At 63.6% G+C, this 230,686-nt stretch carries 213 protein-coding genes and 1 pseudogene; 99 read left to right on the forward strand and 115 right to left on the reverse strand.

Going from position 1 to position 230,686, the window contains the following annotated elements; genetic code table 11:
* Positions 1-141: 141 nt before the first annotated feature.
* From HYG81_RS21480 to HYG81_RS21510, 7 genes are all read right to left on the reverse strand, one after another.
* Complete coding sequence (locus tag HYG81_RS21480) at positions 142-1,650, reverse strand: dihydrolipoyl dehydrogenase (protein ID WP_180841730.1); 1,509 nt, start codon at positions 1,648-1,650, stop codon at positions 142-144.
* Positions 1,651-1,774: 124 nt separating this feature from the next.
* A complete protein-coding gene (locus tag HYG81_RS21485; protein ID WP_180841731.1) occupies positions 1,775-2,773 on the reverse strand; it encodes a potassium channel family protein in 999 nt (332 codons plus the stop codon).
* Complete coding sequence (locus HYG81_RS21490; RefSeq protein ID WP_180841732.1) at positions 2,770-4,029, reverse strand: hypothetical protein; 1,260 nt, start codon at positions 4,027-4,029, stop codon at positions 2,770-2,772. Before HYG81_RS21490 ends, HYG81_RS21485 begins: the two co-directional genes overlap by 4 nt.
* A gap of 101 nt (positions 4,030-4,130) precedes the next feature.
* Complete coding sequence (locus tag HYG81_RS21495) at positions 4,131-4,652, reverse strand: SPW repeat domain-containing protein (RefSeq protein ID WP_180841733.1); 522 nt, start codon at positions 4,650-4,652, stop codon at positions 4,131-4,133.
* A gap of 102 nt (positions 4,653-4,754) precedes the next feature.
* Entirely contained in the window at positions 4,755-5,183 is a 429-nt protein-coding gene (locus HYG81_RS21500) for a universal stress protein (protein WP_180841734.1), read from the reverse strand.
* Between the two features lie 84 nt (positions 5,184-5,267).
* Positions 5,268-6,047: a sulfite exporter TauE/SafE family protein gene (locus HYG81_RS21505; protein WP_180841735.1), complete on the reverse strand. Its 780-nt coding sequence runs from the start codon at positions 6,045-6,047 to the stop codon at positions 5,268-5,270.
* A 276-nt stretch (positions 6,048-6,323) separates the two neighbouring features.
* Positions 6,324-7,592 (reverse strand): divalent metal cation transporter, encoded by a 1,269-nt coding sequence (locus tag HYG81_RS21510; RefSeq protein ID WP_180841736.1) that lies wholly within the window; start codon positions 7,590-7,592, stop codon positions 6,324-6,326.
* Positions 7,593-8,318: 726 nt separating this feature from the next.
* Here HYG81_RS21510 and psmA point away from each other — a divergent pair.
* The 4 genes from psmA to gyrA all read left to right on the forward strand — a co-directional run bounded on the left by psmA (position 8,319) and on the right by gyrA (position 14,622).
* Positions 8,319-9,065, forward strand: coding sequence for an archaeal proteasome endopeptidase complex subunit alpha (gene psmA, locus HYG81_RS21515; RefSeq protein WP_180841737.1), 747 nt, complete (start codon positions 8,319-8,321; stop codon positions 9,063-9,065).
* A complete protein-coding gene (psmB, locus tag HYG81_RS21520) occupies positions 9,058-9,774 on the forward strand; it encodes an archaeal proteasome endopeptidase complex subunit beta (protein ID WP_180841738.1) in 717 nt (238 codons plus the stop codon). Before psmA ends, psmB begins: the two co-directional genes overlap by 8 nt.
* A 112-nt stretch (positions 9,775-9,886) precedes the next feature.
* On the forward strand, positions 9,887-11,818 hold the full coding sequence (gene gyrB, locus HYG81_RS21525; protein WP_180841739.1) for a DNA topoisomerase (ATP-hydrolyzing) subunit B: 1,932 nt from the start codon (positions 9,887-9,889) through the stop codon (positions 11,816-11,818).
* 251 nt (positions 11,819-12,069) lie between these two features.
* Positions 12,070-14,622 (forward strand): DNA gyrase subunit A, encoded by a 2,553-nt coding sequence (gene gyrA, locus HYG81_RS21530; protein WP_180841740.1) that lies wholly within the window; start codon positions 12,070-12,072, stop codon positions 14,620-14,622.
* Between the two features lie 104 nt (positions 14,623-14,726).
* Here the strand turns inward: gyrA and HYG81_RS21535 are convergent, their stop codons facing one another.
* Positions 14,727-15,260, reverse strand: coding sequence for an Rrf2 family transcriptional regulator (locus tag HYG81_RS21535; protein WP_180841741.1), 534 nt, complete (start codon positions 15,258-15,260; stop codon positions 14,727-14,729).
* 179 nt (positions 15,261-15,439) lie between these two features.
* Positions 15,440-16,123: a metal-dependent transcriptional regulator gene (locus HYG81_RS21540; protein WP_180841742.1), complete on the reverse strand. Its 684-nt coding sequence runs from the start codon at positions 16,121-16,123 to the stop codon at positions 15,440-15,442.
* Positions 16,124-16,278: 155 nt separating this feature from the next.
* On the opposite strand from HYG81_RS21540, the gene rocF reads away from it, so the two are divergent.
* Together rocF and HYG81_RS21550 are read left to right on the forward strand one after the other, a co-directional pair.
* Complete coding sequence (rocF, locus tag HYG81_RS21545; protein ID WP_180841743.1) at positions 16,279-17,199, forward strand: arginase; 921 nt, start codon at positions 16,279-16,281, stop codon at positions 17,197-17,199.
* A gap of 116 nt (positions 17,200-17,315) precedes the next feature.
* Positions 17,316-18,485: an NAD(P)/FAD-dependent oxidoreductase gene (locus HYG81_RS21550; RefSeq protein WP_180841744.1), complete on the forward strand. Its 1,170-nt coding sequence runs from the start codon at positions 17,316-17,318 to the stop codon at positions 18,483-18,485.
* A 184-nt stretch (positions 18,486-18,669) separates the two neighbouring features.
* Here HYG81_RS21550 and HYG81_RS21555 read toward each other — a convergent pair whose 3' ends face one another.
* A complete protein-coding gene (locus HYG81_RS21555; RefSeq protein WP_180841745.1) occupies positions 18,670-19,215 on the reverse strand; it encodes an acyltransferase in 546 nt (181 codons plus the stop codon).
* A gap of 139 nt (positions 19,216-19,354) precedes the next feature.
* On the opposite strand from HYG81_RS21555, the gene HYG81_RS21560 reads away from it, so the two are divergent.
* Complete coding sequence (locus tag HYG81_RS21560) at positions 19,355-19,693, forward strand: DUF7344 domain-containing protein (protein WP_180841746.1); 339 nt, start codon at positions 19,355-19,357, stop codon at positions 19,691-19,693.
* A 70-nt stretch (positions 19,694-19,763) separates the two neighbouring features.
* Here the strand turns inward: HYG81_RS21560 and HYG81_RS21565 are convergent, their stop codons facing one another.
* A complete protein-coding gene (locus HYG81_RS21565) occupies positions 19,764-20,573 on the reverse strand; it encodes an Nmad3 family putative nucleotide modification protein (protein ID WP_180841747.1) in 810 nt (269 codons plus the stop codon).
* Positions 20,574-20,678: 105 nt separating this feature from the next.
* Entirely contained in the window at positions 20,679-20,939 is a 261-nt protein-coding gene (locus HYG81_RS21570) for a hypothetical protein (protein WP_180841748.1), read from the reverse strand.
* A gap of 336 nt (positions 20,940-21,275) precedes the next feature.
* On the opposite strand from HYG81_RS21570, the gene HYG81_RS21575 reads away from it, so the two are divergent.
* The 3 genes from HYG81_RS21575 to HYG81_RS21585 all read left to right on the forward strand — a co-directional run bounded on the left by HYG81_RS21575 (position 21,276) and on the right by HYG81_RS21585 (position 25,674).
* Positions 21,276-22,010 (forward strand): MBL fold metallo-hydrolase, encoded by a 735-nt coding sequence (locus tag HYG81_RS21575; protein ID WP_180841749.1) that lies wholly within the window; start codon positions 21,276-21,278, stop codon positions 22,008-22,010.
* Positions 22,011-22,228: 218 nt separating this feature from the next.
* Positions 22,229-24,925: an efflux RND transporter permease subunit gene (locus tag HYG81_RS21580; RefSeq protein WP_180841750.1), complete on the forward strand. Its 2,697-nt coding sequence runs from the start codon at positions 22,229-22,231 to the stop codon at positions 24,923-24,925.
* Positions 24,922-25,674 carry a TrmB family transcriptional regulator gene (locus HYG81_RS21585; protein WP_180841751.1) on the forward strand — a complete coding sequence of 251 codons (753 nt, stop codon included), beginning with the start codon at positions 24,922-24,924 and terminating at the stop codon, positions 25,672-25,674. The genes HYG81_RS21580 and HYG81_RS21585 overlap by 4 nt, the downstream gene beginning before the upstream one ends.
* A gap of 24 nt (positions 25,675-25,698) precedes the next feature.
* On the opposite strand, the gene HYG81_RS21590 is transcribed toward HYG81_RS21585, so the two are convergent.
* The gene (locus HYG81_RS21590; protein ID WP_180841752.1) at positions 25,699-26,766 is read right to left on the reverse strand and encodes an mRNA surveillance protein pelota; all 1,068 of its coding nucleotides are present in this window, start codon (positions 26,764-26,766) and stop codon (positions 25,699-25,701) included.
* Between the two features lie 270 nt (positions 26,767-27,036).
* On the opposite strand from HYG81_RS21590, the gene HYG81_RS21595 reads away from it, so the two are divergent.
* The 4 genes from HYG81_RS21595 (at position 27,037) to HYG81_RS21610 (ending at position 30,471) form a co-directional block, all read left to right on the forward strand.
* Positions 27,037-27,360, forward strand: a complete 324-nt coding sequence (locus HYG81_RS21595) for a DUF8134 family protein (protein WP_180841753.1) — start codon at positions 27,037-27,039, stop codon at positions 27,358-27,360.
* A gap of 95 nt (positions 27,361-27,455) precedes the next feature.
* Positions 27,456-29,231, forward strand: a complete 1,776-nt coding sequence (locus HYG81_RS21600) for a nitrite/sulfite reductase (RefSeq protein ID WP_180841754.1) — start codon at positions 27,456-27,458, stop codon at positions 29,229-29,231.
* A gap of 113 nt (positions 29,232-29,344) precedes the next feature.
* Entirely contained in the window at positions 29,345-29,632 is a 288-nt protein-coding gene (locus HYG81_RS21605) for a DUF6360 family protein (protein ID WP_180841755.1), read from the forward strand.
* A 221-nt stretch (positions 29,633-29,853) separates the two neighbouring features.
* Positions 29,854-30,471 carry a hypothetical protein gene (locus tag HYG81_RS21610; protein WP_180841756.1) on the forward strand — a complete coding sequence of 206 codons (618 nt, stop codon included), beginning with the start codon at positions 29,854-29,856 and terminating at the stop codon, positions 30,469-30,471.
* A gap of 182 nt (positions 30,472-30,653) precedes the next feature.
* On the opposite strand, the gene HYG81_RS21615 is transcribed toward HYG81_RS21610, so the two are convergent.
* The 3 genes from HYG81_RS21615 to rqcH all read right to left on the reverse strand — a co-directional run bounded on the left by HYG81_RS21615 (position 30,654) and on the right by rqcH (position 33,611).
* The gene (locus HYG81_RS21615) at positions 30,654-30,947 is read right to left on the reverse strand and encodes a hypothetical protein (protein WP_180841757.1); all 294 of its coding nucleotides are present in this window, start codon (positions 30,945-30,947) and stop codon (positions 30,654-30,656) included.
* Positions 30,948-31,050: 103 nt separating this feature from the next.
* Positions 31,051-31,299 (reverse strand): hypothetical protein, encoded by a 249-nt coding sequence (locus HYG81_RS21620; RefSeq protein WP_180841758.1) that lies wholly within the window; start codon positions 31,297-31,299, stop codon positions 31,051-31,053.
* 134 nt (positions 31,300-31,433) lie between these two features.
* Positions 31,434-33,611, reverse strand: a complete 2,178-nt coding sequence (gene rqcH / locus HYG81_RS21625; protein ID WP_180841759.1) for a ribosome rescue protein RqcH — start codon at positions 33,609-33,611, stop codon at positions 31,434-31,436.
* Between the two features lie 257 nt (positions 33,612-33,868).
* Here rqcH and HYG81_RS21630 point away from each other — a divergent pair, with 257 nt between their 5' ends.
* The 5 genes from HYG81_RS21630 to HYG81_RS21650 all read left to right on the forward strand — a co-directional run bounded on the left by HYG81_RS21630 (position 33,869) and on the right by HYG81_RS21650 (position 36,518).
* Complete coding sequence (locus tag HYG81_RS21630; protein ID WP_180841760.1) at positions 33,869-34,291, forward strand: Ig-like domain-containing protein; 423 nt, start codon at positions 33,869-33,871, stop codon at positions 34,289-34,291.
* Between the two features lie 182 nt (positions 34,292-34,473).
* Entirely contained in the window at positions 34,474-35,118 is a 645-nt protein-coding gene (locus HYG81_RS21635; RefSeq protein WP_180841761.1) for a hypothetical protein, read from the forward strand.
* Positions 35,119-35,241: 123 nt separating this feature from the next.
* Positions 35,242-36,078 carry a ZIP family metal transporter gene (locus HYG81_RS21640; protein WP_180841762.1) on the forward strand — a complete coding sequence of 279 codons (837 nt, stop codon included), beginning with the start codon at positions 35,242-35,244 and terminating at the stop codon, positions 36,076-36,078.
* Between the two features lie 89 nt (positions 36,079-36,167).
* Positions 36,168-36,356, forward strand: coding sequence for a hypothetical protein (locus tag HYG81_RS21645; RefSeq protein WP_180841763.1), 189 nt, complete (start codon positions 36,168-36,170; stop codon positions 36,354-36,356).
* Between the two features lie 6 nt (positions 36,357-36,362).
* Positions 36,363-36,518, forward strand: coding sequence for a hypothetical protein (locus HYG81_RS21650; protein ID WP_180841764.1), 156 nt, complete (start codon positions 36,363-36,365; stop codon positions 36,516-36,518).
* Positions 36,519-36,898: 380 nt separating this feature from the next.
* Here HYG81_RS21650 and HYG81_RS21655 read toward each other — a convergent pair whose 3' ends face one another.
* Positions 36,899-38,560, reverse strand: coding sequence for a tRNA uridine(34) 5-carboxymethylaminomethyl modification radical SAM/GNAT enzyme Elp3 (locus HYG81_RS21655; RefSeq protein ID WP_180841765.1), 1,662 nt, complete (start codon positions 38,558-38,560; stop codon positions 36,899-36,901).
* 184 nt (positions 38,561-38,744) lie between these two features.
* Between HYG81_RS21655 and mbhE the strand changes: the two genes are divergently transcribed.
* From mbhE to mnhG (HYG81_RS21690), 7 genes are all read left to right on the forward strand, one after another.
* Entirely contained in the window at positions 38,745-41,213 is a 2,469-nt protein-coding gene (gene mbhE, locus HYG81_RS21660) for a hydrogen gas-evolving membrane-bound hydrogenase subunit E (RefSeq protein WP_180841766.1), read from the forward strand.
* The gene (locus HYG81_RS21665) at positions 41,210-41,674 is read left to right on the forward strand and encodes an MnhB domain-containing protein (RefSeq protein ID WP_180841767.1); all 465 of its coding nucleotides are present in this window, start codon (positions 41,210-41,212) and stop codon (positions 41,672-41,674) included. Before mbhE ends, HYG81_RS21665 begins: the two co-directional genes overlap by 4 nt.
* Positions 41,671-42,024 (forward strand): sodium:proton antiporter, encoded by a 354-nt coding sequence (locus tag HYG81_RS21670; protein WP_180841768.1) that lies wholly within the window; start codon positions 41,671-41,673, stop codon positions 42,022-42,024. Before HYG81_RS21665 ends, HYG81_RS21670 begins: the two co-directional genes overlap by 4 nt.
* Positions 42,025-42,121: 97 nt before the next feature.
* Positions 42,122-43,771 (forward strand): complex I subunit 5 family protein, encoded by a 1,650-nt coding sequence (locus HYG81_RS21675; protein ID WP_180841769.1) that lies wholly within the window; start codon positions 42,122-42,124, stop codon positions 43,769-43,771.
* Positions 43,771-44,376: a Na+/H+ antiporter subunit E gene (locus HYG81_RS21680; RefSeq protein ID WP_180841770.1), complete on the forward strand. Its 606-nt coding sequence runs from the start codon at positions 43,771-43,773 to the stop codon at positions 44,374-44,376. Before HYG81_RS21675 ends, HYG81_RS21680 begins: the two co-directional genes overlap by 1 nt.
* Positions 44,369-44,659 (forward strand): MrpF/PhaF family protein, encoded by a 291-nt coding sequence (locus tag HYG81_RS21685; RefSeq protein WP_180841771.1) that lies wholly within the window; start codon positions 44,369-44,371, stop codon positions 44,657-44,659. The genes HYG81_RS21680 and HYG81_RS21685 overlap by 8 nt, the downstream gene beginning before the upstream one ends.
* On the forward strand, positions 44,656-45,057 hold the full coding sequence (gene mnhG, locus HYG81_RS21690) for a monovalent cation/H(+) antiporter subunit G (protein WP_180841772.1): 402 nt from the start codon (positions 44,656-44,658) through the stop codon (positions 45,055-45,057). The genes HYG81_RS21685 and mnhG (HYG81_RS21690) overlap by 4 nt, the downstream gene beginning before the upstream one ends.
* A gap of 8 nt (positions 45,058-45,065) precedes the next feature.
* On the opposite strand, the gene HYG81_RS21695 is transcribed toward mnhG (HYG81_RS21690), so the two are convergent.
* From HYG81_RS21695 to HYG81_RS21705, 3 genes are all read right to left on the reverse strand, one after another.
* On the reverse strand, positions 45,066-45,578 hold the full coding sequence (locus HYG81_RS21695; protein ID WP_180841773.1) for an SHOCT domain-containing protein: 513 nt from the start codon (positions 45,576-45,578) through the stop codon (positions 45,066-45,068).
* A 328-nt stretch (positions 45,579-45,906) separates the two neighbouring features.
* On the reverse strand, positions 45,907-48,192 hold the full coding sequence (locus HYG81_RS21700; RefSeq protein ID WP_180841774.1) for a DHH family phosphoesterase: 2,286 nt from the start codon (positions 48,190-48,192) through the stop codon (positions 45,907-45,909).
* A 90-nt stretch (positions 48,193-48,282) separates the two neighbouring features.
* Entirely contained in the window at positions 48,283-48,546 is a 264-nt protein-coding gene (locus HYG81_RS21705; RefSeq protein WP_180841775.1) for a hypothetical protein, read from the reverse strand.
* Positions 48,547-48,989: 443 nt separating this feature from the next.
* Between HYG81_RS21705 and HYG81_RS21710 the strand changes: the two genes are divergently transcribed.
* The 4 genes and pseudogenes from HYG81_RS21710 to HYG81_RS21725 all read left to right on the forward strand — a co-directional run bounded on the left by HYG81_RS21710 (position 48,990) and on the right by HYG81_RS21725 (position 51,674).
* Positions 48,990-49,718, forward strand: coding sequence for a metal-dependent hydrolase (locus HYG81_RS21710; RefSeq protein WP_180841776.1), 729 nt, complete (start codon positions 48,990-48,992; stop codon positions 49,716-49,718).
* 165 nt (positions 49,719-49,883) lie between these two features.
* On the forward strand, positions 49,884-50,279 hold the full coding sequence (locus HYG81_RS21715) for an OsmC family protein (RefSeq protein WP_180841777.1): 396 nt from the start codon (positions 49,884-49,886) through the stop codon (positions 50,277-50,279).
* Positions 50,280-50,479: 200 nt separating this feature from the next.
* Positions 50,480-50,761, forward strand: coding sequence for a DUF3006 family protein (locus HYG81_RS21720; RefSeq protein ID WP_180841778.1), 282 nt, complete (start codon positions 50,480-50,482; stop codon positions 50,759-50,761).
* Positions 50,762-51,132: 371 nt separating this feature from the next.
* Positions 51,133-51,674, forward strand: a pseudogene (locus HYG81_RS21725) (gamma carbonic anhydrase family protein).
* Between the two features lie 10 nt (positions 51,675-51,684).
* Here the strand turns inward: HYG81_RS21725 and HYG81_RS21730 are convergent.
* The 3 genes from HYG81_RS21730 to HYG81_RS21740 form a co-directional block, all read right to left on the reverse strand.
* Entirely contained in the window at positions 51,685-52,740 is a 1,056-nt protein-coding gene (locus tag HYG81_RS21730) for an amidohydrolase family protein (RefSeq protein ID WP_180841780.1), read from the reverse strand.
* Positions 52,741-52,801: 61 nt separating this feature from the next.
* The gene (locus tag HYG81_RS21735; protein WP_180841781.1) at positions 52,802-53,011 is read right to left on the reverse strand and encodes a hypothetical protein; all 210 of its coding nucleotides are present in this window, start codon (positions 53,009-53,011) and stop codon (positions 52,802-52,804) included.
* A 185-nt stretch (positions 53,012-53,196) separates the two neighbouring features.
* Complete coding sequence (locus tag HYG81_RS21740; protein ID WP_180841782.1) at positions 53,197-54,429, reverse strand: HD domain-containing protein; 1,233 nt, start codon at positions 54,427-54,429, stop codon at positions 53,197-53,199.
* 111 nt (positions 54,430-54,540) lie between these two features.
* On the opposite strand from HYG81_RS21740, the gene HYG81_RS21745 reads away from it, so the two are divergent.
* Positions 54,541-54,789, forward strand: coding sequence for a hypothetical protein (locus HYG81_RS21745; RefSeq protein ID WP_180841783.1), 249 nt, complete (start codon positions 54,541-54,543; stop codon positions 54,787-54,789).
* A gap of 107 nt (positions 54,790-54,896) precedes the next feature.
* Here HYG81_RS21745 and HYG81_RS21750 read toward each other — a convergent pair whose 3' ends face one another.
* The 3 genes from HYG81_RS21750 to HYG81_RS21760 form a co-directional block, all read right to left on the reverse strand.
* Positions 54,897-55,901, reverse strand: a complete 1,005-nt coding sequence (locus tag HYG81_RS21750) for a zinc-binding dehydrogenase (protein WP_180841784.1) — start codon at positions 55,899-55,901, stop codon at positions 54,897-54,899.
* Positions 55,902-55,991: 90 nt separating this feature from the next.
* Complete coding sequence (locus HYG81_RS21755) at positions 55,992-56,471, reverse strand: SHOCT domain-containing protein (RefSeq protein ID WP_180842953.1); 480 nt, start codon at positions 56,469-56,471, stop codon at positions 55,992-55,994.
* Positions 56,472-56,554: 83 nt separating this feature from the next.
* Positions 56,555-57,679, reverse strand: a complete 1,125-nt coding sequence (locus HYG81_RS21760) for a Gfo/Idh/MocA family protein (RefSeq protein ID WP_180841785.1) — start codon at positions 57,677-57,679, stop codon at positions 56,555-56,557.
* Positions 57,680-57,813: 134 nt separating this feature from the next.
* On the opposite strand from HYG81_RS21760, the gene HYG81_RS21765 reads away from it, so the two are divergent.
* On the forward strand, positions 57,814-58,407 hold the full coding sequence (locus tag HYG81_RS21765) for a hypothetical protein (RefSeq protein ID WP_180841786.1): 594 nt from the start codon (positions 57,814-57,816) through the stop codon (positions 58,405-58,407).
* A gap of 61 nt (positions 58,408-58,468) precedes the next feature.
* Here the strand turns inward: HYG81_RS21765 and HYG81_RS21770 are convergent, their stop codons facing one another.
* The 11 genes from HYG81_RS21770 to HYG81_RS21820 form a co-directional block, all read right to left on the reverse strand.
* Positions 58,469-60,967 (reverse strand): glycoside hydrolase family 3 protein, encoded by a 2,499-nt coding sequence (locus tag HYG81_RS21770; protein WP_180842954.1) that lies wholly within the window; start codon positions 60,965-60,967, stop codon positions 58,469-58,471.
* A 402-nt stretch (positions 60,968-61,369) separates the two neighbouring features.
* Positions 61,370-61,987, reverse strand: a complete 618-nt coding sequence (locus HYG81_RS21775; RefSeq protein ID WP_180841787.1) for a nitroreductase family protein — start codon at positions 61,985-61,987, stop codon at positions 61,370-61,372.
* 287 nt (positions 61,988-62,274) lie between these two features.
* The gene (locus tag HYG81_RS21780; RefSeq protein WP_180841788.1) at positions 62,275-63,348 is read right to left on the reverse strand and encodes a methionine synthase; all 1,074 of its coding nucleotides are present in this window, start codon (positions 63,346-63,348) and stop codon (positions 62,275-62,277) included.
* On the reverse strand, positions 63,345-64,349 hold the full coding sequence (locus tag HYG81_RS21785) for a 5-methyltetrahydropteroyltriglutamate--homocysteine methyltransferase (protein WP_180841789.1): 1,005 nt from the start codon (positions 64,347-64,349) through the stop codon (positions 63,345-63,347). The genes HYG81_RS21780 and HYG81_RS21785 overlap by 4 nt, the downstream gene beginning before the upstream one ends.
* 246 nt (positions 64,350-64,595) lie before the next feature.
* Positions 64,596-65,168, reverse strand: a complete 573-nt coding sequence (locus HYG81_RS21790; protein ID WP_180841790.1) for a HemK2/MTQ2 family protein methyltransferase — start codon at positions 65,166-65,168, stop codon at positions 64,596-64,598.
* A complete protein-coding gene (locus HYG81_RS21795; RefSeq protein WP_180841791.1) occupies positions 65,169-66,326 on the reverse strand; it encodes a mechanosensitive ion channel family protein in 1,158 nt (385 codons plus the stop codon). It abuts the gene before it with no gap.
* A 120-nt stretch (positions 66,327-66,446) separates the two neighbouring features.
* On the reverse strand, positions 66,447-67,286 hold the full coding sequence (locus HYG81_RS21800) for a 16S ribosomal RNA methyltransferase A (RefSeq protein WP_180841792.1): 840 nt from the start codon (positions 67,284-67,286) through the stop codon (positions 66,447-66,449).
* Between the two features lie 129 nt (positions 67,287-67,415).
* Positions 67,416-67,859 (reverse strand): hypothetical protein, encoded by a 444-nt coding sequence (locus HYG81_RS21805; protein ID WP_180841793.1) that lies wholly within the window; start codon positions 67,857-67,859, stop codon positions 67,416-67,418.
* A 163-nt stretch (positions 67,860-68,022) separates the two neighbouring features.
* Positions 68,023-68,619 (reverse strand): DUF655 domain-containing protein, encoded by a 597-nt coding sequence (locus tag HYG81_RS21810; protein WP_180841794.1) that lies wholly within the window; start codon positions 68,617-68,619, stop codon positions 68,023-68,025.
* A 106-nt stretch (positions 68,620-68,725) separates the two neighbouring features.
* Positions 68,726-69,082, reverse strand: a complete 357-nt coding sequence (locus HYG81_RS21815; protein ID WP_180841795.1) for an RNA polymerase Rpb4 family protein — start codon at positions 69,080-69,082, stop codon at positions 68,726-68,728.
* 6 nt (positions 69,083-69,088) lie between these two features.
* The gene (locus tag HYG81_RS21820; protein ID WP_180841796.1) at positions 69,089-69,397 is read right to left on the reverse strand and encodes a 50S ribosomal protein L21e; all 309 of its coding nucleotides are present in this window, start codon (positions 69,395-69,397) and stop codon (positions 69,089-69,091) included.
* Positions 69,398-69,679: 282 nt separating this feature from the next.
* Here HYG81_RS21820 and HYG81_RS21825 point away from each other — a divergent pair, with 282 nt between their 5' ends.
* From HYG81_RS21825 to HYG81_RS21835, 3 genes are all read left to right on the forward strand, one after another.
* Positions 69,680-70,846 (forward strand): cystathionine gamma-synthase, encoded by a 1,167-nt coding sequence (locus HYG81_RS21825; protein ID WP_180841797.1) that lies wholly within the window; start codon positions 69,680-69,682, stop codon positions 70,844-70,846.
* 108 nt (positions 70,847-70,954) lie between these two features.
* Positions 70,955-71,656 carry an MBL fold metallo-hydrolase gene (locus HYG81_RS21830; protein ID WP_180841798.1) on the forward strand — a complete coding sequence of 234 codons (702 nt, stop codon included), beginning with the start codon at positions 70,955-70,957 and terminating at the stop codon, positions 71,654-71,656.
* A 146-nt stretch (positions 71,657-71,802) separates the two neighbouring features.
* Positions 71,803-72,237: a hypothetical protein gene (locus tag HYG81_RS21835; protein WP_180841799.1), complete on the forward strand. Its 435-nt coding sequence runs from the start codon at positions 71,803-71,805 to the stop codon at positions 72,235-72,237.
* 222 nt (positions 72,238-72,459) lie between these two features.
* Here the strand turns inward: HYG81_RS21835 and HYG81_RS21840 are convergent, their stop codons facing one another.
* Complete coding sequence (locus HYG81_RS21840) at positions 72,460-72,726, reverse strand: elongation factor 1-beta (protein WP_180841800.1); 267 nt, start codon at positions 72,724-72,726, stop codon at positions 72,460-72,462.
* A gap of 7 nt (positions 72,727-72,733) precedes the next feature.
* On the reverse strand, positions 72,734-72,913 hold the full coding sequence (locus HYG81_RS21845; protein WP_006184530.1) for an HVO_2753 family zinc finger protein: 180 nt from the start codon (positions 72,911-72,913) through the stop codon (positions 72,734-72,736).
* 299 nt (positions 72,914-73,212) lie between these two features.
* On the opposite strand from HYG81_RS21845, the gene nreA reads away from it, so the two are divergent.
* Both nreA and arcD read left to right on the forward strand, forming a co-directional pair.
* Positions 73,213-74,514, forward strand: a complete 1,302-nt coding sequence (gene nreA, locus HYG81_RS21850; protein WP_180841801.1) for a DNA repair protein NreA — start codon at positions 73,213-73,215, stop codon at positions 74,512-74,514.
* Positions 74,515-74,814: 300 nt separating this feature from the next.
* Positions 74,815-76,251 carry an arginine/ornithine antiporter ArcD gene (gene arcD / locus HYG81_RS21855; protein ID WP_180841802.1) on the forward strand — a complete coding sequence of 479 codons (1,437 nt, stop codon included), beginning with the start codon at positions 74,815-74,817 and terminating at the stop codon, positions 76,249-76,251.
* 30 nt (positions 76,252-76,281) lie between these two features.
* Here the strand turns inward: arcD and HYG81_RS21860 are convergent, their stop codons facing one another.
* The 4 genes from HYG81_RS21860 to HYG81_RS21875 form a co-directional block, all read right to left on the reverse strand.
* Entirely contained in the window at positions 76,282-77,367 is a 1,086-nt protein-coding gene (locus HYG81_RS21860; protein WP_180841803.1) for an AI-2E family transporter, read from the reverse strand.
* A gap of 115 nt (positions 77,368-77,482) precedes the next feature.
* A complete protein-coding gene (locus tag HYG81_RS21865; protein WP_180841804.1) occupies positions 77,483-77,920 on the reverse strand; it encodes a DUF302 domain-containing protein in 438 nt (145 codons plus the stop codon).
* Positions 77,921-78,001: 81 nt separating this feature from the next.
* Entirely contained in the window at positions 78,002-78,697 is a 696-nt protein-coding gene (locus tag HYG81_RS21870) for a CPBP family glutamic-type intramembrane protease (RefSeq protein ID WP_180841805.1), read from the reverse strand.
* A 4-nt stretch (positions 78,698-78,701) separates the two neighbouring features.
* Positions 78,702-78,989 carry a DUF5789 family protein gene (locus HYG81_RS21875; protein WP_180841806.1) on the reverse strand — a complete coding sequence of 96 codons (288 nt, stop codon included), beginning with the start codon at positions 78,987-78,989 and terminating at the stop codon, positions 78,702-78,704.
* A gap of 132 nt (positions 78,990-79,121) precedes the next feature.
* On the opposite strand from HYG81_RS21875, the gene HYG81_RS21880 reads away from it, so the two are divergent.
* Complete coding sequence (locus HYG81_RS21880; RefSeq protein WP_180841807.1) at positions 79,122-80,027, forward strand: cell division protein CdpA domain-containing protein; 906 nt, start codon at positions 79,122-79,124, stop codon at positions 80,025-80,027.
* Between the two features lie 114 nt (positions 80,028-80,141).
* Here the strand turns inward: HYG81_RS21880 and HYG81_RS21885 are convergent, their stop codons facing one another.
* From HYG81_RS21885 to HYG81_RS21895, 3 genes are all read right to left on the reverse strand, one after another.
* A complete protein-coding gene (locus tag HYG81_RS21885; RefSeq protein WP_180841808.1) occupies positions 80,142-80,576 on the reverse strand; it encodes a TraR/DksA C4-type zinc finger protein in 435 nt (144 codons plus the stop codon).
* Positions 80,577-80,660: 84 nt separating this feature from the next.
* Positions 80,661-81,146: a metal-dependent hydrolase gene (locus HYG81_RS21890; RefSeq protein ID WP_180841809.1), complete on the reverse strand. Its 486-nt coding sequence runs from the start codon at positions 81,144-81,146 to the stop codon at positions 80,661-80,663.
* A gap of 208 nt (positions 81,147-81,354) precedes the next feature.
* Entirely contained in the window at positions 81,355-81,879 is a 525-nt protein-coding gene (locus tag HYG81_RS21895; protein ID WP_180841810.1) for a CinA family protein, read from the reverse strand.
* Between the two features lie 116 nt (positions 81,880-81,995).
* Between HYG81_RS21895 and HYG81_RS21900 the strand changes: the two genes are divergently transcribed.
* The 3 genes from HYG81_RS21900 to HYG81_RS21910 all read left to right on the forward strand — a co-directional run bounded on the left by HYG81_RS21900 (position 81,996) and on the right by HYG81_RS21910 (position 85,933).
* Positions 81,996-83,096: a pyridoxal phosphate-dependent aminotransferase gene (locus HYG81_RS21900; protein ID WP_180841811.1), complete on the forward strand. Its 1,101-nt coding sequence runs from the start codon at positions 81,996-81,998 to the stop codon at positions 83,094-83,096.
* Positions 83,097-83,150: 54 nt separating this feature from the next.
* Positions 83,151-84,611 (forward strand): glycosyltransferase family 2 protein, encoded by a 1,461-nt coding sequence (locus HYG81_RS21905; RefSeq protein ID WP_180841812.1) that lies wholly within the window; start codon positions 83,151-83,153, stop codon positions 84,609-84,611.
* A gap of 71 nt (positions 84,612-84,682) precedes the next feature.
* Complete coding sequence (locus HYG81_RS21910; protein WP_180841813.1) at positions 84,683-85,933, forward strand: ArsA family ATPase; 1,251 nt, start codon at positions 84,683-84,685, stop codon at positions 85,931-85,933.
* A gap of 37 nt (positions 85,934-85,970) precedes the next feature.
* Here the strand turns inward: HYG81_RS21910 and HYG81_RS21915 are convergent, their stop codons facing one another.
* Positions 85,971-86,435: a universal stress protein gene (locus HYG81_RS21915; RefSeq protein WP_180841814.1), complete on the reverse strand. Its 465-nt coding sequence runs from the start codon at positions 86,433-86,435 to the stop codon at positions 85,971-85,973.
* Positions 86,436-86,561: 126 nt separating this feature from the next.
* Positions 86,562-86,951, reverse strand: coding sequence for a tautomerase family protein (locus HYG81_RS21920; RefSeq protein ID WP_180841815.1), 390 nt, complete (start codon positions 86,949-86,951; stop codon positions 86,562-86,564).
* 196 nt (positions 86,952-87,147) lie between these two features.
* Between HYG81_RS21920 and HYG81_RS21925 the strand changes: the two genes are divergently transcribed.
* Positions 87,148-88,935 carry an SLC13 family permease gene (locus HYG81_RS21925; protein WP_226376014.1) on the forward strand — a complete coding sequence of 596 codons (1,788 nt, stop codon included), beginning with the start codon at positions 87,148-87,150 and terminating at the stop codon, positions 88,933-88,935.
* 174 nt (positions 88,936-89,109) lie between these two features.
* Here HYG81_RS21925 and purF read toward each other — a convergent pair whose 3' ends face one another.
* The gene (gene purF / locus HYG81_RS21930; protein WP_180842955.1) at positions 89,110-90,582 is read right to left on the reverse strand and encodes an amidophosphoribosyltransferase; all 1,473 of its coding nucleotides are present in this window, start codon (positions 90,580-90,582) and stop codon (positions 89,110-89,112) included.
* Positions 90,583-90,947: 365 nt separating this feature from the next.
* Between purF and HYG81_RS21935 the strand changes: the two genes are divergently transcribed.
* Positions 90,948-92,723, forward strand: a complete 1,776-nt coding sequence (locus HYG81_RS21935) for a MutS-related protein (protein WP_180841817.1) — start codon at positions 90,948-90,950, stop codon at positions 92,721-92,723.
* A gap of 1 nt (position 92,724) precedes the next feature.
* On the opposite strand, the gene HYG81_RS21940 is transcribed toward HYG81_RS21935, so the two are convergent.
* From HYG81_RS21940 to dps, 3 genes are all read right to left on the reverse strand, one after another.
* On the reverse strand, positions 92,725-93,399 hold the full coding sequence (locus tag HYG81_RS21940; protein ID WP_180841818.1) for a DUF6735 family protein: 675 nt from the start codon (positions 93,397-93,399) through the stop codon (positions 92,725-92,727).
* Between the two features lie 537 nt (positions 93,400-93,936).
* Entirely contained in the window at positions 93,937-94,383 is a 447-nt protein-coding gene (locus HYG81_RS21945; protein WP_180841819.1) for an SRPBCC domain-containing protein, read from the reverse strand.
* A 185-nt stretch (positions 94,384-94,568) separates the two neighbouring features.
* On the reverse strand, positions 94,569-95,225 hold the full coding sequence (gene dps, locus HYG81_RS21950; RefSeq protein ID WP_180841820.1) for a DNA protection during starvation protein: 657 nt from the start codon (positions 95,223-95,225) through the stop codon (positions 94,569-94,571).
* 176 nt (positions 95,226-95,401) lie between these two features.
* Here dps and HYG81_RS21955 point away from each other — a divergent pair, with 176 nt between their 5' ends.
* Positions 95,402-96,670, forward strand: a complete 1,269-nt coding sequence (locus tag HYG81_RS21955) for a DUF7405 family protein (protein WP_180841821.1) — start codon at positions 95,402-95,404, stop codon at positions 96,668-96,670.
* Between the two features lie 28 nt (positions 96,671-96,698).
* On the opposite strand, the gene HYG81_RS21960 is transcribed toward HYG81_RS21955, so the two are convergent.
* Both HYG81_RS21960 and HYG81_RS21965 read right to left on the reverse strand, forming a co-directional pair.
* The gene (locus tag HYG81_RS21960; RefSeq protein ID WP_180841822.1) at positions 96,699-97,148 is read right to left on the reverse strand and encodes a thiol-disulfide oxidoreductase DCC family protein; all 450 of its coding nucleotides are present in this window, start codon (positions 97,146-97,148) and stop codon (positions 96,699-96,701) included.
* A 101-nt stretch (positions 97,149-97,249) separates the two neighbouring features.
* Entirely contained in the window at positions 97,250-97,624 is a 375-nt protein-coding gene (locus HYG81_RS21965; RefSeq protein ID WP_180841823.1) for a 2Fe-2S iron-sulfur cluster-binding protein, read from the reverse strand.
* 397 nt (positions 97,625-98,021) lie between these two features.
* Between HYG81_RS21965 and HYG81_RS21970 the strand changes: the two genes are divergently transcribed.
* The 5 genes from HYG81_RS21970 to HYG81_RS21990 all read left to right on the forward strand — a co-directional run bounded on the left by HYG81_RS21970 (position 98,022) and on the right by HYG81_RS21990 (position 102,771).
* Positions 98,022-98,996, forward strand: a complete 975-nt coding sequence (locus tag HYG81_RS21970; protein WP_180841824.1) for an endo-1,4-beta-xylanase — start codon at positions 98,022-98,024, stop codon at positions 98,994-98,996.
* Between the two features lie 41 nt (positions 98,997-99,037).
* Entirely contained in the window at positions 99,038-100,051 is a 1,014-nt protein-coding gene (locus HYG81_RS21975; protein ID WP_180841825.1) for an alcohol dehydrogenase catalytic domain-containing protein, read from the forward strand.
* 745 nt (positions 100,052-100,796) lie between these two features.
* Positions 100,797-101,603 carry an NAD-dependent epimerase/dehydratase family protein gene (locus tag HYG81_RS21980; RefSeq protein WP_180841826.1) on the forward strand — a complete coding sequence of 269 codons (807 nt, stop codon included), beginning with the start codon at positions 100,797-100,799 and terminating at the stop codon, positions 101,601-101,603.
* Positions 101,604-101,708: 105 nt separating this feature from the next.
* A complete protein-coding gene (locus HYG81_RS21985; protein ID WP_180841827.1) occupies positions 101,709-102,050 on the forward strand; it encodes a DUF7535 family protein in 342 nt (113 codons plus the stop codon).
* Positions 102,051-102,288: 238 nt separating this feature from the next.
* The gene (locus HYG81_RS21990) at positions 102,289-102,771 is read left to right on the forward strand and encodes a hypothetical protein (protein ID WP_180841828.1); all 483 of its coding nucleotides are present in this window, start codon (positions 102,289-102,291) and stop codon (positions 102,769-102,771) included.
* A 525-nt stretch (positions 102,772-103,296) separates the two neighbouring features.
* Here HYG81_RS21990 and HYG81_RS21995 read toward each other — a convergent pair.
* The gene (locus HYG81_RS21995; protein WP_180841829.1) at positions 103,297-104,307 is read right to left on the reverse strand and encodes a glutathione S-transferase family protein; all 1,011 of its coding nucleotides are present in this window, start codon (positions 104,305-104,307) and stop codon (positions 103,297-103,299) included.
* 113 nt (positions 104,308-104,420) lie between these two features.
* On the opposite strand from HYG81_RS21995, the gene HYG81_RS22000 reads away from it, so the two are divergent.
* Entirely contained in the window at positions 104,421-105,530 is a 1,110-nt protein-coding gene (locus HYG81_RS22000) for a DNA methyltransferase (protein WP_180841830.1), read from the forward strand.
* Between the two features lie 285 nt (positions 105,531-105,815).
* Here the strand turns inward: HYG81_RS22000 and HYG81_RS22005 are convergent, their stop codons facing one another.
* A complete protein-coding gene (locus tag HYG81_RS22005) occupies positions 105,816-106,478 on the reverse strand; it encodes a potassium channel family protein (RefSeq protein ID WP_180841831.1) in 663 nt (220 codons plus the stop codon).
* A 196-nt stretch (positions 106,479-106,674) separates the two neighbouring features.
* On the opposite strand from HYG81_RS22005, the gene HYG81_RS22010 reads away from it, so the two are divergent.
* Positions 106,675-108,111: an NCS2 family permease gene (locus HYG81_RS22010; RefSeq protein ID WP_180841832.1), complete on the forward strand. Its 1,437-nt coding sequence runs from the start codon at positions 106,675-106,677 to the stop codon at positions 108,109-108,111.
* Positions 108,112-108,235: 124 nt separating this feature from the next.
* On the forward strand, positions 108,236-108,493 hold the full coding sequence (locus tag HYG81_RS22015; protein WP_180841833.1) for a glutathione S-transferase N-terminal domain-containing protein: 258 nt from the start codon (positions 108,236-108,238) through the stop codon (positions 108,491-108,493).
* Between the two features lie 59 nt (positions 108,494-108,552).
* On the opposite strand, the gene HYG81_RS22020 is transcribed toward HYG81_RS22015, so the two are convergent.
* Both HYG81_RS22020 and HYG81_RS22025 read right to left on the reverse strand, forming a co-directional pair.
* Positions 108,553-108,762, reverse strand: coding sequence for a hypothetical protein (locus tag HYG81_RS22020; RefSeq protein WP_180841834.1), 210 nt, complete (start codon positions 108,760-108,762; stop codon positions 108,553-108,555).
* Positions 108,763-108,823: 61 nt separating this feature from the next.
* A complete protein-coding gene (locus tag HYG81_RS22025; RefSeq protein ID WP_180841835.1) occupies positions 108,824-109,789 on the reverse strand; it encodes a transcriptional regulator in 966 nt (321 codons plus the stop codon).
* 168 nt (positions 109,790-109,957) lie between these two features.
* On the opposite strand from HYG81_RS22025, the gene HYG81_RS22030 reads away from it, so the two are divergent.
* Complete coding sequence (locus HYG81_RS22030) at positions 109,958-111,280, forward strand: tRNA(Ile)(2)-agmatinylcytidine synthase (RefSeq protein ID WP_180841836.1); 1,323 nt, start codon at positions 109,958-109,960, stop codon at positions 111,278-111,280.
* An 80-nt stretch (positions 111,281-111,360) separates the two neighbouring features.
* On the opposite strand, the gene HYG81_RS22035 is transcribed toward HYG81_RS22030, so the two are convergent.
* Both HYG81_RS22035 and HYG81_RS22040 read right to left on the reverse strand, forming a co-directional pair.
* On the reverse strand, positions 111,361-111,564 hold the full coding sequence (locus tag HYG81_RS22035) for a VNG_1110C family protein (RefSeq protein WP_180841837.1): 204 nt from the start codon (positions 111,562-111,564) through the stop codon (positions 111,361-111,363).
* Between the two features lie 177 nt (positions 111,565-111,741).
* Positions 111,742-113,385, reverse strand: a complete 1,644-nt coding sequence (locus tag HYG81_RS22040) for a hypothetical protein (RefSeq protein ID WP_180841838.1) — start codon at positions 113,383-113,385, stop codon at positions 111,742-111,744.
* A 235-nt stretch (positions 113,386-113,620) separates the two neighbouring features.
* On the opposite strand from HYG81_RS22040, the gene HYG81_RS22045 reads away from it, so the two are divergent.
* The 3 genes from HYG81_RS22045 to HYG81_RS22055 all read left to right on the forward strand — a co-directional run bounded on the left by HYG81_RS22045 (position 113,621) and on the right by HYG81_RS22055 (position 117,420).
* The gene (locus HYG81_RS22045) at positions 113,621-114,733 is read left to right on the forward strand and encodes an OBG GTPase family GTP-binding protein (RefSeq protein ID WP_180841839.1); all 1,113 of its coding nucleotides are present in this window, start codon (positions 113,621-113,623) and stop codon (positions 114,731-114,733) included.
* A 137-nt stretch (positions 114,734-114,870) separates the two neighbouring features.
* Positions 114,871-116,577 carry a Na+/H+ antiporter NhaC family protein gene (locus HYG81_RS22050; RefSeq protein ID WP_180841840.1) on the forward strand — a complete coding sequence of 569 codons (1,707 nt, stop codon included), beginning with the start codon at positions 114,871-114,873 and terminating at the stop codon, positions 116,575-116,577.
* Positions 116,578-116,625: 48 nt separating this feature from the next.
* On the forward strand, positions 116,626-117,420 hold the full coding sequence (locus HYG81_RS22055; RefSeq protein WP_180841841.1) for a VOC family protein: 795 nt from the start codon (positions 116,626-116,628) through the stop codon (positions 117,418-117,420).
* A 126-nt stretch (positions 117,421-117,546) separates the two neighbouring features.
* Here HYG81_RS22055 and HYG81_RS22060 read toward each other — a convergent pair whose 3' ends face one another.
* Positions 117,547-119,106 carry an NAD-dependent epimerase/dehydratase family protein gene (locus HYG81_RS22060; protein ID WP_226376015.1) on the reverse strand — a complete coding sequence of 520 codons (1,560 nt, stop codon included), beginning with the start codon at positions 119,104-119,106 and terminating at the stop codon, positions 117,547-117,549.
* 176 nt (positions 119,107-119,282) lie between these two features.
* Entirely contained in the window at positions 119,283-120,464 is a 1,182-nt protein-coding gene (locus tag HYG81_RS22065; RefSeq protein WP_180841842.1) for a DegT/DnrJ/EryC1/StrS family aminotransferase, read from the reverse strand.
* Between the two features lie 294 nt (positions 120,465-120,758).
* On the opposite strand from HYG81_RS22065, the gene HYG81_RS22070 reads away from it, so the two are divergent.
* Positions 120,759-121,439 carry a hypothetical protein gene (locus tag HYG81_RS22070; protein WP_180841843.1) on the forward strand — a complete coding sequence of 227 codons (681 nt, stop codon included), beginning with the start codon at positions 120,759-120,761 and terminating at the stop codon, positions 121,437-121,439.
* 105 nt (positions 121,440-121,544) lie between these two features.
* Here HYG81_RS22070 and HYG81_RS22075 read toward each other — a convergent pair whose 3' ends face one another.
* The 4 genes from HYG81_RS22075 to HYG81_RS22090 form a co-directional block, all read right to left on the reverse strand.
* On the reverse strand, positions 121,545-121,928 hold the full coding sequence (locus HYG81_RS22075; protein ID WP_180841844.1) for a universal stress protein: 384 nt from the start codon (positions 121,926-121,928) through the stop codon (positions 121,545-121,547).
* Positions 121,929-122,299: 371 nt separating this feature from the next.
* A complete protein-coding gene (locus HYG81_RS22080) occupies positions 122,300-122,611 on the reverse strand; it encodes a DUF7521 family protein (RefSeq protein ID WP_180841845.1) in 312 nt (103 codons plus the stop codon).
* On the reverse strand, positions 122,608-122,955 hold the full coding sequence (locus tag HYG81_RS22085) for an ArsR/SmtB family transcription factor (RefSeq protein ID WP_180841846.1): 348 nt from the start codon (positions 122,953-122,955) through the stop codon (positions 122,608-122,610). Before HYG81_RS22085 ends, HYG81_RS22080 begins: the two co-directional genes overlap by 4 nt.
* Before the next feature lie 104 nt (positions 122,956-123,059).
* Positions 123,060-125,648 (reverse strand): efflux RND transporter permease subunit, encoded by a 2,589-nt coding sequence (locus HYG81_RS22090; protein WP_180841847.1) that lies wholly within the window; start codon positions 125,646-125,648, stop codon positions 123,060-123,062.
* Between the two features lie 160 nt (positions 125,649-125,808).
* On the opposite strand from HYG81_RS22090, the gene HYG81_RS22095 reads away from it, so the two are divergent.
* Positions 125,809-126,567 carry a TrmB family transcriptional regulator gene (locus tag HYG81_RS22095; protein WP_180841848.1) on the forward strand — a complete coding sequence of 253 codons (759 nt, stop codon included), beginning with the start codon at positions 125,809-125,811 and terminating at the stop codon, positions 126,565-126,567.
* An 80-nt stretch (positions 126,568-126,647) separates the two neighbouring features.
* Here the strand turns inward: HYG81_RS22095 and HYG81_RS22100 are convergent, their stop codons facing one another.
* Complete coding sequence (locus HYG81_RS22100; RefSeq protein ID WP_180841849.1) at positions 126,648-127,385, reverse strand: alpha/beta hydrolase family protein; 738 nt, start codon at positions 127,383-127,385, stop codon at positions 126,648-126,650.
* A 459-nt stretch (positions 127,386-127,844) separates the two neighbouring features.
* On the opposite strand from HYG81_RS22100, the gene HYG81_RS22105 reads away from it, so the two are divergent.
* From HYG81_RS22105 to HYG81_RS22115, 3 genes are all read left to right on the forward strand, one after another.
* Entirely contained in the window at positions 127,845-128,009 is a 165-nt protein-coding gene (locus HYG81_RS22105; protein WP_180841850.1) for a hypothetical protein, read from the forward strand.
* A gap of 440 nt (positions 128,010-128,449) precedes the next feature.
* Complete coding sequence (locus HYG81_RS22110; protein WP_180841851.1) at positions 128,450-129,067, forward strand: TetR/AcrR family transcriptional regulator; 618 nt, start codon at positions 128,450-128,452, stop codon at positions 129,065-129,067.
* Positions 129,068-129,250: 183 nt separating this feature from the next.
* Positions 129,251-130,477, forward strand: a complete 1,227-nt coding sequence (locus tag HYG81_RS22115) for a cytochrome P450 (protein WP_180841852.1) — start codon at positions 129,251-129,253, stop codon at positions 130,475-130,477.
* A gap of 83 nt (positions 130,478-130,560) precedes the next feature.
* Here HYG81_RS22115 and HYG81_RS22120 read toward each other — a convergent pair whose 3' ends face one another.
* A complete protein-coding gene (locus HYG81_RS22120; RefSeq protein WP_180841853.1) occupies positions 130,561-131,331 on the reverse strand; it encodes an SDR family NAD(P)-dependent oxidoreductase in 771 nt (256 codons plus the stop codon).
* Positions 131,332-131,630: 299 nt separating this feature from the next.
* Here HYG81_RS22120 and HYG81_RS22125 point away from each other — a divergent pair, with 299 nt between their 5' ends.
* Positions 131,631-132,752 (forward strand): tyrosine-type recombinase/integrase, encoded by a 1,122-nt coding sequence (locus HYG81_RS22125; protein WP_180841854.1) that lies wholly within the window; start codon positions 131,631-131,633, stop codon positions 132,750-132,752.
* A gap of 329 nt (positions 132,753-133,081) precedes the next feature.
* Here the strand turns inward: HYG81_RS22125 and HYG81_RS22130 are convergent, their stop codons facing one another.
* From HYG81_RS22130 to HYG81_RS22170, 9 genes are read right to left on the reverse strand one after another with little or no spacing between them, the layout of a single operon-like run.
* A complete protein-coding gene (locus HYG81_RS22130) occupies positions 133,082-134,938 on the reverse strand; it encodes a Na(+)/H(+) antiporter subunit D (protein ID WP_180841855.1) in 1,857 nt (618 codons plus the stop codon).
* The gene (locus HYG81_RS22135; RefSeq protein WP_180841856.1) at positions 134,938-136,947 is read right to left on the reverse strand and encodes a proton-conducting transporter transmembrane domain-containing protein; all 2,010 of its coding nucleotides are present in this window, start codon (positions 136,945-136,947) and stop codon (positions 134,938-134,940) included. Before HYG81_RS22135 ends, HYG81_RS22130 begins: the two co-directional genes overlap by 1 nt.
* Entirely contained in the window at positions 136,947-138,512 is a 1,566-nt protein-coding gene (locus HYG81_RS22140; protein WP_180841857.1) for a proton-conducting transporter transmembrane domain-containing protein, read from the reverse strand. Before HYG81_RS22140 ends, HYG81_RS22135 begins: the two co-directional genes overlap by 1 nt.
* Positions 138,505-138,876 carry a cation:proton antiporter subunit C gene (locus tag HYG81_RS22145; protein WP_180841858.1) on the reverse strand — a complete coding sequence of 124 codons (372 nt, stop codon included), beginning with the start codon at positions 138,874-138,876 and terminating at the stop codon, positions 138,505-138,507. Before HYG81_RS22145 ends, HYG81_RS22140 begins: the two co-directional genes overlap by 8 nt.
* On the reverse strand, positions 138,869-139,405 hold the full coding sequence (locus HYG81_RS22150; protein ID WP_180841859.1) for an MnhB domain-containing protein: 537 nt from the start codon (positions 139,403-139,405) through the stop codon (positions 138,869-138,871). The genes HYG81_RS22145 and HYG81_RS22150 overlap by 8 nt, the downstream gene beginning before the upstream one ends.
* Entirely contained in the window at positions 139,405-139,944 is a 540-nt protein-coding gene (locus HYG81_RS22155; RefSeq protein ID WP_180841860.1) for a DUF4040 domain-containing protein, read from the reverse strand. Before HYG81_RS22155 ends, HYG81_RS22150 begins: the two co-directional genes overlap by 1 nt.
* On the reverse strand, positions 139,941-140,306 hold the full coding sequence (gene mnhG, locus HYG81_RS22160) for a monovalent cation/H(+) antiporter subunit G (RefSeq protein ID WP_180841861.1): 366 nt from the start codon (positions 140,304-140,306) through the stop codon (positions 139,941-139,943). Before mnhG (HYG81_RS22160) ends, HYG81_RS22155 begins: the two co-directional genes overlap by 4 nt.
* A complete protein-coding gene (locus HYG81_RS22165) occupies positions 140,303-140,584 on the reverse strand; it encodes a cation:proton antiporter (protein ID WP_180841862.1) in 282 nt (93 codons plus the stop codon). The genes mnhG (HYG81_RS22160) and HYG81_RS22165 overlap by 4 nt, the downstream gene beginning before the upstream one ends.
* Positions 140,581-141,615: a monovalent cation/H+ antiporter subunit E gene (locus tag HYG81_RS22170; protein ID WP_180841863.1), complete on the reverse strand. Its 1,035-nt coding sequence runs from the start codon at positions 141,613-141,615 to the stop codon at positions 140,581-140,583. Before HYG81_RS22170 ends, HYG81_RS22165 begins: the two co-directional genes overlap by 4 nt.
* 247 nt (positions 141,616-141,862) lie before the next feature.
* Between HYG81_RS22170 and HYG81_RS22175 the strand changes: the two genes are divergently transcribed.
* The 5 genes from HYG81_RS22175 (at position 141,863) to HYG81_RS22195 (ending at position 145,428) form a co-directional block, all read left to right on the forward strand.
* A complete protein-coding gene (locus tag HYG81_RS22175; RefSeq protein ID WP_180841864.1) occupies positions 141,863-142,048 on the forward strand; it encodes a CbtB domain-containing protein in 186 nt (61 codons plus the stop codon).
* Positions 142,048-142,833 (forward strand): CbtA family protein, encoded by a 786-nt coding sequence (locus HYG81_RS22180; RefSeq protein ID WP_180841865.1) that lies wholly within the window; start codon positions 142,048-142,050, stop codon positions 142,831-142,833. Before HYG81_RS22175 ends, HYG81_RS22180 begins: the two co-directional genes overlap by 1 nt.
* A complete protein-coding gene (locus tag HYG81_RS22185) occupies positions 142,830-143,162 on the forward strand; it encodes a (2Fe-2S) ferredoxin domain-containing protein (RefSeq protein ID WP_180841866.1) in 333 nt (110 codons plus the stop codon). Before HYG81_RS22180 ends, HYG81_RS22185 begins: the two co-directional genes overlap by 4 nt.
* Positions 143,163-143,491: 329 nt before the next feature.
* The gene (locus tag HYG81_RS22190; RefSeq protein WP_180841867.1) at positions 143,492-144,130 is read left to right on the forward strand and encodes a DUF7344 domain-containing protein; all 639 of its coding nucleotides are present in this window, start codon (positions 143,492-143,494) and stop codon (positions 144,128-144,130) included.
* Between the two features lie 227 nt (positions 144,131-144,357).
* Entirely contained in the window at positions 144,358-145,428 is a 1,071-nt protein-coding gene (locus HYG81_RS22195; protein ID WP_180841868.1) for a quinone-dependent dihydroorotate dehydrogenase, read from the forward strand.
* Between the two features lie 15 nt (positions 145,429-145,443).
* On the opposite strand, the gene HYG81_RS22200 is transcribed toward HYG81_RS22195, so the two are convergent.
* Positions 145,444-145,674: a hypothetical protein gene (locus HYG81_RS22200; protein ID WP_180841869.1), complete on the reverse strand. Its 231-nt coding sequence runs from the start codon at positions 145,672-145,674 to the stop codon at positions 145,444-145,446.
* 210 nt (positions 145,675-145,884) lie between these two features.
* Entirely contained in the window at positions 145,885-147,252 is a 1,368-nt protein-coding gene (allB, locus tag HYG81_RS22205; protein ID WP_180841870.1) for an allantoinase AllB, read from the reverse strand.
* A 282-nt stretch (positions 147,253-147,534) separates the two neighbouring features.
* Between allB and HYG81_RS22210 the strand changes: the two genes are divergently transcribed.
* The 3 genes from HYG81_RS22210 (at position 147,535) to HYG81_RS22220 (ending at position 152,176) form a co-directional block, all read left to right on the forward strand.
* Positions 147,535-148,524 carry an NAD-dependent epimerase/dehydratase family protein gene (locus HYG81_RS22210; protein ID WP_180841871.1) on the forward strand — a complete coding sequence of 330 codons (990 nt, stop codon included), beginning with the start codon at positions 147,535-147,537 and terminating at the stop codon, positions 148,522-148,524.
* A 496-nt stretch (positions 148,525-149,020) separates the two neighbouring features.
* Positions 149,021-149,521: a helix-turn-helix transcriptional regulator gene (locus HYG81_RS22215; RefSeq protein ID WP_180841872.1), complete on the forward strand. Its 501-nt coding sequence runs from the start codon at positions 149,021-149,023 to the stop codon at positions 149,519-149,521.
* 243 nt (positions 149,522-149,764) lie between these two features.
* The gene (locus tag HYG81_RS22220; protein ID WP_226376016.1) at positions 149,765-152,176 is read left to right on the forward strand and encodes a DUF7282 domain-containing protein; all 2,412 of its coding nucleotides are present in this window, start codon (positions 149,765-149,767) and stop codon (positions 152,174-152,176) included.
* Positions 152,177-152,443: 267 nt separating this feature from the next.
* Here the strand turns inward: HYG81_RS22220 and HYG81_RS22225 are convergent, their stop codons facing one another.
* Both HYG81_RS22225 and HYG81_RS45720 read right to left on the reverse strand, forming a co-directional pair.
* Positions 152,444-152,947 (reverse strand): DUF7344 domain-containing protein, encoded by a 504-nt coding sequence (locus HYG81_RS22225; RefSeq protein ID WP_180841873.1) that lies wholly within the window; start codon positions 152,945-152,947, stop codon positions 152,444-152,446.
* A gap of 344 nt (positions 152,948-153,291) precedes the next feature.
* On the reverse strand, positions 153,292-153,453 hold the full coding sequence (locus tag HYG81_RS45720; protein WP_425607537.1) for a DUF7563 family protein: 162 nt from the start codon (positions 153,451-153,453) through the stop codon (positions 153,292-153,294).
* A 586-nt stretch (positions 153,454-154,039) separates the two neighbouring features.
* Here HYG81_RS45720 and HYG81_RS22230 point away from each other — a divergent pair.
* From HYG81_RS22230 to HYG81_RS22240, 3 genes are all read left to right on the forward strand, one after another.
* On the forward strand, positions 154,040-154,372 hold the full coding sequence (locus tag HYG81_RS22230) for a winged helix-turn-helix domain-containing protein (RefSeq protein ID WP_180841874.1): 333 nt from the start codon (positions 154,040-154,042) through the stop codon (positions 154,370-154,372).
* Between the two features lie 231 nt (positions 154,373-154,603).
* On the forward strand, positions 154,604-154,879 hold the full coding sequence (locus HYG81_RS22235; RefSeq protein ID WP_098726399.1) for a PadR family transcriptional regulator: 276 nt from the start codon (positions 154,604-154,606) through the stop codon (positions 154,877-154,879).
* Between the two features lie 204 nt (positions 154,880-155,083).
* Positions 155,084-156,073, forward strand: coding sequence for a DUF1616 domain-containing protein (locus HYG81_RS22240; RefSeq protein WP_180841875.1), 990 nt, complete (start codon positions 155,084-155,086; stop codon positions 156,071-156,073).
* Positions 156,074-156,364: 291 nt separating this feature from the next.
* On the opposite strand, the gene HYG81_RS22245 is transcribed toward HYG81_RS22240, so the two are convergent.
* Complete coding sequence (locus HYG81_RS22245) at positions 156,365-156,901, reverse strand: DUF7344 domain-containing protein (RefSeq protein ID WP_180841876.1); 537 nt, start codon at positions 156,899-156,901, stop codon at positions 156,365-156,367.
* A gap of 468 nt (positions 156,902-157,369) precedes the next feature.
* Between HYG81_RS22245 and HYG81_RS22250 the strand changes: the two genes are divergently transcribed.
* Genes HYG81_RS22250 through HYG81_RS22270 form a run of 5 tightly spaced genes read left to right on the forward strand, consistent with a single transcriptional unit; the run spans position 157,370 to position 162,860 of the window.
* Positions 157,370-157,960: an acyltransferase gene (locus tag HYG81_RS22250; RefSeq protein WP_180841877.1), complete on the forward strand. Its 591-nt coding sequence runs from the start codon at positions 157,370-157,372 to the stop codon at positions 157,958-157,960.
* Entirely contained in the window at positions 157,957-159,177 is a 1,221-nt protein-coding gene (locus HYG81_RS22255; protein ID WP_180841878.1) for a DegT/DnrJ/EryC1/StrS family aminotransferase, read from the forward strand. Before HYG81_RS22250 ends, HYG81_RS22255 begins: the two co-directional genes overlap by 4 nt.
* Entirely contained in the window at positions 159,174-160,199 is a 1,026-nt protein-coding gene (locus tag HYG81_RS22260; RefSeq protein WP_180841879.1) for a Gfo/Idh/MocA family protein, read from the forward strand. Before HYG81_RS22255 ends, HYG81_RS22260 begins: the two co-directional genes overlap by 4 nt.
* Complete coding sequence (locus HYG81_RS22265; RefSeq protein WP_180841880.1) at positions 160,199-161,785, forward strand: nucleotide sugar dehydrogenase; 1,587 nt, start codon at positions 160,199-160,201, stop codon at positions 161,783-161,785. Before HYG81_RS22260 ends, HYG81_RS22265 begins: the two co-directional genes overlap by 1 nt.
* Positions 161,778-162,860, forward strand: coding sequence for a glycosyltransferase family 2 protein (locus HYG81_RS22270; RefSeq protein WP_180841881.1), 1,083 nt, complete (start codon positions 161,778-161,780; stop codon positions 162,858-162,860). The genes HYG81_RS22265 and HYG81_RS22270 overlap by 8 nt, the downstream gene beginning before the upstream one ends.
* Here HYG81_RS22270 and HYG81_RS22275 read toward each other — a convergent pair.
* Together HYG81_RS22275 and HYG81_RS22280 are read right to left on the reverse strand one after the other, a co-directional pair.
* Positions 162,845-163,051, reverse strand: a complete 207-nt coding sequence (locus HYG81_RS22275; RefSeq protein WP_180841882.1) for a hypothetical protein — start codon at positions 163,049-163,051, stop codon at positions 162,845-162,847. The genes HYG81_RS22270 and HYG81_RS22275 overlap by 16 nt on opposite strands.
* A 153-nt stretch (positions 163,052-163,204) precedes the next feature.
* Positions 163,205-164,305, reverse strand: coding sequence for a DUF354 domain-containing protein (locus tag HYG81_RS22280; protein WP_180841883.1), 1,101 nt, complete (start codon positions 164,303-164,305; stop codon positions 163,205-163,207).
* A 165-nt stretch (positions 164,306-164,470) separates the two neighbouring features.
* Here HYG81_RS22280 and HYG81_RS22285 point away from each other — a divergent pair, with 165 nt between their 5' ends.
* The 3 genes from HYG81_RS22285 (at position 164,471) to HYG81_RS22295 (ending at position 166,559) form a co-directional block, all read left to right on the forward strand.
* On the forward strand, positions 164,471-165,460 hold the full coding sequence (locus HYG81_RS22285; RefSeq protein WP_180841884.1) for a glycosyltransferase: 990 nt from the start codon (positions 164,471-164,473) through the stop codon (positions 165,458-165,460).
* An 87-nt stretch (positions 165,461-165,547) separates the two neighbouring features.
* Complete coding sequence (locus HYG81_RS22290) at positions 165,548-166,135, forward strand: DUF7342 family protein (protein WP_180841885.1); 588 nt, start codon at positions 165,548-165,550, stop codon at positions 166,133-166,135.
* Positions 166,128-166,559 carry a hypothetical protein gene (locus tag HYG81_RS22295; RefSeq protein WP_180841886.1) on the forward strand — a complete coding sequence of 144 codons (432 nt, stop codon included), beginning with the start codon at positions 166,128-166,130 and terminating at the stop codon, positions 166,557-166,559. Before HYG81_RS22290 ends, HYG81_RS22295 begins: the two co-directional genes overlap by 8 nt.
* Before the next feature lie 42 nt (positions 166,560-166,601).
* Here the strand turns inward: HYG81_RS22295 and HYG81_RS22300 are convergent, their stop codons facing one another.
* The 4 genes from HYG81_RS22300 to HYG81_RS22315 all read right to left on the reverse strand — a co-directional run bounded on the left by HYG81_RS22300 (position 166,602) and on the right by HYG81_RS22315 (position 170,675).
* On the reverse strand, positions 166,602-167,573 hold the full coding sequence (locus tag HYG81_RS22300; RefSeq protein ID WP_180841887.1) for an NAD-dependent epimerase/dehydratase family protein: 972 nt from the start codon (positions 167,571-167,573) through the stop codon (positions 166,602-166,604).
* 5 nt (positions 167,574-167,578) lie between these two features.
* Positions 167,579-168,532, reverse strand: coding sequence for a DUF362 domain-containing protein (locus tag HYG81_RS22305; RefSeq protein ID WP_425607538.1), 954 nt, complete (start codon positions 168,530-168,532; stop codon positions 167,579-167,581).
* Positions 168,529-169,650, reverse strand: a complete 1,122-nt coding sequence (locus HYG81_RS22310) for a Gfo/Idh/MocA family protein (protein WP_180841888.1) — start codon at positions 169,648-169,650, stop codon at positions 168,529-168,531. The genes HYG81_RS22305 and HYG81_RS22310 overlap by 4 nt, the downstream gene beginning before the upstream one ends.
* Before the next feature lie 92 nt (positions 169,651-169,742).
* A complete protein-coding gene (locus HYG81_RS22315; protein WP_180841889.1) occupies positions 169,743-170,675 on the reverse strand; it encodes a polysaccharide deacetylase family protein in 933 nt (310 codons plus the stop codon).
* Positions 170,676-170,941: 266 nt separating this feature from the next.
* Between HYG81_RS22315 and HYG81_RS22320 the strand changes: the two genes are divergently transcribed.
* The gene (locus tag HYG81_RS22320; protein ID WP_180841890.1) at positions 170,942-172,534 is read left to right on the forward strand and encodes an alkaline phosphatase family protein; all 1,593 of its coding nucleotides are present in this window, start codon (positions 170,942-170,944) and stop codon (positions 172,532-172,534) included.
* Between the two features lie 179 nt (positions 172,535-172,713).
* Here HYG81_RS22320 and HYG81_RS22325 read toward each other — a convergent pair whose 3' ends face one another.
* Both HYG81_RS22325 and HYG81_RS22330 read right to left on the reverse strand, forming a co-directional pair.
* Complete coding sequence (locus HYG81_RS22325; protein WP_180841891.1) at positions 172,714-174,111, reverse strand: PAS domain-containing sensor histidine kinase; 1,398 nt, start codon at positions 174,109-174,111, stop codon at positions 172,714-172,716.
* A gap of 71 nt (positions 174,112-174,182) precedes the next feature.
* Positions 174,183-175,490 (reverse strand): hypothetical protein, encoded by a 1,308-nt coding sequence (locus HYG81_RS22330; protein ID WP_180841892.1) that lies wholly within the window; start codon positions 175,488-175,490, stop codon positions 174,183-174,185.
* Between the two features lie 256 nt (positions 175,491-175,746).
* Here HYG81_RS22330 and HYG81_RS22335 point away from each other — a divergent pair, with 256 nt between their 5' ends.
* From HYG81_RS22335 to HYG81_RS22345, 3 genes are all read left to right on the forward strand, one after another.
* Positions 175,747-177,543, forward strand: coding sequence for a hypothetical protein (locus HYG81_RS22335; protein WP_180841893.1), 1,797 nt, complete (start codon positions 175,747-175,749; stop codon positions 177,541-177,543).
* 573 nt (positions 177,544-178,116) lie between these two features.
* The gene (locus tag HYG81_RS22340; RefSeq protein WP_180841894.1) at positions 178,117-179,067 is read left to right on the forward strand and encodes a hypothetical protein; all 951 of its coding nucleotides are present in this window, start codon (positions 178,117-178,119) and stop codon (positions 179,065-179,067) included.
* Between the two features lie 664 nt (positions 179,068-179,731).
* The gene (locus HYG81_RS22345) at positions 179,732-181,552 is read left to right on the forward strand and encodes a hypothetical protein (RefSeq protein ID WP_180841895.1); all 1,821 of its coding nucleotides are present in this window, start codon (positions 179,732-179,734) and stop codon (positions 181,550-181,552) included.
* A 104-nt stretch (positions 181,553-181,656) separates the two neighbouring features.
* On the opposite strand, the gene HYG81_RS22350 is transcribed toward HYG81_RS22345, so the two are convergent.
* The 6 genes from HYG81_RS22350 to HYG81_RS22375 all read right to left on the reverse strand — a co-directional run bounded on the left by HYG81_RS22350 (position 181,657) and on the right by HYG81_RS22375 (position 190,035).
* Positions 181,657-183,120, reverse strand: a complete 1,464-nt coding sequence (locus HYG81_RS22350) for an oligosaccharide flippase family protein (protein ID WP_180841896.1) — start codon at positions 183,118-183,120, stop codon at positions 181,657-181,659.
* A gap of 383 nt (positions 183,121-183,503) precedes the next feature.
* Positions 183,504-183,833: a hypothetical protein gene (locus HYG81_RS22355; RefSeq protein ID WP_180841897.1), complete on the reverse strand. Its 330-nt coding sequence runs from the start codon at positions 183,831-183,833 to the stop codon at positions 183,504-183,506.
* Between the two features lie 19 nt (positions 183,834-183,852).
* Positions 183,853-185,091, reverse strand: coding sequence for a right-handed parallel beta-helix repeat-containing protein (locus HYG81_RS22360; RefSeq protein WP_180841898.1), 1,239 nt, complete (start codon positions 185,089-185,091; stop codon positions 183,853-183,855).
* 475 nt (positions 185,092-185,566) lie between these two features.
* Positions 185,567-186,976, reverse strand: a complete 1,410-nt coding sequence (locus HYG81_RS22365; RefSeq protein WP_180842958.1) for an MBL fold metallo-hydrolase — start codon at positions 186,974-186,976, stop codon at positions 185,567-185,569.
* A gap of 125 nt (positions 186,977-187,101) precedes the next feature.
* Positions 187,102-188,928: an asparagine synthase-related protein gene (locus tag HYG81_RS22370; RefSeq protein WP_180841899.1), complete on the reverse strand. Its 1,827-nt coding sequence runs from the start codon at positions 188,926-188,928 to the stop codon at positions 187,102-187,104.
* Positions 188,929-189,441: 513 nt separating this feature from the next.
* Entirely contained in the window at positions 189,442-190,035 is a 594-nt protein-coding gene (locus tag HYG81_RS22375) for a DUF7344 domain-containing protein (protein WP_180841900.1), read from the reverse strand.
* Positions 190,036-190,859: 824 nt separating this feature from the next.
* On the opposite strand from HYG81_RS22375, the gene HYG81_RS22380 reads away from it, so the two are divergent.
* Positions 190,860-191,819, forward strand: coding sequence for a transcription initiation factor IIB (locus HYG81_RS22380; RefSeq protein WP_180841901.1), 960 nt, complete (start codon positions 190,860-190,862; stop codon positions 191,817-191,819).
* Here HYG81_RS22380 and HYG81_RS22385 read toward each other — a convergent pair.
* Positions 191,812-191,994, reverse strand: coding sequence for a hypothetical protein (locus HYG81_RS22385; protein ID WP_180841902.1), 183 nt, complete (start codon positions 191,992-191,994; stop codon positions 191,812-191,814). The two genes, HYG81_RS22380 and HYG81_RS22385, sit on opposite strands and share 8 nt — an antisense overlap.
* Before the next feature lie 88 nt (positions 191,995-192,082).
* On the opposite strand from HYG81_RS22385, the gene HYG81_RS22390 reads away from it, so the two are divergent.
* Both HYG81_RS22390 and HYG81_RS22395 read left to right on the forward strand, forming a co-directional pair.
* Positions 192,083-194,029 carry a DEAD/DEAH box helicase gene (locus HYG81_RS22390; protein WP_180841903.1) on the forward strand — a complete coding sequence of 649 codons (1,947 nt, stop codon included), beginning with the start codon at positions 192,083-192,085 and terminating at the stop codon, positions 194,027-194,029.
* Positions 194,030-194,183: 154 nt separating this feature from the next.
* A complete protein-coding gene (locus tag HYG81_RS22395; RefSeq protein ID WP_180841904.1) occupies positions 194,184-195,938 on the forward strand; it encodes an ATP-binding protein in 1,755 nt (584 codons plus the stop codon).
* A 24-nt stretch (positions 195,939-195,962) separates the two neighbouring features.
* Here the strand turns inward: HYG81_RS22395 and HYG81_RS22400 are convergent, their stop codons facing one another.
* A complete protein-coding gene (locus HYG81_RS22400; RefSeq protein ID WP_180841905.1) occupies positions 195,963-197,087 on the reverse strand; it encodes a DegT/DnrJ/EryC1/StrS family aminotransferase in 1,125 nt (374 codons plus the stop codon).
* Between the two features lie 211 nt (positions 197,088-197,298).
* Between HYG81_RS22400 and HYG81_RS22405 the strand changes: the two genes are divergently transcribed.
* The 4 genes from HYG81_RS22405 to HYG81_RS22420 all read left to right on the forward strand — a co-directional run bounded on the left by HYG81_RS22405 (position 197,299) and on the right by HYG81_RS22420 (position 202,709).
* A complete protein-coding gene (locus HYG81_RS22405) occupies positions 197,299-198,927 on the forward strand; it encodes an alkaline phosphatase family protein (RefSeq protein ID WP_180841906.1) in 1,629 nt (542 codons plus the stop codon).
* Positions 198,924-199,934 (forward strand): lipid II:glycine glycyltransferase FemX, encoded by a 1,011-nt coding sequence (locus HYG81_RS22410; protein ID WP_180841907.1) that lies wholly within the window; start codon positions 198,924-198,926, stop codon positions 199,932-199,934. The genes HYG81_RS22405 and HYG81_RS22410 overlap by 4 nt, the downstream gene beginning before the upstream one ends.
* A gap of 1,549 nt (positions 199,935-201,483) precedes the next feature.
* Entirely contained in the window at positions 201,484-201,960 is a 477-nt protein-coding gene (locus HYG81_RS22415; RefSeq protein WP_180841908.1) for an Lrp/AsnC family transcriptional regulator, read from the forward strand.
* A 320-nt stretch (positions 201,961-202,280) separates the two neighbouring features.
* Positions 202,281-202,709 carry a response regulator gene (locus HYG81_RS22420; RefSeq protein WP_180841909.1) on the forward strand — a complete coding sequence of 143 codons (429 nt, stop codon included), beginning with the start codon at positions 202,281-202,283 and terminating at the stop codon, positions 202,707-202,709.
* Between the two features lie 672 nt (positions 202,710-203,381).
* Here HYG81_RS22420 and HYG81_RS22425 read toward each other — a convergent pair.
* The 3 genes from HYG81_RS22425 to HYG81_RS46060 form a co-directional block, all read right to left on the reverse strand.
* Positions 203,382-203,720, reverse strand: coding sequence for a DUF7344 domain-containing protein (locus tag HYG81_RS22425; protein ID WP_180841910.1), 339 nt, complete (start codon positions 203,718-203,720; stop codon positions 203,382-203,384).
* 76 nt (positions 203,721-203,796) lie between these two features.
* A complete protein-coding gene (locus tag HYG81_RS22430; protein WP_180841911.1) occupies positions 203,797-204,465 on the reverse strand; it encodes a helix-turn-helix domain-containing protein in 669 nt (222 codons plus the stop codon).
* Positions 204,466-204,628: 163 nt separating this feature from the next.
* Positions 204,629-204,862 carry a DUF8011 family protein gene (locus tag HYG81_RS46060; protein ID WP_486641981.1) on the reverse strand — a complete coding sequence of 78 codons (234 nt, stop codon included), beginning with the start codon at positions 204,860-204,862 and terminating at the stop codon, positions 204,629-204,631.
* Between the two features lie 218 nt (positions 204,863-205,080).
* Between HYG81_RS46060 and HYG81_RS22435 the strand changes: the two genes are divergently transcribed.
* Positions 205,081-205,593, forward strand: coding sequence for an SHOCT domain-containing protein (locus tag HYG81_RS22435; RefSeq protein WP_180841912.1), 513 nt, complete (start codon positions 205,081-205,083; stop codon positions 205,591-205,593).
* A gap of 82 nt (positions 205,594-205,675) precedes the next feature.
* On the opposite strand, the gene HYG81_RS22440 is transcribed toward HYG81_RS22435, so the two are convergent.
* Both HYG81_RS22440 and HYG81_RS22445 read right to left on the reverse strand, forming a co-directional pair.
* A complete protein-coding gene (locus HYG81_RS22440) occupies positions 205,676-206,470 on the reverse strand; it encodes a TrmB family transcriptional regulator (protein ID WP_180841913.1) in 795 nt (264 codons plus the stop codon).
* A gap of 51 nt (positions 206,471-206,521) precedes the next feature.
* Positions 206,522-206,848 (reverse strand): MarR family transcriptional regulator, encoded by a 327-nt coding sequence (locus HYG81_RS22445; protein ID WP_180841914.1) that lies wholly within the window; start codon positions 206,846-206,848, stop codon positions 206,522-206,524.
* Positions 206,849-207,269: 421 nt separating this feature from the next.
* On the opposite strand from HYG81_RS22445, the gene glmM reads away from it, so the two are divergent.
* Positions 207,270-208,595 carry a phosphoglucosamine mutase gene (gene glmM / locus HYG81_RS22450; RefSeq protein ID WP_180841915.1) on the forward strand — a complete coding sequence of 442 codons (1,326 nt, stop codon included), beginning with the start codon at positions 207,270-207,272 and terminating at the stop codon, positions 208,593-208,595.
* An 86-nt stretch (positions 208,596-208,681) separates the two neighbouring features.
* Here glmM and HYG81_RS22455 read toward each other — a convergent pair whose 3' ends face one another.
* Positions 208,682-208,888 (reverse strand): DUF7563 family protein, encoded by a 207-nt coding sequence (locus HYG81_RS22455; protein ID WP_180841916.1) that lies wholly within the window; start codon positions 208,886-208,888, stop codon positions 208,682-208,684.
* Between the two features lie 1,003 nt (positions 208,889-209,891).
* A complete protein-coding gene (gene glmS / locus HYG81_RS22460; protein WP_180841917.1) occupies positions 209,892-211,703 on the reverse strand; it encodes a glutamine--fructose-6-phosphate transaminase (isomerizing) in 1,812 nt (603 codons plus the stop codon).
* Positions 211,704-212,321: 618 nt separating this feature from the next.
* Here glmS and HYG81_RS22465 point away from each other — a divergent pair.
* A complete protein-coding gene (locus HYG81_RS22465) occupies positions 212,322-212,516 on the forward strand; it encodes a DUF5786 family protein (RefSeq protein WP_180841918.1) in 195 nt (64 codons plus the stop codon).
* Positions 212,517-212,784: 268 nt separating this feature from the next.
* Here the strand turns inward: HYG81_RS22465 and HYG81_RS22470 are convergent, their stop codons facing one another.
* The 6 genes from HYG81_RS22470 to HYG81_RS22495 form a co-directional block, all read right to left on the reverse strand.
* Positions 212,785-213,558, reverse strand: coding sequence for a helix-turn-helix domain-containing protein (locus HYG81_RS22470; RefSeq protein ID WP_180841919.1), 774 nt, complete (start codon positions 213,556-213,558; stop codon positions 212,785-212,787).
* Between the two features lie 237 nt (positions 213,559-213,795).
* A complete protein-coding gene (locus HYG81_RS22475; RefSeq protein ID WP_180841920.1) occupies positions 213,796-217,110 on the reverse strand; it encodes a bacterio-opsin activator domain-containing protein in 3,315 nt (1,104 codons plus the stop codon).
* 197 nt (positions 217,111-217,307) lie between these two features.
* A complete protein-coding gene (locus HYG81_RS22480) occupies positions 217,308-217,730 on the reverse strand; it encodes a universal stress protein (RefSeq protein WP_180841921.1) in 423 nt (140 codons plus the stop codon).
* Between the two features lie 375 nt (positions 217,731-218,105).
* Positions 218,106-218,801 (reverse strand): cytochrome c biogenesis CcdA family protein, encoded by a 696-nt coding sequence (locus tag HYG81_RS22485; RefSeq protein WP_180841922.1) that lies wholly within the window; start codon positions 218,799-218,801, stop codon positions 218,106-218,108.
* Between the two features lie 2 nt (positions 218,802-218,803).
* Complete coding sequence (locus HYG81_RS22490) at positions 218,804-219,373, reverse strand: TlpA family protein disulfide reductase (protein WP_180841923.1); 570 nt, start codon at positions 219,371-219,373, stop codon at positions 218,804-218,806.
* A gap of 2 nt (positions 219,374-219,375) precedes the next feature.
* The gene (locus HYG81_RS22495; protein WP_180841924.1) at positions 219,376-220,176 is read right to left on the reverse strand and encodes an SCO family protein; all 801 of its coding nucleotides are present in this window, start codon (positions 220,174-220,176) and stop codon (positions 219,376-219,378) included.
* A 153-nt stretch (positions 220,177-220,329) separates the two neighbouring features.
* Here HYG81_RS22495 and HYG81_RS22500 point away from each other — a divergent pair, with 153 nt between their 5' ends.
* Positions 220,330-221,484 (forward strand): iron transporter, encoded by a 1,155-nt coding sequence (locus HYG81_RS22500; RefSeq protein ID WP_180841925.1) that lies wholly within the window; start codon positions 220,330-220,332, stop codon positions 221,482-221,484.
* Positions 221,485-222,189: 705 nt separating this feature from the next.
* Here the strand turns inward: HYG81_RS22500 and HYG81_RS22505 are convergent.
* Complete coding sequence (locus HYG81_RS22505) at positions 222,190-223,338, reverse strand: M24 family metallopeptidase (RefSeq protein WP_180841926.1); 1,149 nt, start codon at positions 223,336-223,338, stop codon at positions 222,190-222,192.
* Positions 223,339-223,756: 418 nt separating this feature from the next.
* Between HYG81_RS22505 and HYG81_RS22510 the strand changes: the two genes are divergently transcribed.
* The 3 genes from HYG81_RS22510 (at position 223,757) to HYG81_RS22520 (ending at position 226,876) form a co-directional block, all read left to right on the forward strand.
* Positions 223,757-225,448 (forward strand): alpha,alpha-trehalose-phosphate synthase (UDP-forming), encoded by a 1,692-nt coding sequence (locus HYG81_RS22510; RefSeq protein ID WP_180841927.1) that lies wholly within the window; start codon positions 223,757-223,759, stop codon positions 225,446-225,448.
* 3 nt (positions 225,449-225,451) lie between these two features.
* Entirely contained in the window at positions 225,452-226,300 is an 849-nt protein-coding gene (otsB, locus tag HYG81_RS22515; RefSeq protein WP_180841928.1) for a trehalose-phosphatase, read from the forward strand.
* Between the two features lie 222 nt (positions 226,301-226,522).
* Positions 226,523-226,876 (forward strand): winged helix-turn-helix domain-containing protein, encoded by a 354-nt coding sequence (locus HYG81_RS22520; RefSeq protein ID WP_180841929.1) that lies wholly within the window; start codon positions 226,523-226,525, stop codon positions 226,874-226,876.
* A 117-nt stretch (positions 226,877-226,993) separates the two neighbouring features.
* On the opposite strand, the gene HYG81_RS22525 is transcribed toward HYG81_RS22520, so the two are convergent.
* The 3 genes from HYG81_RS22525 to HYG81_RS22535 all read right to left on the reverse strand — a co-directional run bounded on the left by HYG81_RS22525 (position 226,994) and on the right by HYG81_RS22535 (position 230,675).
* Entirely contained in the window at positions 226,994-227,746 is a 753-nt protein-coding gene (locus tag HYG81_RS22525; RefSeq protein ID WP_180842959.1) for a zinc metalloprotease, read from the reverse strand.
* Positions 227,747-227,919: 173 nt separating this feature from the next.
* Positions 227,920-228,207 carry a hypothetical protein gene (locus HYG81_RS22530; protein WP_180841930.1) on the reverse strand — a complete coding sequence of 96 codons (288 nt, stop codon included), beginning with the start codon at positions 228,205-228,207 and terminating at the stop codon, positions 227,920-227,922.
* Positions 228,208-228,578: 371 nt separating this feature from the next.
* Positions 228,579-230,675 carry a bacterio-opsin activator domain-containing protein gene (locus HYG81_RS22535; protein WP_180841931.1) on the reverse strand — a complete coding sequence of 699 codons (2,097 nt, stop codon included), beginning with the start codon at positions 230,673-230,675 and terminating at the stop codon, positions 228,579-228,581.
* Between the last annotated feature and the right edge of the window lie 11 nt (positions 230,676-230,686).

A 230,686-nucleotide genomic window follows, 5' to 3' on the forward strand; every position in this document is an offset into this window, starting at 1 on the left:
CAGAGTGAAAGTGAATTCGTTGTAGCGCCGACGGTCGGTTCGACGCGTTCGAGGGACCGATCGCGGAGTAGATCCGGGGCCTCGGAGCCGAATCCGTTCGGTTTCGCTGACCGGTGAGCGACGATTACCAGTGAGCAGCGATCACTGATCGTGGTCGTGATTGTGGTCGTGACCGTGATCATGGTCGTGACTGTGGCCATGATTGTGGTCGTGGCCGTGATCGTGGTCACGCGTAACTCCGTCGCCGAGCGTGAACTGCCCGGAGAACGCCCGCTGGACGACCTCCGAGAGCGCGGGATGGATGTGAACCGACTCCTGTATGTCGCGAACTGTCCCCGAGCCGGCCGTCATCGCGACGACGACCTCCTGAATCAGGTCAGAGGCCTCCGGGCCGATAATGTGACAGCCGAGGATTTGACCCTCGAGGTCGATGATCGGCTTGACGAACCCGTCGGCCTTCATCGCGCTCCCGCGAGCCGTCTCCTCATAGCGGTAGGTGCGCTTCGCGTACTCCCGGTCTGCAGCGCGCAGTTCCTGTTCTGTCAGCCCGACGCCGGCGACCTCCGGCGAAGCGAAGACGGCGAAGGGCATCGCCGAGTAGTCGACCGGCTCGAGTTCGTCGCCGAACAGGTTGCGCGCGACTGCCTGCGCCTCGTGATTCGCATTGTGTTTCAGCAAGTATTCGCCGACGATGTCGCCAAGCGCCCAGACACCGTCGGTGGTCGTCCGCAGGTACTCGTCCGTCCGCACGAACCCGGCCTGATCGGTTTCGATACCGGCGGCTTCGACGTTCAGCGTGTCGGTGTTGGGAACCCGACCGGCCGCGACGAGCAGTTCGTCGCCGGTGACGGAGATGGGGTCGTCCGGACTCGCGACACTGTCGCCAGCGTCGGCGAACGGACGTGCCTCGACGGTGATCGAACCCTCGTCTCCGGAGACGGCGGTCGCTTCGTAGCCGGTGTACACGTCGAACCGGTCGGTGTAGCGCTCGGTGAATGCAGCGGCCACTTCCTCGTCGGCATCCGGAAGCAGGTTCGGCCGACGGCCGACGATCGACACGTCGCTCCCGAACGTGCCGAAGAATTGCGCCAGTTCGGCGGCGATGTAGCCGCCGCCGACGATGACGAGGTGATCCGGCGGGGTTTCCAGCTGGAGTGCTTCGGTGCTGGTGAGGTAGTCGACGGTATCGATGCCGTCGATCGGCGGAATCGCCGGGCGCGTGCCCGCCGCGACGAGGACGGTGTCCGCGCGAATGCGTTCGCCGTCGGCCGCACCGCCCGTGAGCTCGAGCGTTCGATCGTCGACGAACCGGCCCTCAGCCTCGTACAGATCGATGGTCTCCGAGGAGCGGAGACCGCGCCGGATCGAGTCCGAGCTCCCGTGGACGTCCTCGTTGACCTCGCGCACGATGTCGGCGAACGCGACGTCGTTCACCGCGGCGTCGATCCCGAACTCGTCTGCGCGCTCGATCGTTTCCATCACGTGGGCGTGGTACAGCAGCTCCTTCGACGGGATACACCCGCGGTTGAGGCAGGTACCGCCGAGCCGCCCTCTCTCGACGACCGCGACGGACCATCCCTGATTCGCCGCGGCGTTCGCCACGTCGAGGCCGGAGCCGGAGCCGATGACGAGAAAGTCGTACTCCTCCATACGGAGTGCGTGGATGCCGAGCGCAATGAATATCGAGCCTGCTCATACGGATGACTGTCCGTCGTTCCGGTGCACCCGCGACCCGCCATGCGAGTGCGCCGGTACACGGCGACGGCAGACCGTCTCACTCCTCGAGCGGCGGCCACTCCCACGCGTCGGCTTCGACCACGGCGAGCAAGTGGCGGCGGCGGTCGGTTACCTCCGCGAGGGCCTCGGCGAACTCCTCGTCCGAGACGGTCGGAATGTCGTCCTCCCGGAGCCGATCGAGATCCGGCGCTCGGGGGACCGCCGGCTCGGGTTCGATAAAGGACTCGTCGAGCGTCTCGAGATAACTCTGGGCGCTCGAGCGGCCGTTTGCGATGATCGCGGGATCGAGGCTCTGTTCGTCCGGAATCCCGTACCGAAAGAGCATGAGCGCTTCGTCGAGGATGGGGACGGCGACGGCGGAGGCCTGCTCGCTCTCTTCGCTGTGATAGTAATGGAGGATCGGATAGGATTTGTGCTGTTCGGCGAGCAGGCTCAGCTCCGATGCGAGCGACTCGAGGGCCAGATCGAGGCCCTGAAAATCCTCACCGGTCCAGCCGGTGCGGACGAGCGCTTCGCTTCGCTTTCCGAGTCCCGTGACGGTACTGGCGAAGGAGCGTTTATCGGAGACGGCCCCGAGAACGGTGAGGATATAGGAGACGCCAAGCGTGACGAACGCCATTCCGGAGGCGGTCGTAAACGCACTGGCGATTTCCCAGACGTCGCCGAGCGGCGTGTAGTCGCCGTTGCCGTCCGTGAACATCGTGTAGGCGACGTAGTAGAACCGACCCGACCAGTCGGCCACTGCGCCGGTCCGCGTGCTGACGAGGGCGTGCGGGTGGCTGGCGAAGATGAGCGTCCATCCGAGCCAGATGAGGCCGATCCACATGACGAGCGTGAGGGTGAGAATGAGCGGACCGGCGATACTGAGTACCCTGTCGCGATCTCCGCTAACGGTCCGAAGGCCGTGCCAGACACCGGTCGTGAGCCGACCGGAGATTGGACCCGAACCGCCGTCGACCCAGAGGGTCGTCCAGAGAATATCCACAATCGCACCGACGAGGATGACGATGCCGGCGACGAGGTAGACGGGGTTCATTCCACGACTGCCCGCTGCTCGACGACGCCCGCCAGCACCTGCGCGATTGCCGCGTTGGTTTCGGGACTGTAGTGGCCGCCTTCTCCGCGTTCGACGTACAGCGACTCGACGTCGCCGTCGTCGGGTGAGAGGTGTGTGGCCATGTCGATCGTCGTCAGGTCGTCGTATCGCTCGTCGAGTCGATCCAGCAGGTCGCCGTAGATCGGCCCGTGTTCGGACTCGTATTTCGCGTATCGGAGCTGCTGAACCATTACGAAGGTCGGCTCGAAGTCCTGTTTGTCCGCGTAGTCGACGAACTCCTGGATGAGCGCGTCGAAGAGGTCCTCGTGGGTGTCGAACAGCCGCTCGTGGTACCGCACGCGGGGCTGCTCCAGCCGCAGCGCCGACTGGGTCTGGGCCAGATCGAAGTCGATCCCCGGAATCGACCGGCTGAGACGGCGCTCGAGTTCCTTCCCGGCCGTGTAGCCGGCGTAGCGGAGGTGTTCGTTCTTCTCGAGGAAGTCCGCCGTGTACGGCCGCGTCGCGAAGTGGGGCTTGAACCAGTGGTCGTAATGGAAGTCGTACTCCCGCAGGAAGTCGGCCTTCGACTCGAGGTCGAGCAGCTCCTCCTTTTCGTCGACGGGACTCTCGACGCGCTCGAGGTCGCCATCCTCGAGGACGTAGCGGGGTTTGACCGCGAGAATGTTGCCGAACTCTTGGTAGTGTTTCCAGACGCTGAGGATGCGCGCGATCGAGGAGGCAGTCACGACCATGAAAACGTGATCGGTCGGGTCGTCGGGATACTGGCGTTTGAGCCGCATAAGGGCCTGATCGAGGCCGTAGTTGCCGCCGCCGTAGTTAGCGACGTGGGTGTCGAGTTCCTGTGCGAGATAGTTCTGAAAGGTCTCGTCGTTGTCGACCTCTCGGCAGAAACAGTAGGAGTCACCGTAGGTCGAGACCCTGATATCGGCGTCAGGGTCGCGCTCCTTCGCGGGGCAGACCCGACTCGCGTACTCGTCGGTTGAGTACGTAACCGTTGTCCGGACCTCCTCGCCCGGGAGGTGATCGCCCGTGTCCTTCTGTTTCTCTCGGTTGGGCTGTGGAACCCACCCGAGTTCGGGATCGAAGCTACTGAACTTCCCCAGTAACTCCCGATCGATCTCGGGGAACTCCTCGGTGGCCACCGAGGGGATCCGTTCGAGCGCTCGATACGACACGACCTCGAGAATCACCGCACTGACGACGAGAGCGAGCACTATCGCGACGAGCGGAAGCATCGGATCACTGTACCAGAACGGGGGATAAGTGGATTTTGCCGGAGTGTGCCACTGTCATCGAAACCGACAGCAACACGAGCGTGACGTCGGTCCGCGAGAGATCACGTCGCCGTTCTCCGCACGTCCACGTGGCGACGCCGATCGCGGATCACATAGGCGCTGTACGACCCGATTCCGAACGCGAGCAACCCGACGATGATGTCGGTCCAGATGCCGAGATCGCTCGCGGTCTCGGCGATGCCCGACCCGGACCCCAGCAGGAACGGTGATGCCACGAGCCAGAGTCCGAGGAGTGCGACGAGGGACGCGACACCGATGCTCCCGAACTCCTCGTTCGACCGGCGGTAGTAGTTGTACCCACCGGCGACGAGCAGCGTCGCACCGACGAAGATATCGTTCCAGAACTGGGTCGCGACGAGCTCGAGGACGAGGGCCTGAGCGATCAACGCGAGCCCGAGCAGTCCGACGATCGCTGAAAGTTCCGTTCCTCGTTCGTCCGGGTTCGGTCCGTACGGAGTCCTGTCACCGCCGGTCAGTCCATCGTCCCCGCGATTGTCGTCTTCGGTCTCTCCATCGTCCCGCCACGGGGTTTCGGGATTCTCTGTGCCGTCGTAGTCGCTCATTGTAGCTCTCAGCTCGAGAGTCACCTCCTCGGCGCAAAGAGCACGCTGCCCGTGTGTGCAGGGTCTCGAGACGGGACTGCCGAGTCCAGTCCGCAGGAACCGTCACCGAACGACCGTCACGGGCACCGACGAGTGTCTGACGACGACCTCCGCAACGCTGCCGAGCAAGATCCGTGCGACGCCGGATCGACCATGGCTGCCGATGACGACGTGATCGACGGGGTCGTGTTCGGCGTACTCGAGAATCTCCTGGGCCGGCGTTCCCATTCGCGTCCGCGCTTCGATGTCGGTTCCGTGCTCGGTAGCGATGGCGTCAGCGGCGGTCAACTGGTCGGCGGCGTCGCTCAGCAGCGCCTGCGCATCGTCGCTCATCTCGGCGTCGTCCGCGACGTTCGGAATGTACGGCACCGAGGTGGTGTCGACGACGGCCAGCACGACGAACTCGCCGTCGGGAAACAGATCGAACGCGTACTCGAGGGCGTCGCGAGCGGGCTCGGAGTCGTCGAACGGGACGAGGATCCGCGGTGGCATGGGGATATATCGACGTCCACGCGCGTCGCCTTCAGTCTGGTTCTCCGACGTCAGGTTGATTCGTCCGACGCGCCGGTCCGCCGCTCACAGGGCGAGGTAGGGGCCGACGCCGAGGAGGACGACCCCCAGCGCGACTTTCAGCTTCTCGGGATCGATGGCGTGGGCGACTCGCCAGCCGACGACGACGCCGAGCAGGAGCGGCGTGCCGATGACGACCGCGAGCGGCACGAGGACGTTCCCCTGCAGGAAGTAGCCTGACGCCGCGAACGTCGCGATGAAGATTGACTGGACCTGCGCGACGGCGACGGCGAACAACATCGGGACGCCGACCAGTACCAGCGCCGGCACGGCCAGCACCGGCCCGCCGATCCCCAGCAGGCCGCTGCAGACGCCGAGGACGAAGCCGAGGCCGGCGAGTACGATCCGGCCGCCTCGAGTCAGGGGTTCGAGGTCGTAGATCGGGCTGAACCCGCGGCGCTCGCGGTAAAGGATGATCCCGCCGACGGCCGTCGCGACGCCGCCGAGCAGGAGGCCGAACACCGAGCGCGGAACGAAGGTATTGACGTACGCGCCGACGAGCGCGCCGAGGATACTCGCACCGCTGAGGACGATCGCGATCGCGCGGCTCTCGCCGGTGTTCATCTCGCCGGAGTGGAGGTAGGCGGCGCTGCCGACGAGCCCGGTGACGACGAACGTGGCGTGGGCGGTGCCGGCGACCTGACTCGAGGGGAGCGACGTCAGGGAGTAGAGCGCAATCGTGACGAAGATCCCGCCGGGACCGATGGTGGTAATGCCGATTCCCGAGAAGAAGGCGATCGAGACGAGCAACAGAACCAGGGAGAGTTCGAAGGGCAATTCGAGCATTAAATCAGAGGAGTTATCCAGTGGTCCGTGCCGATCGAACTAACTCTTCTGATTTCGAGACCCTCCGGTCAGCTACCGAGCAAACTGCGAATCACTGTCTCCCGTGAGCGAAAAAGCAGTCCGGATGGTCGCGATCATGCGACTGGTTGCGGATCAACTGACACGGCAGCGACTATCGATAGCGATCAGCCGACCCCGATTGCAGCCGTTGCGGGCGGTCGAAACGGAGAATCAGTGCACTCAGGAGACTGGTGTCGTCCGTTCGCCGGGAGATGATTATAGAATTGTCACGATCGTCTCGTAGAGCGATTGGACCGTCATGAGGCTACCGACCAGCAAGACGAGTCCAGCGGCTATGAACCCGATGTTCTCGTACCATTCGATGTCGTAGTACTTGTTCACGGCTCCGATGAGCGCGAAGACAGTCAACGGAAGCCCGATCGCACCGTTGACGGCCGGCATGATGATCGCCATCTCGACGGGACCGAAGCCCGTGTAGATCAGCATCGGCAGGGCAGTCGCCGCCGAGAGGACGATCAGCGCGATGACCGTTCGCCGGAACGCAGCGTCGCCAAAGACCGTGTGTCGCCCGAGCGACTGCGGAATGATGAACCCGGCACCGAACAGCGTTCCGGTCGCCGACGTGATGGTGGCACAGAGCACCGCGACCATGAACAGGACGAGTGCACCCTGACCGATAATCTCCGCGAGCGGGACGCCGGGCCCGGTTAGCGTCATGTCCCCCTCGGAGAGGGTGATCGCCGAGACGATCATCACAAAGCTTCCGATGGTGAGCGTCGTCGCGATCCCGGCGGCGTTGTCCCGGCGGTAATCCCAGATGTCCGTCCACTCTTTCGTCGGCTGGATGCTCGACTGGATGAAGAAGTTCGGCCAGTAGACCGTCGTCCCCAGCAGGGCGATGACTGCCGTGAGGTAACCGATCTCGGTCGCCAGTGCCGGTTTGAGTCCGGCTGCAACCGATTGCCACGGAACGTCGAGCCCCGCGAGGAGCAGGCCGTACGAACCGAATACGGAGAACACCATAACGGCGATCACCGCTTCGATCCGATCGTAGACCTTCATCTGCACGATGGCGATGCCGAATCCGGCCGCGAGTACGATGCCGACGAGCACGTTGTCGAAGAACGGAACGAGCCAGGCGAGTGCCGCCCCGGCGACGGCGTAATTCGAGACGGCCCACAGCGCGGACATCAGCGAAACCCCGACGAGGAGCGGCTGTCCCCCGATCGGAAGTATATCGACGATATAGTCGGCGAGGGGTTCGTCGGCGACGGCAAGTCGCGCACTCATGTCGTGCAGTGCGATATCGATAAGGAACGCCAGCGGGAGCACCCACAGCAGGGAGAACGCGAAGTTCGCGCCCGTGTCGGCGAGGATGTACACCGACCCCGCACCGAACACGTTCGCAGCGAACATGATACCCAGCCCGTACCTGTAGAGCGCACCGTGGATTGCTTCCCCGCCGGGAACGATGTCGACGACCGTCGATGTCGACGTCGATGCCGACGCTGACTGTTCGCTCACGCTCGCTCACCTCGAGCAGCGAATTGGGTGTCGTTCGCGTCGGGACTCGAAGCCCACTCGGATCGCAACTCGAGGTCAGTACTCGATTCAGGCGGAATGGTGGCGGACTCGGCTCTGAAACCGTTCGATAGCTGAGAGAGCGCGAGTCCGTCTCGGTGAATGGTTTTTATTTTCGTTTCGATAGGAACGCCGACTACGGTGCTGTATTTATACATGGATATTTATTTCCCGAAAATGTACAGGTTTGCTAACGCCTCGAGCCCACGGGTGGTTGGGTGCTCGGAGGGCCTCGACCGGTCCGCTGTCACCTGTTTACTGTAGTGCGGAATGCTGTACCGAAACCAACGGCAGTGATTCGTTTGAGTGGAAAGCTTGAGATGGCAGTCAACCTTTCATGTAGCTGGTTTGGGTAATACCGTATTTACTCGAGTACGATACACAAATCACGAGCGAAAACCCGCGTATCAGGTATGTACGACGGACCAACGAGAGTCGCAACCGAACTGAACCGTCGGACCGTCGAACTGTCGGCAACCGTTGAGCACTCCCCTTCGTGAACGGCGGCTCACTGTCGACCACGAACTCTCGTTCTGCCGAGGTTTCACATCTTCAGAAGCGTGTCGGCACCACATTCTTGAAAGTTCGGGCCGAACGACAGCGTACAGATGAAGTTGCCTTCAGACAAAGCCCTATATATTTCTATCCCTTACCAGAGGTGAAGACTCAATGCAAGGACAATCCAACCAGCAGGCGTACGACCGGGGGATCACAATCTTCTCCCCGGACGGACGTCTCTACCAGGTCGAGTACGCCCGCGAGGCCGTCAAACGCGGAACCGCAAGCGTCGGTCTCCGCACGCCCGACGGTGTCGTCCTCGCCGCAAATCGACAGGTCAGCTCGCCGCTCATGGAACGCGAGAGCGTCGAAAAGATCCACAAGGCCGACGAGCACATCGGCGTCGCGAGCGCCGGCCACGTCGCCGACGCGCGACAGCTCGTCGACCTCGCCCGCCGCCGTGCACAGGGCGAACAGCTCCGCTACGGGCAGCAAATCGGCGTCGAGACGCTGACGCGAGCGGTCACGGATCACATTCAGGAGTACACCCAAACGGGCGGTGCTCGCCCGTTCGGCGTCGCCCTCCTCGTCGGCGGAATCGACGCCGGCGAGCCGAAACTGTTCGAGACCGACCCCTCGGGGACGGACTACGAGTGGAAGGCGGCCGCCATCGGTGGCGACCGCGATACCATCCAAGGCCATCTCGAGGAGAACTACCGCGACGATCTCGACGTCGACGGCGGCATCGAAGTCGCACTGAGCGCGCTGAGCGCTCCCGAAGACGAGGTCGTCGACGCCGAGGACGTCGACGTCGCGACGATCACGACCGAGGACGAGTCGTTCCACTCGGTCGAGACCGACCACCTCGAGTCGATCATCGCGGAGATCGATCACCCGGAGGAGGAGACCGATGAATAACTGGAGCCAGGGTTCGACCCCGCAGGGGAACGGCGATCCGTCGCCGTACGAACCCGAACTCGGGTCGCTTCCCGACGGCAACCAGAGCGACGACTACGGCGAGAACGTCAACTCCACGGGGACGACGACGATCGGCATCACGACCGACGAGGGCGTCGTCATCGCGACGGACATGCGCGCCAGTCTCGGCGGGCGATTCGTCTCGAACAAGGACGTCCAGAAGGTCGAGCAGATCCACCCCACCGGCGCGCTGACGCTGGTCGGCTCGGTCGGCGGCGCACAGTCGTTCATCCGAACGCTGCGTGCGGAGGTCAACCTCTACGAATCGCGCCGCGGCGAACCGATGCCGATCGAGGCGCTGGCGACGCTCGCGGGCAACTTCGCCCGCGGCGGCCCGTTCCGAGCGATCAATCCGATCCTCGGCGGCGTCGACAGCGAAGGGAGCCACGTCTACAGCATCGACCCCGCCGGCGGCGTCATGGCCGACGACTACACCGTCACCGGCAGCGGGATGCAACTGGCCTACGGCCTCCTCGAGAACGAGTACGACGACGACCTCTCGCTCGACGAGGCACAGACGGTCGCCGCTCGAGCCATCAAGAGCGCCGTCGAGCGCGACACCGGCTCCGGCAACGGCGTCTTCCTCGCGGAGATCACCGACGAGGGCGTCGACATTCAGGGCCACAACGACTTCGACGCGGTCATCTAGACCGTTTCGACGGTATTCGATCGGCCAACTCGTTACGTTCGTTTTGCTCGCGCTCGCGCGCGTACACGTGACTTTTATTAGGGCAGGGGCGCTATCCGAAAGTAGGTTTTACATGTCCCAGGAAAGCGAGTACGGCGCCGGGCAGATTCAGGTCTTAGAGGGCCTGGAAGCTGTGCGAAAGCGACCGGCGATGTACATCGGCTCTACCGATTCTCGAGGCCTCCACCATCTCGTCTACGAAGTGGTGGACAACTCGATCGACGAGGCACTGGCCGGCCACTGCGACGACATCACCGTCTCCATCCACGAGGACGGATCGGTGAGCGTCGCCGACGACGGCCGCGGCATCCCCGTCGACACACACGAGGAGTACGACCGCCCCGCACTCGAGGTCATTCTGACCGTCCTCCACGCCGGCGGCAAGTTCGACAACAAGTCCTATCAGGTCTCCGGCGGCCTCCACGGCGTCGGCGTGAGCGTCGTCAACGCCCTCTCCCAGCGACTCGAGGCCGAGGTCAAGCGCGACGGCGGCGTCTTCCGCCACGCCTTCGAAGGCGGCGAACCCGTCGGCGACATGGAGCGCGTTCGCGACATGGAGTCCGACGAGGAGACGGGCACGCAGATCCAGTTCTGGCCCGACACCGGTATCTTCGAGACGGGTGAGATCTCGTTCTCGACGCTCTCGAACCGGCTCCGGGAACTGGCCTTCCTCAACTCGGGCGTCCGCATCACGCTCCGCGACGAGCGCGAGGACGACGACGAGGGCGAACCCGTTTCCGAGACCTACGAGTACGACGGTGGCATCCGCGAGTTCGTCAAGTATCTGAACGAGACGCGCTCGGCGATGCACGACGATATCATCTACTTCGAGGACGAAGAGCAGAACATCCAGATCGAAGTGGCGATGCAGGCCACCCAGGAACTGCAGGGGTCTATCCACGCCTTCGCGAACAACATCAACACCCGCGAGGGCGGGACCCATCTCACCGGGTTCAAGACCGCCCTGACCCGGACGGTCAACGACTACGCCAACGAGAATGACTTGCTCTCCGACCTCGACAACAATCTCTCGGGCGAGGACATCCGAGAGGGGCTCACTGCGGTTATCTCGATCAAACACCCCGACCCCCAGTTCGAGGGCCAGACGAAGACGAAACTCGGCAACAGCGAAGTACGCGGGATCGTCGAGAGCGCCATGCACGAGGGGCTGGGCACCTACTTCGAGGAACATCCCGACACCGCCCAGGCAATCGTGATGAAGGCCGTCGAGGCCGCCAAGGCCCGAATGGCCGCCCAGAAGGCCGAGGAGCTGACACGCCGGAAGTCGGCGCTCGATTCCACCTCCCTGCCCGGCAAACTGGCCGACTGCCAGACCAAAGATCCGGAGGAAGCGGAACTGTTCATCGCGGAGGGTGACTCCGCGGGCGGCAGCGCAAAGCAGGCCCGGAATCCGGATTACCAGGCCATCCTCCCCATCAAGGGGAAGATTCTCAACGTCGAGAAACACCGTCTGGACCGGATCCTCGAGAACGACGAGATCCGGAACATGATCACCGCGATCGGCGCGGGGATCGGCGACGAGTTCGACGTCGAGAACATTCGCTACAAGAAGATCATCATGGCGACGGACGCCGACGTCGACGGCGCGCACATCCGGACCCTGCTGTTGACGTTCTTCTACCGGCACATGCGTCCGCTGCTCGAGGGTGGCTACGTCTATGCGACCCAGCCGCCCCTGTACCGGGTTCGCTACCGCGGCGAGACCTACGACGCGATGACCGAAGCGGAACGCGACGAGATCATCGAGGAAAAGTGCGACGGGAATCCGACACGGGTCCAGCGGTTCAAGGGACTCGGCGAGATGAACCCGGAACAGCTCTGGGAGACGACGATGAACCCCGACAACCGCATCCTCAAACAGATCACGATCGAGGACGCGGCCGCGGCGGACAAGATGTTCTCCGTCCTGATGGGTGACGCCGTCGAACCCCGCAAGCAGTTCATCAAGGACCACGCGCCGGAAGCAGAGTGGATCGACATCTAGAGACGAACTTTTGCTCTGCGGGCGCGGCGTAGCCGCGCCCTCGGCAAAATCTTCAAAAGAGCGCTTTGCGCTCTTTTGGACATCGCGGGATCTTCGATCCCGCTCAGCTTCGATGAAAAGCACTCCTCCCTCCCCTCGCGCGGCAAGCCGCGCTCCGGGTCGGTCGTCGCCCGTTCGAGCGTCCGCAGAGCGGACGCTCTCACGGATGCAGTGCTGGTCACAGATATAATGGAAGCAACTGAAATGAAGACATGAGTTCAGAAGTACCCGATCCGACGGACGTCGAGGCACGGTCAGTCGAAAACGTCCGCATCGAAAACGAGATGGAGCAGAGTTACATCGACTACGCGATGAGCGTCATTGCCGGGCGCGCCCTCCCCGACGTCCGCGACGGGCTCAAGCCCGTCCACCGGCGCATCCTCTACGCGATGCACGAGATGGGCGTCTCCTCCGGGAGCAGCCACCGAAAGTCCTCCTCGATCGTCGGGGAGACGATGGGTGACTACCACCCCCACGGCGACAGCGCGATCTACGACACCCTGGTCCGGTTGGCCCAGGACTTCTCGATGCGCTATCCGCTGGTCGACGGCCAGGGGAACTTCGGCTCGATGGACGGCGACCCGGCCGCCGCGCCCCGATACACTGAGGCGCGGATGGCCCCCGTCGCCGAGGAGTTGCTCGAGGATATCGACAAGGACACGGTCGACTTCTCGCCGAACTACGACGACCGCCTCCGGGAACCCGACGTGTTGCCGGCGGCGTTCCCGAATCTCCTCGTGAACGGCTCCTCGGGGATCGCAGTTGGGATGTCGACGAACATCCCACCCCACAATCTGGGCGAAATCATCGACGCGACGATCGAGTTGATCGATAACCCCGATTCGACCGTCGATGACCTGATGAATCACGTGAAGGGGCCGGACTTCCCGACGGGCGCGAACATCGTCGGCCGGGACGCCATCTACTCGGCGTACAAGACCGGCCGCGGTCGCATCCGGGTCCGCGCCGAGTTCGAGGTCGAGGAGTGGAAGAACAATCGCGAGCGGATCGTCATCACCGAACTCCCCTATCAGGCCAACAAGGCCCGCCTCGTCGAGCGCATCGCCGAGGACGTCAACGAGGGCGAGATCGAGGGCATCTCCGACCTGCGCGACGAGTCCGACCGTAACGGCGTCCGCGTCGTTGTCGAACTCAAACGCGGCGCGAACGCGGAGGTCGTCGAGAACAAACTGCTCGAGAATCACCTCGAGCGAACCTTCGGCGTCATCAACCTCGCGCTGGTCGACGGCCAGCCTCGCGTGCTCTCGCTCAAGGAGACCCTGGCGGAGTACATCTCCCACCGACGCGAGGTCGTCCGGCGGCGCAGCGAGTACGATCTCGAGGAGGCCGAGGACCGAGCGCACATCCTCGAGGGTCGGCTAACGGCCGTCGAGAACGCCGAGAACGTCGTCGAACTGATCCGGAACAGCGAGGACCGATCGGCCGCGAAAGCGGCGCTGCAGGAGGCCTACGACTTCTCCGAGGAGCAGGCGACCCACATCGTCCGGATGCAACTCGGCAGCCTCACCTCGATGGAGGCCGCCGAGATCGAAGACGAGTACGAGGAGGTTCAGGCCGAAATCGAACGCCTGACCGCGATCCTCGAGAGCGAGTCGGAACTGCTCTCGGTCATTAAAGAAGAACTCCGCGAGATCAAAGACGAGTACGACGACGACCGCCGCACCTCGATCGTCGAGGACCAGGGCACGGTCACGCACGAGGATCTCATCCCGGAAGAGGAGGTGTTCGTCGTCATGACCGAGGACGATTACGTCAAGCGGATGCCGATCGACGGCTTCGACCCCCAGGGTCGAGGCGGCAAGGGCATCATCGGTGCGGACGTCAAGGAGGACGACCGCGTCACGACGGTCTTCCGGGCCAACACCCACGACTACCTGCTCTGCTTTACGAATCAGGGCGAAGTCTACCGGCTCAAGACCTACGAGATTCCGGAGATGGGCCGGACCGCGCGTGGGAAATCGGCGGTCAACATCCTCGATCTCGACCCCGGCGAGGACATCACGGCCATCGTCGACACCGACGCCTTCGGCGACGACGAGTTCGTGACGATGGTCACCAGACACGGCTACGTCAAGCGCACCGCCGGCGAGGAGTTCGATAACATCCTTTCGACGGGGATCATCGCCGCCGACCTCGAGGACGGCGACGAACTCGTCGACGTCGACGTGACGGACGGCTCGAAGGATCTCGTGATCGCGACCGAGGGCGGCATGACGATCCGCTTCGACGAAAACGAGGTGCGCGCGATGGGGCGGAACGCCCGCGGTGTCAACGGCATCAAACTCCAGGCGGACGACGCCGTTGCGGGTCTGGTCGCGACCGACGAACGCGACGAACAGGCGCTGCTGACGGTCACGGAGAACGGGTACGGCAAACGAACGCTGCTCTCCGAGTACCGCACGCAGTCCCGGTACGGCAAGGGGTTGATTGACATTAAGACGGGCGAGCGCAACGGACCCGTCACGGCCGTCAAGGCGGTCGACGCGGACGATCAGCTCGTGATGATGAGCGAGCGCGGCCAGATCGTCCGGACGCGAGTCGACGAAATCTCGAGCGTCGGGCGAAACACGATGGGCGTGATCGTGATGGAAGTCGAGGACGGCGACGCGGTCGCCAGCGTCGACGTGATCCCGGCATCGGCGGCCGCCGACGCGGACGATGCGGACGAAACGATCGATGCTGCTGACGCAACCGACACTGCTGACGCAGCTGACACCGGCGACGCAGCGGACGAATCGAACTGAGCGCTCGAGCCCCGGTTCGACAGCGATTATCGACCGTTTTCGTCGGTATTGCCGAAACAGAGAGCAAACGCTGGGAGGAGTAGAGAATGCGGCCGCCGTCCGAGTCAGTGTTCCGGCTCTTCGGCGGGTGCAACCATGTCGTCGATCTGCAGGATGAGGATGTTGTTCGTGTCGTCTTTCCCGTCGACGGTTCCCTCGATGAGGAGTTTCGAGAGCGGCGTCGGCCCGACGGTGACGGAATCGTTTTCGTGAATGTTGCTGAGGGTGCCCTGAATGTGGATCTCCGCACGGCAGAGCTCCGGATGGTGCACGCTCGAGAGATCGATCTCCTCGATGATGGTGTCCTCAACGGGTTCGCCCTCGTGTTGCATCGGGACCGCTGCTGGCTCGTCCATCTGCTGGATCTCGAGCGCCTCGTAGGCGGCGGCGGTGGGCTTGTAGCCGCCTTTCGGCCCCGGTACGCCCTCTACCAGTTGGAGCGCTTTGAGACTCTGCATCTGGTTGCGGATCGTCCCCGGGTTGCGGTCGACCTGTTCGGCAATGTCTTCCCCTTTGATGGCGTCTTCGGTCACCTTGTGGAGGTTCGTCAGTGCGCGAAGGATTTTCTTCTGGCTGGGGGTGAGTTCGATGGATGACATAGTTATATATTCGTATTTGGATTCCTTAAACCCGGCGGGTGAGCCGAGCGTTTCATCGATATTGTGACGGTTGAACCGGGGCTACGAAGGAGTTTCGGCTCGTTCTCTCGGGAGAGATTCGCAACCGTTTGGTCGAACACTACCGTCTCGGACCGAACCGATCGGGGCTGTGCTGTCGGTTACGACGGTGTGGGCTCCGCCGGCGTCGCAACTCGGACGTGGTGGGCGACGGATTCGGGCAGTGAAACGGGTTCGTCGGCCTCGCTCGAGCGGGCCGTCACCATCCCGAACGGCGCGATTTCGAGAATCTCGAGTTCGACACCCGGTTGGACGCCGTGGTCGGCGAGATACGACAATACGTCGGGATCCTGATCGGCGACCTCGGCGACGGTCACGACGGTCCCCGCCTCGAACTCGGTGATGGCCTCGCCGTCGGGTCGCTCCGGCGGCTCGAGGTCGGCACCGGGAATCGGCGACCCGTGGGGGTCGACCGTCGGTTCGCCGAGCGCGTCGGCGACGCGGGCCTCGAAGTTCTCGCTGATGTGGTGTTCGAGCCGGTCGGCTTCCGCGTGGACTTCCGACCAGTCGTAATCGAGGTGCTCCGTGAGGTAGGCCTCGAGCAGCCGGTGGTGGCGAACGACCTCGAGGGCGACGGTTTCCCCCTCGTCGGTCAGGGTCACCCCTCGGTACTTCTCGCGGTCGACGAGTTCGCGCTCCTCGAGTTTGTCGAGCATACTCGTGACCGTCGGCGACGTGACGTCCAGCTCCGACGCGATCTCGGAGGTCTTGATCCGCTCGTCGGTCTCGCGCTGGAGCTGGTAGATCGCTTTGAGGTAGTCTTCCATCACGTCGCTCAGCATCATGCTGTCCCCGGTTTAGACGCGTCTAACCCTAAAGCTATCGCCAGCGTCGTGTCGGACCGCCCACTGTCGAATCGAGTCGTTAGTACCACTGGATCACCGCAACACCTAATCGGCGATATCGCCACGACCAAACCCATCGACGGCGTAGCGCACGTATGGGACGAACAGTCAGAATCATCGGCGCGCCGATGGACTACGGAGCGAACCGGCGCGGCGTCGACATGGGGCCCTCGGCGATCCGGTACGCGGATCTGGCTGACGGCCTCGAGGGCGCGGGCGTCGACCCGGTCGACGACGGCGACGTGTCGATGCCCCGCGCGGAGGAACGCGATCCGGACGCCGACCAGCCGAGTCACGGGAACGCGAAGTTCCTCCGGGAGGTCGAGGACGTCTGTACGCGGGTGGGCGATCGGGTCGCGGCGACGCTCGCGGACGGCGAGTTCCCGCTCGTGCTGGGCGGCGACCACTCCGTCGCAATCGGCTCGCTCAACGGCTCCGCCCGCGGGGCCGACCTCGGTGCGGTCTGGTTCGACGCTCACGCCGATCTCAACACGCCGGAAACGTCGCCCAGTGGCAACGTTCACGGGATGCCACTGGCCGCAGCACTCGGCCGCGGGGCGTTCGGCGAGATGGCGTGGACACAGGCGCCCGGGCTCCGGGAATCATCGGTCGCCTACGTCGGTCTTCGAAGTATCGACGACCGCGAGCGCGAACTGATCCGAGCGAGCGAGATGACGGCGTTTACGATGTCCGATATCGACCAGCGGGGGGTCTCCGCAGTCGTCGACGACGCGCTCGCGGTCGCGACCGACGGGACCGACGGCGTCCACGTCAGCCTCGACCTCGACTGGCTCGACCCCAAGGCGGCGCCCGGGGTCGGCACCCCCGTCCGCGGCGGCGTCACCTACCGGGAAGCCCACGCCGCCCTCGAGGCGATCTCTCGACGCGACGAGGCCGATCGGATGCTCAGATCGATGGACGTCGTCGAGGTGAATCCGATTCTGGACGAGGCGAACGAGACGGCCACCCTCGCAGCCGAACTGACTGCGAGCGCGTTCGGGAAACGCATTCTCTGAGCGGTTCGCCGACGGCTGTCGAACCGCCCCCACGACCGAATCGATCGCATGAGAACTGAAGGCACACTGATTCTCGTTTCAACACCTTTGTATCATAGTGTTTCGCAGTATTGCGTATGACTGAGAACGTCGTCGTACTCGGTGCCGGATACGCCGGTACCGGTGCGGTCAACAAGCTCCAGTCGGAGCTCGAGGACAACGCTCGGTTGACCTGGATCGCCGACGTCGACTATCACCTCGTTCTACACGAATCTCATCGCGTGATCCGAGACCCGACCGTCCGCTCGGACATCACGTTCCCGGTCGATCGGATCGCGGACCCATCGACCCAGTTCATTCAGGACGAAGTCACCGGTCTCGACGTCGACGAACAGACCGTCGAACTCGCAGACGGCGACGATGTCGAATACGATTACGTCCTCGTCGGCCTCGGCAGCCAGACCGCCTATTACGGCATCCCCGGCCTCGAGGACCACTCCCTGACGCTGAAGAGCCTCGACGACGCTCTGGAGATCCACGAGGCCGTCAACGACGCGAGCCAGGCGGCGACCCGCGGCGACCCCGCACAGGTCGTCATCGGCGGTGCTGGCCTCTCCGGGATCCAGACCGCCGGCGAGATCGCCGAGTTCCGCGACGAGCACCGCGCGCCGCTCGAGATCCACCTCGTCGAAGCGCTCGAGGAGATCTTCCCCGGCAACGATCCGGAGGTCCAGCAGGCGCTTCGCGACCTGCTCGAGGAGGCCGGCGTCCAGATCCACACGGACGATCCGATCACCGAGGCCACCGAGGACCACATCGAGTTCGACGAGGGCGAGCCCCTCGATCACGATGTCCTCGTCTGGACCGGCGGGATCACGGGTCGCGACGCGATGGACGACGTCGACCTCGAGAACGAACACAACCGGGTGACCACCGGAGCGAACTTCCAGACCTCCGACGAGCGCGTGTTCGCGATCGGCGACTCGGCGATCATCGATCAGGGCGACCAGCCCGCGCCGCCGACGGCCCAGGCCGCCTGGCAGGCCGCGGACGTCGCCGGCGAGAACATCGCTCGCGCGATCGAGAACCGCCCGCTCAAAACCTGGGAGTTCGAGGACAAGGGGACCGTCATCTCCGTCGGCGAGAAGGCCGTCGCCCACGGCGTCAAGCCCGCCTTCGGCATCTCGCTTCCCGTCGACACCTTCGGCGGCTACCCGGCGAAGAACCTGAAGAAGATGATTGCCGCCCGCTGGATCGCGGACATCACCTCCTGGAACGTCGCCCGCAGATCCTGGTCGTCTCTCTAAGCCTGTTTTGGCTATTCCGTTTGCGCAGTAGCGGTCGTTTTGTCTTCGACTGTCAGTGGACGGAGTGTCGAATCGTCACTCACCGAGAGCCCGCTATCAGCCGATAAATCCGTAGATCGAGGCGCTCGAGGTCGATCACTGCCGAGCAGCGCTGCACTGGAATGCTGCGCTCGAGGCCGACTGTTCAGTCCCGATCCTCGGCGGCCGTCTCGCCAGCAGTCGACCCACCCATCGTTTCCGCTGGCACACCGGCAACCGTCGCCCCGGGCGGGACGTCGCGGGTGACGAGCGAGTTCGCCGCGATCCGGGCCTCCTCGCCGATCTCGACGCCGGGCAAGACGATCGCGCCGGCCCCGATCATCGCTCGTTCGCCGACGACGACCTCGCCGGTCCGATACTCGTCCTGAAGGAACTCGTGGCAGAGGATCGTCGCGTCGTAGCCGACAATCGCGTCCGCTTCGACGGTGATCAGCTCCGGCCAGAAGACGTCCGGCGTGGCCTCGAGGCCCCACGAGACGCCCTCGCCGACCGTGACGCCGAGCCGCTCCAGGAGCCAGCGTTTGAGCCGGAGGCTGGGCGAAATTCGGACGAGCCAGACGACGAGATAGTTGATCGCGACCCGGAGGGGGCTGCGGGCGGTGGTCCAGTGAGCGAGCGAGTTGCGCGGCCCGGGCGTCGCGTGGCGCTCGACGCGCTCGTGTCGCGGCGTCGTATCGTCGGAAGTCGTCACTGCCCCACCCTTTGACGTATCGCTACATGAAACTGACCACTGTGGACTGTGGAACCGTGAGACGACGGAATCGGACCGACGAACCGACCCTAACTAAGGAGGGAATATCGCTGTGTCCGTTCGCGAGGACGCATACAGTATGTCCCACTCTCAATCGAAGTCCCTCGAGGCGGAGACGATCTGGACGCTCTGTTCGAACCCAACGCGCCAGTCCGTGCTCGACGTGCTTCGGACGGTCGAGCGGGCGACGCCCGAGGAACTGGCCCATCGTCTCGTCCGGTCGGATCGCGATCTCGAAAGTGACGATTCCGGGCCCACCGCGAAACGAACGATCACTATCGCACTGATCCACAGCCACCTCCCACAACTCGACGCACACGACGTGGTCGACTACCAGGGTCCCGAAACGGCGGTAACGCCGGGGGAACACTTCGACGACCTCGTCTCGGTTCTCGACCGCCTCGAGGACCGGCCGTGACGAGAGCGAGTGGAACCAATCGCGGCACTCTGCCGCCGCTCGGCCGACAGCGATAATCACATACCCATCCTCACTCGCTATCGGGCTGCTCGACTGCACGTCCTCCCGGAAGTCCGACCAGATCCCGAAATTCAGGCCCCGAGAGTTCACAGCGGTAAGCCGGCTTGAACATCATGTTCGATCCGCCGGCCCGGACGTTCCACTCGGATTCGATTTCGTCGCGCAGGTAGTACTGCGGCCGTTCGTTGCCCGCTGCAACGTAGTAGTCGCTGAGTCGAATCGGCTCCCGATCGAAGAGCCCGCCGGGGGTCCGGCCGTCGACGATTACGACCGGCTTCTCGAGGTAGAGATCGTCCCCTTGGGCGCGTTTCGCGTGCGCGTTTTCCGGGTGGGCCGCGAGGATAGCCTCGCGCTCGGCCGGCGGTGTCTCCGGGCCGACGACAGCTACGTCGTCGACGGTGAAGTAGCCGATCAGATAGCGGTGGGCGCGGTCGCCGCCCGGTCGGCGCAGTCCGGCGTAGAAGCCGACGACGTCGCCCGGCTCGAGCGCGCGCAGCCGAGAGACGTACCCGCTGGTCCGGTGTTCGCCGTACGTCAGCGCCTCGAAGTTCGGATCCCGGTGGAGCGGCCAGGCCTCGAGGGCGTCGCCGGTGACGGTTTCGGTGCCGTCGTGGACCGGCTGCGGGGTGATTCGGGTCGTCAGATCGGCGGCGGTCCCGTCACCGGCTCGGAGCGCCCACGAGCCGAGGGTTTCCGACTCTGCCGTCTTGCGAGTCTTCTCTATAATCGGAACGTACTCGAAGCGGCCGTCGTCGTAGAGCGGCGCCAGCGCGCCGACGTTCGTGCTGTCAGCGCCGACGCCGGCGAGAACGACTGTCATTGAGCGATTCCTACTCGTCGATCGGAGCGACGCAGCGATAAGTCCGCCGAAAGATCGGTGCAGTCGGCCGGCCGAGTGCCGGCGGTGAGTCGGTGACCGATCCGATCAGGGATACGTCCCGCGAGCGACGTAATAGAGGGGGACGAGAAGGATGAGGAAGAGCACGCCGGTCGCGGCGACGCCGAGCCAGACCGTCGACAGCCAGCGCCCGGGAAGCATCCCGGCGACTTCCAGAATCCACAGGAGGCTGTAGACGCCGACGATCAGCAGGCTGGCGACGTACACCTGCAGGAGCCGGTCGACGACCCGGTACAGTGACGTTTTCGTGACCGCCGGCGGAAACGAGTCCTCGAAACGGCCGATCATCGACTCACCGGCCGGTCAGTGCAGCGACCGAGACCGTCGGTATCTGCGGAACGCACGTCGCTCGAGTGCTGGCAGCCGCGGATCGTCGATATCGAGACCATCGAACCGATACTCCACAGTGGTCAGTCAAATCGCTTGAATCTTTGTGCCGTTCGCGGCTCCTCGAGCGCACTCCGATCGACCGTCTGGACCGAGGACAAGTCGGGGCCAGGGTCAGCCTCGAGTCCTGACACAGAGCGGGCCGCCGTCGAACCGCGCCGCCCGTCCCGGCAGACGAGCGGCAGAGTGACGACGGCGAAAGGTACCCTTATCGGGCAGGGCGTGCCACTCTCGCCTATGCGTGTCACCTTTCTCGGCACGGGCAGCGCCATGCCCACGGGCGAACGCTTTCAGACAGGAATTCTCGTTCAGGCCGACGGCAGGACGCTGCTGATCGACTGCGGTGCCGGCTCGCTCCAGCGGCTCCAGCAGTCCGGCGTCGGCTACGAGAACGTCTCGACGGTCCTCCTGACGCACCATCATCTCGACCACGTCGCCGACCTGCTCCCGCTGATGAAAGCCCGCTGGCTCGCCGGCGAGGAGTACCTCGAGATCGTCGGTCCGCAGGGAACCAAGGCGCTGGTCGACGAACTGCTCGAGGTCTACGAGTACATGCAGGACAAACTCGAGCTACAGGTTCGCGAGATCGTCCCCGGCGAGTTCTCCGTCGCGGGATTCGACGTCTCGGCCTACGAGACCCGCCACTCGCTCCCGTGTCTCGCCTACCGCTTCGGTGATCTCTTCACGTTCAGCGGCGACAGCGAGGCCTTCGCGGGGCTGGCGAACTTCGCTGAGGGGTCGGCGATCCTCGCCCACGATTGTTCCTTTCCCGACGACGTCGACGTTTCGAATCATCCCACACCCGACTCCCTCGGGCGGGAACTGGCCGACCGTGAGATCGGCCGGGTCTATCTGACCCACCTCTACCCCCACACTGACGAGCGTCACGACGAGATGCTCGAGTCGATCGGCGCTCACTACGACGGCGACGTTCGGTTCGCCGAGGATCTCAAAACGGTCTCGATCGAGTAGTCATCACAGCGACAACCGCGTCATTGTCTCAGTTCCACGACCGCGTCGGCCCGCATTTTGCTCCGTCCGAACCCTGTCTCCAGTCTCTTGTGTAGCGTTTGTGCCAGTTCAGCGACGTGATTGCAACTTCCAAACACGTATATATGGCCGAGTTTGTAGGATCATAACAACAGAATGGTTCCCACCGAATTCTCACACACGAACAGAGAGGCGATCGAATGAGCGTGCCCGAACGACTCGCGGACGCCATCACTGCACACACACGGGTCGTACTCGTCGTCCTCTTGCTCCTGACGGCGCTCGTCGGAGCCGGAATGCCGATGGTCGACGACGACTCCTCCCTCTCACAGTTCGAGGGCGAATCCGACGAAGCGAAGGCCCTCGAGCGAATCGACGAGAACTTCACGAGTGATCAACGGGAAAATACGACCAGCGTCCAGCTGATCGTCCGCGGCGATAACGTCCTCGAGAAGGAATCCCTGATTTCGTCGCTCGAGTTCCAGCAGGAGATACGAGCCGACGAATCGATCAACTCGACGCTCGCCGAGAACCAGTCGATTACCGGCGTCGAGAACATCGTCGCGATCAGTGCGATCAGGAGCAACCAAGCCGCGGAACCGAACGAGTCCGGTGCGCAACGCCAGCAGCGCCAGGCAGCAGGGAACAACACGACCGAAGCGTCCGGAAACGGTGTCAGCCAAGCGCAGCCGTCGCTCGAGGCGCAGATCGAGGCACTCGAGGACCTGAGCGACGAGGAGTACGAGCAACTCCTCGAGCGGACATTGTCGGGAGAGAGCGCGGAGGACAACGTCGCGATCGCGTTCATGCCGACGTCCTACGAGCCAGGCAGTACGCAGGCCGACACCCGAATGACGTCGATCACCCAGTCGACCGCCGGCGACGGTGCGAACGGTATGGGTGGCGGCGCGATCAGCGACGAGATCATCGACAGTCAACTCGAGATCCGAGAGCTGGCTGAGACGCAAGAACAGGACTACCTCGTCTTCGGTGGCGGCATCATCACCGACGAGATCAACCGATCGATGGGCGACAGCCTCGCTATCGTCGGTCCGCTCGCGATGCTGTTCGTCGTCGTCGCGCTGTTGGTCGCGTACCGCGACCCGCTGGATATCGTCCTCGGGGTCGCCGGCATCGTCGCCGTTCTCGTCTGGACGTTCGGCTTTATGGGCTGGGCGGATATCGCGTTCAACCAGATGTTCGTCGCGGTGCCGGTCCTCCTGATCGGCCTGTCGATTGACTACGCGATCCACGTCTTCATGCGCCATCGCGAACAACGCGAGTCCGACGGGACTAGCGGGACCGTCCGCGGTTCGATGACGACTGCGCTGGGCGGCGTGGGTGCCGCCCTCGTCTGGGTGACGGCCACGACCGTCATCGGCTTCCTCTCGAATCTCGTTAGTCCGATCGGACCCATCCGTGAGTTCGGGATCGTCAGCTCGGTCGGCATCGTCGCCGCGCTGATCGTTTTCGGCGCGCTGATCCCGGCACTCAAGATCGAGATCGACGAGTTCCTCGAGTCTCGCGGCTACGATCGCCGCAAACGTGCGTTCGGGACCGGCGGCGGTCGCTTCAGCGAAATCCTGACGGTCGGCTCGAGCGCGGCCCGACGGATTCCGATCGTCGTCCTCCTCCTCGTCGTCCTGCTCACCGCGGGCGGCGCCTACGGCGCGACGCAGGTCGACACCAGCTTCCAGCAGGAGGACTTCCTCGCGGAGAGTCCTCCGGCGTGGACCCAGAATCTGCCCGGCGGGATGGCTCCCGGCGAGTACCACGCCAAGGACGACCTCGAGTTCGTCAACCAGCACTTCCAGCGCGAGGACAGCCAGGCACAGATACTCGTCGAGGGTGATGTCGACGACGACGAGTTCCTCACGGAGATTAACGAGACGCGGACCGACGCCGCCAGCGACGACGGCATCGCGTACACGTTAGCGACCGGCGAAGCCGACATCCAGGACCCGCTCTCGACGATGGAACGGGCCGCCAGACAGAACGAATCGTTCAACGAGTCGTTCACCGCGGCCGACACCGACGGTGACGGCGTCCCCGACGAGAACGTCTCGGCACTGTACGATCAGCTCTACGAGGTCGACGGGGAAGCCGCGAGCCAGGTCCTCCACCGGACCGACGGCGGCGAGTACCAGTCGGCTCGGATGATCGTCGCCGTCCAGGGGGACGCAACTGCCAGCGAGACGACCAGTGAGATGCGGACGATCGCCAGCGACCTCGAGGACGGGAGCGACGGGAGCTGGAGTGCAATCGCCACCGGCGATCCGATCGTGAGCTACATCGTCGAACAGGACCTGCTGGACACCGTCCTCGAGAGTCTCGTGATCACGCTCGTTGCGGTGTTCCTGTTCCTCACCGCGGCCTACTGGCTGACCGGAGCCAGCGCCTCGCTGGGTGCCATCACCCTGCTTCCGGTCGCGTTCTCCGTCAGCTGGATCCTGGGGACGATGTACCTCATCGGGATGCCGTTCAACGTGTTGACGGGGATGATCACGAGCCTCACCGTCGGGCTCGGGGTCGCCTACAGCATCCACGTCAGCGAACGCTACAGGCTCGAACTCGAGCGCCAGGGCAATGTCTGGTCGGCACTGCGGACGACCGTCACCGGCACCGGTGGGGCACTGCTCGGCAGTGCCGCGACCACCGTCGGCGGCTTCGGGACGCTCGCCTTCGCGATCCTCCCTGCCCTCCGGCAGTTCGGGATCATCACCGGGCTGACGATCACGTACGCGTTCCTCGCCAGCGTCGTCGTCCTCCCAACGCTGCTGGTGCTGTGGACTCGGTACTTCGGTCCGGACGTCTCGTTCGACACGTCGGGTGCGCGATCGGGAACGGCAACCGCGAGCGACGGTGGAACCGTCTCCGAGCAGGGTGACGAGGAGTGAGCGGCGATCGAAACGAGGCCGTCGAGGCCTTCGAACAGCTCGGTCTCACCAGCTACGAGGCCAAAGTGTTCATCGCGCTCCACCGACTCGGCGCAGGGACAGCCAGAGACGTCGCCGAAATCACGGACGTCCCGCGATCACAGGTCTACAGCGTCGCTGAGAGCCTGGAGGATCGCGGCCTGCTCGAGGTCCAGCAGTCGAACCCGATCCGGTACCGGCCGGTCAGCGTCGACGAGGCGCGGGACACCCTCCGGACCCAGTTCGAGCGCGAACGGGATCGGGCCTTCGAGTACGTTGAAACCGTCAAGAACGAGCCGACCGGCGAGGAGACGCAGGAGGACATCTGGACGGTTCGCGGTCGCGACCGGGTCGACGATCGAACCGCCGATATCCTCTCACAGGCGGAGGATCGGATCGTCTTCGGGACCCGTCTCCCCGAGCTCGTCACCGACTCGGTCGAACGGGCCATCGCGGAGCGCGCGGCGGCCGGCGTCGCGGTACTCGTCGTCAGTCGAACGGAAGCGGTTCACGACCGCTTCGCCGACATCGAAAACGTCGTCGTGGAACGGCCGCCACCACACCGGTCGGACGACGAGCGATCGGGACGGATCGCTATCGTCGACGACGATAGCATCCTCCTGAGCGTGATCGGCGACGGCAGCGAGACCGCGTTCTGGAGTTCGGGCTCGCTGTTCGCCACCGTGCTGATTCAGTTGATCGAGGCCAGCGACGAAGTACAAGTCGGGTAGCTGAAACGGTCCGCCGTCGCACAGCTACTCGAGGCGATACCGCAACAGCGCCGCGATCCCGCCGAGATTGGAGAGCTGCTGGCCGGGCGGAAACTCGCTCGAGAAGACCGTCACGTCGCCGCCTTTCTGTTCCGTCGTGCGAACGATTTCGTCGACGCTGATCGCCCACTCGCCGTCGGGACCGCGTTCTTTCTGTAACCGGTCGTCGAGGACGAGCAACCGTTCGATCGCGCCGAACTCGGCGGCCTGCTGGACCTGCTCGGGACCGTACGCCGCCTTCGCACCCTCGGCCATCCGCCGGGTGAGTTCGTCGATGTACTCGGCTTCGCTCTCGATGCGGGTCTCCTCCTGAACGTCGGCAACGGCACCGCGCTTGAGCACCTCGTGGACGCCGCGGTCGCCGACGGCCGCCGTGTCGACCATCGTGATCAGGTCGGCGACCTCGGGCTCGTTCTCCTCGAGGTACTTGTAGGCGTCCTGTTTCGTGAATCCAGGGCCCGCGAGGATGATCGCGTCGACCTCGAGTCGCTTGAGGACCGTCGCGAGCTCTTCGAACAGCTCCGATCGCCCGCGGGCGTACTCGCCTTTGCCGGTCGTCCCGGTGATCGTCGCCCGCTCCTCGGTGCCGTACTGGGCGACCAAGTGGACGTGGGCCTGTCCCTCCTCGACGGTCGCGATGGCGACGTCGGGGTTTTCCGTGGCCTCCTCGGCCTCCTCGAGGCGGGCCTCCTGATCCGGTTTGAACCGCTTCTCGATCGAGAGTTCGTCGCGCGCCTCGACGTTGAGCGTATGGTGAAAGCCGAGCTGATCCTCGCGCGAGCAGGCGACGATCTCGCCGCCGACCCGCAATCGATTGGCAAACTTGTGAAACTCGACGGTCTCGACGGCGATGGCGACCCACATGTGTTCGCGCTCGCCGCCCGTGTCCCGCATCTGGTCGTCGTTGCGCTGGATCCGCCGGGTCGTGTCGCCCGCGACGCGGTCGCCGGGCTCGAGGACGTACTGCAGGTGCCAGAGATCGTCCACGCTCTCCGGGACGACGGTGACTCGTTCGCGGCCACCCTCGACCTGCTCCCGGTCTTTGATCTGCATGGGCGTGGGTTTGCGGGGTGGCGGTAAGTGGACTGCGATCCCGCACTCGCGCGCTCGAGTCCGTTACCGAACGAGTGCGATACCCGCCGCTCGCCGTAGCGCCGATGAAAGCCGCTCGTCCATACCGGAAAACGCGGCCGCTATCCCGGTCCCGAGTCACGGTAGCGAGTCGCTTCCCTCGCGGGGTTTTCACCCGCCCCGTCGTCGGCATACGCCGGTAAGCATTGCCCGGGGCGACGGATGAAGGGCCGCGGGCGACGAACCGGTCGTATGACGATCGCAGTTCGAACGCTGGACGACGCCGCGTGGATCAGCGTCAACGACAGCCGTCAGGTAAGCGTCAGCGACGTCTGGACCCTCTCTCGCGGCGTCTTTTGCGACTGTGAACCCGCGTACGTCCTCCTGAAAGCCTTCGTTGACGTCGGCGTCGACGGCCCGATCGTGGTCGCGGACGCGATCGGACAGTGTCTCGACTGCGGCACCCGCGACTCGATCGACCGGCTGCCCGTCGGACGCATCGTCGACGGCGACTTCCGGCCGTACGACCCCGAGGGTGTCCAGTGGCGCGTGGAGCCAGATACCGAGAACCCGTGAGTCGATGGTGGCGAATGTGTCCGGGACCGGCGAGTACCGGGGAGAACTGACGGCAGACGGAGAGGCTTATACGTTCCCGCCATAAAGCGGATTCAATGGCTAGCGACGTCGAGCAGTGGAAGGACGAACTCTACGGGACAGATATTCGCGACGAGATCGAACGCTTCGCCGAGGAGGGTTGGGAGTCGATCCCCGAAGACGAGCGGGACGCCTGGTTCGAGCGCTTCAAGTGGTACGGACTGTACCACCAGCGGGCCGGCCAGGAGTCGTACTTCATGATGCGGATCGGTCCGCCGGGGGGCGTCCTCGAGCCCGGGCAGTTCCGATGCATCGTCGAAATCGCGGACGAGTTCTCCCGCGGGCCCGCCGCGAACCCGGAGTTCGGCAACGGCTGGCTCGACGTGACGACCCGCCAGGCGATCCAGCTTCACTGGATCCGCCTCGAGGACGTCCCCGAGATCTTCGAGCGACTCGAGGACGCCGGTCTCTCGACGGTGCAGGCCTGCGGCGACTCGTGGCGGAACATCGTCGGCTGTCCCGTCGCCGGCAAGGACAAACACGAGCACATCGACGCCGACGCACTCGCGAACGAACTCCACGACACGTTCAAGCAAAACGAGGCCCACTCGAACCTCCCGCGCAAGTGGAAGGTGTCGGTGACCGGCTGTGACGAGGGCTGTGGCCAGGGCGACATCAACGACCTCGCGTTCGAGCCCGCCGCAAAGGAGATCGACGGCGAATCGGTTACGGGCTACAACGTCCGCGTCGGCGGCGGCCTCTCGCGAAACGAACCGCGCTTTGCGCGCAACGTCGATATCTTCGTCACGCACGACCAGGCCGTCGAAGTCGCTGGCGGGCTCTCGGCGCTGTTTCGCGACCACGGCGACCGCGAGGATCGGTACAACGCGCGTATCAAGTTCCTCGTCGACGAGTGGGGGCCCGACAAGGTTCGGGACACCCTCCAGGCGGACTACGTCGACTTCGAACTCGAGACCGCGGGCGAGGACCTCCGCGAGTCGTACTCGTACAACGCAGGCGAGGCCGACGGTAAACACGACCACGTCGGCGTCCACGAGCAGGTCGACGGTAACCACTACGTCGGCCTGAACGTCCTCGTGGGCCGAATCGGCGTCGACGCGGGCTACGAACTCGCCGACGCGGCCGAGGAGCACGGCTCGGGCGAGGTGCGACTGACCCAGCGCCAGAACATCATCCTCACGGACGTTCCAACGGAGAATGTCGACGACCTGCGCGCGGAATCGGTGCTCGAGGAGTACAGTCCCGATCCCCACCCCTTCCAGCGCGGGTCGATCGCCTGTACCGGGACCGAGTTCTGTTCGCTCTCGATCGTCGAGACCAAGAACCGGCAGGTCCGGTTCGCCCGCTGGCTCAAGAGCAACGTCGAACTCCCCGAGGGCGTCGAGGACTTCCACATCCACCTCTCCGGCTGCACCGCGTCCTGTGCCCAGCCCCAGATCGCCGACGTCTCCCTGCGCGGCATGAAGACCCGCAAGGACGGCGAGCCGGTCGAGGCGCTCGACATCGGCCTCGGCGGCGGCCTCGGCGAGGAGCCGCAGTTCGCCTCGTGGGTCACCGAGCGCGTTCCCGCCGACGAGGTGCCGGGCGCGATCGCGAACCTGCTCGAGAACTTCGACGAGGCGCGCGACGGCGAGGAGAGTTTCCGCGAGTTCGTCGCAGCGCGCGACGACGAGGAACTCGCCGCCCTCATCGAACCCGAGGAGACGAGCTACGACGATCCGTACATGCACAACACGAAGCGCACCTGGTATCCCTACGCCGAGGACGACGACCTCGACGCGAGTCCCGCGCCGGCTCGCGCCGACGGGACGCCGATCACCTCTGACGACTGACACCAACCCGGTAGTCCGGATCTGCGGACCTCGGTGCTGACTGTTCTGCAACGGTCGTTTCGACGGTTCCGGCTGTCGGGCGGCCTAAGTGCGTTCGCCCGCTCTACGGAGACATGACCGATCGACTGATGAAAGTCAACGCGTACACGACGCTCGATCTCGTCGACGCCGTCGCGAAAGGGAAAGCGTTCGAGAGCGAGGCGTTCGCCGTCGCGAACGCGACCTCGGACAAGGAGAACCCCGACCGCGTTCGACTACAGTTCGAACTCGACAACATGACCGAAGAGTACCTGCCCGCGCACATGGAGGAACTCGAGTTGACGCCCGAGCAGGCCCGAACCCTCGCGGCGGACCTCGAGAAACACGCGACGCGTGTCGAGGAGGCGAGCGTCGACGAGTAAGACCACTGAGACCGGGGCCATTCGGGCTCACGCTCTCGACGGAGAACCCGCTCGGACGGAGCGCCGCGATCGGTGCCACCGGTGTTTGCCGCCCGATCGGAACCGCCAACTACCGATCGAACACGAGAGATACGTCCCACGTAGCCGAAATTCGTGCTAATTGACCTCATTTGACATAGGTAGGGAGCGACGCTATCCTCGTTGCGCGCCTTCGTTCTGGTATGAACCTGGGATACATAACTCAGTTAGAAGACTTCGGTGCCCGTTCGCTCGTGACCCACGCCATCATGGCACTGACGTTCGCGGGTACGATCGTGACCGGACTGTTCGTCGGTGGCGAGCTGGGACTCGTCTCGTTCGTCGCGTTTCTCAACTTCACCGCCGGGGTGTGGATCGCGCAATCGATCCACTCCCTCGGGAACGCACGGACCGACGATTCGTACAACGGGGTCCTGGCGGTGTTGTTCGACACGACCGGCGAAAAGAGCTACCACGGACTCGATACCGGTCGACTGGCTCGACTGCTCACGTTGATCGCGGCCGTGACGGCGAGCTCGCTACTGGTGTCCGGGGAGGTCCTCTCCGGTGCGGCAGCCTCGATCGGTGCCGTCGCGATCGGCGTCGTCGCGCTCGTGACCGCGATGGTCGGCTTCCTGATCGCGATGGGGTCATCGTACGACGCGTCCGAGCGAGCGGTGACTCGCAGCGCCGAACGCGACAGGGAGGGCGCCGAGTCGGGACAGTCCGTTCCCTCGACGACCGAGTTCGATGACGACTCCGACGTCCGGATCTCGATCCACGAGATACACATGGAGGACTCCTCCGCCGACCGTCGGTAGTCTCACTCCGCGGAATCGGTCCTCGCCCGTGCTATCCCTTCGACCAGCGATCCGTCGGACACGAACGGACGGACATCGACCGTGTCGAGAACCACGCCGACGCGGAAAAACTAGGTAGCGACGCGACCGAAACCCGACGGCTCGGTATCGGTACGGACGACGGCAGTCAGTCAGCTACCGTCTCAGTCCCGGAGTTCCTCGAGTTTCCCTTTCGCCTTCTCGAGGCCGGACTCGAACGTTTCCTCGATCTCCTCGACGGAGCGTTCGACGTAGTGGACGCGTTCTTTGGGGACCCGCCGAACGATGTCATTTCCGTCGTCGTCGGTCCCGTACGCGAAGAGCCAGTGATCTTGGAAGTAGGCGATTCGGTCGTTGTCGACGGTGGCCCGCTCGTCGTTCTCGCCGGGTGTCTCGTAGACGATCGTCGCGGTGCCCAGCTCCGGCTCCGTGTCGGTGTCTGTATCGATATCTACCATGGTCGTCACGTCCACCGTCGGCCGTGTAGTCGTGGACCCGGCAGGTGCAGCCCGTTCGAACCCCGAAAACGCGAACGCGTCCCAGCGAATCGCGTCCACACAGTCAATCGGACCCGGACTCGGTCGAGGAGTTCGAGTGCTCCTCCGCGTTCGTGTCGCGAACGCCGCTGTCATCTGTCGGCGTCGGTTCGGCGTGCTCCGCCTGATACGGTTGAGTGCCGGGGCCGAGCGCCAGGAACACCACGAACCCGATTGCGATTACCATCGCGGCGATGATGACCCAGCCGATGACGACCGGCCCGTCGAATCCGCCGAGCACCGCGGGGACAAGCGCCTCGAGTAGTGGCATCATCGGCTGCGCTAGTTCGGGACCACCAATCAGTGTTGAGCCGTCTATATCGGGGTCGCGGTCCGACCTCGAGCCACGCGGCATGAGGGAGTTACGCAGCCGTCGTCGATCCGACCAGTTCGCCGCGGATCCGTGTCTTACTCCTCGCTGATTCGACTGCCGCCCGGCGGCATGAAGTGCTGGATCCGGTCGGGGCTCGCGATTTTGCGGACGAACGTCTCGTCCTCGAATCGTTCCCGGAACGTGCGGTAGAGCCGCTTCGCCGTGTCGGCCTGTGCGTACCGACCGGGCTCGAGTTCGATCGTCGTCACCGCCCGATCCTCGATGGCCGACGACGGCCCGCCGATCACTCGCGTGTACGGCTCGCACTGAATGCCGACCGCCACGTCGACCGGCGTATCGCGGTAATACGTTCGATCGCCGCGGATCGCGAACCCGCCCTTCTCGAGGTACTCGCCGCTCTCGGGGGTCTTCGTGACCTGATCGGAGTCGACGGCGTAGACGTCGCCCGCGTAGCGGCCGTCCTTCCAGACCGACGAGTAGGAGACGGCGAACCGGGCGGCCTCCTCGATGCTCGATTCGGGGAGTTCGATATCGCTCGAGGAGGCTTCGCTGGGATCGGTCGCCTTCAATACGGTGACCGGAGCGCCGTGGGCCTGCGTGTGGAAGACTTTGTCACCGGGCTCGAGGTACTTCTTGACGAGTTCCTCGTTCTGGTCGGCGTTGCGCCCGCCGATCACGAGGAAGTCGTCGCTCGTCTTGAACCAGCGGAACCGATCGAACCACGGTTCGTTCTCGCGGATCGGCACCGACGGCTCCGCGAGCCAGTCGCGTTGTGTTTCCTCCTCGTCGGACTCGTCTTCGTCCGCGCTCTCGCCGTCGTCGGCTTCCCACTCGTCGCGGCGGCGCTTGGCGTCCTCGAGATCCTCGCGGGTGTTCTCGATGGCCGCGAGCGCGCCCTCCTTTTTCTCCTCGACGCGCTTGGCCTCGGTGTAGAGCCGGTCGGCATTCTGCTCGACGCCCTGCTGGGTGACGAGTTCGATTCGCTCGCCGCCGATATCGACGGTGACCGTCCCGTCGCTGCCGTCGACGTCGACGACCGCCTCGGCGGCCTCGATACCGCGGTCGGCTCCCGCCTCGAACCGCTCCCTGATCTCGTCCCACGGGCGGTCCTGCTGCCGGGCGTTCTGGATCGTCGAGAGGATCTCGTCGACCAGTCCGTACTCGGCGTAGAGCAGTTCGGCCTGCTCGCGCAGCGAATCGGCCTCCTGTTCGAACCCCTCGATCGCTCCCTGCTGTTGTTCGATGATGCGCTCGTGTTTGGCGATCTCCGACCCGAAATCCGGCTTCTGGTCAGTCGGGTTCGACTCCTCCTCGTCGTCCAGCTCGAGCCGGAAGAAGTAGTCGTCCAGCGCGGTCAGGAACGAATCGTACGGCTCCGCGGCCAACTCGGCCCGTTCCTCGAGCGGGAACGGGGTCACGTCGACGACGTGGGCGTCAGCGGCGTCGGCTTCGTCGGTCGCAGCGTCGTCAGCGTCGCCGTCCGCCCCGCTCTCGTCCTCGCCGCCCTCGAGATAGAGCCGCGGGTCGAAGTTTCCGTTCCGGATGTCGAGCGCGAGCCGCTCGATCGCCGCGTAGAGCCGATCGTAGACGTCCTCGTCGGCGTCCGGAATGTCCAGTCCCTTCTCGACGCCGGCGCGGGTACACAGCTCCTCGGCGTAGAAGCCGCCGAAGTTGAGCTGCGTCGCCAGCGTCCGGACGACGTCCGTATCGGAGTCGTTCATCTCGTGATCGAACGCCTCGCGGGAAATCGTCAGCGGGTTCGTCCGGGAGTCGGGGAACTCGTAGCGCGACCCCGGAACGACGGTGCGGGATTTGAGTCGGACGGTCTCGAGGCAGTCGATTACCTCGTACTCGCCGTCGGTGACGGCGACGTTGCCCTGTCCGAACAGTTCGACGATGAGCCGGGTCGTGCCGTCCTCGCGCTCGAACGTGAACTCGAGGATGCGGTCGAACTCGTACTGCTCGACGCCGGCGAAGTCCGCGCCGGAGAGTCGATTGCGGAGCATCATCGCGAACTGGGGCGGTCGGCCGGGGGCGTCGGGAACGCGCTCGGGGGCGACCGTGTGGGCTCGCTTGACCTCGCCGACCTCGAGAATCAGCTCCATGCGGCCGCGGTCGAAGTCCCGCATCTTGAGCCGGACGAGGTCGTCGCCGTAGCGATAGGCTTTGTCCACCTTCGCCCCCTCGTAGGCCCCGAGTTCGCCGACGAGGGCCGCGAGGTCGACGCTGGTGAGTTCCCGCTTTGGATCCATACCTCACACTGCCCGTCCCGGTCAAAAAGACGTGTCGCTCCGACGCCAGCGCCCAATTCCAGTCGACCGCATAGTGAGGAGCGGATCATCCCTCCCGGCGATCGCTGGCTGTTGTCGGATCGGTTCGGAGAATTCGAGGACGTTCAGCGGATGGTCGGTCGCGAAATAGCTGTTACCGAGTTGGGAGCCTTGTTCAGACCGGATATCATCGGTAGAACGTCCAAAATGTTATGTTATATGGTCATCCGTATCTCACTATGGCCCCCTCCAAAACTCGTCGAGAACTCCTCACGGCGGGCGGAACAGCTTCGATTAGTGTACTCGCAGGGTGTGCGGGCGTACTCGGTTCGAGAGAACTCGCACACGAGGTAGAAGTCTACAATAGGGAAAAGATAGCACGTACGCTTTCCGTGACGGTTACGGATGACGGTGGAGACGAACTCTACCAACGGGAATTCACCCTAGAGGGCGAACGCGCCGAGGAGGACACTGAACCATTTACCGGCTCCCCGACGACGATCACCATGGCAGTGGATAACGGCAGTCCGTCGGAGCAGTCCTGGCCGGAGACGAACTGTGAGGACCGGGGCAAGAAGTCGGCCGGCGGTATCGGCGTCTATCTGACAGCCGAAAGCGGAGTACAGATTGAATCCACATGTGCGACGGTTTACGCGGAATAGAGACTCCATCAGCGCCAACTCGAGAAGCAGCCGCCGTCGGAGGTCGGAAAGCCTAATCCTCGCCGTCCCCCAGCACCAGATATGCACAACGCTGTCGGCGGCACCACGCACGATCCGGCCGGGACGTTTCCGCGTCGCGGGCATCGAGACCAAGCAGCCGATCCCCCCGGAGGTCGTCACGCATGAGCGCGGACGACGATCTCCCGTGGCCGGACGTCTCCCGGTTTCCCGACTTCCTCGAGCACCTCCACGCGGAGGACGGGGCCACGGTCCAGGGAATCATCGATCGGGTCGACGCCGACATCGACATGGACGGGATGGCGTACCACGACCGGGGCATCCGCGTACCGGGCTACGACGCCACCTTCGTTCCGGAACCCGAAGGATCGCGGATGGTCCCCGCGTTCAGCGTCGAGGTTCACACCATCGGTCCCCGGAGCGTCTGGGCGGTGTTCGACGCGACGCTCTCGTGGGACTTCTACCTCCTCCAGTCCGAGGATATCGCTGCGATCGCCTGGGTGAGCGACGAGGAGTACAACGCCGAAGAGGCGGGGCTATTCATGTCGAAACACGACGCCCTCGCCGCGGGTCGGTTCTCCTTCGGCACGTTCGTCTACGCCGGCGAGGAGTGGGCGGAACAGCGCGACCTGATCGAAGGGACTGACGCGCCGGCGTTCCTCCGTCGCGACGACGGCAGCACTCTCGTACCGACTGATCAGGCCGATTTCTACGATGTCGTCAATTCGACGCCCGAGGACTTCCGCACGAACGGCGGGAACGCACCCTCCCACCTCGGATTGCTCGAGCTCGAGGTCACGATCGACTGACGAGCCGCGACCATCCATACCCAGCGGATCGGCAGCGACGCAGTGTCCGACCTCGACGCAATCGCGAACGGCAGTGTGTCCCTCGATCGCAAGCGTTTTCGACGCGGCAACGAACCGACTCGTATGTCACCGATGGGTGAGGTCGTCCTCATCGCGACGATCGCGGGCTGTACGACCGGGATTGGGGCGCTCCCGCTCTTGCTTACCGATCGGATCAGTCATCGCGTCTACGACGGCTCGCTCGGTCTCGCGTCCGGTATCATGGTCGGTGCCGCCGTCTTCGCCCTCATTCTTCCCGGTCTCGAACTCGGTTCGCCCCTCGAGGTCGTCGCCGGAATCCTCGCGGGCGGCGGGTTCTTGCTCGCGGTCAACGCCATCGTCCCGCACCTGCATCTCCTGTTCCGCGGCGAGCAGGTCGAAGGCACGTCGACGCTGCGCGATCCCGCGGGCGAATTGCCATCGGTCGAAGCGGAATCCGACGGCGGACCCGTCACCGACGGGGACGGCGACGACCTGCGTCGGGCCGCGCTGGTCGGCGGAGCGGTCACCATCCACAACGTTCCGGAAGGGCTGGCGGTCGGAATCGCCTTCGCCAGCGGTGAAACCGCACTCGGGCTCGCCATCGCGACGGCGATCGCCGTTCAGAACGTTCCCGACGGATTCGCGATGGCGGTCCCCGCAGTCAGAGCCGGCGTTTCCGCGCCCAAGACGCTCCTCTACACCACGCTCTCGGGCGGGGTGCCGGAACCGATTGCCGCGGCCATCGGCTTCTCGCTGGTCGCCGTCGTCTCCGGCATCTTCCCTGTCGCCGCCGGCTTCGCCGCGGGTGCGATGATCGCCGTCGTCTTCCGGGAACTCATCCCCTCGAGTCACGGCCACGGCTATGCTGACACCGCAACGGGCGCCTTCGTGCTCGGGTTCTCGATCATGCTGATCGTCGACACTGTCCTCGCCGTCTAATCGACAGGTTCTCGTCTGCCACTACGTTAGCCATCGCTCGACTGTCATCGTTCCGAAACATATTTCAGTTTATTTTCATAATCTCGAGTATGGCTTCTCGAGAGAACAAGGTCATCGCCGCCGCGTTCGTCCTCTTCGTTGCCGCCTTCGGTATCGGCGGAGCCCTCGGGCTCGAGGGGCCGATTTTCGGTGCACTGGTCCTCGTCGCGATTCCGATTCTCGGACCGCAGCTCTATCTCGCCACCACCGGCGACGACGGGGTCGCGCCCGAAACCTGAATCCGCGTGAGCGTACTGCTCAGTCTCCTCCTGCTCGGGCCGATTGCTATCACCGGGTCTGGCCGCGAGCGAACGGTCATCGGGGCGATCCTCCTCGTCTTGATCGTCGGACTCCTCGCGTACGAGTTCTACGGATATCGGAGTCGAGCAGCCGATCGCTGACGCCACCCGAGACGCTGACGGCGGTGCGTCGAACGACAGGGACAGGACGAGCGAACCGCGTCGAACTGAACGAACGCGGCAAAAGGGATGGCCGACGAGCGCGCCGCCGCGGTCGCTCCATGGGGGCCGAGCGACGGGGTGGGTCCGGCGCACTCGAGCGGGTGCAAGTGCAGTGTGCCGCTGTCGGGGTGGGGAGCTGACAACGGTGCCGATAGTTGCCGGCACGCGACACTATCACACTCGACACCATAAATTTTCCCCTATAGTTCATAATCACAAAGTGCTCTCAGTGAAATTGTTTTCACTCCGATCGGGTCACTGGGTCGAGTTTTCACAGAGAAACTCGAGGCGAACGATTGTGGCTATCGCCGGAGAAACAGTCAGAGCCGTTTGCTGACGTACGGTCCGTCCTGGTGATAGCCGAGTTTATTTCGATAGTACTCTCGAGCGCCGATGCCGGAGATCACGCTCAGTTTGTCGTAGCCGGCGTCGGCGGCGAGTTCTTCGGCGTGATCCATCAGACGGCGGCCGTAGCCCCGATGCTGGTGCTGGTCCGTCTCGCCCTCGCTTCCGACCGTCACTTCCGAGCCGTAGACGTGGAGTTCCCGGATCAGGGCCGTGTTCTCGAGTTCCGGTCGAACGGGATCGTTCGGGAACCGGAGCCGACAGAAGCCGACGAGGAGGTCCTTCTCGAAGTCCTCGAAGGAAATGAAGTGCTCGGTACCGCCACAGGCCTCGTAGCTCATCACGTCGAGTTCGACGTCGTCCGGTTCGTCGTCGTGCATCCCGGCCTCTCGACAGCGGATGCACTCGCACTCCCAGCCGTGCTCGTCCATGCGCTTGCGGGCGAGCTGCCGGAGGTTCGACTTCCAGACGCCGGCGTCGATGAAGTCCGCCGGAATGTCGCGCTGGACGCGCTGGAGTCGGGTGTAGCGGGGGATCATGTCCTTGATCTCCGCGACCAGGTCGGCGGCCTCCTCGTTCCCCAGGGGCTCGTACTCGTCTTTGTGCCACCAGTCGTAGGTCGCGGTGCCCCGCACCACGAGCGTCGGATAGATCTTCAGGTAATCTGGCTTCCACTGCTCCTGTTCGAAGAGCCGCCGGAAGTCCTCGAGACACATCTCCTTGCTCATCCCGGGCTGGCCCGGCATCATGTGGAAGCCGACCTTGAACGCCGAGTCCCGCAGCCGCTGGTTGGCGTCGATCGACTCCTGGACGCCGTGACCGCGGTGCATATCCCTGTTGACGCGCTCGTAGGTGGTCTGGACGCCGACCTCGACCTTCGTCCCGCCGAGATCGAGCATCCGATCGATCTGCTCGGGGTCACACCAGTCGGGCTTCGTCTCGAACGTCGTTCCGATGTTACGGATATCTGCGGTCTCGTTTTCCGCGATGACGTCCTCGAGATATTTGAATTCGTATTCTTCGGGGTCCTTGGCGAAGCTGACGCCCTGGGCCGGTTCGGGCTCCTTGTCGACGTCGTAGTCGTTCATCGCCTCGAGTGCGCGCTTGACGAACCACTCCTGGTAGTCGTGGCTGCGGGCGGTCATCGTCCCGCCCATCAGGATCAGTTCGACCTTGTCGACTGGGTGGCCGATCTGACGCAGTTGCTCGAGTCGCAGCGTCACCTGTCCGTAGGGGTCGTAGTCGTTCTGCACCCCGCGGGCGGCGGCGGGCTCTTCGCCCGTGTAGCTCTGCGACGACGAGAACTCGGAGTCGGGGCCGCCGGGGCAGTAGAGACACTTGCCGTGGGGACACCGCTCGGGCGAGGTCATGATCGCGACCGGCGAGACGCCCGACGCCGTGCGGACCGGCTTGCGCTGGAGCACGGGCTCTAAGTCCTCGCGGTGCTCCTCGGGCGCGTAGTCCAGCAGTTCGGAGTTCTTGGGCACCTTGGGTGCCGAGTGCTCCGAACAGGCCTCGAGTTTGGCCTTCTCGACCTCGTCGCGCTCGACGTCGCCGGCGAGGATCCGTTCGACGAGCGTCTTACAGACCCGCTCGAACGCTTCGGTTTCGGTCGGTTCTGGCGTCTCGGTACTCACTAGGGGTGATTCGTCGCCGTTCGCGAATAAGCGTGTCGGACTCGCCGATCGGAAACGGTCGGATTGGCTTGTGAGTGAATGAGTGAGTGAGTGTCATCCCCTGCCGTACGCGATTCCCGCAACCGGTCCGCCGACCGAAAGGTAACCGTTTAAGGGCGGTCTCGCCCTACCCCCGGCGTACTGAATGTCTCCCGACCTGGCGATGGTCGTCGCCGCGGTCGCGCTGCCGTTCATTGCCGCAGCACTGACGCCGCTGTTCTTTCGCGTCCTCGGTGAGGGAACCGGGTTCGCGGGAACCGTCGTTGCACTGGCGTCGTTCGGCCTCCTCGCGACCCAGTACGGAAGCGAGGGAAGCGTCGCCCTCGAGTGGATCCCAGCGCTGAATATCGCGCTCCGATTCCACGTGGACGGCTGGGCACTGTTGTTCGCGCTGCTGGCCTGTGGGATCGGCGCGCTCATCTTCACTTACTCGCCCGCGTACATGCACGGACAGGCGGGACTCGTCAGGTACTACGCCGCCCTGCTCGCCTTCATGGGTTCGATTGTCGGCGTCGCACTCGCAGCCGACCTGATCTCGATCTTCCTCTTCTGGGAACTCACCAGCCTCGCGTCGTTCGTCCTGATCGGCTACTACACCGCCGACGACTCCTCGCAGTACGCCGCCCGGATGGCCATGTTCATCACCGTCGGCGGCGGCCTCTTCTTGCTCGTCGGGTTCCTCTTCCTCTCGATCGTCGCCGGCGACGTCCTCGGTCCCGGAGCCGCGTTCGATCTCGCCGCGATGCTCGAGGAGTCCGACGCGATGGCGGCGGCCCTCCGAGAACGGGGCCTGTTCCTGCCGGTGCTCGGGCTGCTCGCGATCGGCGCTGGGACCAAGTCCGCGCAGGTCCCGCTGCACTTCTGGCTGCCCAACGCGATGGCGGCACCCACGCCCGTCTCGGCCTTCCTCCACTCCGCGACGATGGTCAAGGTCGGCGTCTACTTCATCGGTCGCGTCCGTCCGATGCTCGTCGGCCCCGAGTGGCTCTTCCTGTTCGCGACGCTCGGCCTGACGACGATGACCGTCTGTGCGATCATGGCCGTCGCGTCGACGGACATCAAGGAACTGCTCGCCTACTCGACGGCGAGTCATCTCGGGCTGATGGTCGCCGGTTTCGGCTTCACCTCCGTCTACGGCGCGGAGACCGGCGTCTTCCACCTGCTCAACCACGCCCTGTTCAAGGCCGCCCTGTTCTTGGTGGCCGGCATCGTCGCCCACGAGGCCGGGACCCGCGAGATCACCAAGCTCGGCGGGCTCCGCCACGATCTGCCGGTAACGGCGGTGATCACCACGGTCGTCGCGCTCAGCATGGCCGGTATCCCCCCGTTCAACGGATTCTACTCCAAGGAACTGCTCTTCGAGGCCGCCGTCGAGGCGAGCCACCACCACGACATCGGGATTCTGGGCTGGCTCTTCCCCGCCGTCGCCGTCTTCGGTAGCATCTTCACCGTCCTCTACTCGCTGCGATTCCTCTCGCTCTTCTTCGGCGAGCGACCCGAGGCGCTGGGCCACGTCCACCGCCCGCCCGTCACTCTGCTCGTTCCGCCGACAGTGCTGGCGCTGCTCGCCGCGGTCGTCAGCGTCGACCCCCAGCTCGCCGTGGACGCGATCGTTCAATCCGGCCTCGAGGCGACGGCGGTCGATCCCCAGGAGATGCACGTCGGCATCCCGACATCGTACTCGACGCCGGTGGGGATGAGTGCGGTCACGATCGGCGTCGGTCTGGTCGCGTACCCGTTCTACGGGCGACTCCACGACGGCATCCGCGGATTCGTGGGTTCGACACCGCCGATCCGTCCGAACTGGTGGTACGACACGATCGTCGAGGGGCTCTCCGACGAGGGCCGGTCGTTCGCCGAATACGTCCACGACGGCCACCTCCGGACCTACGCGTCGTGGACGCTGTGCGCGACCTGCGCGCTGGCCCTCACGGGGTTCGTCGCAGCCGGGGCCATCGCACCGGCCGAGTTCGGCCTCGAGGCGACCCCGTCGATCACGCTCGTGTTGCTCGTCGCGGTCGTCGGCGCGCTCGCCGTCGTGCTCTCCGATACGCACGTCGCGGGCGTCCTCACGCTCTCGATCCTCGGCTTCATGATCGCGATCTTCTACATCCTCGCGAGCGCGCCCGATCTCGCGCTGACTCAGCTCGTCGTCGAGACGCTCGTGCTCGTTATCTTCTTGCTCGTCATCGAGGAGATTCCGTCGTCCGACCGAATCGAAATCGGAGCGCCCGTCCGCGACGTCGTCCTCTCGCTCGCGGTCGGTGCGACCGCGTTCGTCACGGTGCTCGTTACGACCGGCGCGCGCCCGGACGGCTCGAGCGACATCGCCCGCTACTACGCCGAACGGGCCGTTCCCGAGGGCGGCGGCACCAACATCGTCAACGTGACCCTCGTCGACTTCCGCGGCTTCGACACGCTCGGCGAGCTCGCCGTGGTCGCGCTGGCCGCGATTTCGATCCTGACGCTGATCGTCATGCGGGGTCGCAGCGAGGGCGACGCACTCACTGATATGCCGAACGGGAACAACGAACTGACCGACGACGAACTACCGGACGACGAACCGGCCGGAACCCGTCGCGACGGCGGCAGTTCCGGAGGTGACGACGAATGACGACGGTCATCATGCGCACGACCGCTCGAGCGATCGTCCCGATCATCCTGGTCGTCGCGATCTCGCTGTTCTTCGAGGGACACAACCTCCCCGGCGGCGGGTTCATCGGCGGCGTCCTCACGGTGACGGCCTTCGCGATCGTCTACATGGCCTTCGGGCTGGACTTCCTCGAGCGGGGAATCCTGGGTCGCGACGTCGATCCGGGCAAGGAGCCCTCGCGGGACCGCGTCGTCGTCGCCTACCGCCGGCTCTTCGCCTACGGCTTCGCGATCGCGGTCGCCAGCGGACTCGCACCGTTGCTGTTCGGTCGCAGCTTCCTCACGCAGACGTTCGTCATGCTCGAGGGAGTCCCGATCTACGATCACCTCGAGGTCGCGAGCGCGCTGGCGTTCGACTTCGGCGTCTACTGCGTGGTCGTCGGTGGACTGCTCACGATCCTCTCGGTGGTGGGTGCGGAATGACGGCGATCGTCCTCGCGGCCGCAGTCGGCGCGCTGTTCGCCCTCGGGACCTTCCTCCTCCTGCGGCGGGACCTGATCCGCGTCGTCTGGGGACTCGCGATCATCAGCCAGGCCGCGAACCTCTACCTGCTGTCGATGGGCGGGATCGCGCCGGCGGTCGCCGACTCGGTCCCGATCCTCGCCGGCCACGGCGAGCACGTCCCGGAGACGGCCGATCCGCTGGTCCAGGCGCTCGTGTTGACCGCCATCGTCATCGGCTTCGGGATGACCGCGTTCGCGCTCGTCCTGTCGTATCGGGTGTACGAGGAACACGACACGCTGGACGTGACGAAACTCGGTGATCGCGAATGACGGCGATCGAGACGGTGACGACAGCGATGATGACGACGCTGACGGTGATAATGACTGATCGAAAACGGACGCTGACGGCACCGACGGGTGATCGCCGATGACGACGACGCCCGTCGGCACGGAATCGACGCTCGTGATCGCACCGATGCTGGTCGTACTCGTCGCGGCCGTCGGGACGCTGTTACTCGGCCAACGTCCGCGGGCTCGAGCGGTCGTGAGCCTCGCCGGCGGGGCAGGCTACGCGATCGCGGTCGCGGCGATCGACTGGTATATCGTCCTCGCACCGGACGCGCCGGGGATCGCGACCTACCAGGTCGGCGACTGGCCGGCGCCCTTCGGCATCACGCTCGTCGCCGACGGCCTCTCGGCGTTCATGCTGACGATGGTCGCGATTCTCGGCATCGCATCGCTCGTCTTCTCGACTCGCCACCTCCCCGGCGGCGAGGGACGCAGTTACTACTTCCCGCTCTTTCACTTCCTCGCGCTGGGGGTTACCGGTGCCTTCCTCACGGGCGATCTGTTCAACCTCTTCGTCTGGTTCGAAGTAATGTTGATGGCCAGTTACGTCTTCGTCGCCTACAGCGGCGGCCCCCAGCACACCCGTGCCGCGTTCTGGTACGTCACGCTCAACCTGCTCGCCAGCGCCATTTTCCTGCTCGGCGTCGGCGGGATTTACGCGACGACGGGGACGCTCAACATGGCCGATCTCGCCCAGCGCCTCGCCGAGCCGGCGGCCTACGGCCTCGATCCGATTCCGGTCGTCGGCCTCCTCGGCTTGCTCCTGTCCGTCTTCGCGATCAAGGCCGGGCTCGTCCCCTTCCAGTTCTGGATCCCGACAGCCTACCGGGCCGCGCCGCCACAGATCACCGCACTGCTGGCCGGCGCGACCAAGAAGGTCGGCATCTACGCCATCATCCGGCTCTCCTTTACCGTGTTCGCCGGCGCGGAGGTCGCCGTCGACCTGCCGCTCCCGCTGGTAGACGTGGCCATCGCGGGCGACTCGCCGCTGCCGTTCGTCGGCGCGGCGCTGTTCGTCATGGCCACCGGCAGCATCCTCGTCGGCGGCATCGGGGCCGTCGGCCGCGACTCCATGGAGGGCGTCTTCGCCTACTCGAGCATCGGCCAGGTCGGCTTCATCGCGATCCCGGTCGCCATCGCGGCGACGACGACCGGTCCGGCGCTCCGAGAGTTCGCCATCGTCGCGGCGCTGGTGTTCGCCCTCAACCACACGCTGGCGAAGGGACTGCTCTTCCTCGCAGTCGGCACGGTCCGGTCGGCAACCGGGACGAGCCGCTTCGCCGACCTCGGCGGACTGGCCGGCCGATCGCCGCCGCTGGCGATTGCGGTGTTCGTCGCCTCGCTCGCGCTCGTCGGGATCCCGCCGCTCTCGGGCTTTTTCGGCAAGTTCCTCGTCTTCGACGCCGCCGCTCGAGCGGGGGCCGGTCCCGTCCTCGTGCTCTTGCTCGTCGGGTCGCTGTTGACGATCGCTTACGCGACCCGGATGTGGAATCAGAGCTTCTGGGGCGCGCGGACGCCGGCCGTGGAAGCCGCGACAGTGGATTCCGTCCAGGTAGCCGTGCTCGTCGTCCTCGCGGTGGCTATCGTCGCGGTCGGCGTCGGCTTCGAACCGGTCTACGAGTTCGCGGAAACGGCCGCCGAGGCCGCGCTCGACACCGAGGGATACGTCGACGCCGTCGATCCACAGGACGTGAGCGAACTGGGCGACTCGGGCGGGGGTGAGCACTGATGCGAGTGCGAACCTGGCCAGTCGCCGGTGTCGTCTTCGCGGTTCTGTGGGTGTTCGTCGTCGGACAGTCGCTCACTCCGATCTCGCTCCTCCGGGGCTTCCTCTCGGGACTCGTCGTCGGCCTCCCGGTCGCGTACGTCTTCCGGCGGCTGTACGGCAAGTACGTCGATCTCGGCCGCGGGGCTCGAGCGCTCCCCTACGCCGGGCTCTATCTCGGTACGTTCACCTGGGAGCTCCTGCGGGCGAACCTCGACGTCGCCTATCGAGTGCTCTCGCCCGGCATGCCGATCGAGCCCGAGGTGATCCTGGTGCCGCTCCGGGTCGAATCCGATATCGCGATCACCGTCATCGCCAACAGCATCACGATCACGCCCGGGACGGTGACGCTGGACTACGACGACGAGACGAATTCCCTCTACGTTCACGGCGTCAACGGCCGCGATCCCGAAGCGATCGCCGAGCCGATCCGGACCTGGGAGAACTACGCCCTCGAGCTGTTCGACGAGGACGCGTCGCCGTCGGACCCGCCGCCCGAAATCGTCGTCTCCGGCGGGGAAAGAGACAGTACCACGGGTCCCAAAGGCGGAGGTGTCGACGATGACTGAGAGCGATCCAGCCGCCCTCGAGATGGCAATCCGGGCCGCGTTAGTCCTCGTTAGCGGGCTCTGTGTGCTCTGTGGCTACCGCGTGATCCGCGGGCCGACGAACCCCGACCGCGTGGTCGCGCTCGACGCCATCGCGACGAACGTCGTCGCGATCGCGGTCCTGTTCGCCCTCCTGACCGACCGGGGACTCTTCATCACCGTGAGCCTCGTGCTCGCGATCATCGGCTTCATCGCGACCGTCGCGGTCGCCAAGTTCGTCACCGAAGGCGAGGTGATCGAATGATTCATACCGCCGTCATCATCGCGCTGATCGTCGTCGGCGTCTTCTTCCTGACCGTCGGCACGGTCGGCCTCTTGCGCCTGCCAAACGTCTACAACCGGATGCACGCCACGAGTAAGCCGACGACGCTCGGCACTGCCGCGATCTTCCTCGCCGGCTTCGTCGAGTTCGGGCCCGGCTCGGAAGGCCTGACTGCGCTCATCGGGATCGTCTTCCTCTTCCTGACGGTGCCGACGGGCGCGCATATGATCGCCCGCGCCGCCGAGCGGATCGGGATCCCCTTCCTCGGGAGCGTTACCTGGCCCGACCCGAACGCGGTCGAACGGTCGGAGCGATCCGAGCGTGTCGATCGGCCCGACCGCGCCGAACGATCGGACGAGACAGAACCGACCGACGACTGAAATTTCCGTCAGCGTTCGTACTCGAGGTCTCGATCTTCGTCCCGCTCTCGGTCATCGTTCCGATCCCGCTCTCGGTTACGCTCCCGCCCTCGAGCCCACTCCTGTGCCCCCTCGAGCGTCTCGGTATCCAGTAGCTGCTCGAGTTTGCGCTCGAACTGCTCGTCGGTCAACTCGCCGGCGGCGTAGCGTTCGCGAAGCGTCTCGAGGGCGTCACGTGTGTTCGTTCCGGAGTCGGTCGCCGTCGTCTCGGGTTCCGAAACCGTCTCCGATTCGTCCGTGCCCACGTAGTCGTCGGCCCATTCCCGCTGATCCTCCTCGTCGCCGAACAGGATCGCAACTAACGGCACGACGGCGACGTAGCCGACGAGCAACGCGGCGAGCCACCACGACTGGCCCGTGAACATCGCACCGAGCCAAAACGCCGTCACGAGCAGCGACGCGATTCCGGTCGCGTTCTCACGGAGGCGGGTTACCGGGGTATCCGCGTCGCGCTCGCGATCGGGCCTCTCGATCGCATCCATAGGGAATCCATCGTTCGGCTACCGGAAATACGTTATCGGCTCGAGGTGTTACTAAATCAGTCGCCAGCACTCCATTACTCAGACACAGTCGTAGAGGACGAGCAGTCCAGTGAACGCTATCCGTATCGGCCGTCGCCACTCCGTAAGCGCGTCGGTTCCGTGGAACCACACCAGAATCACGAGGAACGACCCGACGCCAGTCAGCGCGAATGCGCTGCCGACATAGAACGACGCGACCGGAGAACCGTCGGAATCGCCACGCTGAGTTCGACGGCAATTCGAGAGCGCCGTCGCTAGTGGACTGTGGACGACAGAGGAGAGCGAAGCGTTACGCGAGCGTCTCGCCGAGCGCCTCGAGTGCGGCCTCGCGGACCGCATCGCGTGCGCCGGGCAGGAACTCGACGTGACCGTCGCGGCCGCCGACGACGCTGACACCGCCGTTCGGTACTGCTTCGGCGATCGCATCGCCGAGATCGCGCACGTTCACGGGTTCGGTCGCGCGGACGTGCAGTTCGTCGTCGCCGACGCCCAGCGTGACGTACGGCGGATCGGCTCGATCGCGCTCGCTGCGGTGGAGCGCGTCCAGCAGCAGGATCGTCGTCGGGAAGTTGTATCGGTGCGTGAACGCGTCCGTGTCGAGCACGGAGACGGTCACACCGTCGAGCCCGCGAACCGTGAGGTTCTCGCGGGCCGTCTCGAGTTCGGTCTCGAGCTTGTCGCGGAACTGCTCGGAGACGTGGGCGGCCAGATCGCCGTCTCGAGGTCGCGCCGACTCGTCGTCGCCGAACAGCAGGTCGATCACGAGTTCGCGCTTGTCCTTGTAGGACTGGTAGTAGGCCTCGAGCGCGATGGCTTCGCGCCGTTCGGAGACGCCGGTCTCGTCGTAGCCGGCCTCGGTCGCGAGTTCGAGGTAGTCCTCGGGCGTGTTCTCCCAGTAGCTGACCGCGGGGAGGTGCTCGAGGTCGTCGCGAACGTCGTCGTTGACGTGTGCGGCGACATTGGTCGCCAGCGCGGTTGAGGTGACGTCGGTGACATCGGCACCGGCCAGCGACGGCGCGACGGCGACATCGACGGCGTCGCCGACCTCGTCGTCCGCTCGGCTGTCGTCGATGACGACCGAGTCGGCGTCGTACAGCGAGAGCAGTTCGTAGCCATCGGTGGACTCGATCGTCGAGCCGGCGTCGACCAGAACGACGAGCGGGAGTTGCTCGCCGTGACGGTCACGAGCCTCGAGCATCGAGGTGACGTCGCTCGTCGCGGCGTCCATGTCGTAGACGCGGCCGTCGAGCGGACGGCGCTCGAAGTAGTGGTACTCCGCGTCCTCGCGGGTGTGTTTCTCGCGGATCAGCGGGAGGACGGCGCGCTCGATGGCGGCACCGGCGACGTAGCCGTCGGCGGTCGCGCCGTGGCGAACGACGACCGGTCGCGCCTCCATGACGGCGCGGCGAATCGCGGTCGCCGCGTCGGCGACCTCGTCTTCGACGGCCGCTACTGCCTCGTGATCGGCCAGCAGCGCGACATCGGCTGGACGCGCCTCGCGTTCGATCGCGCTCTCGAGGCGGTCGACGATGGTCTGTTCGTCCTCACCCTCGAGAATATCGAGGGATTCGGTCTCGACCTGCAGGTCGCCGTGGTGACGTTCGACCTCGCCTTCCAGCGCGACGACGTCCTCGAGTTCGACGTCCGGGTAGGCGCGAACGCCGGCCTCCTCGAACGCCGCACACTCGACGGTTCCCGTCTCGTCGCGCAGTTCGAAGACCGTCGGACCGCTGGTCTGGCGAACGCCGGTGATCTCGCCCTCGAGGCGGACAACGCTGCCGACCTTGTTCTCGATCGACTCGATGGTCGTTCGCTTGAGCGCTGGCTCCGACTCGGACTCGGGTTCGGCGTCGGCCGCGTCGTCGGTCGCCGGCGTCGATGCGGCGGCGGACTCCGTCGCGACGGAACCGCCGCTCGTGACGGTGCCGGCCGCTTCCGCGGCCGCGGGTTGCCCGTCGTCGACTGACTCCGTCTCGGGTTCCGATTCGGGCTCGGTGTCCTCGGGGGCCGCCTGCAACTCGCCCGCCTTCGCCGCTCGGTCGTCGGTGAGCTCCTGGTCGCTCCCGTCGCTCGTCGCGGCGGGCGACTCGTCAGGCGTCTCGGTGGACGACTCCGACTCGTCGGTCGTCTCGGTCGTCGTCTCAGCGGACGACTCATTGGCGTCAGCGGACGCCCCGTCGGCGTCGTCCTCGAGCTCCTCGGGACGGTATTCGTCGTCAGCAGTTTCGATCAGTTTGCCGCGGAACTCGCGTTCGCGCTGGCGGATCGACCAGCCGAGGTCGACGTTGCCGTTGTCTCGAACGTCGAGCACCTGGACGAAGACATCGTCCCCTGGTTCCCAGTCGAGACTTTCGAGTCGTTGGTCGAGTTCGCTTCTATGCAACAGGCCGGTGACGTGGTCTCCGATGTCGACGAAGACACCGAAGTCGGCGTAGCCGTCGACGGTTCCCCGATAGTAGCGATCGGGGGTGAGCTGTGAGGCGGTCGTGCCGCGAAATTCGAAAACAGCATCCTCCTCGTGGCTCTGACAGATCTCGCCGTCAACGGGTGTGCCGCAGATGATACAGTTACCCATCTACTCGAACCAAGCAGTTTCGCCCTAAAACGGTTGTCGGAATGCGTTCGCGAGACGAGTCGCGATCGTGATCGGGATATCGGGCCGCCGTCAGTCGAAAACCGGCGAATCCTCCTCGAGCGCCTCGATATCGTCGACGATTTTCCGAACGTCCTCCGGGAACAGCGAGACCTGAATCTCGTTGTCGTCCTCGTCCTCGAAGACGAGTTTGACGCGCTTGTCGCCGAACTCCCTCGCTTCAGCGGAGTCGACGTCGAATAGTTTGACCGTCGCCGCCTTGTTGTTCGGACCGACGTTCTTGATCGCGCCGTCGTTCAGCTCTACCATGAACTCCTCGAGCGTGAGTGCGAGCATAGCTCGAGTACGGGCCAGGGGTAAAAAACGACACGGCATTGCCGGTCACGACGTGCTGACAGCGAGCCGGCGTTGTCGTCCGTCGTGATAGGTCGCCGACCAGTGGTCTCAAACCGCCTGGAAATCGCAGCAGGGTCGTCGACCGCAACGGACGGGCAATCGACCGGACCGCGATCCCAGACCGCATGCGTGGTGTGTCAATTCGCGTGCGGCCTTCAATCGTTGCGATAGAGCCCGTATAAGGGTTGGTGATCGTATACGTCTCTTGCAGGCCGTCGAACGGTCATTGACGTTCGACCCACCGAAGCGGGACACCCGATCCGCCGAGGTACCGACTCCCGAAACGGGACCCGATTCACCGGACGCGGACCGAGTCGCGGCGAACGACGGATCGTTCGCCTCGGCCACTTTTAAGTCGCCATCGCACGAACGCCTCGAGTGGTATGGAACTTACCTGGCACGGCCACTCGACGTGGTACGTCACCGTTGGGGAAACGACGCTACTGATCGACCCGTTCTTCGACAACCCGAAGACGGACCTCGAGCCGGCCGACGTCGACACGCCGGAGTACGTGCTGTTGACCCACGGCCACGCGGACCACATCGCCCACGCGGGCGAGTTCTCGGACGCGACGCTGGTCGCGACGCCGGAACTGACCGCCTACTGCCAGGAGGAGTTCGGCTTCGAGGACGCCGTCGGCGGGATGGGAATGAACCTCGGCGGCACCGTCGAGTGCGGCGACGCGTACGTCACGATGGTTCGCGCCGACCACACGAACGGGATCATGACCGAGAACGACGCGAGCGGTGGGATGCCCGCCGGCTTCGTCGTCTCGGATACGAAGCCGACACAGGTCAGCGACGAAGAGTCGACGGCGTTCTATCACGCCGGCGATACCAGCCTGATGAGCGAGATGCGGGAGGTCGTCGGCCCGTATCTCGAGCCCGATGCCGCCGCGGTGCCGATCGGTGATCACTTCACGATGGGGCCGTGGCAGGCCGCCGTCGCCGTCGACTGGCTCGACGTCGACCACGCGTTCCCGCAACACTACGACACCTTCCCGCCGATCGAGCAGGACCCTGAGGACTTCGCCAGGGAAGTTAAAGCGACGGGTAGCGATACGGAAGTCCACGCCCTTGAGGCCGACGAGCCGTTCGAACTCGAGCCCTGATCGCGACTGTCAACCGTTGCCGCTTTTCGGTAGCGATCACCGCTATTTCTGTCGACTGCTCGCCGTCAGTTCCGTCAGCTGTCCGCCGCGATTTCGTCAACCGACCGGATCGTCGCGCTCGCGAGAACAATATTTACAGCGCCGCCCGTGGACGACTCGACTGCCATGGCGAAAGAAGTCACCACCGTCTCCGAGGAAGGGTACAGCGCGACGAACGAGATCCGCGACTTCGAGACCACGATCGACGCGAACGGCGAGGAGGCTCCCGACACGCTCGAGACCGTGCTCGCGGCCTACGGCTCGTGTTACGTCCCGGCGCTGCGCGTCGGCGGCCAACAGCGCGGGGCCGACGACCTCGGACGGATCGAGATCGAGACCAGCGGCGAACTCAACGACGACGACAAACTCGAGTCGGTCCAGTTCGATATCAGCGTCGAGGCCGACGTCGACGACGACACCGGCGAGGAGATCATCGAACGCGCCTTCGAACTCTGCAAGGTCCACGACGCGCTGAAGGAGAGTCTGCACGCCGACACGAGCTTCGAGGGGAACGCGTTCTGAGAGCAGCCTGAAGCCCTCGATCCACAACACTCGTCGCACGCGTTCCACGTTTCGAGGGAGGTGGACCGTCGCTCGAGGGCTCCAAGATGAGTGCTCACTCGATCGCCGGTCGCCGGTCGCTCGAGTTCGAACAGCCGGCCATCGCGACCGACCTGCCGTCGGTTGATGGTGCTGCCGCTCCTACTGCATGGTGAAACGACATGCCTGAAACCTACACTACGGTCCTCGATCGGATCGTCGACGGGACGACGGCAGTACTCCTGCTCGAGGCCGACGAGACCGTCGTCGACGAACTCACAGTCGCCGTCGAGGAACTGCCCGATGACGGCCGGCACGAGGGTGCCGTCTTCGACGCGACTGTCGACCGAGACGCGGGGGAGTTACTCGAGGCGACCTACCGCGAGGAGGTCGAACGAGACCGGCGGGAATCGGTACGGAAACGATTCGATCGACTCTCCGAGCGATTGTCCGACGAGGAATGAGAGCGGCGGGGAGTGGCTGTCGGGTACGAAAGGGGATACCGAACTGTGGGTGGTTCGGGGGGATGACATGGCGTCACGACGCGATCCAAACGGATAGTTCCGTGTCGCCACGTCTCGGGTTTCACGGACGCCGTATTAGCCATGATGCCAACGTGTATTGGTATCGTGACGAAATTCCGTTCCACCAACAGGATAGAGACTGGAACCGAACAAGGAGGGACGTTACTGTCGGTGAGCCGATTCAACCGTTCAACCATCTGTGGCCGATCACCCGTAGCCCGTCCGCACGATCGACCACTAACACAACGAAGGCTGCCGCCACACAGCCTCCGCGGTTCGCACAGCCTGCAACGGGCGTCGCGTCGGACCCGATGGTCACCTTCAAGACCGTTCTCGAGACAGAACGGGTATGCTCAGATCGTTCGACGGCACGGAACCGCAGGTCGCCGACTCCGCGTACGTTGACGAGGCCGCAGTCGTCATCGGCGACGTCATCATCGAGGACGAGGCCAGCGTCTGGCCGAACACCACGCTCCGCGGCGATCACGGCACGATCGTCGTCGGCGAAGGGGCCAACGTCCAGGACAACGCCGTTCTCCACGAGACGGCCGAACTCGAGCCCCACTCGACCGTCGGTCACAGCGCAATCGTCCACGACGCGACTGTCGCCGAACGCGCGCTGGTCGGGATGAATGCGGTCGTCCTCGACGGCGCCCACGTCGGTGAGGGAGCGGTCGTCGCCGCCGGCAGCGTCGTCACGGAGGGCACCGAGATCCCGCCGTCGACGCTCGTCGCCGGTGCGCCCGCGGAACCGAAAACCGAGATCGACGATCCGGGCCTCGAGGCGACGGCCGATCGATACGTCGAACTCGCGAAAGAACACGCGGAGACGTCCGAACGACTCGACGACTGAGGCAGTCGGCTTAGCTGAATTGACCGCTACTCTCGTCGTCAGCGCCCGAGCCGTAGACGACCTCCCGAACGTCGTCGACGCCCGCACGCCGGACCACGGCCCGGACCGGCTCCCGCGCGCCGGCGAGGTTGTCCGAGTCGCCGTCGAGAACCAGCAGCCGAGCCTCTCGGCGGGGTTCGAGCAGGCCATAGTCGAGGCCGGCGATCTCGGCACCGTTGATCGTAGCCATTCGGAGGATCTCGTCGGCCGGTAGCTCGGAGAGCTTGGCGAGGAACTCCATCTCGCGGAACATCGACGGCGAGTTGAGCATCACGTTGTCCGTCCCGAGCGCGAGCGTCGTCCGCTCGTTCAGGTCCGCGTAGGGCGACAGTCCGACATCGGTGACGAGGTTCGAACGGGGACAGACGACGATCGGAATCTCGCTGTCCGCGACCCGGTCCAGATGGACCGGCTTCGGGTGAACCATGTGGACCAGAAAGTCCGGCTCGAGGTCCAGCGCCGGGTTGATGTCGCTCTCGTCGACCTCGCCGGCGTGGATCCCGAAGGGCTTGCCCGCCTCCCGGGTCGCCGTCCGTTCCCGGTCGAAGCTGTCGTCGTTCGCCCCGCTCGCGCCGAAGCCGTCGCCTGCGCGCATCGCATCGACGGAGCCGCGCGCGAACGAGAGCGCGTCGATCTCGCGGCCGTCCGCGGCCGCCTCGAGCATCCGAACGCCCTCGACGCCGCCCTCGCGGAAGTCCAGACAGGCCGCCGTCCCGGCCCGTTGCATGAACCCCAGCGACCGCTCCATCGCGCTCACGAGCTCGTCGCGGGAGGCCGCCCGGAGCAGCCGGTGTTTCAGCCCGTCCGGCGGGGCGACGAGTTCCTCGAGCGAGAGGCCGCCGCCGGCCTCCTTGGCGATCGAATCGCCAATGTGGGTGTGGGCGTTGACGAACGCTGGGAGGATGATATCGTCGCTTTCGACCGCCGTTTCCTCGATGGCCTCGATGCGGCCGTCGTCGTCGATGACCACCCGTCCCTCGACGGGGTCGAACTCGCGGCCGCGGAGAATCGTTCCCGTTCGTTCCATACGAGTCAGTTCGCGGCCAGTGCCTTCAACGGCAACGGTTTCGTGGAGCGGGAGTCGAAAATCAGGTTGACTCGTCGTCGATCTCGAGGGGTTCGAACAACACGGCGATCAGGCCTGACAGGGCGAGCAGGAGCAGTCCGACGACCGGGCCAGAGACTGATCGGTCGACGGCTTCGATTCCGATAAAACCGCTCGCCCAGCCGACCAGTGCGACGGCGATCACAGTCGCTGCAACGAGCAGTGTCAGGATCCTGAAGACAAATTTACTCATCACGTAGTTCTCGTCATCGACAGGGGATAAGCCGCGAGCCTGAATTGGCTACCCCGATCCGCCCACGCTCGAGCGGTCGGCAGCTACCGAAGTGGCCCGCCTCATACGGTCTGCTGTAACGATTTCTCGGCGCTAATCGCAGGGTAGTTCGCGGTTGCGCCGGAACTGACTGACAGTAGGCTGCCTCAATCGACGAACTGATCCAGCGTCGCATCCATTCCGTTCCGGACTTCGCTGACCAGCGCGCCGTCGATGTCCAGCCCGAGGACGTCGACGGCGACCCTGCCGACGCGATCGCGGAGCTCCGGCGGCGAGTAGATCCCGAGTCGCCACTGGGAGTACTGGGCCGCCCGCAGCGCCTCGACCAGCGGCGACTGCTGTCCTAGCTGACGGATCTCACCGTTGACCATCACGCGCGTCGTCGACTCCGTCATCGAGGGACGACTCGGGACGTCGAGAATGACGTGTGCCGGATCGAGATCCGCCCGATCGGCTATCTCGCGTTCGAACTCTCGAATCGTCTCGTGGTCAGCCTCGATGATCCCGCCCGGGACGTCGTCGATCTCGGCCCACACCGCCCGCTTGAACAGGTCGCGCTGATCCAGCCGCCGGGAGAACTCACCGGTCGCCTCGCACGAGCGCAGTGCGGCGATCAGGTCGTGATCGTCCATCCGCTGGAGCGTCTCGGCGTCGACGTCAGTCGCGGGTGCGTCCAGCAGCCGTTCGCCGGCCCGCCGAAGCATCGCCTTGCTGATCCGGGCGACGCTGTGGCTGTAGACGGTCGGGTTCATCAGCGCCCGAGCTACCAGCAGGCTCTCGGCGGTCTGGACGTTCCCCTCGGCGAGGACGAGTTCGCCGTCCGCAAAGGTCAACTCCCGAACGAGGCGGCCGTGATCGATCGTCCCGTAGGGCACCCCCGTGTGGTGGGCGTCCCGCACCAGGTAATCCATCCGATCGACGTCGAGTTCGCCCGAAACCAGCTGGCCGAACCGGCCCTCGCCGGCGACCAGGTCCGCGACTCTGGCCGGCTCGAGATCGTGCGCTCGTAACACCTCGCCGACTGCCCCCTCCGAAAGCAGTTCGTGAACGTCGTCGTGGTATCGGCCCGTCCGGCGGTGGGTCAGCGCCTCGAGGTTGTGGCTGAAGGGACTGTGACCCACGTCGTGGAGCAGGGCCGCGGCGTGGATTCGCTCGGCTTGCTGCCCGTCGACGTTGAGTTGCTCGAGCGCTTCGCAAGCGAGATGGTAGACGCCGAGGCTGTGTTCGAAGCGAGTGTGATTGGCCGACGGATAGACCAGCGAAACGGTCCCGAGCTGGCTGATGTTCCGGAGTCGCTGCACCGCGGGCGTATCGAGCAGGTCGCGAGCGACGCCGTCGATCTGAATGTGATCGTGGACGCTGTCCTTGATGACCTTCATTAGTTGCTATTGGGCGGGTTCGTACAAAAACGGTCGTCCGAGTGACGGCTCTCGAGTTGCGTATCCCGGCTCAAATACTACCGGTGTGGCGGTACTACGTTTGAGCGAATAATGACTGACCTGACGATTCCCCCCGACGCCGACACGGACCGGATCAAAGCGCTCGTTCAGGATCACGTCGAGATCGGCGATACCGTCGAGGTTCGCAGCGAAGAGCGAACGGAAGACCACCAGACGGCCGTCACCGGAGAGGTAACGGGCATCGAGCCGGGGCACCTCGAGATCGACGGCCAATCACTCAACAACGGCAGCGTTCGGTACGACGAGATTCACACGGTGTCCACAATCGAGTCGACGTAGGCGAGCGCGTCGGATCCGATCGGTCTCGAGCGCGTAGCCAAATCGGGCTCAAGCGCGCGTAGTCGAATCGCGCTCGACCAGCGATGTGCGCTCCGCCCGCAGCACGCTCACTCGTTGACGAGCAACAGCTTTCCGCGGAAGTCCCCGTTCTCGCCGCGTCGGTGTGCGTCGGCGGCCTCGTCAAAGGCGAAGCGCTCGTCGATATGTGGCGCGACCGCGCCGTCGTCGACGAGGCTCGCAATCTCGGTGAGTTCCTCGCCGATGCGCTCCTGTCGATCGCCGAGGAGGACCGGCAGGATAACGAGTACGACGCCGAGTTCGAGGGAGTTGGCGTGCATGGGCGCGAGATCCAGTCCCTCGGCCGCGCTCGATTCGGTCGTCACGACGCTGCCGTAGGGCCGGACCGCCTCGAACGCCGTCTCGAGGTGGTCGTCTCCGACCGGATCGACGACGACGTCGAAGCCGGCACCGCCGGCGTGCTCGTCGACGTACGTCTCGACGTCCGTGTCGGTGTAGTCGACCGTCGCGTCGGCACCGAGTCGCTCGGCGAACTCGCGCTTGTCCTCGCTCGAGCCGGTCGCGGTCACGGTCGCGCCGAACGCATCGGCCAACTGGACGGCGATGTGCCCGACGCCGCCGCTGCCGCCGTAGACGAGCACGTCCTCGCCGCCGTCCACGCTCGCCTTGTCGGTGAGCAGTTCCCACGCGGTGAGCGCGACGACCGGGAGGGCGGCGGCCTCCTCGAGCGGGATCGACTCCGGTGCGTGCGCGAAGGTTCCGGCGTGGCCGACGACGTAGTCGGCGAGCGAGCCCTGTCGGCCCGCGCCGCCGGGCATGCCGTACACCTCGTCGCCCTCCGCGAACGCCTCGACGTTCTCCCCGACCGCGTCGACGACGCCCGACACGTCACAGTGGAGCGTCGCCGGGAGTTCGGGAGCGAAGTCGGGCAGCGCGCCCTGTCGGATCTTGTAATCTACGGGATTGAGACTGGACGCGTCGACCGCGACGCGGATCTCGTCCGGTCCGGGTTCGGGGACCTCGAGGGTCGTCTCAGTGAAGACGTCCGGATCGCCGTACTCCTCGATAACGTAGGCGGTCATCTCCGAAGCCATAGCGAGTCGTCGTTGGGTGGCCAGCCGGGAATACTCGACGCCTCCGGCGATCGGCGAGCGCGAGTGGTGTCGTCGCTGAGGGTCCCGCAGTTAGCGATCCTGTTCCCGTTCCCGTTCGTAATCACGTTCGAGCGGTTCGGTCCGAGTCGCGTCGTCCCGCGTCTCATCGACTATCGCAGCGTCCGTCGTCATCTCGTCGACTGACCCGGAACCGATCACATCGTCCGGAATCTCGTCGACCGCCACGAGTCGCTCGAGTCGGCGTTCGAACTCCGCGTCGTCGATCTCCCCCGCCGCGTAGCGGCGTTTCAGTTCCTCGAGCGGATCCGATTCGGCGTCGGTCTCGCCGTTGCGCGTCGCGTCCGTCGCCTCGTCGTTCTCGAGCAGTAACGCGACCTCCTCGCCCCAGAACAGCAGGATCGGCGTCAGCAGGAACCACCCGACGATCGAGATCGCGCTCGCGAGCGCTCCGAGGCCGGCGGCTCCGGTAATACTCGCCAGTGCGAACGTCAGGATCGCCACCAGTAGCCAGCTCTCGTTGGCGATGAATCCCCGAATCCTGTCGTCCATTCCCACCGTGCTATTCTTAGCGGAGCTACAAAAAATCCTGTCAAGCGCTGAGTGTCGGTTGGGCGTCGGAACGCGATCTCGGCCTACTCGAGGCTGACCCACTCGCCCCGCTCGTCGCTTCGTTCGATCGCGTCGAGCACCTGCTGGGCGGCGAGTCCGTCCTCGAAGTTCGGTTCGAACTCGTCGCCGCTTTCGACCGCGCTGAGGAACTCGTAGTTCTCGTGGACGAAGGTGTGCTCCCAGCCCAGCACGTGGCCCGGCGGCCACCAGTGATCGACGTAGGGGTCGTCCTCGTCGGTGACCAGGATCGTCTCGTAGCCGCGGTCTCCCTCGCGGAGTACCTCGAGTTCGTTCAGCCGCTCGAGCGAGAATTTCAAGCTCCCCTCGGTGCCGTGGATTTCAATCGTGTGGTCGTTCTTGTGGCCCGCCGCGACTCGCGTCCCCTCGAGCGATCCGACGGCACCGTTTTCGAACTCGAGTTGCGCGGTGTAGGCGTCGTCGACGGTGACGGGACGGGTTTCGCTGCCGTCTTCAACTGGCCGCTCGTCGACGAACGTCTGCAGGTGACCGCTGACCCGTTCGATCCCGCCCGAGAGGTCGTCGGACCCGACGAGGAATCGCAGGAGGTCGACCGTGTGCGAGCCGAGATCGCCGAGCGCGCCCGAGCCGGCCATCTCCTCGTCGTTGCGCCACGACCACGGGGCCTCGGGATCGACCAGCCAGTCCTGCAGGTAGCGCCCGCGGACGTGACGGATCTCGCCGAGTTCGCCCGCCTCGAGCAACCCCTTCGCGTACCGAATCGCGGGCACGAACCGGTAGTTGAACGCGCAGCCGGCGGGCACGTCGTCACCCGCCTCGCGCGCCGTCTCGGCCATCACGTCGGCGGCCTCGAGCGTCGGCGCGAGCGGTTTTTCACAGAAGACCGGCGTCCCCGCCTCGAGCGCAGCGACCGACGGCTCGCGGTGGACGTGGTTCGGCCCGAGGTTGTAGAAGACGTCTACGTCGTCGACGACGTCTCTCCACTCCGTCGATATCGAGTCGAAGCCGAGCCGTTCGGCGGCGTCCGACAGCGCCGATTCGTCGCGGCCGACGAGAACGCTGCGTTCGATTTCCGGTGCGTCCGGGAAGAACATCGGAAGCCGCGCCATCGCGTTCGCGTGTGCTTTGCCCATGAATCGATAGCCGAGTACGCCGACCTCGAGTGTCATGGCCGGTCGTTCATCGGCCCGGTAGTTAGCGCTTTGGCGTGATCGTCGATCGGTTCCGATCACATTGATCAGTTTCGCGGCATACGATAGCGTTTCACACCTGTGGACCCTCACGACGTACCGGTGGGAAACCGATGACCGTCACAATCGATCTCGACGAAGCGGACAGTATTCATCTGACTGAGACCCTCGAGCGACGGCCGCCCGATCAGCTCGAATTCGCCATCGAGGGAACGCTCACAGTGACCGAGGCGCTGCTCGCCGAGTTCGAGGGCGCGACTCTGGATCCCGTCCGAATCACGGTGTCGACCGACGACTCGGACCCCGTCGAAATCGACCTGACGGGACCCGCGACGCTCCGCCTCGAGAACGCCGACGTCGGCGTCGCGACTCCGGATGCGGACGACGTTCCCACCAGTCTCGACGCGCTTCGCACGTCGGCGGGCGACGACTTCGAATCGATCAAATCGCCACCCGACGTGATCGCGTTTACCATCGAGGGCGTGATCCAGGACGTGCCGACTGCGACGCTCGAGGTGATCGCGGACGAGACCCCCGAGATCGAGTCGGTGACGTTCGCCGTCGAAGAGTCAGTCAGAAGCGACGGCGGGTCGGGCAATGACGTGATCTTCGAACTCACCCTGCTGGGCTACGGTATCGTCGTTCGACGCGACGGGACGATCGTCGTCGGGTGTCACGGGTCCCCGCCCGATATCGATCTTCCCTGACACCTTCGCTCGAGGGAGAGCAACGACTCGCTCGAGAAACGACGACGGCCGTGCGGGCGAGTTACCTGTGCGGAGGAGACCGCTTCCCGACATCGCCGCGTCGCTTGAGTCGGCGGTAGAGTTCCATGACGTCCTCGAAACCCTCGCTGCCATCGTTGTCGATGTCGTACCGACCGGGTGCCGGTTCGGGGTCGGTGACCGACGCTGTGTTCTTGACTGTCAGCGTCGTCGACTCGCCGCCGACCGAGAGTTCGTACTCGCCGGCCTCGACCACCTTGGCCCGGTTTCCGGGCACGTCGCCGGGAACGACCTCGAGCGTCGCGAGGTCGAGTTCGATCTCGACGGTCGCGGACTCGCCGGGTCCGAGCGCGACTCGCTCGAAGCCCATCAGCCGGCGGTGGGGCTGGAGCACCGACCCGTAGGACTCGGTGTTGTACACCTCGACGATGTGCTCGCCGGCCCGTTCGCCGGTGTTCTCGACCGTCACTCGGGCCGTGACGGGCGGGTTTCGAGCGGGGTTGCCGACGGTGTCCCGCGAGAGCAAGAGATCCGAGTACTCCCAGTCGGTGTAGGAGAGCCCGTGCCCGAACTCGTACTGGACCGTCCCGCTCTCCGCGCCGACGGACTGGCGCGGCGGGTAGTCGTCGTAGAAGAGGGGGACGTGACCGACGTTGGCTTCCCAGGTGAACGGGAGCCGTCCCGACGGGTTGTAGTCGCCGAAGAGTGCGTCGGCGACGGCGACGCCGGTGTCGCTACCGGGCTGGCCGGCGAACAGGACGGCGTCGAGGCGGTCGAACGTTTCCGCAGTCCCGCGCGGGCTCCCGGCGATGATCACGCCGACGAGCGGGACGTCGTCGTCGGCCGTCTCGTCGACCAGTTTCACGAGGTCCCGCTGTGCCTCGGGGAAGCGCATCTTGTCGCGGTCGCCGAACCCCTCGTTGTGCGGCCCCTCGCCGAGCACGACGACGACGGCATCGGCCGCACCGGCGGCGTCGACGATCGCCGCCTCCTGCTCGTCGGTCACGTCGAAGAACCCGTTGTCGAAGTTCTCGTAGATGCTCTCGTAGGGCGCGGCCTCGAACTCTGTCGGAACGTGCACAAGTTGGTCTCCGAGTCGGTCCGACAGTTCGCCCGCGACGGTGTTCTGACGCGGTCGCGGCCCGTCCTCGGTCAGGGCGCCGTCCTCGATCCCCTGCCAGCCGAGCGTCCAGCCGCCGTGTTGCATCAGGAACCGGTTGGGCGTTCCCGCCTCGACTCCGGGCCCGGTCAGCAACACGTCCTCGGACCCCTCGAGCGGGAGCGCGTCCGCTTCGTTTTCCAGCAGGACCAGCGACTCCTTGGCGAGTCGCTCGGAGACGTCCTGCGCACCGCCGACGAGACCGCCGATCTCGTCCTCGGGAACGGTGGGCCGGTCGAACAGTCCGAGGTCGCGCTTGAGCTCGAGGATGCGACGGACCGACTCGTCGATGCGGTCCTCCGAGAGCTCGCCGCTCTCGACGAGATCGATCGTCGTCTCGATGAACTCCGTCGGCGCCGTCTCCCCGCCGCACATGTGCATGTCGATCCCGGCCTCGAGTCCCTGCCTGACGGCCTCGCGCCACCCCTCGTCCGTGTCGGGACGGTACTCGTGGTTCGAGATCATCCGCTTGAAGTCGTCCCAGTCGGTGAGGACGACGCCGTCGAACTCGAAGCGCTCTCGCAGCACCTGCGTCAGCAGCCACTGCGAGGCGTGGGCGGGCTTTCCGTTGACCGCCCCGCTGTTGACCATCACCGTCTCGGCCTCCTCAAGCGCTCGCTCGTAGGCTGGGAGCTGTCTGGTGCGGAGGTCTCGCATCGACGTGCGAGCGTGGGCGCGGTCCTTTCCGGTGTTGGGCGTCCCGTACCCGGCGAAGTGTTTGACCGTCGCCGCGACGCGACCGTTCCGCTCGAACCCGCGGGCTCGCGCCTTCCCCAGTTCGCCCAGCAGCATCGCGTCCTCGCTGTGGCCCTCGAAGTACCGGCCCCAGCGCATGTCTCGCAGCACGTCGACCGTCGGTCCGAAGGTCCAGTGACCCCCCATCGCGGCGACCTCGTTCCCGGTGTGGGTCGCCGCCGCCTCGACCAGGTCGATGTCTCGGGTCGCGCCCATATTGAGCCGCTGTGGGAAGCTCGTACAGCCGTCGAGCAGCGTGTTCCCGTGGAGCGCGTCACAGCCCCAGATGAACGGAATCCCAGCGGCCGTATTCTCGACCGTATACCGCTGGAGCCGGTTGAGCCCCGCGACGAACTCCTCGCCGTCGAACGTCGGTCCCGTCGCCCCGCCGTTGAGGATCGACCCGACGTGAAGCTCCGTGAACAACTCGCCGAGCGTCTCTACGTCGTCGTGATCGTTGAACACGGTCTCGGGACCGAACCCCTCGCCGAGATCATCGATCGCAACCTGCGTCATCTGGCCTACCTTCTGCTCGAGGGACAACTCGTCGATCACGTCGTCGAGATCCGTACCGGTTCGATCGGCCGCGGCGGTACCCGCACCGACGCCGACCGCGGACGCCGCCGTCGCCGCACCGGTCGTCTTCATGAACGTTCGCCGTGATTCGTCGATCGCTTCCGATTCGTGTTTCGATGGTCGGTCGCCTGACATACGCCAGCATATAACAACTCAATATGTAATAAATATTTTCTCCGTAATCATCGGACGGAGGCCGTAGCGGAGGGCCAGGACAGAAAGAACGAGGGGTCGAACTCGCCGAAGACGAACGTCTCGAACGAGCGTTTCGGTCCCGATGAATTTCGACGGGCGGAATCGAGGGATCGACCGGTTCATCGCTGACGCACACAATCGTCGGTACGGGTGCCGGCTTCCCGGCGTGTATCCCTCGCTATCGGACCCACGTATCGTCCGTTCGGTCTGGACGAAAAACAGTCGAGTCGTGCGGGGACGAACCGGTTCCGATCGGGGACCGAGAACGCGACGCGCGGCCTACTCGAAGCCGCCGCGGTGGACGATCTCCGCGAGCGGTTTGCGGTCGCTCGGCTGTTCGCGTTCCTGCAGTTCCTCTGGAAGCGCTTCGGGCGGTGCACGTTCACCGATCGCGACCATCGCTTCGACCTCGAACTCGTCGGGAACGTCGAGTTCCTCGGCCGCGCGCTCGTAATCGAAACCGGCCATTCCGTGGACGGCCAGATCGCGGCGCGCACCCTCGAGCGCGAGGTTCTCCCAGGCCGCGCCGGTGTCGAAAGAGTGGACGGGAGCCGGTTCGCCGTTGTGGTCGAACGTCGTTTTCGAGACGATGACCGCGAGCACGGCGGCGTCGGTCGCCCACGCCTGATTCGCGTCGCTCAGGAGGTCGACGAAGGTGTCCCACTCGTCGTCCTCGCGACTCGCGTACAGGAACCGCCAGTGCTGATTGTTGAACGCGGAGGGGGCCCAGCGGGCGGCCTCGAACAGCGGGAGGTACTCCTCCTCGTCGAGCGGCTCGCCGGTCATCGCGCGCGGCGACCAGCGATTGACGAACAGCGGATCGATATCGTACTCGGCAGCGCGGTGTTCGGCGACGTCGTCGCGGAGTTCGTGACGGTTCTGGAGAGACTCTGCCATTGATCCGTAGTCGGGGCTCGACGTACGTATACGTTATTGGACAAAAGAGTTACCAGGTAACACCTGTGTCGTGGTTGTGTCTACCGGTTCAACAGTGTCTACCGGTGTAATGTGTGTGTGTGATAGTTTCCCAAACGACCGCGTCAGCTCGGTGTCGCAAAGCGAGGGTTACGGGAGGACTAGGCGCAAAGCCTCACCGTTCACGCGGTGGCAACAGATCGAAACGGAACTCGAGGAGAGACAACCGGACGAGAGAAAACGGATGCGTGGCGTTTCGGTGAACCGAATCAGTCGTCGGCCGGGGTCGGCGCACCGGGCTCGACGTCGATCTCGCCCGCGTCGAGGCCCGCCTCGACGTTCCGGGCCGCCTCGACCATGTTCGCCATCTTCCCGTAGGCGACCTCTCGAGGGAGCAGCTTCACGCCGCAGTCCGGCGAGACGACCAGCTGTTCCGGCGGAACGACCTCGAGGCCTTTCTTGATGTTTTCCTCGATCTGCTCGACCGACTCGACTTCGGCGACGTGAGCGTCGCAGACACCGAGCGCGAGATCCTTGGAGAATTCGGGATCCTTGAAGACGTCCAGTTGCTCGTAGTCGCCGTTCGCGAGCTCGAGGTCGAACTCGTCGACCGGGAACTCGAGGATCTCGGGGTAGATCCGGGAGTAGTCGCCGTAACAGACGTGGAGGCCGATGCGGACCTCTTCGGGAATGTCCGCGACGATGTGCTCGAGGGCCTCGCCGACGATGGCGTGGTCGTCCGGCGTGGTCGCGAGGGCGGGCTCGTCGATCTGGATGTAGCGCGCGCCGGCGTCGACGAGCTTCTCGATCTCCTCGTTGACGAGGTCGGCCAGCTCGAGGGTGAGTTCGTCGTCGTCCTCGTAGGCCTCGTTAAAGGACCAGTTGGCGAGGGTGTAGGGGCCCGTGATCGGGACCTTGACCGGCCGGTCGCTGGCGGCCGCGGTGAACTCGTACTCGTCGACGAGCCAGCTGTCCTCGTACTCGACCTCGCTGACGACGCTGGGCTTGTCGAAGTAGTTGTGTCCCCAGACCTTGACGGGGCCGTTGAACTCGTAGCCCTCGATCCGGTGGGCGAAGAACTCGACCATCTCGTTGCGCCGCATCTCGCCGTCGACGACGACGTCGAGGCCGGCGCGTTCGTGTTCGTTCGTGATGAGACGAGCCGCGTCGTCCTTCGCTTCCTGATAGTCGTCCTCGTCGAAGCCGTGATCCTCGTCCTTGTAGAGCTCCTTCGCGCGGTTGAGCCACTTGGGCTTGGGATAGGAGCCGACGACGGTCGTCAGCAGGAAGTGGTCGTGCTCGTGATCGGGCTGTCGGAACTGATTTTTGTTCTCGTTCGTCATGCTGCTTTCACCTCCGCGAGGTCCGCGGCTTCCGCGAGGACTTCGAGTTTCTCGACGTACTTGCCGTAGGGCAGGTAGAACGTTTCCGTGTTCGTCGTCAGGTAGACCGTCTCGAAGTCGGTGACGCCGAGCTGGTCGTCGACCCACTCGACTCGGTCGCGGATCGCTTCGGGGTCCTCGACGAGGGTGTTCTGGCCGTCCGCGAGGCCGAGCGCGACGTCGTCGGTCGCGCCGTACTCCTGTAGGTTGTAGATATTGTCGTCCCGATTCGCGACGAAGTCGAAGCCGACCGCGTCGATGTCCGCGTCGAGCAGGTGCGCGTAGACCTTCTCCTCGAGCGCGCCCCAGTAGGGCTGGACGACGACGTCGGCGTCGGTCGCGCTCGCGACCCGATCGATCGCCTCGCTCGCGCGCTCGTCCTGGCCGTCCGCCGGCGCGTTCTCGACCAGCGAGGGCTCGAGCAGGAACAGCGTCTCGTGGTCCGGGAAGGCGTCGACCTCGCCCTCGAGGAACTCGGCGATCGCGCCGAGGAACTCGGCCTCGTCGCCGTAGTGCTCGTCGGTTGCGAGATCGGCCAGCGAGTACGGACCGGGGAGGACGGCCTGCAGGTTGTCGCCGTCGGTCAGCTCGGCGGTCGCCTCGAGCTCCGAGGCGATATCGCCCGTGGGCTCGAGATCGTCCTGAACGACGGGCTCTCGATAGAAGTTGTTGTTGTCGTAGTAGCGGACGATCCCGTGAGTTTCGACGGCGTCGGCGACGGCCAGCGGGTGGGCGAGCATGTCGTCCCAGCGCAGTTGGCCCTCGACGATGCGGTCGAGACCGGCGTCTCGCTGGACCTCGATCACGTCTTCGCGGGCTTTCTCGTAGGCCGCGGTAATCTCCTCACCTTCGTCGCCGCTGATGAGGTCGTGTTTCTGGTGCCCCTTCAGATCCGAGAGGTCGTCTTTCGCCCAGTCCGGGAGCGGATACAGCCCCGGCGTGGTCGAAACGTACTCAGTCATCGTAGCCCCGACTAGGCTATGCCGACGCTTAATATTTTCCATCCTTGCTAATACACCGGAGTAATTTTTGTGGGTTTCGCCCGTCTTGAGGGGTCGATTCGAGACCCGTGTGAACAGTCGACATAGGCCGAGAAGCTTCGGTTTCGAGATTACCGATTCGGAACGAAGTGTCTCGACATCGATCGGCGGGACACGCCGATCATCGAGTCACAACGTGTCGGGTACCGCCCATTGGGTTGACAGCAATCACCGAAGCAATTCGAGGACGGTCAGCGTCTCGAAGGGGAACGACTCGTCGGCGACGGCGACCGCGCTGAACCCGTGTTCGCCGGCTTCTTCGACGACCTCGTCGACCCCCGTCAGGCTACTGACGAGCAGGTAGACGCACCCATCGGGCGCGAGTACGCGACCGACCGCCTCGAGGAACGGATCGATGACGGCCCGTCCGTCCTCGCCGCCCGACAGCGCGCGTTCCATCCAGTCGTCCCACTCGTTTTCGGGATCGGTCGGCAGATACGGCGGGTTGAAAGCGACTGCGTCGAACGTCGCGTCTCGAAACGGTGAGACGAGATCCGCCTGCACCGTCTCGACACCCTCCGCTCGGGCCTGCCGCACGGCGTGTGGGTTCAGATCCGACGCGATCACGCGAGCGCCCGTCACGTCGGCGATCTGTCCGGCGATGTAGCCCGACCCGGTACCGACCTCGAGTACGAGATCGCTCGCCTCGAGGCGCTCGCAGGCCGCCTCGGCCAGCAGGTGTGAGTCCTCGGCGGGCTGGTAGACGTCCGGTTCCTCGTCGCGTCTCTCCTCGAGTCCCATCTATTTTTCCTCCGGTTTCGTCAGGTGGTGTTCTCGCGGTTCTTTGTCGGCAGTTTCGGTCGCCGTCGCCTCGTCGGCGATCCGGAAGCCGCTGGTCTCGGCCCGCCCGGACAGTTCACGCTGCGGGAACGGGATCTTGATGCCGTCGTCTTCGAAGGATCCCTTAATGGCGCTGATCGCGGCGGTTCGGGCCCGCCAGTATCGTCTGGCGCTCGGTTTGTCGATCCAGAAGCGGACCCCGAACACGACGGCGGAATCGCCGAACGACTTGCCGACGACCTGTGGCGACGGTGCGGCGAGCGCCTCCTCGACCTCGTCGATCGCCGCTTCCGCGAGGTCAGCGGCCCGGTCTACGTCGGTTTCGTAGTCGACGCCGACCTCGACCTCGAGTCGCAGGCGACCCCGCTTCGAGCGGTTGGTCACCGTGCTCGAGGCGATGACGTCGTTGGGGATCATGATGTACTCGCCGTCGAATGAGCGGAGCTGGGTGTTGACGATCGAGATGTCAGTGACGATCCCTTCGTCGTCCTCGACCGCGACCCAGTCGCCGATCTCGAAGGGACGGGCGAACATCAGGACGAACCCGGAGAGCACCGTCCCGAGCGTCTGCCGGGCGGCCATTCCGAGGACGATCCCGAGGAAGCCGGCCCCGACGAGCAGGCTGCCGAGGTCATCGATCCAGATACCCAAGACGACCACGATCGAAACGGACCAGATGATCACCTGCGAGAGCCGGTGCGTGACCTTGCGCTGGTGGGCCGTCACGGCCGTCGACGAGTTGAAGACCTCCTCGATCAGTCTGGCGACGAACCGGGTGACGATGACCGTGACGACGAGCAGGAGAAACGAGAAGAGTGCACGTGCCACGGTGTCGCTCCCTAACCCGAGATTCGAATAGAGCCGTTGAATCTCGGCCGTGCGGCCCCAGACCCCGGTCATGACGGCGATGCTCACGAGGCAGCTGCCGATGAGCAGCGACATCGACACGATATCTGCGTACAGCGGCCTCGCCCGCTCGCAGAGCCACGCGTGGAGCCGTCGGTAGGAGAGAAGGACGGCGATCACAGCCCCGACCGCCGCGAGAGACACCGCGAGTTTGAGCTCGTTCGTCGGAATTGCGTCCGATAGCCAGTCGAGCTCCGTCAGTAATTCGAGCATGCGTTCGTCTCGCGGTCCTGTCGTCCGTGCAGCTTTGAGTATCCGTTGATTGGTTCGTTCCGTTCAGTAGTTCAACGCGAATCATGGTGGCCACGCATCTCGAGCGCTCGTCGACCGAGATCAGTCGTCGGCCGGCGCTCCGACGTCCCGCGCGAGTTGCGCCAGCGCGGCGAACTCCGCCGGTGCCATCGCGCCGGCCCGCTTCCGGAGCACGTCCTCGTCTGCCGCGTCGACGACCGCCTCCGGCTCCTCGAGCCCGGAGATGTGGGCCGTGTTCCGGATCGCGTTCCGGATCGTCTTCCGGCGCTGGGTGAACAGCGCCTTCACGAATCGCAGGAAGAACTCCTCGTCCTCGACTTCGTAATCGGGTTCCCGCGGGATCGCTCGAACCACCGCGCTCTGGACCGCCGGCGGCGGCGAGAACGCCTCCTTCGGAATCGACTCGACGAGTTCGATATCCGCGTAGTGCTGGCTCGAGACCGAGAGCCGACCGTACTCCGACGTGTCGGGCTCGGCGACCATCCGCTCGGCGAACTCCTGTTGGAACATCAGGACCAGCGGCTTCGTTTCCGGAAACAGTCGGAAGGCAATCTCGCTCGAGACGCCGTAGGGCAGGTTCGAGACCGATGCCGTAAACTCGGGGAGGTCGACCTCGAGGGCGTCGCCCTGAACGACGGTCAACTCGCCGGCGTCGATCTCGTCGGCGAACTCCTCGCGCAAGAACTGGGCGAGTTTGCGGTCCCGCTCGACGACCGTCACCTCGTCGGCGACCGCGAGCAACCGGTCGGTCAGCGCGCCCGTTCCGCCGCCGATCTCGAGCAGGTGGCTCGTGTCGGCGTCGATTTCAGTGAGGTAGGTCGGCAGCCGATCCAGCACTCGATCGTCCACGAGAAAGTGCTGGTCACGGTCCGGATCGCCGCGGACGCCCGCCCGGGCGATCAGTCCGTCTGGGTCTCTCATTGACTGCGTTTGCGCGCCGGCGGGTGTAAACGCACCGTCTCTCAGTTTCGTTACGACCCTCGAGCGATTCTGCCCCAGACCGACTCCGTCACGGGCATTTCGAGGGCGTCGCTTAGAGACGGCAGCGAGTCAGTGATTTTGCTGAAACTCGATATAGCGATCGCCGCTGTTCGGATCGGTATGAAGTTCGATGAAGAGCCTATCAGTGCGGTCGTCGTCGTCCGCCAGCGCTGGATAGAAGTGATACGTCTCGCTCACCGCCGGCGCCGTCGAAACGGTGACATCGACGACGTACGCGTCGCTCTCGAGCGCGTCGTCGTCGGTCCGTTCCGACGCAACGGCGTCCTCGGGCGGCCGCGAGAGTTCGTACCGCTCTTGCAAGACGACCGCATCAGTGTACTCTTCGGCGTCCGCGCGGAACACCTCGACGTCGATCTCGTGTCGCTCCGAGTCGAAGTTCAGCAGCGTCAGTGACAGTTGGGGCGTCTCCGAATCGAAGTCGAGACAGCCCGAAAGCGCCGCGAGACCGCCCCCTCCGCCGAGTGCAAGACACGTTCGTCGGGATAACGCCATTGAATCGACGGAAACGCGTCAGTAATATAAACGCTATTATCGAAACAGTCTCGTTTGATCGCTTCGGTCGCTCGGGCGGGGAAACGCTGCGGAGAAGTGACTGTCGGCTGTGACGGATACCGGTCGCCGTCAGGAGTCCTCGCCGGTCGCGACGGGGTGGCCCTCACTGGTTCTGTTCCTGTTCGCGCCGACCCACGAACGTCTGGTACTTCAGGTCGTCGTCGCGCAGTTCCTCGAGAATCCGGTCGACGAGGATCTGATCGGGGTCGTGCAGCCCGGAGACGCGCTCGGACAGCTCCTCGAAGCTCTCGAAGGGCTTGCGTTTTCGCTCGTCGAGGATGCCGTTGCGGAGTTTCTTCCCGATCCCCGGCAGCAGGTTCAGCTGGTGGAGTCGCAGCGTGATCGGTTGGGCGTCGTTGTAGAAATCGACGAACCGCTCTTCGTTCTCCTCGACGAGATCCTGGACGACGTACTCGAGTTCCGACTGGGCACCCGACGAGAGGTCTTCGTACTCGACGCGGTGGCACTCGGTGACGACGTCCTGTTCGGCCGGCGGTTCGACGACGACCTCGCTGCCGATCGTGAGCCGCTCGTCTTCGTCGAACGCGACCTGATAGAGCTGGAAGTCCTCGATGCCGACAGCGTAGCCTGCCGGTGACTTCGCGTACTGCGGTCGGCCGTCGTCAGACAGCCCGTGTGCGAGGTAATCCAACACGACCGCGCGCCGAACGTCCGTCTCGTCGCTCTCGGCTTCGCTCATTAGGTTCTGGTACGGCGACGGCGTACTTAAAGAGTCGGCTCGCTCTCGGACGGTCGGACGGCAGCACCGAGCTCGCCGATTCGGTCCCTCGAACTCGTCGATCGCCTCAGGCGTACTGCGCGACGACGTTGAGAATCTCGTCGAGTTCCTCTCCGGACAGCGAGTACCGCTGCTTTGCGTACACCGACCGGAGTTCGTCCCGGTCGTGGGGCAGGAGGTTCGCGATCTTGTAGGCCGTCGCTTCGTCGACCTTCTCGAGCGCCTGCAGGTCGTCAACGAGTGCCTGGGCCTCCTCGGGCTCCAGAACCGCAAACCGGTTGGCGTGTTCGATCGCTCGCGCGAGCTCGTAGCGCAGCTCGCGATCCTCGTCCATCGCGCGTTCGGCTTCGATGTCGGCGAGCAGCTCCTTCGTCTCCGAGACCGTCAGGAACTCCTCGTCGACGATCTCTTTGAAGATCGTCATCCCTGATCAGATCCGGTTCTTTTCCTGGTTCTGTGCGCGCATGTGGGCCGCGGTGACGAGCAGCGTCTTCTCCTTATCGCCGTCAACGATCTGGACCTTGAAGGCGCTGCCCTGTTTACCGATGACTTCGCCGGTTCGACCGTCGAACCGCGGGTGGTAGCGACCGTCCGCAACGCTCGGGTCGATCTTCAGGTGGACTTTCTCCCCCTCTTCGTACTCCTGAATCGCACGCTGTGGCGGCGACGTACCGCGATCTCGAGGACTGTTCGCGAGCTTCTTCCGGGTTCCCTGACGAGGGCCATTAGATTTCGGCATAGTCGTACGACCGCTTTGTCCGGTGACGGTTATAAAACACACGTATTCCCACGCACCTTTTTTCACGGGGTCCTCGGTCAGCATAGCTGACCTCGAACCCCGTCAAAAAATCTGTCTTGCGAACGCTTTGCGTTCGCACGTGCCGCGAGACGCGGAGCGTCTCGCTTGCCACCAAAAAAAGGCCGCGCTCGCTCTGCTCGCGCGGTACGACTCTGTTCCGCCGACAGCGACCGCCCGATGTCGTCCCCAACAGTGATCCGGCCGCGCGGCACTCATACGAGTATGGACGAAGATGCAGACCGCCGGATCGAGACTCGCTCGATTCACGCCGGCCAGGAAGCCGACCCGGAGACCGGCGCGCTGATGACCCCAATCCACGCCAACTCGACCTACGAGCAGGACGCGCCCGGTGAACACCGCGGCTACGAGTACTCCCGCACCGGGAATCCGACCCGGACTGACCTCGAGGCGAACCTCGCGAGTCTGGAGAACGCCGACTACGGCCGCGCGTTCGCCAGCGGGATGGCCTCGATCAACACCGTCCTGAACCTGCTCGAGGCCGGCGACCACGTCGTCACCGGCAACGACGTCTACGGCGGCACGCACCGCATCTTCACGCAGGTGTACGAGGACTACGACCTCGAGTTTTCGTTCGTCGATATGACCGATCTCGACGAGATCGAGGCGGCGTTCCGGGACGAGACGGAACTGCTGTGGCTCGAGACGCCGACGAACCCGCTCATGTCGATCGTCGACATCGAGGGGGCGGCCGAGATCGCCCACGCTCGCGACGCGCTGTGTGCGATCGACAACACGTTCGCGACGCCGTACCTCCAGCGGCCGTTGGATCTCGGCGCCGATATCGTCTCCCACTCCCTCACCAAGTATCTGGGCGGCCACTCCGACGTCGTCGGCGGCGCGCTACTGACCAACGACGAGGAACTGGACGAGCGACTGGGCTTCTACCAGAACTCGGTCGGCGCGACGCCCGGCCCCTTCGAGTCGTTCCTCGTCCTCCGGGGCACCAAGACGCTGCCCGTTCGGATGGACCGCCACTGCGAGAACGCCCGCGCGATCGCGACGTGGCTCGACGACCATTCCGCCGTCGACCAGGTTTACTACCCCGGTCTCGAGTCCCACCCCGGACACGAGATCGCCGCCGAACAGATGGATGATTTCGGCGGCATGCTGAGCTTCGAACTCGACGCGAGCCTTGAGGAAGCCGGCGACGTCGTCTCGAACACCGAGGTCTTCACGCTCGCGGAGAGTCTCGGGGGCGTCGAGAGCCTGATCGAACAGCCCGCACCGATGACGCACGCCGCGATTCCCCGTGAAGAGCGCATCGAGGCCGGGCTCTCGGATAGCCTGATCCGCGTCAGCGTCGGGATCGAGCACGTCGACGACCTGATCGCGGACCTCGAGGGAGCGATCGACGCGGCTCTCGACTGAGCCACAGACGCATCCGTAGCCACAGACGCATCCGTTTCCGTGCCACTCGTCGGTCGTTCCCCGCGGCGAGGACGCAACGTTTTCAATTCACCCGTCCGAGCAGCTACTATGAACGAACGCAACGATCCCGGCGCGTACGCGCTGCCGCTCACCCTTGAGTACGGCGACCGAGAGATCACGGTCACCCCGACGGCCGTCGAGACGGATCGCGGACTGATACTGATCGACGCCGGTCCCGCCGGCGCGGTCGGCCAACTCGAGACCCACCTGATGGAGCTGGGCTTCGAACTCGAGGACATTTGGCTCGTCCTCCTGACCCACCACGACGGGGACCACGTCGGTGGCCTCGCGGAACTGCTCGAGCGAGTCGATGCGACCGTCGCGACCCACCGCGACGAAGCGCCGTACGTGTCGGGCGAGCGGGAACCGATCAAGGGCGACGGCGACCGGTATCCGCCGGTCGACGTCGACATAGAGCTGGTCGACGGCGTCCGGTTCCCGACGCTCGCGGGGCCGATGGAGGTCGTCGCGACGCCCGGCCACGCGCCCGGTCACCTCTCGATCTACTTCCCGACGGGGAACCTGCTCGTCGCCGGCGACGCGCTCGTCGCGGACGGGGGTGAGGGAACCAACGGTGAGGGGCCGCTTGCCGGTCCGAAACCCCACTTCACGCCGGATATGGATCGCGCGATCGAGTCCGTCGGTGCGCTGGCGGCCCTCGAGATCGACCATACCCTGTGCTATCACGGCGGCTACGTCGACCAGGGGACCGATCGAATTCGGGAGATCCACGAGCAGTTACAGGAGTGAGCGACGCGGCTCTGTCTCATCCGTCAGTGGCTGCAATTGCAGCGGGCCATCGGCGTGCGACCACAGTCGACTACCCGCGTACGACCGCAGAGTCAGTGCGGCGGTGAAGCGGAATTCTCATCGGTCTCGAACGCGAATTGCGGCTAATGCGAATCGAACTCCGCGTCTGTCAGCACTGTCTCGAGGGCGAACACGGCAACGAGCGACGAACTGCGCTCCTCAACGACATGGTCAACTGCGCCGAACAGATCAAGACGCACAAGGAGGTCATCGACCTTGACGCGGTCCACATCCGCAAGGTCAAGGACGACGAAAAGGGGAAGCCGGCCGCGCTGCCGGTCGTCTCGGCGACGATTCAGAACGATCAGGTCGTCCTGAACGACACGCAACTCGTCGCGGAGGGCCAGGACGGGAACATGCTGGTCTACACCAATCCTGACGACGTGCTGACCGTGCTAGCGGGGAACTTGGACGAGATCAGCAAGGCCGTCACCGAGGACGTGACCGTCGACCTCTCCTCGATCGGCGCGGAGATCGTCTCACAGGCCAACCTCGGCGCGAACAGAGAAGAGCAGCCCTAACCGCGAGCAGGCCCCTCTTCGAGGAGCCACGAGCGAAACGACTGAACGAGGAACCGACGGATCAACGGAGACACGGGTCCCAGTCTCTTTTCCAGCCACTGAACACCGTTCCTACCCGATCATTCGAGCGACGAAGCCGGAGAGACGCGGCTGCGATAGTGCGTGCACACCGGCGGCTCACGAGAAATAGCGAAACGGCTGCAAACGAACGGCGAGAGCCGGTTATATCCGACCGACGTTCTCGACGCCGACGCTTTCGACGCCCTCGACTTCACTGAAGTTCTCCTCGACGGTCTCCGTGCCGCCCGCGCCGTCGGGGACGATCACGGTCGGGTAGAGGGCGACGAGGCCGAACGCGACCTCCTCGCGCTCGACGCCGTTGATCTTCGCGCCCTCGGGGAGGGCACTCTCGAGGCGCTCCTGGAGCGCGTCGAGATCGTTTTCGGGGCTGTCCGGCATGACCTTGATTTTGGCAGCAACTTTTCCCATGGGAGATCTATGGGCCGGTGAATCCGCAGTCGGGGCACTCGTAGAGGTTGCTCTGCTTGCGGCACTTGGCACAGCGGTAGATCTGCTGGCCGCAGTCGGGACACTTGAACGCAGCCGCGTTCGTGCCTGCGATGTTGAGTCCGCAGGAGACACAGGAACGCGTCTCTCGGTCGTCGGTCGTACTCATACCCCTCTCTTTCCGCCCGCCGTTTTTAACGATTGTCTTTCTCGAGTCGGTCGCCATCGATCCGAGTGGCAGTCAAAAATACGGTCGGCAAGCGAGGCCACTTCTCATCGCGCACCGTTTTCCGACTCTGAAAACGCGCTACGGGGTACTTATCAGTCCGAAACGGAGACGTGAATGAGGTTCGGTGGGCCAACGTCCGGCCGAACCTCTGCCTCTGACATCTCTGACGGTCCCACGCTGACAGCGACTGCGCTCCGAAAACTCAACATTCAACACCGTGCCGCCCCTCTTTCGAGTGAATGCGCCTCGACGACTACATCGAGGATCTCGAGCCCGACGCGGAGGCAGAGCGCCGCCGCCTCGCCAAGGAGAAGTCCTACGCGATCACGGACCACCTCGAGGACTTCGAACGAAAGTTCGACGACGCCCTGAGCGGCGACACCCTCGTCGGCTCGACCTCGCCGTCGATCTTCGTCGGGCGATCCAACTACCCCGACATTCCCGTCGGACTGCTCTCGCCGGTCGGTGACGAGGACGCCGCCGAGGAGTACGTCACCGACGGCGACTGGTACCAGCAGGGGTACGCTATCGACGACGTGCTCCAGCGCCGCACCGGGCTCTTGAACTCGAGCAAGCGCGCGAACGTCGACTCGCCCTCGATCGCGAGCCGGATGACGCCGAACGTGGACGACGTCTGGGACGGCTTCGTCGGCGTGCAACGCGAGGTCGCCATCGCCGATCGGCCGGTCGACCTCGAGATCGGATTGGACGACAAACCCGATCTCGGTCTCGATACGGGAACAGACGTGGCGACGCCGCGGGGACCCCGCGCCAACGCCCGGAACGCGGAACTGCGGGAAAATCCCTACGTGCCCCGACCGGTCAAGAAAACGCTCGAGGACGACGACTGGCAGGCCGAGGGGGCGATGACCTACCTCTACCGGCGCGGCTTCGACGTCTACGACATCAACTCGATCCTCTCGGCGGGCGCGCTCGGCCAGACCAAGCAGCGCCGATTGGTCCCGACGCGGTGGTCGATCACGGCCGTCGACGACACCGTCGGGAAGTACCTGCGCGGGCGGATTAGAAACGCACCGAGCATCGACGAGGTGCAGGTCTGGGCCAACGAGTACGTCGGCAACCGCTACTGGGTCGTGCTCGCGCCCGGTAACTGGGAGTTCGAACTCGTCGAGATGAAGGCCCCGGGAAGCATCTGGAACCCCGATCCGGCGGACAACATTTGGCTGGCTAGCGCCTCCGAAGGATACGAGGGTCGCTCGAGTTACGTCGAGGAGACCGCGGGTGCGTACTACGCCGCCCGTCTCGGCGTCCTCGAGTACCTCGAGTCGATCGGCAGGCAGGCGAAGTGTCTCGTCCTGCGGGAAGTGAGCGACGACTACTGGGCCCCGGTCGGCGTCTGGCAGGTCCGCGAGAGCGTCCGCAACGCCTTCGAGGGGCAGTACGGCGAGGCCGAAACCTTCCACGACGCCGTTTCGGAGGTCGCGACCCAGTTGCCGGTTTCCTACGCGCGATTACGGCGTAAATCCGAACTCGCGGCCGGATTGCAGTCGAATCTGAGCGCCTTCTCGAACTCGGATTGATTCAGGAGGAGATTTTCCACTGAGAGTCAACCTGTGCGGCCAGCGACGCGTTGACCCCGGCTCTTTGGAGATTGTCGCTACTTATAGACCGTTACTACTCACAGACTCACCACTCACAGATCGTTGCGACTCACAGCCTCTCTCGATTCCTGCCATCTCGAGTAGTCCACAGACTGGCCGTCTCGAGCAGTCCGTGAATTGGCCATCTCTCGAATCCGAACTGTGTCCACTGGTACCGAAAAGCATACCCTTGGATAATAAAACGCGGATTTTTTATGCTTCGAACGCATATTGCAGTCAATGATAGGCGACTTTACACCGACGACGATCGACGATCTCGACCCCGATCGACGACCGTCGTTCGGCCTCGCTCTCGTTCCGGTACTCGCAGTCGTCGTCTTTCTCGGCATCGGATCAGCCCTGCTCGGACTGGCTCCCCACGTTCCGTTGCTCTGGAGTATCGTCTTCGTCGGCGCGTTCGGTCGCTATCTGGGCTACCGGTGGGACGAACTCTCCAACGGAATCTCCAACGGCCTCCTGATGGGGTTACAGGCGCTGTTGATCCTCTTTACGATCTACGCGCTGATCGCCACCTGGGTCGACGCCGGAACGATTCCGGCGATGATGTACTACGGCCTCGAGTTGCTGACGCCGACGGTGTTTCTGCCGGTCACGGTGATCCTGTCCGCGGTCGTCGCGTTCTCGATCGGGTCCTCGTGGACGACGGTCGGGACGCTGGGCGTCGCGTTCGTCGGAATCGGGACTGGACTCGGTGTTTCCGGGCCGATGACCGTCGGTGCAGTCATCTCCGGGGCGTACGCGGGTGACAAGCAGTCGCCCCTCTCCGATACGACCAACCTCGCGGCCGGCGTGACGAACACGTCGCTCTACGACCACATCCACCGCATGCGAACGGGCACGGCTATCGCGTTCGGCCTCTCAGTGGCCGGATTCGCCGTGCTCGGCCTTCAGGCGAGTGGCGAGATTCCGGTCGGCCGCGTCGCCGAAATCCAGACCGCGCTCGCGGGCACGTACGACCTCTCTATGCTCGTCTTTCTGCCCCTCGTGGTCACCTTCGGCCTCGCGCTCTACGGCTACCCCGCGCTCCCGACGCTCGTGGCCGGCGTCTTCGCCGGCGTCTTCACCTCGATTCTGGTTCAGGGAACAGGATTCGTCGCCGCTTGGGAGGTGTTCATGGGCGGCACCGAGCCGGAGACCGGGGCCGACCTCGTGAACGAACTCCTCGTGACCGGTGGCCTCACCGGCTCCGCCTGGACGATCACGGTCGTCGTCGCGGCGCTCTCGCTGGGCGGCCTCCTCGAGCACACCGGTGTGTTGGCGGTGCTCGCAAATCGCCTGTCGCAGGGCGTTCGGAGTTCCGGCGGACTGATCGCGGGTACCGGCGCGTCCGCGATTCTCGTCAACGCGCTCACCGCCCAGCAGTACATGAGCATCGTCCTGCCCGGACTGACGCTCAGAAACCTCTACGAGGAGTTCGGCCTCGACAGCGAGGAACTCTCCCGAGCCGTCGAAGCCGCCGGGACGCCCACCGGCGCGCTCATCCCGTGGCACGCCGGCGGTGTTTTCATGGCCTCGGCGACCGGCGTTCCCACCCTCGAGTACGCGCCGTTCTACCTGTTCGGGCTGCTCTCGCCGCTCGTGCTGTTCGCGATGGCGTGGACCGGCCGCGGCATCCCGACGACCGGCCGCATCGAGCAGGCCCAGACCGCCGACTGAGCGACGGTCGCTCCGTCTCGAGCGGGCCGGTTACTGCTCTGTGTCCGCGAGCAGTCGCTCTCCCTCGAGCTCGCCCTCGGCGTCAGCGTCGGCGTCCGGTGAGGAGCGGGCGATTCGATCGACGGTCCTCACGCAGACTTTGAACATCGCGAGAACGACGGGACCGACGAATACCCCCACGATTCCGAACAGGACGACGCCGCCGATGACTCCCACCAGAACGATCGCCGGATGGAGTTCGGCCCGCCGATCGACGAGAATTGCTCGAAGGTAGTTGTCGACGACGGCGAGCACCGCGATCCCGTAGCCCAACAGGAGTACGCCGCGGACGGGGCCGCTCGAGATTGCGTGGGCGAGCGTCACCGGGGCCCAGACGAGCCAGACTCCGATCGCCGGGAGGAACGACGCGAGAACGAGAACGACCGCCAATACGGAGGCGTACGGTACCCCCAGGAGGGCGAGGCCCAGCCCACCGAGTATCCCCTGGATGACCGCGACGAACACGTGACTGCGGAGGACCGCCCAGACGACGACGTGAATCTCTTCGAACAGGTCGTCGAGGACCCAGGGCTCGAGCGGGACGTACCGTCGGATCCAGGCGACCACTGCCGGCCCGTCCACGAGCAGATAGTACAGCACGAACACGAGGACGATCGTCCCCGCGATGACGTCGGCGGCGGTGGTCACGAACCCGACGGTCCGGGCCACGGTTAGGTCCGTTGCGCCCGTGATAGCCCCCTCGAGTTCGGTCGATATCACCGACTCGAGTGCCGTGATTGTCCCATCAGCCAGTCCGAGTTCGGTCCCCGCGAACTCTCGAGCGTTCGCCGCGATGCGGTCTATCGAAGTCGTCTCTCGAACCGACGCGACCGTCCGGAGAACGACCAGCGAGATGAGCACCAGCGGGACGACACCGCCGACCACAGCGAGGCCGGTAACCGTGAGTCCGGCGGCGCGTGTGCCGACTCGCGGTGCCAGCCGTTCGTACGCCGGACGGAGGACGACCGCGAGCAAACAGGCCGCCAGCACGTACTGTGCCAGCGGGAGCACGATCAGTGCGGCGAGTACGCCGAGGACACAGACCAGGAGGGCGAAAAACGAGGTCCGAGCGTCCATAGTTCGACTTCTCGGATCGGCGGCATAAATGCTTGTTTTCCTATTTCTTAATGGCAGCAATGAAAGGGATCCTCGGCCGCACGATCTCCGGTGAGACGAACAGGACGCCGGCCGCCTACAGGTTCGCGTAGGCTTCGTCGACCAACTCGCTGGTTTCGTCGACGATCGCCTGCCAGTCCTCGTCGTCGGGAGCGATCCCGAGCAGCCGCGCGATCTTCATAATCGAGACGTGATAGACGACCTGTCGGCCCGGCGCTTCCTCCCAGACGACGACGTTACAGGGGAACAGCGCACCCATCTTCTCGGTCACGTCCAACACCTGATCGGCAATTGTCGGGTTACAGGCCCCGAGCACGTAGTACGGGTCGCGATCCGCGTCCACCTTCTCGTTGAGCAGTTCCGACGGCGAGAACTCCGCCGGGACGCCGAACCCGGCTTCGGTGAACACCTCGCGGGTGTGTTCGATGGCTTCCTTGTGCTCCATCTCGAGGACCGCGCGGTGCTCGCCGTAGTCTTCCGGGTCGATCTTCGTCGGGTCGATGGGAAGGGTCATGCGCGACGGTTGGTCGTCCTGTCCCTTAATCGGTCGCCTCCGAACCGCGGGATGCGATCCCGTGGCGGCCTCGGTCCGACTCTAGAGCGGAACCGGGAGCCACTCGAGGAACCGGATCACAAGGATCGGATCGAACACCGGCTCGTGGATGACGAGCCAGTCGAGCAGGACCAACCCGCCGCCGTGGGCGACGACGGACGGAAGGATGGAATCGGATTTGTAGTCGACGGCGCCGAACAGGATGTCCGTGGGGCCCGACAGCAGGAACTCGATCGGCGGCTTGGAGGCGTGGTGAAGCATGTAGACGATGGGGCTGATGAACACCGCACCGATGCCGACCTCTCTGACGCCGACGCAGAGGAGGCCGCGGTAGTAGGTCTCGGCGGCCAGTGCGAGGAGGAACAGTTTCATCGCATGCGGGACGAAGACGGCTGGCGCTGCAGTCGTCTCCCAGATCGGATAGTACGCCCGGATCGTCGGCAGCGTCGAACCGACGACGTAGAAGGGGAGGACGAACAGCGCGAGCAACGCCGCGTTTCGGACCGCGGTGCGGTCGACGCGCCACCCGATACGGTTTCCGTGCGACAGTCCGAGCGCGAGCGGTCCGCCGATCAGGAGGACGCCGTCGACGACGAGCCGTTGCTCGAGATTACTGGGAACCAGTCGCATCCACAACAGCGTGAGCACGGCACCGACCACTACCGACTTCTGGACCCAGGAAAGCGACAATCGGCCCCGGAGCCAGCGGCCGCTGTACCGATCCGGCTCGGACGCCACGGTATTACTCGTCCGCGGTCGGAATCGGTCCGGTCCCGATCACGTCCCGGACGTTCGCTTCGAACTCCTGGTGCCGCTGGAAGTACGTCTCGTCGACATCCACGAGCACGGCAGACAGCTCGCGTGGACCCTCCGGCGTTCGGATCACGGTCTCTCCCTCGAGTCGGTCGACTTCGCTCTTCTCTTTCGGCCAGGTCAGCCGCGAACTCACGCGGGCGAGCGGTGCGCCCTCGACGGGGGTTTGCTCTCCGAGTTCGACTGCCGGCTCCGAATCCTCGTCCTCGTCACTCATGGGCGTCCCTTTACGAGGGGAGCGATTCAAGCTTTCGCTTCCGCAAGTCGACTCGAGGACGGCCCCACACCAGTCTAAATATCGACATGTGTCTGACGTATCGTTTTGTGGTGGGCCGCCGAACGGCTCCGTATGACAAGCCTGACGGAGGTCTACGACGGGACGGCACCGGAGGTGACGGGCCGTCGGCTGTACGTGGGGACGGTGTTCGTATTGCTCGGCGCGGTGCTCGCCGTCGTTGCGGTCCTCGTGGCAACGACTGACCTCGTCGGCAACTACGCGGTCGAATTTTCCGACGGCATGGCTGCCCAGTACGCGACCGTCCGTGCCGCAGGCGTCCTTGCAGGTCTCAGCGTCCCGACGATCCTCGTCGGTGTCTTCGTCGTCTTACCGTCCAGTCGCCGCGTCCAGGCCGCCGCCGCGATCAGTGCGAGCCTCTGCCTGCTCGGCGTCGCGCTCTTCTGGTACGCCTATCCGGACCAGTGGCGTTTCGGCGGCGACCAGCTCACCCTCGAGGTCTCCGTCGTCTACCTGCTCGGACTTTTGACCGCTGTCTGGTGTCTGTTCACGGCCATCGCGACGTTCAAGCGGCGCAACGATCCCGGCGGCTCCCTCCAGATGAACGTCACCCGACATAACAGGACAGTTATCGAGTCCGACGACAGCGACTCGGGCGGTCTCGGTGGCATCGGGTTCCTCGGCGGGACGCCGGACGGGGACGTCGACACGCAGACGAACGTGGGCACCGACGCGACTGGAACCGGATCACACTCCGGTCGACCCGCCGGCGCTGCCACCAGCGACGGCGGGACCGCAACCTCGGACCTCTCCTCGCCGCTCGAGACGGGCGACGGGACTGATGCGGAGATCGTCGAGTCGCCGACTGAACGGCCGGACGAGCCCACGGACCGCTACTGTGGGAGCTGCACGCACTTCGAGTACGTCCGCTCGTCGAAGGGCATGGTTCCCTACTGCGCCCGCCACGAGACGGCGATGGACGATATGGACGCCTGCGAGGAGTGGGCGCCGAACCGATAGGAGTCGAAACCCGAACGCGGTTCAGAACGAGGTAGTAGTGGGTTTTTCTCGGCTATCACTTTTCGGCTGTACTAAGCACTGTACGCGTATCCGTTCGCAATCACGAACAGGAGTTTACAGTGAGCCGTTCGTGGTCGTCCTGAGACTAGTTGACAGCTGTTGTTGCGTTTGCAGTCCCGTGTGGAACCGCTGAACGATCTCCGACTGGTGCTCGGGACACGCCATGGGGACGAGTACCCCATCCTCGATCGGTATCACGGGTCGGGACGAATTGTACGGCGCGAGGCGACAGCTGGGACAACAGATGCCGCCGGCCGGCCGGTGGTTCAGGAGATCGGCCGTCGATTCGCTGGTTAACCCACAGATCGAGGCGAACCGCTCGAGGTGGTCGTCACAGCTGAGAACGGGAATCGTGAGTTGGTCCAGGAGGAGAAACGAGACGGCCTGCTGCCGATCGGATCGAATGGCAGACCGACATTCGTCACAGTGAATGGGCGACTGGCCACCGGTGAGATCCGACCGTGGATGCTGGCGATCTGCTGATGGCATTCGTGTATTCGACAGGTCGCCAGACGGGTAAGTGATGGGATGGCCAGGTGATACTACCGTGATCTGACCGAAATCGCCAGCCGACTACAGACCGAGTAGCTGTCGCCCCATCGTGAAGCCCCACTGGGGAACTTCGAACACGATCGCAGCGGCCAGCGCCAGTTCACCGACGGTGACGACGACCATCATGAGGTCGGCGCGTTTGCTACTGACCGCGACACCGATCGGCAGCCCGAACTCCTTCTTCCAGATCGGATAGAACAGCGCGATCCCGCGCTTGCTTCCCGAGACGTCGAGGACGTAATGGGTCAACACGCCGATCCAGACGTACTCGAGATTGCCGAACACGGACGGGAAGACGACGAAGACGAGCAGGATCGGCAGGTTGTGCAGCGTCTTCCGATGCCTGCCGAAAGCGGTATCGACGTCCGGAAAGAGCGCCCCGAGCGTGACGGGGACGCCGATCATCGCAATCGTCTTGAACGTCTCCAGATCCCCCACCGGCTCGAGCAGATAGCCCAGCCCGATGCTCAACAGGACGGCATTCAGCACGTGTCCCTTCTTGTTCATCTATCCGCATCTGGGGAGTCGTATGAGGAATAGTTTTTCTTTCGGAACTATCACAAAGTCGGATAGGAATCGGGACTGTTACTGTGTCGAATTACGCTCGAGTGTATCACTAAACCGAATCGGTCGCTGGTGCGGTACCGGTACTCTCAACTGAAACGAGCTACAGACCGATCTCAGAGGTGTCGGTCGATCACCTGTGCAGTGACGGTCAGCGGGCACTATCCCGCGCCTCGAGTTCTGCGAGTAGATCCGCGAGCGCCCGATCGACGGTTTTCGCGCGAACGTCAGCGCGGTCGCCCTCGAAGACGTATCGGGAGACCGTCGCGTACGACTCCTCGCTCCCCCACGGGGCCGCGTAGGAAATCCCGATGTAGACGGTGCCGACCGGATCCTCGTCAGTTCCGCCGGTGGGGCCGGCGATCCCGGTCGTCGCGATACCCCACGTCACGTCGGCCACGTCCCGGACGCCCTGGGCCATCTCGCGGGCGACGGGTTCGGAAACCGCACCGTGTTCGTCCAGCGCCTCGCGACTGACCCCGAGGTGGCGTCGTTTGGCGTCGTAGGCGTAGGTCGTCAGTCCGGCGTCGAAGTAGTCGCTCGCGCCCGGAACGGCGGTGATCGCAGCACCGATCAGTCCACCGGTGCAGGATTCGGCGACTGCCAGCGTCTCCCCATGATCGCGAAGCGCGTCGGCGACATCCATCGGCAGGTCACGTTTGATATCGTCGTTCATATCCAAGCCGTGGACTGGCTCCGATGTGAAAGCGAGGGTTGCACTCGAGGCACCGATCCGCCGCGCTCGATGCGGAAACGGAAAGAAAAACGGGCCCTGCCCGCCGAGTATCCGCCATGAACTACGAGACGCCGCTATTCTTCCGCGTGATGGAGTATGCGGACGCGGCGGAGCGCGACGTTATCGACATGGTAAGCGGGAACCCCGACTGGGAGCCCCCCGAGGCGCTCCGAGCGGGGCTCCGAGCGTACGCCGACCTCGAGCCCGATCGGTTCCAGTATCCGCCCAGCGAGGGGTTACTCGAGTTGCGCGAGGAAATCGCCGCCCGGCGGGGCGTCGACGCCGATCAGGTCATCGTCACCAACGGCGCGGGCGAGGCGAACTACCTCGCGATGGCGCGGGCCATGGAACGCGATCGCGGGAACGAGATCGTCCTGACGGATCCCGTCTATCCCTACTATCCGGGGAAGACGACGATGCTCGGCGGCACGCAGCGGTTCGTCGCGACCGACGGCGAGGGGCAACTGGATCCGGACGACGTCCGCGCGGCCGCGAGCGAGGAGACGGCCGCGATCGTGGTCAATACGCCGAACAACCCGACGGGGGCGGTCTATCCCGCGGAGACGATGCGGGAACTCGTCGCCGTCGCAGAACAGTACGACGCCGTCCTGATCAGTGACGAGGTGTACGACCACTACGACCTCTCGGGTCGGTTCGCGAGCGCGCTCGAGACCGACTCCGCCCATCGAATCGTCACCAACGCGTTTTCGAAGTCGATGGCGATCACCGGAGTCCGAGTCGGCTACGCGATACTCCCGCCGGAACTCGTCGCGAACGCGAAAAGTCGGCACATGCTGGTCAACGTCGCCACCACCCGCCCCGGCCAGTACGCGGTCCTGCAGGCGTTGCGCGAGACGGGGCCCGACTACTACGAACGCAACCGCGAGCGGCTTCGCGAGCGCGTCGCGACGTTCACCGATGCGCTCGACGCTGCGGGCGCAGAGTACACCACACCGAGCGGCTCGTTCTACGTAATGGCCCGCTTCGAGGACTATCCGGGCACTATCGCGAACGTCGAACGACTGATCGACGAGGCCGGCGTGGCCGGCATGCCCGGCGAGGCCTTCGGCGATTCGCGGACGGAGTGGCTGCGATTCGCACTCGTCACGCCGCGCGTCGAGGAGGCGGCCGAGCGGCTGGCGGCGTACTTCGAGTGACGCACAGGCCGGCCGCAATACAAATACGCGGCTGGGCCGTCCAGCCGGTGAATCATGTTGCTCGAGGCCGTCGTCGCCGCGTTCGTCGCGAGCCAGATCTGCTATTTCGTCGTCAGCTGTGGGCTCGTGGGACTGTTCGCCCGTCGACCGCTCAACGTGGTCGACGAACGGACGCTCGGTCGGGTACTCGAGGAATCGAGGACCGACTCCGCGGCGGGTCCACAGCAGATGCGTGCGGCCGGCGACCAGCACCTCGCGGCGAAGCTGACGCCGACCGTCGACGGTCAGTACCTCGCGGCGGAGCCGACACCACCTGTCGAGGACGGTCCCGGGCCCGACTGTCGGCTGCCCGCGACCGCCCAGCGCCGAATCCACGTCCTCGTGCCCGTCTCCGGGAGTCGGGGGGAGGCACTCGAGGAGACCCTCGCGTCGATCGCGAGACAGAGCTACCCCGTTGGTCGCATTTCCGTCTCCGTCATCTCCGGGTCCGGCGAACCCGCCGTGGCAGAACTAACCGACGCCATCGAGGCAGGGCGAGCGAGCGGCTTGCAGGTGGTACCTGTCGAAACGGACGGCGAAGCGCGTGCAGCTGATCAGACCGCGACCGAGCGGGCACGTTCTGATTACGTCGAATCTCGAACCGAGGCGGCCACGGTCGCCGATGCGTTCGCGACGCTCTCGTTCGCGGATGACGACGTCGTCACCGTCGTCAACTCGGGCACGCGGCTCCCCGTCGACGCGTTCGAACTCGCCGTCGCCGGCCTCGAGGAGTACGATATCGTGCAAGCAAAACGAACTGCGGGGAACGTCGACGACGGACTCCTACCGTTGCTCGAGTCCGCGGGCTGTGCGATTCGGTCGGACCTGTTGTTCGCGAACTCGAACGCGGGGCCGTACCGATTGCTCGAGGAGGGATACTTCCTGACAGGTAGCGTGCTGGCCGATCTCGAGCGTTGGCGACGCGACGACGCGACTGGATCGATGGCGCTCGACGTGGCGGCGTTCCGGCGCGGGTACACACTCGGTGTCCTGAACCGGTACGTCCGGAGTCGTTGTCCGACCAGTGTCGACGAGTGGGTCCATGAGAAACGACGGCAGGTTTCCGAGCCGTACCGACGCCTTCGAGCGCCGAACTGGTCCGCGTTCGACCGACTCCGATTCGTGACAGGAACGAGTCTGCCGCATCTGCTCGCGATCACGAACGTGATCGGAATTCCGGTCGGACTGGTGGTGGTACTAGCGACCGCGATCGGGTGGCTCTCCCTCTCTGGCCCTCTGATCACCCTCGTCGCCTGCAACGCGGTCGTTTGGGCCTACTACAGCGTCCGGTCCGCTCGCGCGGCCCGACAGGCCGTGGCGCTCGAGAACCGCTGGGCGCGGCTCCGCTACTCGCTGCTCTCGAACCCGTTCACGCAAGCGCTGTACACGACGCTGTGGGCCGTGCCGCTCGCGCTGGCGTTCCGCGATGCCGTCTCCGGCGACGAGTCGTCGGTTTCGGGGACGCCGACGGAGTGAGAGCGATCTAGCGCTATCGCTCCGAAACCGAGACCGACGAATACTCGTGTTGGGACGGGGAACCGAGCCGTATGAGTGGCATCGACGTCGAACCGGTCGACGAGGAAGACGAGGCGAGGGAGGGGAACAACGACGACGCACACACCATCGAGGTGACGCCGACGGAGTCGGTCGACGACGCGGAACTGGACGAACGCGAGACGATCGACGTCGAGCCGTCGGACGAGCCGATTGACGGCCCCGAGTACGTCCTCTACGGCGGCAAAGGCGGCGTTGGAAAGACGACGATGGCGGCCGCGACCGCCCTCGACAGCGCCCGCGGCGGCACCCGAACGCTGGTCGTCTCGACCGACCCGGCGCACTCGCTCTCGGACACGTTCGAGACCGATATCCCGGCTGACCCCGAACGGATCCGCGACGACATCCCCCTCTACGCGGCCGAGATCGATCCCGAGGCCGCGCTCGAGAAGGGAGAGACTCCCTTCGGCGGAACGGGAACGGACGAGGGCTCCCCCTTCTCCGACAGTGAGGGCGGCGGGATCGGGAATGGGGTTGGAGGCGGGGGTGGGAGCTCTCCGTTCCCCGGTGGCGACGGCGGCAACGGCGGTCCGCTCGGCGGCCTCGGCGAGATGCTCGGCGGCGAGTCACCGATGGACGCCCTCTTCGGCGGCGCGATGCCGGGAGCCGACGAGGCCGCCGCGATGCAGCTCCTGCTCGAGTACATGGACGACGACCGCTTCGAGCGCGTGATCGTGGACACGGCGCCGACGGGTCACACGCTCCGGCTCTTGCAGTTGCCCGAGATCATGGACACGATGATGGGCCGACTCGTCAAATTCCGCCAGCAAATCGGCGGGATGATCGACGGCGTCAAGGGGATGTTCGGCGGGGGCGAGGACACCGACGAGGGCGATCTCGAGGATCTGGACGTGTTACGCGAACGCATCGAGCGTCTTCGAGCGGCCCTGCGAGATCCCGCGCGGACGGACTTCCGGATCGTCATGGTCCCCGAGGAGATGAGCGTCCTCGAGTCGAAGCGCCTGCGCCAGCAGCTCCGAGAGTTCGAGATTCCCGTCGGGACCGTCGTCGTCAACCGAGTGATGGAGCCGCTGTCGAACGTCACTGACGACGTCGACGGCGAGTTCCTGCAGCCGAACCTCGACGACTGCGCGTTTTGTCAACGGCGCTGGGACGTCCAGCAGAACGCCCTGGCGGAGGCGCAGGAGCTCTTCCGCGGAACCGACGTCCGTCGGGTCCCGCTGTTCGCCGACGAGGTCCGCGGCGAAGCCATGCTCGAGGTCGTGGCGGCCTGTCTACGGTAGTCGTCGCCGCGCCGTCGCTCGTCGGCGCCGAGCGACGTTACTCATCCTCATCGGTGGAAACGACCATCACTGGGCGATTCCCCTCGAGAATCACGGACTGGGTGACGCTCCCGAAGAGCGCCTTGCCGACGGGCGATCGCCCCTGAACGCCGACGACGATCGCGTCGCTATCGTACTCTGCCGCTGCCTCGAGTATCGCGTCCGCGGGATCACCCATCGCCGTGCGGACCGTCCACTCGAGATCCTCCGCCTCGAGCGTGTCGACCGCCGCCTCGACCGACGCGGGGAGGGACTCGTCGTCGGCGACTCGCGCCATCTCGTCGGCGTACTCCTCGGCGAACCCGCCCGCCGCCCACTCGGCGTCGGTTCCGCCCGTCTCCTCGCGGACGTGGAGGACGTCGACCGAGACGTCCGTCGCCGCGCCCGGGAGGTCGCGGACGGCGGTGGCCTGTGCTCGCGCTCGCGATTCGCTCTCGTCGACCGGAAGTAGAACGCGGTACATACGAGTCCGTACGGGAGTGTGACGGATAGTAGTTTCAGCGGCCGCAGAACGGTCCCAGCGCTCTCACCGCCGTACTCGGATCGAACACTGACGCACCTCGGATCGAAGCGATTGCGGACTCGAGGCTCACTCTTCGTTGTCGCTGTCCTCGTTCCACTCGCCGCCGACGCGGTCGACGCCCATCATCGCCTCGCCGGGGTGTTCGGTGAAGACGACCTTCACGTTCTCGTCGGGCACGTCGAAGCCATCGCGGACGTACTCCATGGTCGCGAGCGCGAACGCTCGCTTCCGTTCGAACGGCCGACCGCGACGGACCTCGGCATCGAGAAAGAGCAACGGTCCCTCGACGGCGCGTCCGAGGTGAAGATTGGCCTCGTCGCGCTCGCGGATCGTTACGGCGACGTGTCCCCGCGTCGTCTCCATCTCGGTCGCGTACAGCTCTGTCACCCGGTCGGCGAGGGCGGTCTTCTCCGCGTCCGACAGCGACAGTGTCGTATCGAACTGCAGGAGCGGCATATCTCGAGTTGTCCGGTCAGCGTCTTGTGCGTTCCGCGGTCTGTTGCGATTCAAAATTCGAGCCCGCTGCGAGGCGATTCGGCCTGTTCGCTCCAGTTTCCGCTCGTACAATCGACGTAAGTGATCACTAGTTATACGCCGTCCCGTGGGAACATCGGAGAGAATGGTGACGGAGCGAGAGTCGGCCTCTCGATCGATGACGCAGCGGCTGTGGACGTACCTGTGGGTCGTCAACGCCCGAACGAAGGCGTACCTCACGCTCGACGCGCCGGCCATGATCGCGGACATGGACGATCTCGAGCCCGAAGAGCGACGCCTCGCACGGCGGGTGTTTCCCGATGGGGGTCGCGATCGTGACGAGCGCGACGAACCCGATCCTGGCGACGGGGTTGGGAACGACCCCGGCAACGGCGGGTCCGGAAGCGACCGCGGCGACGACGGCGGCTCCCCGTTCGATGTCGGCGGCACGTACGACCTTCGACAGCGGGTCGGCTTCGTCCTCGGGCCGCTGCTGTTCGCGCTGATCTTCCTCTCGCCGACGCCGAGTGGGCTGTCAGCCGCGGGGAAGGCGGTCGCAGCCGTCACCGCGTGGGTCGCCGTCTGGTGGATGTCCGAAGCGATCCCGATCCCCGCCACGTCGCTGCTACCGATCGTCCTGTTCCCGCTGACTGGCGCGCTGCCCGTCGCGGACACGACGCCGTCCTACGGTCACCCGCTGATCTTCCTGTTCATGGGCGGGTTCTTCCTCGCGATGGCCATGCAGCGGTGGGGGCTCCACCGGCGGATTGCCCTGCGGACGATCAAGGCCGTCGGCACCGAACCCTCGAGACTCATCCTCGGGTTCATGCTCGCCACGGCGTTTCTCTCGATGTGGGTGTCCAACAGCGCGACCGTGATGATGATGGTCCCCATCGCGCTGGCGGTCATCTACCAGACCGCCGATCTGGTCGACGAGACCGACCTCGAGGTCGACACGAGCGAGGGCAACTTCTCCTTCGGTATCGCGCTGATGCTCTGTATCGCCTACGGCGCGTCCGTCGGCGGCGTCTCGACGCTCATCGGAACCCCGCCGAACGTCCTCTTCGCGGGCCAGGCCGACGCGCTTTTCGACCAGTCGGTTTCCTTCGCGGAGTGGATGCTCTACGGCGTCCCGATCTCGGCGATCGGCCTCGTCGCCGTCTACGTCTACGTCACTCGCGCGGTGTCGCCCGAGTTCGAGGAACTTCCGGCCGGTGCGGACACGATCGACCGCGAACTTGAGCGGCTGGGGCCGATGGTTCGGCAGGAAAAAATGGTCGCCGTCGTCTTCGTCGGGATGGCAGCGGCCTGGATCGGTGCCAGCCTGATCGATCCGCTTCTCGGAATTGCGCCGCCGGAGGACGCCGACACGATCGTCGCCATCGGCGGTGCAATGGTCCTGTTCACCCTGCCGACGAAGACCGAAGACGGCGACCACACCTTCCTGCTCGACTGGACGAACGCCGTCGACATTCCGTGGGGCGTCATCCTCCTGTTCGGCGGCGGCCTCGCGATCGCCAGCGGCTTCGGGGATACCGGGCTCGCGGCCTGGATCGGCGAACGCCTCGAGTTGCTCGGCGGCGTTCCCATGATCGTCATTCTGTTCGCTGTGGTCGTGATGACCATTTTCCTGACGGAGGTTACCTCAAACACGGCGACGACGGCGATGTTGATGCCCATTCTTGCCGGTGTCGCCGTCGGGATCGGCGTCCACCCCTTCGGACTCATGATCGCCGGCGCGACCGCGGCTTCTTTCGCGTTCATGCTGCCGGTCGCGACCCCGCCCAACGCGATTGTCTTCGGCAGCGGCTATATCACGCTGCCGCAGATGGCCAAAATCGGCGTCGGACTCAACGTCATCGGAATCGTTCTGATCACGCTCGTCGCAGTTGGCTGGCTGCCGATCGCCTGGGGGATCGAGATCGGAACGCTCCCGACGGAGTTCGCCGAAGCGTTCCAAGGGTGATCGATGCGGTTAACGGTCCGAGAACACCGGTACTTCCGCGAGCGCCGGAGGCGCGAGCGGGCCGACGACTGACCCGGAAGCCGCGCAACGCGCGGCTGGAGGGGAAGGAGGAGTGCTTTTCATCAAAGTTTTGCCGAGGGTGCGCCGAAGGCGCACCCGCAGCGCAAAAGTTTGTTAGTCGTCCGCGGGCAACTGCGTCCCACTCACGTCGGGACGGCTCACGTCGCGGTCGGTCTCCTCGCCGTCGATGTCGTAGGGGTACTCGCCGGTCACGCAGCCCAGACAGAGGTCGAGTCGGTCTTTCTCGAGTACGTCGGCCACGGCGTCGGTCGAGAGGTAAGCGAGACTGTCGGCGTCGATCGCCTCGCGAATCTCGTCGGTCGACTTGTCCGCGGCGATCAGCTCCTCGCGGGTGGCCATGTCGATGCCCATGTAGCAGGGGGCGATGATCTCCGGTGCGCCGATACGGACGTGGACTTCCTCGGCCCCGCAGTCCTTGAGGAGCTGGACGAGTTGGGTCGATGTCGTCCCGCGAACGATCGAGTCGTCGATGACGGTGACGGTTTTACCCTCGATCGTGGACTTGATCGGGTTGAGCTTGAGCCGCACCGCGCGTTCGCGCTCGTCCTGGGTCGGCATGATGAACGTCCGGCCGACGTATCGGTTCTTCATCAGCCCCTCGGCGAACTCGACGCCGTCGTCGTCCGCGGCTCGAGGTTCGCCGTCGGCGGTCGTCTCGCTCGCGGCGTCGGCGTAGCCCGAGGCGAAGGCGCGCCCGGAGTCGGGGACGGGCATCACGACGTCGGTCTCGACGCCGCTTTCCGCCCAGAGCTTGCGGCCGAGATTGCGGCGGGCCTCGTAGACCAGCGTGTCGTCGATGACGCTGTCGGGGCGCGCGAAGTAGACGTGTTCGAAGAAGCAGTGGGCGGTGTTCTCCTGTTCGACGAGCTGGTAGGAGTCGAACCCTGCGCCGTCTTCCTGCAGGACGACCAGTTCGCCCGGCCGAACGTCGCGGACGAGGTCCCCGTCTAACGTGTCGATCGCCGCCGACTCGGAGGCCAGAATGTAGCCGTCCTCGAGCTCACCGATACAGAGCGGGCGGTTCCCCTGCGGGTCGCGCACGCCGAGGACCGTATCGTCGTGGGTGATCGTCAGCGAGTACGAGCCGTGGATCCGCCCCATCGTGCGCTTGACGGCGCGGACGAGATCCTCCTCGAGGAGATTGCGCGCGAGGTCGTGGGCGATGACCTCGGTGTCGCCGTCGCTGGTGAAGGCGTGGCCCGCGGCGGCGAGTTCGTCGCGGATCTCGTCGGCGTTGACGAGGTTGCCGTTGTGGCTCAGGCCGAGCGAGCCGCTCTTGAACGAGACGGAGAACGGCTGTGCACAGGAGGAGTCGACCGAACCGGCGGTCGGATACCGGACGTGCCCGATCCCCGCCGATCCGTTGAGCGTGTCGAGGTCGTCCTCGCCGAAGGCGTCGCCCACGAGCCCCATCTCGACGTGGCTGTGCTGCTGGAAGCCGTCGTGGGTGACGATCCCCGCGGACTCCTGCCCGCGGTGCTGGAGTGCGTAGAGCGCATAGTACAACGGTCGTGCCGCGTCCCGACCGGCCAGTGAGACGCCGACGACGCCGCACTTTTCGGTCATTCCTGTTCGCCGGGGAGTTTCGCCCCGCCCATCAGTCATGGGAGTCAGTAGGGCACCGAACCGATAAAAGTCCCCGTGTTTGTGCTCCTTCGACTCCCTCCGAACGTGAATTGTATCCACAATCGTGGATACATTCCGAGAAACTGCGTAACAGCGTCGACTCAGCAGACCGACTGGTGCTGGTACCACGACGACTAGTGACTACCACGACAATGCATAGTGACCGACAGCACCCTTCGCCTGGCGGTTTCTCTCGTGGAGACGAGACGCAGTCGAGATGCGGGATAGATGTCGCGAGGACAACCTGGCGGAATCCCGGCGCTCGAGACACAGCGTTCAAGAGCGTTCCCCCGAGTCCACAGCGTATGCGACTCGAGGAGTACTGGGGGGTCGGCCCGAAGACGCGGGAGACGCTGGTCGAGGAGTTGGGTCGCGAGCGGGCGATCCAGGCGATTGAGAGCGGCGACGTGCGGGCGCTCGCGGATGCCGGGCTCGCTCGCGGGCGAGCGACGCGGATCTTGCGCCGGGCGACCGGCGGTGCGGGAATGGACGTTCTGGCGACCAGCGACGCGCGGTCGGCCTACAAGGAACTGCTGGATCTCGCGGTCGACCACGCCGTCACGCAGCGCGCGGCAGACCGAATTCGGGTGCTGACGCCCCTCGACGGTCGAGCGGCGATGGAGGAGCGTCTCGACGACGTGCTCGCGGCTCGAGACGCCTGGGCCGACCTCGCCGCCGACGATCGCGAGGCCGTGCTCGAGGCCTACGAACGTTACGACGAGCGCGACGGGAGCGAGCGCGCGGCCGTCGAAGCCGCACTCGCCTTGCTCGCGGCCGGCGTCGACTCCGGACCGTTCGCCGGGATCGCCGACCTCGAGCGCGACCGGCTCGCGGCGGCCGCCGAGGCGCTGGCGGCGCTGGACGGCGGCCGAGTCCGCGAGGGTGCCGACGAGGAACTCGACCGCCTCCGGGACGCGCTGGGTGCGGTCGAGGACATGGACGCCGACGCCCTCGCGCTGATCGAGGACCTGCGCTCGGAGGGCGTCCACGACGTCGAGGGCTTTCGCCAGTCCTTCGAGGACCGGCTGTTGAGCGAGACGGACGTGACGATCGATCGGGTTCGGGACGCAATGCCGACCGACGCGGCGGACGCGACGGGTTTCGTCGGTGACACGTTGCGCACGCTGCGGACCGACCTCACCGAAGCGGTCGATGAGCGGGAGGAAACCGTCGCGAGTGATTTCCAGGAAACGCTCGCGGAGGCCAGCGAGGCCGTCGATCAGGCGGTCGCAGCGGTCGACGACATCGCGCTACACCTCTCGCTGGCCCGCTTTGCGCTCGAGTACGATTGTACCCGTCCCATTTTCGTGACGGGAGAGGACGCTGCCGTGTCCGTCGTCAACGCGCGCAACCTCACGCTGGCCGCGCGAGACGAAGATTCGGTCCAGCCGGTTACCTACGGGCTCGGCGAGCACGGCATCACGAGCGTTCCGGACGACGTGAACGCGGTCCCCGGAGCGCAGCGCGTCGCCGTCCTGACGGGCGCGAACAGCGGCGGGAAGACGACCCTGCTCGAGACGCTGTGTCAGGTCGTCCTGCTGGCCACGATGGGGCTGCCGGTTCCCGCGGATCGGGCCGAGGTGACGCCCGTCGACTCGCTGGTCTTCCACCGCCGGCACGCGAGTTTCAACGCCGGCGTCCTCGAGTCCACGCTGCGGTCGATCGTGCCGCCGCTCTCGACCGGCGGGCGCACCCTGATGCTGGTCGACGAGTTCGAGGCGATCACGGAGCCGGGCAGCGCGGCGGATCTGCTCCACGGGCTGGTCACGCTCTCCGTCGACCGGGAGGCACTGGCCGTGTTTGTCACCCACCTCGCGGACGACTTAGAGCCGCTGCCTCCCCAAGCACGGGTCGACGGCATCTTCGCGGAGGGGCTGAACCCCGACCTCGAGTTGCTCGTCGATTACCAGCCCCGCTTCGGCACGGTGGGCCGGTCGACGCCGGAGTTCATCGTCTCGCGGCTCGTCGCCAACGCCAGCGACCGAGGCGAGCGGGCCGGCTTCGAAACGCTCGCGGAAGCCGTCGGCAACGAGGTCGTCCAGCGGACGCTCGCGGACGCACGTTGGGACGCTAGCGAGTGAGTCAGGAGGGTTCGCTTCGGTCCCCGTCGTCCGTTCCGTCACTGCTCGCGTCGTCGCTCGTACCATCGTCGCCGCTGGGTCGATTGTCGAATGGTCCGTTGTCCTCGGTTCGTTCCTCATCCGTTCGTTCCGTGTTCTCGAGCCAGTGGTCCGGCGTGGGTTCGTATCCGGCACCGGATTCGTCATCGATCGACTCACCGTAGGTGTAGACGAGCCCGTCGTACTCCTCGCAGACGCGTGCCTCGAGATAGGCCTGTGCGGCCCGCCGCGAGAGCGCCCCCATTTCGATAACGTCCGCCAGCGCGGTCTTGGTCGCGCGAAACCAGCGCCTGACCGTCTCGTCGTCGTCACGATCGGTCGCGATGACCGCTCCCCGACCATCGTCGCGGCCGTCACCCCACTCGAGCCAGCAGACTCGGTAGGCGTCGACCGCGTAGTCGGTCGCCGGATCGACCAGATACAGGGCTTCGTGGACGCAGGGATCGAGGTGGTCCGTCAGGATTCGATCGCGGCTGATCGAATCCGCGACGAGGGGTCCCGCGATCGAGCCGTCGGCCAGCGGAGTGGCGGCGGTGATCTCGTCGGCAAGCGATAGCTCCTCGCCGCCCCAGTGGCTGTATCGCAGGTCGTAGAGTCGATCCGGTCGCCGGTAGGCGACCAGTGCCCTATGTCCCATCGTCCACCCTGTCTGCGTGGGTCGAGTCGGTCCGCTCGAGGCTCGAGCGGGATACTGTGTGACGGGTCACGACGGCTCTGGCCGCCCGTCCGTACTTGAACCTGCGGTCGTCTGCGTTTTCGATGTCAGTCTCTCACTGAGACGCGAGGGTGAGCGATTCGTAGCCCGGGTGAACGATCGTGTCACGCTCGAGCGGTCGTCCTAGAATGGTACTCAGGGGCATCCGAAAGGAAGCAGTGTCCTGGTATCGTGGCAACAAGGAATCACCACACCCTCCCCAACCGATTCACTCGCTCCTGCCGTCGCTCGCTCATCCACTGTCAGAGCAAGCTCTGACAAGCCTTCCCTCTCCCCGTTCGCGAAGACCTCGCGCAGTTTCGGGCCGCGGCTCACCTGTCGCTCGCGGCTCCCGACGGTCACCGCTCGCTTTTCGAGGCCTTACTTCGTTCGGCCTCGCCATGCTCGCCACGGCCCAGCGCGCGCCACCGCACGCCGGGAAGACAGTTCAGATCGAGCCCGAGGTATCGCCCTCTCGAGTCAGGCCGTCGCGCTCGTCCGTCGTTCGGCACGGGCCGCGATCGCCTTGTTCATCGCCACGAACGCCCGTTCGACTTGCCCCTCGTCGAACACCAGCGGCACGAGTGCCCCGCGGACCGTCTCCCGCTGTAGCAACCGCGTCCGCTCCCCGTCGTCGATCGGTACGAGGTGGAACTCGTGGTAGCGATCGAGCGCGAACGGGAGCACGAACCGGTCGAGCCAGGCGAGGCGTCTGTACGGCTCGACGGTGACGATCATCGGCCCGTCGAGAAACCGGCGGGAATCGACGGGCTGGTACCGTCCCCGTCGCTCCGTTCCGTCGATTTCGACACCCTCGACGGTCCGGCTGATGGGATTCCACTCCGGATAGTACTCGAACTCGAGCAGTGTCTCCCAGACGACCGCGGGCGGCGCATCGATCTCGACGAACACCTCGACTTCGATCATAGTTACCGTTGGATACACAGCGGAATGGCTGTACCGGTACTCGTCCGTCGGCGGCTCACCGCTCACGGCTTCGAATCGAGAGCCAGCGGCGCGGTAACGGCCGCGACAGCGGGCCGAGGGTTCAGAGTGGGGCTCTCGTATCCCACGCCTGCAACGAGCCGATCGGCTCGAGATCCGAGTCTGCGTTACGCGCTGTCGTTGAACCGCCGGTTCGTCGAGAGTGGCGCGTCACCGGGTTCGCCTCGGACGAAGTGACCTGCCGGGTTGGTCTCTCCGTCTCGTTCCATCGAGAGGAGTTCGACGAACCACGCCTCGTGTTCGATCTCCTCTTGGAGGATGCGCTGGGCCATGTCGTAAGTCCGCGGATCGACGCCGTGGGTCATGTCACAGATCTCTGACCACGTTCGAATGGCACAGCGCTCCGCCTCGAGCAGTACCTCGAGGATGTTCTCGGCGGTCAGGTTCTCGAGGTCGAACCCCTCGGTTTCGTACGGGACCGGCATCTCCGCGTCCGGACAGGACGCACGATCCGCGAACTCCCGGATGTCGTTGGGCAGCGCGCCGCCGAGTTCGTACACCCGCGGCGCGACGAGTTCGAAGTGCGCCCGGTCCTCGAGGCGGGCGTCCTCGGTGATCTCCTTGTAGTCCTCGTGCCCAGCGAGGTGCATTCGCAGGTTCGTGTAGTAGTAGTACGTCGTGAACTCGGCCCCGATCGCGTCCAGCAGTTTCTCGCGCAGTTCCTCGGGCTCGAGCCCGCGCTCGCGGAGTACCGCCATTCCGACGCGCTCGCTCGTGTCCCCCGCATCGACGTTCCCTGCCGCGTGTGGTTTTTCGTCGGACATCCCACCGATCGACTCCCATAACTCGCTGTATCAATCTTTGCTTGCAACTGCCGTAACGACCCGAATATTGCCGACGGTTCGTTCAACCTGAACGTCGCCCCATCGGCTGCCGTCTCCCCGTCCGGCCGATCAGTGTAACCGCAATATCCTTAGCCGCCAACCCCCCATGGTCGTGTATGAACGGGCCGGATCGCGGACTCTCGCGTCGCGCGTTCGTCCGCAGCGCCGTCGCCATCGGCGGTGCGAGCGCGCTCGCCGCCTGCCTCCAGCGCGAGGAGACCGAGGACGTGCCACAGGCCGCGCTCGCCCCCGAGGAGCTCCCGGATCGCCAGCACGCGTGGAACGAGTTCCTCGCAACGGACGACGGCGGAAACGTTCGGCCACCCGAACACCACCTCCTGCTCGGCCTCGAGTACGTCGGCGACGGTCCCGCCGACGCGACGGCCGAACGCGAGCGACTCGAGGCCGCGTTCCGAACGCTCGAGCAGGCGTACAAACGCGGCAACGAGGGACTGGCGTTCACGATGGCCTACGGACCGGCGTACTTCAACCGGTTCGACGCGGACCTCTCGGGAGTCGACCTCCCCGAGCCGACGTCACTGACGCCACACGACGACCCGGAACTCGACGAGTACGACGCCTTGCTCCACCTGGCCAGCGACTACGGTCACGTCACCCTGAGCGCCGAGGAGGCCCTCAAGGGCGAACTCGACGAACTCAATGGGCTCGAGGTCGACGGGACGTTCGACGGAATATTCGAAGTAAACGATCGCAGAACCGGGTTCATCGGTCGCGGCCTCCCGGCCGACAATCAGTCCGGCGTCCGCGGCATCCCCGACGGCGATCCCGTTCCGGACGACGCGCCGATGTTCATGGGGTTCAAATCCGGCTTCAGACAAAATCAGGCGAGCGAGGACCGCGTGACGATCGACGAGGGTCCGTTCGCCGGCGGGACGACGATTCACCTCTCGAAGATCCAGTTGCACCTGCATCAGTGGTACAATCAGGACAGCCGCGGCCAGCGCGTCGCCAAGATGTTCTCGCCGAACCACAACGCGGAGGATCTCGTCGAGGGGGCCGGCCACAACCTCGGCGACTCGAGTCGCGTGACCGAGGTCGGCGGCGACCCGGCTGCGACCGCCCGCGAGGGAACGGTCGGGCACGCCCAGAAGGCCGCTCGCGCCCGCGAGAACGGCGAGCCAATCATCCTCCGACGGGACTTCGATTCGACCGACGACGACACCGCAGCCACCCACTTCCTCTCGCTCCAGCGCTCGATCGACAATTTCGTGAAAACCCGCGAAGCGATGACCGGGACCGACCTCGATGCCCCGGTGTTCAACAGCGGCATTCTCCAGTATATCAGCGTCACCAACCGGGCGAATTACCTCGTCCCGCCGCGCGAGCTTCGATCCCTCCCCGCGCCGAATCCGTCGGCGGAGTAAGACGGCGCGACGACCGCCCCTCGAAGAATCAGTTCGATCCGGTCGGGATATGCGTTCGATTCGCGTTCGATGCTAAATCATCGAACAGCGCCGCGGCGTCGTCGGCCAGCGGATACGCGTCGTGATAGGGATCGATCTCGTGGTCAGTCCCCGAAACCGACTGGATAGCGTCCGCGAACCGCTCGTAGTTCTCGTCGACGATATCTCGCACGAGCACTGGAATCCCGGCCCGCTCGCACAACTCGCTCGCGGCGGCTCGACCCGCCCAGACCGTCTCGGCCTCGATATCCGCGAAGAACAGCGCGAACGGAGCCTCGCCGAATTGGGCATCGAGGAACGCCTGTGCGGCCGGCTCCTCCCACGGGACGATGCCGACGGCCTCGAGCTGGCGCATCGCGGTCGAGGCCGCCGAGCAGAACGGGCAGTCGCCGTCGTAGAGCAGGATACCGGTGAACTGCGGTGTCGTCGGCTCCGTCATGGGAGCGCCTACGGTGACGGGGCGGAAAACGTTCGGCGGGCAGTTTCCGGTCCCGTCTCACTCTCGGTTCGGTCGCCCACAGCGGCTCGAGGATCCGACCCTCACTCGAGCTTCGACCGACCCGGCGGCCTGTCGTGATCGGCGCGGTGTCTGAGTAACTCGTCGTAGCGCTCGACTTCGATGACGCAGTCCGAGCGGGGACGCGCGACGCAAGTGAGGACGAACCCGGCCGCCTCGTCCTCCGGGTAGTACCGTTTGGCCTGACTGTGATCGACCTCGCCGGAGAGCAGTTTTGCGCCGCAGGTGATACACCAGCCCTGCTGGCAGTCTGCCGACAGCCAGAGGCCCGTAGCGCGGGCTGCCGCGAGGATCGCCTGATCCTCGCGGACCTCGATCGTTCGGGACTCGCCGGCGGCGTCCAAATCGGCGTCCGCCGGCACGCGAAGTTCGACGTCCCACGTCGTGGGGGCTGTCACGGGTAGCCGATCGTACGGCGGGCCGGGCGAAAAGCACACTGCCATCTGGTTCAGGCGCGTCTACTGGCGTCGTACCGACGACGGGACGGTTCGTGTGAGTTCGGCGTGAAAACGACAACGTTGCCGAGGCCGGCCTCGAGCCCGTCGAAAGGCCACCGTCGTCAGTGATCGTGACACCATGACCGCAGCCGACGCGTTCGACGACTTCCTCGAGTACGCTCGCGACCGCGGGACGGTCGTCGTGGCGAGTTGATAACGTCTTCTTTCGCTCGATCGTCGCCGTTATCGCCTTCCGGCAGGAGAGACACGATCCGATGAGACCGCCCACCGTGCGGTGACCTACCGCAGTCCCGCAACGGTTATTGTCGGTTCGCTGTAGCGTACAGTCGTTACAGCGATGACAACTGATCGTTCCCTCCGCGAGCTCGCGGCCGAGCGCGGACTGACCGTCGGAGCCATGATCGGTCCCGACTCCCTGCGAACTGAGTCGGACCATCGTCGAGTCCTCGCGACGGAGTTCGACGCGGTCACCCCGGGGAGTCCGTTGAAGATGGGCCCGCTCCGTCCCTCGCCGGACACCTACGATTTCGGTGACGCGGACACGATCGTCGACTTCGCTCTCGCGAACGACATGTCCGTTCGAGGGCATACTCTCGTCTGGCATCAACAACAGCCCGAGTGGTTCGAAACGTGGAACCACTCCGACGAGCGGGTCCGGGAGTTCCTTCGCGATCACATCTATACCGTCGCGGGGCGCTATCGGAAGAAGATCGATACCTGGGATGTCGTCAACGAGGCCGTCGCCGACGACGACTCGCTGCGCGAGACGATGTGGTATGACGCGATGGGCGAGGACTACATCGCGAATGCCTTTCGGTGGGCCGACGAGGTCACCCACGCCGACCTCTACTACAACGACTACGGGGGCGAGGCAGTCAACGAGAAATCCGACGCGATCTACGACCTTCTCGCGGACTTACTTGAGCGGGACGTGCCGATTGACGGCGTTGGGCTCCAGTTGCACGCGCTCTTCGACCGGCCCGATCCCGAGTCGATCGCCGAAAATATCGAGCGGTTTCAGGATCTCGGACTCGACGTTGAGATCACCGAGATGGATGTCGACTTTTACGAGCACGACGCTCCCGACGACCCGCTCGAGCTGCAGGCCGACTACTACCGCGAGATCACCGAGGTCTGTCTCGAGACCGGCTGTGACGGGATGACCGTCGCAGGCGTCAACGACGCGACCTCGTGGCTGCGATACTACGAGAACTTTCCAGAGCTGTTCATCGGCGATCCGCTGCTGTTCGACGACTGGTACGAGCCGAAACCAGCATACGAGGCCGTCGTCGAGACGCTCGACAGCTACTGAACTGGTTACTTTCTTTGTCCTCCTCGCCGACGTTCCACTCGATGCGAGCCGCAGCCTTCACCGACTTGATCGGCCCCGAGGGAGTGAGCGTGATCGAACGGGACGACCCCGAACCCGGCCCGACCGAGGCGCTGGTCGACGTCGAGGCGTGCGCGATCAATCGTCACGACCTCTGGATCCTCGAGGGGGACTCGGCGATGGTCGACGCCGACGATCTGCCGTTCGTCACCGGCCTCGACGTGGCAGGCGTCGTGAGCGAAACCGGCGGAGAAGTTCGCGGCCTTGAGCCCGGCGACCGGGTTGTCCTCTGTCCCAACCAGACCTGTGGCTCCTGTCGATTCTGCCGCGAGGGGCCCGAGAACATGTGCGAGCGGTTCTCATTGTTCCACGGCGGCCTCGCCGAGACGGCCCGCGTCCGGGCCGATCGGCTCGTTCCGTTGCCCGAGGGGATGGACGCGACGACGGCCGCCGCGATTCCGACGGCCTACATGACCGCCTACCACATGCTCCGGCGAGCCGAGGTTGGTCCCGCCGACCTCGTCTTCGTTCCCGGCGCGACCGGTGGCGTTGGCGTCGCTGCGATCCAGCTCGCGGACGTTTTCGGCGCAGAGACGATCGGGACGTCCTCGTCGGAAGCGAAGCTCGAGCGGGTCCGCGAACTCGGTCTCGATCACGGAATTCGATCGACGGACCTCGAGGAGATCCGCGACGAGGTCGAGACGATCGGCGCACCGGACGGGGTGATCAACCACCTCGGCGGCGAGTTCACCGAACTCGGCCAATCAGTCATGCGCCGCGGCGGGACGATGGCGATCTGTGGCCGCACGGCCGGCGGCGAATCCACGATCGACGTGACGAACCTCTTTCTCGGCCACAAGTGCATCGTCGGCTCCACGATGGGGACCCAGGACGACCTCCGGCGGCTCGTCGAACTCGCGGCCGACAGCCGACTGCGGCCCGAAATCGATCGGACGTACGCGCTCGCGGACACCGACGATGCCTTCGCGGCGATGCGGGATCGCGAGAGCGTCGGCAAGCTCGTCGTCGAGCCATAGATCAGCAACCGCGATTTCGAACGTTTCTCAGACAACCCGTGCGTTCCACCGCCGGGTGGGAATGAAAGGGGCTTCCGCGCTGGACGAACCCGGACGACGCAAGCACCGCAGGTGAGCGACCGGTGGGAGCGAGCCGAGGCGCACAGCGAGGCCCGGGAGTCCAGCGCGGAAGGGGCTTTCAAGGTACTGCTGACGGGGTTCTCGTCACAGTAGAGAGTAGCCCAGTTTCTGTATACAGAGGCGCGCTCGAATTGAACCGGGCGATTCGATAACTACGTGTGCGAACATAACGCGATTATACCGTCTTTTGCGGTCAGATATACTATATATGCGAAAATCATATATAATTTCAGAACCATTCCTATTTATGATTAAAAGTCCGAGACTTTTTGGGATCTTGTTTTTGGCCTTTTGTAGCTGGGCTCTCTATATCGAAGGTGGGTGGCTGTTTACGTTACCTATTGTTCTTCTCGTTGCAATACTGTTAGCACAAGTGGCGCTTGACCTCACTGACGCAGATTCCGACAAGTGAAAGCAGGTGCATCTCAATGGCTCATGTTTTGACAGCTATCAGTGAAGTCGATTTCTGCTTCGTTACCTACTTGACCTATACTAAACGTGGTTTTCACGGCCAACTCTGATCAAAGAAATTGTAGTGTCAACTACTGGTAACTAACTCGGTTCTACAGTACTAGCCGGAAGGCGCTGGCCCGACCTATTTCGGCCTCGTCGCTGTCTCTCAGGTATGACGAATATCGCGATCACCGGTGCGTCGGGGAACGTCGGCCGGGAAGCCATCGACGCGTTTCCGGACGGCGATCACGATCTCACGCTCTTTTCCCACAGCGAGACCGAGGATCTGGACACAACCCCACTCGAGATCACCGACCGCGAGGCGTTCGTCGATGCGCTCGAGGGCCAGGACGTCCTGATCCACCTCGCGGCCAACGCCTCGCCGCGGGCGGAGTGGGACGAGGTTCGCGGACCGAACGTCGACGGCCTCGCTAACGCCTTCGAGGCCGCGGTCGAAAACGACCTCGAGCGGGTGGTCTTCGCGAGTTCGAACCACGCGGTCAACATGCGAAACACCGTCTCGGCGATCCGGCCGGAGTCGACGGTGGGGAGCCCCGAGATCGTCCGGCCGAGCGATCCGACCGATCCGGACACCTTCTACGGCGTCACCAAGGTCTTCGGCGAGGCGATGGGATCGTACTACGCGAATCGGCACGGACTCGAGGTGGTGAACCTCCGAATCGGGTGGTTGCTCACCCGCGACGAACTCCGCCGGGTGTGCGACGAACGCGACGGTGCCGGGGAGCGCTACGCCCGCGCGATGTGGCTCAGCCCCGGCGACTGTCAGCGGGTGCTCAACGCGGCGACGACGGCGACGCTCGCGGAATCTCCCCTGATCGCCCACGGAATCTCCGACAACGCAGAGCGGTTCCTCTCGCTGTCCGAGACCATGCTCGAGCTCGGCTACCGGCCCCAAGACGACGCCGAGAACGTGCTGAGCGACGACTCGAGCAGGCGCAGCGGGCTCGAATCGACCTGATCCCGTCCATCGATTCACGTCACGGTCGTCGATCCGTTGACATTTGTTTCCGCGTGGACCCTTCGAATCGAAAGACGGAATACCGATACGTTCGTACCCGCACACATGTCGACAAAGGTGTCCGAGTCGTCGGGCTACGGGCCGAACACCCAGATGTCTCTGTTCGGCTATATCATGGGCGCAATACTCCTGATCGTTCTCCTCCCGTTGATCCCCGTTCTCGTCCCCGTATGGATTCTCTGGAAACTGTTCATCGCCGACGAGGAGTTCGAACACAGCTTCGAGAACTGGCGACGCGAATCCGGCCGCACCGGCTCCGACCGTCTCGAAGCCGCGGAAATCGAGCCCGCAGACGCCGCTGCTGAAGACACCGAGGCCGATGACACCGAGACCGAAGACGCCGAACCTGCAGACGCGGAAGCCGACCAGACGGCAGCCGAATCCTAACAGTAGATAGTAGTACGGCTCTTTCTATTCAGAACTCTCCGTGAAACCCACGGTGAGTACAGATGCGAACTGACCGCTGTTTGCTTGTTTTGATGATTTGGGTGAAACCCTATTTATCAGTAGATAGTAGCACGGTTTCTCTATTTAGAAGAACACCTGAAACCGAATCAGACGATTTGATAACTATGGACGACTATCTCACAGAAGATATTTGTCATCCCTTGTCTAAACTTTGGGTATGAACCGTCGTATCTTTCTCACATCGCTCGGTACTCTCGGTGTCTCGGGTCTTGCTGGGTGTTCTCAGTTTCTCAACGGCGACATTCCCGCCGGGAGTCTCCAATTCGAGAATCGCAGTAATCTCCCGCATACCATTGGAATTTCGGTTGTTGACGTTGGCGCTGAATCGGAGACGACAGCAGATGGCTACAGCGTCTCTGGAAATGTGACCGTCCCATCTCCGCAACGAACATTGACGGCCTCTGCGTCAGTCGCCCCCGATGAGACCAAGACCTTTGAGAATATCTTCACCGAATCGGTATACTACTTAATCGAGTTCACGCTTGACGGCACGACGCCCGATACTGGTGAGCCGGTCCCATATAACCCGTCGCTGTCTGGAGGACAGCACCACGCCATTATAATGGGAGTTGTATATGAGTCTGGCGAATTTTCGTATGTGAATCGTTCGACGGACAACGCTGGCGTCTTCAAACAATAGATCAACCATTTCTGTTGAAATAATTCTGAAATTATATATTTTGACCCCGCTGCGATAAGTACAGTTACTGTACTGAACGGCAATTACGTGTGCATATTTACTGGAAGGTCTCTTTTCGATCAGGTCTGCGAGTGAGTCCGCTTCGAAACGATAAAATATACTAGTCCAGAGGGCCCTGCGAGTAGGCCAATAGTAAACCAGACTCCCCCATCAGACAAAATTGAGAATAGCGGACGAGAGGGCTGCATTATCACTATCCACACGACACTGCCACTGACAAACATCAGTAGAAAAAACACTGTGCCAAGAAAAGGCCGTTTCCGTAGATACTCGTTCACTCTATTGGTCATATTTGTAGTTCTGCGTATAACGCCTACATAATCGTTACGCCGTACTGATCGCTAACTCTTCGTACTGTACTTACCGAATCGGGTATTTCGGTTTCGCACCTAATTCTGAATAAAGAAACCGTATCGCCAACTACTGCTAACGTCGTCCGTTCGTTTTCTCGAGGACGAGTCCTCGTTAGTCGTCGGCGTTCGCGGCCGCGACGAGATCGGACGGCGGGCTGCCCGGCAGCTCGTCGCGGTCGTGGGGTGCTTCGAACTCGAGGTCGGGACCGCGGGCGACGATCCCGTGCGGGTTCACGTCGGGGTGGGTCGTGTAGTAATGCTCCTTGATGTGGTCCATGTTCACCGTTTGAGCGACGCCTGACGTCCCATAGAGATCGCGCAGGTACGGCCAGAGGTTGTCGTACTCACGGATATACTGCACGTTACACATGAAGTGCGTGTGGTAGACTTTGTCAAACCGGACGAGCGTCGTGAACATCGCGACGTCGGCCTCGGTGAGTCGATCGCCGGCGAGATAGCGCTGGTCAGCCAGCACCTCGTCCCAGTGATCGAGCGCCGCGAAGAGGTCGTCGACCGCCTCGTCGTAGGGATCCTGCTTCGTCGCGAACCCCGCGCGATAGACGCCGTTGTTGATCGGCTCGTAGATCTCGTCGATGATCCGATCAACCTCGTCTCGATAGCCCTCGGGGTAGAGATCCACGTCTCGCGAGGCAATCTCGTTGAACTCCGTGTCGAGCATCCGCATGATCTCTTCGGACTCGTTGTTGACGATGGTGTCCTCCCGTTTGTCCCAGAGTACCGGCACCGTCACGCGACAGGTCGCGTCCGGATCCGCGCGCACGTACAACTCCCGCAGGAAATCCGCGCCGTGGACGTGATCGGGCGTACAGCCCTCCTTTTCGGGAGTGAATTGCCAGCCGTCCTCGTCGCGGTAGGGATCGACGATCGAGACGGAGATCGCGTCCTCGAGTCCCTTCAGTGCCCGCGTCACCAGCGTCCGGTGGGCCCACGGACAGGCGGAGGAGACGTAGAGGTGATACCGGCCCGCCTCGGGCTGGAACCGGGCGTCGGGATCGTCTCTGATCTCGTCCCGAAAGTTCGTCTCCTGGCGTTCGAACGAGCCGTCGTCGTCGGTGTACTCACCCGCGTCGGTCCGCCACTCGCCGTCGACGAGCATGTTCATACGCGTTCGTACGGCGGCGACGTTCAAATGACCTCGCTAACATTCGTGTCACCCGCCTCGAGCCGGCGCGGCTGATGACAAGCGTTTAAGCGGCCCGCGCGAGCACTCGAGGTATGGCAGACGACGGGGATCGACACCGCCAGAGCCGCCTGTTCACGGACGACGACGGCGGGTTCGACGCCGACCGCGCACGGGACGAGTCACTGCCGGTCGAGGACGGCGAAGTGATCGACACCGACGACCTCGCGGATCACCAGCGCTACGTTGAGGACCGGGGGATCTACGACGAGCGCAATCGAGTGAACGACCTCACGGGCAAGGAGTGGAAGTACGCCACGAAGTCCGTGCTCCCCGAGGGCTATCCGCCCGCCGTCCAGCACGACCTGCGCAGCGAACACGGTGGGCAGAAACCGCCGCGACTCTGCGCGGAACTGATCGGCCGATTTAGCAAGGCCGGCGACATCGTCCTCGACCCCTTCGCGGGCGTCGGCGGCACTCTGTTAGGCGCGAGTTTCTGCGAACACGAGGGCACCGGACTCCGGAACGCGATCGGTTTCGAGCGCACCCGACGATGGATCGAGATCTACGAGACAGTCCTCGAGCGCGAAAACGAGGAGCGCCGCGAGCGCGGCGAACCGCCGCTGGCCGAGCAGGAGATGCAACACGGCGACTGCGTCGACCTGATCGAGGACGTGCCCGAGGACTCGGTCGACTTGCTGCTGACCGACGTCCCCTACTGGCATATGGACGAACTCGAGCAGACGCGCAACGAGCGCGAGACGCGTGAGAGCAAACTGGGATCGTTCGATGGTGCTGCCGGCGCTACCGGCGCTCCCGACACTCCAGAGACCGATCCCGACGGTCGCAATGCGAACGCCGACGCTGATTCGGAGAGGGATCCCGACGACCGACAGACGAAGGCCGAGTGGCTCGACGATATGGCGGGCAAGTTCGACCGGTTCACCGACGCCGTCGCGCCGGACGGCCACGTCGTCGTCTTCATCGGCGATATGTACCGCGAGCAGTCCTACGAGTTCCTCTCGGCGGATCTCGCGCGGGCGATCGAATCGACCGCGCCGCTGACCCTCGCGGCGAACCTGATCTGGTACGACCCCACGAAGGACCTCCACGTCTACGGCTATCCGTTCTCGTACGTCCCCTCGATGGTCCACCAGAACGTGCTCGTCTTCCGACTCGAGGACGAGCGCGAAAGCGACGACTGAGCCGTTCCTGTCGGCTACCAGCGTGCGAGTTACAGTCGACAACCAGCCCGACGGACCCGAGACAGTTCTCGCAGCCGGCGCTCGTCTGACCCCCGTCAGTCGATCGTCTGACGCAGTTTTATTGGGGTCCGTCGTGATGAAAGGAACAGGCGCGAGGCGGCCTCCCCACTCCACCCCATCTACCCGCCTGCGCGCCTGCTCCCGTTTCTCTCCCCCCCTTGTCGCATCGTCCTCACTGGTCGAACAGCGAGAGAAACGAATACCCCATCCGGAACTACCCAGACGCTACGCGCTTGCGGGCAGCAACGTCGATCGGACCTCCTCGGCGCGATCGGCCTCGGTGATGACGGCGACCTCGTCCCCGACCTCGAGTTCGGTTCCCGGAAGCGGGATCGTCAGCGGTTCGCGGGCGCGGCCGTGGGCGTAGATCCGCGCGGACTCGGGGAGCTCGAGTTCGCTCATCCGTTTCCCGACCGCCGGCGATCCGTCTCGGATCTCGAGGACGGTCAACTGGAGGTTTGCGGCGAGGTCGGCGACGACGTTGAAGTCGCCGCCCAACAGGGCGGTCTTCGCGCCCGCAGCACCGAGCCGTTCGGGGTAGATGATCTCGTCGACCTCTTCGGCGTATTTCTCGTAGATGTCCTCGCGGTAGTCTTCGTCGATCCGCAGGACGGTCCGACAACCGTGGTGGGTACCGACCATACACGCGGCGAAGTTAGCGTTGAGATCGGGCGTGAACGCACCGATCGCATCGGCGGTTTCGATCTCCGCGTCGACGAGGACGTCCTCGTCAGCGCCGTCGCCGTGCACCGTCTCGAACCCGTCGTCAGTGGCGCGCTCGATCCGGTCCATATCGTCGTCGACGATGATGACCTCGTGGCCCTCCTCGGCGAGGATCGTCGCCGTCCGCGAGCCGACCCGACCGTATCCCACGATGACAAACCTCATGGTATCACGGTACGCGCTCCGAGGTGAAATACGTTGGTCTCGCCGACAGGAGTTTCCGTTCGATCGGCTGATCGGCTCGAGCCTTCGTCTGGAATAGTACTCAACAATCAAACAATACCCACGAACGTGCCCAAATAGCGGCCGATTCGGACAAGAACGTTTAACTCACCGGTGTTGTTACGCTCGAACATCCAATATGGGGGCATTCGAGACACTCGCAGCGTACTTCGGCTTCGACGAACACGATACCGACCTCGGAACGGAAACGATCGCGGGGATAACGACGTTTCTGGCGATGTCGTACATCATCGTCGTCAATCCGCTCATTCTGAGCGAGGCGATCGCGATCGACGGCTACGACGCCGGCGAGATTCAGCAGATGATCACCGTCGCGACGATCCTCGCATCGGCGGTTGCCATTTTCGTCATGGCGTTCTGGGCCAACAGACCGTTCGGCCTCGCGCCCGGCATGGGGCTGAACGCGTTCTTCGCGTTCACGGTCGTTATCGGCCTCGGCGTCCCGTGGCAGGTCGCGCTCGCGGCGGTCTTCGTCGAAGGGATTATCTTCATCGCCCTGACGGCGGTCGGCGCACGGAAGTACATCATCGAACTGTTCCCGGAACCCGTTAAATTCGCCGTCGGAGCCGGGATCGGCGTCTACCTGCTCTTTCTGGGACTCCAGGAGATGCAGATCGTCGTTGACCATCCGGACACCCTCGTCACGCTGGGAAACGTCGCGACCAGCGCCGTCGCCGCGCTTTCGGTCGTTGGCCTCGCACTGATGCTCATCCTCCACGCTCGCGGGACTCGCGGTTCGATCGTCATCGGGATCCTCGCCACTGCCGTCGCTGGGTGGGTACTGACTATCGCTGACGTCGTCTCCCCGGGCACGCTCGTTCCCGCACAGACCTACGAGCAGGTCGCCAACGACGGAATCCTGAGCCTGATCGCGAGCGTTCAGTACGACTTCACGCCGCTGGTCGCCGGCTTCATCGAGGGACTCGGATTGATTACCGACGACCCGCTCGTGTTCGCGCTGGTCGTCTTCACGTTCTTCTTCGTCGACTTCTTCGACACGGCCGGGACGCTCATCGGCGTCTCGCAGATCGGTGGCTTCCTCGACGAGGACGGCGACCTCCCCGAAATCGAGAAGCCGCTGATGGCCGACGCGATCGGCACTACCGTGGGCGCGATAATCGGAACGTCGACAGTGACGACGTTCATCGAATCTTCGGCCGGCGTCGAGGAAGGCGGACGAACCGGCTTCACCGCCCTCGTCGTCGGCCTCCTCTTCGTGCTCTCCTTGCTCATCGTCCCGCTGATCGGTGCCATTCCGCAGTACGCGTCGTACCTCGCACTGGTCGTCGTCGGCATCATCATGCTACAGGGCGTCACCGACATCGACTGGCAAGACCCGTCCTGGGCGATTTCAGCCGGACTGACGATTACGGTCATGCCGCTCACCGCGTCAATCTCGAACGGACTCGCCGCCGGGATCATCAGCTACCCGCTCGTCAAAGCCGCAATGGGGAGGGCCGAAGACGTTTCCGTCGGACAGTGGGCACTCGCCATCGCGTTCATCCTGTACTTCGCCGTCTTCTTCGCCGTCGACGCCGGCATGTTCTCGTTCTGACGACCATTGTTTCGGGTATTGCCAGCACGCTTCCGTGATCCGACCGTAGTACTCCCGAAACCACGATTGCGGCAACCCCCCGGTCGACCGGTGGGCTGATACGTCTTCCGCGGCAATATCCCGTATGGCAGACATCACGATGTACGAGCTTCCCGGCTGTCCGTTCTGTGCGAAGGTCCGCTCGAAGCTCGACGAACTCGAGCTCGAGTACGATATCATCGAAGTGCCCCGCTCGCACGACGAGCGCACCGAGGTCGAGAAGGTAAGCGGCCAGACGGGCGTTCCCGTCATCGTCGACGAGGCGAACGGTGTCGACGGGATGAGCGAGAGCGACGACATCGTCGAGTACCTCGAGGAAACGTACGGAAACGGCGCAACCTGAAGTCTGGGAGTCGATTGTAGTCCGTTCTTCAGCAGGCAGTTCGCCGGCGAGCCCAGCGACTACTGTTTCCACCAGAATCGGTTCGAAAGCAGGCTGAGTACCGTAAACACGAGGTAACCACCGACGACGTAGACGCCGCCGAATACCACTGCATCGGCCGCCGTCGTGACGGTCGTCCCGTAATTGAAGACGAGTCCGAGAGCTGTGATGGTAAGAACGAGGAACGCGCGCCGCCGACTGACGATTTCGACGGTCCACTGCCTCTCCATAGGCGTTCCTCGCGGTCGGCACTCGAAAAACTGTCGTTCGTCGTGAGTGTTATCGGCCGGATCAGGCCGCTTCTTCGTACTCGGAGCGTTCCCGGATGACGTCCCGAAGTTCGTCGGTGTTCCGGAACGTCGCGAGTTCGTCGCGCTCGACCAGGGCGGTGCCGTCGACGGATTCCTGTTTCGCTCGGTCGACGACGTACACGGATTGCGTGCCCATAACCTGGCCGATCGAACTCATGATTCGGGCGCGTTTCTCCGCGGCCTTCGTGAATTTCGAGTGGCCGGTCAGCACGATATCGCTGTCGTCTTCGTCCTCGCTGACGGCCGTAAACGGCGATCGGGCCGTCGGGTGGACGCTGTAGCCGGCCCTCGTGAGGACGGCGACGACCTGTTCGTCGTCCGGATCCGCTTCGGGATCGTCCGGCGTCGCCTCGCTCTCGTGAACGTCCTCGGCACCCTCGAGCACGTCGACGGGGCTCGTCAGCGGCGCGTCGAACATCTCCTCGAGGGTCATCGCGACCTCGACGGAGGCGTTCATGCCGTCTTCGTACTTCGAGACGGTCCGTCGGGAGACGCCGAGTTCGCCGGCGAGTTGGCCGAGGCTCCAGTCGCGGTCCTGGCGTTCGCCGGCCAGCAGGTCGCCGTCGATATTGACGTAGAGGCCGCCGGGGGCGGCGTAGATCAACGGCGGGACTTCCTCGATGAACAGGTTGTACGCCGTGTCGGGGCTGAAGACGGGGACGCCGTGTCGGAAGTAGACGACGTCGGGTTTCAGATCCTCGTCGCGGCTACGCAGGCCGATGACCAGGGGCGTCGCGTTGAGGTAGGTCCCCAGGCGTCGCATCTCCTGACCGGTCGCCCGGTTGAACGCGTCGATATTCGCGAGGATCTTGACGAGGATGAGGTCTTCGCCCCGTCGGGCGGCGATATCGAAACTCTTCGGTCGAATCGCACACCGATCACTCACCATGAATCCCGCGTCCTCTAACATCGCGGTTACGTTACCGACAAGCGCGGAGCGGGACATACGGGATTGTAAGTGATTCCTCCTATAAGACGTTTTCCCCGTCATGTCCGTGTCCCGTGTTGCGATTAGGGCCCGAATCGGGAATATACTTATATAGTTGTTTGAGCAGTCGCGCAGCCGGCGAGAGATCCCGAAAGGCGTTACTCGACCGGCGTGCAAGCACGGGCGATGACCGTCGTCGGGATCGATGATACCGACTCGCGAGAGCGGGGAATGTGCACGACGTACGTCGCCAGAGCGATCGCCGATCGGCTCCGCGAAGACGACTCGGTGAGCGTCTCGAGGCTCCTCCTCGTTCGACTCAATCCCGCCGTCGAGTACAAAACGCGGGGGAACGCCTCGCTGGCGATTCACACCGATTGCGATCCCGACCGCGCGTTCGATATCGCTCGCGAGCGCCTCGAGTCACTGGCCGAAACCGCCGACGAGCGGACGAATCCCGGACTGGTCGTGGCGGATCACGAGCCGGACGAAGACGTACCCTTCGACGATATGAGTCGATTCGCGCACGCGGCGGTCCGGGACCACCTCTCGATCGCCGATGCCACGGCCCTGATCGAGCACCACGGCTATCGGTCGTGGCACGCCGGTAACGGCCGCGGTCGGATCGGTGCGCTGGCCGCGGTCGGTGCGTGGACGGCACTCGGGGAGTGGACCGACGAGTACATCGCCTACCGCGAGCCCGAGCGGTGGGGGACGCCTCGCGAGGTGGACCGCGAGAGCGTCTTCGCAGCGGCGGAGTGGGGCTACCCCGACGTGTGGGATACGGTCGACCGCGGCGAGGACGAGACCGTCTGCGTGCCGCACACGCCCGGCCCGATCCTGTACGGGATCCGTGGCGACGAGACGGACGCCGTCCGGGCCGTGGCCGACCGAATCGAGAGCGAACCCGTCGCCGCGAGCCAGCGCTTCGTGACCAATCAGGGCACCGACGTCCACCTGCGAGACGGCGCGATCGGAGCCGTCGCGGACGGGCGAGCCTACCGGCTCGAGGGCCGAGTCGCGAGCGAGCCCGAAACGCGTCGCGGCGGCCACGTGTTCGTCGACCTCGAGTCGCCAGCCGGTGGCGATGCGGATAATGACGGTGCAGTTGGTAACGAATCGCCGAACCGACTCGCGTGTGCCGCCTTCGAGCCGACGAAGCGCTTTCGGGATCGCGTGCGAGCGCTGCGCGTCGGCGACCGGCTCACCGCCTGCGGCGAAGTGTCCGACGGAACGCTCAAACTCGAGAAGTTCGCCGTCCGCGACCTCGTGCGAACCGAGCGGGTCACCCCCGTCTGTCCCAGCTGCGAGCGAACGATGGAAAGCGCCGGCCGGAACCAGGGCTATCGCTGCCGGGATTGCGGGACTGCGACCGGGGGGAAAACGGACCGATCGCTCGAGCGCGACCTCGAACCCGGCTGGTACGAGGTGCCGCCGTGTGCGCGCCGTCACGTCGCGAAGCCGCTCGTTCGCGGCGGGTTCGACGCACCGACGCATCCGGAGCACTAGTTCGGGTCGGTCCCAGCTGAACGGCCTGAAAGTGATCGGCTGAGTACCGAGCGCAACGCGACCGTCGTTCGAAACCGCGGTCAGCGAACGGTGATGCCGCGGCGAGCGAGAAAGGCGCTGGCCGCCTTGATTTCGACGGGGCTGCCGACGATCCGACAGCGGTCCTCCCCGTCCGGGAAGACGGAAACCGTGAATTCGTCGTCGAGCTGCGGCTCCAGCCCCTCGAGTGTCTCCCGCGGGAGGACGATCTGGGTACTGTCACGCAGCTGCGACGCGTCCGACATGCGTACTCGATTATTTTCCCGTCGTTTATGAGTGTCGAAATCCGTTTGTATCGGTAATTATAGTGGGTAGTGGAAGCCGCGCATACACGGCCGCGACCGCAGAGAGCTCAGTTCGACCGACGCTCGAGGCGTTCAACTGTCGCTCGAGGGCCGACCCGCGAGTATAGTCAACTGGCGTCAGTCCGTCCCGCGGACCGTCACCGTTCGCCTGTCGCTCGCGTGCGGCGATCGCACTACTATCGGGAAGGTGTCGTCGTTGGCCACGGGGTAGGTTTCGTAGCCGAGCGAAAGTCGCTGGGACTGGCCGGGCTCGAGGCTCACGCGGAGCGTATCGACCACCTCCGGCGAGCGACCGACGACGAGCTGGACGTCGTGTCTGCCGGGCGCGCTCCCCACGTTCTCGGCGACGGCAGCCACCGACAGCCATTCGCCGCCGGTCACCGGCACGTTCGTCCCGGTGATCGAGACCGCGAACGTCGCCTCGTCCCGTTCCCCACCGTCGCCGGTATCGTCCCCGCTGCGGCCGTAGACGAGCACCGACTGTGTGGCAGTGTCATCGCTCGTATCCACGGAGACGGGGAACTCGTCGTCGTTCTCGACGGGATAGGTCTCGTATCCCAGCGTGACGGTCGTCGTCTCGCCAGCGCCGACGGTCACCCCCTGTGTATCGACCGTCGTCGGGTCGTCCCCAACGACGAGTTCGACGTCGCGGTCGGCCGGCCCGTCGCCGGTGTTTTCGAGCGTGGCCGTCACTTCGAGTCGCTCTCCACCCGTCACGGGCGTATTCGTCGTCATCTCACGGACCTCGAGGGAGCCGTGGCTCTCGGCGTCTTCGGTCCCGATGACCGTGACGTCGGTCTCGGACGCCGCGTGGCGAGTCTCGACGCGGACGGGGAACGTCTGCGTGTTGCGCACGGTCGCCGTGGTGAACTCGAGTCGGACCGTCTCGCTGTTCCCCGCGAACACCTCGACCGTTTCGCTGTCGACGTGTGTGGGGTCGTGTCCGACGATCAGATCGGGCTCAGCCTCGACGAACGCGTGGTAGGTGGAGTCCCCGTCGATCGCGATTTCGGCGTCGACGACGAGATCGTCACCCGATCGAACCGGCGCATTCGTCCCGGTGATCGTGACGTCGCGGAACGCGGCGACCGACGGCCCCTCGGTGCGGGCGGACGACAGTCGGCCGTCGCGACAGACGACCCACGCGGTCATCGGATAGCCGCCGATGAACCAGATAGCGCCGCCGGATGTCGCGTACGTGACCGTCGCTGTCGACCCCGACAGCGCAGCGTTGTCGACGTACGTCGCGTTGCGCCCTTCCTGCCAGAAGAGCCGCCGGAGCAGCCCGGATTCGTCGGCCGATGACGCGGTCACTTCGACATCGTCGCGCACCGTGATCGTGGCGTCCGGCCCCGGGTCGCAGGTCACGTCCACGCTCGGTGCCGCCGGCGCGTTCTCGGTGACCTCGACCGACCAGGCGATCGTCGTTCCGTCGACGGTCACGCCGACTTCGTGCGTTCCCGACTCGTCGAACTGACCGGAAGCGGCCGGATTGCCCGTGACGTAGGTGTAACTGTAAAACGGGTCGTACGGCGTGATAGCGTCCCCGTCCGGGCCGTCGACCCGCCAGTCGGCCGTCTGCGGCTCGACTCCCGGAGTCGCCGCGATTTCGAATCCGATGCCGTCGCCGGGTCGGACGGCCGTCGTGCGCTCCGCCGGGAAGACTCGCTTGAGGGTTCGCGTCTGCGCACCCCCGATTCCCGTCGTCGCGATGGCACCCACGCTACTCCCCACTGCCGTAACGTATTCTCGCCGTCGCATACGATGACAGATGTATCACAGAACGGTATAGCTAACACAACCTTGGCTAGCGGAACACAATCGAGGAAACGAGTGTTCAGTTCGACGGAAGGACTGTGACGGGTTCGACCTCTCGGTCGATGTGGTCGTTCGGCCGCTCGGAGCGCGGCGGGGAACTCGTTCGGACGCCGTCGCCTCGGTCCCTCAACGCGTGTCTCGAAAGGGTTTTTCGGCGCGACCGGTTGCATACTGACAAATGGGGCTCGAGGATGAGATCGAGAAAATCGAGGAGGAAATCGCCGATACGCCCTACAACAAGTCGACGGAGGCCCACATCGGCCGGCTGAAGTCGAAGCTCGCGGAGAAGAAGGAGAAACTCGAGACGCAGCAGTCCGGATCGGGCGGTGGTGGCGGCTATTCCGTCGAGAAACACGGCGACGCGACGGTCGCGCTGGTGGGGTTCCCGAGCGTCGGCAAGTCGTCGCTGCTGAACTCGCTGACCAACGCCGAGAGCGAAACCGGCTCCTACGAGTTCACGACGCTGGACGTCAACCCGGGGATGCTCAACCACCGCGGCGCGAACATCCAGATGCTCGACGTGCCGGGGCTGATCGAGGGCGCGGCGGCGGGCAAGGGCGGCGGCCAGCAGGTGCTGGCGGTCGTCCGCAACGCCGACCTCATCATCTACATGCTCTCGGTGTTCGAAATCGAGCAGTACGACCGACTGCAGGAGGAGCTCTACGACATCAACATCCGCGTCGATCAGGAGCCCCCGCAGGTCACGGTCCGACCGAAGATCAAAGACGGGATCAAGGTCACCTCGAGCACCGACCAGGACTTAGACGAGAAGACGATCAAGGACGTCCTCCGCGAGCACGGCTACGTCAACGCCGACCTCAATCTTCAGGAGAACGTCTCCATCGACCGGCTGGTTGACGGCCTGATGGAGAATCGGGAGTATATCCCCTCGATCACCTGCGTCAACAAGGTCGACCTGATCGATCCCGACTACAAGGAGACGGTCGACGAGGAGTTGCGTCAGCGCGGCCTCGATCCCGAGAAGGTGACCTTCATCAGCGCCGAGGAGGAGAAGGGGCTCGACGTGCTCAAAGACCGGATCTGGGAGCGACTCGGTCTCATCCGGGTCTACATGGAGAAACCCGGCCGCGGCATCGACTGGGAGGAACCGCTCGTGGTCCAGCGGGGAACGACCGTCGGCGAAGCCATCGGGAAACTCGGCGGCGAGATGGAAGAGCGGTTCCGCTTCGCTCGGGTCACCGGCCCCAGCGCGGCCCACGATCAACAGCAGGTCGGAACGGATCACGTGCTCGAGGACGAGGACGTGTTGAAGCTGATTCTGCGGCGGTAACAGGTGCGCAATCGGTCGATCTCGAGGACCGGAAACCGAGTATCGCCTGTCGTCGGTATTCAACCGGGTACGATCGTTGAATCGATAGTCGGATCGGAACGATCAAGAATATCCGGCAGCCCGAAGACTAGGTAGATATGGCTACGTATGGGGCGCTCTCGGTGTTGCCGCCGCTGCTCGCGATTGGGCTGGCAATCGTGACTCGCCGGCCGATGCTCTCTCTGTTTCTGGGCATCTGGTCCGGGGCGGTCATCGTCACCGAGAGCCTCGGCGTCGCACAGACCTTCGAGTGGATCATCAGCGCGATCATCGGGCCGGAAGACACGCCGGGCCTCAACGCCGAAATCCTGTTGTTCACGCTTCTGCTCGGCTCCGGCGTCGCGCTCATCTGGCGGCTCGGCGGCGCGATCGCCGTCCGTCGGTGGGCGACCGAGCGCCTCGAGACCCAGCGGACCGTTGGGCTGACCACGTGGATACTGGGACTCGTCATGTTCTTCGACGACTACGCCAATACGGCTATCGTCGGGAGCACGATGCGAGAAATTTCCGATGAACTGCGAGTCTCCCGCGAGAAACTCGCCTACATCGTCGACTCGACGGCCGCACCCGTCGCGACACTTGGCATCTCGAGTTGGGTGGCGTTCCAGTTGACGCTGATCGGAACCAAATACGAGGACATGGGCGTCGAGGACGAGGCACCGACGGCGTTCGCGACGTTCGTGGGCTCGATTCCCTACAACACCTACGCGCTGCTGGCGATCGTCATGGTCGGCATCGTCGTCTTCACCGGCCGGGACTACGGCGAGATGCTGGACGCCGAACACCGCTCGCGGACGACGGGAGCGGTCAACCGCGAGGGCGCACAGCCGCTCCAGAAGGTCGAGGAAGACCTGGGCGAACCGATCGACGACCGGCCGATGCTGCGGACGTTCTTCGCTCCGGTCGTCGTCCTGATCGCGGTGACGCTCGCGGGCGCGTTCTGGACCGGATACCAGTCGTGGCTCTCGAGCCAGGCCGAGGCGGGAGCGCCGACGGCGTTCGGTGCCGCCGCGAATGACGCAGGGCTGACGCAAGTTCTCATCGACATCGTCGGCGCGGGCGACTTCGCGACGGCGCTGACCTGGGGCTCGTTCGCCATGGTCGTGACCGCGATCACGATCGGACTGGCCTACGGCCTGTTCGATATCGGCGACGGCGTCGATACCGTCATCGACGGCTTCGGTATCATGCTGACGGCGGTGACGATCCTCGTGCTCGCGTGGACGATCAGCAGCGTCGCGGAGACGCTCGGCACCGGCGAATTCGTCGCGAGCGTCGCCGAACCGTACATCACGGCGGAGTTGCTGCCCGTGCTCATCCTGCTCGTCGCCGCGTTCGTCGCGTTCACCATGGGATCGTCGTGGGCGACGATGGGACTCGTGACGCCCATCGCCATCCAAGTCGCCTACGAGTTCGGGACCGGGTTCGAACTGGTTCCGGTTGCCGTCGGTGCCGTCTTCTCCGGCGCGATCTTCGGCGACCACGCCTCGCCGATCTCCGACACAACGGTGCTCTCCGCGACGTTCAGCGGTGCGGACCTGATCGACCACGTCCGCACGCAACTGCCCTACGCACTGACCGTCTTCTTCGTGGTCGTTGGCTGTTACCTGCTCAACGGCTACCTCGGCGTGCCGCCGATCGTCTTCCTGCCGCTCGGCGCCGTCGCCCTCGTCGGCCTCGTCGTCGGCCTCTCGAAATTCGACGCCGGTCGAAAGGGGCTCGAGCCGGTCCCGACGAGCCCGGCCGCCGACCTCACCGAACGAGACGCCGAGGTCGACGCCGATTCGCCTGAGCGGTCCGGCTAGACCGCCGCCTTCGCCAATTTTTTGGAGCGCGCAGGCCTCCGTTCGCGTATGGACGGAACGCTCGATCACACGATGATCCGCGTCGCTGACCTCGAGGAATCGCTCGAGTGGTACCAGACGCATCTCGAGTACGAGGAGAAGGACCGCTTCGAGGGCGACGACTTCACCATCGTCTACCTCGGGCCGGAAGACATGCACGAGGACGGGGCGATGCTCGAGATCACTCACAACGTGGGCGAAGAGCCCGAGGTGGGCGATGCCTGGGGCCACATCGCGGTCCGCGTGCCCGAGGGAGAACTCGAGGACTGCTACCAGCAGCTGATGGATGAGGGCGTCGAGGACTACCGTGATCCCGAATCCTGTGGCGGCCGCTACGCGTTCGTGAAAGACCCCGACGGCCACGAGATCGAGATCGTGCAGCGCGACCCCGACGAGGGCGCACTGTGGTCGATCGATCACACCATGATCCGCGTCGAGGACGTCGACGAGGCGCTGGGCTTCTGGACGCGCAAGTTCGAGTACGACGAGGTCGGCCGCTGGGAGTCCGACACCTTCGCGAACTACTTCGTCGAACCCGCGGACGCCGCCGACGAGGCGATGTCCGTCGAACTCACGTACAACTACGACGGCCGCAGCTACGAGATGGGCGACGCCTGGGGGCACCTCTGTATTCGGATCGACGACCTCGAGGAGGACTGGGATCGGCTCATGGAGCGGGAAGCCGCGGACTACCGCGATCCCGAGAGCTGCGATAACATGTACGCGTTCACGACGGACCAGGACGGTCACGAGATCGAACTCATCGAGCGCGACCTCGAGGCCGACTCGCTGTTCCCCTTCTAAGGGGAGTCTCAGCTCGCTCGCCCACCGGTCCCGCCGGTCAGTTCAGCGGTGCCACGGAGTGGTAGCAGCGTCTCGAGTCGCTCTCGAGCACGCACGTCACATGCCCGTGGGTCGCCCTCGAGCACGTCACATGCCCGTGGAGGGCAGCGTCTCCTGGGTGGGTGGCTCGTGGTGGTCGGGAACCGTCGTCGCCTGTTCGAACTCCTCGAGTGACTCGAGGGTCGCACAGTTGTTGTAGCGATCGGCGGTGTAGTCGGTAAACTCGTCGGATTCGAACGCGGCCCGGAGCTCCTGACAGTGGTCGCGGATGGTCATGTCGTGCTCGTAGCCGAGCGCGTCCGCGATCCGATCGAAGGCGACTCGGTAACTTCGGTTGTCCGTCCGATCGTCGTGGAACTCGATTTCGGCGTCGGGGAAGCAATCGGAGACGATCGTTGCGAGTTCGTCGATCCGGTAGTTTTGCAGCTGTGATCCGACGTTGAAGACGGTATCGCCGACGTCCTCGATCGGGGCGGTCAGGCAGTCGATGTACGCACGTGCGGCGTCGGCGACGTGGACGTTCGGCCGGTACTGCTCGCCACCGAAGACGGGAACGACACCCTCGTGGTACGCTTTCGCGGGTAACACGTTCCCGACGAGATCGAACCGCATCCGCGGCGAGCGACCGTAGATCGTCGCCATCCGGAGGATCGTCGGCGAGAAGTTTCCGTCGGCGAAGGTCCGGAGCACCCGTTCGGACTGGATCTTCAACCGGGCGTACAGCGAGACGGGATTGAGCGGCGAGTCCTCGGTACAGCGCCCGTGATCGGTCTCGGCCCGCCCGTAGACGCTACAGGTGGACGCGAACAGGAAGCGATTGATCTGATAATACTTGCACACCGACGCCAGTAGCTGCGTCGAGTGGTAGTTGTACTCGAGGGTCTTCCGCGGATCGAGTTCGGAGGCGGGGTCGCCGACGATGCCGCCGAGATGGATGACAGCGTCGGCTCCTTCGACCGCGTCGACGACCGTCTCGACCGACCGGGCGTCGCCCCGGAGCAGGGAAAACCGGTCGTGCTCGAGGAGCGCTGCGACGCCGGCCTCGCCGTACAGCAGGGGATCGAGCACGCGAACGTCGAACCCGTCGTCGAGCAGTTGTCTGCAGAGAACGGATCCCAGATATCCGGCACCGCCGACGACGAGAACTGTCTCGACAGCAGTCGGATCGATCCCCTGCTCGTGCGTTCGGTCGCCGTCAGCCACTGCGGTCACGTCGACGACGCTCCCGTCCGAATCGATGACCGGAGCCACGGTGGAGCCGCTGGGATCCGCTGTCGCTGTGGATCCGCTCCAATCCGCTGTCCCCGTAGATCCGGTCCCATTCCGATTCGTCGTAGACCCGGTTCGCTCCCCGTTCGCGACGGATCCACTCCGATCCCACTCACTCTTCGGAGTCGGTTGTCCGTCGATCGGACATCCCGTTTCGTCCGCGTCGATGACGGTCGGATCATCGTCGACGACGGCCGATAACGGCGTCTCCAGTGCGACCCCCGCATGCAGCTTCCGTCTGAGACGTTCGTTCGTCGCGGTTCCGACGAGCCGATTCTCCTCGTCGACGACGACGATACCTCCCGACCCGGAACGATCGATCTGGGCCATCGCGTTGCGGATCGACATCCCTTCGTCTGCGGTGACTGGCCATCTCATAGTTGCATTATGGACTGCCGCTCGTAGCCGGTCTCGTACCGACGCCGACACGGCTTGTTCAGTCTACCATGACGATTCCCCTTTGTTATGGATAGTGTGAGCGGCAGAACAGCCCCTGATTGATACGATTTCTATCCGTAGCAACTGAATTACTGGATAGTTGAAGAGGACCCAACTCACTTCGACCGGACGTCTCGAGCCTCGAGACTCGGTGCAGTGGAACGGCAGCGTTCGATGCCTGCACTGACGCCAGCGACGACCCGGTCGATCTCGTCCGGAGACAACTCGGGATGGATCGGCAGGGAAAGCACGCGACTGGCCACGTCCTCGGTGACGGGCAGCGACGCCGATCTGGCACCGTCTCCCTCGCGGTAGGCCTGCGTTTGGTGGACGGTGGGCTCCCAGTAGACTTTCGACGCGATGTCTCGTTCGGTCAGGGTGTCGATAACGACCGATCGATCGATGTCCGGCCCGAGCGTGACCGTATACAGCTGGTAGACGTGTCGGCCACGACCGACAGCCGTATGCGGTTCGACGCCGGGAACGTCAGCGAGTTTAGCCGACAATTTCGCGGCTGCACGCCGCCGACCGGCGATGTTAGACTCGACCTTCTCGAGTTGGGCACAGCCGATGCTCGCGACGAGATCGGACATCCGGACGTTCGTTCCGATGTCGACGTACTCGCCGCTGTCGGTCGACTGGAAGTACTCGTCCGACGCGCGACCGTGAGACCGGTAGCGTTCAACCTGGGCCGCGATCTCGTCGTCGTCCGTGACGACTGCCCCGCCCTCGCCCGTCGGAAGGATCTTGTTTTGACAGAAACTCAGCGCTGTGGAGTCCCCGAACGTCCCGAGAAGGTCACCCTCGTAGTCGGCGCCGAACGCCTCGGCCGCGTCCTCGATCAGCGGGATTTCGGCGTCGGCGGCCAGATCGGCGAGGGCGTCGATCTCGCAGGGGGCTCCGTACGGGTGGACCGGCACGATCGCAGCCGTCTCGTCGGAGATCGCGTCCGCAACGGCGTCCGGATCGAGCCCGTAGGCCGTGCGCTGGATGTCCGCAAACACCGGTCGCGCACCGGTCTGCCGAACGGCGTTCGCCGTCGCGATGAACGTAAACGACGGGACGATCACCTCGTCGCCCTCGCCGACGCCGTGGGCCGCCAGCGCGGCCACCAGTGCGGTCGTCCCCGAACTGACCGTCACCGCGTGTTCGACGCCCAGATACTCCTCGAGGCCCGCTTCGAACGCCTCGACGTACGGCCCGTTCGCCCAGTAGCTCCCTCGAGTGATCGAGTCGACGGCGTTGGCCACGTCCCGTTGGCCCCACGGAATTTCGAACAGCGGTATCGAGTCTTCCATCGATCGAGCCATCACCGACCGATGAATTAAGTAGCCGCTCGTTACCCCTCGAGAGACTATCACTTCGCCTGTTCTGTTCGCAAAACAGACGGATACCCTGGCCGTCCACTCGGTCGTTCCCCTGGGAGCGTTGCAACGTGGAGTACGGCCGCATTCGAACTCGAAAACCATCACGTGCCGGAGCATTCCGTCACATATCGAGACGGTCGCTCGACCGCTGGGGTACTGAATAATAGCTCAAGTCCGCGATCAGATAGTGAATTACTTATCGTTAGTTGACAAAACCACTGCCGAATGCCAGACTGTCCCCGCCGAACCCTCCTCAGTGGCCTCAGTTCGACGGTCGCCATCGCGGCCGCCGGCTGTCTTTCGATTATAGACGACATCGCCGAAACGCCCGCAGACGAGATCGAGCGACACGAGAGCCCGGGTTGGCTCGAGCCCGACGAGTTAGACGCGGACGAGAAGTACGTCGAAATCGAGGTCCAAAAGGGCGATCCGACGCCGGTCGACGAACTCACACTGAAACTCGACGGCGAGCCCTACGATGCGGAGATCTGGGCCGACGGTCGAGACGAAATCGAGGCGGGAGCGACGATACTCGTCGCGACCGAGGACGCCGAGCTGAATCTCCGGATCACGCTCCACCACGAGACCGAATACGGCATGCCCGCCCAAGCGACTCTGTACGGTGACTTCCAGTTCGCATTCGACTACGACTCGGACGCGAGGACGGTCTCGGTCCGCTATGAGGATGAGTTCCCGCTCGACGGCGATCACGTGATCCTCGCCCTGTACGACGCCACTGACTATCGACTGGAGCCCGAGCCGCTTCGGACGACCAGGCCATGGACCGGCTCCGACCTCTCAAGCGGTGACGAAGCGACCCTCGAGAGCGTCGATCCCGGGACGGCGGTCCACGCGTGCTGGAAGCGTCCCTCGCGCCACGAGTCGCTCGCCGACGCACGAACGTGAGTAGCGGGAGACGCCGCAGTCGACGAAGAAGAAACGAAGACGACGAGTCTCTCGAGGACGCGGACGACGGGCCACGGTTCCAGCGCGGAACCGTCGTTCGCGGCGTTAGAGGTCAGGAATCGGGACGACGACGACCGGCAGGGTCGCGTCCGCGAGCAGCCGTCGCGCGGTCGAGCCGAGTTCGCGCGTCGCGTCGGGATCACCGCCGTGTGCGCCGATCACGATCTCGTCGGCATCGATCGCCGCCGCTACCTCGGCGAGCGTGTCCGCAGGGGAACCGGACCGACGCTCGGTCGCGACGTCGTCGACGGTCGCGAGCCGAACGGAAGCCACGTTCAGCGCTTCGTCGCCGTCGCGGCGCGCCGTCGGATCGTCGGACGGAACGACTGCGATCACGGTCACGGTGTCGTCGGCCGTCGCTCGACCGTCGAGATAGTCACAGATCGCCGCCGCCGTGTGGACGGAGTCGGTTCCCGCGAGATAGTGCATAGCGGACCGACGGCGGCGATCTCGAAGAAAGCTATGAAACAGAAACGGAAACGAGACGCCGCGGGTACGTCGTATTTTCCGACCCAGAAAACGCACTGGTCTCACTAATACGATGGGAACCACACGAACGCATGGGGGGCAAGGGAGTCCATCCCCGCCTTGGTGGTTTCCGCCTTCCCCGCATCCGATCATCTCAGGGTCGCGACGACTGTTCCACGCGGCTCCGCGATTCCCTCTCTCACGGGGCCGTATTGCGTCAGCGACCCGTCTCGCTGCCGGCAGGACTCGATCGTCACTGGATCGCTTCGGCCCACTCCCGTCGCTCGCGAGACTGTAATCCCGTTTTCTCGGTCGGCTTCCGAAAGCTGTCGTCAATGATGACCGTACAACGAATAGGTAATCGCAACGAGACCGAACAGTCGACTCACGTTCTCGAGCAGTGCGATGACGACCCGTTCCGGATCGACCAGCGTCGTGACCGCGATGTTGAGCAGGAACGGAGACACCGTCAGCAGGAGGAGCCCGAGTGCGAGATACAGCATGGACCGGGCGTCGTTCCGACGGTAGCCGCGGTAGGCCTGATAGGCGATGAGCGTCCCGAAGAGCGCGACGAGGAGGAGACTCGCGACGGTCAACAGCTCGAACATCGTCGCCTCGTCGACTCGCACGACGTTCCGACTCATCGCATCCCCTCCCACATGCGAGTGAACGTGTCGGCGACGTCTTCCTCGCGGTACGTCAGATCCAGCGAGAACGAGCCGTTCTCCAGCGACAGTTCCAGCCGATCGAGGTTCGCACTGTAGACACTGTAGTGGTTGCCGTCCGGCGCGAGTTCCGTCTCTTCGGTGACGAGGTGACACTCCTCGAGTCGGTCGAGTCGCCGATAGATCGTCGGGAGGGAGGCGTCACACCGTTCGCTCAGGGTACTGGCAGACATGGGTTCGACGCTCGTATGGGTGAGGATATCCCGTGCGTACTCGTCGTCGAGCACCGCGAGCAGCGTCGACAAGTCGGTATCCTCACTCACTGGTATACCTGTTTGTTTCGGTATAACTATGAAAAGCAGTCCGGTTTTTCTGAGTGAGAAAAGACTCCCGAAAGTCGTCGGATGAGAAATGGATTTCGGCGCGATCAGGCGGCAGAGTCGGTATCGGCGTCCGCACCGACGTAGTCAGTTCGCAGTGCCCACACCGCGAGCAAGCTCGGGAGAACGAGGATACTCGCGAGGAACGCGTATCCGATCGCGATGCTCGTAACGAACCCGAACCGCTGGAGCGACGGAACGAGCGCGAAGACGAGGACGCCGAACCCGGCCGCGGTCGTCACCGCGCTGGCCAGCAACGCGCCACCGGTTCCGCGCACCGTCCGCCGAAGTGACGCGATGTGATCGTCGCCGTGGTATTCCTCGAGGAACCGTTCGCCGATGTGAATGGCGTAGTCGACGCCGATCCCGATCCCGATTGCGGCGATGATGGCCGTTTCGGGGGTGAACGCGATTCCTGCGAGGTACATCGTTCCAAACAACCACGCCTGTGAGAGCAAAACGGGAGCCATCACGACCGCGCCGAGCGTGAGCGTCCGATACCGGAGCCAGAAGATCAGCGTCAGGAACGCCACGATGACACCGAACGTGATGAGGAAGCCCTGGACGAGCGTCGTGAGCAGCCCTCGCTGGACGAGTTCCTCGACGATCGGCTGGCCGGTCGCAGTCACCGTTAGGTCGGAGTCACCCTCGATCGTCGTCGCGACCCCGCGCATCTCCTCCGTGATGGTTCCGGTATCCGCCCCGCCGGAGAGCCCCACCGAGAGACGAAGCGCGCGGTACTCGCCGTCGTCGCGGTGGATCGTCGCTTCGGCCGCCTCCGCGTCGGCGGCGTAGACGGCGTCGTACACCGCGGTAAGGTTCTCATCGGGCACCCCGTCGCCGTCCGTATCTACCTCGTCCACGACAGCTGCGACCGTCTCGTTGGTCGCGGCGACCGACTCGATCGTCTCCAGCGGCCCGGTCGCCTGCAGGCTCCCGTCGGCCAGTTTCACCGCGGAGGACGTATTCGACGCGTGGGCCTTGCCGTCCGCGATCCGCTCGAGCGTCGTCGGATCAGTGACCGGCCCCTCTATCAGAAATTCGGCCCGCGACTGGTCGTTCGACTGGGCGAAGTTCTCGTTGAGGTACTCGGCGTTCGCGCGGAGTTCGTAGTCACTCGGCTGGAACGGTCCGGGGAGCGAGTCCATCCAGTCCGGCGAGTCCCGCGGGAGGAAATCCGTCTGGTCGAGCGACGTATCGATGTCGGCGGCAGCGGCACCGCCCGCGACGCTCAGGAGGACTGCGACGCCGATGACGACGTACGGCGCTCGCCGGGCGATATCGGCCCCGACACTGAGAACGGTTCCGGCGACGCCGCCCCGACCGAATGCGGGTGATCGGCGCGAAAAGCCGAGTCGCCTGAGCAGCCCGTCGACCTCGAGTTTCAACGCGGGGAGCAACGCGCCGAAGACGAGAAACGCCGCGACGATCCCCGCTGCGCTGACGATGCCGAACTCCCGGATCGACTCGAGCGGACTGACCGCGTTCGAGAGGAAGCCGACGGACGTCGTGAACGTGGCCGCACCGATGGCGATGACGACGCCGGTGAGGCCGCGGCGCATCGCTTCTCGAGGCGTCGCGCCGGAATCGTCGAGTCGGGCCTCGCGATACCGCATTACCACGTGTAACGCGTAATCGATACTCAGCCCGATCAACAGGAACGGAACGGCGATCAGGATCTGCGTCACGCCGATCCCCGCCCAGCCCATGAATCCGGCCATCCACGTGAGCACGAGCGCGACGCCGACCAGCCCGAGCGCGACGTCGACGATATCGCGGTAGGCGACGCCGAGAACGACGAGAATCAACAGGAGCGCGATCGGTGAGATGATCGCGAAGCTCTCGCCGGTCGCCTCCGTGCTCTCCGCGCCGACGATCCCGGCACCGAACACGAAGCTCTCGGCGGACAGGAGACCGCTCGCCGAGAGATCCCGTATCTCGAGTTGGGCGTCGACGACGTCCTGAGGCAGGTCGTCGCCGGTCGCGTCGCTCGTGTCCTGAAACACGTACATGACGCGCCCCGTCGCAGTCGTCGACCCCTGCTCGTAGTCGGTCGTCAACAGCGCGTAGGGGTCGACCGGTCCCCGAACGTCCGAATCGAGAGCCAGCACCCGTTCGACCGTCGCTTCGACCTCGCGTTCGGACATCGACTCGAGCTGTGAGATCTGTGTGCGCAGCGACGGCGTCGCAGACGGGCTCATATTACTCGCCGACTGCTCGGAGCCGTTTCCGTCCGCGGACCGTTCGTCCGCCGACTGCCGAACGGCCGTCGTCGCGACGATATTCGAGAGGCCGACCGTCGGTTGGCGCTCTCGTAACGTCGCGTTCACGGCCGACTCGTTCGTCACGGCTTGCTGAAAGCGCAACGTCTCGAGGAGGGAGTCCTTCGTGAGGACGTTCTCGTCCCGGACCACGACCTGGACGACGGTCGTGTTCTCGCCCTCGGTCGTGAAGTTCTGCTGGAGCATGTCGTATTTCTCGGCCTCCGTCGAGTCGCCCTCGAAATTCGCGATGGTCAGCCCCGAGTCGACGTTCCCCGCGGCGCTCCCGACGACGACCGTCATCACAAGCAGAACCGCGATAATGAGTTTACTGTGGTCGGTCACGAACGCCGCGTACCGTTCGGCCGGGTTCATTGCTCGAGCGTTGCGGTCCGACCAGCATAAATATTGTACGTTTCTACTAAATATGTACACCGACGAATCCCCGTTACTGATAGGCCCGCTGAACCAAGGGGCCACAATCGGAGCACAGAGTCACGATCGGCAGACAGGATGCGAACAACCGAATCTAGCTATGAGTACACGAGATGCGGTCGCGGCGTTGAAACGACTCGGGTTACCGAACTATCAGGCGCGCGTCTTCGTCGCGCTCCAGGAACTGGGGGAGGGGACCGCTCAAGAGATCAGCGATATTTCTGAGGTTCCGCGTTCGCAGGTGTACGGCGCAGCCGACGACCTCGTCGAGCGCGGGCTCGTCGAACTGACCGAATCGTCGCCCAAGCGATATCGGCCGGTGAGCCTCTCGGCAGCCCGCGAACAGTTGACGAATCGCCTCGAGCGCGAACGGGAGCGAGCTTTCGAGAACCTCGCCGAACTTCGGACGATGCCGCCTGAACGCGCAGATGACGGAGCCGTCTCGACGCTTCGCGGCCGGCAGCCGATCGACGACCGGATCGCGGAGCTGCTCGAATCGGCCGACTCGAGCGCCGTCTTCGTCGCGCCGGCGGAGAACTCGCTGTCCGAGACGATCGAAACGACGCTCCGAGAGCGGGCCGCGGAGGGAGTAGCCGTCACCGTCGTCACGGCCGAAGAATCGGGAGGGGAGCGGTTCGCTGACAGTCCGATTACCGTGATCGTGATGGGTGAAGACAATCCGGCCGATTTCGCCGGACGAACGCTCATGGTCGATGACAGCACCGTGCTGTTAGCGGTTGCGACGGACGGCGATACCGTCGCCGAAGAAGCGATGTGGACGGCCGGGAGCAGTATCGGCCGCATTTTAGCGCAGTTCATGCAGTCCGGGATCGAGTCCGGCAAGAACCGCCACTCGTAGCGGACGGCGTTCGCTCGACCGCCCCATTTTGTATATCATCATGAGGTTTATTTACCAGATCGAAGAGCGACTGAGCCGTCTCAGGAGCGATCGTCCGTCCACTCGAGCCAGCCGAACAGCCGCTCGAGTAACCGCTCCTCACCGTCTCGCGAGAACCGATGGCCTTCGCCCGCGAATCGCTCAAGGAGGACGTCGGTCTCGAGTCGCCGGGCGGCGTCGAAGCTGTCGGCGGGATCGACGACGCCGTCGTCCCCGCCGTGGAAGATTGCGACCGGAACCGACAGCGTCGACGCGACGTCGCCGAACGGATACCGATCGAGGTGGTCGAAGAACCGCCGATCGAGACGCTCGCCGGTGTCGAAGGCCACCTCGCCCTCGCGTTCGACCGTCGCCCGATACTCGTCGAACGTCTCGTTGGTCGTCACCGGCGCTCGCGTGGCGATCGCTTCGACTCGATCGTCGGCTGCTCCGGCGTGGAACGCGACCTTCCCGCCGAAACTCGAGCCGAACAGGGCGTACGAGTCGGGGTCGAAGTAGTCGACGACGCGACGGAGGTCGGTCAGTCTCGCCTCGAGCGTGGACTCGACGAACTCGCCGTCTGAGTTGCCACAGCCGCGACAGTCGAATCGAACCGCGTTGTAGCCGGCCGCGACCGCTCGTCGGCATCGCCGCTCGTAGCTGCCGGACTTGTCGCTCCGAAGGCCGTGACAAAAGACGAGCCAGTCGTCGGACGGTGCCTCGTGATGGACGACCGCGAGTTCCGGTGGGCTCCGTTCCGTCGCCGCGGTTTCGATCCGGATTCGGTGTCGGTCTGGCATTCGTCTCCCACTGACGGCCCCAGCTTCCTTGACAGCGGTGTTCCCGGGTGATACGACTGGATTGATCGATACTCGAGCGCGTCGACCGAACGGACGTGACTCAACGACGCGGACGTCCTCGAGTCGAGCCGCGAGGAACGGCTCGTGGACGGATGAATCCCGGGTTAAGGTGTCCGAACCGTCATCGTCGCAGCCTAGGAATACGGCTGATATTTCCCAGGTCAGCTCTCTGGTCGGGCTTTCCACCGATAGCGGCTTCCTCTTCCCACTCAAGGAAACGGGCAATACGACAGCTGTCTCTCTCGAACCGATTGCGAATCGCTGCCGATTGTCGAATTAGCCCGAGTTTTTGCGGAACGGCCTCCGTCGGACTCGGCGACAGAAACGTGCACCGATGGTCAATCACCTCCGCTCTCTCACGGCAAACCGTTTTTCCGCTCCGAGAGAGTCGGTTCCGCTATGACCCGCACCACCTACCGTTGTGCGTGTGGCGCACACCTCGAGTTCAAACAGGACCTCGAGAAGGAGTCCGGAACGACGACACCGACCTGGAAGTGCACGGACTGCGGGACGCCGGTGCCGGGGATGACCGCCGAAAAGATCCGACATCAGGACCCGTCCTGAGTCGTGGTATGGCCAGGAGCGTCCTCGAATGCAGACGATTGTGATTCGATAGCTACGGTCCCGCGTTCCAACGCCTGAGACGTGCTGTTGCGAGGCTGCCGATTGTTCTCTGACGAACTACTCCCCTCTCCCCCGATGTTATAAACCAATAAATGCTATACTAAATTGGTGGGGCAGACGGACACGTCGCCGTTCACCGTCGCTGGGGCCCCGTGTGACCAAAATAGGCTGCGTGTGACTTCTGGACGGTGAAAGCATGACCGCTGTGGCAGCTCTGGAGCCGAGTGTTGTCCGGATCCCTCTGCCAGTGATACTAGCATAGACGTACTCAAGTACGGGTTGTCTCTCTGATTGACGCTGTCTGTCCGGCAGTCGTTGAGACGAGTTCAGTGACTACGAGAGAGGATGGCTTATGAACCTACATCCTCCATACTGGTACAATGGGCCGCCATCCGGAAACTGAACAACGAATTAGAGAAGCCGCGTTTCGCGCGCTTGTCGAACACGGATACGCGGACCTCTCCATCAAGGATATCGGTGACGAGTTGGGCCAAAACCCATCGCTCATATACCACTATTTTGATAGCAAGGACGATCTCTTACTCTCGATGCTCGACGTCTTCGTCGAAATATTCCTCGACCAACGGACCGAGAAGCCGATTACGGACCCGGAAACGGAGCTTCGAGAGTTCGTCGGTCAAATACTCCATCCGAAGCCGGCACAGGTCGAACAGGTCATGTTTGCCCCGCCATCTGATATCGAGACGGCGGTCTCACGGATTTTCGTCGAGCTGTGGGCGCACGCGACGTGGGATCCTGACTTCCGCAGAAAGACCACGCTGGTAGAGGACCGCCTCCGGGAAACGGTCACCCGGATACTCCGCGCCGGAATCGAACTCGAGCAGTTTCGGCCAGTCGATCCCGAGCTCACGGCAGATCACATCCTCTTTCTCCTCAAGCAAGGGATACACACGGGGACGACGACGAACCGAGATGCGGCCGTCGATCGAGTCCAAACGATCGTCGACGGAATTATAACCGATATCTCCCGCGAGTAACGGGAGAGTCAGCCAATACGTATCAGGTCGATCCCTTTTCCGCCCATTCGGTTATCCGACCCCTGCCTCGTTCCGCTGACCGATCTTCGGTACTGCTATCATCCGTTTGTGTTTGCGAGTCTATATTAATAAGGGCAGGAATGCCCCAAAAGGACTACAACTGATTAAACGATCAATTAAATCATGGAGTCCCCCGATTCAGTCGTCGGAGTGGGCCGGTCACCAGAAGCCATTCGAAGCCTCGAGGGGCAACTCTCGCCGTTCGAGTGGTACGCTGAGATGCGTCAGGAGACGCCAGTTCACTTCGACGAGCAGCGAGAGACGTGGGACGTATTTCGATACGAAGACGTCGAACGCGTGCTCAAAGACCACGACACGTTTACGGCTAACCGGGCTTTCGAAGCCGACGAGTCCTCGAACGACGGTGACGACAGTGACGACGGTCTCCCGATGCTTCAGACGATGATCACGACCGATCCACCGACACAGACCCGACTCCGAGGGTTCGTCGACGAGCGATTCCAGCCGGGAGCGATACGGGAGTACCAACCGCAAGTAGCGGAGGTAACGGAGACCCTGTTGGACGATCTCGAGGACGAGAGCTGTTTCGACTTCGTCGACGAGTTCGCGATCCCGTTTCCCGTCATCGTCATCGCCGAACTACTGGGGATTCCCGCCGACCGTCGCGATCAGTTCAAAGAGTGGTCGGACGCACTCGTCGCGCGACCCGAAGACGACACCCCGGAGGAGATGAAACGGGTACAACGGGAACAGGAGGAAGCCCAACGAGCGATGGGGAGGTACTTCGCGGAGTTGCTGGAAGAGCGCGATGGCGGCGACGGCGACGACCTCATTACGCTCGCGGCGAACGCGGAGGAGTTATCCAGGGGTGAACAGATCGGGTTCTGCATGCTGCTCCTCCTCGCGGGCAACATCACGACGACGAATCTCCTCACCAACGCGATATGGTCCGTCGAAGAACACGGGTTGACGGACGCGATTCGCACGGAGGACGTCGATCACACACAGGCTATCGAAGAAACGCTTCGATACCGATCCCCGATCCAATCGTTGAAGCGTATCGCCGTGGAGGACGTCGAGCTACACGGTCAACGGATTCAGGCCGGAGATGTCCTCACGCTCTGGCTGGGTGCCGCAAATCGCGATCCGGAAATCTTCGATACACCCGACGAATTCCGGCCCGAGCGGCGTCCCAACCGCCATATGGCGTTCGGCACGGGAGTCCACTTCTGTCTGGGTGCCCATCTCGCACGGATGGAAGCGGACGTCGCCCTGGACCACTTATTCGACCGTTTCGACCGCCTGGATGCGGATTTGTCGGGCCTCGAGCCGTTGAGTGCCCTCTACGGTCTCGAATCGCTCCCCTGTGAAATGAGTCGAAACGCGTAAGCAGACGGATAGCGGCGATATCACTGGATTTTTTGGCTCCCATCGAACTTGGTTGTCAGATCGATACGTAATAGGGCGGTCGCTTAGTCGGCCGCCTGACCGCCGTCGACGGGGAGCGTATGGCCGGTGATACACGACGCATCGTCAGAACAGAGGAACGCGACCGCGCCGGCCATCTCTTCCGGGTCCGCGATGCGGTCCATCGGGACGTCGATCATTGCCGACGTGTCGAACTCCATTTCCGACGGATCGCTGCCTTCCGACATCCCGGATTGGATGTTCGTGTTCGTCGGCCCCGGTGCGATAGCGTTGATCCGAATACCCCGCGTCGCGTACTCGAGCGCGACCGTCTTCGTGAGGCCGACGACGCCGTGTTTACTGGCCGAATAGCTGGCGAGTCCGCCTATCCCTACTAACCCGGATTCGGAAGCGGTGTTGACGATCGCACCGCTCCCCTGCGCTTCCATGACGGGAAGTTCGGCTTTCAGACACGCCCAGACGCCTTTCAGGTTGATATCGAGCAGTTTGTCCCACTGTGCCTCTTCGATGTCAGTTACTCCTGCAAACCCCGTGAGAATTCCCGCGTTGTTATGCGCAAAATCGAGGCTTCCGTATGTGTCGACTGCGATGTCGACCATTCGCTCGACCGACTCGAAATCGGCGACGTCAACTTCGACGAACGTTGCATCACCGCCGGCGTCCTCGATCAGGTCGACCGTTTCGCGACCGGCTTCCGCAGCGATATCTGCGACGACGACGTTTGCGCCGTCCGCTGCAAAGCGTTCTGCTGACGCACGTCCGATTCCCGATCCCGCTCCCGTCACCAGAGCCGTCTTTCCGTCTATTCCGTTCATTATTGACCTGGGCGCTAATTAATTGTTCAATTAATATAGTCCTTTGGCCGATTTCTGTGGCGACGACCGAGCGCTCTCGCATCCGATCGCGATCGATGTGCGTTTTTTCCGGCTCCGTGAGACCGAAACACAGATTTAGGATCGTGGAACAGTATGAGACAACTGATGACTCGAGGCGTCACCCACACGATCCGCTCGTGGCGCGGTGATAGCCCTCTCGAGCAGCCGAGCGGCAGCCGAAATCCGAATCGGCGGTCGCCGGTGAGCTGCCGCGCTGAGCCAGGATGGGTGATCACGTCGTGACTGAGGTGGCGATCACGGACGCGGTCGACGCCTATCTGCAGCGAAAGGCCGTCGGCGATCCGAACGGATCAGGTGCCGGAGCCTACGCGTCCAACGCGGAATCGATTCTCCGCCGGTGGGCCGACTGGCTCGAGCAGGAACACGGACTGACCTCGTTGTTCACACTCGAGGTCGACCACATGCGCGCGTACGCCGAAGAGCTCCGCCGACGAACCGGTCGCGGCGAGTACACCGCCTCGACTGCCGGAACGTACTACGCGGTCGTCCGGGCGTTCCTCTCGTGGTGCATCCGCGGCGGAATTCTCGCGGAGAACCCCGCCGCGACCGACCGCGCGGAGGCCGCGTTGCCGACCGCCGACGAGCGACCGACGAGCGATTTCTGGACCGCACGACAGCGTCGGGAGCTCGAGCGCTACGTCCGTGAGCGGGCGCTCGATACCGGTCGGTCGATGCGCGAGCGACGCGGCCGACTGCGCGAGTACGCGATGGTGGCCGTCCTCGCTCACTCGACAGTCCGCGGCTCGGAACTGTTTCGGGTCCCCGACGACGACCGACGCACGGGTGCCACATGGGACGACGTCGATTTCTATACGGGAACGATCCGCGTCCTCGGGAAGTCCCAGCGACTCGAGGACGTTCCCCTCCCCGCCCGCGCCCGGACCCCGTTGCGCCGCTACCGGGTCGTCCTCGATCCGCCGTCGAACGACTGGCCGCTGTTCCCGACGGCCCACGCGCCGTCGATCGCCGGTCGCGTGCGCGACGTTCTTCGTGACCGGGGGCACGACCAGGAGACGATCGAGTCCCTGCTCGAGGACACGACGGCGACGGAACTCGCTCGCGAGCGCTCGATCGCGCCGCCGGCGATCACCACCGAGGGGGCGCGGTCGGTGTTGCGCCGGCTCTGCGAGGGTGCCGGGATCGACGTCGACGGCGACTATCTGACGCCGCGGGGCGTCCGCCGAGATCGATCGGGGGCGTCGTACCGACAGGAGGCGACGGCGTCGAAGCCGACGCTTCGGGCGTCGGTGCTCGAGCAGTCGATCGTCGTTCCTGAGTCCCGGTCGTCGGTGGTTGACGCTGAGCCTGTCGAGGGAGACGAGTCGACGAAGACGGACTGAGAGGAGACGGACGATCGTTCTATCGTGAGTTCGTATTCGATGCTGGTGATTTTCTCTCGATTCGTATTATGTACAGGAGCGAACGGAACAGTGGGTTCTGTGAACAATGAGTGAGACAACACACCCTGCTATCGTGGCAACGGGGAATCGCCACGCCCTCCCCAGCCGATTCGCTCACTAGCGTTCGCTCATCCCTCGCGCATCTTTGGGCCGCGGCTCACCCATCGGTTCACCGCGGCACAGCGCGCGCCACCGCACGCCGGTTGACAAGTTTCGAGTGAGATGTCCTCCACCTATAACTTACGCCAGACCAGTTCACTTCGGCCCGGTCAAACGACCAGCAGCCACAGGATCACCGTCAGGACGAGCGTCAGCAGGAGAACGCTCGTTCCGATGCTCGTCCGGAGGTGAATCGTCGAAGCGCGGCCGCCATCGGTCGGTTGTCGGTCGTCAACATCGACTAACGGGAGCCGTCGTGCGGCCGCATCGACGGCGAGGACGGGGTTGTTTCCGGCCCAGTAACACCGTTTGACTGCTCCGACGACGGCGGCGTCGACGATGGCGTAGGTTTCCGTCACCGCGAGCATCGTCCACCGGCTGAGGTGGTAGGTCGCGGGGTAGACAACCATCACCGGATCGCCCAGATCGAGTTTCGAGAGCGGTTTCCGGACGAGGACGAACGTGACGGCGGCGACCGCCGTCAGGATTCCCGCCGTCTCGAGGTGACTCGAGCTGTAGGGATGGAGCTCGCTCTCACCGCCGGGGTACGCAAATTCGAAGTGGCCGGCCTGAGCGTGGAGCGTCGGCGCGAGGTCGGCAAGTCCCTGCCACCAGACGCCGAAGAGGAGACAGGCACCGCCGAGGCCGAGCATCGCCACCGTCTGGCCGGGTTTGGCGTCGGCGACCTCGAAGTCGCTCTCGCCGTGGAAGAAGACGTAGTAGCCGAGCTTGATGAACGAGAGGAGCGTTCCGATCGCGCCGAGCCAGAGCAGCCAGTACAGCGCCTGGAACTCCGGTTCTCCGTAATAATGGGGATCCGGATTGGCCGCGTCGAAGAGCATTCCCTTGCTGACGTACCCGTTGAAGCCGGGGATCGCGGTGATCGAGAGCGCGCCGAGTCCGAAGGCGATCGCGGTGAGGGGCATCTCGCGCCAGAGACCGCCCAATTCGTATAAGTCCTCCTCGCCAGTGCGGTAGATGACGACGCCGACGGACATGAACAACAGGCTCTTGAACAGGATGTTGTTGAACAGGTGGCTCAACGCACCTGCGACAGCGATTTCGCTGGTCACCGTCCACGCACCCATCCCGATCCCGGCGACGATGTAGCCGAGTTGGGCCTGAATGTGGTAGGACAGCAGCGCGCGCATGTCGTGTTGGAGCAGGGCGAAGGTCGCGCCGTAGACGGCCATCAGGCCGCCCATGTACGCGATGTAGATCCCCAGTTCGCTCTGAGCGTCGACGGGGAACGCCCGGTAGAGGACGAACGCGCTCGTCTTCGTCGTATAGACCGAGAGGAACACCGAGGCCGCGATGTGCGGACGCGGGTAGGTGTCGGGCAGCCAGGTGTGGAACCCGATGAAGGCGACGTTGACGCCCATTCCGAGCACTGCGAGCAGCGCCGGAATCCCGTCGGCGATCCCGGCCTCAGTGTAGACGAACGTGCCGGTCTGGACGTAGTGGACAGCGACCGCCATCATCACGAGCACCCCGCCGGTGCCGTGGAAGAGCGCGTACCGGAAGCCGGCCCGGACCGCCTCGCCGCCGTAGTGCCAGACGACGAGCGTGCTGGTGACGGCCATCAGCTCCCACATGAACAGGAGCACGAGCCAGTCGCCCGCGAACGCCGCCCCGATCGACGAGGAGACGTAGACGAGCGCGAACGCGACTAACGTTCGACTCGCCTCGCTCGAGTAGGCGTAGATCACGCTACAGACGCCCAAAAAGCCGAGACCGAGGCCGACCATTCGGGAGAAGTCGTCGACGTAGAACGGGACGACCTCGAACCCGAGGAAGGTCCCTGCCAGGTGCTCGCCGCCGGGGGCGACCAGCGAAATCGCCAGCACCGCCGCGAGGCTGAGCGCGCCGACGGCGAAGCCGGCGATTCGCGGCAGGACGAGCACGAGCAGGGCCGCCGCAAAGACGATGAGCGGCGGGTAGGCCAGTGAGAGAAATTCGAGTTCCATCAGTTGTTCACCTCCGTCACGAGTTCGTCGAACGGAACGTCACCGAGCTCCCCGAACGGCATGCCGAAGACGCCCTCGACGATTCGGGTCGCTAACTCGAGGAAGACGGCGTAGTCGGGGCCGATCCCGAGGGCGATCGCGCCCGTCGCGATGACGGCGATCGGTGCGAGCATGAGCCACGTGCTCTCCGTGAACGGCGAGTGGCGTTGCCAGCCCTCCGCGGGCGGGCCGCCAGTGAGGTGATCATCGTGGTCGCCGTGGTGATCGACGACGCCGACGGCGTCGCTAGTGTCGCTAGTGTCGCTGTGGTCGTCGTGGCCCGGCGCTTCGGTACCATCGTCGTGAGCACCGGTTTCGGACGTTCGAGCGTCGGCGGACTGACTCGCCGCGTCCGCTCCGTCGGCGGTCGTGTGATCGCTCGGGTACTTGTCGACGGCGTACTCGAACTCCTCCTCGCCTGCGGGCTCTGCATCCGTCGCGTCGGCCGTCTCCGTTCGGTCGGTCGGATCCCCGCCGTCGGCAGCGACGTGGTCGTCGGTGGTCCCGTAGGATCGCAACACGCCACCCCGCGGGAACTCGAGGAGCGGCTTGGCGTCGTGGCGGTCCTCGCTCTCGAAGAAGGCGGTGTAGACGACCGGCCAGAAGTACGCGACGTTGAGCACGGCCGAGAGCAACAGTGCGCCGGCGAACAGCCAGTACTCGCCGCCCATGTAGCCGGCCCCGATCAGTATGTAGAACTTGCTGACGAAGCCGGCGACCGGTGGGAGCCCGGCCATGCCTGCCGCACCGACGGTGAAGGCGGTCATCGTGAGCGGCATCCGTTTGCCGATACCGGCCATCTCGCTGATGTAGTCGGTGTGGGTCTCGACGTGGATCGCGCCCGCACAGAAGAACAGGGTGAGTTTCGCGAACGCGTGCGCGGGGATGTGGAACAGGGCCCCGACCATCGCGTAGGGATGGAGCATCGACAGCCCGAGCACGATGTAGGAAAGCTGCGCCGTCGTCGAGTAGGCCAGCCTACGCTTGAGGTGATCCTTGCGCATCGCGATGATGCTCGCCGCGGTCAGCGTGAACGCGGCGACGACGGCGACCGGGATGTTCAGTCCGATCTCGCCGATTCCGGGCACGTCCAGGGGCAGGTCGTGGATGAGTCCGGGTCCGTAGACCTCGAGGATAATCCGAGCGATGCCGAACGCGCCGGACTTGACGACCGCCACCGCGTGAAGCAGTCCAGAAACGGGCGTCGGCGCGACCATCGCGTCGGCGAGCCAGGAGTGCAGCGGCATCAGCGCGGCCTTGACGCCGAAACCGGCGATGAGCAGGAAGAAGGCGGCCTGCGCGTAGACCGGTTCCGCCTGCGCGGCCGTCGCGAGCGCCTCGATACCGCCCGACTCGAAGGCGAGCGTCGGCCCGCTACCGACCAGACTCGTCAGCCAGTAAACCATCGCGGTGCCGGCGAGCAGGAAGACGCCGCCGCCGAAGAACGTGTACGTGAGGTACTTCCGGCCGGCGATGCGGGCCTCGTTGTCCTCGTTGTGGGCGACCAGCGGATAGGTCACCAGCGAGAGCAGTTCGTAGAAGACGAAGATCGTCACCAGGTTCGCCGCGAAGGCGATCCCGACCGCGGCCGAGAGACTGGCCGCGAACGAGGCGAAAAACCGGGTCTGGGAGTGCTCGTCGAGTCCGCGCATGTACCCCGTTGCGTAGAACGACGTGAAGATCCAGAGGAAACTCGCGAGGAGCGCGAAGAAGATCCCCAGCGGATCGGCGCGCAGGGCGAAGTCGATGCCCGCGAGGAACTGAATTCCCGTCGACTCCGCGAGACTCCACCGGAAGACGGTCCCGGACATGACCGCGGGGAGCATGCTGACGATGATGCCGAACTTCGCGAGGGCGGCCAGGACGGACCAGCCCTCCCGGAGGTTCGGCCGGCGATGCGACGCGACGATCAGGATGATAGCGACCGCCGACACCAACACGGCGGCGAGCGGTCGGAGATCTGCGACCATTAGTTGAACACCTCCGTGATGAACGGCTCGAGCAAGTCGGCGAACGTCCCGCCCGCAAATCCGAGCGCGACGGCGCCCAGTGCGGCGACGACGACGATAGCGACCATGCCGACCGAGACGGCGTCAGGGGTCTCACCGTGGGAGACAGCGGCGGCGACGGTCTCGTCGTCAGCGTCAGCAGTCCCGCCGTCCGTCGCGATCGAGTCCGACACGTGCGGCGAATCGACCGAGAGCGGTGGTGTGAAGTACATTTTCTCGAGCAGACGGGCCGCATAGGCGAGGGTGAGCATGGTGCTGAGGAAGATCACGGCGGCGACGGGCCACAGTTCCGACTGGACGGCCCCGAGTGCGATGTACCACTTGCCGACGAAGCCGACGCCCGGCGGGACGCCGACCAGAACCAGCAGGAGGACAGCCATGGAACCGGCGACGAACGGGCGCTCCTTGGCGAGTCCAGCGTACTCGTCGACGGTGCGAGCCCCGTAGCTCGTCGCGACGACGGCGGCCGCCAGAAAGAGGCCGGCCTTCAACAGCCCGTGGCCGACGAGATGGATCGTCGCACCGATCAGCGCCGTTTCGGAACTGCCCGCGATGACGACTCCGTAGGCGGCGATGACCAGTCCGAACTGCGAGACCGAGGAGTACGCGAGCATCCGTTTGACCTCGGTCTGGATCACTGCCAGGACGGTTCCCGCGAGGACGCTCACGCAGCCGACCGTGAGGACGATTGCCGCCGCGTTCGGCATCGCGGCGAGGTAGTCGACTTCGAAGACGGTGACGATCACGCGGCCGAAGGCGTAGGCGGAGGCGGTCGAAACCAGCGCGGCGATCAGCGGCGTTACGCCGTCGGGAGCCCGCTGGTACGCGCTCGGCTGCCAGGTATGCAGGGGCCACTGGGCGACCTTGACGGCGAAGCCGACGACGATGAACGCGAAGCCGGCCCGGATCAGGACGGGGCGTTCGGCCGCCGGAATCGCGTCGGCGAGTTCGATCATGTTGAGCGTCCCCGTCGCCATGAAGACGAACGCGACGCCGGTCAGGTACATCGACGCGGCGACCGTCCCCAGGATCAGGTACTTCAGGGAGGCGACCGCCGCCTCCGGGCCGTCGCCGCTCGCGACGAGCGCGTAGGTCGCGATGCTCGTGATCTCGAGGAAGACGAAGAGGTTGAAGACGTCGCCGGTCAGCGAGATGCCGAGCAGGCCGGCGACTAACAGCAGGTACGCGGTGTAGAACGTGTTCCCGCGCGGGCCGCCCCGGCGCGTGTACGCGAGGACGCCGGTGGCGACCGCCGTCACGAGCAGAACGATCAGCATCGAGAACTCGTCGGCGACGAGCTGGATCCCGTACGTCCGGGGGTAGCCGCCGAGCGTATGGGTTACCGCTTCCCCACCGGTGTAGACGGCGCTCGCGATGGCGAGGGCTCCGGCGAGGAGACCGGTCGTCGTGAGCGCGGCGACGGACCAGCCCGTTCGGTCGTATCGGAGTCCGAGGGCAATCGGGAGCGTCGCGGTGATGATCGGGACCGCGATCAGCAGCGGCAAGAGCAGGTCGACGCTACTCATCGGCACGCACCTCCCGAAGCGTGTCCTCGCGGAGCGTCCCGTACTCCGCGTAGATGCGGATGATCAGGGCCAGTCCGACCGCCGTCAACGCGATGCCGACGACGATGGCGGTCAGCACGATGACCTGTGGCAGCGGGCTCGCGACCATGACTTCCCCCGCAACTCCCTCGTGGGGGACGATCGGTGCCGAGCCGCCCTCGATGTAGGCCATCGAGATGAAAAACAGGAAGATGGCCGTCTGGAAGAGATTCACCCCGATCAGCTTCTTCACGAGGTTCTCGCTGGCGATTACCATGTAGATCCCGAGCCCTAACAGGACGAACAGTAGCACGTACGTGTAGTGGCTCGTCAGGAGGTCAATCATCGTCGCTCACCTCCGCATTGGGCGAGTCGGGAGCATCGGCGGCATTGTTAGCACCGCTGACCCCGCCGGTCCCGCTCGGTCGATCAGGCGAGAACCCCGCTGCCATCGTAAAGAAGAGGCTGATGATGGTCCCGGAGACGATCAGCGAGATACCGGCGATCTCGACGGCCTCGAGCCCCCACTTCGGTTTGATGTGGAAGACCTCTTTGAGCATTGTAAACTCGAGGAAGTCCCCGCCGAGGGCGACCATCGCGAGGCCGATCGCGCCGAAGATGACGACGCCGCCGGTGACGAGGCCGGCGAGGAACGAGTTCCGGAGCCACTGTCGGGTCGGTTCGATGCCGAAGGCGAAGGCGAGCATGAGGACGGTGACACCGACGATGGTTCCGCCCTGGAAGCCGCCGCCGGGGGCGTCGCCACCATGGAACGTCATGAACAGTCCGTAGGTGAGCGTAAACGGTGCGATGATCTTGACGGTGGTCATGATCACCTGACTCTCGGTGTAGGTATCGTCGACGGATTGAGACATTAGGCGAACACCTCGCGTTTCAGGACGAGCAGGGTCGAGACGCCGGCGGCGAAGACGACGACCGCCTCGCCGAAGGTGTCGAAGCCACGGTAGGCGGCGAGGACGGACGTCACCGCGTTCTCGACGCCGGTTTGGTTGTACGTCTCCGTGATGTAATGTTGGGTCACGTCCGGGTTCGACCAGACCGGGGTATCCGTGCCGCCGACCGCGTACATCTCGGGCAGGACGGCGGTACAGAGCACGAGCACGAACGCCCCGACGACGACGACCGCCGGAACGTGAATTCGCTCCGTGAGCCGATCCGTCGAGGGCCGCGTCGTGCGCGCGATCGTCAGCAGTAGCAACAGCGTCGTCACGCCGGCACCGATCGCGGCCTCGGTCATCGCAACGTCGGGAGCCAGCAGGAACGTGTAGAGTATCGCCATTCCGAGGCTGTAGGCACCGAAGACGATAATCACCGAGAGCACGTCGCGGAACAGCGCCGTCGCAACGGCCGTCACCAGGATGAACGCGACGAGGGTATACGCGAACAGACTCATCGCGGCTCACCGTCCGTTTCGGTAGCGACCTCGGTTTCGTCCGTCTCAGCGCCCTCTTCGGCGAGCACGGGTTCGACACCGGTCTCCGCGGCGGAGCGAGCGATCGCGTGGGCCGCCGTCGGGTTCGTGATGAACACGAAGAACAGCAGGAGGACGGTGTAGATCGCCCCGTGCTGCCAGCCGAACGCCAACGCGACGCCGGCGAGTGCGAACCCGGCCCCGAGGGTGTCCGTCTGGGACGCGGTGTGAGCCCTCGCGTAAATGTCCGGGAGGCGGATGACGCCGATCGTCGAGACGAGCGTAAAGAGCACGCCGAACCCGAGAAGGACGACGATCGCCCAGAACCGGATCGTCTCGATCACAGGACACCACCTCGTTCGACGGTGAACTTCGAGATCGCGATCGACATCAGGAAGTTCAGCAATGCGTAGATCAGCGCCACGTCGAGGAACCACGCCTGATCGAGCCCTGCGGCCAGTAGGGCGAGGATAACAACCGTGTTCGTCCCGAGGACGTTCACCGCCAGCAACCGGTCCTGCGTCGTCGGGCCGACGATCGCGCGATAGAACATCGCGATCGCGAGGACGACGAACAGCGCGGCCGCGGTGAGGAAGATGTCCTCGAGCGAGGTCGGCGTCACAGTTCGTCACCTCCGACGATTTCCGCATCGCCGCGTTCGCTCGGCGAGGGGATCGCCGCCGAATCGCGGCCGTAGAAGACGAAGCGGACGCCGCGCTCGAGCCCGCCGTCGAAGAGATCGTCGCGGGCGGCGGGAATCAGCGTGTGGACGAGCAGTTGCTGATTGTTGGCCCGGACGGTCAGCGTCCCCGGTGTGAGCGTGATACTGTTGGCTAACGCGAGCAGCGGCAGTCCGCTTCGCACGCGGGAGTTGACGCGAGTCAGCGTGGGTTCGATCGGCATCGATGGGCGGAGGATCACGGCCGAGACGGCGATATTGGCCTTGACGATCTCCCAGAGCAAGTACGGGATGTAGATGGTGAAGCGAACGATCCGGAGCGGCGACTGAACGCGGTCGAGCGGGATGGTAAACGTCACCTGTGCGAGCGAGACGGCGACGATGCCGGCGACCGCAGCGCCGGTGAGGAGATCGAACCAGTAGGTCGGATCGCCGAGGACGAGATAGAAGCCGTAGGAGATCAGAAACGTCGCGAACAGTCGATCGAAGTCCTCCGTCCCGCCGGCGAGACGGCCGCGACGGGCCGATCGCTCGACCGGTGCTTCCTCGTAGGCCAGTCCGATGCGCTCGAGTTCGCGCTCGAGAGGCTGGAGCATCTGTGCCGTGACCCCTGGCTGGTACTCCGGATCGAGGACGACGCGGTCGATCCCGTGTTCGGCGGCGTAGGCGTCGAAGATCTCGGCGTAGTCGCGTGGCCCGAAGAGGTATTCGTCAGTCCCGAGCGTCGCCGTCTCGATCGTGACATCGGCGTCGCTGGCATCCTCCTCGACCCAGTTTCGCGCCCGCGAGAGCAGTCCCTCGGCGTCCTCGGTGTATTGGTCGCTCTCGGGAACGTCGGCGTCGTAGGGCATCGCGACGACGAGGTGACACTCGAGCGAGTCGCTCGTCTCGAGGCCGGATCGAACGGCGTAACCGACCGTCTGTCGGACGGTCACCGTGTCCGACAGCGGGACGAGCAGACGTTCAACCCCCACGGCGTTCCCCTCCGGGTGACCGTCGTTGGATACTCATGGCTCTCGTTGTTACTCGAGTCAAGCGGTAGCCGTAGGAAAACTATTTCGTTATTCGTCTATAGCGACGGGTTCCGACGGATTCGTTCGGGCCGATTATGGCATTTTGGGCTCGTTTTCGTCAGCCGGTTACCGCGAGTGACCACTCGTCGAAATCGCCCGGTGATCGGTAGTTTTACAATCGGAGTTTCAGTAGGGAAAGTTGACTTGCATGACGACGACCGAAACTGTCCACGATCGAATCGGGACCGCACACGATGACCTCACGACCGGCCAGCTTGTGGCCGTCTTCGCGTTCGCCGCGGCGCTGGCATTCACACTGCTGTTCCTTCAGGAGCCGCTGGCCCACGACTCGATGCACAACTTCCGGCACGCAGCCGGCGTGATCTGTCACTGATGCTCGTCGACTACCTTGAGCGGGGGGTTCTCGCCGGCGCGATTGCCGGAATCGCGTACGGCGCATACATGGCGCTCGTCGCGAACCCGCTGATCGGCTACATGGAAACAGTTGCTGACAGTGCCGAGAGCAGCGAACACGCCCACGGGGCAGGCGAGCACGCTCACGAAGCCGGGGAACACGCCCACGCGGCCGGCGAGCACGCCCACGCGGTGAGCGAGGCGACGACCGCCGCGGTGAGCGTCGGTAGCGGCGTCCTCTGGGGAATCCTCCTCGGCGGCGTCTTCGCGCTCGCCTTTTACTTCCTCGAGCCGGCGCTTCCCGGTCGCGGGCGAGTCAAGACCTACGTGCTGGCCGGTGCCGGCTTCCTCACCGTCTCGGTCGCACCGTGGCTGGTCCTGCCGCCGACGACGCCGGGTGCCGAACAGGCGTTCGATCCCACGCTTCGAATCGGTATCTACGTTGGAATGATGGCCATCGGCGGGCTCGTCGCCGCAGCGTCGATCTACGGCTACGGACGCGTGTCGGCTCGGAGCCGACCGCTCGGAATCGCCGCTGTGGCGATTCCGATTATCACTCTCGTCGCTGTCACCGCGATCGCGGCACCGACGATCGTCGAGCCGGGGACGATGCCGGTCGATCTCGTGACCGCGTTCCGCGGACTGACCGCGTTGAGTCAGGCCGCGCTCTGGGCGCTCGTCGCGGGCTGCTTCGGCTGGCTCCAGTCGCGAGCGAGTCCCCGATCAGCCGCCGACCAACGCGACGAGCTGCTGACCAGTCCATGAAGAATCGGACAGAAGAACACCGCGAGCGCCTCGAGGCGCACGTCTTCGTCTGTACCAACGACCGTGATTCCGAGTATACGAGCTGTGGCCAGGTCGGTGCCGAGGAGACGGCCTCGGCAGTCAAAGACTGGCTTCGGGAGCGCGACGCCTTCTGGACGGCAGTGTCCGTCAGCGAAACCTCGTGTCTCGGACTGTGCAGCGAGGACGGCACCGCGATTTCGATTCAGCCGCGAAACACCTGGTACTCGGACGTGACGCCCGAGACGGTTTCCGAGCTGCTCGAGTCGGAATTCGGCCCGAACGCGGAGCGCGTCGGCGATGACGGGTGACAGCGTCCCGTCTCCCGAAACCCGCGCATTTCTTCGCAATCGTGTCGTCACGTTTTCATTGGTGACGAATCACTCTCACCAAACACTGTTGGTGGTACAGTTATCACTCTCGAACCGTAGTTTCAATACAGACGGACACTGCGAACTGGCGGTGCGCACTCGCGGATCACGTCTCGGCACTTGAGCAGCTGCTCGGGTATATAACTATAGATCTTTCTATAAAATCATGGATTAGTGGTGGCTATTCCATTATTTGTGTAAGAATATTTTAGTTAGAATGAGGTGACGAAGGATTTACGTAGGCATGGTTTCGTTTCCGATTGTAGCGTATGACCTCCAGATTCGATATCCCATCCCGTACTTCGGATACGCCCTCCAGCGATCCGCAGTCCGACGAGACGGCTGAGCTATCCCCGGACGATATTTTTCATATACTCCAGACGAATCGAAGACGAGAGGCGATCCGATACCTGCTCGAAAAAGACGAACTCGTCAAAATGCGCGACGTCGCCGAGCACGTCGCAGCGAAGGAACACGAGACGACGGTCACGAAACTGACATCTGCGCAACGACAGCGCGTCTACATCCCGCTCTATCAGTCCCATCTTCCAAAACTCGACAAGAAGGGGGTCATCGAGTACAACCAATCCCGCGGGGTCGTGCGGTCGACCGATCGGCTGGAGATTTTTCGACCGTATCTCGAGGCGTCCGATGACGAGTTCGAGTACTCGGGAACGGATACTACCCAATCGACAGCGGCCGTTGGTGACGCCACGTATTTCCGGTCGGCTGTCGGCGCGAGCATCGGTCTCTTGATCGTTTCCGCGACGGGCATACTCTCGATCCCCGGGTCTGCCCTTGGAGCGATCATCACGTTCCTGTTCGTACTGGCGATGGTTGCTACGAACCGCAGTGATTCACAGCTTCGAAGCGGTCCACTCCCCCGCAGTGGAGACGATTCTCGGTAGTGCGAGAGCCGGCGTCTCGAATAACGATTGGTGCGAGAATTCCGGTTGCGTGTCGAACGCCCTCAGGTGCGGTTGCAGTCGAGACCACGTTGGCCCGACTGGACGACCAACGGTCGGGAGCGAGTGTTGTGAACCTCTCGAGTTACTTTTGCCCTGAATCGCACGGAAGATCGAACGAATCCAGCGCTTCGAGACGTTTACGTATCAGCCGTTCCGACGTGGTGGCAATGACGCTGTACTCGCGGGTTCGCCCCCTCGCGTTCACGCTGCCGGCCGAGACGGCTCACGATCTCGGCAAACGGACGCTCCGGGCGGCCCAATCGACGTGGCCGACGCGGGCGGCGCTGTCGGCGGCCTACCGGTACGAGCATCCCGCCCTTGAGGTCGAGCTGTTCGACGCGACGTTTCCGAATCCGGTCGGTGTCGCCGCCGGCTTCGACAAGAACGCCGAAGTGACCCACGCGCTCGAGGCGTTAGGCTTCGGTTTCGTCGAAATCGGAACCGTCACGCCCTATCCGCAGGCGGGCAACGACCGCCCGCGACTCTTCCGCCTGCGCGAGGACGAGGCGATGGTCAACCGAATGGGATTCAACGGGCAGGGAATGGAACGGGTCAAATCGCGACTCGAGACCGACGGCACCCCGAAAATCCCGCTCGGCGTCAACGTCGGCAAGATGAACTCCTCGACCGAGCGCGAGGCGATCGAGGACTACCGACGCGTCTTCGACCGGCTCTCGTCGTTCGCCGACTACGTCGTCGTCAACGTCTCCTGTCCGAACACGCCCGACGAGTTCGACGAAGGCTCGCCCGAGCACCTCCGGGAGATCTTCGAGACGCTCGAGGCCGAAAACGATCGGGACGTCCCGATCCTGGTGAAGATCGGGCCCGACGAACCCGAGGAGTCGGTGTTTGATCTCGTCGACATCGTCCGCGAGTTCGATCTCGACGGAGTCGTCGCGACGAACACGTCGACGAGCCGCGAGGGCCTCGAGTCACCGCGTCAGGAGGAGTGGGGCGGGCTCAGCGGGAAGCCGATGGCGGATCGCTCGACGGCAGTCATCCGCTCGCTCGCGGAGTACACGGATGGCGACCTGCCGATCATCGGTGTCGGCGGCGTCGATTCGGCGGAGAACGCCTACGAAAAGATCAGGGCCGGCGCATCGCTCGTCCAGTTGTACACCGGCTTCGTCTACGAAGGGCCGTCGACGGCCAAGCGGATCAACCGAGGCCTGGTCGAACTGCTCGAGCGCGACGGGTTCTCGTCGGTCGAAGCGGCGGTCGGTGCGGATCTCGAGTAGGGAGTCAACGATCTCCTAATCGGCCGGCTCGAGATCGTCGATCGCGTCGCCGAGTCCGTGAAGTTCCGCCGGGCCGACGGCCCCGTCGGCACGCTCCTCACGGATCTCTTTCGTCGTCGACGCTTCTTCCTGTGGTTCGACCACGGGATCGGTTTCGCCGTCAGTGACGGAGAGATACACCGCTCGAAGCCGTTCCGTCCTGTCCATCTCGCGGCCATCGTCGCCATCGGAGTCTGAATCAGTCATGGCTCGCAGTTCGTATTGATCTAATCGAACGGGTGACGAATATAAACCGACTACCGCTTTCACGAACTGAAAACAGTCGCCGAAAACGATACTCGGTCCCACTTCGACCGAGACACCGCCTCGATGGTGAACGATCGTTCCTGTGTGGGGGTGCACTGACCCACCATCGAGTCGATGTCCCGTCGCCGATGTCCGCTACCCCAACGTCCATCAATCGACGTCCACGCGCGTACCGTAGCCCGAGTCGCCGACCACGTCGCCGTCTTCGGCGACGATCTGGCCGCGGACGACCGTCGCCACCGCCTTCCCGGTAAAGGACTCGCCCTCGAACGGCGTCACGCAGTTCTTCGAGTGTAACTCCCGCCGGTCCTCGAGCGTCCACTCGAGATTCGGATCGACGATCGTGAAGTCGGCGTCGGTCCCGATCTGCAGCGATCCCTTCTGCGGGTACATCCCCCAGACCTGCGCCGGGCGCGTCGAGTGGCGGCGGACCCACTCCTCGAGCGCGAGTCGGCCGTCATCGACGAAGGAGAGCATGGCGGGAACCTCGGTCTCGAGGCCGACGAAGCCCGAGATGGCGTCCCACGTGTTTCCGAAGGGATCGTCGACTTTCTTCTCTGCGGGCGTGTGCGGCGCGTGGTCGGTGGCGATGCAGTCGATCACGCCGTCGTCGATGCCGACTTCCCAGAGCCGGTCGCGTTCCTCGGCGTCCCGAATGGGCGGTTGGACCCGCGCGACGTTGCCCTTCTCGCGCATGACGTCCTCGGTGAACCAGAGGTAGTGGGGCGTCGTCTCGGCGGTGACGTCGACGCCGCGATCCTTCCCGCGGGCGACGGCTTCGGCCGCCGACCCCGACGAGACGTGGAACATGTGAATCTTCGCGCCGGTCTCCTCGGCGAAGGTGATCATCCGCTCGACGGCTTCCCGTTCGGCGATCACGGGCCGCGAGTGGGAGTGATCGATCGGTTCGTTCCGTCCCTCGGCCTTGAAGCGCTCCGTGTAGTGGTCGATGATCTCGCCGTTTTCCTCGTGAAAGCCCAGCCGTTTGCCCGTCTCGCGGATCCGCTCCATCGCCTCGAGGATTTCGCCGTCGCTCGGCGGCGGCACGTCGCCGACCGTCGAGCCGAGGAAGACCTTGAACCCGAGCGGGCCGGCCTCGTCGATGTCCGGGATCAACTCGAGATTTTCGGAGGTGACGACCGCGTAACTCTGAAAGTCGACGTGGGCCGAGGCCTCGCCGCGCTCGAATTTGAGCTCGAGGTTCTCGGGGCTGTCGATGACAGGGTCCGTGTTCGGCATTCCGACGACGGTCGTCACGCCGCCGGCGGCCGCCGCCCGGGTCGCGGACTCCCAGTCTTCCTTGTACTCGAGACCGGGCTCGCGGTTGTGGATGTGGCAGTCCACGATTCCGGGGACCAACACCGCTCCGTCGGCGTCGAAGACCCGATCCGCCGCCGGGAGTCGATCGCTCCGGCCGACGGCGACGATTTGTCCGTCCTCGACGGCGACGCCCGCGTCGGGCGAGCGACCCGCGGGCGTGATGACGGTACTGTTCCGCACGACGAGATCCACAGTCATTGCCCTGGAGTTGCCGAGGACCGCGCATATAGCTTCCCCAACTGGCTCGCGCTCCCATCGGCTCGAAAGCGGAACGTGTCGACGAGCGTCGCTGGTAAAGAAGATATTCCCCGCCCATCCAACCGCCAGCGGTGACCTCCGTTGTCGGTCGACCGAACAGTAGTGAGGAAACCGATATCGAATGCGTCGGCGGTGTAAGCACTGCCTTACGCCGGATCGGGCACCGAAAGCGCGGGGGTACGAATCGAATACTAAACAGCGAGGTGGTGATACCACCGGGAAATGGACTCGCCAGCGATTCGCGACAGCACGGTGCTCGTGACCGGCGGCGCGGGCTTTATCGGTAGCCACCTCGTCGAGGCGCTGACCCCCCACAACGAGGTCAGAGTCCTCGACGACTTCACGACCGGCGACCGAACCTACCTCCCCGACGACGTGACGGTGATCGAGGGCGACGTTCGCGACCCGATCGCGCTCCAGCGAGCCGCGCGCGGCGTCGACGTGATCTTCCACCACGCCGCACTCGTCAGCGTTACACAGAGTATTAACGAACCCCGACAGAGCAATCGCACGAACCTCGAGGCGAGCCTGCTGGTCCTCGAGCAGGCCCGCCAGGAGGATGCCCGGGTCGTCGTCGCCTCGAGTGCGGCGGTCTACGGCCATCCGGAAGAGCTCCCGATCACCGAAACGGCACCCACGAATCCGACTTCGCCCTACGGCGTTCAGAAACTCGCGCTCGACCAGTACATCCGTCTTTACGAGGAACTGTACGATCTGCCAACCGTCGCACTGCGCTATTTCAACGTCTACGGCCCGCGCCAGCAGGGCCCCTATAGCGGGGTTATTTCGACGTTTCTCGAGCAGGCGCGGGCGGGCGAGCCGATCACGATCGAGGGGGACGGCCAGCAAAGTCGGGATTTCGTCCACGTCAGCGACGTGGTTCGGGCGAACCTTCGGGCGGCGACGACCGACGCGGTCGGCGAGGCGTACAACGTCGGAACGGGCCACCGAACGACGATCCTGGAGCTCGCTGAAACCGTTCGAGCAGCGACCGGATCGACGTCGCCGATCGTCCACCGCGACTCTCGGTCCGGCGATATCAGACACAGTGGCGCGGACACGTCGAAGGCGACGCGCGAGCTCGGATTCGACGCTCGAGTCAGCCTCGAGTCGGGGCTCCGATCGCTCGTGGCTGAGAGCCGGCGGGACCCTCTCGAGGAGGACGACGGTGCGCTACTGGAATCGAACCGAGAGAGCAGTTCGTACAATTGATCCGGACCAAAGCAGCCGATGTCACGCTCCGACTCGATAGCATCACCGTCGGGAACCGCCAAATCGGTGCGAATTCGGCCCGAGCGCCGTCGAGACGAGGACTCCACGCGATCGTGTTCGACTCGCTGAGAGTCATTCCAACGGTTTTTTACTCCGTGAATCCGGAACGAATCCGTTCTAACCGATCGAAACGTCCGGTCGAGTTTATTCGGTCCGTCGAACAAAGACCGGTGATACCATGACTGACGAGTGTTTGTCCACAGTGGTCACGGACCAGGTCGGCACGCGTTTGCCATCACTCGGGAGTGGCCGGCCAGAGAGACCACCGCGGAATCCGTCCGATACTGACCGTTCGGAATCGGTCGATCGAGCGGAATTCGCGATCTGGGAGAGATATCGATAAAATACTAACAGCACATGGACTATAAAAAACCATTTGTAGAACGGTCACGACGGTACAGGACATGAACAACGCGAACACGGGTTTCCCAGAGCCATGAGCATCTATCGACGAGTTCCCACGCCCTTCCTCACGTCCGGTTCGGCGACCAGTGGAGCGATCGCGTCGGGGGTAGTTACGGGGTCTCGACCCGGATTCGCCTCGTGGCCGGTCCGACCGCTCCAACTCGAGGGAAGTGCCCACATTGCGGCGCTTGCCGGGATGATCGCGCTCGCGCTTCTCGGGGGAATACTCGTCGCTCGCAATCGATACGAGGAGCCAACCTCGCTTTCGTCCGGTCCGGAGGCGTCCCACGAGGAGTTCGTGACCGATCGGGATCGCGTCCGGCAACTCCTCCAGGAAAACGGCGGACGGATGAAACAGTCGAACATCGTCGACTCCGTCGATTGGTCGAAAGCGAAGGTCAGCCGGCTACTCGCCGACCTCGAGGAGGACGAACAGATTACGAAACTGCGTCTCGGGCGGGAGAACCTGGTCTGTCTGCCGGGTCACGAACCGACGGCGTCGAAGTCGCCCGAACAGGCAAACGACGACTAGCCTCTCGTCTCTCCCGGGCCGATAGCGAGTGGCGAGAGCCCAGTGTCGCGAGTCGATCCGTCCCAGTCGGTGCCGATAGAAGCGAGACTGACAGGAGGCAGTTCCTATCAGCAATCGTTGTTTTCCGCGAACGAACCCGCCACTGAACGCCACTGCTGAGCCGTAGTATTCGGTTTCTCGGCGTAATGATTCTGCCAGTTTATCCGCCGAAGGAACGACGAAACTGGTGCCTTCAGGGCAACCATGAACGCACGCAATCAGTTACTCGTCGTACTTACCGCGCTGATGCTCGTTTGCTCGAGCGGGGCGATGGTCACAGCCGCAACAACCGGTGAGACCGTCGAGCAGGGCAGCGAGGCCAGCGAGGACGAGTACGACTCAGCGAACGATTCAACGAACGAAACGACAACTGAAGCGGTGAACGAGACGGACGATGTCCCAACGGGGATCGATGAGAACGAAACGGCAGCCGACGACGGAACTGAATTCGACAACGAAACCGCGGATGCGGACAACGAGTCACAGCCCGCGTACGTGACGTTCGAAGAACAGACGACCGATGGCGAGACGGTCGTCGTCGAAAACGTCACGCTGGCGAACCCCGGTTTCGTGACGATCCACGATAGCAGCCTCCTCGTGGGCGAGGTCTTCGATAGCGTCATTGGTACCTCGGAATACCTCGAGGCCGGCACGCACGAACAGGTCGAAGTCTCCCTCAACGAGTCGCTCGAGGAGGACGAGACCCTGACTGCGATGCCCCATCGCGATACGAACGACAACCAGACGTACGATTTCGTCGAATCGGAGGGGCAGTCTGACGGTCCCTTCCTCACGGCCGACGACGAGCCGGTGACCGACGGAGCAGTGGTCACCGTCGAGGAGGCGGTCGATGAGGGGGCAGTCGAGGATAACGAGACCAGCGAGGACGTTGAGCAGCCCGACGACAACGTCAGTGACGAAGAACCGATTGACGAGGAACCGACCGATAACATCACCGACGAACCGGTTGACGACAACGAAACCGATGATGACCTCGTCGACGACAACGAGACTGATGAGCTAGCTGACGACACCGAAACTGACGACGGTCTCGTCGATGAGAATGAAACCGACGAAGACGGGCTAGCTGACGACGACAATGAGACCGACGACGGCCTCGTCGACGACAACGAGACTGACGAGGACGGGCTAGCTGACGACGACGAAACCGATGACGGTCTCGTCGACGACAATGAAACCGACGACGGCCTCGTCGATGACAACGAGACTGACGAGGGCGAGTTAGCCGACGAAGAGCCAGTCGACGAGATGCCGATGGAGGAGATGCCGGTCGACGGTGACGGACAGCCGATCTTCGTCACCGTCGAGAATCCCACCATCGAGAACCTGAATGTCGAGAACGTATCCGTTTACGTGCTCGTCATCGGTGAAGATGTCGAGGCCGACGAAATCACGGACGAGATGGATAACGTCACCGATGGTGAGATGCCAGTCGATGCCAACGTCACCGAAGACGACGAGGTTGACGACAACATCACTGAGGACGACGAGACTGACGATAATATCACGCCGATCGACGAGATGCCGATCGACAACGAAACGGAGGATAACATCACCGAGGACGACGAAACCGACGATAACCTTACTGAGGACGACGAAACCGACGATAACCTCACGCCGATTGACGACGACGAAACTGAGGACAACGTCACCGAAGACGACGAGACTGACGATAACCTCACACCGGTTGACGACGAAACTGAGGATAACATCACCGAGGATAACGAGACCGACGATAACATCACGCCAATCGACGAAGAGCCGGTCGACAACGAAACGGAGGATAACGTCACCGAGGACGACGAGACCGACGATAACCTCACGCCGATCGACGACGAAACGGAGGATAACATCACCGAGGACAACGAGACTGACGAAGACGGGCTAGCTGACGACGACAATGAAACCGATGACGGCCTCGTTGATGAGAATGAAACCGACGAAGACGGGCTAGCTGATGACAATGAAACCGACGACGGCCTCGTCGACGACAACGAGACTGACGAGGACGGGCTAGCTGACGACAATGAAACCGACGACGGCCTCGTCGACGACAACGAGACTGACGAGGACGGGCTAGCTGACGACAATGAAACCGACGACGGCCTCGTCGACGACAACGAGACTGACGAGGAGCCAGCCGGCGAGATGCCGATGGAGGAGCTACCGGTCGATGGTGACGGACAGCCGATCTTCGTCACCGTCGAGAATCCCACCATCGAGAACCTGAACATCGAGAACGTGTCCGTTTACGTGTTCGTCATCGGTGAAGGTGTCGACACCGACGAGATCACAGACGAGATGGACAACGTCACCGATGGTGAGATGCCTGTCGACGACAACGTCACCGAAGACGACGAGATTGACGACAACATCACTGAGGACGACGAGACTGACGATAACATCACGCCAATCGACGAAGAGCCAGTCGACAACGAAACGGAGGATAACGTCACCGAGGATGACGAGACCGACGAGTCCGACACCGAAGACACCGGATTGGACAACGAAACGAACGATACCGGGATCAACGAGACCGAAGACGGTCTCAACGATACCGGTGAGAACACTACCGACGGCGTGACGGCCGACTAACTCGAACCAGCGGTCTGGTTCGGTAGCCGACGGCCGACCGATCCAACGGACGGCGCATCTTTTCTCGCCGCCGTTGCGAGCGTTGCGACGGTATTCTTTCGTCTGCCCGGTGAACGACCCATTAGATTCACAGTTACTAGGCCGTGGTGATCGCGCTGTGACAAACACGTCACATTCGAGTCGATCGACGTGACGGTGCAGACGAAAAGCGAATCGGGGCTAGCGGCCGGTGTCTGTCGGACGCGAACTGACCCGACCGTACTCCGTTTAGCCGAGCAGTTGGTAGAGACTGCTCGCCGCGACGGCGAGAAACAGCAGGACACTCGAGAGCACCGGATCGATGCTCGAGACCACCGGTAGCCCGAGGCCGGCGAGCGCGATGATCGCGAGCCCGAGAAGACAGATTCCGAGGTGAAGCCACAAGACGCGCGAGTGGTCGTCGTTGTGGCCGTCGACGTACTGGAGAACCTCGTCGAAGTGACGGCCGGGCTGGATCGTCTTCGCGTCCGAGTCGTACTCGATCACGGCGTCTTCCTCGAGCTGGGGGAGATGCGTCTGTTGCAGGGAGACGTAGACGCTCTTGTAGAGGTTGTTCGGAACGGGCGTCGTATCGGTTTCAGTCGAAGCGATCTCGGTCGCGACGTCGGAAACGTCGATCTGTCCGCCGTCCTCCGCGAGTAGTTGAACGATAGCCCGTCGTCTATCGTTACCGAGGATGTGAAACACCTCACTCTCCTCGAGTGGCTCAGTTCTGTTCGTTTGAACTGACATCGATCGGAGAGAAAGGGCAAGGGTATTCGAACGACAGTCCACCACCAGTGACCATGTATCCCCACTTCACCCACCACTAACTTTAACTTTTGCAGGTTACGCTATCGACCGATTCACACCGCGAGATCCGGTTGCGTGTGACGCGTAGTAAGGAAGGGGTACAGTCACGCAAGCGACCGGTTCCGCACCTCGGCCCTCTCTTCGAAAAGAGTGAGAATCGGAAACGGGTGCGGCGATGCGAAACGTTCGTGAGAGCCGATGAACGTATCGCTCATCCGAACCGAGAGCAGAAGGGGAGAAAAAGGACTGGGAATGAGACGACACTCCCAGCGCTCCGGCGGCGATCAGTCGCCAGGGAGATGACCACCGGATTGCATCTCTCGATAGGTCGTACAGGATGGACAGCCGTGGACGATGTCACCGTTGTCACCGAAGACGCGCGCGAACTGTTGGGTTACGTGCGTCCCGCAGTTTTGACATCGAGCGCCGGCTGTCGACGATTCCATGGGCTTCCAGTTGTGTTGTGTGGAGTTCATGGGTTGTGGGGGTGTGTACTCGGACGAGTACGATCGGGGCGCTGCCAACCGGATGAACCGTCCGTCGGATCGATCCGGATGCGACACCGCCGAGCTGCCGCGATACCCGTCCGGGCATCATCGTATCGAGGGGAGCAAACGCGAATAAAGGAGGTTGACCGTTCACCCGGAGAGCCGGTCTGAGAACCTGGAAACAACCTGTTTCCGGCCGGATTGGGCGTACAGAAGCGCCGAAACAGCTGTGTAGTCACTCACACACCGATCGACCTCAACCCGAATTTAGCCGCATTCGGCGGTCAAACCGGTTGTTTAGCTACGTATTGAATCAACGAAACATATTGTTTCCGATCCGAAATACAATCTTACGTTGCGGAACGAAGTGGCGGCAGAGAATAAGGTACATCGTTATAAAATACCACTATCGCTTACCGATTTTTGTGCCGGAATATAATGGTGGTACCTCCGACAGTGGTGGTCCAGCGACGTCCTCTCTCGAATCGTCACCTCTCACACAGAGCGAACGGACCCTGCCCGTCCTGAACGGGTGACTACGACTATGTCAACGCAAGCAAGTAACACGCGATCCGAGTCGACTGCCAATCCAGCGGCCAAACTCGACGTCCTCGGGGATGACTGCGCCCGGACGATCCTCATCGCGACGAGCGAGGGGCCGAAGACGGCAAAGGAACTGACGAAACGAACGGATAGCTCGTCGGCAACGGTGTACCGACGAATCAACAACCTCCTCGAGAGCGATCTTTTGGCGGAGTGCGTGCGGTTCGAGAACGACGGCTCGCATACGACCGCCTACGAGGCGACCGTCGATGTCCTTCGCGTTCGGATCGACGCGGACGGCATTACCGTCGTAGTCTCGGATACCGACGACTGACCGGTCCCAATCGTATCAGTGATCCGTCATTAGTGCCCCCGACGTACTGATCGTCTCTCACACCGAGGATACGTTCCCCGAGCGCTCCACTAATCGGCTCTTCGAAACGCGAGTGACAGTCCTGGGAACAGGATATTTCGCTCGGGTAAGACAGAGTAAACCGAAAGAACAGGAGCTGTACGAGACGGATAACAAATATCTATTCACTGGAACGGTCAGTGTGATTGAGCAATGCACGATCTGACCGGCTTCCAGCGCGACCTGCTGTACGTGATCGCAGGTGCTGACCGACCGTCGGGGCAGACCGTCAAGGACGAGGTCGAGAAGTACTATAGTTCGGAGATCAATCACGGGCGGTTGTATCCTAATCTGGACACGCTCGTCAACAAGGAGCTGGTCGAGAAGGGGCAACTCGACAGGCGAACGAACTACTACGCGATCACTGATGCCGGTCGACAGCAGATCGAAGATCGACGGGAGTGGGAAGGACAGTACATCGACTTCTAGGGCGAGGTTTCGCTTTCGGCGGCGGACGACCGCGAATGGTGTCGACGGTACGGATTCCCGTTGCTTTCGGTTCCACTACAGCCCTCACCCGGCGGTAACCCGGCCATAACAAAGCCCAGAAGGGTGTATCGCTCCAACGAGAATGCCATTCGTCTTGTCCGTACAGGGAGTAAATGCTACACGGCAACTCCCGGTGGATCGTCGATGAGTCATCGAACGAGTAGTTCGACGCGGTTCGGATTCGTTCGCCGCTACCCGTTCGATCTCGCGGTCGTCTCGATCGGTGCGCTGCTCGCATACCTGATCGTGACGATGGTCGGGACCGGAAGTAGCCTTCGACTGTTCGTTACGGTGCCGCTGGCGCTGTTTCTCCCCGGCTACGCGCTCGTTTCAGTCCTGTTTCCGGCCCGCGAGCGGGACGCGCGGGAGACGGCGGCGACGGCCACGGACGCCCGCCCCCGCGGAATCGATATCACCGAACGCGTGGGTCTGGGGTTCGCCCTGTCGCTCGCGATCGTTCCGCTGGCCGTGCTGGTGGTGCCGATCATCGGCCTGGAGTTGACCGCCGCGTCGGTCACAGCGGCGCTCGCTCTCGTGACGGTCGTCGCCGCACAACTCGGGGTCGTTCGACGGCTTCAGACCCCGGACACCGAACGGTTCAGTGTCTCACCGATCTCGAGTCTGGGGCGGCTCCGCGGCGACGATAACGCGGTTGCGACGGCGTCGTCGGTACTGCTCGTGGTGGCGATCGGTATCGCAGTCGGCGCGTTACTCGTGGGACTTCTGCTCCCCGTCTCAGGGGGCGGATACACCGAGCTCGCGCTGTACAGCGAAGACGAAGACGGCGAGCTGGTTGCCGGCGCGCTACCGAGCGAGGTCGAGTCCGGTGAGTCGATCCCGGTCACCGTCTCGATCGAAAATCAGGAAGGGGACCAACAGCGCTACACGGTCGTCATCCAGGAGCAGGTCCTCGAGGACGGCGAGGTGGTCGAACGAACGGAGTTGCAGCGGATCGACACGACCGTCTCGGACGGCGCGACCGCAAGCGGGGAGCGGTCGGTGACGCCGACGGCCGGGTCCGGCGAAACGGTTCGAATCAGCGTGTTACTCTATGAGGGCGAGCCGCCGGCCACGCCGACGAACGATAACGCCGCGGAGGAGACTCACTTCTGGGTGGAAGTGACCGGAGCGTAACGACGCCTCTGAGCACAGATTCGATCGAACGCTGCAGGGACCTCCCTTTTTCGACTCGTTTGATACCGAACACTGGTCTCCCGTCTCGAGATGGTAGTACCGTTTTGAGACGCGGAACTAACCCCCATCAACAACGCCTCTGGCGGTTGTTGTGCGGCAGTTGAGTTCACAATCGAACCGGTACGAGACGACTTCAAGGCACGCTGAAAACGCAAAGAAGGTACTCGTCTGGGTGGCGGGAATGAGCAAGAGCGTAACCGACAGCGACGGACATCGGACGACGAAGACCGACTATCGGCTCGCCAGGCCAAACGGGAGGTCCATATTCGGCCGGCGTGAGACGTGCTGGATTACCGAAAGGACGAGAACGATGAAACAGATCGCCAGCGCAACCATCGGCGCGAGACCGGTCGTCAGGGGGCCGACTGCGAGCCACGACAGCCCGAACGCGACGACGCCGATCGTGGTAACAGCCGCGTAGAGGCGGTGCCACGCCCGATCGTTCTCGAGTTGCCGATCGAGATACGGCTCGAAGCGGTCCTCGCTCGGCAGTAACTCGATCTTGTGTCCGTCGGGATCCCAGTCGACGATGCCGTGGTCCTCGAGCATTGGCAAATGGGTCTGGTACAGCGAGATGTAGACCCGACGGCGCTGGGTCCGGGTCACGTCGTCTGGATCGGTATCGTTCTCCCACGCGGCGACCTGCTGGACGAGCGGCGCGAGATCGCAGGAACCGCCCTGTCGCTTGAGGTACTGTACCGCTCGCCGTCGCCGCGCATTGCTGAAGACGTCGAATAGCTCGGCCTGCGTGAGTTCGGTCTCAGACATGGCTACTCTCGTCGTGTCGTCTCGCGTTCCGATTCCGATTCCGTCCGCCGGGGGTGCTCGGATAGTTCACACCAGTGAATGCCAGCGTGTCACACTTTACTATCACTCGGCTACCCGCGCGAAAGGGATTTATACCAGTTAGCGTCCGTGACAAACGCCTAATCCAACGTTTCGACGGCCGATACCGCTGTGATCGGGTGATCCCGACAGCGAGCGACCGGCTCACCGCGAGACTCGAGAGCGGCGTCTCGACGAGGCCGTAGTTCGTGACTACGGACCCTGCAAGCCCGGGATAACAAAGCCTCGCTACCGGCTGTTTCAGCATGATTACCCACGCGGGTATCGATTGACTATGAAACGAATACGCGACCGACCACGACACCGAGTAGCGGGTCGAACGCACGCCACGATTCACCGTCGCGGTCGCTCGAGCGACGTCTGCAGCAGCGACGACGGAGGCAGGACACGATGAGCGAAGCGGTACGAGAGGTCGTCCGCGGCGACGGCTGTACGATCGACGCCGACGCGACGGTCGGCTACGGCGAGTTCGACGAGCCGACTCGAATCGGCGACGACGCGACGATCAGAGCGGGTTCGATCGTCTACGGCGACGTGACGATCGGCGACGAGTTCGCGACGGGACACGACGTCCTCGTCCGCGAAGGGACGACGATCGGTGACGACGTGCTCGTCGGAACCAAGACGGTCATCGACGGGCAGACCACGATCGGCTCGCACGTCAGCCTCCAGACGAACGTCTACGTTCCGACTGAGACGACGATCGGCAGCAACGTCTTCGTCGGCCCGGGTGCGGTGCTGACAAACGACGAATACCCCGTCCGAACGGACACCGGACTCGAGGGGCCGACGATCGAGGACGGCGCGTCGATCGGCGCGAACGCGACGCTGTTGCCCGGCGTCACGATCGGCGAGAACGCGTTCGTCGCCGCCGGAGCCGTCGTCACGGAGGACGTCCCGGCCGACAGCCTGGCCGTCGGTTCGCCGGCGACCGTCCAGTCACTCCCGGAGCCCTTAGCGGAGGAAAACCAGCTCGCATGACGGATACCGAAACGAACCCCGAAGCCGACGGCGGCATCGAGACGAGTGCGGACGGCGGCACGGGAACCGAGACCGCGGAAACCGACGTCGAATCCGAACGGGAGGCGACGACAGCCGTTCCGATCGCCGACCCCGAACTCAGCGACGACGCCGTCCAGCGGGTCGAATCCATCCTCGAGGACGGCCGACTGGCAGACGGGCCGGAGGTCAGGGCCTTCGAGGAGGAGTTCGCGGCCTGCTGTGACACCGACGAGGCGGTCGCGACGGCCAACGGGACGACTGCGTTACACGCCGCCCTCGAGGCGATCGGGCTCGAGGACGGCGAGGCGGTGATCACGTCGCCGTTTTCCTTCGTCGCGAGCGCGAACGCGATTCGACTGGCGGGCGGCAAACCCGTCTTCGCCGATATCGATCCCGAGACCTACACGCTGGATCCGGCCGACGTGGAACGAGTGCTCGCCGAGCGCGACGACATCGCCGGAATCCTGCCGGTCCACCTCTACGGACTGCCCGCGGACATGCCGGCGCTGTGTGACATCGCCGACGACCGCGACCTGTTCGTCCTCGAGGACGCGTGCCAGGCCCACGGCGCGACAGTCGACGGCCAGCGAGTCGGCACGTTCGGTGACGCGGCCTGCTTCTCGTTCTATCCGACGAAGAACATGACGACCAGCGAGGGCGGAATGATCGTCACCGACCGCGACGACGTCGCCGAGCACGCCGCGAGCTACGTCAACCACGGCCGGGACGTGAGCGGGACCGGCGGTTACGACCACGTCGCGCTCGGACACAACTTCCGGATGACCAGCATCGAGGCGGCGATCGGTCGCGCCCAGCTCGAGCGGTTGTCGGAGTTCAACCGCGCCCGCCGCGAGAACGCCGCCGCGTACGATGCGGAACTCGCCGACCTTCCGCTCGAGACGCCAGCGGAGCCGACCGGCTCCCGCCATGTCTACCACCAGTACACGGTGCGGACGACGGATCGGGACGCCCTCGCAGCGACGCTCTCGGAGCGAGGGATCGGGACCGGGATCTACTACGAGACGCCGATCCATCACCAACCGGCCTACGAGACGGTTAGCACGGCTGCGGCACGGCTTCCCCACGCGGAACGGGCGGCCGATGAGGTGCTATCGCTGCCCGTTCACCAGGGCCTGTCGGCCCGCGACAGGAGAACCGTCGTCGAAGCAGTGCGGACCCACTTTACGACCCAATGAGCACGGACTATCGAACGGACGAGACGAGCGACGAACAGATTCGGGCCGGCGTCATCGGCGTCGGTTCCATGGGCGAAAATCACGCGCGTATCTACGCCGAACTTCCCCGCGTGGAACTCGCCGGCGTTACTGACCACGACGATGGGATCGCCCGACGAGTCGCCGACAAATACGAGACCGAGCCGCTCGACCTCGAGACGCTGTGCGAGCGCTGTGACGTCCTGACGGTAGCCGTCCCGACCCGCGCTCACTACGAGATGGTCTCGACCTGTCTCGAGGCGGACGTCAACGTCCTGGTCGAGAAACCGATCGCGGAAACCGTCGAACAGGGCCAGCAGCTGGCCGAGCAGGCCCGCGAGGCCGGGCTCGTCTTGCAGGTCGGCCACATCGAGCGGTTCAACCCGGCAGTACAGACAGTCGAGGAACTGATCGACGACCTGGACGTGATCGGCATCGAGGCCGAGCGTCTCGGCCCGCCGATCGACCGGACGACATCTGACAACGTCATCCACGACCTGATGGTCCACGACGTCGACGTCGTCGGCTCGATACTCGACGATACGCCCCACTCGGTCACTGCGATGGGGACCGAGAACGGCCAGTACGCCACTGCGACCATCGAGTACGACGATGTCGTCGCGACAGTGACGGCGAGTCGCGTCACCCAGAAGAAGGTGCGAAAACTCACCGTCACCGCTCGCGAGTGCCTCGTCGAAGTGGACTACCTCGAGCAGTCGGTGTTGATCCACCGCGATTCCTACCCCGAGTACCTCACGGACGACGGGCAGTCCCGATACCGCCACGAGAGCGTCGTCGAGCGGCCCCGAGTCGACACCGGCGAGCCGTTGCGAAACGAACTCGAGTCGTTCGTCGAGGCCGTTCGCACCGGCTCCGAGCCGGAAGTGACCGCCGAAGACGGGATTCACGCCCTCGAGACGGCCCAGTTGATCGATCGGCTCGCGATGGGACCGCCGGACGAGACGGACGACGAACCGCCGCGAGAAACGGAGGTCGAAGCCTGATGCCGGAAGCTTCGACCGGTAGTAGCGATGAAGCCGAATCCCAGACTACTGGCGGAACTGACGGTCAGCCCACGGATGGTGACGGCCAGACCGCTGCCGGAGCCGACGGCCAGACCGCTAGCGGGCTCTACGGCTCGAGCCAGTCCCCGGACCGCCAGCGCGACCGCCTGACGAGCGGCGAGATTCCGGTCGCCGTCTACGGGCTCGGCAAGATGGGGCTCCCGCTCGCAGCGGTCTACGCCGAGACCACGGGGAACGTAACTGGCGTCGACGTCGACCCCGCCGTCGTCGAGACGATTACCGCCGGGGAGAGTCACGTCGTCGGCGAACCCGGCCTCGCGGACCTCGTCGCCGACCAGGTCGATGCGGGGCGACTCGAGGCCACGACCGACGGATCGGCGGCGGCGTCTGCGGCGCGGATTCACGTCATCATCGTCCCGACGCTGCTGGACGACGAGAACGATCCGGATCTGACGACGGTCGAGTCGGTCGTCGACGACATCGCTGCCGGTCTGGCCCCCGGCGATCTGGTAATCGCCGAGTCGACGCTGCCGCCGGGGACCTGCCGCGACGTCCTCGAGCCCCACCTCGCGAGCGAGAGCGGCCTCGCACCCGACGAGTTCGGGCTCGCGTTCTGTCCGGAACGGACCGCCTCGGGCACGGCGTTGCGGGACATCCGCGGCCAGTATCCGAAGGTCGTCGGCGGCGTCGATCCGGAGAGCACTCGGGCGGCTACGGTCGTCTACGACGAACTCTCGGACGACGAGGTCCACCCCGTCTCGGACGCGACGACCGCGGAGGCCGTCAAGGTGTTCGAGGGAATCTATCGCGACGTGAACATCGGTCTCGCGAACGAGCTGGGCCGACTCGCGGACGAGCTCGATATCTCGGTCCGCGAAGCGATCGACACGGCAAACGACCTGCCGATGTGCCAGCTCCACGATCCCGGCCCGGGCGTCGGCGGGCATTGCATCCCCTACTACCCGCACTTCCTGCTCGGCCGGACCGACGAGCCGATGGCCGTGACCGAGACCGCCCGCCAGGTCAACGACGAAATGCCCGCCGCCGTCGTCGACCGACTCGAGGGCGAACTCGAGCAAGCGGGCACCGACCTCGCGGACGCCTCGATCGTCGTCCTCGGGATAACGTATCGACCGGGCGTCGAGGAGACGCGCGCCTCGCCCGCGCTGGGAGTGATCGACGACCTGCTCGAGCGGGGAGCCGACGTCGCGGGCGTCGACCCGCTCGTCGATCCGGCTGACCACGGCGCGCGGCCGGTGGCGATCGATGAGCTACCGAACGAGACGTTCGACGCCGCCGTAGTCGTCACGCCCCACGAGGAGTTCGATCGAATCGACTGGGCCGCCCTCGAGCCGATGGTCGTCGTCGACGGCCGGGACGCGTTCGACCTCTCGGAAACGTCCCATCGGGAGTACGACCTCGCCGGCTCGAGCGACGGCCGGCCGCCGCGGGATTCGCGTGATCCCGACGATAGTACCGAACGCGATGACACTGAGCGCGATGGTACCGAGCGCGGGACGTCAGAGGCGGTGAGCACGAGCACGGACGGAGGAAACGATGTATAAGGGCAAGCGAATCGGCGTCGTCGTCACGGCCTACGACGAGGCGTCGTTCGTCGGTCGCGTCATCGAGACGGTCCCGGACTTCGTCGATCGGATCTACGCCATCGACGACAGATCGCCGGACGAGAGCTGGCAGGTGATCCAGCGCGTCGCCGAGCGGGTCAACGCGGAGGCGGAGAGCGACGGAGTCGAACGGGTGGTCGCGGTCACCGACGGCGGCGACGACCGTCGCGTCGTGCCGATCCGTCACGAGGAAAACCGCGGCTACGGTGCGGCGGTCAAGACCGGCTACCGCCGCGCGACGGAAGAGGGGATGGACGTCGTCGCCGTCATGAACGGCGACGGCCAGATGGATCCCACCATCCTCGATCGGATCATCGATCCGGTCGTGACCGGCGAGGCCGACTACGCCAAAGGGAATCGGCTGCTTCGACCCGAAGACCGCGGGGACATGTCGACGTTCCGGTTCGTCGGAAACGCGATCCTCACCGGGCTCTCGAAGTTCGCCTCGGGCTACTGGTCGATCGGCGACCCGCAGAACGGGTACACCGCTATTTCGCGGGACGCGATCGAGCGACTCGACCTCGAGGCGATCACCGACCAGTACGGATTCCTCAATCACCTCCTGACACACCTCAACGTGGCGGGCTGTCGCGTCACGGATGTCCCGATGACGGCGGTCTACGGCGACGAGGAGAGCAGCATCCGGTACGTCCCGTTCGTCCGGTTCGTCTCCCTGCTGTTGCTCCGGAGCTTCTGCTGGCGGCTGAAAACGCGGTACGTCGTCCGGTCGTTCAATCCGGCCGTCGTCCACTACGCCGTCGGCGCAGTGGGTCTGGCCGGCGGCCTGATGGGACTGGGCGTCTCGCTCGTCCGGGTGGCACGCGGCGACGAGGCCGTAACGGCCGGCCTCGCCTCGTTCGCCGCACTCCTCACCGGGCTCGTCTCGCTCGGCAGCGCCATCCAGCTCGACGCCGAAGCGAGCGACGAACTCGAGGTCTCGTACGACGAACGCACGTCGACGACTGACGGAGTATCCGATCGCGACGATCGACCGCCGGCTCAATCGATCGAGTAAGTCACGATCGCGTCGCTCTCGCAGGTCGGACACTGGGTTGTTCCGGCCGAGACGTTCGTCCCGCAGTTACGACACTCGTGGACGACCGTGACTGATTTGACGCCATCACCGCTTTGCGCGGCGGTTTCGGGTGTATCCACGGTGGAGTCGGAGCCGGAGAACAGTTCACTAAGTAGTGTAGAGAGACTCATAGAACAGGGTTGTCGGCTCTATTCCAGAGATAGCTATAAGTTTTTCGTGAGTCGTTCGATACTGTCATCGGTACGTATAATTCCGTGAACTGACCGATTCTGTGGCTCGTGATAGCTTGGCACGCCCTCAGTACAGTCATCATTCCGACGGCGTCACATCGACTGTGATCGCGGCTGTAACACCCGCTTGGTCGACCGGTCGAACCGGTCGACCGTTCCCCGCGACCGGGCGACGTCGACGAGCAGGTCGGTGAGGTTCACGAGCTCGTCCACGTACTCCCGCCGCCGCCGTTGCCAGCGATCATCGGCCGTGTCGTCGGCGAGAATCTCGAGCGAGCGAGCACGGACCGCATCGTACTCGTCGAACTGCTCGGTGAGGCCGGCCCGCTCGAGCGCCTGAAACTCGCCGTACTCGTGCGTGTCGGTGCCGCGATACCGGAAGGCTGGCGTCCCGAGCAGTGCCGCCTCGTTGACCATCGTCCCAGTGTCGGCGACCAGCAGCGACGCCTCGGCCATCGCGTCGTGGATCAACGCGGGGTGGAGATCGTACGCCCGCGCGGGGAGGTCCCGGAGGTCCATCTCGTCGCCCTCGTCGGAGACGAAGACAGTCACCTCCTCGCTGAGTCGTTCGATCAGGTCGCGGCGCTGTTCGGGACGGAACCCCTCGATACCTGCGTCGTGAAGGGCGTCGAGGGCGTTGAACCGAACGAGCACGTACGGTTCGTCCGGGGCCACGTCGAGGTACTCCCGCACGTCGACGTTCGGTTCGAAGACGTCGGGATGGAGATAGGCACACTCCTTGAAGCCGTCGAAGGTGTAGTGGGCGTCGCCGAGGTCGCGCCGCGTCACCGCCGGCGAGAGAATACAGTCGGCGAAGGGCCGGGAGACGGTGTGGTTGAAGTCGCCGGGCTCGTCGTCCAGGACGAGCACGACGGGGCTCCGCGTCAGCGTGCCGGCGGTGGCCGCGTAGGGTCCCCGGCCGAAGATCACGTCGGGATCGAACCGGATCGATTCGGTCGCGATGGTGAGGAACTGGCCACCTAACTCGCGGGCGAACCCCAGTTTCGAGTATCGCTCCGTTCTGTGATCGCCGTACACCCGGTAGGGCATGTCGAAATAGTCGAGTAGGTCGGTCGTACAGGCGTACTCCCTGGTGAGTACCAGCACGTCGTGACCCGTTCGCTCGAGACGGTCGACGGCGTGTCGATACAGGTGAACGTGGGCTGGCGTATTCGCCAAGACGAGGATCCGCATCGCTGCAGACTACCCCCGCTCGACCCTTTGTAATCCCATCGCTACGGACGGAATCGATCGGAAGCCCCCGTGTACGGAGCCAACATCTAGGTGTAGGTGAAGAAAAACCAGTCTCGGTCGAGCGGATAACAAAACGGTTTCAGTCCGTTTCGTCCGATACTCGAAATGGACGTCCTCACGCTCACTGCGTACGCCGATGCCCCGTTCATGATTCAGCAGATGGACGCGCTCGAGGAGCGCGGCGTCTCGTTTACGACGATGTCGGTGGCCGGTGAGATCGACGACGACACCGACCGGAGTCCGGTGGACTACCTCCGGACCGTTCCGAGGGCCATCCGGGAGGCGGGGAACGGCTACGACCTGATACACGCTCACTACGGGTTGACGGGGCCGATCGCGCTCGCACAGCTCCGCAAGCCGGTCGTCCTCTCGCTGTGGGGATCGGACGTCCACGGCCCGGTCGCGCCCGTCAGCCGGGCGTCCGCGCCGTTTTGTGACGAGGTCGTCGTCATGTCCGAGGAGATGCGCACGGAACTCGGCCGCGACTGCCGAGTGATTCCTGACGGCGTCGACCTCGAGACGTTTCGTCCGGAACCCCAGGATCGGGCCAAAGCGCGGGTCGACTGGGACGACGATGAGGACGCGTACGAGGTACTCTTCCCCTACTCCCCCGCACGCGACGTGAAGAACTATCCGCGGGCCGAGCGCGTCGTCTCCGTGGTCGACAACCTCCTCGAGCGACCCGTGCGGCTCCGGACCGTCTCCGGCGTCGATCACGATGCGGTTCCGGACTACATGAACGCCGCCGACGCGCTCCTGTTGACCTCCCACAGCGAGGGGTCGCCTAACTCGGTGAAGGAGGCGCTGGCCTGCAACCTCCCCGTCGTCGCCGTCAACGTCGGCGACGTGCGGGAGCGACTGGCCGGCGTCGAGCCCTCCTGCGTCGCGGCGAGCGACGAGGAACTCGCCCGGGGACTCATCGACGTCCTCGAGCGCGGCGAGCGGTCGAACGGCCGCGAGGCCGCCCGCCAGGTGAGCATCGACCGGACGGCCGATCGGATGCTCGAGGTCTACGAGGGGGTCGCAGGGCAGGTGATCGAGACCGAGGATGACAGGGAGAAACGACCTGTGACGGGAGCGGCTCGACTCGAATAGCTCTCATACTACCGACCTCGAGCCGGTATGGTTCAAAATTTAGTTTCCGACCCAAAACATATCTTTCACCAGTGCGTGGGGTCCCGTATGGGAGCGGACGACTCGAAAATTTCCGACGTCGATCCGTTTCCGGAAACGGAAACGGAAACCGAGGTGAACGACGCAGCCGAGCGGGAGTGGACGGCCGCGACGACGGCGTTCGAGCGCGTCGAATCGGTTCTCGGTCGAACGACCGACTGGCAGAGCGCGAGCGAAATCGCTGACCGGGCCCGCGTCTCCGAACCGACCGCACGAAAGCATCTCACAGCGCTGGCCGAGACAGGGCATGCGGCGACGAGAGAGACCGGAAATGCGACTCGATTCCGACGTAACCCCGACCGACGGCGACTCGAGCGAGTGCAACGACTCGCTGACGATCACTCGCGCGGTGAGCTAGAGCGTTCGATCCGCGAGATGAAAGCGCGGATTCGGGCGTTCGAAGACGCGTACGAAGCGACGAGTCCCGAGGAACTCGTCGATAGTCTGGAACCGGACGACGAAGACGGGTGGAACGATCTCTCTCGGTGGAAGACGACGCGCCGAAATCTCGCGTTCGCGAAGACGGCCCTCTCGTTTACGGAAACGCGACTCGTCGACTCGAGGAGCACTGGTGAGGAACGCGCAGAGAATGCCTGACGAACGGGGACCGATCGACTGGGACGCGTTACGCTCAGTCGAGCGCGTCTTTCGCGATCGACTCGACGGACTGGTCACGGACGTGACGTACGCTCCGAGTGCTATCGACCCGGTCGAACTGCAGATCACACTCGCCCTCGGCTTCGACGGAGACAGCTGCCGGTTCGACATCCAGTGGTGGCTGAATCACGGATACAAGTACCACTACACTGAATCCGATCTCGAGTTCCGGTTCGGCTGGGAAATTCGTCCGAGCTACCCGGACAAACACTTCCACTCGCCTGAAAACCCGGCCGAGCATCGCGAGTCGTGTATCACTCACGAGGAACCGGAACTGGTCACGCTCGCCGTCATCAAGTGCTGGTGGGACGCGCTCGAGGCCGACGATCCGTCGCTGCTGAATTCGCGCGAAAATCCGCCATAGCTGGGACGATATTCGATACTTGGTGGCCGTTCTATTTCGGCGCTACTGCACTTCCGCCCGATACCACTCCATTGCCTCGGGCACGTGCGCCTCGAGCGGCTGGTACTCGTAGCCCAGTTCCTCGCTGGCTTTCCGCGAGCTGTAGAACAGTCGCTGGGTGGCGAGTTTCGCCATCTGCCGATCGAAGGGGAACATCCGGCGATCGGCGACGGCGTCGACGACCTCGGCGACCGGCCCGGCGGCCTGGATCGCCGCGGCAGGGACGCGGATCCGTGCAGGTGAGCCGCCGGCCGCGTCGGCGATTCTGGAGACCGCCCGGTCATAGGTGAGGTTCTCGCCGCCGAGGATGTAGTGTTCGCCGCTGGTCCCGCGCTCGTACGCCGCAAGTATGCCGTCGACGACGTCGGAGACGCCGACGATGCTCAGGCCGCCGGGGAGGTGGGCGGGCATCGTCGGCTCGACGCCCATCGAGAGCAGTTGCGCGGTGAACTCCTCGTCGCCCGGCCCGAAGATCGACGTCGGGTGGACGGTGACGGCGTCTCCGTCCGTGTCGGCGTACCGATCGACCAGCGCCTCCGCCTCGGCTTTCGAGGCCTGGTAGGCACCGATCGGCTCGGCCACGTCCGTCTCGTCCGCGAAGTCGCTCCCGTTCTTCGGGCGACGCGTTCCGGACGTACTGGTAAACACCACGCGGCCCACGTTGCTGTCTCGACAGGCCTCGAGCACGCGCTCCGTCCCGTCTCGGTTAACTTCCCAGACCGTCTCCGGGCCGGCGCTCCAGAGGCCGATCCCCGCGAGGTGGAAGACGACGTCGATCCCGTTGACGAGTTCGCGCAGCGTCTCGTCGTCGAAGAGATCGCCGACGTACCACTCCACGTCGTCGAGATCACCCCGATCCGAGGTCGGGCGACTGAGCCCGCGAACCGTCCAGCCGTCCTCGAGCAGACGTTCACACAGCCGCGAGCCGAGGAAGCCGGTCGCGCCGGTGACCGCCGCGGTGCGAGATTCAGTCATGGTCGTCATCGACCGCCCTCGAGTTGCGGCGGGACGGCGTCGCCGGCGACCGCCGCGTAAACGCGGTAGGCGGCCGAGACGGCGGGGTGGGTCTCGTCCGAGGGCGGGAGTTCGCCGTCGGGGATCCGATCTCGAAGCCGCTCGAAGTCGACGTTAGCACCCTCGACGGAGACCGGTCCGGCCTCACCGCGGGCCGTCTTCAGCGCCGCGTCGGTCTCGATCGAGCGCCCGAGCAGCGAGGTCGCGACGGCGTCGACAGCGGGAGCCGAACCCGCGAACAGCGCGTTCCCCGTAGCGGGATCGCCGCCGTAGGCAGTCGTCGCATCCAGAACGCTCACGGCGGGCTCGATGACGCGCGTCGCCGCGACGGGAACCCGCTCGGGATCCGCGGTCGAGTCGACGAGCGCGGCGAGCGTTCGCATCGCGCCGGCGACCGGCCCGTCCTCGCTCGGTCGCAGCGACGGGACGACGATCACGGTACTCTCGACGAGCCGCTCGGACACCGAGATCGCCATCGGCGTTCCGTCGACGGTACAGATGTCGTCGGTCCGGGACTCGTCCGCCAGATCGACGAGTTCCGCGTCGAACCGCTCGAGCAGGCTCGCGTAGCCGAGGTACGCCGCCGTCCGGCCAAAGGAGATCCGCTCGTCGCTCGCACCGGCGACGGCGACGTCGGCGTCCGTCCGCCGCTCGAGGCGGGCGACGATCGACCCGATCACCGCGGGATCGGTGACCATCCCCGACGACGGGTGGAACGGGTAGTGAGCGTCGGGGACGAGCGTAATCCGGTCGGCCTCGGCGAGCGTCTCGAGCGAGGGCTCGAACAGGTCTCGAACGGGCGACCCGAGGGCGGCCATGCGGTCGTCGACGTCGGGGTCCCAGCCGCCGCGGCGTTTATCGGCGTCGACGGCGGCCGCGCGGACCGATGCCTCCGTCGTGGAATCACCCATCGCGCTCATAGCGTCACCTCCGGCGTCTCGAGTCCGTCGATCTCGTCGGCGGCTTCGTCGGTCTCCGCGGCCAGTTCGTAGGCTCGCTCGGCGAGCGCGAGCGTTCGGCGACCGTCGGCCCCGTCGATCGGCGGCTGCTCGCCCTCGCGGATCGCCTCACAGAAGTCCGCCAGGGCGTCGTAGTGAGCCTGCAGGTAGAAGGACGGTCCGAAGACGTCCGGTTCGTCGCGCGTGAGTCGACTGGCGACGTTCGAGAGGGCGGACTTGGCCGCGCCGGCGTAGAAGTTCTGTGGCAGGTGCTCCTGATTGCTGATCGTCCCCGTCACGCCCTCGAGGCGCAGGCGGGTGTTGACCTCCGGGAGTTGTTCCCACTGGTAGGAGCCACAGTGGAGCGTGATCGTCGTCCCCGCCTCCGGCGCTTCCATGAGGACGGTCGCGGCGTCCTCGACGTCGATCTCGAGCGTCCGTCCCATCGACGCGTCCCGGACCCGGAGCTCGCCGAACAGCCACTCGAGGACGTCGAAGCAGTGAACGCCGAGCTCGAGCAGGGAGCCGCCGCCGACGGCGTCGGAGTCCAGCGGCCACGAGGGTGGTGCGTTCTCGACCGGCGGTCGACCGAGCGGGCCGTCGTTGAGTCGGGTGATCGAGGCGTAGGGGACGTGACCGACGCTCCCCTCGTCGTAGGCCGCCTTGACGCCGGCCATGTCCGGCTGGTAGCGCAGCGTGTGGTCGACGCCGACGGCGATCTCCGCCTCGCGGGCGGTCTCGAGCAACTCGTCGGCCTCCTCGGTCGAGCGAGCGAGCGGTTTTTCGACGAAGACGTCGACGCCGGCCTCGGCGGCCCGCTCGACGGCTTCGGCGTGGAGGAACGGCGGGAGCGCGACGACCGCCGCGTCCAGGTCCTCGGAGTCGAGCAGCGTCGCATAATCGTCGTACGTGCGCGACGCACCGACGCGTTCGGCGCGCTCGCGATTCTCGGGGACGGCGTCAGCGGCCGCCACGACTTCGACGCCGGGCATCGCGGCTGCTGACTTCAGGTGTACCATGCCGATGTTCCCGACGCCGAGGACGCCCAGCGAGAGCGCACTCGAGTCGGTCAACCGATTCAAAAGAGGTGTTGGTGCCATCTGTCCGAAAACGGGCCGGCTGCGGGCTTTGTTATCGTCGCCGTACCCTCCGGAGCGCTCGAGTAGCGAATCCCTTCAGTCGATCGTCTCGGTCAGCTCCAGCTTGCTGTCGCCCGCTCCGTAACCGGCGACGGTCCTGAGACGCGGCAGGCAACGTCGCCCATCGTCTCGACCGTGAGATCGGTCGCGGTCCGCCGGCGCTCGAGGTGGGCGAGGATCGCCCGCATGCGACGATCGTCTCGCTCGTGGGTCAGGTTGTTCGGGTGAAGCCACATGTGAAAGAGCCCGTCAGTCCGAGCCGCCTCGTCGATCCCGCGGCGGGCCAACTTGACCATCGGATCCGTCCAGATCGACTCGGCGACCGTCCGCGCCGGCCCCTCGAACCCGAAGAGGAACATCGACGCCGGGACGTTGACCAGCCCGTGCTCGTCGACGGCCGGTTCGACCAGCATCGACTGGTCCCGAACTGCCGAATCGAAGAGACCGCGCACGCCGTCCCGCGTGGGCGACGTGCCCCGATAGGTCGTGATTCCCTGTGCGGCCAGCACGTCCCGGTGGCCGATATCGTTGCGCGGATAGACGAACGAGTCGATCGACTGGTCCCAGTCGCCCGCGATTTCGCGGCTGCGCTCGAGTTCGGCGACGGCGAGTTCGCGGTCCGTTTCTGGCCGACCGAACAGGACGTGCGAGAAGGAGTGGCTGGCGAACTCGTGGTCGGTGTCCGACTTGAGGAGATCCGTCACGAGATCGGTGCCGAATCGGAGCTCCTCGCGGTCCGCCCAATCGGTTCGCTCGCGGTCGAACCAGCCGTCGGGAGCCGGATGATCGGCGTGGACGCCGTCGCAGTCGTCGAGCATGAGGTGACCGACGACGGCCCACGTCGCGGGGATATCGAACTCCTCGAACAACTCGAGCATGACCGACCAGCCGCGGCGACCGGCCTCGACCCGCTCGGTTGGCGGATCGGCCAGATCGTGGAATCCCCAGCCGAGTTCGGCGTCGAGGGAGATTACGACGCTGCCCACGAGATCCACCACTGTTGAACGCGTTTCATATCGGGACGGTCCGTCTGGGGTGACTTCGTTATGGATCGCTTGTCGAGACGGGAACCGAGAACGGTCGCGTTTACTGCCGGCTTTCGACCCGCCGCGATCGCGCTCGTGCCGTCGCGGGAGTTAATCGGACCGAACGCGATCGCGTGCGACCGAATACCGCCTGAAACCTCTCTATAACAAAGCGCTCGTCGGGCAATTTCTGTCTATAGACGTCTCCGACGTCTCCCTACGTAATCATGAGCGGATCTACAACTCCCTCCGAGCGAGCGTTCGTGCTCGGACTCGACGGCGTACCGTGGAGACTCATCGAGCAATGGAGCGACGAGGGGGAACTCCCCAACTTCGCACGGATGCGCGACGAGGGCGCATCCGGAACGCTCGAGAGCACCCGCCCGGCGACGACGCCACTCGCGTGGCCGTCGATCGCGACGGGAGTCTGGCCGGACAAGCACGGTATCTACGGCTTTCAGAACCTCTCTTCGGAGTACAGCCACGAAATGTACACGAGCCGGGATCTCGCACAGCCGGCCCTCTGGGAGCAACTCGGCCCGGCCCACGTCGGGAACGTTCCGATGACGTATCCGGTCAGCGAGATCGACGGCACCATGGTCACTGGCATGATAACGCCGTCGACGGACCGGGAGTTCACCCATCCGCCGGATCTCCAGGCGGAGATCGAGTCCCGGATCCCGAACTACGAGATCAGCCTCGATTACCCCGAGTACGCCGACCGACTGGACGATTTCGAGGACGCCGTCGACGACGTGCTCGCCAAGCGCCGCGAACTGATGCGGATCCAGATGGATCGCGCGAGCGACGACTGGCAACTGTTCTTCTTCGTCTACACCGCACCCGACCGATTCCAGCACCTCATCTGGGATATGGATCGGCTGCTCGCCCACTACAAGAAACTCGACGACGTGCTCGGCGAGGTCATGGACTACACGGACGATCACGACGCGGACCTCTACGTCGTCTCCGATCACGGCTTCGGCCCGATCGAGGATCTCGTTTACGTCAATCGTATCCTCGAGCGAGAGGGGTTCCTGTTCCGACGCGAAGACGACGGGACCCGCGGCGCACTCGCGAGCCTCGGCATCTCCCGGGACGCGATCACCGGCGTGCTCAATCGCGTCGGGATCACCGAAAAGGCGCTCGTCCAGTCGCTCCCTCGGCAGCTGGTCGACTCCGTCGCCGAGCAGATTCCCGGTGATCACGCCCTCTACGACGTCGACTTCGACCGCACGGTCGCGTTCGTCCACGACACCGGCAACTGCTACATCAATGACACCGAGCGCTTCGACAGTGGCGTCGTCGACCCGAGCGAGATTCCCGCGGTGAAAGCCGACATCAGGGCCGCCCTCGAGTTGGCGACCGACGCCGACGGCGACCCGCTGCTCGAGGTGGACGACGGGGACGAACTGTTCCCGACGGACGACGAGTCACCGGACCTGGTCGTGAGCGGTCGAGGAACCTACGAGGCGCGGAGCACGGTCGCTGACGAGGTGATCGGCGATACCGGGGTCTACGACGCGAGCCACCGGAGCGAGGGAATCGTCCTCTGTCGTGGGCCGTCGATCGACGCCGGTGCGACGCTGCGCGGGGCCCGCGTGGTCGACGTCGCGCCGACGCTACTCCACGGGATCGGCGAACCGGTGCCGGAAAACGCCGACGGACGGGTACTGTTCGATGCGTTCGCCGAGGAAGCGCGCCCGGCGTCGACGAAAGTCGACCGCACGACGATCAGCAAGACCGACAGCGACGACGCGGTCGACGAGGACTTCGACGAAGTCGAGGATCGGCTGAAGGGACTCGGGTATATGGAGTGAGGAACCGTCCCGTCCCCTCGAGACCTGTTTTACGAACCGCTATCGGTCCGGCCAGTGTTCAACCCCGTCGCGCCGTCGTTTGGCAGTCGACTGGCAGCAACGAGGGTGCAACGGAAACGAGCATTCACTGATACCCCGCGCCGTTCGATCGGCTGTTGAACGACTGGCCTCTCCTCGAGTTACGACTGATCGCGCGGTAGCGTCAGGGTGATGGTGTTTCCCGCCTCGGACCGATCGAACGCGATGTGGCCGTCCGAGAGATCCACGACCCAGTAGACGAGCCACAGACCCAGCCCGGACGTGTGATAGACGTCGTTCATCTTCCAGTCGCCGGTGAGAATGCGAAACTCGATTTCCGGAATCGGTGGGCAGTTATCCCGGATCGCGACGGTGACCGTCTCCGGGCGCAAACGGACGGACACCGACAGATTCGGGACTCCCCGGGGTTCGTGGCGGACCGCGTTCTCGAGGAGTTCGACCACGGCTAACTCCACTTCGGGGACTGCGAGGGCAGTCGCCGCGTCCGGACACGTCGTCTCGATCGACGCGTTCGGATACTGATCGCGTATCGTCTCGATCGCGTCGGTTGTGACCTGGACGAAGTCGATCGGGACCGGCACCGGCCCCTCCATCAGCAACTCGATGATTTCGCGTTGCTTGGCCGCGGTCTCGAGGAGTTCCTCCCCCTGCTGATAAATTATCTCCGCGCGCTCGCGGGACGGGTCATCGGCCTCTCTGGCGATACACTCGGCGTGGCCGAGAATAACGGACAGATCGTTTCGCAGATTGTGACGAAGGAGCTTGTCCATGATCGCGAGCTGGCGTTCCCGTCGGCGACGGTTAGTGACGTCCCGGGTGAATCCGACGATGCGGTCGACCTCGCCGTCCTCGACGATCGCTTCGGATCGAACCCAGACCCAGCGGCTGTAATCGGTGTCCGGATTGACGCGATACTCGACGTCGACCGATTCGCCGGCCGAGGCGCGACGCATTACGTCTCTGACCCGGGAAACGTCGTCGGGGTGGACGACGTCGAGAAACGACTGCGGATCGGCTTCGAGCGCGTCGACGGACTGACCGAAGACGTCCTCGTAGGCGGGATTGACGAACAGGAGCTCGTTCCAGTCCGCGTTGAACATCCAGAGGACGTCCCCGACCGTCCCGGCGATCGTCTGCAGTCGACTCTCGGCGTCGCGGCGATCCCGTTCCGCGGCGACCTGCTCGGAGATATCCCGCGAGCTGACGACGTACCCCTCGAGCGTGTCGTCCGGAAGGTCCGTAATGCGGCTCTCGAGCCACACCCATCCGCCGTGTTGGCTCGCGTGACGATAGCGGACTGACTCCGACGATACTCCCGTCGTCCCGGCCTGCTCGAATCGATCTGCGACCGCCTGTCGATCGTCCGGGTGAATGTACTTCCGGGTACTCTCGCCGACGAGTTCGTCCGGTTCGTAGCCGAGGATAGAGCGGCTCGCCTCGTTGACGTAGAGATACGTCCCCGTCTCGTCGACGACGGCGAGCTTGTCTCGAGCGTGCTCGAGCAAGATCGAAGCCAGATCGTCGATTGTGACGGTCATCGCACTAGTCTAGTGGTCATTCACGCAGGATAAGCAAAAGCGTGGTGGGCGTCCCACGGACCGGTCCTCGCCTACCGTTCGGACCGAACAAGCCGAAGTCCGGCTTTCGCCGTCGTCCAGGCCGGATAGACGGTATTATAGACGCCGTTCGGGGCGTTTCGCGCACCGGCCCAGAGGAGTCGGTGGGCCAACGGCGGGCCGGACGACGAGATCAGGGCGTCGAGATTCGTACTCTCGAGCCACTCGAAGAAGGCTCGCTCGGCCGATGTCGCGGGTTCGGTCTCGCTCGCGCGCTCGCGGATGTCGGCCCACATGTGGCGTTCGTCCTGCCCGAGCACCCACTCGCCGCGCTCGAGGGAGCGCCGGAGGTCGCGGTAGTCCGCGTCCGAGAACGGATAGCCGTGGTTCGACGGCTCGAGACCCGACAGGCGAAGGCCGACTGCTGTCCGATAACACTTCTCACACTCGCCACAGTTGCCGTCCATGCGATCGTTACAGGTCTGGAGTTGCAGGTCGGGATCCGCCGCACGGACGTAGTCGGCGATGACGTCGAGGCGTTCCTGCCGGGTGAGTTCGTACGCGTCGTGGTGACACCGTGTCCCGGCCCACCGGACGTGCTCGTCGATGTCGGGGCGCGACCCCCACTCGAGGTCGACCCCCTCCCAGTGGGTCGCGGCGACGTAGAGGTCCTCCATTCCGCGCGCGTAGGCCATCGGCGCACAGAGGCCGAGCAGCCCCAGCCCGTGACCCACGGAGCTGTACCAGCCGCCGTCGACGTAGCGCTTGTAGTGGGCGAGCAGCATGGGATGGTCGAGAAACGAGAGCATGTTGGACTCGACGAACGCCGTCTCACAGTCGTGATCGGCGGCGAAGCCCGAGACGCGCTCGCGGAGGGCGTCCCACTTCCCGTCGTCGGCGGAATCCGGGGTGATCGTCCAGCCGCGAACGCTGATCAGCGTCGGCGACTCCTCGCGGTGGCGGACGTACGAGCACGTCGAGTCGACGCCGCCGGTAAATAGCAGGCCGCTCTCGCCGGTCGCGTCCGGCTCCGGTTCGATAGTTCGGCGCGCGTAGAGCGTTCCACCCTCGAGGAAGTTGTGCATGTCACACAGCGATTCCTTCACGTCCTCGAGCGCGCGGGCGAACGTCGCGTCGACCTCGTCGACGTAGACGTCGGCCCCGTTAGCCCACGCAACTGGACAGACCTGTGCGAGGATGGGGATCGCGAGCACGCCCTCGGGAACGTCCGCGATCGGAACGTCGTAGCTGGTTCGAAACGATTCGTCGGTGAAGAACCGCTCGAGGTCGGCCGAGCTGCGGACCGAACACTCGAGGGTTCCGTCGTGGGTAGTGATCCCGTCGATGATAATCGAGGACATAGGTGAGTGCGAATTCGGGTGTCGTCTCGACCGATCACGACCGGCTACAAAAACCGGCACAATCGTTGATCGGTTCCGTCTCGAGAAGTCAATCCGTAGCTGACTGTTCCGACTCTCTAGGGATCGCCTACTTCGATCTCGATCCTCACAATAGCTGTTTTCGAGGGTAGGATGCCTATAACAAACCTCGGTAGCACCGACGACTGGGCCAACACATGCGTCTCGAGACTGGACTGACAGCACTCGGTGAGACGGCGTGAGACGATCGACGTTCAACGCGATGGGCGCGATCGGTTTTCTCGCGGTTGCGATGGGGATTCTTCTGGCGAGAGCGAACCCCGCGACCGACTACGAGCCGTCGGTTTACGCGGGAGCCCCGACGATCACCTGGGTCGGATTCGCACTCGCGCTTGCGATTGCGGTCGGAACGACCCTGTCCTGTCGCGGCCGCCAGCAAGGACTCGGAATCGGCCTCGGGGGACTGACGGTCACGGCCATCGTGAGCCTCCCGCTGTTCCAGAACTATCACTTCGCCGGAATGGGCGATGCACTCACCCACCTCGGCTGGACCCGAGACATCGTCACCGGTGGAACCGCACCGCACGAACTCTTCTATCCGGGATTACACGCGATCGCGACAGCGCTGCATTTCGCCGGCGGTGTCTCGATCGAACGCGGGCTCCTGATCGGGATGGTCGTCCTCTTCGTTCCGTTCGTCGTCTTCGTTCCGCTCGTCGTCCGCGATATGAGCGGTGACGGGCTGGCGGTCGGTCTCGCGGCAATCGTCTCCTGGATGGTGTTGCCGATCAACAACATCGCGACGCATATGGGAGTCCACACGAACTCGAACGCGCTGTTTCTCGTCCCTCCCGTGATCTTCGCGATCGTCGCCTATCTCCGGCGGCGCTCGACGCTCGAGCGGCTCCCGTTCGGCGCGTCGCCGTTCAGCGTGCTCATCTTTCTGACCGGCCTGGCACTCCTGCTGGTTCACCCCCAGCAGATGTTCAACGTCGTCGTTCTCGTCGGTGCGATCAGCGGCGTCCAGTACCTCGCCCGACGGCGCTACGACGACCACCCGATGCTCGAGCATCCGACGACCCACGTCCACACGATCTCCCTCGGAGCCCTCTTCGGGCTCTGGGCGCTCGGCAACGAACGGTTTAGGGAGGCCGCTGCCGGCCTCGTCACCGGCCTGCTCGCACAGGAGATCGGCGGCGGCACCGAGGTCGACCAGCGGGGGGCATCGCTGACCGAGATCGGCGGGAGCCTCACCGAGTTGTTCGTGAAGATGTTTCTCGATGCAGCGATCATCGGCCTCATCGTCGGCTGTTTCGTTCTGGTCGTCTGGCTCGGACGGTCGAGCCTCGACGGAGAGACCAGATCCTTCGTCAACTACATCGCGCTCGCGCTGTTCCCGCTCTCGGGCATGTTTCTCGTCTACTTCCTCGGGACGCCGACGATGGCGTTCCGGCAGATGGGATTCATCTACGTGCTCCTGACGATCCTGGCCGGCATCGCCCTCGCACAGTTCGTCGGCGGCCTCTCGGGCGTGATCTCGAGGCCCGGGGCGAACGCAGTCACGGCGTTGGTGCTGGGAGCGTGTCTCGTTCTCGGACTGATGACGGTGTTCGCGTCGCCGCTGATATACACTTCGGGTCAGCACGTGACCCCTGAAATGATGAGCGGCTACGAAGACGGGTTGGATCACGGGGGCGATGACGTCCCCTACGCGGGAATGGGGTACGATCCGTACCGATACGACCACGGAATCAACGGGATTTCAGGCGGCGGCGGCGACACCATCGGCGGCGCGTCGGCTACCACCGGCTCCGTCAATGCCAGCGTGTTCTCGGACGGTAACTACAGCGGGGCCTATCCGACCGACGAGTACTACCTCGTCGTCACCGACTGGGACGAGTCGAGAGAGATCGACGTCTACCGGGAACTCAACTACCGCGAAGCCGCGCTCGACGGGCTCGAAACCGAGCCGGGCGTGAACAAGGTCATTTCGAACGACGACTTCGAGATGTACGCGGTCGACAGCGAACCCTGAGTTCCTCGAGCGGTCGATGCAGTAGGGCTCTCCGAAGGCGCTGCGCGTCGATGCAGTGAGAGATGACACGACGCTTTGATTTAGGTAGTACGCGCGTGCGCTCGAGAACGTCTCTCATTTTCATCGACCGTCGGGGTCTTCGGAGTGTAATTCGATGGACCGTCCATCCCGTCGACCCTGCATCGACGTCGCGATGGCAGTTGCGCTTTCCGCCCGCACCAGCTTGAGGTCACAGCTGTCTCTCCGCTATCGCCCGGCAAACGGCCGGTAATACCGTATTACGGACGGGGAAACGCGTAGCTGGCCGGACGAAACAGTATCTCCACGCGCGTACCAGTACATCTGACCGATGCCTGAAGCCTGCTCTCAGACGCCTGCTATCCGGGTAATTCGATCCTTTCTCGAGTAACAATGGAATTAGCCGCCCCGGTTTGGCCGTCGGTTCGTTCGTATGTTCGTGAATAAATTGTCGTATATTATGACCCTTTCCGCAACGTTAGAATCTATGTCTGTAAATTTAAGCTATATCAGCAAGGAAAAGTTTATGAGTGTAAGTCATCGTTACGAGATTGTATGGCGCAGAATCCCCGTCCGTCCGAAACGGAATCCGCTCCGACGACAGGCCGAAATTCCGGATTAACCCGCCGTAACTACGTTCGCTCGCTCGCCGCGGTGGCGACCGCAACGTCCGTGCTCGGTGGTGCCGGTGCAGCCTCGGCCCAAGAGGACTACGAGGTTATCGAAGCCGAGGGACAGACGATCACCATCGACGCCGGTGAGACCTGGGAGAACAAACTCATCGACATGACGACCGGTCAGGACATCATCGTCACCGCCCACAGCAGCGACTGGACGATCCGAAACATCGGATTCAAGGGCGAGAACACCTCCGGCACCGGCTCCGCCACGTTCGGCATCTCTGACACCGCCGGCGGCACCTGTACCGTCGAGAACGTCTACCTCGGCGACGGCTCGAGTACGGGTAACAGCAACCCGAACGGGCACGGCCAGACCGCCTTCTGGGTCGCCCCCGACCACTCCGGTCACATCAATTTCAAAAACGTCAACATTCAGAACTTCGCGGACAACGCGATCTACGGCTCCGCCCCCGGCAACAAGGGCGGCGGCACGATCCACATCGACAGCAGCTTCGCCGCGAACTGCTACGTTTCGCACTTCCGGCTGGCTACCGAGGGCAGCAAGGTAACCAATTCCAGTGTCTACGTCGACAGCAGTGAGGGCTACGTCGGCCGCGGTATCTGGGCGTGGGCCCCCGGGACGATCGAGGTCGACAACTGCCAGATCGAGATGAACGGGCAGAACTCCGCCATCGTCGCCGGTGCGAACGGAAGCCCCACCCAGGTCTCCGTGACGAACACCAACTACGACGACGGGGCCGGCATCTCCGAAGAAGCGGGCTCGAGCGTCCAACTCGGTGACGGCGTCGGTACCGAACCCGAAGCAATCATCCCGGACGGCGTCCCGACCTCCCCCGAAGAAGCCGCTTCCGGCGGCTCGAACTGACCCGTCCTGCATCCGCTGCTGAAACGCCGCTCCCCGAATTCATCCGCGCTGATGCGGCCGTCCATCCACAGCCGATCCCTGCTAACGGGACCGTCAACCTTCCCCGCTGACGCACCCCTCCACCGCAAACCCGGTCCCCGCTGACGCGATCCGCTATGAATTCGGTCCCCGCTGACGCGACTTTCCTCCCGGCACGGACCGTTGCGATCTTCCCTCCCGCGATTGCGCTGCCGTGTCCTTCCACCGCCGTTTCGCCAGTATTTCTCGGTCGGACAGTATCCGACTCGATCGCTGTCGATGGGTTCTGTACTGCCCGAACTACGCGCTCGAGACCTCACCGATGCTGTCTTTCTGTCCGGTCCACCAGTCATGCCGCTCGAACGAAGTCGGCTGTGACCGGTCGTTCACGCCGTTCACTCCGGTGGTAAAATAATATTACTCGCGGACAGATTATTCGAGGAGAAAGCCCGGAGTGATCTGCGGCCGGGTTCCGCCCCGGTAATACGATTTTACTGGCGATGAGTCAAAATGTGGCGGGCGGAAAAATACGCCGGTGATAAACACACAAACTACTACTAATAATGCAGAGAAAAGGTAGAGTCTGTAAATTTTAAGTGCAGAAATGCGGAAAGTTTAAGCTGGTAGTTTCGTATTACCTGATTGCATGGCACGCGACCCTACGGTACTGGACGACGAGTCGTCCGCCTCCACCGACGCGGAGGCGACCGATGACGGCGGTAAAAGCGTATTACTACACCGACGATCGTACATGAAGCTAGCCGGTGCGACGACGGCGGCCGCGGCACTAACCGGAGCCGCGAGCGCCGCCGGAGATGACTACGAGGTTATCGAGGCGCGCGGACAGACGATCCGGGTCGGCAGCGGCGAGACCTTCGAGAACAAACTGATCGATCTCACCACCGGTGAGGGGTTCCTGATATACGTCGAGGGAGCGAACTCGGTTATCCGAAATATCGGTTTCAAGGGGCTCTACCGCGGGGACTCGTTCATCATTTCGATCAAGGCCGGACAGGGAGACGTTCTCTTCGAGAACATTTACCTGGGCGACGGCGCGACGAAAGAGGGCTCGAGCTTCGTTCACGGTCCCGGTGCCGTATTCATGCACCAGGACAGCGACGCTGACCTCACCTTCCGCAACTGCAACGTCCAGGGATATCCGAACAACGGCTTCTACTGTTCCAACACGCCCTCCGGCGGCAGCGTCCGGTTCGAGAGCTGTTTCGGGAAGAACAACGGCGTCACGACCTTCCGATGTGGTAGCGAGGACGACGAGATTATCGACTGCGTCGCTTACAACGACGACACCGACTACGGGAGCGGCTACGGCGGCTACGGCGAGACCAACGGCCGACCGGTCTGGGTCTGGAACGGCGGCACCGTGACGATCCGCGACTCGCACTTCGCCGACGGTCCGTACCCGTACGCGATGGTGGCCGGCGCGAACGGTTCGGCGGGCAGCGTCGACTTCCAGAGCGGCGGCTATCGCGGCCAGATTCAGCGTGCGGACGGCTCGACGGTCTCCGTTGGCGACGCTGTCTCGAGTGAGCCCGATCTCTCGATCCCCGATGGCGTTCCGACGTCGCCCGAGGAGGCCGCATCGGGCACCCAAACCGCCGACTCGAGCGGTGGATCCGGCAACACGGAACCGACCGATGACGAGGAGCGTTCGCAACTGCCGAACGTCCTCCTCGTCGACGGCAGTCCGTCGGACGCGACCCGCTACGAGTTCACTGTCGACGGTGCGGTCGAACACGCCAACTACGAGGGCGCTTCCATCGACGGCGAGGAGACCATTGATGGCTCTCGCGTTCAGGGCAGCGTCGCCAGCTGGAAGGACGCGTTCCGGTTCGACGGCGAACTGACGGAACTCACCGTCGACGGCCCCGGCTCAGTACTGCTCAACGGGGAGCAGGTGGATCCCGTCGACTACGGGCAGCAGCTTCCACACGTCCTCGAGATCGCGGGCCGCGGGACGCCGACGAGCTACGAGATTTCGGTCGACGGGACGATCGAACTCGCGTCGGGCGACCAGCCGGTGGCAGACGCGACGATCGTCTCCAGTTCGACCGTCCAGAGTACGCTCACCGACGAAACCCAGACCTTCCGATTCTCGGGTGCGCTGACGGACGTCACCTTCACCAACGGCACGGCGGACGTAACGGTCGACGGCGAAGCGATCGATACGAGCGAGTACGGCGAACAGGAACTGCCTCCCCACGCCCTCGTGATCGACGGTGTCGGTGCCGACGGGCCGAGTACGTACTCCCTCGAGGTCGACGGCCCGGTCGTCCAGTCGGACTACCGGAACGCCTCGATCGACGACGAAGACGTGATCGAGGGTCGAGCCGTTCGCGGCGGCGTCGGGAACTGGCTCGACGCCTACTGGTTCGACGGGGACATCACGGACTTCCGACTCGACGGGAACGCGACCGTCGACGTTCAGTACAACGCGCGAAACCAATAACGTCCGATCGGCGTCTCGAACCGACTGTCACGTCCTCACTTCGGCATCCACGGTTCACTTCTCGAGCGCTTCCCGGGACCGATAAGCCACGACCGAACTCGGGCTCACGTTAAATTTGCGATCGCTTCGCTCGGATCGACCATCCCGCTCAGGGTCGCCAATACGCCCCAGACGGCGACGCCGACGCCGATCACGCCGACGAGCGCCGGAATGTTCGATGCGTACGGAACGAGGAATACCACCGTGATTCCCATACCGGCTGCGATGGCAGTCGCCAGGCCGAACGATCGGCCGATACGGACGAAATCGAGAGAGAGTTCTCGGTGCATAACATAGAGGTTCGCCAATGTGTAGGCACCGAACGTAATAACAGTTGCAGCCGCCGCACCGGTCGCGCCATAGAGTGGGATTAGAACGACGTTGAGGCCAACGTTAGTGACCGACGTCGTTCCCTTCGCGACCGCACGGGCGTTTGCCCGCCCGAGGTAGTCGAGTCCGTTGGTCGTTACCTTCGTCACGGCCTGAAAGACGATGTAGACGCCGAACACTTGCAAGACGGGTGCCGCACCGGTGTAATCCGAGCCGAAAAGCAGTGTGATCGCCGGCTTTGCGACGAGCAAAACGCCGACCGCAGCCGGAACGTAGAGAAGGAAGACGTACTGAAGCGTCGTCTCGTAGATTCGGGCCGCCCGATCGAGAGACTCGTTTGCTTTCTGTTCGCCGTAGGTCGGGGAAACTGAGAAACCGAGCGAGCTCGCGGGAACCATCACGAACTCGGAAATTTGCTTCGCGAGGACGTAGTAGCTAACCGCCACCGGGTTGACGAAATACGCGACCAGGACGGTATCGACGCGCCGGTCGATGATGCTCGCGCTATGGGTGGCCGTCAGCGGGACGCTGTATCTCAGGATCCGGTTGCGAAGTGAGCGGTCGCCGCCACCATCCTCGTAGCTCACGTACTGACGGTAGAGCAAGGCCGACCCGACGACAAACCCGAGGATCGCGCCCACGATGTAGCCCATGAGCGCACCGACAACGCCCAGTCCGATCGCCGTCAGACCCACGACGAACAGAAGCCGGGCAACATTATTGATAATCTCGATCGTCGCACTCAGATCTACCCGATTGAATCCCTGGAAGATCGCCAGATAGTACGAGTACACCGACTCGAAGGCGAGGTAGATGACTCCGACGAGCAACAGCGACGATAGCTCCGGATTCCCGAGCACGTCGGCGATAACTTCCCGTCCGAGGACGATCCCAACGGCGACGATCCCGATCAGGACCAGGCGGTACCGCAGAGATGTCCGCAGGATGAACGGCACCGTTGACGGATCGGACTCCTTCCGATCCGACACGTACCGTGCGGCCGAGCGGGCGATCCCGAGATCTGCACCGAGTTGAAAGATGGCGAGGATCGAAATGACCAGAAACAACAGCCCGTACTCGTCGGGAGACAATAATGCTCGAGCGAGCACGAGCATCAACAGTCCGTTGGCGACGTTGCTCACGATACGGGCGCCGAACGTCGCCTTGAACCCGCCGATGATACGGTCAGTAACCGACATTTTCACCGGATCCGAAATACAAGCAGTCCGTTGGGATGCGATCTACCGTCGATGACAGCCGACGGAGACCCGAGAGCGTGGATCTGCCACCGCTACAGCGTACAATCACCAATGGATTCGACCGCCGGAGACGCTGAGACGACAGTATAGTCATGGTAGATATCTGTCCAACGAAGTGGATAGTAATCGACTGTATACCACCGGTTTCACGATCCATAACCTCGGGGTGGCCCGTCAGTCTGCTTGGGACTACCGCTCGTCCACAAAGCCGAACCGTGCGAACGGCGTCGGCGGTCGTAGCGGACCCATACGAGCGAATCGAACCGCCCGTATCAAGCCGGACGGGTGCAGCGAACTCGACCGTCCCAAACTCGGACAGCCCGTCAGCGATCCGTCGTTCGAAACCGAGTGAAGGACGGCCAAACGGGACGAGAGGCCCCGTATTGGTTATTCACCCCGGGCGTTGTACTGGACGTCGACAGTCGCGTCGCCGCTGAGTCGGAAGTCCCGATGTCGCCGTCGAACCAGTAGGCGTCCAGTTCGTCGTCGACGCTGCCGGTGACGGATCGGCCGTCGATCTCGTCGTCGGGGTCGATCGACGCGTCGCGATAGCTCGCGGTGATGACATCGCTGTCGATCGTGGCTCCCTCGACGGCCCCTGCCACCGAAAACTCGTAGCAGGCGCCGGCGGAGGTACCGACGCCGTCGATCAACAGTGTTCTCGAGGTTGGGTTAATCGCCGTTGTACTGATCGGGATCGATCGCCTCGCCGTTGACCTTGACGCGAGCCGAACCCTGCTGGAACGCGACCTCGTGGAGGTCGCCGGCGAAGCGGAACTGCTCGACGTGAGAAGACGTCGTCACCCAGCCGGTCGCGCTCGTGCCGTCGATCTGATCGTGGGCCTCGAGCGAGCCGGCGTTCGGATCGGTGACGAGTTCCTCGGTAATCTCCACGAAGTACTTCGTCGGCTCACCGGTACCGGTGACCGTCAGGGTGTTCTCAGGGAACTCCGCGCTATTGTCGCCACTTGAGGGTGGACTGGACGTCACGCTGCCGCTCGCAGCCGCCTCGGGACTCTTCGGGCAGTTCTCGGGGACGGAAGGGTCGGGGCTACCGTGAGTTCCGGAGCCGTCGTCGGTGTAGACGCGATCCATCTCGATGGACGGGGAATTCCGCGAGACGATACCGCCACCGGTTCCGTTCGTTATGATGTGCGTGTTTTCGATCGTCGCATTACCGCCGGAGTTGCCCGCCCAGACCCAGATACCGCGGTTCGCAGCCCGGCCTCCGCTCTTGTAGATAACCGAGTTGGAGATTTTACAGCCGTTATCTCCGATGCGAAGCCCCGTATGGTGGTTGTCGTGGGTGTAACAGCCGTCGATGTGGATGGTGCCACCGTTGCCGTTGTAGGCGGGTGCAGAGCCGTAGATCCCGTTACAGCCGGCATGCTGGAAGTTGACGTTTCGGACATCGAGATGGCCGCTGTGATCGGGATCGACCCACATCAATAGCGGGCGCTCGTTCGACGGTCGATCAGGGTTCCCGCGTCCCCAGAAGATGTTCTCTAGTGTGGAGGTCCCATTGCCGGTGTCAGCAATTCCGAAGACGGTCCCGCTGCGTGGTGCCGTACCGGTCGCACCGAGCGTTCCGCGGAATCCGATATTTCGAACGGTCCAGTTCGTTCCTTTGGCGATAATGGAGATCGCATTCCCGCTCCCAAGGTCGATGAGTTTGTTCTCCCAGGTCTCGCCGGATCCGATGGTGATTGTCTGTCCGCGCGCCTCGATGACCTCGTAGTCACCCTCGGCCGCGCTCGCCGCGCCCGTCCCAACGCCCGCTGCGATGGCCGTCGCACTGGCTAACTTCAGGTACGATCGTCGGTCGATTATACTGTGTTCGCTCTGTTCGTCGTCACTGACTGTCGGTTCGGCGGGACCGTTGGTGTCCCGTACCGGTTCGTCGCGTGCCATGCGACCTGTGAGAGAACACTACCGGGCTATAAACTTTCCTTCCCTTATATCAGTAAGATTCCGTGATTCTAATTATACCATCTACATTATTTGCTCTAATTACCCAATTTTATGATGAGCTATTATATTTCTAATCACGGAGCGGCGTCGGGGTGACGGATCCACTCAGCAACGACAGATATTATATAAAGATAGTAGTGGTTTCTCAACTGTCAAAAGCCGAGAACCGAACGTCAACGCCAGAGTTGTGACCTGACGATTCGCCTGTCGAACAGGCGGCCCTGACAGTCAGCAGAAGACGACATCGCGCCGCTCGTGTCCGAGACGAAGTAGCGGCATCAATTCCGGTTGCTGGAGGAAGACAGCGATGTACCGAGAGGATCGTGTGCAACCGAAAGCGAACTTGAGAGGGATCGACTGACCGGTTTCGCGCTCCCGCGGTGCCCGGACTTCACTCGAGTCGAGAACGAGCAGGTTAGTCCTGTGCCGTTTTCGTGCTGGCCGTGGCTTCCGGTGGAGCAGTGATATCGTACCCGTGAGTGTGGAAGGAGCCGAGACAGAGGTACAGTCCCCGCTCGTAGATATCCGGTTCTTTCTGAATGCCGAGGTGAGAGCCGATCTTCGCGTCCGCCCAGTACGCGCTGTGCGGGCCCTCGAAGAGTCGCCTCAGCAGTCGGGGATCGGCCTCCAGTTTGACGTACCCGGTATAGTCGTCGGTGTCGGGATCCGTGACGTACCGATATCCGTCCCCATTTAGCGTCAGTTCGAGGGAGACGCCATTGACGAGTGGAATGAGTACCGTCGTGTCAGAGCTGTAGCCGATGCGTTCACGTTTCGCTTCTATATTTTCGTATGCGCAGGGAACGTACGCCTGCAGTTCCGACAACGTAGGCATCGGATCGGCTTCGTAATCGAACGACCGCGACGCCAGTTCCGCTTCGATGTACCGCTGTTTCGCATCCGGATCTGCCGGTTGGAACGGCTCGGAGCGCTCGCCCGTCTCGAGGTCGATGTGTTCGCCGGAGTTGAGGAACACGCACTCGTGTTCGTCGGGGTCGACGGCACTCGTGAAAAACTCGAGCGCTTCCTCGCGCGGCGGGTTGGCCGTGTACTCGTTGAGGTGAGCGAGGTCTCCGGTCAGGACGTACTCCCCCGCGAACGGCATGTAGTAGTTCGGTTCGAAGATGTGGAGAAAGTCGATGGCGCGCTCGTGTTTCTCTCGAATGACGCGGTCGCGCTCGCGGATTTTCTTCTCGTGGCTATAGTTGGTTACGGCCTGCGGATAGAACTGCGCTGCGCTGTACTGGTGACAGAGGAGGTCCACCTCGCCGTACTCGTGTTTGACACGGTGACAGACCGGTTCTGAGATCGAGAAGGGGACGTCGTTGGTGTTGACCACGGTGCACGCCCCGTTGTCGATAACCGCCATCGAATCGACCTGCGTCGACCCCGGTGTCTCCGCCTCGGTGTCGTACCACGTACAGCCGAAGTAGTTGCCACAGCGCTCGGGATCGCAGCCGTCGGCCGCGAGGACGTTGATACGGAGATCGCCAGTGAGATGCGTCCGTTCGCCGTGTGGCAGTTCGATCACCTCGAACCCCAGCTCGCCGATTGCGTCCTTCAGATAGTCCCATCTGTAGTCGTGGATGAGAACCGGAATGTCCGCGTCCAGCCGCTCGAGCGTATCGGGATCGAAGTGGTCCGGATGAATGTGCGAAATATAAATATAGTCGACGTCGTCGAACTCCTCGGGCTCGAAGTCGGGTTCGGGATAATGCGCCCACGACCCGTAGTACGCACCGTCGAGCAACCACGGATCACAGAGAACCGAGTCGTCTCCGTCTTCGATGAGGATCGCTGCCGATTCGAGATACGTGACTCGCATACCGAACAGCCAGGAGATGATAGTAATTTGTAATGACACCGCTACCTGAGAGTACGAGCGTGCGAAATCGTCATAGGGAATACATTATCGGAGGGCGATCGGCCGCGTTCGGTCGAGCGGGACGGTCAGACGAACACGGTATCGCGCCGCGACTCGAGGACGCTCTCTGCGGAGTGAATGTCGTCGATAAACGACGTGAGCGCGAAGAGGCGATAGACCGACACCCGATCGTGATCGGCGTGGGCGTCGAGGAACGCGTGCAGTTCGTCTGTCGAGAGCACGTCGTCGACGGCTTCGCACTGTTCGATCTGGTCTCGAATGCAATCGACCGTATTCGGTTCCAGCTGTGACTCCGTCTCGAGGCCGTTGAACGATTTGACGATCGGTCGCACCAAATCGAGCAGCGTCGGATACCGCGAGAGCAAATCGTCGACGAACGCCGCGGCTTTATGGCGGGTCGAGTCGACGGGCACCCCGTAATCGGGGTGGGTCAGATCCGCTGCGGGGGGCGCGAGTTCCGTGAGGAACGAGCGATAGAGGTCGTAGCGGGCCTTCTGGTCGGGCGGACAGTTCATCGCGTACTGGAAGAACTCGATCGAGTAAAACGGGGTCGTACTCCAGAAGAAGAACCGGTTCCGATCCTCGCCCTCGAACAGGAAGTTGACGCCCCGCTCGTAGACGAGGAAGTGGACGTACTTCGACGCGAGATCCGTCTCGGGATACAGTCGAAGCCGATCGCGAACGCTCCGCCGAATCGCATCCGCGGAGAGTCCCGTAATCTGGGCGACCTGCTCGATCGAGAGAAAGCTGTTCTCCGCGAGGACGTAGTCGACCAGCGCCGATTCGTCGTCGATCGGTTTCGCGGGGGTGAGATCGGGGAGCACCTTGTCCCCGCCGTCGCCGGTGACGTAGGTGAGGCCGGCGTCGTACTCCTCGCGAAGCTGGCGGAAGAAATCGAGGATGAACGAGGTCAGAAGGCCGATCTGTCCGTTTTTCGTCTTGATGATTCGATTCAGGTCAGAGCCGTTGGGCGGCCCGACGTCGTAGCGCTGCCAGTCGGTGTCGAACTCGTCGGCCAGTTCCCGGGCGATTTCGACGTCGGACGGCGGCACGAACTCGTCGGAGGCCATGGTCGCCGCAGTCGTCGGAACCCCCTCGGCGTGGTAGCCGGCAAGCACGGACCGGGAGTCGAGCCCGCCGCTTAGCGAAATTACATCGCGAGTCCCATCCCCCGACCGTTGGCGGCAGGCCCGTTCGAACCGATCGACGAGTTCGGCGGCGTTTCGCGACCGACTCCGATCGGCGTGGGCCGGGCCCCCGAAGTCGAACCGGTGGAGGGTGGTCTCCGTGATCGCGCCGCGATCCGGGTCGACGGTGAGCTTCGTCCCGGGACGCAGCCGGTTCACTTCGGGAACGAGCGTTCGATCACCGAGCGAGTAGCCGAAGAGGAGACACTGAGCGACGCCCATCGGATCGAACCCCTCGATCGGCGCTTCGTTGATGAGATAGCGCAGTTCCCGCGAGAACTGGAACGTCTCCCCGTCGTGAAAGTAGTACGTCGGCAGCCGGGCGAGCGGATCGTTCAGCAAGCCGAGCCGATCGCTCTCCTTGTCGGCGGCGACGAGCAGGAACTCGCCGTCGGTCTCGAGCAACCACCCAGTCAGGAACTCGTCGTCACCGTCGGCCGCGAGCACGTGTGCGGCGACCTCGAGGAGTTCGCGTTCGAGCGTCTCGTCGTCACGATCGTAGATCCGGCCCTCGAGACAGACCCAGTACTCGTCGTTCTCGACGATCCTGATCGGATACTCGGGATACGCCGTCGTCCCGACCGAACGCGACGCCGATTCGAAGATCACGTCGGCCTCGTACCGATCCGTGTGAACGAGCGGCTCGAGCGAGCTGGCGAACGATCCATCGTCCGCGTCCGGCGTTCGACCAGTGATGCCAACCATATCGGGAACCGTGATAATCGGCGGTATAGTAATGGCCGCGTTTATATTCTCCAGCAGTGGGCTATCGACTACGGCGCTCGAGTCGCAGTCGTGCGGTGGTCGGCCGGAGCGGTGTGGATATCGTCCACAGTCGTATGGTTCTCGGTCGCAGTTGGACCGGGACGCGAAGTTCGATCTGGCAGACACTGTGTCTCTACAGTGGTCCGGTGTGTAGCTGCCTCGAGGCGTTCGCCAGGAGTTGGCCGACTCGAGAGCGTGGTCACTGCTGGCACGAATTCACACGATGAGCCGAGCCGCTCTTCTCAGAAGGCTCCCGCGCCGAGAACAGCTGCTGGCACGCGACTGCTCCGGTACTGGATGACGGTCGTCGGGAGCCGTTTGAACGTACGAAAGCGGGTGATAAAAACCCTTCTTAGCGGTTGCGGCGAGGGTGCCAAGCCCCCTCGAGACACGAGCTCACAGAGAGAACTCATCGCAGCCAGGAGACGGGACCACCGTCGTGTGGACTTCGGGTTACTCGATACGAGAGAGTTTGCCGTCGACGTTGCGTTCGTGATTACGGTTCTGAACGACGTGGGCGCTCGAGAGACAGAAAAAGGCGACGACGACGAGACCCGCGAGAGCAGTCATCGGCACGGCCGACAGGAGCGGGACGCCGAGGAACGCTGCACCGAGGAGGGACGCACCGACCACGCTAAGCCCGGCATACCATCGGTCCCACCGATCCTGTCGATGGTTGTCCGTATCGAGATACATCATCAACAGGTCCGCGTTGTCCGCGAGCGAAATCAGCCCCCGATCCTGGTCGTACTCGACGATGCCGGCGTCGTCCATCTTCGGCAGGTGGGTCTGATAGAGGGCGACGTAGACTCGTTTCCGCTGGTCTGAACTGAGTGCGTTGATGTCGGTATCGTTCTCCCAGGCGGCGATCTGTTCCGCGAGTTCGCCGAGCGTCACCGTTTCGTCGGCGTCCAGGAGGTACGCGAGGACTTCGCGACGGCGACGATTCTTTAAGAGTTCGAAAATGACATCCTTCGAGAGCCGTTCGTTCTCCTCATCGGCGACCGACGCGATTTCGTCCGGCAGTGACGTATCTATCGACGACATTATCGCGACCCTCCGATCGTAGCGGTTCCATTCGCGTTCGCTGTTCCCTGTACTCGGCGGGAAAAGTCACCGGAGCATCGGCTCGGCGGCGACCGCTGTACGTTCGAACGGCAGGTCCAAATCACGTATGACACACCAAGTTGAACACCAACAGAGATACTCTTAAAAACGACCACGTTTCGCACCCTCTGCAAAGGAGGTACGGAACGACTTCCCGATGGCGTTACAGCGGCGACTTCGCGCCGCCGCGACGGCCGCTCGCGATCCCCGGCGAAGCCGATCAGTACCGATCGCTTGTACGCGCGTATCGATGGCGTACGGAGACGCGGGCCGAGAACGAATTTGTTACCGACACGACTCGGGGGAGTGAGTGAGAACACGACACCGATACCGATCGTTCGCCCCAGCGGATATAAAGTCGATCGACAGTTCACATACGAACGACGCCTTTCTCTGTCGAATAACGGGATTTACGCCGGAGGTTCGAGGCAACAATCCCCTCGTTTCATGTGTCGTGCTCACATATCTCATTATGGGTCGAAGCGACCGGTACCGATCGTTTCGCCCGGACACGACCGATGGGACACGGTCTCGACGCGACTGTCACAGTTGTTTGCTTGACGGAGTGACGGTCGCGTCGGTCGTCTTCGTGGTTCGGTTTGAGCATCGGCGACGTGACACCTTACTGGCTATCGCGTAGACGTCCGTCGGATCCATCCAGCGAATCGTCTCACTGACGGCCAGCCGGCAGAATAGTAAGTCGGTGTTTCTCGCGAAACCATGTGAACCCCTTACAGTGACTGGACGGTTTCGGACGAATACTGATGACGCGGTCTATAATCGATCACGCGAGCAACGAATCGCAGTCGGAGGCGGTCGAGGCAGAGCTCTGTCCCGACTGCGAGACCGATACGATCATCCACGATCCGGACCGCGGCGAACGGGTCTGTGAGGAGTGTGGCCTGGTCCTCACCGAGGATCCCATCGATTACGGGCCGGAGTGGCGGGCGTTCAACGCACAGGAACACGACGAACTCTCGCGGGTCGGCGCGCCGCTGACTCAGTCGATGCACGACCGAGGGCTGACCACGACCATCGACTGGCGCAACAAGGACGCGAACGGCCACTCGATGTCGGCCGACAAACACGGGCAGCTCCATCGTCTCCGGGTCTGGCAGGAACGAATCCGAACGAAAAACGCGGGCGAACGGAACCTCAAGTACGCCCTCTCGGAGATCGATCGGATGGTCAGCGCGTTAGGCGTCCCCAAGCCCGTCAAGGAGACCGCGAGCGTCATCTACAGACAGGCGCTCGAGCAAGACCTCATCCGGGGCCGATCGATCGAGGGCGTCGCGACCAGCGCGCTCTACACCGCGTGCCGTAAGGAGGATATACCGCGGAGCCTCGAGGAAGTAACCTCCGTTTCACGCGTCGATCAGCGCGAGATCGGTCGCACCTACCGATACATCGCGGACGAATTGGACATTAATCTCGAGCCGACGAACCCTCGGCAGTTCGTCCCGCGGTTTTGCTCGGAACTGGACGTCGACAACGACGTCGAGACCAAGGCCATCGAGATCATCGACCTGACGACCGAAAAGGGGCTGCACTCGGGCAAGTCACCGACGGGATTCGCCGCCGCGGCGATCTACGCCGCTGGGCTGCTCTGCGACGAGACCATCCCGCAGCGAGCGGTCGCCGACACCGCACAGACGACCGTCGTCACCGTCCGAAACCGATATCGCGAACAGCTCGAGGCGATCGATCAGCAGCCGATCACATGATCGAGCGGTCGTTCTCGTCCTCTTCGTAGACCTCCTCGTCGAGCAACGCGTGGAGGTTGCTGTAGGGAACGAACGCGAGGAACCGGTCGTTATCGTCGTATAGCTCGAGTCCGTTATCGGTGTGATCGTAGCGCTCGCAGACGATCTGTCCTTCGGGGAGGATCGCGCGGTACATACGATACCGTACGTACTCATCCGGCATATCTGTTGGCCGTGATCGGCGAGCGAAATCGGTTTACCCCCACCGCCGCTACGACCGGGCAGTGACCGACGAACGTTCTTCGACGTCTCCCGACGAGCAGCGAAGCGATCCCCACGACTCGAGCGACGGGGAGACGGCCGACGCCGACGCGACTTCAGACGAGAACGACGTCAATGAGAACGACGCCGACGGGAACGACAACGCTGACGAGTTCACCATCGCCGACTTCCACGACGCCAGTCAGCAGGAGGGACGGCCGGTTCTCACCGCTGCGGCCGTCTCCCGCGCACTCGAGCTCTCCCACGAGGAAGCGAACGAACGACTCGAGGCGCTCGCCGACCGCGGCGCACTCGAGCGACTGGCCGTCTCGACGGATCCCGTCGTCTGGTACCCGACCGAACTCGAGGACCTGACGGATCGCGAGCGGGTGGTCGTCTTCCCGAAACAGCGGGAGATCGTCGTCGATCGGCCCGACCAGTTCACGCGCGCGCAACTATCTCAGTTCGCCCACCTCGCGGATGCGAACGGAGAGCAAGGGTATCGGTACGTCGTTCGGCCGGCCGATATCTGGGGCACGCCTCACGACTCCTTCGAGGACCTCGCGCGGACGATGCGGCAGGCGCTGGGCCAGCGCTCGGACGCTCTCGAGGAGTGGGTCCACAGTCAGTGGGACCGGGCCCACCAGTTCCGGCTGACGACCCACGAGGAGGGCTACACCGTGCTCGAGGCACAGAGCCCCGAGATCATGGGCAACGTCGCCCGGCAGAAACTCGACGAGGAACACGTCCACGCGCCGATCTCCGAGACCGAAGACTGGGTGCGGGAGGGCTCTGAGGCCGCGATCAAACGCATCCTCTACGAGGCCGGCTATCCGGTCCAGGACCACCGCGAACTCGAGTCCGGCGAGGAACTGCCCATCGAGCTCGAGGTGCGATTGCGGGACTACCAGCAGACGTGGGTCGACCGCTTCGCGGAGGCCGGCGAAGGCGTCTTCGTCGGCCCGCCCGGCAGCGGAAAGACCGTCGCCGCAATGGGCGCGATGGCCCACGTCGACGGCGAGACGCTCGTGTTAGTCCCGAGTCGCGACCTCGCCCAGCAGTGGGCCGACGCGATCCTCGAGTATACCTCGCTCGAGGCCCACCAGATCGGCCAGTACCACGGCGGCCGGAAGGAAGTGCGGCCGGTGACGATCGCCACCTACCAGATCGCGGGGATGGATCGCCACCGCTCGCTGTTCGACGACCGCGAGTGGGGACTGGTAATCTTCGACGAGTGCCAGCACGTCCCCTCGGACGTGTATCGGCGGAGTACGCACCTGCAGTCCAAGCACCGTTTGGGGCTCAGCGCCAGCCCCATCCGGGAGGACGACCGCCAGACCGAGATCTTCACCCTCGTTGGACCGCCGATCGGCACCGACTGGGAGGCGCTGTTCGAGGCCGGCTTCGTCGCCGAACCCGAACTCGAGATCCGCTACGTGCCGTGGGGCGACGACGAACAGGCCAACGCCTACGGCTCGGCCGACGGCCGCGAGAAGTACCGCATCGCCGCGGAAAACCGAGGGAAGATCGACGAGGTCCGGTACCTGCTGTCGGCCCACCCCGACGCGAAGGCGATCGTCTTCGTCGACTACCTCGATCAGGGCCGCGAGCTATCCGAAGCGCTCGAGGTCCCGTTCCTCAGCGGCGAGACGCCACATCACGAGCGCCGGCGGCTGCTCGAGGAGTTCCGGCGGAACGAGCGCGATCTCCTGCTCATCTCGCGGGTCGGCGACGAGGGGATCGACCTGCCGACGGCGGATCTGGCGATCGTCGCCTCCGGTTTGGGCGGCTCGCGGCGTCAGGGAACCCAGCGCGCCGGGCGAACGATGCGTCCCGCCGGCGGCGCGCTCGTCTACGTCCTCGCGACCCGAGGGACGCGCGAGGAGGATTTCGCCCGGAAACAGCTCCAGCATCTGGGTCGCAAGGGGATGACGATCCGCGAACAGGCCGTCGAGCGCGGCGAGGACTGAGTCGGGGCGGTCGGGCGGAGAGAGGGAGACAGAACGGCCCCACGGATGGAACGGCCCGCGAATGCGACCCCGAATCGAGGCCAATATTCAAGGTTGCGTGTTCGAACTGTACTCATAGTATGAACGAGCCACGCGGTCGCGGGGTGAGGTGGCGGTGAGCGACGGAGGGACCCAGCGCCAAATTCTCGTCGGCGAAACGGCCGACGGCGTGAACCTGAAACTGCCAGTCGTCGAACTGCTGACCGGTCGCGGGTTCGTGACCGGGAAATCGGGCTCCGGCAAATCGAACACCGCGTCGGTGATCGCCGAGGAGCTGCTCGAGGCGGGCTATCCCCTCCTCATCGTCGACACGGACGGGGAGTACTACGGGCTGAAAGAGGAGTACGAGATGCTCCACGCGGGGGCCGACGAGGAGTGCGACATCCAGATCGGACCGGAGCACGCCGAACAGATGGCCACCATCGCTCTCGAGGAGAACGTTCCCGTCATCCTCGACGTTTCGGGCTACCTCGACGAGGACGTGGCGGACGAGTTGCTCCGGGAGGTCGCCCGCCAACTGTTCGTCAAGGAGAAGAAGATGAAGAAGCCGTTCCTGCTGGTGGTCGAGGAGGTCCACGAGTACATTCCGGAGGGCGGCGGGGTCGGCGAGACCGGAAATCTGCTGATCAAGATCAGTAAGCGGGGCCGCAAACACGGCCTCGGGATTCTGGGGATCAGCCAGCGACCGGCCGACGTCAAGAAGGACTTCATCACGCAGGCGAACTGGCTCGTCTGGCACCGACTGACCTGGGACAACGACACCAAGGTTGTCGGCCGGATCATCGACACCGAGTACTCCGAACTCGTCGCGGATCTCGACGATGGCCAGGCGTTCGTCCAGACAGACTGGACCGAAGTCGACGTTCGGAAGGTCCAGTTCCGCCGCAAGCGGACCTTCGACGCCGGCGCGACGCCCGGTCTCGAGGATTTCGAGCGCCCCGAGCTCAAGTCCGTCTCGGACACGCTGGTCGGCGACCTCCAGGACATCTCCGAGCGCAAGGACCGCGAACAGGACCGGATCAACGAACTCGAGAACGAAATCGAGAAGAAGGAAAAACGAATCGAAACCCTCGAGGACGAACTCTCCTCGGCGCGGGACGTCTCGAGTGCGGCCAGGCAGATGGCCGACGCACTGCAGAACACGGAGTCAGTCCAAGCGGAGCTCCCCGGCTCCAGCGACGACCTGCGTCGGCTCCACGAGGAGATCGCCGAGCTAGAGACCGAACGTGACGAGATTCGGGAGACCCTCGACGCGCGGGACGAGCGAATCGAGAGCCTCGAGGCCGAACTCGCGGCTCTCGAGGACGAACTGACGCAACGACGGAAGGAGAACGAGCAATTACGCGGCATCGTCCGCGACCTCGAGCGCGAACGGACCGACGCAAACGAGGCGGACGAGAGCGGGGCCAGCGAGGAGTCGCCCATTCTGCAGGCCGACGGCGACGACATCGAGTTCGGTTACACGCCCGTCGACGCGGATTCCGATTCGGACGGTGAGAGCGGGTCAAATGGAGCTGGGGGCGGGTCAGATGGAGCGATGACCGACGATTCGACGCTCGTCGTCGCGGACGAAGAGCGCGAACTCGCGGAGCTGTTCGAGGTCTCGTGGGTCCGCGACCGAGTCACTCGAGCGTGCGAGGGATCGCAGTGCTCGGTCGATGCGGCACGCGAGGTTCTGACCGTCTTCGCCCAGTACGGCTCGCTCGAGGTGGAGCCGGTCGCCGGCCGGGTGAATCGGTCGACGATCGCCGTACAGAGTCTCCTCTCGGAGCTGCGGACGGAAGGAATACTCGAGCGAACCGGCGAACGAACGTACGCGCTGTCCGACGACGTTCGCGCGGAACTGACGCCGTCCGCCGGCGGCGACTGAGCGGAATCTCTCTGTCAGAGGATATTATCGGCGGAGGCGGTCGGCGGCCGCCTCGATCTCGGACGGCTCGATTCCCTGGTGGACGGGAAGCGCAACGAGTTCCGCCGAGAGCCGGTTCGCGGTCTCGTACTCGTCGTTACCCCGAACGGACTGTCGAAGTATCGGCCAGGTGTGTGCGCCCGCGACGCCGGCCGCCTCGAGTTCCGCGAGCAAACGGGCCGGATCGTCGGCCCGGACAGGGAATTCGTACGGGGAGATCCCGGGTGGGAGCGAGTCATACCGGATCGTCACGTCGTCCCGTTCGTCGAAGATTCCTCGCCACGTCCGGTAGTTCTCCCGCCGTGTCTCTCGAATCTCGTCCGGATCGGCGCCGTCGGTGACCGACGCCGAGAGTTTCGACATGGGCACTTTGGCGGCCTCGTACCTCGCCTCGGGGTCGACCGACTGCGAGCCGTCCACGCCGTCGGAGAGGGCCGCTTCGACCGACCGATAGAGCGATGGACTCCGCTCGAGGACGGCTCCGACGACCGACGTTGCGACGAACCGGCAGTCGGCGGTCCCGACGCGCTCGGACGGGCCGGCGAGCGGTGACGGGGAATACCGCTCGCGGAGCTCCTCGTCGGTTCGATAGAGCAGGGCCCCGTCGGGAACCGGGAGCAGTTTCCGCAGCGTCGTGATGCCGAGATCGCCGTACGTCCCGAGTAGCGTCCCCTCGTGGACGCTGAGCGGCGAATGCGCGTTGTCGTCGATGTGGTAACAGTCGTACTCGTCCGTCAGGGAGGCGATCCGCTCGAGGCCGGGCTGTGGAAAGCCGAAGTAGTTGACGGACATGACGGCGACGGTCTCGTCGTCGATCCGCCCCTCGAGATCGGCGACATCGGGGGCGAACGACTCCTCGATCGCGTAGAACCGCGCCTCGAGTCCGAGTTCGCGGAACGGTTCGACGACCGCCGGCGAGAGGTAGGCCGGAACGACGACGTTTCCGCCGGGATGGGCGACGCCGGCGAGTCCGTCCCTGAGCGCGACTTTCCCGGAGCCGTAGTACGTGGACGCGACGTCGGGGGCGTGGCGGTCGACGAACGAATCGATTCCGCCCGTTGCCGACCGAGCAACCGAGAGATCGAACATGGAAGGGGTAGCACTGATCATACGGAGGACCGCTGTGTTCCATCGATACCAGGAACGACGGTCATCGAACCAGTTCGGGCTTGCGTCGTCTTAGTGAACCGGAGGATACAGCCCGTGAACCAGCGGCAATGGGTACTTACAGCCGACGATAGTCCGCACCCTCGCTCTGCAACCTCGAACGGACGGCCAAAGCACTCGCATAACAAAGCCCAGGCGGACGGACAACGCATCCATGGCGAGTTCGACCGACGACAAAGACCTCCGTCTGCTCGTTGTGGGGCTCGACGCCGGCTGTCGAGCGGTGCTCGAGCCGCTGTTCGAGTCGGGCGAACTGCCGACCCTCCAGCGACTGTTCGAAACGGGCACCGCGGGACCCCTCGAATCCCAGATCCCACCCTGGACGGCGAGCGCCTGGCCGTCGCTGTACACCGGGAAAAACCCGGGCAAACACGGCGTGTACGATTTCCTTTCGTTCGATGGCTACGATTGGGGCGTGGTCAACGCGACGCACGTCCGCGAGCGGCCGGTCTGGGAACTGCTGAGCGACAACGGGTTCTCGAGTGTCGTCGTCAACGTCCCCGTGACCTACCCGCCTCGGTCGTTCAACGGAGCATTGATTCCGGGGCTGACCGCTCCCGAGGACCCGGACTGCCATCCCGAAGGGATCCTCGAGGACGTCAAGCTGGCTTGCGGCGGCGAGTACTGGCTCTACCCCCAGCGCAGCCCGTTACCGGACCGGTCGATCGAGAGGTACGAACGAATGATCGAACTCCGGGGAACGGCGTTTCGCTATCTCTCCCGCCGGTTCGCCCCGGACTTCGGCTTCCTCCAGTTCCAGCAGACCGACTCGGTGTTTCACGAACGACCCGGAGACAAGGAGGCGATCGAAGCGGTCTACCGCGCGGTCGACCGCCAACTCGAGGAGACGCTCGAGCGGACGGAGCCCGAAAACGTCCTGGTCGTCAGCGATCACGGGATGGGAAAAGTGACCGGCGACGAGTTCCGCGTCAACGAGTTCCTCCGGGACGCGGGTTACGTGAGCGCCCAGAGCGGGGGTGAGGGAATGCCCGACTGGTCGAAGTCCTGGGAGAACGACCTGCTCGAGGGGACGGACGCCGGCGACGCCGATCCCGGCGTGCTCGAGCGGGTAATGAACCTGGCCGCGAGCGCCGGGATTACAACACAGCGGGTCGCGAACGCGCTCGACCGCGTCGGACTGAAGGAGCCGATCGGCGCGCGAGTGCCCAACGATATGATCCGGGCGGCGAGCGAACAGGTCGACTTCCCGAACTCCCGGGCGTACGTCCGGTCGAAGAGCGAACTCGGCGTCCGGATCAATCTCGAGGGGCGCGAGCCGAACGGACAGGTTCCGGCCGCAGCGTACGAGGCCGTCCGCGAGGAACTCATCGAGACCCTGTCGGCGGTTCGAACGCCGGATGGCGAGCCGATGTTCGACGCCGTCGAGCCCAGAGAGACCTACTTCGAGGGGCCACACGTCGACGAGGCACCCGACATCCTGACGGTCCCGGCGGGGTTCGACAACGCGATCGTGGCCGACCTCGGCAAGGAACGGTTCGGCGAGCCGATGGAGCCGTGGAATCACAAACGGACCGGCATCGTCGCGGCCGCCGGGCCGGCGTTCGACAAGTCCGCCGCGCTCGAGGGGGCGACGATCTTCGATATCGCGCCGACGATCTGTTCGCTGTTCGACGTCCCCGTCGATGTCGCGATGGACGGCGAAGCGCTTCCGGTCGTCGACGGAAGCACGGAGCGACCGTACCCGGCCTACGACACAGAGCCGATCGAAGCGACCGATGACGGCACCGTCGAAGAGAGACTCTCCGACCTTGGGTACCTATGAGCGTCGAAATACGCATCCTCGATCCGCGAACCGATGCCGACGAGTGGAACCGATACGTCGAACGATCCGACGGGTCGAACCCGTTCTTCCGGGCGGAGGCGCTCCGATTGCAGGCCGAATACACCGACACGACGCCGTTCTTGCTCGCGGGGTTCAAAGGCCAGGAACCAGTCGGGATCTTCCCCGTCTTCGAGTACACTAGGGGTCCGGTTACCGGCGTCTTCTCCCCCGCACCGCACTCGTGGACGTCGTACCTCGGGCCGGCCCTGTTGAACGTCGACAAACTCAAACAGCGCAAGGCCGATCGGCGGATCAAACGGTTCATCGAGGGCTGTCTCGAGTGGATCGATACCGAACTATCGCCGCTGTACAGCAAGTTCGTCACCGCCGAGTTCGAGGACATTCGGCCGTTCGTCTGGAACGAGTACGACGTCGAGCCCGGCCACACGTACGTCGTCGACCTCGAGGGGACCGAGGACGAATTGCTGAAACGATTCAGCAGCGACGCGCGGAGTAACATTCGAAACGCCGACGAAGAGACCTACACGATCGAAGAGGGCGATACCGACGATGTCGAACGCATCATCGAGAAAGTCCGAGAACGCTACGAGAGCCAGGATCAGCCGTTCCGGCTGCGTCCCGAGTTCGCCAGATCGCTCCACGAACAACTCCCCGACGGCGCGATCCGACCGTACGTCTGTCGCGTCGACGGCGAGTTTCTGGGCGGCATCCTCGTCGTCGAGTCCGACCGGACGCGGTATCGGTGGCAAGGTGGGGTCAAACCGGACGCCGACGTCGATATCGCGATCAACGATCTGCTGGACTGGTACGTCATGCGCGACGGCCTCCGCAAGGGCATCGAGGAGTACGATCTCGTCGGGGCCGGCGTCCCGAGCATCAACCGGTACAAGGCGAAGTTCAACCCGCGCCTCGAGACCCACTACGAGATTACGTCGGGTGCGTTCGGAATCGACCTACTGGTCGATCAGTATCAGAAACACCGGTAGCGTCTCGGACAACTACGTCGGACGCGCTTCTCCGTTCGTGCCGCTCGAGAAGCACTATCACCGATTCAACTTAATACTTAAAAACAGTAATACTGATACATTCCCGACTCCCTCACTTGGAGCCACCCTCGTTTTCCTCGAGTGAGAGTATAGAGATGGAATCATAGAACTCTCCCCAAGGATTGCTTTCATCAGATTTCCGGTGAACTAGCCGATAGGTGGACGTGCGAAATGACCAAACTTCTAAATTCGTTCTGACCGTTGTTTCACAGAATGATGGAGGATAGACTAAAAGAAGAGAGACTCAAGGACTTTCTCCTGATGACTATTGCTATTCAACTATCCATTGTGGGACAGGCTCATCCAGATGGTTTGTGGATACCACATTCTTTATTGGTATATTGATGACCATCGTTGTGATTATCAAAGAACTTGGCCGCCGATTTGCGGAATATTCTCACCGATAACTGTTTCACCGGTACTGAACGGCAACTACGAATGCGAACTGAACGCCAGAAGCTTAATCGGTTCACACTTTGATAAAAATGTATGGATGACCTTCAACGGAAGTGGGACACAGCTACTCTCCCTGAGTCAAGTATCGTACTCATTGGTTTCTTACTTACTGCCGGTGGTCTACTATTCCGAGATTCAATTGGTGTCACGCCACTTCTCACCGCGGTAGGAATTGGACTTCTCATCGCCGGAACAGTGTATATTGCTGCAGGAGGTTCTGAATTGACTCGTCTCACTCTCGCTTTCGTATCACTTGTCGCTGTCCAATTAGTCGCCTTCAGCGGTGTCGTTCAGTGGATTGGCGGAGTCATGATTGTAATCGTCGTCGCTGCCATTTCGTACAGTCGATTATCGAACTAGATGGTACACGAGTACCCTGTACTGAACGGCCCGACACTGCTTGCCCCAGACATATCAGCCTAAAACAGGCTATTGAAGTAACCGACAGGGTCGTAGAACTCATCGGTAATGCAGATGATTACATCCATTTCATCATTGCCGATGAGACAATGCTTGAACAGGCTGCTCTTGGCCGGTTGGCGGCAGCTAGCGAACGCGGAGTCACAATCCTTGTAGAAGCACCATCAGACCCACTACAAGACCGATTTCAACAGGCTGTTCCAGACGCCCACATTGTGGTCCAGGGGTGCTTACAAGAGCTAAGAAAGGTCATTAACAAATGGCCAGGACAGTTGGTGATGGCGGACCATCAATCCTTATGAGCGGAATTGAAGAGAATAGACTGCCAAGGGTTAACGACGGGACTGCCATGTGAAGCCATGGACGCAACCACGGTTTCGCCGCGTGGATGCCAGAGTTATTAGAAGACCAGGTAGATGAGAGTGAAAGTTTCGACTGAGCGTCCGTAGACCGTGCAATGACCATGTTCACGAAATATCTTCAAAGTGATACGGGTAGCAAGCACCCTCAATAGAGGCGATATCCCACCATATAGCATAACCTCCGTGTCGATTTTGATTCTAAACTATTCAGGGGAAGTCGCCTTCAAGGAACACACCGGTTGGTAGAACGGATGAGTTCATACCAACTTGATGACGTAGATAAAGGGATTGTACACTTGCTCCAGAAAGATGCCCGCAACAATACGACCGCAGAGATAGCAGAAGTAGTAGATGTATCAGCTAGCACAGTAGGAAACCGAATCCAAAATATGGAAGAAGAAGGTGTTATCAAAGGATATGATCCTGATATAAATTATGAAAAAGCCAATCTCACACTTCATCTTCTGTTCGTCTGCACTGCCCCGGTCGCCACACAGACCGAACTTGCAAACGAAGCTCTTGACGTATACGGCGTCATCAACGTACGAGAAATGCTCTCCGGAACCCGCAATGTTCGAGTCGAAGCGATCAGTCAAAATATGGGAGAGATCGAGAAGACCACTCAAGAGTTGGACGGCCTCGGACTCGAAATCGAAACGTCAGAAGTTGTAAAACAACAGCACACACGGCCATTCGATCACTTTGGCTCTGATCTCATAGACGACTAATTACCACTCCAGAAATTCAACACGTCTATTTTGTTTCCGGGAATCCCAGAATCAAAGATACATGTACCGAACCCTGAATGTATAATTACAACACAGTTAAGTCGGAAATAGGCCTAACAGACTTAGTGAGCCATCCCCGACCCCAGTCTTCCAACGAATCACTGAGTACTAAAGTTGTCACTTCTGCGCTAGCCAAATTATTTGATGACAAGGCATTGCGTGTTGGCCAACTCTCTTTCCAATATCACGAGTGTAAAGTACCTGTCGAGAGTGATGGACGTTTTCATTAACAAAAACATCAAGAATATTATAATAACCTAATGACCATCAATATCCTGCTCGTTGACTCTAACCCCGACGACGCACAATACATCAAAACCCTATTTAATAAGACAGACCACCCCAACACCGTCTACATTGCTAATACCGGGAATGATGCACTTGACGTTCTCCACCAGCGTGGAGATCATTCAGATACTCCGTTCCCAGATTTCGTGATACTGAATCCACATCTACCACAAATAGAGGGATACAAAATCCTTGAAGAAATAAAAAACACGTCAGAATTGAAATTAACTCCCGTTATCGTTTTATCTGAGTCTGAAGAAGCAGAAGACATTACAAAATCGTACACTCTCAGTGCGAATGCCCACATCAAGAAACCAGCCGGTCCAGACAAACTAAAGAAAATTATCGCGGCTGTTGAAGCATTTTGGATCAATACTGCTCAACTCCCCTCAGTGAAATAGCAACGAAACAGATTCGGTAAGTACGTGTGCATACGTACCTTTTTCCGCCTCGGGATTCCTCGTGGTTCGAGAGACCGGAGGTCTCTCGTCATCACGAAAGACGCTTTGCGTCTTTCGAACGACTTCGCTCGGAACTGCTCGGCGCAAAAATCTACGCTAAAAAGGCTGCTCGCTCCCGGTGGTCGCTCGCGGGTGCAGTGCTTGTGGCATGACCGCAGCGGCAACTCCTTGCCCTGTACTTACCGCTAATCACAATTGATTGTCCGGCTCTGTCTGTGTTCTCGGACGCAGCGCTTTCGGCAACTACAGCTGCGAGCTGAGCAAAAACGAACTTTAGATGAGGTTCTTAGTGAGCGATTTGGCCCTGTAGGGGCACAAGGTGATGGACTACTTCACGATGGGTATGCTTCTTGACAAGGTGCTTTTCAAGCGGACGGTCTGGTGCTAATATTGCCTCACAAATCGGGCACTCTGTTGGCAGGTTGAAGGTCATAGTTTCTACTCCCAATCGGAATCTGCGTCTACTAATTCGAAGGCTGATGCTCCACATCGACAGCCATCTTTTCGGCCAATGAGTTGAATCGAGTCGTCAGGCAATATCCACGCTGCATAGACTGCACCACACTCACAGCATCTGGCAGCATCTTTTTCCCGTGTTGATTTACTCATAATTCAATTGATTGTGAGAAAATCCTGATGTTGTTCAATGTGGTTGGCCTGCTCTGCAAGCGTGACTGAATCTTGCTCTTGGTCGTAGAGAACGAGATCTTCCTCTTCCAATTTTGGGATATGGGTATGGGAGAGCGACATATAGATCCGCTTCACCTCGTCAGCTGGGATGTCAGTAATTAGTGTTTCATTTTCTCGAACAGCGATTTCATCAGCTAAATCGACGAGTTCCATCGGATTCGCGTGCCGCCGTAACTCGCGGAGGGCATATCGACGACGATGGCGAGCGAATACCTCAAACATCGAATTGATGCTTTCCTGCGCTTGCTGTAAGTTACTCATACTCTCTTGTAGTCGCTTTACTCCTATGGGGTGGAGGGTTGTACTGACCACTCACTTAAGTAGAAACGGGCTGCCGCTATTCTGATTCGTCGTCTGGGTGGCTGATGGTCAAGGTGCTTGTAATGAGATTTTTATGACCTGAGTGGAAGCGTTTCGAGAGGGCTTGTTGAGAGACTCCTAATTCATCTGTCAGATCACTCATCGTCGTCTCCTGCGGGATATTGTAGTAGCCCGCCTTGAGTGCCGTAACAAGGGTTTCTCTTTGTTTTATCGTTAGATCGTACTGTGCACTCGCCATTGGTTGTTCCTGTTCTTTGAGAGAGTTTAGTTCAAACGATATGTCGTTTTCAAAGCAATACTCCTGAAATTGTGAGAGCTTATCCTGATCATCGAACCGCATTCGTAGTTCCCAATTCTCGTTTCTCCCGACCGCTTGGAGAATGGTCGCCCCAATTTCGACGTACGCATAGATAATTGTCTCAATATTTTCAGTCCATTCCGCCCGGTATAATTTCCCACCATCAACCTCGTCAATAGCAGTAATATTCTGTACAGAATTGTCATCGCGTAATGCGTCTTCGAACTCCGTCTTGTCACCACCACTGACCCAGAAGTAGGGCATAACCTTGTCCTCAAGTGTTGCGACGACACGTTCAATTTCAACAATCATGCCTGGTGCAGCAGTCAACGATTCATGGAGGGCGAAATCGTCCGAGTCAACGGAAAACTCTGCAATAATGCTCATAAGACCAGTTCAGTCTCACGCGGAATAAGACCATGGCTGAACGTGATACTGTCCCAGAAATAGGTGATGATTTCTATACTTGTACTGAACGGTATGTGCTTCACCTCTACTGATCAGTAACTACGTGTGCTTATTGAACTTGAATTCGCCCCTGAGCTTCCGTCTATTGGAAGACAGATAGTTGAGAGAGATAGAAGACAATCAATGATGCCGCAAATACCATTCCTATAATTCGCAATCCTCCAGCCAGATTCTGACGTTCTTCCGGAAGAAGTTCTGGAATCCCCATTATCACCCACAGTGCGCCGAAGTGTAGTGCCAGAGATGCCCCTCCTTGATTGACAATACGATAGAAGACGTATAACCCGAGAAACAAGAGACCGATAGATACCCACATTAACCCTGTGCGCCATCCCTCAGGTTTCCTGAAAATTCTTTTAATCACGTATATGTGATCAACTCATATAGCTTCTCTGTAATTAGCCGCATCATAGTACGTAGTGGTTGTACTCTCCTCCGTTGTATGAATCATCTGTACTGACCGGTAACTACGCGTGCGGACGGAACCCCCACAGTTCCGCATGTTTAACATCTTCCCGCCCCGACGTTCGAAATATGGTCTCCCGCCACTGGCTGTATTTTGGTGGATTCGTGATAACCGGTATTCTGCTGGTCGGTGTTGGTTTGGTCGGAATCCTGGACGCTCTGTCGGTGCTAGCCGAAGGCGTGTCGTACAGCGAAGAGTTCGTGCTACTGGCGATGCTCGGGGAAGCCGCTGAGTGGGTCGTGATCGGACTCGCCCTCGGGCTGTTTGCAGTAGTGTTTCTCGTTGCGGCTGTTGTCTCTGTCCTGCGAAGTGCGTCACTCCCTCGTGATGACCGACTGGTCTCTATCGTCACGTGGCTCGAGCGGAAGTACCCGCTCCTCCGCCGATTCGATGTCACAGAAAGGGTCGAACCAACGATTGAAGACCGGAAACGACAGCTCAAAGAACGGTACGTCGCGGGCGAGATTAGCGAAGAAGCGTTTGAACGCGAGCTGGCGCAATTGATGGACGATACCTCCGCCGATTCGAACTCACGATCCGGAAACGAAACGGCCGTGGAAATAGAAGACCAGTCGCAGTAGGATACCGCCCCCGTCTGTGCGAATTGAGCGGAGCGATGAGCCGTTCCTCGAGTACTCGAAATGAACGATAGCAGCGACCGTCTCAATCGTCGTTCTGTTGGCGACTCCCATCTACTCTGTCTTCGAGTAGTTCCGGCATCCACGCGGCAAAGCCATGGTCACGTCCGTGGCTCCACATTGCAGTTTCTTCTTCAACACCTGGAAGTTCACGGTCCGCAACACCGCTCACAAGGATTGCCTGCTTGTCCACCAGTACCAACTGGCCCGGCCACTTCTCTACGACCTTCCGCGACTCTTGCAAACTCTCCGTCACCACGACGGTCGCATCTTGAATCGCCTGCTGAACACGGGTTTGCACGTCGCTAGACGCTACTTCTACGATAACTGCGACACCACGGTCACTGGCCGCCGCCAATCGGTCAAGAGCGGCCTGATCGAGCATCGTCTCATCGGCGACGATGAAATGAACGTGGTCGTCTGCGTTGTCGATAAGTTCAACGAGCCGGTCGGTCACGTGCTCGGCGTTCGCGATCGCCCAGACTCCCTTATCCTCCTGAGTCGTGGCCGACTCAACTTGGTCTAAGGCCGCATCTGCGGCCGCAATGCTGTCGTTGTAGTCCCGGCGCAGCGTCTCAAATGCTTCCTCTTTCGAAATCGCTCGAAACTCCCGCGGATCAGATTGCTGTATATCCACGAGTCCACGCCGATGGAGTCGATCGACTGTATCATAGACCCTCGATCGAGGGACATCGGAAACCTGACTGATGTCCTTCGCAGTTCCCTGTGCAATGCGGGTGAGCGCCACGAAACACCTCGCTTCGTACTCGGTTACGCCTAACTCCTCCAGCGCCGTGACAGCAGCTTCTTCGTTGGACATGATCCACCAAGGGCCTTTAGACGGTTAATACACTGGAAAACTCGTCATCAGTCACTCGCCGATCCGATACGTGGACTGGCGAGCGTCCTCGAGACAGACACGGCTGGTCACGATCCCCCCGTCCTCGAGTTTCCCGAGCGCGTAGCGGACGGTCCGAGGACAGAGTCGGGATTCGGCGGCGATCCGCTCCTGGGTCATCGGTCCTTCGTACTCGAGGACCTTGTAGACGAGTTTCGCACTAGGCGGGAGGTCGGCGAGCGTGCGATCGGCCGCTGGCTCCTCGTTCTCGTCGCCCTCGATGGTTTCGGCAGTTTCGGCCGATCGGTCGTCGGCTTCGGTGGCCCCGTCGGCCTCCTGCTCCGAGTCGGTTGCACTCATGTGTCTCGATCGAGAGGGTCGCCACGCGACAGTTCAAAAGACCGTCCACCGGGGCCGGTCCGATCGGGACGGGGTGTGGCGGGCAGTCGGGTGAGCCGTGGGGTAGCCAGCCGAATACCAGGCGCGGCAGTCGGTTGGCTACCACGTCCGTCGATCAGCCGACTGCATCGGCGGGATGCGGGTTGTCTCATTCTCACTCGAGCCTACCGGCGTCGCTCACATATACGGCACTGACAGTTCAAAATTACAGGGAGGAACTAACGACCGTGCAGTTGCGCTCGTCCCCCACTCGTGTAGTCCCGCGACGACTGCCGGGGCCGCTTACGGTGACGGCAGGGCCACCGCGGAACCGACATCGGAGAGCGGCATGGACGGGAGTAACCCGTGCATAGTAAGGCAGTCGCCCGCCTCAGAGGGCAGTATGTTTGGAACCAGCGGCATTCGCGGGCGGGTGGGCGACGAGGTGACGGCAGCGGTGGCGCTTTCGGTCGGCCGCGCAATCGCCTCGGAGGGATACGAGCGAGTCCTCGTCGGTCGCGACGTTCGAGAGAGTGGCTCGATGCTCGTCGAGGCGGTCAACGCGGGGCTGCGCGAGTGCGGCGCCGACGTCGTCACGGTCGGCGTCGAAGCGACCCCGACGATTGCCCGGGCTGTCGAGGGCCTCGAGGCCGACGCCGGGGTCGTGGTAACGGCCTCGCACAACCCGGAAACTGACAATGGGTTTAAGCTCTGGAACCCGTCAGGGAAGGCCTTCGGCCCCGACCAGCGCGCGGCCATCGAACGGCGGGTCCGCGAGGACGACTACGAACTCGCCGCGTGGGACGGCGTCGGCGATCGATACCATCGCGAGGGCGTTCGTGACCACCACGCCCACGCGCTTCGGGCGGCAGTCGACCTCGAGCGTGCGCCGAGCATCGTCGTCGATATCGGGAACGGTGCCGGCGGCGTAACGGCGGCGGTACTCGACGGGCTGGGCTGCCAGGTCCGGACCCTCAACGGACAGGAGGACGGCTCCTTCCCCGGGCGACCGAGTGAGCCGACAGCAGAAACCCTCGAGACGCTATCGACGCTCGTCGCGGAAACGGACGCCGAGCTGGGAGTCGCTCACGACGGCGACGCTGATCGGATGGTGGCCATCGACGAGACGGGGACCTTCGTCCCGAAGGACGCGTTGTTGGCCCTGTTTGCTCGAGAGGCGGCGGGCTCGGGCGACCGGGTTGCCGCCCCCGTCGACACGAGTCTCGCCGTCGACGACGCGCTGGCCGATGTCGGTGCGTCGCTAACCCGGACGCAGGTCGGTGACGTGTACGTTGCAGAACGGACGACGGAAGCCGATGTGGTCTTCGGTGGCGAGCCGAGCGGTGCGTGGATCTGGCCCGAGGAAACGCTGTGTCCGGATGGCCCGCTCGCGGCATGCAAACTGGTGGAACTGGTCGCCGAGCTGGGGGCGCTTTCCGAACTGGTCGCCGGAATCGAGGGCTACCCGATCCGGCGAACGTCGATCGAGGTGGAAGCGAAGGCGGCGGTGATGGCCGACGTCAGCGAGGCGGTGAGCGAGCGATACGACGAGATCGATACGCTCGACGGCGTTCGAGTCGAGACCGCAGACGGCTGGTTCCTGCTTCGCGCCAGTGGGACACAGCCGTTGATCCGTGTCACGGCGGAAGCGCGGTCGGCAGCCGATGCCGAGGCGCTGTTCGAGGATGCGCAGGCGGTAGTCACCGAGGCCGTCTCGACGAGTGGGTGACGGCGTCGGACAACTGATCGAGTCGATCCGCCTGCGGACAGTCCACGCGGATCGACGGCTCGAGACGGACGGCAGTTACGACCGGGTTATCTGGCTTCTTCCGGGATAAAATCGGAAGTCTTCATCTCGCGGTACGTCGCACAGTCGGGGCAGGCGTGGACGACGTCGCGATTATCGCCGAAGACGCGAGAAAACTGTCGGGTTACCTGGTTGCCACAGTTGACACATCGGGGGGCGGTCGTTTGCTGGCCGGACGTCATTGGCGTCCAGTTTGCGGATGGGTCCGTCGACATCAACAACCTGTAACCACAGAACGGTATTTACTATAGACCGCATAATGGGCGCAACAACCGGCTGTTCGAGCCGTGGGAGAGTACTAGCACTCGAACAACACTATTCGGATATCGAACGTATCAGGCCCACATTCGTGAGAAATACGATATTACCGGATCGAAATACAATGTTTCACCCCGGTTTACTCGCTCAGCGGTCGTCCTCCTCGAGAGTGGAACCGGATCGGGATATCGGTCACTCGAGTCCCGTTCAATCCGAATCTTTATAGCAAAAATTGAAAGCTCGGATATATAGTAAGAAATCTGACCGATGAGTCGGCCTGCCGCTCGAGTCAGTCGGCGTGACATCTTTGTTACATTTATTCACGGTTATCTTGTGCTTCCTGCACCCCGTTCGCTTGGTGGAAGAGTACCTTCCATGGCGAACGGGGAGCCTCGATACTGACTCAGTAGGGTAGTAGCGACGAGATGTCGTCTCTCCGTCGCGATCGAGCGCGGTCAATTACGCCGGTCACCCAGATCTATCAGGTGCACCCTTTATACAGTGTCGAACTCCTAGACTACTTGGAGGGTATGGGTTGATACCCACGAAATCGGTGACGTTGTCATCGTGACTCGATCGCCACAATGACCCTCCACGTTCGATTCCGATATCGTTCGAGTACGGGTCGTCACCACCGATGCCGTGTGGATTCGAGACTACGGGGGTGGTTTCGCGTCCTGCGGCCTCGAGACCCGGCTCCGATCGATCGGAGTCGACTGTGTACTGTTCTTGGCCGAGCGGGAGCGCTCTCTCGAAACGGACGCTCGAGTGCGACGGATCGACGTGCGACTGCGACTGATCACCGTTCGAATGATACAGATCGATACACGAGGGTAGCGATTCGACTGGACTGTATGTTTGTTCTCGAAGTATACGAGGTGGAGAAGAACGTATCGCACCAACGGCGTCAGTTGCGTGTGAGTCGGAGTCCGGACACGCGTGAGTGTCGGGTGTGAACGGTTACTCGACGGTAACGCTCTTGGCGAGGTTTCGCGGTTTGTCGATCGGTCGACCGAGGAGGTCGGCGGCGTAGTAGGAGACGAGCTGCAGCTGGACGTTCGCGACCAGCCCCGCCAGGTCGGAATCGGTGTCGGGAATCGTCAGGTGTTCGTCCGCCACCTCGACGGCGGGATGGCCGTCGGGGCAGACCGCGACGACGGGTGCACCGCGGGTCTGTGCTTCCTCGGCGTTTTTCAGCGTCTTCTCGTCTTCCTGGCCGGTAAAGATCGCGAACACCGGCGTCTCGGGCGTCACCAGCGCCAGCGGGCCGTGTTTCAGCTCGCCGGAGGCGAAGCCCTCGGCGTGCTCGTAGGTAATCTCCTTGAACTTCAGGGCCCCCTCGAGCGCCACGGGGAAGCCGAGCCCGCGGCCGATGAAGAAGTACGACCGGCTCTCGCTGTACTGTTCGGCGATCGACGCCGCGTTCGAGTACTCGAGCAGTTGGTCGATCGTACTCGGCATCGACTCGAGTTCCGGGAGGAGGGTCTCGAGATCGGCCGGCGGTTCGCCCTGCACGTCATCGGCGATACGCTGGCCCAGCAACGTGAGCATGACCGCCTGCGAGGAGAACGTCTTCGTCGCGGCGACGCCAATCTCCGGGCCGGCGCGGATGAAGAGCGTGTCGTCGGCCGCCCGCGCGGCCGTCGAACCGACGACGTTGGTTACGGTGAGCGTTCGCGCGCCTTCGGCCGCGGCCTGCTTGAGCGCGCTCAGGGTGTCGGCCGTCTCGCCGCTCTGGGTGACCGCGATGACGAGCGTGTTCTCGTCGACCGGCGGCGCGGAGACGCTGTACTCGTTGGCCAGTAACGCGGTCGAGTGGACCCCGGCCTGATTCAGCGCGAGCGACCCGTACAGCGCGGCGTGGTAGGAGGTCCCGCAGGCGACGAACTGGACGCTGTCGACGTCGTCGAACGTTCCCGGTTCGAAATCGGAGAGCGCGATCCGACCGTTCACGGGGTCGATCCGGCCCTCGATCGCCTGGGCCAGCGACGTCGGCTGTTCGTTGATCTCCTTGAGCATGAAGTGATCGTACTCGCCCTTGCCGGCCTGTTCGGGATCCCATTCGACCGTCTCGGACGTGCGCACGATCGGGTTCCCCTCAAGGTCGGTGAACTCGACGCCGTCCTCGTCGACGACGACGACGTCGCCGTCCTCGAGGTAGACCACGCTATCGGTGTACTCGAGGAACGCCGGGACGTCACTCGCGAGGAAGTACTCGCCGTCTTCCATACCCACGACGAGCGGCGAGCCCTGTCGGGCCGCGTAGAGGACGTGCTCGCCGGTGACCATCGCGGTCACGGCGTAGCTCCCCTCGAGTTCGTCGATCGCCCGCCGGAACGCCGTCTCGCTGTCGAAGCCGGCGTCGAGGTAGTACTGGATGAGATGGGGGATGACTTCGGTGTCGGTGTCGCTCGTGAACTCGTAGCCGCTCGCTGCCAATCGCTCTCTGAGTTCGACGTAGTTCTCGATGATCCCGTTGTGGACGACCGCGACGTCCTCGCTCTCGTCCGTGTGGGGGTGGGCGTTCGCGTCGGTCGGCGGTCCGTGCGTACTCCACCGGGTGTGTCCGATTCCGACCTCACCCTTGAGGGGTTCGCCGATCGATTCCTTCAACTCCTCGACCTTCCCGGAGCGTTTCTGGACGTTGATGCCGGAGCCGTTCTGGACGGCGACGCCGGCCGAGTCGTAGCCCCGATACTCGAGGTTCTCCAGTCCGGTCAGGAGCGGCTCGAGGGCGTTGCCGTCCCCGACGCGACCGATGATCCCACACATCCGCTATTCACCACCCGTCGGGTGAATTGGACTGCTCGTGTGGCCCGGACACGAGGTCAGTTTTTGTCGACGATGCATCGGTCTCTCTGCCCCCGAACACGGCCGTAGAAGTATCGTGGAGGACTGCTGACTTGCAGCAACTGATCGAGACGACGAACGGTACGCTGCCATGAGAGGAATTCAAACCTCCTGAACCCATTACTATAGACGGACTACTGAACCCCGTAGAGAGAGGGTACTCCGGCGGTGACTGCGAACTGCGGCGAACGCCGGTCCCGCAGTTGGACGGAATCGAGATCTGATATCGAATACAAACTGTCGGTTTACGGGGTTCTCTCACCGAAAAACGTGCGACCTATTACAGCGGCTTGAAAAGTACGCCTGACGTACAGGGAATCATCGCTCGAGTATGGGGCGTCGAATGAGCAGTAGCGGTGACCCAACTGGAGTAGGACCGGGAAACAGTCGGCTGGGGTTCCCAACGCTTCACACAGCACCGCTCGGTCGTCAAAATAGTGCGTGACGCGACCGTTGATCCAGCCAGTTCGTTCGTGGAGCGCCAACCGGGACGGCCGATGGAACCGTCACACCTTTTGTGGTGGGCCGGATGGTATGCGTATGGGTTTTGGTAGCTACGATGAATCCGAACAACAGGAGCAGACCACGGACGACGAGGACGTAGAAGCCGTCAACGTCCATGAACACGAACACAAGGGCGAGATGTCGTTCGAGTCCGATGTCTCGACGGACGAACTCGTCTCCCAGCTGGGTTCGATGAAGGCGGACGAGTCCGACGACGAATCCGACGAGTAACCGCCCGAACGTAGCGGGGTCGAGACGAGTCTGGCCGTACTCAATCGACACTACCCGCTCGCGCGTCGTCGACCACTATCGGTCCGGTCACTGATTCGATTTTTCTCACAACTATCGCGCTCTAGTAGTCACTGAAACGATTCACACGCTGATCGCACCGCTATCATGGGATCAGGCGTGCATTGACTTTCAGTGACGACTATAGCCATCGGATTGGTCGAACAGGGGATACGCGACGGCTTGCCGCCGGGAGACCCGGATCCGTCGTTCAGGAGAGCGTTGCGGAACAGAGTTCGCCGATCGCCCGTCGCAGCCGCTGGGAGACGGCCGACTTCGAGACGTCGAGTCGATCCGCGAGTTCGTCCTGGGAGATGCCACGCGGGACATCGAAGTAACCTTCTTCGTAGGCGACGGTAAGCAATTTCTGTTGTTTCGGCGTCAGCGCAACGACACCCTCGTCCCCGTCGTCGGAGACGCGCAGATGATCGACGGTGACTGAGATTCCGCGGTCGCGACAGTAGTCGTTGAACGCGACGAGTCGATCTCGATCGGCGAACCGAAGCTGGACCTGCCAGCCGTCTCGAGAACTCGAGAGTTCGAGCAGGCGGCCACCGACGCCGGTGATCGCGGCGGTGAACGTTGTCGCACGGTCGGTACGCGTGACACGGTAGACTCGTCTGTCGGGGTAGCGGTCGACGAGAACGGGATCGGTGATAGTCGGATCCGTCTCGAGGCCGGTTTCGAAATCGTCGAACGCGGTACCGTAGACGGTGACGAACACGAGCGTCCGACCCGGCTCGACGCTGGTCCAGTAGTCGGGTTCGACAGTGACGGCCGGCGCGTGTCGAATCGTCGGTCGCAAGAACAGGTTCGGGTGGTCGAGTCGAAGCTGGGCGACGATCCCGCCGTCGGCCTCCGATCGAACGCTCGATCGGCCCTCGTTCGCGTCGGCGACCGATTCGAGACTCTCGTCGGTGTCAGTGACTCCCTCGATGCCCTCCTCGGCGTCAGCGATATCGATGCTCACGAGTTCATCCGCCATCCGGAGAGATGACCGTCGTAATTACGTCTTACCTCGAAGGCACTCATTGAATACTGCATTAGATGCCGGCGGCATGATCGTGGCCGCTATATACGGAAACGGGGATGGGTCGTCACTCAATCTATATTCATCTGTATGCTGGGTGATCAGTTCCGATGGGACGGGAAATATAGTATTACTGAGTCGGACGGGTCGACGTAAGAACGAAATACCGGTGACGAGACCGGGCAATACGACCTAGTCGGACTCGAACTCATCGAACAACAGTGCGAACAGTTTCCGCTGGGCCAGCCGGAGATGGCGACTGAACGTCGGCTGGGAGATTCCGAGCGATTCGGCCACCTCCTCTCCGGTATGCTCGCGCGGCCACTCGAAAAAACCGCTGTAGTAGGCCGCCTCCAGCGTTCGCCGCTGGCGCTCCGAGAGCCGCTCACGCAACTCGTCGAACGGGCGTACTGGGCGGTGTGATCGATCGCGTTTCCGGCGAGCGACCAACTCCGTTCCGGGATAGGTCCGCTCGAGGAGCCCGAGAAACGAGCGGACGTCGACCGGCTCACCGAGTTCGATCACGAGCCGGCAGCGATCGTCGACCGGCGTGACCGACCGGAGGATGCCACCGTGGTCCGCGATCGTTCGCGCGATGGTGGGTTCCCGCAGACCGATCTCGAGGGCGGTGCCGCCGCTACCGCGGTCGACGATCGAAACCGCGTCGACCGCTGCGAGCGCCCCGACCGTCTCGTGAATCGCGTCCGCATCGCCCCCGTCGACCGTACAGAACACCGTCGATCCGCCCGACGACCGCGGGACGATCGCTTGCACGTCGAGTCGCCGACCGATCCCGCGGGCGACCGACGACAGGGCTTCGGCATCGTTCCGGAGGACGACCTCGAGTTCGGTGATCCGATCGGCGAGCAACGCGCGTTTCGTCTCGATCGCTGCGATCACCGCACCGGCGATCGACGCGAGGTGGTGGCAGACGCGACGGGTGCGCTCGTCGAACGCCGACGGCCGGTCCGCGTACGCGGTCAGCGTGCCATGCCGGACCCCGTCAACGGTGAGCGTCACGCTGAGCGCGGACCGAAATCCCCGCTCGAGCAACTGGCGTCGCCACGACTGGCTCTCGGTCGCGTGCTCGCTCCCATCGATCGAGAGGTCGTCGAGGACGGTCAGCTCGCGTGTTGCGGCCGCGACTCCCGTCGGCGCGTCGGCGTCCGTTGCTAGGGGAACGGTCGTCGACTCGAGAAACTCGCCGTCGCGGCCGGCCCACGTCGATGGGACGACCCGCTTGCGACCGTCGTCAGCGTGACCGACCCACGCGAGTTCGATGCTCCCGCCAGACTCGAGCGGGGCCAGCGACACGATCGCCTCGCAGAGCCGCCGTTCGACCGCCTCGCGCGTGTCGGCTGCCAGCAGCGACTGACCCGCGTCCCAGACCCGTTCCATTCGTTCGAGGACGGTTTCGAGGCGGGCTCGGTCGTGCTGACACGCTCGAAGATCGTCGGCGTTCTCGAGTGACTCGAGCGCGACCGACGCGGCGTCCGACACCGCTTCGATCGGGTCCGAATCGCTTCCGTCGAACGTCATGGGATCCATCCCGGTCGCGAGGACGATGCCTCGGTCCGCAATCGGGGCGGCCAGCACTCGCTCGGCCCGGAGCCCAGCGCGGGCGAGGAAGTCCTCGAGTTCCGCGCGCTCGTACACCGTCACCCCCTCGCTTTCGGGGTCAGTAACTGTTTCCCTGTTCTCGAGGGTGTCGGCCAGTGGACTTCCGTCGGGATCGATCGGCGGCAGTTCGATCGAGCGGTGGTCGCCGATGTGGTCCGCCATCGCAACCGTTGCCGGGCGAAGCCAGTCATCGTCGGCGCGATACCAGACGGCCACGTCAGCGGCGGCAAACTCCCGGACGGCATCCGTGGCAGCGTTTCGAACGGCCGACGCCGTCTCGGCCCGACGGAGCGTATCGAGCGTCCGCCGGATCGACGACAGGGCAGCCCCTCGAGAGCCGCGCCTGTCGCGGACGACACAGAGCGTCCGGTCGGGATCCGTCAGCGGCGCGACGAAGACCTCGACCGGCGGGGCCGCGTCGGTCGCGAGCATCCCCGAAACCGGCTCCATCCATCGGATGACCGGTGACCGAGCCCGCTCCCGAACCGTCGCCGCGAGGTCGGCTGCGAACACGTCCTCGAGTTCCCGGCCGACGAGCGCGTCCGCATCGGCGAGCTCGAGCAGCGCTGAGTTTACCAGTCGAATCGTCGTCCCCTCGAGGACGGCGATGCCGTCGTCCAGCGCGTCGACGACGGACTCGAGGAGGGCGAGGCGGTCCCGGTCCGACGAGGCCGTAGCATCGGCGGGCCGTTCCCGCGCATGGACCGAGACGCCGTCGTCGCCGGGGTGAACGGTTACGGCGAGTCGTCCCTCGATCGAGGGGAGGGTCGTTCTGACCGTCTCGGCCGACCCCGTCGTCTCGGCCGCGCGAACGCGGTCGTAGAGCGCCTCGCTGAGTTCGTCCGGAAGGAGGTCCCAGACGACGGCTCCGATCAGGCGGGGGTGGTCGCTCGAGTGCTCGTCAGTGTCTGGGTCGATTCCCGGGTCGGTATCGGTCACCGTGTCGGGACCGGTCGCTGCGTCGGTACTGGCTTCAGTATCGACATCGGTGAACAGCGCTATCGCGGCATCGTTGGCGTAGCGGAGTTCGTCTCGCGGACCGAGGGTGAAAAACGCGTCCTCGAGCCGGTCGACGCCTCTACGAATCCCATCGGGGACTGTCGAATCGGCTGCGGATCTTCCCCCGGTTCGGGTGACGACGACGCCCTCGACGGTCGGATCCGCGAGGCGGTTCGTGAGGGTCAGTTCCGAAACGTGCCACGTGCCGTCAGCATGGCCGAGCCGCGGGCTAACGCGGTCGGTCGTCCCGACCGGCGCGTCGGTCACGGTCGCGAGCGTCTCGAGAACGGTCTCTCGATCGTCCGGATGAACGAGCCGGCGTATCGCCGTCCGCTCGAGTTCGGCCGGCGTGAACCCCATCCGGGACTCGACCGCCGGCGTCGCGTACTCGATGTCGCCGTCGGCGTCGAGCACCCAGACGACCGCGGCGGCGCTCTCGAGGATCGACCAGTGGCGTCGATCGGAGTCCGCCGCGGCCAGCCGGAGTCGGGCTCGCTCGGCTGCGTTTCTGACGCGAGCGGTCAGCACCGTCGGCGACTCGTCGCGATCGACGACGTCGCTCGCTCCCGCCGCGAGCGCGTGGTCGGCGTCCTCACTATCGGTGACGGCTACGATCGGCCGCTCGTCGGAGCCGGCAGCGAGCCGCTCGAGCAACGAGTCGGCCGATCCCGATCGTCCGTCGGTGGCCGGGCTGAACGGGCAGACGAGACAGTGTACCTCGCGGTCGGCGAGTCGCTCGCGAGCCCCCTCGAGCGTTCGCTCCCTGAGTAGTGACGCGCCCTCGAATCGTGCGGCGAGTGTTTCCATCGCATCGTCGGCAGCGTCGGCGTCGCCGACGACCAGTACGCAGGGGACGTCGCCGACGGCTGTCGTTGCAGTGTCGCTCACTCCGTGGTCACCTCGAGTCGAACTGGCGGGCTCGAGAGCGCTCGCGGTCGGCGCGCTCTGGCCGGACCGATTCGCGTGCGAACGAGAACGCGAGCGGGCACGATAGCGGTCGGGTCGCTCTCTTGCGAGATAATTATGGATCTCGTACCCGCGCGTAGCGGGGATAGCGGTGGACTATCCACCGGCGCTGCGGGACGCTAGGACTGCTCCCGAACCGTGAGGACCGGGACCGGTGCGTTCCGGACGATCTCCTCCGCGACGCTGCCCGAAATCAGGTGATCGAGCCCGGACCGGCCCGCCGTCCCGACGATAATCATATCAGTCGGATTCGTCTCCGCGAAGTCGACGACCTGCTCTTGCGGAACGCCGTGGCGGATGTCCGTCGTCACGTCGACACCCTTGCGCGATGCCGCCTCTTCGGCCTCTGTGGCGGCTGCGGCGGCCTCCTCTTCCGGCTCGCTCCGGAGCTGATCCGTTTTCTCTACCGCCTGCGGGCCATCCTCCGAAACGGACAGCACGTGTAGTCTCGCATCGAGTTGACTCGCGAGTTCGATCGCCTGGTCGGTCGCCCGACGGGCCGCGTCGCTTCCATCCGTTGCAACGAGTAACTCCTGATACATCGGTTACCCATCCATTCGAGCGATGGCCGGATACATCCCTGACCTGCCGTTGCCTGCCGGGTATCAGTCAAACGGGTTATATTAAAATATGACTTCCCAGACGTGCCCACAACTCTGACACTCGAAGCGGCGTTTCAGGCCGGCGTCGGTCACCGATCGATCCGCCACTTCTCCTGACTCCTCGAGACAGTTGGGACACCGATATCGGCTCACGCTCTTCTCTTCACGTGACCGGGGATAAAGAGCCGACTCGGTTAGTTTGGATTACCAACGATTAGTCTCATTTCATATGGGAGCCGGCCGCCACGACCGGACCATCGAATTCCGGTCTGAGCCCCAGGACGACCACGGCGATCGCACTACGAGTGACTGCAGTCAGAACAGGCCGAAAATAGCGTGATGCAGGTCGAAAATAACGATCGCGAGATACAGTTGGCCGATCCCGGCGACGATCATCACCACTCCCGCGATCCGTTTGAGCACGCCGGAGTAGGCCGCGAACCGACCGGCACCGGCGACGAGCCCCATCCCCGTCGCGACGGTCAACGAAACCATGAGCACCACGACGGTACCGACGTAGGTCCCGAGCAGGACCAGCGCATCGGCCGTCGACAGCGAGAGCGCACGGGTGACGACGCTGATGAACAGCGGCGCGACACAACCGGCCGACGCCAGCGCGTAGCCGACGCCGAAGACCCCGAAGCCGAGCGTGCTCGAGCGGCGCTTCGGGAGCGGGATCGAGAGCGACGGCGCGCGGTCGACGACGATCAATACGCCGAAGCCGATCAGGACGAGGCCGGCGATGCCTTCGAACCACTTGATCGACGACAGCGTCGACTGGCCGACCCAGAACGTCGCCCCGAGCAGGGCGGTGAAGGTGACGAGGACGCCGACGCCGGCGAGCAGCCCGCGGCTCAGTGCCCCGCCGAGCGACGCGCGCTCGCCGTCGGTCTGACTCACGTAAAAACCCACGTACCCCGGTAGGAGCGGGTACGCACACGGGGAGAAGAACGTCGCGATACCGGTCGACAGCGCGAACACGATCGAGGTGGTGTTCGTCGCGTCGACCATCCTCACTCGGCCCCGCTCTCGAGCGCGCGTTCGATTCCCGCGACGAGTTCGTCGGCGGTTTTGATCCCGGAATCGTGCCACCGAACGGTCCCCGAGGCGTCGATCGCCACGGCGGACGGATATGGCGATCCCCAGTATCGGCTGGTGAGCTCCGAGGTCGGATCGAGACCGATCGTCCAGTTACCGTCGTTTTCGTCCCACCACTCGGCGAGTTCCTCGCTGGTAATCGACTCGCCGACTGGTTCGCTCGTGACGGAGAGGAAGACGACGTCGTCGCCGACTCGCTCGTGGGTCGTGGCGAGTGCGTCCATCTGTTTGATGCAGGGATCACACCATGTCGCGAAGAAGTCGATGAACGTCGGTCGATCCGGCGCGGGGACGGTGACGGTGCCGGCTTCGCTTCCCGGCGCGTCAGCCGTCTCGATCTCGTAGGGATCGTGCTGTCGGCCGACGAGTCCGGACGACCCGTCGGAGTCATCGTTGAACGAGGGGACGCCGAACGCTGCGACGGCACCGGCACCGGCGACGACACCTGCGCTTCCGAGGCCGGCGAGGACCTCACGGCGACGCATCGCTACTCGTCCACCCCCACGACCGTTCTCGTGTCTTCGACTATTACCTCGGTGTTGACCGCCTCGCGCTGGTTGTGCGCCCGGGGATACGCGCGCTCGACGATTCCGCGTTCGTTGACGAGTTGGACGTGAGCGGAGTGCGTAAACGTGTACTCGAGATCGTCGGTATCAGCCGATTCGTTCCCGGATTCGTTGTTCGATGCGGTTTCGTTCCCGGACTCGGTGTTCGATGCGGTTTCGTTCGCCGATTCGTTGTTCGACGCCGCCCCCTCTTGCCGAAGCGGGAGTTTGAACGTCTCGTTGAGAACCGTTTTGGCCGCCTCGTTGTCCTCGGGGCGGAGGTAATGCCAGTGCCCCGTGTCGGGTTCGATTCCCCGTTCCGTGCTATACGTCCGAAGGACGTCGGCCGTGTCGCGCTCGGGATCGAACGTCATCGCAAGCAATCCGACGTCGTCTTCGTAGCCGCTCTCGACGGCGTCTTCCTGTATTCGACGGAAGTGCTGCATGAGCTGATCGCACATGCCGTCCGGACAGGACGCGTAAAAGTACGTCATCACAAAGGGGCGTTCGTCCACGAAATCGTCGCGGGAGACGGTTTCCTCCGTGAGCGGGTCGGTGAGCGAAAACGACGGGAATTCGTCGCCGTACGACGGATACTCGAAATCCGCGTGTTGTGCCTCCTCTTCCGGTGGCTCGAGTATGGTATCCGGGTTAGAGTCACCGCCGAGTAGATCACCGAGACAGCCGGCAACGCTCGTGATCCCCACTGTCCCGAGCGAGCCGAGGTATGTCCGCCGTTGCATGTCTAGTTCGACGGAACCCGTAATCAAAGGTTCATTGGTTCGGTCGCCGAAGACAGTCCCGTCGGTTCGGTTTCCGATACACCGACGATCGGCTCCGACCGTTCGATCGGCGAACCAACAGGCGTTTTATCGCTGATACCCAACCCTCATCCAATGAAGCGCCGGGGTTTCCTCCGTGGAACAGTCGCGATCAGTGCCGTCGGAACCGCTGGACTCGCCGGCTGTCTCGAGCGACTCGGGTTCAACGAGGAGTCCGCCTGGGCGAACCCGCCGCTCGTCGAGAACCGACCCGACGCGGTCTATCTCCCGGCGTCGCGCGAGGAGATGGGGACCTACGGAACAGCGACCGACGGCGACTACGCGGCCGCGCTCTCCTACACTTTCCCCCATCGGTTCTGGATCGTCGAATCCACCTCCGAGGAAAAATCGCTCGTCGAGGTCGACACCGACGACAGTCTCCACCTCATGGCCACCGTCTGGGATCGCGAGACACATACCGTCCTTCCGGCGAACATGCGCTTCGAGATTTCACAGGACGGCGACCCGGTCGACGCCGGCACGTCATCGCCGTGGCCCATGATCTCCCAGCGGATGGGGTTTCACTACGGCGATAACGTCCAGCTCCCCGGGGAAGGCGAGTACACCGTTCGGATCACTGTCAGCCCCCTCAGCGGGATCGAGCGAATCGGCGCGTTCGAGGGGCGGTTCGAGTCCTCGGGCTCGCTCGAGATCGACTTCGAGTACGCGCGGTCGGATCTTCACGACCTCTCGTTCACGACGATCGACGAGGAGCGACGGGGGAGCCGCGAGGCGTTACCGCTGATGGACCACGGGGATCACGGCGGCGACGGTGGGCACAACGGTGATGTGGGAGACGGTAACGGCGGACACGGCGACGGGGCCGGGCAACCGCCGATGGGACAGGGCGTGGCGATCGAGGAGCTTCCCGGCGAGGTCCTCGAGCCCCAGCAAAGCGGTGACGCGACGTTCGTCGCACTCGTCTCCGACGCCGAGCGATTCACTGATGGCGGTACCTATCTGGCGATCAGTCCCAGAACGCCGTACAACGGCATCGTCCTCCCGTTTACGTCCCTGTCGGCGTCCGTCGACGGCAACGGCTCGGTCCGCTCGGAGGGCCCCGCGGAAACGCTCGATCACGAGATCGGCCACCACTACGGGGTCGCGGTCGACGACCTCGCGTCCGGCGACCGCGTAACGATTTCCGTCGACTCGCCGCCGCAAGTGTCCCGCCACGACGGGTACGAAACGGCGTTTTTCGACTTCGACGACCTGACCTATACGGTCTGAGCTGCTTCGGTGGCTGAGACGGACGGTGTCGGTTCGAGGGCTGAAACGGTTTGAGACAGTTTATGAGACAGTTCAATATATCGTTCATTCGATCGTTCACTACTGTCTCGAATTGCTCGAGGCGGAGCCACTCGGTGCGACAGTCTCCGGATGGGTTGTCGATTTCAGCGTGGAAACCACGGCTTTCGGACGGAACAACGGCGAGAGTCGGTCGACTGTCGAAGTGAGAGCCGGTCCACCGTCGAAAACCGTTCGTGCGGGGGCTATGTTTCAGTCCATAAATTCGTTCGTACCGCACTCGATCGATCCGGACCGGATACTGGTAGTTCCTTACGGTTATGATAACTATCGTGGATCATCGACTACGTCCGACGTATGTCTCGGACAGGTCACGCAGCGATGGACATCGGTTGTCCGGCATGTGATGCGACGATCGCCGCATCCATCCCACCGGGCCCGGGAATCCACTCGGAGAGAGACTCAAATCGCTTACTCGGAAAGGAGACTCAGTGCCGAAACTGCGGTCACGAACTCGAGCTATACTACTACTGAATGGCGCGTCTGGCACAGGTGAAACGACGTATCTGACACAACTGAAACGACGTGGCTGACGGCGATTCGCATTTGGGTTCTCGACGGACGGTTTCGACGTCGTAGTCGCCGCCCTGTCCTCAGCGTTTGCTCGCAGCGGCTCGCCGTTTCGACTCACCGGCCGGTCTCCCAGCCGCGCGGCGTGTCGTTCAACCGCTCGGCACCATCCTCGGTCACCACGACGAGATCCTCGAGCCGAACGCCGAACTCGCCCTCGAGGTAGATGCCCGGTTCGACGCTGAATACCATGCCGGGCTCGAGTTCGCGGTCGTTTCCCGCGGCGATGTAGGGCGGTTCGTGCACCTCGAGGCCGACGCCGTGGCCGGTTCGGTGGACGAATGCGTCGCCGTAGCCGGCCGTCTCGATGACCGAACGAGCGGCGCGGTCGATCGATTCGGCGGTGACGCCCGGCTCGACGGCATCGATCGCGGCTCGCTGTGCCTCCCTGACGGTCTCGTGGACGCACTCGTACGCTGCGGGCGGTTCGCCGACGACGATCGTTCGGGTCTGATCGCCCGGATACCGGCCGGTCCCCGCCTCGAGATCGGCCGCGACGAATGCGCCGAAATCGAGGACGATGGGGTCGCCAGCCTCGATCGCCCGCGAGTCGCCGTGGTGGTGCGGGCGAGCCCCGTTCGGGCCGCTGGCGACAATCGTCTCGAAGGCCGGTTCCTCGCCGCCTTCCGCCGCGAGCAGGTGATCAATTTCGGTCGCCAGTTCGGCTTCGGTCGTCCCGATCAGGTCGTCCCCGCGCTCGCGAATCTCGAGCGAGACGCGATCCGCGAGTTCGCCGGCCCGACGGAGCGCCTCGAGTTCGACGTCGTCCTTGCGGATCCGCAACGGCTCGAGGACGGTACTCGCGAGCCCGAACTCCGCGTCGGGGAGCAGTTTGCGGAGGTCCTGCGTGAACGTCGTCCACATCCGGTCGTCGACGAGGACGGTCTCCGGGTCTGGCCCGCCGAGCGAATCGGTCGCCAGAGCGTTCTCAACGGCCTCGAGCGGGTCGTCCGAATCGGTCCACAACTGCAGTTGCAGGTCCGCGATTGGCAGGTCAGAGAGCTCGGCCTCGTACATCGCTGGCGCGACGAGTGTGGGATCGCCGCGCGCGGGAACGAACAGCAACAGGTGCCGTTCGGACGGCGATTCCTCGAATCCGGTCAGATAGGTCAGGTTCGGGCTCGGGAAGCAGACTGTCAGGTCGGCCTCTCCCTCCTCGAGTCGCTCTTGACAGGCCGCGATCCGGTGTTCGAACGGTGATTTCATGGAGTGGAGTTCGCTTGAGTGAGGAATCAACGTTTGGTTGCCGGGGTGGAGTGGGTAGTATAATTGAAAGGACTGAATGACTACTCACAGTGGAAGAGCGTACTGTATTCTGCTATCGTGGCAGCAGGGAATCGCCACGCCCTCCCCAGCCGATTCGCTCGGTCATTCTTCCCTCGCTCATCCCTCGCACGGCATCGGCGCCCGCCCTCACTGTCGTTCGGGCGGCCGACAGCGCGCGCCACCGCGTTTCGGTTGGTCAGTTTGAGCATACGGCTGTCTTCGAACGCGTCAGTTCCGAGCGGTGACTGTTTCCTCGAGCGGACAGTCGGCCGGACGCGATTGGTAGCGGGAACCTATTAGCCCCCCTGCGGTCGCAGGCCGCGGAGCAACACGTCGTGGCGCTCTGGTATTTCAGCGAATGCGAGTTACCGAGCGGTTGTCGTCGATGGCTGTGCACAGTCGACAGCTTCGGGCCGACGGCCGCGGCCGAACGGACGAAGCGTCCGCCGACAACGGCCCCAGCTGTCCCGGTTCGCTGATCGTCGTCTCGAACCGGCAACCGTACCGCCACGAGTACGAAGACGAGCCGGACCCGGCGCAAATGTCCGATCCCGCGGATAGGGATGGAGATCCGCCAGCGGGAACTGATGGCGGCACTCAGACGGGGACGCAGCGCTCCATCACGGTCGACGAACCGACCGGCGGGCTGACCGCCGGTCTCGATCCTGTGGTTCAGGCGACCGACGGGACCTGGATCGCCTGGGGCGACGGCGACGCCGACTTCGCGGTCACGGACGATCGCAACTGCGTGGCCGTCCCGCCGGACGAGGAGGCGTACACGCTCCGTCGGCTCGACCTCTCCGAAGAGGCGGTCGACTCCTACTACTACGGGTTCAGCAATCGCGTCCTCTGGCCGCTCTGCCACGGCTTTCCCGATCTGATCGAAGATCGAACGGACGACTTCGAGTGGTATCGGACGGTCAACGAACAGTTCGCCGACGCGGTCAGCGAGCACGCCGACGACGACTCGGTGATCTGGCTGCAGGACTACCACTTTGCGCTCGCACCGCGGATGATCCGGGAGTCGGTCCCCGATAGCGCGACCGTCGCTCACTTCTGGCACATCCCGTGGCCGACGCCGGAGACCTTCCAGCACTGTCCCGCCGGCGGTCACATCCTCGAGGGACTGCTCGGAAACGATCTGCTGGGATTCCACATCGATCGGTACGTCGATCAGTTCCTACAGTGCGTCAATCGGTTCCTGCCGAGTGCGACCGTCGACTTCGCTCATCGAACGGTCCGGTACGACGGACGGACGACCCGCGTCGTCGCGACGCCGATGGGCGTCGACGCCGAATCGTACGATCGGGACGCGCGGTCGACTGATCCGGATCGACTCTCCGCCCTGTTCGAGGAGTACGGCATCCCGGAGAACACCAAGATCGGACTGGGGCTCGACCGCCTCGACTACAGCAAGGGGATTCCGGAACGGCTGGCCGCGCTCGAGCGATTCTTCGAGCGGAACCCGGACTGGCGCGGCGAGTTCACGTTTATCCAGAAGGCGACACCCTCCCGAACGGAAATCGAGACCTACGAGCGCTACGGCGAACAGGTCCGGAACGAGGTCCAGCGGATCAACCGGCGCTTCGAGACCGCCGACTGGCAGCCGATCGTCTACACCGAGGACGTGTTGCCCCACGAGGACATCTGTGCGCTCTATCGCCACGCGGACGTGATGGTGGTGAGCCCGCTGATCGACGGGATGAATCTGGTTGCACAGGAGTACGTCGCCGCGAGCGTTGACGGCGACAGCGCGTTACTACTGAGCGATCGAACCGGTGCTCACGAGCGACTCGGCTCGCACGCGCTGACGATCGATCCGACCGACACTGACGGGGTCGCAGCCCAGCTCGAGCACGCGCTCTCGCTGTCCGCCTACGAACGCCAGTGGCGGATGAACACGCTCCGTCAGCGCGTCTTCGACGGCGATATCGAGTCGTGGATGGAGACGCAGTTCGACTGGATTCGGCGCATTCACGACGGTTCCCGAACCACTGAATCGCAATCTGAACGTAATTCAGACTCCCGTGAACCGACCCCACCAGCATAATCAATGACGAGGGCCGAATCATCACCGCGGCCGATCGACGAGCAACTGCCCCGGATCCGCGAGACGCTCGAGGGGGCCGACAGGGTACTCGTCTGTCTGGATTTCGACGGCACGCTCGCGCCGATCGTCGAGGATCCGGACGCCGCGGTCCCGACCGAACAGAATCGGAACGCGGTAGCGACGCTCGCGAACACGCCGTCGGTGACGACGGCGGTCGTCAGCGGCCGCGCCCTGACGGACGTCCGCGAGCGCATCGACGGACCGTCGATCTACGCCGGGAACCACGGCCTCGAACTCGCCCGCACGGGAACGATCGCCATCCATCCGGTCGCGCGCAAACGCGCCGCCCGCGTCGACCGGATCTGTTCCGTCCTCGAGACCGCGCTTCGCCACATTCCGAACTGCCGTATCGAAAACAAGCGCCTGACCGGGACGGTTCACTTCAGGTCCGTGCCGCCGGCCGCCGAACCGATCGCTCGCCGGATCACCCGCGGGGTCGTCGACCGCTTCGGCGGCGACGCCCTCGAGCTATCGGCGGGAAAACGGATCCTCGAAATCGGACCGGACTTTCCGTGGGGGAAGGGCAATGCCGTCGAACTGATCGCCGCCGACGAACCGCCGGCGACCGCCGCCATCTATATCGGGGACGACGTCACCGACGAATCGGCGTTTCGAGCCGTCGAACCGGACGGGATCGGGATCCGAGTCGGCAACGATGCGCCCTCGAGTGCATCCTGTCGAGTCGAGTCGCCCGCCGAGGTCGCGTCGTTTCTCTCGTGGCTGGGCTCGACCGGGGCCGAGCTGGTCGCGCGATCCGATGTGCCCACCGCGACCCCCATCGAGGCGCAGTAACGGTTCCGAGGAAAGGGAGACACGAGTGACCTCCTCTATGCCCTAAAGGGCGTGGCATCCCACCATCGATATGGACCTGACTACTATGATACGGCATCTCGTCGGGCCACTGGTCCTGTCGTATCACCCAAACCAAATCTAATAACCAGTAGTTACAAGCGTTTTCGAGCCGAAAGTATTAGTTACCACTGGAAATATAGTCCGGTACGAGAGTGAAAGAGAGTGAAACTCCGACAACCAACTGATTTCCTGATCCTCGAGGCGCTCGAGGACAAGGGCCGTAACGTCGCAACGAATCTGGCTGCACATACGGGGAAAAGCCGGAAGAACATCAACACCAGACTGCCGGTGCTGGAGGATTACGGTCTCGTCGAAAAGATCGGTCCGGCAGAGCGATCCGGGCTGTACGAAATCACCTCGATGGGGAAGGCAGCACTGGTCTACAAGGACCAGTACGACGAGGCGGACGACTTCGAGGCGCTCATCGAGGGGCCGAACGCGAACGCGAGCGCCGAGCAAGGGGAGACACAGTCGAGTTTCGCCCGCAGTGAAAACGACGACGAAGACGACGAGTAACGGGATGGCGTGGCCGGTATTTCCCCCTTCCCCGTTTCGATTCGGCGCTGTTTTCCGAGACGGTGAGCCGGTAGCAACGTCGGTCCGGTATTCCGGTTACGGCCAGTGAAGTGAACCTTAGAACCGGATTTCGCCGTCGTAGTTCGCGAGACGACGACGAGCACACGACGAAAAGGCGAAGCTGAGCATCTGTTTCCGGTCGTCCGAGGCCGGGATCGTCGTCCCACACGGCGATGCGTTCCGCTCGTACGTGGGATCCCACGCGTAACTGCTGAGCATCGGCGTCGCGACCAGTGCACCGTCGTGGACAAACGCGACGCCGTCTTTGTGGTCCAGCCCGAGCGCGTGCCCGATCTCGTGGAGGAGGACCTGCATCGTCCGCGCTGGCGTCGTGTTCGGGACGATCGATCGCGCATCGTCGACTACTATGTCATCAAACGACTCGAGGGCAGCGATGTGTCGAGCCCCGCCGACCGATGCGATGTGAGGCACGCCGTACCCGGTAGGTGCCCGCTCCATCCCGCCATCCGTCACCAGCAGGTTGACGTCCGACGCGGGCTCGAGGTCGCGCCCGCCGAGCGTTCCCGATGCGAGTGCCATCGGCCACTCCCCGCGGTGAGTGAGGCGAGCAGCAGCTTCAGTCGATACCGAGACGCTCCCGCCGATCGAAGTCTCGAGCGTCCAGTATCCGAGGGCGAGCGTTTCGTCGAGATACGCGCGGATCCGATCAGCAACCCCGTCGTAGGTTGCGGCCCGCTCGGAGAGCCAGATCCGCACCTCGAGCGTGTCGCTGGCCCCTCGTGTCGCATACGCCAGCGTGCCGAGCGAGGCCGTCGATCCGATCGTCCCGAGGAACGCGCGACGCTTCACCAGCGTGCGTCTCGCAACGAGGCCGTAGTGCCTGCGGGTGTACATGCGTACACATTAAATACGCGTCATTTCCTGCGATATGGACTGCCATGACTGATACTGTACAGGCCACCGAGACCGACACGGCATGGATCACCTCAGTTTTCGACGCAGACGACTATCTATGGCGCGATCTAACCCGTCGGCTGACGCGACTCCCTCGGTGGCACGCGCCTGGTATCGACGACACGGGCGCGGCGTTCGATGATCCGAATCTCGAGCCCAGTGGGGAGTTCCTCTGGGTCGGTCGGTGCGAGCAAGAGCAACGCGTCGTCCGCAGTTTCGACCAGTCGTCGGTGTGGCGCTCGTTGTTGCATACAAAAGATCCACTCGCCGGTCCGCAGCCGTCGCCTGACCTGCCAATCGGTGTAGTACTGACCGTCGGATCCCTCGAAAAGAGTCTCGAACGGCAGTGCTACCACGGGTTCATCACCCCCTGCACTCGAGAGGAGGGACCTTTCTGCAATCGACCGACAGCGTGGGCGATCAGAACGGTCCCGGTCATACTTACGCGATCGGACGATTGTCACGTATATCGACACTCGGATTCATATGGACGACGTTTAAGCGGGTCGGACGTTCTTGAAGGAGAGCCAGTTCGGGAATATGGAGGGACTAGCGAGTGGGCTGTCCGTTGTAGTAGCGGAACTTTCGCAGAGAGAGGAGACGACCGTGATGACCAACTTTCGCGGAGATAAGAGGCGACTATGCTGACCAACTTTCGCGGAGATAAGAGACGACCGTGCTAACCGACTATCGACGGAGTACCCCGTATTCCGCCACTTTCGACGGACTACTCCGCGTTTCCGCCGTCCTCGAAGAACTCACCGAGAATCGAGTTGAGTCCCTTTCGCATGTGTTGGTGCATCGTCGGCGGCGAGATGTCCATCGCCTCGGCGATATCCTCGCCGGTACTTTCGCGCGGCCAGTCAAAGAACCCGCCGTAGTAGGCGAGTCGCAAGGTCGTGAGCTGGCGGTCAGTGAGCCGGTCGAGGATTCGGTTCCGTCGCTCGGCCGCCGTCCTGACCGGCCGATCGACCTCCCGCCTGGCAACGAGTTCGGTGTTCTCGTAGATGACGGTCAGCGCCTCCGCGATCTCCCGGATATCGGCGTCCTGTGAGACTTCGACCAGAAAGGTCCCGACCCCGTTCTCGACGGAGACGTCACGGATCGTCGCGCCATGATTCGTGAGCGTGCGGATCCCTGACTTCGACAGCCGCAGTTCGATCGTACAGCTATCGTCTCCGCCGTGAATGAGCCGACACTCCTCGACGGAGTCGTGAGCCATCGCCTCCTCGAGCACCGTCTCGCCGTCGAGTCCGTCGATCGTCACGTACTGAAACGTGCGCCCGCCAGCGGTAGTGCCCGCCCACTCGAGCGAGCAGGTGCAGTCGTATTCGCTCGAGAGGTCGAAGGAGAACGTGTCGCCGCCGTCGATCCGGAACTCGAGTTCGACGACGGAGTCGGCAAAGAGCAGCTGACGGTTCTTGACCGCCATGATCGTAAAGCCGATCGTCTCACCGAGCAGTCTGAACCCGGCTCGCTCGCGCTCGCTGAAGGCGTCGTCGCGGCTCGCGAGCACGGTGAGCACGCCATAGCTCGCGTCTTCGTGCGTTATGGGGACGGCGATCGCGGATCTGACGTCGTCTTCGCGGGCCGCCGCTCGCAATTCGTCGGGGATCGACTCGTCGTCGAGAACGCGGCTCGTCGTCTGTAACTCGCCTGTGAATGCCGCCTGCGCGACTGGGTTCTCCTGATCGGTACACTCACGAACGTGCTCGAGGACGGTCTCCGCCTCGCCCGCACCGGTTCGGTAGGAGAGACACTCGTCCCCGGTCCGTTCGGCGATCCACGAGCCGCAGTAGAGCTCCGAGTCGACGAGCTGGTTGCAGACCTCGTATTCGATGGCATCTCTCGCTGGTGCCTCGACCAGCGTCTCGATAACCTGTCGGACGACCGCATTGATTCGATTGAGCGTCTCGAGTTGGTCCTGACGCGAGCGGAGTTGTCGCTCGCGTTCGACGCGTTCGGTGATATCTCGCGCCAGCCAGACGACAGCACGTCGTCCCTGAATCCGTTCGTCGATCGGGACGACGCGAGCCTCGAACTGTCGAGGGCCGTCGGTCGTGTTTGTCTCGTATTCGACCGACTGAACGTCGGCGGTCCGGAGCGCTCGATCAATGCACTCCTGTAACTTCGCGGCGACCGAGTCGGGGAACGCGTCGTCGAGCGTCGTTCCGGTGAGTTCCTCCGCAGGCATCGAGTACAGGTCTGCGGATTCGGGCCGGACCTTCGCCTCGAGATAGGTGCCGTTCTCACCGATAACGAAGGCTTCGTCGGGCAGTTCGTTTGCGAGGATGCGATGGTAGTGGCCGTCACCGTCGTCCGATGGAGGCCCGGGAGACGATTCAATCGTCGAGACGATCCGATCGATCGGGTCCGTATCGCGTTCCGTCGGTACGTATTCGGTCGCGTCGGCCCGGAGTGCCACCGTGGCGAGTCGTTCACTGCCCTCGTGTGGTGCGACGATCGTCGGCACGTCAGCCAGTTCAGCGTGAACCCGCCGGAGCACAGTCTGTATTTCGCCGGGACAGTCGAGTTCGATGACGACGGCGCTCGGTGTGACCGGTGCCGTCTCGCCGTCGGTGACCGCGTTTGTGTCGTCGGTCGACTGCGATTCGCTGTCGTCTGTCGGGGGTAACTCCCCGCCATTGTGCTCGGCGTCGCGTTGCGCCGTGATCGACTCGAGGATAGCGTCGCGGTCACCGGTCGCAGGAACCGTTCGAACGTCGTGGTCAGTCGCCTGCTCGAGGCGGGTTCGGAGACGGCTCTCCTGGGTCCGTGCATCCGTCACGACGACGATCGGTTTCGATCGATATGCGGCCTTCATCCCTGTGTCTC

Source organism: Natrinema zhouii (assembly GCF_013456555.2).
In the GTDB taxonomy this organism is placed as follows: domain Archaea; phylum Halobacteriota; class Halobacteria; order Halobacteriales; family Natrialbaceae; genus Natrinema; species Natrinema zhouii.

Coding starts and splice junctions, on each gene's coding strand:
- HYG81_RS21490 (WP_180841732.1), bottom strand. CDS start 4,029: ATGCTTCCGCTCGTCGCGATAGTGCTCGCTCTCGTCGTCAGTGCGGTG.
- HYG81_RS21940 (WP_180841818.1), bottom strand. CDS start 93,399: ATGGGACATAGGGCACTGGTCGCCTACCGGCGACCGGATCGACTCTAC.
- HYG81_RS21900 (WP_180841811.1), top strand. CDS start 81,996: ATGAACTACGAGACGCCGCTATTCTTCCGCGTGATGGAGTATGCGGAC.
- HYG81_RS21740 (WP_180841782.1), bottom strand. CDS start 54,429: ATGAAGGTCATCAAGGACAGCGTCCACGATCACATTCAGATCGACGGC.
- HYG81_RS21915 (WP_180841814.1), bottom strand. CDS start 86,435: ATGTACCGCGTTCTACTTCCGGTCGACGAGAGCGAATCGCGAGCGCGA.
- HYG81_RS22040 (WP_180841838.1), bottom strand. CDS start 113,385: ATGCGACGGCGAGAATACGTTACGGCAGTGGGGAGTAGCGTGGGTGCC.
- HYG81_RS22100 (WP_180841849.1), bottom strand. CDS start 127,385: ATGCCAGACCGACACCGAATCCGGATCGAAACCGCGGCGACGGAACGG.
- HYG81_RS22000 (WP_180841830.1), top strand. CDS start 104,421: ATGGCAGACGACGGGGATCGACACCGCCAGAGCCGCCTGTTCACGGAC.
- HYG81_RS21675 (WP_180841769.1), top strand. CDS start 42,122: ATGACGACGACGCCCGTCGGCACGGAATCGACGCTCGTGATCGCACCG.
- HYG81_RS22405 (WP_180841906.1), top strand. CDS start 197,299: ATGGCGAGTTCGACCGACGACAAAGACCTCCGTCTGCTCGTTGTGGGG.
- HYG81_RS22535 (WP_180841931.1), bottom strand. CDS start 230,675: ATGAAGGCCGCATATCGATCGAAACCGATCGTCGTCGTGACGGATGCA.
- HYG81_RS21605 (WP_180841755.1), top strand. CDS start 29,345: ATGACCGATCGACTGATGAAAGTCAACGCGTACACGACGCTCGATCTC.
- HYG81_RS22020 (WP_180841834.1), bottom strand. CDS start 108,762: ATGGAGAGGCAGTGGACCGTCGAAATCGTCAGTCGGCGGCGCGCGTTC.
- HYG81_RS22010 (WP_180841832.1), top strand. CDS start 106,675: ATGGGGGCATTCGAGACACTCGCAGCGTACTTCGGCTTCGACGAACAC.
- HYG81_RS22055 (WP_180841841.1), top strand. CDS start 116,626: ATGGACGGAACGCTCGATCACACGATGATCCGCGTCGCTGACCTCGAG.
- HYG81_RS22150 (WP_180841859.1), bottom strand. CDS start 139,405: ATGTCTCAATCCGTCGACGATACCTACACCGAGAGTCAGGTGATCATG.
- HYG81_RS21615 (WP_180841757.1), bottom strand. CDS start 30,947: ATGGTAGATATCGATACAGACACCGACACGGAGCCGGAGCTGGGCACC.
- HYG81_RS22375 (WP_180841900.1), bottom strand. CDS start 190,035: ATGTCGTCGATAGATACGTCACTGCCGGACGAAATCGCGTCGGTCGCC.
- HYG81_RS22195 (WP_180841868.1), top strand. CDS start 144,358: ATGACGCTGTACTCGCGGGTTCGCCCCCTCGCGTTCACGCTGCCGGCC.
- HYG81_RS21670 (WP_180841768.1), top strand. CDS start 41,671: ATGACGGCGATCGTCCTCGCGGCCGCAGTCGGCGCGCTGTTCGCCCTC.
- HYG81_RS21945 (WP_180841819.1), bottom strand. CDS start 94,383: ATGATCGAAGTCGAGGTGTTCGTCGAGATCGATGCGCCGCCCGCGGTC.
- HYG81_RS22120 (WP_180841853.1), bottom strand. CDS start 131,331: ATGAACGGAATAGACGGAAAGACGGCTCTGGTGACGGGAGCGGGATCG.
- HYG81_RS22360 (WP_180841898.1), bottom strand. CDS start 185,091: ATGGCACGCGACGAACCGGTACGGGACACCAACGGTCCCGCCGAACCG.
- HYG81_RS22115 (WP_180841852.1), top strand. CDS start 129,251: ATGGAGTCCCCCGATTCAGTCGTCGGAGTGGGCCGGTCACCAGAAGCC.
- HYG81_RS21795 (WP_180841791.1), bottom strand. CDS start 66,326: ATGCTCGAATTACTGACGGAGCTCGACTGGCTATCGGACGCAATTCCG.
- HYG81_RS21715 (WP_180841777.1), top strand. CDS start 49,884: ATGGCGAAAGAAGTCACCACCGTCTCCGAGGAAGGGTACAGCGCGACG.
- HYG81_RS21665 (WP_180841767.1), top strand. CDS start 41,210: ATGACGACGGTCATCATGCGCACGACCGCTCGAGCGATCGTCCCGATC.
- HYG81_RS22015 (WP_180841833.1), top strand. CDS start 108,236: ATGGCAGACATCACGATGTACGAGCTTCCCGGCTGTCCGTTCTGTGCG.
- HYG81_RS22305 (WP_425607538.1), bottom strand. CDS start 168,532: ATGAGCGCGATGGGTGATTCCACGACGGAGGCATCGGTCCGCGCGGCC.
- HYG81_RS22410 (WP_180841907.1), top strand. CDS start 198,924: ATGAGCGTCGAAATACGCATCCTCGATCCGCGAACCGATGCCGACGAG.
- psmA (WP_180841737.1), top strand. CDS start 8,319: ATGCAAGGACAATCCAACCAGCAGGCGTACGACCGGGGGATCACAATC.
- HYG81_RS21830 (WP_180841798.1), top strand. CDS start 70,955: ATGAACGAACGCAACGATCCCGGCGCGTACGCGCTGCCGCTCACCCTT.
- HYG81_RS21890 (WP_180841809.1), bottom strand. CDS start 81,146: ATGAACAAGAAGGGACACGTGCTGAATGCCGTCCTGTTGAGCATCGGG.
- HYG81_RS21860 (WP_180841803.1), bottom strand. CDS start 77,367: ATGGACGCTCGGACCTCGTTTTTCGCCCTCCTGGTCTGTGTCCTCGGC.
- HYG81_RS22480 (WP_180841921.1), bottom strand. CDS start 217,730: ATGTATCAGGAGTTACTCGTTGCAACGGATGGAAGCGACGCGGCCCGT.
- HYG81_RS22225 (WP_180841873.1), bottom strand. CDS start 152,947: ATGTCAGTTCAAACGAACAGAACTGAGCCACTCGAGGAGAGTGAGGTG.
- mnhG (WP_180841772.1), top strand. CDS start 44,656: ATGATTCATACCGCCGTCATCATCGCGCTGATCGTCGTCGGCGTCTTC.
- HYG81_RS22425 (WP_180841910.1), bottom strand. CDS start 203,720: ATGAGTAACTTACAGCAAGCGCAGGAAAGCATCAATTCGATGTTTGAG.
- HYG81_RS21770 (WP_180842954.1), bottom strand. CDS start 60,967: ATGAAGACGACCGGTGCGGCGACGGCGGCGTCCGCGGTCGGCGTCGGT.
- dps (WP_180841820.1), bottom strand. CDS start 95,225: ATGTCCGACGAAAAACCACACGCGGCAGGGAACGTCGATGCGGGGGAC.
- HYG81_RS22245 (WP_180841876.1), bottom strand. CDS start 156,901: ATGTCTGAGACCGAACTCACGCAGGCCGAGCTATTCGACGTCTTCAGC.
- HYG81_RS21785 (WP_180841789.1), bottom strand. CDS start 64,349: ATGACTGAGTACGTTTCGACCACGCCGGGGCTGTATCCGCTCCCGGAC.
- HYG81_RS21765 (WP_180841786.1), top strand. CDS start 57,814: ATGACCGTCACAATCGATCTCGACGAAGCGGACAGTATTCATCTGACT.
- rqcH (WP_180841759.1), bottom strand. CDS start 33,611: ATGGATCCAAAGCGGGAACTCACCAGCGTCGACCTCGCGGCCCTCGTC.
- HYG81_RS21845 (WP_006184530.1), bottom strand. CDS start 72,913: ATGAGTACGACCGACGACCGAGAGACGCGTTCCTGTGTCTCCTGCGGA.
- HYG81_RS21880 (WP_180841807.1), top strand. CDS start 79,122: ATGACAAGCCTGACGGAGGTCTACGACGGGACGGCACCGGAGGTGACG.
- HYG81_RS21505 (WP_180841735.1), bottom strand. CDS start 6,047: ATGCTCGAATTGCCCTTCGAACTCTCCCTGGTTCTGTTGCTCGTCTCG.
- HYG81_RS22185 (WP_180841866.1), top strand. CDS start 142,830: ATGAAGAATCGGACAGAAGAACACCGCGAGCGCCTCGAGGCGCACGTC.
- HYG81_RS21480 (WP_180841730.1), bottom strand. CDS start 1,650: ATGGAGGAGTACGACTTTCTCGTCATCGGCTCCGGCTCCGGCCTCGAC.
- HYG81_RS21780 (WP_180841788.1), bottom strand. CDS start 63,348: ATGACGAACGAGAACAAAAATCAGTTCCGACAGCCCGATCACGAGCAC.
- HYG81_RS21875 (WP_180841806.1), bottom strand. CDS start 78,989: ATGAGTGACGAGGACGAGGATTCGGAGCCGGCAGTCGAACTCGGAGAG.
- HYG81_RS22325 (WP_180841891.1), bottom strand. CDS start 174,111: ATGACCGTCACAATCGACGATCTGGCTTCGATCTTGCTCGAGCACGCT.
- HYG81_RS21815 (WP_180841795.1), bottom strand. CDS start 69,082: ATGACGATCTTCAAAGAGATCGTCGACGAGGAGTTCCTGACGGTCTCG.
- HYG81_RS21810 (WP_180841794.1), bottom strand. CDS start 68,619: ATGAGCGAAGCCGAGAGCGACGAGACGGACGTTCGGCGCGCGGTCGTG.
- HYG81_RS22345 (WP_180841895.1), top strand. CDS start 179,732: ATGGCACGCGACCCTACGGTACTGGACGACGAGTCGTCCGCCTCCACC.
- HYG81_RS22455 (WP_180841916.1), bottom strand. CDS start 208,888: ATGTCGACGGACCCATCCGCAAACTGGACGCCAATGACGTCCGGCCAG.
- HYG81_RS22090 (WP_180841847.1), bottom strand. CDS start 125,648: ATGAACCCGGCCGAACGGTACGCGGCGTTCGTGACCGACCACAGTAAA.
- HYG81_RS22035 (WP_180841837.1), bottom strand. CDS start 111,564: ATGTCGGACGCGTCGCAGCTGCGTGACAGTACCCAGATCGTCCTCCCG.
- HYG81_RS22240 (WP_180841875.1), top strand. CDS start 155,084: ATGAGTCATCGAACGAGTAGTTCGACGCGGTTCGGATTCGTTCGCCGC.
- HYG81_RS22175 (WP_180841864.1), top strand. CDS start 141,863: ATGACGACGACCGAAACTGTCCACGATCGAATCGGGACCGCACACGAT.
- HYG81_RS22155 (WP_180841860.1), bottom strand. CDS start 139,944: ATGAGTCTGTTCGCGTATACCCTCGTCGCGTTCATCCTGGTGACGGCC.
- HYG81_RS22465 (WP_180841918.1), top strand. CDS start 212,322: ATGGGTTTTGGTAGCTACGATGAATCCGAACAACAGGAGCAGACCACG.
- HYG81_RS22470 (WP_180841919.1), bottom strand. CDS start 213,558: ATGGCGGATGAACTCGTGAGCATCGATATCGCTGACGCCGAGGAGGGC.
- HYG81_RS22080 (WP_180841845.1), bottom strand. CDS start 122,611: ATGAGTCGGAACGTCGTGCGAGTCGACGAGGCGACGATGTTCGAGCTG.
- HYG81_RS45720 (WP_425607537.1), bottom strand. CDS start 153,453: ATGGAATCGTCGACAGCCGGCGCTCGATGTCAAAACTGCGGGACGCAC.
- HYG81_RS21985 (WP_180841827.1), top strand. CDS start 101,709: ATGTCGACAAAGGTGTCCGAGTCGTCGGGCTACGGGCCGAACACCCAG.
- HYG81_RS22320 (WP_180841890.1), top strand. CDS start 170,942: ATGAGCGGATCTACAACTCCCTCCGAGCGAGCGTTCGTGCTCGGACTC.
- HYG81_RS22220 (WP_226376016.1), top strand. CDS start 149,765: ATGAACGCACGCAATCAGTTACTCGTCGTACTTACCGCGCTGATGCTC.
- HYG81_RS22200 (WP_180841869.1), bottom strand. CDS start 145,674: ATGACTGATTCAGACTCCGATGGCGACGATGGCCGCGAGATGGACAGG.
- HYG81_RS21865 (WP_180841804.1), bottom strand. CDS start 77,920: ATGACCCTTCCCATCGACCCGACGAAGATCGACCCGGAAGACTACGGC.
- HYG81_RS21750 (WP_180841784.1), bottom strand. CDS start 55,901: ATGGCTTCGGAGATGACCGCCTACGTTATCGAGGAGTACGGCGATCCG.
- HYG81_RS22075 (WP_180841844.1), bottom strand. CDS start 121,928: ATGCACTATCTCGCGGGAACCGACTCCGTCCACACGGCGGCGGCGATC.
- HYG81_RS21840 (WP_180841800.1), bottom strand. CDS start 72,726: ATGGGAAAAGTTGCTGCCAAAATCAAGGTCATGCCGGACAGCCCCGAA.
- HYG81_RS22495 (WP_180841924.1), bottom strand. CDS start 220,176: ATGCAACGGCGGACATACCTCGGCTCGCTCGGGACAGTGGGGATCACG.
- HYG81_RS21955 (WP_180841821.1), top strand. CDS start 95,402: ATGAACGGGCCGGATCGCGGACTCTCGCGTCGCGCGTTCGTCCGCAGC.
- HYG81_RS21590 (WP_180841752.1), bottom strand. CDS start 26,766: ATGCAGATCAAAGACCGGGAGCAGGTCGAGGGTGGCCGCGAACGAGTC.
- HYG81_RS21595 (WP_180841753.1), top strand. CDS start 27,037: ATGACGATCGCAGTTCGAACGCTGGACGACGCCGCGTGGATCAGCGTC.
- HYG81_RS22400 (WP_180841905.1), bottom strand. CDS start 197,087: ATGATCAGTGCTACCCCTTCCATGTTCGATCTCTCGGTTGCTCGGTCG.
- HYG81_RS21640 (WP_180841762.1), top strand. CDS start 35,242: ATGTCACCGATGGGTGAGGTCGTCCTCATCGCGACGATCGCGGGCTGT.
- HYG81_RS21805 (WP_180841793.1), bottom strand. CDS start 67,859: ATGGCGTTATCCCGACGAACGTGTCTTGCACTCGGCGGAGGGGGCGGT.
- gyrA (WP_180841740.1), top strand. CDS start 12,070: ATGAGTTCAGAAGTACCCGATCCGACGGACGTCGAGGCACGGTCAGTC.
- HYG81_RS21560 (WP_180841746.1), top strand. CDS start 19,355: ATGTCCCACTCTCAATCGAAGTCCCTCGAGGCGGAGACGATCTGGACG.
- psmB (WP_180841738.1), top strand. CDS start 9,058: ATGAATAACTGGAGCCAGGGTTCGACCCCGCAGGGGAACGGCGATCCG.
- HYG81_RS21485 (WP_180841731.1), bottom strand. CDS start 2,773: ATGAACCCCGTCTACCTCGTCGCCGGCATCGTCATCCTCGTCGGTGCG.
- HYG81_RS21540 (WP_180841742.1), bottom strand. CDS start 16,123: ATGATGCTGAGCGACGTGATGGAAGACTACCTCAAAGCGATCTACCAG.
- mbhE (WP_180841766.1), top strand. CDS start 38,745: ATGTCTCCCGACCTGGCGATGGTCGTCGCCGCGGTCGCGCTGCCGTTC.
- HYG81_RS21975 (WP_180841825.1), top strand. CDS start 99,038: ATGCGAGCCGCAGCCTTCACCGACTTGATCGGCCCCGAGGGAGTGAGC.
- HYG81_RS21910 (WP_180841813.1), top strand. CDS start 84,683: ATGAGTGGCATCGACGTCGAACCGGTCGACGAGGAAGACGAGGCGAGG.
- HYG81_RS21730 (WP_180841780.1), bottom strand. CDS start 52,740: ATGGAACGAACGGGAACGATTCTCCGCGGCCGCGAGTTCGACCCCGTC.
- HYG81_RS21720 (WP_180841778.1), top strand. CDS start 50,480: ATGCCTGAAACCTACACTACGGTCCTCGATCGGATCGTCGACGGGACG.
- HYG81_RS22135 (WP_180841856.1), bottom strand. CDS start 136,947: ATGGTCGCAGATCTCCGACCGCTCGCCGCCGTGTTGGTGTCGGCGGTC.
- HYG81_RS22065 (WP_180841842.1), bottom strand. CDS start 120,464: ATGGAAGACTCGATACCGCTGTTCGAAATTCCGTGGGGCCAACGGGAC.
- HYG81_RS21610 (WP_180841756.1), top strand. CDS start 29,854: ATGAACCTGGGATACATAACTCAGTTAGAAGACTTCGGTGCCCGTTCG.
- glmS (WP_180841917.1), bottom strand. CDS start 211,703: ATGTGTGGGATCATCGGTCGCGTCGGGGACGGCAACGCCCTCGAGCCG.
- HYG81_RS21635 (WP_180841761.1), top strand. CDS start 34,474: ATGAGCGCGGACGACGATCTCCCGTGGCCGGACGTCTCCCGGTTTCCC.
- HYG81_RS21960 (WP_180841822.1), bottom strand. CDS start 97,148: ATGACGGAGCCGACGACACCGCAGTTCACCGGTATCCTGCTCTACGAC.
- HYG81_RS22365 (WP_180842958.1), bottom strand. CDS start 186,976: ATGCGAGTCACGTATCTCGAATCGGCAGCGATCCTCATCGAAGACGGA.
- HYG81_RS22050 (WP_180841840.1), top strand. CDS start 114,871: ATGGCTACGTATGGGGCGCTCTCGGTGTTGCCGCCGCTGCTCGCGATT.
- HYG81_RS22350 (WP_180841896.1), bottom strand. CDS start 183,120: ATGTCGGTTACTGACCGTATCATCGGCGGGTTCAAGGCGACGTTCGGC.
- HYG81_RS22385 (WP_180841902.1), bottom strand. CDS start 191,994: ATGTACCGCGCGATCCTCCCCGAAGGACAGATCGTCTGCGAGCGCTAC.
- HYG81_RS21835 (WP_180841799.1), top strand. CDS start 71,803: ATGCGAATCGAACTCCGCGTCTGTCAGCACTGTCTCGAGGGCGAACAC.
- HYG81_RS22505 (WP_180841926.1), bottom strand. CDS start 223,338: ATGAAATCACCGTTCGAACACCGGATCGCGGCCTGTCAAGAGCGACTC.
- HYG81_RS22070 (WP_180841843.1), top strand. CDS start 120,759: ATGCCAGACTGTCCCCGCCGAACCCTCCTCAGTGGCCTCAGTTCGACG.
- HYG81_RS22280 (WP_180841883.1), bottom strand. CDS start 164,305: ATGCGGATCCTCGTCTTGGCGAATACGCCAGCCCACGTTCACCTGTAT.
- HYG81_RS21565 (WP_180841747.1), bottom strand. CDS start 20,573: ATGACAGTCGTTCTCGCCGGCGTCGGCGCTGACAGCACGAACGTCGGC.
- HYG81_RS22250 (WP_180841877.1), top strand. CDS start 157,370: ATGAGCGAAGCGGTACGAGAGGTCGTCCGCGGCGACGGCTGTACGATC.
- HYG81_RS21685 (WP_180841771.1), top strand. CDS start 44,369: ATGACTGAGAGCGATCCAGCCGCCCTCGAGATGGCAATCCGGGCCGCG.
- HYG81_RS21500 (WP_180841734.1), bottom strand. CDS start 5,183: ATGCCACCGCGGATCCTCGTCCCGTTCGACGACTCCGAGCCCGCTCGC.
- HYG81_RS21970 (WP_180841824.1), top strand. CDS start 98,022: ATGACAACTGATCGTTCCCTCCGCGAGCTCGCGGCCGAGCGCGGACTG.
- HYG81_RS22295 (WP_180841886.1), top strand. CDS start 166,128: ATGCCTGACGAACGGGGACCGATCGACTGGGACGCGTTACGCTCAGTC.
- HYG81_RS21645 (WP_180841763.1), top strand. CDS start 36,168: ATGGCTTCTCGAGAGAACAAGGTCATCGCCGCCGCGTTCGTCCTCTTC.
- HYG81_RS22060 (WP_226376015.1), bottom strand. CDS start 119,106: ATGAGATGGCCAGTCACCGCAGACGAAGGGATGTCGATCCGCAACGCG.
- rocF (WP_180841743.1), top strand. CDS start 16,279: ATGGGACGAACAGTCAGAATCATCGGCGCGCCGATGGACTACGGAGCG.
- HYG81_RS22340 (WP_180841894.1), top strand. CDS start 178,117: ATGGCGCAGAATCCCCGTCCGTCCGAAACGGAATCCGCTCCGACGACA.
- HYG81_RS21580 (WP_180841750.1), top strand. CDS start 22,229: ATGAGCGTGCCCGAACGACTCGCGGACGCCATCACTGCACACACACGG.
- HYG81_RS22485 (WP_180841922.1), bottom strand. CDS start 218,801: ATGGTCGACGCGACGAACACCACCTCGATCGTGTTCGCGCTGTCGACC.
- purF (WP_180842955.1), bottom strand. CDS start 90,582: ATGACCGAAAAGTGCGGCGTCGTCGGCGTCTCACTGGCCGGTCGGGAC.
- HYG81_RS22265 (WP_180841880.1), top strand. CDS start 160,199: ATGCCGGAAGCTTCGACCGGTAGTAGCGATGAAGCCGAATCCCAGACT.
- HYG81_RS22190 (WP_180841867.1), top strand. CDS start 143,492: ATGACCTCCAGATTCGATATCCCATCCCGTACTTCGGATACGCCCTCC.
- HYG81_RS22300 (WP_180841887.1), bottom strand. CDS start 167,573: ATGACTGAATCTCGCACCGCGGCGGTCACCGGCGCGACCGGCTTCCTC.
- HYG81_RS22290 (WP_180841885.1), top strand. CDS start 165,548: ATGGGAGCGGACGACTCGAAAATTTCCGACGTCGATCCGTTTCCGGAA.
- HYG81_RS22230 (WP_180841874.1), top strand. CDS start 154,040: ATGTCAACGCAAGCAAGTAACACGCGATCCGAGTCGACTGCCAATCCA.
- HYG81_RS22435 (WP_180841912.1), top strand. CDS start 205,081: ATGGTCTCCCGCCACTGGCTGTATTTTGGTGGATTCGTGATAACCGGT.
- HYG81_RS21995 (WP_180841829.1), bottom strand. CDS start 104,307: ATGAACATGCTCGTCGACGGCGAGTGGCGGACCGACGCGGGTGAGTAC.
- HYG81_RS21705 (WP_180841775.1), bottom strand. CDS start 48,546: ATGCTCGCACTCACGCTCGAGGAGTTCATGGTAGAGCTGAACGACGGC.
- HYG81_RS22440 (WP_180841913.1), bottom strand. CDS start 206,470: ATGTCCAACGAAGAAGCTGCTGTCACGGCGCTGGAGGAGTTAGGCGTA.
- HYG81_RS21885 (WP_180841808.1), bottom strand. CDS start 80,576: ATGCCATCAGCAGATCGCCAGCATCCACGGTCGGATCTCACCGGTGGC.
- HYG81_RS21570 (WP_180841748.1), bottom strand. CDS start 20,939: ATGATCGGCCGTTTCGAGGACTCGTTTCCGCCGGCGGTCACGAAAACG.
- HYG81_RS22215 (WP_180841872.1), top strand. CDS start 149,021: ATGAGCATCTATCGACGAGTTCCCACGCCCTTCCTCACGTCCGGTTCG.
- HYG81_RS22045 (WP_180841839.1), top strand. CDS start 113,621: ATGGGGCTCGAGGATGAGATCGAGAAAATCGAGGAGGAAATCGCCGAT.
- HYG81_RS21895 (WP_180841810.1), bottom strand. CDS start 81,879: ATGAACGACGATATCAAACGTGACCTGCCGATGGATGTCGCCGACGCG.
- HYG81_RS22420 (WP_180841909.1), top strand. CDS start 202,281: ATGACCATCAATATCCTGCTCGTTGACTCTAACCCCGACGACGCACAA.
- HYG81_RS22285 (WP_180841884.1), top strand. CDS start 164,471: ATGGACGTCCTCACGCTCACTGCGTACGCCGATGCCCCGTTCATGATT.
- HYG81_RS21825 (WP_180841797.1), top strand. CDS start 69,680: ATGGACGAAGATGCAGACCGCCGGATCGAGACTCGCTCGATTCACGCC.
- HYG81_RS22430 (WP_180841911.1), bottom strand. CDS start 204,465: ATGAGCATTATTGCAGAGTTTTCCGTTGACTCGGACGATTTCGCCCTC.
- allB (WP_180841870.1), bottom strand. CDS start 147,252: ATGACTGTGGATCTCGTCGTGCGGAACAGTACCGTCATCACGCCCGCG.
- HYG81_RS22210 (WP_180841871.1), top strand. CDS start 147,535: ATGGACTCGCCAGCGATTCGCGACAGCACGGTGCTCGTGACCGGCGGC.
- HYG81_RS21920 (WP_180841815.1), bottom strand. CDS start 86,951: ATGCCGCTCCTGCAGTTCGATACGACACTGTCGCTGTCGGACGCGGAG.
- HYG81_RS22130 (WP_180841855.1), bottom strand. CDS start 134,938: ATGGAACTCGAATTTCTCTCACTGGCCTACCCGCCGCTCATCGTCTTT.
- HYG81_RS21620 (WP_180841758.1), bottom strand. CDS start 31,299: ATGATGCCACTACTCGAGGCGCTTGTCCCCGCGGTGCTCGGCGGATTC.
- HYG81_RS21775 (WP_180841787.1), bottom strand. CDS start 61,987: ATGGCAGAGTCTCTCCAGAACCGTCACGAACTCCGCGACGACGTCGCC.
- HYG81_RS22275 (WP_180841882.1), bottom strand. CDS start 163,051: ATGAGTCTCTCTACACTACTTAGTGAACTGTTCTCCGGCTCCGACTCC.
- HYG81_RS46060 (WP_486641981.1), bottom strand. CDS start 204,862: ATGTGGGTATCTATCGGTCTCTTGTTTCTCGGGTTATACGTCTTCTAT.
- HYG81_RS22105 (WP_180841850.1), top strand. CDS start 127,845: ATGACCCGCACCACCTACCGTTGTGCGTGTGGCGCACACCTCGAGTTC.
- HYG81_RS21695 (WP_180841773.1), bottom strand. CDS start 45,578: ATGGATGCGATCGAGAGGCCCGATCGCGAGCGCGACGCGGATACCCCG.
- HYG81_RS21820 (WP_180841796.1), bottom strand. CDS start 69,397: ATGCCGAAATCTAATGGCCCTCGTCAGGGAACCCGGAAGAAGCTCGCG.
- HYG81_RS21980 (WP_180841826.1), top strand. CDS start 100,797: ATGACGAATATCGCGATCACCGGTGCGTCGGGGAACGTCGGCCGGGAA.
- HYG81_RS22380 (WP_180841901.1), top strand. CDS start 190,860: ATGACGCGGTCTATAATCGATCACGCGAGCAACGAATCGCAGTCGGAG.
- HYG81_RS22110 (WP_180841851.1), top strand. CDS start 128,450: ATGGGCCGCCATCCGGAAACTGAACAACGAATTAGAGAAGCCGCGTTT.
- HYG81_RS21925 (WP_226376014.1), top strand. CDS start 87,148: ATGACGCAGCGGCTGTGGACGTACCTGTGGGTCGTCAACGCCCGAACG.
- HYG81_RS21935 (WP_180841817.1), top strand. CDS start 90,948: ATGCGACTCGAGGAGTACTGGGGGGTCGGCCCGAAGACGCGGGAGACG.
- HYG81_RS22330 (WP_180841892.1), bottom strand. CDS start 175,490: ATGTCCTCGATTATCATCGACGGGATCACTACCCACGACGGAACCCTC.
- HYG81_RS21495 (WP_180841733.1), bottom strand. CDS start 4,652: ATGAGCGACTACGACGGCACAGAGAATCCCGAAACCCCGTGGCGGGAC.
- HYG81_RS21990 (WP_180841828.1), top strand. CDS start 102,289: ATGAACCGTCGTATCTTTCTCACATCGCTCGGTACTCTCGGTGTCTCG.
- otsB (WP_180841928.1), top strand. CDS start 225,452: ATGACGAGGGCCGAATCATCACCGCGGCCGATCGACGAGCAACTGCCC.
- HYG81_RS22260 (WP_180841879.1), top strand. CDS start 159,174: ATGAGCACGGACTATCGAACGGACGAGACGAGCGACGAACAGATTCGG.
- HYG81_RS22255 (WP_180841878.1), top strand. CDS start 157,957: ATGACGGATACCGAAACGAACCCCGAAGCCGACGGCGGCATCGAGACG.
- HYG81_RS21710 (WP_180841776.1), top strand. CDS start 48,990: ATGGAACTTACCTGGCACGGCCACTCGACGTGGTACGTCACCGTTGGG.
- HYG81_RS22370 (WP_180841899.1), bottom strand. CDS start 188,928: ATGGTTGGCATCACTGGTCGAACGCCGGACGCGGACGATGGATCGTTC.
- HYG81_RS21905 (WP_180841812.1), top strand. CDS start 83,151: ATGTTGCTCGAGGCCGTCGTCGCCGCGTTCGTCGCGAGCCAGATCTGC.
- HYG81_RS21755 (WP_180842953.1), bottom strand. CDS start 56,471: ATGGACGACAGGATTCGGGGATTCATCGCCAACGAGAGCTGGCTACTG.
- HYG81_RS22025 (WP_180841835.1), bottom strand. CDS start 109,789: ATGTCCCGCTCCGCGCTTGTCGGTAACGTAACCGCGATGTTAGAGGAC.
- HYG81_RS22510 (WP_180841927.1), top strand. CDS start 223,757: ATGCGAGTTACCGAGCGGTTGTCGTCGATGGCTGTGCACAGTCGACAG.
- HYG81_RS21790 (WP_180841790.1), bottom strand. CDS start 65,168: ATGGGACTCGAGGAGAGACGCGACGAGGAACCGGACGTCTACCAGCCC.
- HYG81_RS22145 (WP_180841858.1), bottom strand. CDS start 138,876: ATGATTGACCTCCTGACGAGCCACTACACGTACGTGCTACTGTTCGTC.
- HYG81_RS22490 (WP_180841923.1), bottom strand. CDS start 219,373: ATGCGTCGCCGTGAGGTCCTCGCCGGCCTCGGAAGCGCAGGTGTCGTC.
- HYG81_RS22500 (WP_180841925.1), top strand. CDS start 220,330: ATGAAGCGCCGGGGTTTCCTCCGTGGAACAGTCGCGATCAGTGCCGTC.
- HYG81_RS21630 (WP_180841760.1), top strand. CDS start 33,869: ATGGCCCCCTCCAAAACTCGTCGAGAACTCCTCACGGCGGGCGGAACA.
- arcD (WP_180841802.1), top strand. CDS start 74,815: ATGATAGGCGACTTTACACCGACGACGATCGACGATCTCGACCCCGAT.
- gyrB (WP_180841739.1), top strand. CDS start 9,887: ATGTCCCAGGAAAGCGAGTACGGCGCCGGGCAGATTCAGGTCTTAGAG.
- HYG81_RS21550 (WP_180841744.1), top strand. CDS start 17,316: ATGACTGAGAACGTCGTCGTACTCGGTGCCGGATACGCCGGTACCGGT.
- glmM (WP_180841915.1), top strand. CDS start 207,270: ATGTTTGGAACCAGCGGCATTCGCGGGCGGGTGGGCGACGAGGTGACG.
- HYG81_RS21800 (WP_180841792.1), bottom strand. CDS start 67,286: ATGAGAGACCCAGACGGACTGATCGCCCGGGCGGGCGTCCGCGGCGAT.
- HYG81_RS22140 (WP_180841857.1), bottom strand. CDS start 138,512: ATGAGTAGCGTCGACCTGCTCTTGCCGCTGCTGATCGCGGTCCCGATC.
- HYG81_RS22415 (WP_180841908.1), top strand. CDS start 201,484: ATGAGTTCATACCAACTTGATGACGTAGATAAAGGGATTGTACACTTG.
- HYG81_RS22180 (WP_180841865.1), top strand. CDS start 142,048: ATGCTCGTCGACTACCTTGAGCGGGGGGTTCTCGCCGGCGCGATTGCC.
- HYG81_RS21760 (WP_180841785.1), bottom strand. CDS start 57,679: ATGACACTCGAGGTCGGCGTACTCGGCTATCGATTCATGGGCAAAGCA.
- HYG81_RS21745 (WP_180841783.1), top strand. CDS start 54,541: ATGACTGACCTGACGATTCCCCCCGACGCCGACACGGACCGGATCAAA.
- HYG81_RS21735 (WP_180841781.1), bottom strand. CDS start 53,011: ATGAGTAAATTTGTCTTCAGGATCCTGACACTGCTCGTTGCAGCGACT.
- HYG81_RS22095 (WP_180841848.1), top strand. CDS start 125,809: ATGAGTACACGAGATGCGGTCGCGGCGTTGAAACGACTCGGGTTACCG.
- HYG81_RS22235 (WP_098726399.1), top strand. CDS start 154,604: ATGCACGATCTGACCGGCTTCCAGCGCGACCTGCTGTACGTGATCGCA.
- HYG81_RS21575 (WP_180841749.1), top strand. CDS start 21,276: ATGCGTGTCACCTTTCTCGGCACGGGCAGCGCCATGCCCACGGGCGAA.
- HYG81_RS22030 (WP_180841836.1), top strand. CDS start 109,958: ATGACCGTCGTCGGGATCGATGATACCGACTCGCGAGAGCGGGGAATG.
- HYG81_RS21600 (WP_180841754.1), top strand. CDS start 27,456: ATGGCTAGCGACGTCGAGCAGTGGAAGGACGAACTCTACGGGACAGAT.
- HYG81_RS21535 (WP_180841741.1), bottom strand. CDS start 15,260: ATGTCATCCATCGAACTCACCCCCAGCCAGAAGAAAATCCTTCGCGCA.
- HYG81_RS22005 (WP_180841831.1), bottom strand. CDS start 106,478: ATGAGGTTTGTCATCGTGGGATACGGTCGGGTCGGCTCGCGGACGGCG.
- HYG81_RS21680 (WP_180841770.1), top strand. CDS start 43,771: ATGCGAGTGCGAACCTGGCCAGTCGCCGGTGTCGTCTTCGCGGTTCTG.
- HYG81_RS22445 (WP_180841914.1), bottom strand. CDS start 206,848: ATGAGTGCAACCGACTCGGAGCAGGAGGCCGACGGGGCCACCGAAGCC.
- HYG81_RS22270 (WP_180841881.1), top strand. CDS start 161,778: ATGTATAAGGGCAAGCGAATCGGCGTCGTCGTCACGGCCTACGACGAG.
- HYG81_RS21700 (WP_180841774.1), bottom strand. CDS start 48,192: ATGGGTAACTGTATCATCTGCGGCACACCCGTTGACGGCGAGATCTGT.
- HYG81_RS22310 (WP_180841888.1), bottom strand. CDS start 169,650: ATGGCACCAACACCTCTTTTGAATCGGTTGACCGACTCGAGTGCGCTC.
- nreA (WP_180841801.1), top strand. CDS start 73,213: ATGCGCCTCGACGACTACATCGAGGATCTCGAGCCCGACGCGGAGGCA.